General features: G+C 64.7%; 214 protein-coding genes, 2 tRNA genes, 1 other RNA gene and 2 pseudogenes (2 of these 219 only partly in view). 161 read left to right on the plus strand and 58 right to left on the minus strand.

Translation table 11 applies throughout. From position 1 onward, the window contains the following. From AC1RRP_RS06380 to AC1RRP_RS06510, 27 genes are all read left to right on the plus strand, one after another. Positions 1–409 carry the 3' end of a DegT/DnrJ/EryC1/StrS family aminotransferase gene (locus tag AC1RRP_RS06380; RefSeq protein ID WP_493034337.1) on the plus strand. 767 nt of this gene lie to the left of the window's left edge, so 409 of the gene's 1,176 nt are visible here — the last part of the coding sequence; its start codon lies off the left edge, out of view; the stop codon is at positions 407–409. 46 nt (positions 410–455) lie between these two features. Then, on the plus strand, positions 456–869 hold the full coding sequence (locus tag AC1RRP_RS06385; protein WP_493034339.1) for an H-NS histone family protein: 414 nt from the start codon (positions 456–458) through the stop codon (positions 867–869). 24 nt (positions 870–893) lie between these two features. After that, positions 894–2,753: a polysaccharide biosynthesis protein gene (locus tag AC1RRP_RS06390; RefSeq protein WP_493034341.1), complete on the plus strand. Its 1,860-nt coding sequence runs from the start codon at positions 894–896 to the stop codon at positions 2,751–2,753. A 127-nt stretch (positions 2,754–2,880) separates the two neighbouring features. Next, positions 2,881–3,576 (plus strand): WbqC family protein, encoded by a 696-nt coding sequence (locus AC1RRP_RS06395; protein WP_493034343.1) that lies wholly within the window; start codon positions 2,881–2,883, stop codon positions 3,574–3,576. Then, positions 3,573–4,538 carry a glycosyltransferase family 2 protein gene (locus AC1RRP_RS06400; protein WP_493034345.1) on the plus strand — a complete coding sequence of 322 codons (966 nt, stop codon included), beginning with the start codon at positions 3,573–3,575 and terminating at the stop codon, positions 4,536–4,538. Before AC1RRP_RS06395 ends, AC1RRP_RS06400 begins: the two co-directional genes overlap by 4 nt. After that, on the plus strand, positions 4,513–5,343 hold the full coding sequence (locus tag AC1RRP_RS06405; protein ID WP_493034347.1) for a phytanoyl-CoA dioxygenase family protein: 831 nt from the start codon (positions 4,513–4,515) through the stop codon (positions 5,341–5,343). The genes AC1RRP_RS06400 and AC1RRP_RS06405 overlap by 26 nt, the downstream gene beginning before the upstream one ends. A gap of 4 nt (positions 5,344–5,347) precedes the next feature. Then, a complete protein-coding gene (locus tag AC1RRP_RS06410; RefSeq protein WP_493034349.1) occupies positions 5,348–6,319 on the plus strand; it encodes a class I SAM-dependent methyltransferase in 972 nt (323 codons plus the stop codon). Between the two features lie 103 nt (positions 6,320–6,422). Then, positions 6,423–7,046 (plus strand): class I SAM-dependent methyltransferase, encoded by a 624-nt coding sequence (locus AC1RRP_RS06415; RefSeq protein ID WP_493034350.1) that lies wholly within the window; start codon positions 6,423–6,425, stop codon positions 7,044–7,046. Beyond that, on the plus strand, positions 7,043–7,708 hold the full coding sequence (locus AC1RRP_RS06420; protein ID WP_493034352.1) for an acetyltransferase: 666 nt from the start codon (positions 7,043–7,045) through the stop codon (positions 7,706–7,708). The genes AC1RRP_RS06415 and AC1RRP_RS06420 overlap by 4 nt, the downstream gene beginning before the upstream one ends. Further along, positions 7,705–8,628, plus strand: a complete 924-nt coding sequence (locus tag AC1RRP_RS06425; protein WP_493034354.1) for a glycoside hydrolase family protein — start codon at positions 7,705–7,707, stop codon at positions 8,626–8,628. The genes AC1RRP_RS06420 and AC1RRP_RS06425 overlap by 4 nt, the downstream gene beginning before the upstream one ends. 7 nt (positions 8,629–8,635) lie before the next feature. Next, positions 8,636–9,055: a GtrA family protein gene (locus AC1RRP_RS06430; RefSeq protein ID WP_493034356.1), complete on the plus strand. Its 420-nt coding sequence runs from the start codon at positions 8,636–8,638 to the stop codon at positions 9,053–9,055. Further along, positions 9,052–9,921: a class I SAM-dependent methyltransferase gene (locus tag AC1RRP_RS06435; RefSeq protein ID WP_493034358.1), complete on the plus strand. Its 870-nt coding sequence runs from the start codon at positions 9,052–9,054 to the stop codon at positions 9,919–9,921. Before AC1RRP_RS06430 ends, AC1RRP_RS06435 begins: the two co-directional genes overlap by 4 nt. 53 nt (positions 9,922–9,974) lie before the next feature. Further along, positions 9,975–11,120, plus strand: a complete 1,146-nt coding sequence (rffA, locus tag AC1RRP_RS06440; protein WP_493034360.1) for a dTDP-4-amino-4,6-dideoxygalactose transaminase — start codon at positions 9,975–9,977, stop codon at positions 11,118–11,120. A 55-nt stretch (positions 11,121–11,175) separates the two neighbouring features. Next, positions 11,176–12,708 carry a hypothetical protein gene (locus AC1RRP_RS06445; protein ID WP_493034362.1) on the plus strand — a complete coding sequence of 511 codons (1,533 nt, stop codon included), beginning with the start codon at positions 11,176–11,178 and terminating at the stop codon, positions 12,706–12,708. Positions 12,709–12,813: 105 nt separating this feature from the next. After that, the gene (argB, locus tag AC1RRP_RS06450) at positions 12,814–13,704 is read left to right on the plus strand and encodes an acetylglutamate kinase (RefSeq protein ID WP_493034364.1); all 891 of its coding nucleotides are present in this window, start codon (positions 12,814–12,816) and stop codon (positions 13,702–13,704) included. 369 nt (positions 13,705–14,073) lie between these two features. Further along, positions 14,074–14,724, plus strand: a complete 651-nt coding sequence (gene slmA, locus AC1RRP_RS06455) for a nucleoid occlusion factor SlmA (protein ID WP_493034365.1) — start codon at positions 14,074–14,076, stop codon at positions 14,722–14,724. Positions 14,725–14,780: 56 nt separating this feature from the next. Next, positions 14,781–15,629, plus strand: coding sequence for a fumarylacetoacetate hydrolase family protein (locus AC1RRP_RS06460; RefSeq protein WP_493034367.1), 849 nt, complete (start codon positions 14,781–14,783; stop codon positions 15,627–15,629). A gap of 112 nt (positions 15,630–15,741) precedes the next feature. Beyond that, complete coding sequence (locus AC1RRP_RS06465; RefSeq protein WP_493034368.1) at positions 15,742–16,497, plus strand: TetR/AcrR family transcriptional regulator; 756 nt, start codon at positions 15,742–15,744, stop codon at positions 16,495–16,497. Between the two features lie 4 nt (positions 16,498–16,501). After that, positions 16,502–18,298 carry an acyl-CoA dehydrogenase C-terminal domain-containing protein gene (locus AC1RRP_RS06470; RefSeq protein WP_493034369.1) on the plus strand — a complete coding sequence of 599 codons (1,797 nt, stop codon included), beginning with the start codon at positions 16,502–16,504 and terminating at the stop codon, positions 18,296–18,298. Between the two features lie 16 nt (positions 18,299–18,314). Further along, entirely contained in the window at positions 18,315–18,746 is a 432-nt protein-coding gene (locus AC1RRP_RS06475) for a DUF2147 domain-containing protein (RefSeq protein WP_493034886.1), read from the plus strand. Positions 18,747–18,767: 21 nt separating this feature from the next. After that, positions 18,768–21,188, plus strand: coding sequence for a 3-hydroxyacyl-CoA dehydrogenase/enoyl-CoA hydratase family protein (locus AC1RRP_RS06480; protein WP_493034371.1), 2,421 nt, complete (start codon positions 18,768–18,770; stop codon positions 21,186–21,188). 14 nt (positions 21,189–21,202) lie between these two features. After that, the gene (locus AC1RRP_RS06485; RefSeq protein WP_493034373.1) at positions 21,203–21,622 is read left to right on the plus strand and encodes an endonuclease domain-containing protein; all 420 of its coding nucleotides are present in this window, start codon (positions 21,203–21,205) and stop codon (positions 21,620–21,622) included. Positions 21,623–21,641: 19 nt separating this feature from the next. Beyond that, entirely contained in the window at positions 21,642–22,841 is a 1,200-nt protein-coding gene (locus AC1RRP_RS06490) for an acetyl-CoA C-acyltransferase (protein ID WP_493034888.1), read from the plus strand. Positions 22,842–22,994: 153 nt separating this feature from the next. Further along, positions 22,995–23,921, plus strand: coding sequence for an alpha/beta hydrolase family protein (locus AC1RRP_RS06495; RefSeq protein WP_493034375.1), 927 nt, complete (start codon positions 22,995–22,997; stop codon positions 23,919–23,921). Beyond that, complete coding sequence (locus AC1RRP_RS06500; RefSeq protein ID WP_493034377.1) at positions 23,918–24,742, plus strand: acyl-CoA thioesterase; 825 nt, start codon at positions 23,918–23,920, stop codon at positions 24,740–24,742. The genes AC1RRP_RS06495 and AC1RRP_RS06500 overlap by 4 nt, the downstream gene beginning before the upstream one ends. A gap of 5 nt (positions 24,743–24,747) precedes the next feature. Continuing rightward, positions 24,748–25,512, plus strand: coding sequence for an enoyl-CoA hydratase (locus AC1RRP_RS06505; RefSeq protein WP_493034379.1), 765 nt, complete (start codon positions 24,748–24,750; stop codon positions 25,510–25,512). Positions 25,513–25,521: 9 nt separating this feature from the next. Further along, positions 25,522–26,007, plus strand: a complete 486-nt coding sequence (locus tag AC1RRP_RS06510; protein ID WP_493034381.1) for a thioesterase family protein — start codon at positions 25,522–25,524, stop codon at positions 26,005–26,007. 10 nt (positions 26,008–26,017) lie between these two features. Here AC1RRP_RS06510 and AC1RRP_RS06515 read toward each other — a convergent pair whose 3' ends face one another. Next, positions 26,018–26,437, minus strand: a complete 420-nt coding sequence (locus AC1RRP_RS06515) for an acyl-CoA thioesterase (RefSeq protein ID WP_493034383.1) — start codon at positions 26,435–26,437, stop codon at positions 26,018–26,020. A 40-nt stretch (positions 26,438–26,477) separates the two neighbouring features. Here AC1RRP_RS06515 and AC1RRP_RS06520 point away from each other — a divergent pair, with 40 nt between their 5' ends. From AC1RRP_RS06520 to AC1RRP_RS06575, 12 genes are all read left to right on the plus strand, one after another. Further along, positions 26,478–28,292, plus strand: a complete 1,815-nt coding sequence (locus AC1RRP_RS06520) for an ABCB family ABC transporter ATP-binding protein/permease (protein ID WP_493034890.1) — start codon at positions 26,478–26,480, stop codon at positions 28,290–28,292. Between the two features lie 36 nt (positions 28,293–28,328). Continuing rightward, on the plus strand, positions 28,329–29,285 hold the full coding sequence (locus tag AC1RRP_RS06525; protein WP_493034385.1) for a LysR substrate-binding domain-containing protein: 957 nt from the start codon (positions 28,329–28,331) through the stop codon (positions 29,283–29,285). Between the two features lie 95 nt (positions 29,286–29,380). Beyond that, complete coding sequence (locus AC1RRP_RS06530) at positions 29,381–30,280, plus strand: amino acid ABC transporter substrate-binding protein (protein ID WP_493034387.1); 900 nt, start codon at positions 29,381–29,383, stop codon at positions 30,278–30,280. A 114-nt stretch (positions 30,281–30,394) separates the two neighbouring features. Then, positions 30,395–31,117: an amino acid ABC transporter permease gene (locus AC1RRP_RS06535; protein WP_493034389.1), complete on the plus strand. Its 723-nt coding sequence runs from the start codon at positions 30,395–30,397 to the stop codon at positions 31,115–31,117. A gap of 90 nt (positions 31,118–31,207) precedes the next feature. Beyond that, the gene (locus tag AC1RRP_RS06540) at positions 31,208–31,876 is read left to right on the plus strand and encodes an amino acid ABC transporter permease (protein WP_493034391.1); all 669 of its coding nucleotides are present in this window, start codon (positions 31,208–31,210) and stop codon (positions 31,874–31,876) included. 96 nt (positions 31,877–31,972) lie between these two features. Further along, a complete protein-coding gene (locus AC1RRP_RS06545) occupies positions 31,973–32,710 on the plus strand; it encodes an amino acid ABC transporter ATP-binding protein (protein ID WP_493034393.1) in 738 nt (245 codons plus the stop codon). A 125-nt stretch (positions 32,711–32,835) separates the two neighbouring features. Then, positions 32,836–33,867, plus strand: coding sequence for a dihydroorotase (pyrC, locus tag AC1RRP_RS06550; RefSeq protein ID WP_493034395.1), 1,032 nt, complete (start codon positions 32,836–32,838; stop codon positions 33,865–33,867). After that, positions 33,864–34,640, plus strand: a complete 777-nt coding sequence (locus tag AC1RRP_RS06555; protein WP_493034397.1) for an NYN domain-containing protein — start codon at positions 33,864–33,866, stop codon at positions 34,638–34,640. The genes pyrC and AC1RRP_RS06555 overlap by 4 nt, the downstream gene beginning before the upstream one ends. After that, positions 34,640–35,377, plus strand: coding sequence for a DUF3025 domain-containing protein (locus AC1RRP_RS06560; protein ID WP_493034400.1), 738 nt, complete (start codon positions 34,640–34,642; stop codon positions 35,375–35,377). The genes AC1RRP_RS06555 and AC1RRP_RS06560 overlap by 1 nt, the downstream gene beginning before the upstream one ends. Positions 35,378–35,494: 117 nt before the next feature. After that, complete coding sequence (htpX, locus tag AC1RRP_RS06565) at positions 35,495–36,370, plus strand: protease HtpX (RefSeq protein ID WP_493034402.1); 876 nt, start codon at positions 35,495–35,497, stop codon at positions 36,368–36,370. A 146-nt stretch (positions 36,371–36,516) separates the two neighbouring features. After that, positions 36,517–39,249, plus strand: a complete 2,733-nt coding sequence (locus tag AC1RRP_RS06570; RefSeq protein WP_493034404.1) for a bifunctional diguanylate cyclase/phosphodiesterase — start codon at positions 36,517–36,519, stop codon at positions 39,247–39,249. After that, positions 39,246–39,539: a hypothetical protein gene (locus tag AC1RRP_RS06575; protein ID WP_493034406.1), complete on the plus strand. Its 294-nt coding sequence runs from the start codon at positions 39,246–39,248 to the stop codon at positions 39,537–39,539. The genes AC1RRP_RS06570 and AC1RRP_RS06575 overlap by 4 nt, the downstream gene beginning before the upstream one ends. Before the next feature lie 4 nt (positions 39,540–39,543). Here AC1RRP_RS06575 and AC1RRP_RS06580 read toward each other — a convergent pair whose 3' ends face one another. Continuing rightward, complete coding sequence (locus AC1RRP_RS06580; RefSeq protein ID WP_493034408.1) at positions 39,544–39,681, minus strand: hypothetical protein; 138 nt, start codon at positions 39,679–39,681, stop codon at positions 39,544–39,546. After that, positions 39,678–41,495 (minus strand): NAD(P)/FAD-dependent oxidoreductase, encoded by a 1,818-nt coding sequence (locus AC1RRP_RS06585; protein WP_493034410.1) that lies wholly within the window; start codon positions 41,493–41,495, stop codon positions 39,678–39,680. Before AC1RRP_RS06585 ends, AC1RRP_RS06580 begins: the two co-directional genes overlap by 4 nt. 90 nt (positions 41,496–41,585) lie before the next feature. Between AC1RRP_RS06585 and rnpB the strand changes: the two genes are divergently transcribed. Beyond that, positions 41,586–41,915: RNase P RNA component class A (gene rnpB, locus AC1RRP_RS06590), an RNA gene on the plus strand. A gap of 53 nt (positions 41,916–41,968) precedes the next feature. On the opposite strand, the gene AC1RRP_RS06595 is transcribed toward rnpB, so the two are convergent. Then, complete coding sequence (locus AC1RRP_RS06595; protein WP_493034412.1) at positions 41,969–42,502, minus strand: Rrf2 family transcriptional regulator; 534 nt, start codon at positions 42,500–42,502, stop codon at positions 41,969–41,971. Positions 42,503–42,635: 133 nt separating this feature from the next. Here AC1RRP_RS06595 and nhaR point away from each other — a divergent pair, with 133 nt between their 5' ends. Then, positions 42,636–43,532, plus strand: coding sequence for a transcriptional activator NhaR (gene nhaR / locus AC1RRP_RS06600; protein WP_493034413.1), 897 nt, complete (start codon positions 42,636–42,638; stop codon positions 43,530–43,532). 163 nt (positions 43,533–43,695) lie between these two features. Here nhaR and AC1RRP_RS06605 read toward each other — a convergent pair whose 3' ends face one another. From AC1RRP_RS06605 to AC1RRP_RS06620, 4 genes and pseudogenes are all read right to left on the minus strand, one after another. Further along, positions 43,696–44,832, minus strand: coding sequence for a M48 family metallopeptidase (locus AC1RRP_RS06605; RefSeq protein WP_493034415.1), 1,137 nt, complete (start codon positions 44,830–44,832; stop codon positions 43,696–43,698). 8 nt (positions 44,833–44,840) lie between these two features. Continuing rightward, entirely contained in the window at positions 44,841–46,055 is a 1,215-nt protein-coding gene (locus AC1RRP_RS06610; RefSeq protein WP_493034417.1) for a YjgN family protein, read from the minus strand. A 65-nt stretch (positions 46,056–46,120) separates the two neighbouring features. Beyond that, complete coding sequence (locus AC1RRP_RS06615) at positions 46,121–46,837, minus strand: RNA pseudouridine synthase (protein WP_493034419.1); 717 nt, start codon at positions 46,835–46,837, stop codon at positions 46,121–46,123. Then, a pseudogene (locus tag AC1RRP_RS06620) lies at positions 46,834–47,715 on the minus strand (MBL fold metallo-hydrolase); the annotation flags it as partial. The pseudogene AC1RRP_RS06620 and the gene AC1RRP_RS06615, both read right to left, overlap by 4 nt. 73 nt (positions 47,716–47,788) lie before the next feature. Here AC1RRP_RS06620 and AC1RRP_RS06625 point away from each other — a divergent pair. After that, positions 47,789–48,772 (plus strand): Bug family tripartite tricarboxylate transporter substrate binding protein, encoded by a 984-nt coding sequence (locus AC1RRP_RS06625; protein ID WP_493034421.1) that lies wholly within the window; start codon positions 47,789–47,791, stop codon positions 48,770–48,772. Between the two features lie 200 nt (positions 48,773–48,972). Here AC1RRP_RS06625 and AC1RRP_RS06630 read toward each other — a convergent pair whose 3' ends face one another. Further along, on the minus strand, positions 48,973–49,518 hold the full coding sequence (locus AC1RRP_RS06630; RefSeq protein WP_493034423.1) for a carboxymuconolactone decarboxylase family protein: 546 nt from the start codon (positions 49,516–49,518) through the stop codon (positions 48,973–48,975). A gap of 70 nt (positions 49,519–49,588) precedes the next feature. Between AC1RRP_RS06630 and dapF the strand changes: the two genes are divergently transcribed. The 3 genes from dapF to AC1RRP_RS06645 are packed head-to-tail and all read left to right on the plus strand — an operon-like array spanning position 49,589 to position 52,102. Beyond that, entirely contained in the window at positions 49,589–50,452 is an 864-nt protein-coding gene (dapF, locus tag AC1RRP_RS06635) for a diaminopimelate epimerase (protein ID WP_493034425.1), read from the plus strand. A 9-nt stretch (positions 50,453–50,461) separates the two neighbouring features. Next, positions 50,462–51,136: a DUF484 family protein gene (locus tag AC1RRP_RS06640; RefSeq protein ID WP_493034427.1), complete on the plus strand. Its 675-nt coding sequence runs from the start codon at positions 50,462–50,464 to the stop codon at positions 51,134–51,136. A 3-nt stretch (positions 51,137–51,139) separates the two neighbouring features. Continuing rightward, complete coding sequence (locus AC1RRP_RS06645) at positions 51,140–52,102, plus strand: tyrosine recombinase XerC (RefSeq protein ID WP_493034429.1); 963 nt, start codon at positions 51,140–51,142, stop codon at positions 52,100–52,102. Positions 52,103–52,109: 7 nt separating this feature from the next. Here AC1RRP_RS06645 and AC1RRP_RS06650 read toward each other — a convergent pair whose 3' ends face one another. Beyond that, a complete protein-coding gene (locus AC1RRP_RS06650; protein ID WP_493034431.1) occupies positions 52,110–53,852 on the minus strand; it encodes a methyl-accepting chemotaxis protein in 1,743 nt (580 codons plus the stop codon). 88 nt (positions 53,853–53,940) lie between these two features. Between AC1RRP_RS06650 and AC1RRP_RS06655 the strand changes: the two genes are divergently transcribed. The 6 genes from AC1RRP_RS06655 (at position 53,941) to hslU (ending at position 61,646) form a co-directional block, all read left to right on the plus strand. Next, positions 53,941–55,125, plus strand: a complete 1,185-nt coding sequence (locus tag AC1RRP_RS06655) for a class I SAM-dependent rRNA methyltransferase (RefSeq protein WP_493034433.1) — start codon at positions 53,941–53,943, stop codon at positions 55,123–55,125. Positions 55,126–55,260: 135 nt separating this feature from the next. Further along, positions 55,261–56,313: a CobW family GTP-binding protein gene (locus tag AC1RRP_RS06660; RefSeq protein WP_493034435.1), complete on the plus strand. Its 1,053-nt coding sequence runs from the start codon at positions 55,261–55,263 to the stop codon at positions 56,311–56,313. 357 nt (positions 56,314–56,670) lie between these two features. Then, a complete protein-coding gene (dksA, locus tag AC1RRP_RS06665; RefSeq protein WP_493034437.1) occupies positions 56,671–57,645 on the plus strand; it encodes an RNA polymerase-binding protein DksA in 975 nt (324 codons plus the stop codon). A 44-nt stretch (positions 57,646–57,689) separates the two neighbouring features. Next, complete coding sequence (locus AC1RRP_RS06670; RefSeq protein ID WP_493034439.1) at positions 57,690–59,552, plus strand: STAS domain-containing protein; 1,863 nt, start codon at positions 57,690–57,692, stop codon at positions 59,550–59,552. 135 nt (positions 59,553–59,687) lie between these two features. After that, a complete protein-coding gene (hslV, locus tag AC1RRP_RS06675) occupies positions 59,688–60,236 on the plus strand; it encodes an ATP-dependent protease subunit HslV (protein ID WP_493034441.1) in 549 nt (182 codons plus the stop codon). Positions 60,237–60,314: 78 nt separating this feature from the next. Beyond that, a complete protein-coding gene (hslU, locus tag AC1RRP_RS06680; RefSeq protein ID WP_493034443.1) occupies positions 60,315–61,646 on the plus strand; it encodes an ATP-dependent protease ATPase subunit HslU in 1,332 nt (443 codons plus the stop codon). 24 nt (positions 61,647–61,670) lie between these two features. On the opposite strand, the gene AC1RRP_RS06685 is transcribed toward hslU, so the two are convergent. Then, the gene (locus AC1RRP_RS06685; RefSeq protein ID WP_493034445.1) at positions 61,671–64,565 is read right to left on the minus strand and encodes an HD domain-containing phosphohydrolase; all 2,895 of its coding nucleotides are present in this window, start codon (positions 64,563–64,565) and stop codon (positions 61,671–61,673) included. Positions 64,566–64,957: 392 nt separating this feature from the next. Between AC1RRP_RS06685 and mraZ the strand changes: the two genes are divergently transcribed. From mraZ to AC1RRP_RS06785, 20 genes are all read left to right on the plus strand, one after another. Continuing rightward, complete coding sequence (mraZ, locus tag AC1RRP_RS06690; protein ID WP_174254296.1) at positions 64,958–65,386, plus strand: division/cell wall cluster transcriptional repressor MraZ; 429 nt, start codon at positions 64,958–64,960, stop codon at positions 65,384–65,386. A 9-nt stretch (positions 65,387–65,395) separates the two neighbouring features. Next, complete coding sequence (gene rsmH, locus AC1RRP_RS06695; RefSeq protein WP_493034447.1) at positions 65,396–66,334, plus strand: 16S rRNA (cytosine(1402)-N(4))-methyltransferase RsmH; 939 nt, start codon at positions 65,396–65,398, stop codon at positions 66,332–66,334. Then, a complete protein-coding gene (ftsL, locus tag AC1RRP_RS06700; RefSeq protein ID WP_493034449.1) occupies positions 66,331–66,660 on the plus strand; it encodes a cell division protein FtsL in 330 nt (109 codons plus the stop codon). Before rsmH ends, ftsL begins: the two co-directional genes overlap by 4 nt. A 121-nt stretch (positions 66,661–66,781) precedes the next feature. Continuing rightward, complete coding sequence (locus tag AC1RRP_RS06705; protein WP_493034451.1) at positions 66,782–68,521, plus strand: peptidoglycan D,D-transpeptidase FtsI family protein; 1,740 nt, start codon at positions 66,782–66,784, stop codon at positions 68,519–68,521. Next, positions 68,515–70,035, plus strand: a complete 1,521-nt coding sequence (locus AC1RRP_RS06710; protein ID WP_493034453.1) for a UDP-N-acetylmuramoyl-L-alanyl-D-glutamate--2,6-diaminopimelate ligase — start codon at positions 68,515–68,517, stop codon at positions 70,033–70,035. Before AC1RRP_RS06705 ends, AC1RRP_RS06710 begins: the two co-directional genes overlap by 7 nt. A gap of 14 nt (positions 70,036–70,049) precedes the next feature. Beyond that, a complete protein-coding gene (locus tag AC1RRP_RS06715) occupies positions 70,050–71,456 on the plus strand; it encodes a UDP-N-acetylmuramoyl-tripeptide--D-alanyl-D-alanine ligase (protein WP_493034893.1) in 1,407 nt (468 codons plus the stop codon). Continuing rightward, on the plus strand, positions 71,446–72,624 hold the full coding sequence (gene mraY, locus AC1RRP_RS06720) for a phospho-N-acetylmuramoyl-pentapeptide-transferase (protein WP_493034455.1): 1,179 nt from the start codon (positions 71,446–71,448) through the stop codon (positions 72,622–72,624). Before AC1RRP_RS06715 ends, mraY begins: the two co-directional genes overlap by 11 nt. Continuing rightward, positions 72,621–74,498 (plus strand): UDP-N-acetylmuramoyl-L-alanine--D-glutamate ligase, encoded by a 1,878-nt coding sequence (gene murD, locus AC1RRP_RS06725; RefSeq protein ID WP_493034457.1) that lies wholly within the window; start codon positions 72,621–72,623, stop codon positions 74,496–74,498. The genes mraY and murD overlap by 4 nt, the downstream gene beginning before the upstream one ends. Positions 74,499–74,580: 82 nt before the next feature. Further along, complete coding sequence (gene ftsW, locus AC1RRP_RS06730) at positions 74,581–75,831, plus strand: putative lipid II flippase FtsW (RefSeq protein WP_493034459.1); 1,251 nt, start codon at positions 74,581–74,583, stop codon at positions 75,829–75,831. After that, entirely contained in the window at positions 75,828–76,889 is a 1,062-nt protein-coding gene (gene murG / locus AC1RRP_RS06735; protein WP_493034461.1) for an undecaprenyldiphospho-muramoylpentapeptide beta-N-acetylglucosaminyltransferase, read from the plus strand. The genes ftsW and murG overlap by 4 nt, the downstream gene beginning before the upstream one ends. Further along, positions 76,886–78,295, plus strand: coding sequence for a UDP-N-acetylmuramate--L-alanine ligase (gene murC / locus AC1RRP_RS06740; RefSeq protein WP_493034463.1), 1,410 nt, complete (start codon positions 76,886–76,888; stop codon positions 78,293–78,295). The genes murG and murC overlap by 4 nt, the downstream gene beginning before the upstream one ends. Positions 78,296–78,306: 11 nt before the next feature. Beyond that, complete coding sequence (locus tag AC1RRP_RS06745; protein ID WP_493034895.1) at positions 78,307–79,248, plus strand: D-alanine--D-alanine ligase; 942 nt, start codon at positions 78,307–78,309, stop codon at positions 79,246–79,248. Beyond that, positions 79,245–80,036 carry a cell division protein FtsQ/DivIB gene (locus tag AC1RRP_RS06750; protein WP_493034465.1) on the plus strand — a complete coding sequence of 264 codons (792 nt, stop codon included), beginning with the start codon at positions 79,245–79,247 and terminating at the stop codon, positions 80,034–80,036. Before AC1RRP_RS06745 ends, AC1RRP_RS06750 begins: the two co-directional genes overlap by 4 nt. A 20-nt stretch (positions 80,037–80,056) precedes the next feature. Then, positions 80,057–81,286, plus strand: a complete 1,230-nt coding sequence (gene ftsA, locus AC1RRP_RS06755) for a cell division protein FtsA (protein WP_493034467.1) — start codon at positions 80,057–80,059, stop codon at positions 81,284–81,286. Between the two features lie 142 nt (positions 81,287–81,428). Continuing rightward, positions 81,429–82,682 (plus strand): cell division protein FtsZ, encoded by a 1,254-nt coding sequence (ftsZ, locus tag AC1RRP_RS06760; protein WP_493034470.1) that lies wholly within the window; start codon positions 81,429–81,431, stop codon positions 82,680–82,682. 117 nt (positions 82,683–82,799) lie between these two features. Next, positions 82,800–83,681, plus strand: a complete 882-nt coding sequence (locus AC1RRP_RS06765; RefSeq protein ID WP_493034472.1) for a DUF4394 domain-containing protein — start codon at positions 82,800–82,802, stop codon at positions 83,679–83,681. Between the two features lie 43 nt (positions 83,682–83,724). Next, positions 83,725–84,291: a methylamine utilization protein gene (locus tag AC1RRP_RS06770; RefSeq protein ID WP_493034474.1), complete on the plus strand. Its 567-nt coding sequence runs from the start codon at positions 83,725–83,727 to the stop codon at positions 84,289–84,291. After that, positions 84,288–86,606 carry a putative bifunctional diguanylate cyclase/phosphodiesterase gene (locus AC1RRP_RS06775; protein ID WP_493034476.1) on the plus strand — a complete coding sequence of 773 codons (2,319 nt, stop codon included), beginning with the start codon at positions 84,288–84,290 and terminating at the stop codon, positions 86,604–86,606. The genes AC1RRP_RS06770 and AC1RRP_RS06775 overlap by 4 nt, the downstream gene beginning before the upstream one ends. 10 nt (positions 86,607–86,616) lie before the next feature. Then, positions 86,617–87,540 (plus strand): UDP-3-O-acyl-N-acetylglucosamine deacetylase, encoded by a 924-nt coding sequence (gene lpxC, locus AC1RRP_RS06780; protein ID WP_493034478.1) that lies wholly within the window; start codon positions 86,617–86,619, stop codon positions 87,538–87,540. A gap of 101 nt (positions 87,541–87,641) precedes the next feature. Next, the gene (locus AC1RRP_RS06785) at positions 87,642–87,818 is read left to right on the plus strand and encodes a hypothetical protein (RefSeq protein WP_493034480.1); all 177 of its coding nucleotides are present in this window, start codon (positions 87,642–87,644) and stop codon (positions 87,816–87,818) included. Here AC1RRP_RS06785 and AC1RRP_RS06790 read toward each other — a convergent pair. Then, the gene (locus AC1RRP_RS06790; protein ID WP_493034482.1) at positions 87,815–88,132 is read right to left on the minus strand and encodes a hypothetical protein; all 318 of its coding nucleotides are present in this window, start codon (positions 88,130–88,132) and stop codon (positions 87,815–87,817) included. The two genes, AC1RRP_RS06785 and AC1RRP_RS06790, sit on opposite strands and share 4 nt — an antisense overlap. A gap of 99 nt (positions 88,133–88,231) precedes the next feature. Between AC1RRP_RS06790 and AC1RRP_RS06795 the strand changes: the two genes are divergently transcribed. After that, entirely contained in the window at positions 88,232–89,254 is a 1,023-nt protein-coding gene (locus tag AC1RRP_RS06795; protein WP_493034484.1) for a CE1 family esterase, read from the plus strand. Positions 89,255–89,333: 79 nt separating this feature from the next. Further along, on the plus strand, positions 89,334–91,202 hold the full coding sequence (locus AC1RRP_RS06800) for a YhgE/Pip domain-containing protein (protein WP_493034486.1): 1,869 nt from the start codon (positions 89,334–89,336) through the stop codon (positions 91,200–91,202). 21 nt (positions 91,203–91,223) lie between these two features. On the opposite strand, the gene ruvC is transcribed toward AC1RRP_RS06800, so the two are convergent. The 5 genes from ruvC to AC1RRP_RS06825 form a co-directional block, all read right to left on the minus strand. Next, positions 91,224–91,775, minus strand: coding sequence for a crossover junction endodeoxyribonuclease RuvC (gene ruvC / locus AC1RRP_RS06805; protein ID WP_493034488.1), 552 nt, complete (start codon positions 91,773–91,775; stop codon positions 91,224–91,226). Between the two features lie 235 nt (positions 91,776–92,010). Then, positions 92,011–92,742, minus strand: a complete 732-nt coding sequence (mtgA, locus tag AC1RRP_RS06810) for a monofunctional biosynthetic peptidoglycan transglycosylase (protein ID WP_493034490.1) — start codon at positions 92,740–92,742, stop codon at positions 92,011–92,013. A gap of 1 nt (position 92,743) precedes the next feature. Continuing rightward, entirely contained in the window at positions 92,744–93,601 is an 858-nt protein-coding gene (locus AC1RRP_RS06815) for an energy transducer TonB (RefSeq protein WP_493034492.1), read from the minus strand. 274 nt (positions 93,602–93,875) lie between these two features. After that, positions 93,876–95,930 carry a ribonuclease catalytic domain-containing protein gene (locus AC1RRP_RS06820; RefSeq protein WP_493034494.1) on the minus strand — a complete coding sequence of 685 codons (2,055 nt, stop codon included), beginning with the start codon at positions 95,928–95,930 and terminating at the stop codon, positions 93,876–93,878. Between the two features lie 32 nt (positions 95,931–95,962). After that, positions 95,963–96,550 carry a YqiA/YcfP family alpha/beta fold hydrolase gene (locus AC1RRP_RS06825; RefSeq protein ID WP_493034496.1) on the minus strand — a complete coding sequence of 196 codons (588 nt, stop codon included), beginning with the start codon at positions 96,548–96,550 and terminating at the stop codon, positions 95,963–95,965. A gap of 137 nt (positions 96,551–96,687) precedes the next feature. On the opposite strand from AC1RRP_RS06825, the gene AC1RRP_RS06830 reads away from it, so the two are divergent. The 6 genes from AC1RRP_RS06830 (at position 96,688) to AC1RRP_RS06855 (ending at position 104,154) form a co-directional block, all read left to right on the plus strand. Continuing rightward, positions 96,688–97,389 (plus strand): response regulator, encoded by a 702-nt coding sequence (locus AC1RRP_RS06830; protein ID WP_493034498.1) that lies wholly within the window; start codon positions 96,688–96,690, stop codon positions 97,387–97,389. Between the two features lie 3 nt (positions 97,390–97,392). After that, complete coding sequence (locus AC1RRP_RS06835) at positions 97,393–99,219, plus strand: sensor histidine kinase (RefSeq protein WP_493034500.1); 1,827 nt, start codon at positions 97,393–97,395, stop codon at positions 99,217–99,219. Between the two features lie 38 nt (positions 99,220–99,257). Continuing rightward, the gene (gene rodA / locus AC1RRP_RS06840; RefSeq protein ID WP_493034502.1) at positions 99,258–100,412 is read left to right on the plus strand and encodes a rod shape-determining protein RodA; all 1,155 of its coding nucleotides are present in this window, start codon (positions 99,258–99,260) and stop codon (positions 100,410–100,412) included. Then, positions 100,409–101,299 carry an NAD(P)-dependent oxidoreductase gene (locus tag AC1RRP_RS06845; RefSeq protein WP_493034504.1) on the plus strand — a complete coding sequence of 297 codons (891 nt, stop codon included), beginning with the start codon at positions 100,409–100,411 and terminating at the stop codon, positions 101,297–101,299. Before rodA ends, AC1RRP_RS06845 begins: the two co-directional genes overlap by 4 nt. Before the next feature lie 44 nt (positions 101,300–101,343). After that, positions 101,344–102,804, plus strand: a complete 1,461-nt coding sequence (gene tldD, locus AC1RRP_RS06850) for a metalloprotease TldD (protein WP_493034506.1) — start codon at positions 101,344–101,346, stop codon at positions 102,802–102,804. A 222-nt stretch (positions 102,805–103,026) separates the two neighbouring features. Beyond that, positions 103,027–104,154: a 3-deoxy-7-phosphoheptulonate synthase gene (locus tag AC1RRP_RS06855; protein WP_493034508.1), complete on the plus strand. Its 1,128-nt coding sequence runs from the start codon at positions 103,027–103,029 to the stop codon at positions 104,152–104,154. 21 nt (positions 104,155–104,175) lie between these two features. Here the strand turns inward: AC1RRP_RS06855 and mpl are convergent, their stop codons facing one another. Then, positions 104,176–105,567 (minus strand): UDP-N-acetylmuramate:L-alanyl-gamma-D-glutamyl-meso-diaminopimelate ligase, encoded by a 1,392-nt coding sequence (gene mpl, locus AC1RRP_RS06860; protein ID WP_493034510.1) that lies wholly within the window; start codon positions 105,565–105,567, stop codon positions 104,176–104,178. A 96-nt stretch (positions 105,568–105,663) separates the two neighbouring features. On the opposite strand from mpl, the gene AC1RRP_RS06865 reads away from it, so the two are divergent. The 7 genes from AC1RRP_RS06865 (at position 105,664) to AC1RRP_RS06895 (ending at position 111,668) form a co-directional block, all read left to right on the plus strand. After that, positions 105,664–106,218, plus strand: a complete 555-nt coding sequence (locus tag AC1RRP_RS06865; RefSeq protein ID WP_493034897.1) for a hypothetical protein — start codon at positions 105,664–105,666, stop codon at positions 106,216–106,218. Between the two features lie 59 nt (positions 106,219–106,277). Then, positions 106,278–106,772: a TlpA family protein disulfide reductase gene (locus AC1RRP_RS06870; RefSeq protein ID WP_493034512.1), complete on the plus strand. Its 495-nt coding sequence runs from the start codon at positions 106,278–106,280 to the stop codon at positions 106,770–106,772. A 126-nt stretch (positions 106,773–106,898) separates the two neighbouring features. Further along, positions 106,899–107,354, plus strand: a complete 456-nt coding sequence (accB, locus tag AC1RRP_RS06875; RefSeq protein ID WP_493034514.1) for an acetyl-CoA carboxylase biotin carboxyl carrier protein — start codon at positions 106,899–106,901, stop codon at positions 107,352–107,354. Positions 107,355–107,366: 12 nt separating this feature from the next. Continuing rightward, on the plus strand, positions 107,367–108,716 hold the full coding sequence (gene accC / locus AC1RRP_RS06880) for an acetyl-CoA carboxylase biotin carboxylase subunit (RefSeq protein WP_493034516.1): 1,350 nt from the start codon (positions 107,367–107,369) through the stop codon (positions 108,714–108,716). A 128-nt stretch (positions 108,717–108,844) separates the two neighbouring features. Beyond that, positions 108,845–109,729 (plus strand): 50S ribosomal protein L11 methyltransferase, encoded by an 885-nt coding sequence (gene prmA, locus AC1RRP_RS06885; RefSeq protein WP_493034518.1) that lies wholly within the window; start codon positions 108,845–108,847, stop codon positions 109,727–109,729. A gap of 34 nt (positions 109,730–109,763) precedes the next feature. Then, complete coding sequence (locus AC1RRP_RS06890; RefSeq protein WP_493034520.1) at positions 109,764–110,747, plus strand: DUF3426 domain-containing protein; 984 nt, start codon at positions 109,764–109,766, stop codon at positions 110,745–110,747. An 18-nt stretch (positions 110,748–110,765) separates the two neighbouring features. Continuing rightward, entirely contained in the window at positions 110,766–111,668 is a 903-nt protein-coding gene (locus AC1RRP_RS06895) for a carbohydrate kinase family protein (RefSeq protein WP_493034522.1), read from the plus strand. A gap of 4 nt (positions 111,669–111,672) precedes the next feature. On the opposite strand, the gene AC1RRP_RS06900 is transcribed toward AC1RRP_RS06895, so the two are convergent. The 9 genes from AC1RRP_RS06900 to AC1RRP_RS06940 all read right to left on the minus strand — a co-directional run bounded on the left by AC1RRP_RS06900 (position 111,673) and on the right by AC1RRP_RS06940 (position 122,147). Further along, complete coding sequence (locus tag AC1RRP_RS06900; protein WP_493034524.1) at positions 111,673–111,999, minus strand: DUF167 domain-containing protein; 327 nt, start codon at positions 111,997–111,999, stop codon at positions 111,673–111,675. A gap of 62 nt (positions 112,000–112,061) precedes the next feature. Beyond that, positions 112,062–112,526 (minus strand): histone H1-like DNA-binding protein, encoded by a 465-nt coding sequence (locus AC1RRP_RS06905; protein WP_082605357.1) that lies wholly within the window; start codon positions 112,524–112,526, stop codon positions 112,062–112,064. A gap of 174 nt (positions 112,527–112,700) precedes the next feature. Next, positions 112,701–113,891 (minus strand): ribonucleotide-diphosphate reductase subunit beta, encoded by a 1,191-nt coding sequence (locus AC1RRP_RS06910; RefSeq protein WP_493034526.1) that lies wholly within the window; start codon positions 113,889–113,891, stop codon positions 112,701–112,703. Between the two features lie 127 nt (positions 113,892–114,018). Then, the gene (locus AC1RRP_RS06915) at positions 114,019–116,919 is read right to left on the minus strand and encodes a ribonucleoside-diphosphate reductase subunit alpha (protein ID WP_493034528.1); all 2,901 of its coding nucleotides are present in this window, start codon (positions 116,917–116,919) and stop codon (positions 114,019–114,021) included. A 390-nt stretch (positions 116,920–117,309) separates the two neighbouring features. Continuing rightward, positions 117,310–117,906: a 1,6-anhydro-N-acetylmuramyl-L-alanine amidase AmpD gene (gene ampD, locus AC1RRP_RS06920; RefSeq protein ID WP_493034530.1), complete on the minus strand. Its 597-nt coding sequence runs from the start codon at positions 117,904–117,906 to the stop codon at positions 117,310–117,312. Next, entirely contained in the window at positions 117,903–119,399 is a 1,497-nt protein-coding gene (locus AC1RRP_RS06925; protein WP_493034532.1) for a sigma-54-dependent transcriptional regulator, read from the minus strand. Before AC1RRP_RS06925 ends, ampD begins: the two co-directional genes overlap by 4 nt. Further along, on the minus strand, positions 119,396–121,129 hold the full coding sequence (locus tag AC1RRP_RS06930) for a two-component system sensor histidine kinase NtrB (protein ID WP_493034534.1): 1,734 nt from the start codon (positions 121,127–121,129) through the stop codon (positions 119,396–119,398). The genes AC1RRP_RS06925 and AC1RRP_RS06930 overlap by 4 nt, the downstream gene beginning before the upstream one ends. After that, the gene (locus AC1RRP_RS06935; RefSeq protein ID WP_493034536.1) at positions 121,129–121,356 is read right to left on the minus strand and encodes a PP0621 family protein; all 228 of its coding nucleotides are present in this window, start codon (positions 121,354–121,356) and stop codon (positions 121,129–121,131) included. Before AC1RRP_RS06935 ends, AC1RRP_RS06930 begins: the two co-directional genes overlap by 1 nt. Next, positions 121,353–122,147 (minus strand): cytochrome C assembly family protein, encoded by a 795-nt coding sequence (locus tag AC1RRP_RS06940; RefSeq protein ID WP_493034899.1) that lies wholly within the window; start codon positions 122,145–122,147, stop codon positions 121,353–121,355. The genes AC1RRP_RS06935 and AC1RRP_RS06940 overlap by 4 nt, the downstream gene beginning before the upstream one ends. Before the next feature lie 72 nt (positions 122,148–122,219). Between AC1RRP_RS06940 and ffh the strand changes: the two genes are divergently transcribed. Continuing rightward, positions 122,220–123,581, plus strand: coding sequence for a signal recognition particle protein (gene ffh, locus AC1RRP_RS06945; RefSeq protein ID WP_493034538.1), 1,362 nt, complete (start codon positions 122,220–122,222; stop codon positions 123,579–123,581). On the opposite strand, the gene miaB is transcribed toward ffh, so the two are convergent. The 5 genes from miaB to ilvA form a co-directional block, all read right to left on the minus strand. After that, positions 123,578–124,930: a tRNA (N6-isopentenyl adenosine(37)-C2)-methylthiotransferase MiaB gene (gene miaB / locus AC1RRP_RS06950; RefSeq protein ID WP_493034540.1), complete on the minus strand. Its 1,353-nt coding sequence runs from the start codon at positions 124,928–124,930 to the stop codon at positions 123,578–123,580. The two genes, ffh and miaB, sit on opposite strands and share 4 nt — an antisense overlap. Before the next feature lie 82 nt (positions 124,931–125,012). Continuing rightward, on the minus strand, positions 125,013–125,402 hold the full coding sequence (locus AC1RRP_RS06955) for a hypothetical protein (protein ID WP_493034542.1): 390 nt from the start codon (positions 125,400–125,402) through the stop codon (positions 125,013–125,015). A gap of 129 nt (positions 125,403–125,531) precedes the next feature. Next, a tRNA-Met gene (locus tag AC1RRP_RS06960) sits at positions 125,532–125,608 on the minus strand. Positions 125,609–125,639: 31 nt separating this feature from the next. Beyond that, positions 125,640–126,419 (minus strand): enoyl-CoA hydratase, encoded by a 780-nt coding sequence (locus AC1RRP_RS06965; RefSeq protein WP_493034544.1) that lies wholly within the window; start codon positions 126,417–126,419, stop codon positions 125,640–125,642. A 158-nt stretch (positions 126,420–126,577) separates the two neighbouring features. Then, the gene (gene ilvA / locus AC1RRP_RS06970; RefSeq protein WP_493034546.1) at positions 126,578–128,125 is read right to left on the minus strand and encodes a threonine ammonia-lyase, biosynthetic; all 1,548 of its coding nucleotides are present in this window, start codon (positions 128,123–128,125) and stop codon (positions 126,578–126,580) included. Between the two features lie 59 nt (positions 128,126–128,184). On the opposite strand from ilvA, the gene AC1RRP_RS06975 reads away from it, so the two are divergent. Then, positions 128,185–128,634 carry an OsmC family protein gene (locus AC1RRP_RS06975; RefSeq protein ID WP_493034548.1) on the plus strand — a complete coding sequence of 150 codons (450 nt, stop codon included), beginning with the start codon at positions 128,185–128,187 and terminating at the stop codon, positions 128,632–128,634. Between the two features lie 25 nt (positions 128,635–128,659). Here AC1RRP_RS06975 and coq7 read toward each other — a convergent pair whose 3' ends face one another. Together coq7 and AC1RRP_RS06985 are read right to left on the minus strand one after the other, a co-directional pair. Further along, positions 128,660–129,289 (minus strand): 2-polyprenyl-3-methyl-6-methoxy-1,4-benzoquinone monooxygenase, encoded by a 630-nt coding sequence (gene coq7 / locus AC1RRP_RS06980; protein ID WP_493034550.1) that lies wholly within the window; start codon positions 129,287–129,289, stop codon positions 128,660–128,662. An 18-nt stretch (positions 129,290–129,307) separates the two neighbouring features. Beyond that, positions 129,308–129,553 (minus strand): hypothetical protein, encoded by a 246-nt coding sequence (locus tag AC1RRP_RS06985; protein ID WP_493034901.1) that lies wholly within the window; start codon positions 129,551–129,553, stop codon positions 129,308–129,310. A gap of 294 nt (positions 129,554–129,847) precedes the next feature. On the opposite strand from AC1RRP_RS06985, the gene AC1RRP_RS06990 reads away from it, so the two are divergent. Beyond that, entirely contained in the window at positions 129,848–130,918 is a 1,071-nt protein-coding gene (locus AC1RRP_RS06990; protein ID WP_493034552.1) for a porin, read from the plus strand. 112 nt (positions 130,919–131,030) lie between these two features. Next, a complete protein-coding gene (locus tag AC1RRP_RS06995) occupies positions 131,031–131,798 on the plus strand; it encodes a DUF3047 domain-containing protein (protein WP_493034554.1) in 768 nt (255 codons plus the stop codon). A 25-nt stretch (positions 131,799–131,823) separates the two neighbouring features. On the opposite strand, the gene AC1RRP_RS07000 is transcribed toward AC1RRP_RS06995, so the two are convergent. Continuing rightward, entirely contained in the window at positions 131,824–132,672 is an 849-nt protein-coding gene (locus AC1RRP_RS07000) for an SIS domain-containing protein (protein WP_493034556.1), read from the minus strand. A gap of 117 nt (positions 132,673–132,789) precedes the next feature. Here AC1RRP_RS07000 and tal point away from each other — a divergent pair, with 117 nt between their 5' ends. After that, positions 132,790–133,737, plus strand: a complete 948-nt coding sequence (tal, locus tag AC1RRP_RS07005) for a transaldolase (protein ID WP_493034558.1) — start codon at positions 132,790–132,792, stop codon at positions 133,735–133,737. Then, positions 133,737–135,296 (plus strand): glucose-6-phosphate isomerase, encoded by a 1,560-nt coding sequence (pgi, locus tag AC1RRP_RS07010; RefSeq protein WP_493034559.1) that lies wholly within the window; start codon positions 133,737–133,739, stop codon positions 135,294–135,296. Before tal ends, pgi begins: the two co-directional genes overlap by 1 nt. A 182-nt stretch (positions 135,297–135,478) precedes the next feature. Here pgi and groL read toward each other — a convergent pair whose 3' ends face one another. Continuing rightward, positions 135,479–137,131: a chaperonin GroEL gene (gene groL / locus AC1RRP_RS07015; RefSeq protein ID WP_493034561.1), complete on the minus strand. Its 1,653-nt coding sequence runs from the start codon at positions 137,129–137,131 to the stop codon at positions 135,479–135,481. Between the two features lie 44 nt (positions 137,132–137,175). Then, a complete protein-coding gene (locus AC1RRP_RS07020; RefSeq protein ID WP_493034563.1) occupies positions 137,176–137,466 on the minus strand; it encodes a co-chaperone GroES in 291 nt (96 codons plus the stop codon). 265 nt (positions 137,467–137,731) lie between these two features. Between AC1RRP_RS07020 and AC1RRP_RS07025 the strand changes: the two genes are divergently transcribed. The 8 genes from AC1RRP_RS07025 to AC1RRP_RS07060 are packed head-to-tail and all read left to right on the plus strand — an operon-like array spanning position 137,732 to position 146,894. Further along, positions 137,732–139,522, plus strand: a complete 1,791-nt coding sequence (locus tag AC1RRP_RS07025) for an adenylate/guanylate cyclase domain-containing protein (protein ID WP_493034565.1) — start codon at positions 137,732–137,734, stop codon at positions 139,520–139,522. Beyond that, positions 139,519–140,271, plus strand: a complete 753-nt coding sequence (locus AC1RRP_RS07030; RefSeq protein WP_493034567.1) for an ABC transporter permease — start codon at positions 139,519–139,521, stop codon at positions 140,269–140,271. The genes AC1RRP_RS07025 and AC1RRP_RS07030 overlap by 4 nt, the downstream gene beginning before the upstream one ends. A gap of 11 nt (positions 140,272–140,282) precedes the next feature. Beyond that, positions 140,283–141,977 (plus strand): CHASE2 domain-containing protein, encoded by a 1,695-nt coding sequence (locus AC1RRP_RS07035; protein WP_493034569.1) that lies wholly within the window; start codon positions 140,283–140,285, stop codon positions 141,975–141,977. Beyond that, a complete protein-coding gene (locus tag AC1RRP_RS07040) occupies positions 141,974–143,656 on the plus strand; it encodes a caspase family protein (RefSeq protein WP_493034571.1) in 1,683 nt (560 codons plus the stop codon). Before AC1RRP_RS07035 ends, AC1RRP_RS07040 begins: the two co-directional genes overlap by 4 nt. A 2-nt stretch (positions 143,657–143,658) precedes the next feature. Further along, on the plus strand, positions 143,659–144,288 hold the full coding sequence (locus AC1RRP_RS07045) for a hypothetical protein (RefSeq protein ID WP_493034573.1): 630 nt from the start codon (positions 143,659–143,661) through the stop codon (positions 144,286–144,288). Beyond that, positions 144,276–145,217: an MlaD family protein gene (locus AC1RRP_RS07050; RefSeq protein ID WP_493034575.1), complete on the plus strand. Its 942-nt coding sequence runs from the start codon at positions 144,276–144,278 to the stop codon at positions 145,215–145,217. The genes AC1RRP_RS07045 and AC1RRP_RS07050 overlap by 13 nt, the downstream gene beginning before the upstream one ends. Then, positions 145,204–146,040 carry a hypothetical protein gene (locus AC1RRP_RS07055; protein ID WP_493034577.1) on the plus strand — a complete coding sequence of 279 codons (837 nt, stop codon included), beginning with the start codon at positions 145,204–145,206 and terminating at the stop codon, positions 146,038–146,040. The genes AC1RRP_RS07050 and AC1RRP_RS07055 overlap by 14 nt, the downstream gene beginning before the upstream one ends. Further along, complete coding sequence (locus tag AC1RRP_RS07060; RefSeq protein ID WP_493034579.1) at positions 146,037–146,894, plus strand: hypothetical protein; 858 nt, start codon at positions 146,037–146,039, stop codon at positions 146,892–146,894. Before AC1RRP_RS07055 ends, AC1RRP_RS07060 begins: the two co-directional genes overlap by 4 nt. 108 nt (positions 146,895–147,002) lie before the next feature. On the opposite strand, the gene AC1RRP_RS07065 is transcribed toward AC1RRP_RS07060, so the two are convergent. Further along, positions 147,003–150,188 carry a CHAT domain-containing protein gene (locus AC1RRP_RS07065; RefSeq protein WP_493034581.1) on the minus strand — a complete coding sequence of 1,062 codons (3,186 nt, stop codon included), beginning with the start codon at positions 150,186–150,188 and terminating at the stop codon, positions 147,003–147,005. 113 nt (positions 150,189–150,301) lie between these two features. Here AC1RRP_RS07065 and AC1RRP_RS07070 point away from each other — a divergent pair, with 113 nt between their 5' ends. After that, positions 150,302–151,468 (plus strand): exo-alpha-sialidase, encoded by a 1,167-nt coding sequence (locus AC1RRP_RS07070; RefSeq protein ID WP_493034583.1) that lies wholly within the window; start codon positions 150,302–150,304, stop codon positions 151,466–151,468. 12 nt (positions 151,469–151,480) lie between these two features. Then, positions 151,481–152,122, plus strand: coding sequence for a hypothetical protein (locus tag AC1RRP_RS07075; RefSeq protein WP_493034584.1), 642 nt, complete (start codon positions 151,481–151,483; stop codon positions 152,120–152,122). Here the strand turns inward: AC1RRP_RS07075 and AC1RRP_RS07080 are convergent. The 4 genes from AC1RRP_RS07080 to metK form a co-directional block, all read right to left on the minus strand. Continuing rightward, a complete protein-coding gene (locus AC1RRP_RS07080; protein ID WP_493034585.1) occupies positions 152,113–153,882 on the minus strand; it encodes a glycosyltransferase family protein in 1,770 nt (589 codons plus the stop codon). The genes AC1RRP_RS07075 and AC1RRP_RS07080 overlap by 10 nt on opposite strands. A gap of 39 nt (positions 153,883–153,921) precedes the next feature. Continuing rightward, the gene (locus AC1RRP_RS07085; protein ID WP_493034587.1) at positions 153,922–154,416 is read right to left on the minus strand and encodes a GtrA family protein; all 495 of its coding nucleotides are present in this window, start codon (positions 154,414–154,416) and stop codon (positions 153,922–153,924) included. Continuing rightward, positions 154,413–155,657, minus strand: coding sequence for a glycosyltransferase family 9 protein (locus AC1RRP_RS07090; protein ID WP_493034588.1), 1,245 nt, complete (start codon positions 155,655–155,657; stop codon positions 154,413–154,415). Before AC1RRP_RS07090 ends, AC1RRP_RS07085 begins: the two co-directional genes overlap by 4 nt. Positions 155,658–155,776: 119 nt before the next feature. After that, positions 155,777–156,958, minus strand: a complete 1,182-nt coding sequence (gene metK, locus AC1RRP_RS07095; RefSeq protein ID WP_493034590.1) for a methionine adenosyltransferase — start codon at positions 156,956–156,958, stop codon at positions 155,777–155,779. Positions 156,959–157,131: 173 nt separating this feature from the next. On the opposite strand from metK, the gene AC1RRP_RS07100 reads away from it, so the two are divergent. Both AC1RRP_RS07100 and AC1RRP_RS07105 read left to right on the plus strand, forming a co-directional pair. Beyond that, on the plus strand, positions 157,132–157,962 hold the full coding sequence (locus tag AC1RRP_RS07100; protein ID WP_493034592.1) for a lysophospholipid acyltransferase family protein: 831 nt from the start codon (positions 157,132–157,134) through the stop codon (positions 157,960–157,962). Further along, a complete protein-coding gene (locus tag AC1RRP_RS07105) occupies positions 157,962–158,825 on the plus strand; it encodes a lysophospholipid acyltransferase family protein (protein WP_493034593.1) in 864 nt (287 codons plus the stop codon). The genes AC1RRP_RS07100 and AC1RRP_RS07105 overlap by 1 nt, the downstream gene beginning before the upstream one ends. Before the next feature lie 4 nt (positions 158,826–158,829). Here AC1RRP_RS07105 and AC1RRP_RS07110 read toward each other — a convergent pair whose 3' ends face one another. Continuing rightward, positions 158,830–159,738, minus strand: coding sequence for an alpha/beta fold hydrolase (locus AC1RRP_RS07110; RefSeq protein WP_493034903.1), 909 nt, complete (start codon positions 159,736–159,738; stop codon positions 158,830–158,832). Next, positions 159,735–160,439 carry a ribosome biogenesis GTP-binding protein YihA/YsxC gene (gene yihA, locus AC1RRP_RS07115; protein ID WP_493034594.1) on the minus strand — a complete coding sequence of 235 codons (705 nt, stop codon included), beginning with the start codon at positions 160,437–160,439 and terminating at the stop codon, positions 159,735–159,737. Before yihA ends, AC1RRP_RS07110 begins: the two co-directional genes overlap by 4 nt. Before the next feature lie 72 nt (positions 160,440–160,511). Here yihA and AC1RRP_RS07120 point away from each other — a divergent pair, with 72 nt between their 5' ends. From AC1RRP_RS07120 to msrQ, 5 genes are all read left to right on the plus strand, one after another. Then, positions 160,512–161,132, plus strand: coding sequence for a c-type cytochrome (locus tag AC1RRP_RS07120; RefSeq protein ID WP_493034595.1), 621 nt, complete (start codon positions 160,512–160,514; stop codon positions 161,130–161,132). 181 nt (positions 161,133–161,313) lie between these two features. Next, positions 161,314–163,431, plus strand: coding sequence for a cytochrome c biogenesis protein ResB (locus tag AC1RRP_RS07125; RefSeq protein WP_493034596.1), 2,118 nt, complete (start codon positions 161,314–161,316; stop codon positions 163,429–163,431). Beyond that, on the plus strand, positions 163,428–164,762 hold the full coding sequence (ccsB, locus tag AC1RRP_RS07130) for a c-type cytochrome biogenesis protein CcsB (protein ID WP_493034598.1): 1,335 nt from the start codon (positions 163,428–163,430) through the stop codon (positions 164,760–164,762). Before AC1RRP_RS07125 ends, ccsB begins: the two co-directional genes overlap by 4 nt. Positions 164,763–164,849: 87 nt before the next feature. Further along, positions 164,850–165,839 (plus strand): protein-methionine-sulfoxide reductase catalytic subunit MsrP, encoded by a 990-nt coding sequence (gene msrP / locus AC1RRP_RS07135; protein WP_493034601.1) that lies wholly within the window; start codon positions 164,850–164,852, stop codon positions 165,837–165,839. Positions 165,840–165,867: 28 nt separating this feature from the next. Beyond that, positions 165,868–166,515 carry a protein-methionine-sulfoxide reductase heme-binding subunit MsrQ gene (gene msrQ, locus AC1RRP_RS07140; RefSeq protein WP_493034906.1) on the plus strand — a complete coding sequence of 216 codons (648 nt, stop codon included), beginning with the start codon at positions 165,868–165,870 and terminating at the stop codon, positions 166,513–166,515. On the opposite strand, the gene AC1RRP_RS07145 is transcribed toward msrQ, so the two are convergent. The 11 genes from AC1RRP_RS07145 to AC1RRP_RS07195 form a co-directional block, all read right to left on the minus strand. Next, positions 166,456–167,271 (minus strand): oxygen-binding di-iron domain-containing protein, encoded by an 816-nt coding sequence (locus AC1RRP_RS07145; protein ID WP_493034603.1) that lies wholly within the window; start codon positions 167,269–167,271, stop codon positions 166,456–166,458. The genes msrQ and AC1RRP_RS07145 overlap by 60 nt on opposite strands. 93 nt (positions 167,272–167,364) lie before the next feature. Continuing rightward, complete coding sequence (lysA, locus tag AC1RRP_RS07150; protein WP_493034605.1) at positions 167,365–168,639, minus strand: diaminopimelate decarboxylase; 1,275 nt, start codon at positions 168,637–168,639, stop codon at positions 167,365–167,367. Then, positions 168,636–168,926, minus strand: a complete 291-nt coding sequence (gene lptM / locus AC1RRP_RS07155; protein WP_493034607.1) for an LPS translocon maturation chaperone LptM — start codon at positions 168,924–168,926, stop codon at positions 168,636–168,638. The genes lysA and lptM overlap by 4 nt, the downstream gene beginning before the upstream one ends. After that, the gene (locus AC1RRP_RS07160) at positions 168,907–169,515 is read right to left on the minus strand and encodes a recombinase family protein (RefSeq protein WP_493034609.1); all 609 of its coding nucleotides are present in this window, start codon (positions 169,513–169,515) and stop codon (positions 168,907–168,909) included. Before AC1RRP_RS07160 ends, lptM begins: the two co-directional genes overlap by 20 nt. 232 nt (positions 169,516–169,747) lie before the next feature. Then, entirely contained in the window at positions 169,748–170,656 is a 909-nt protein-coding gene (locus AC1RRP_RS07165) for a rolling circle replication-associated protein (RefSeq protein ID WP_493034611.1), read from the minus strand. A 106-nt stretch (positions 170,657–170,762) separates the two neighbouring features. Further along, entirely contained in the window at positions 170,763–171,914 is a 1,152-nt protein-coding gene (locus AC1RRP_RS07170) for a zonular occludens toxin domain-containing protein (RefSeq protein WP_493034613.1), read from the minus strand. After that, entirely contained in the window at positions 171,911–172,198 is a 288-nt protein-coding gene (locus AC1RRP_RS07175) for a DUF2523 domain-containing protein (protein WP_493034615.1), read from the minus strand. The genes AC1RRP_RS07170 and AC1RRP_RS07175 overlap by 4 nt, the downstream gene beginning before the upstream one ends. Then, entirely contained in the window at positions 172,199–173,473 is a 1,275-nt protein-coding gene (locus AC1RRP_RS07180) for a virulence factor TspB C-terminal domain-related protein (RefSeq protein ID WP_493034617.1), read from the minus strand. Further along, a complete protein-coding gene (locus AC1RRP_RS07185; protein WP_493034619.1) occupies positions 173,470–173,661 on the minus strand; it encodes a hypothetical protein in 192 nt (63 codons plus the stop codon). Before AC1RRP_RS07185 ends, AC1RRP_RS07180 begins: the two co-directional genes overlap by 4 nt. Positions 173,662–173,845: 184 nt before the next feature. Further along, entirely contained in the window at positions 173,846–174,037 is a 192-nt protein-coding gene (locus AC1RRP_RS07190) for a major capsid protein (RefSeq protein WP_493034621.1), read from the minus strand. Positions 174,038–174,117: 80 nt separating this feature from the next. Further along, positions 174,118–174,432, minus strand: a complete 315-nt coding sequence (locus AC1RRP_RS07195) for a hypothetical protein (RefSeq protein WP_322271644.1) — start codon at positions 174,430–174,432, stop codon at positions 174,118–174,120. A gap of 597 nt (positions 174,433–175,029) precedes the next feature. Here AC1RRP_RS07195 and AC1RRP_RS07200 point away from each other — a divergent pair. After that, positions 175,030–175,350, plus strand: a complete 321-nt coding sequence (locus AC1RRP_RS07200) for a hypothetical protein (RefSeq protein WP_493034623.1) — start codon at positions 175,030–175,032, stop codon at positions 175,348–175,350. Further along, positions 175,350–175,679 carry an iron donor protein CyaY gene (gene cyaY, locus AC1RRP_RS07205; RefSeq protein WP_493034625.1) on the plus strand — a complete coding sequence of 110 codons (330 nt, stop codon included), beginning with the start codon at positions 175,350–175,352 and terminating at the stop codon, positions 175,677–175,679. The genes AC1RRP_RS07200 and cyaY overlap by 1 nt, the downstream gene beginning before the upstream one ends. Here the strand turns inward: cyaY and AC1RRP_RS07210 are convergent, their stop codons facing one another. Next, positions 175,680–178,175, minus strand: a complete 2,496-nt coding sequence (locus AC1RRP_RS07210) for a penicillin-binding protein 1A (protein ID WP_493034627.1) — start codon at positions 178,173–178,175, stop codon at positions 175,680–175,682. A gap of 267 nt (positions 178,176–178,442) precedes the next feature. On the opposite strand from AC1RRP_RS07210, the gene AC1RRP_RS07215 reads away from it, so the two are divergent. The 39 genes from AC1RRP_RS07215 (at position 178,443) to tatC (ending at position 213,784) form a co-directional block, all read left to right on the plus strand. Next, positions 178,443–179,522, plus strand: a complete 1,080-nt coding sequence (locus tag AC1RRP_RS07215; protein WP_493034629.1) for a pilus assembly protein PilM — start codon at positions 178,443–178,445, stop codon at positions 179,520–179,522. Continuing rightward, the gene (locus AC1RRP_RS07220; RefSeq protein WP_493034631.1) at positions 179,519–180,148 is read left to right on the plus strand and encodes a PilN domain-containing protein; all 630 of its coding nucleotides are present in this window, start codon (positions 179,519–179,521) and stop codon (positions 180,146–180,148) included. The genes AC1RRP_RS07215 and AC1RRP_RS07220 overlap by 4 nt, the downstream gene beginning before the upstream one ends. A 12-nt stretch (positions 180,149–180,160) precedes the next feature. Then, positions 180,161–180,835 (plus strand): type IV pilus inner membrane component PilO, encoded by a 675-nt coding sequence (locus tag AC1RRP_RS07225; RefSeq protein ID WP_493034633.1) that lies wholly within the window; start codon positions 180,161–180,163, stop codon positions 180,833–180,835. Then, positions 180,832–181,377 carry a pilus assembly protein PilP gene (locus tag AC1RRP_RS07230; protein ID WP_493034634.1) on the plus strand — a complete coding sequence of 182 codons (546 nt, stop codon included), beginning with the start codon at positions 180,832–180,834 and terminating at the stop codon, positions 181,375–181,377. The genes AC1RRP_RS07225 and AC1RRP_RS07230 overlap by 4 nt, the downstream gene beginning before the upstream one ends. Positions 181,378–181,424: 47 nt before the next feature. After that, positions 181,425–183,527 (plus strand): type IV pilus secretin PilQ, encoded by a 2,103-nt coding sequence (locus AC1RRP_RS07235; protein ID WP_493034908.1) that lies wholly within the window; start codon positions 181,425–181,427, stop codon positions 183,525–183,527. 24 nt (positions 183,528–183,551) lie between these two features. Then, a complete protein-coding gene (locus AC1RRP_RS07240; protein ID WP_493034636.1) occupies positions 183,552–184,073 on the plus strand; it encodes a shikimate kinase in 522 nt (173 codons plus the stop codon). 54 nt (positions 184,074–184,127) lie between these two features. Next, positions 184,128–185,258: a 3-dehydroquinate synthase gene (aroB, locus tag AC1RRP_RS07245; RefSeq protein ID WP_493034638.1), complete on the plus strand. Its 1,131-nt coding sequence runs from the start codon at positions 184,128–184,130 to the stop codon at positions 185,256–185,258. Then, positions 185,236–186,408 carry a deoxyguanosinetriphosphate triphosphohydrolase gene (locus AC1RRP_RS07250; RefSeq protein ID WP_493034640.1) on the plus strand — a complete coding sequence of 391 codons (1,173 nt, stop codon included), beginning with the start codon at positions 185,236–185,238 and terminating at the stop codon, positions 186,406–186,408. Before aroB ends, AC1RRP_RS07250 begins: the two co-directional genes overlap by 23 nt. Further along, positions 186,405–187,625 carry an MFS transporter gene (locus AC1RRP_RS07255; protein WP_493034643.1) on the plus strand — a complete coding sequence of 407 codons (1,221 nt, stop codon included), beginning with the start codon at positions 186,405–186,407 and terminating at the stop codon, positions 187,623–187,625. The genes AC1RRP_RS07250 and AC1RRP_RS07255 overlap by 4 nt, the downstream gene beginning before the upstream one ends. Further along, positions 187,622–188,239 (plus strand): DUF1415 domain-containing protein, encoded by a 618-nt coding sequence (locus tag AC1RRP_RS07260; RefSeq protein ID WP_493034644.1) that lies wholly within the window; start codon positions 187,622–187,624, stop codon positions 188,237–188,239. The genes AC1RRP_RS07255 and AC1RRP_RS07260 overlap by 4 nt, the downstream gene beginning before the upstream one ends. Further along, the gene (locus AC1RRP_RS07265) at positions 188,236–189,180 is read left to right on the plus strand and encodes a class I SAM-dependent methyltransferase (protein WP_493034645.1); all 945 of its coding nucleotides are present in this window, start codon (positions 188,236–188,238) and stop codon (positions 189,178–189,180) included. Before AC1RRP_RS07260 ends, AC1RRP_RS07265 begins: the two co-directional genes overlap by 4 nt. Before the next feature lie 49 nt (positions 189,181–189,229). Next, positions 189,230–189,688, plus strand: coding sequence for an outer membrane lipoprotein (locus tag AC1RRP_RS07270; RefSeq protein WP_493034647.1), 459 nt, complete (start codon positions 189,230–189,232; stop codon positions 189,686–189,688). A 49-nt stretch (positions 189,689–189,737) separates the two neighbouring features. Beyond that, positions 189,738–190,436 (plus strand): REP-associated tyrosine transposase, encoded by a 699-nt coding sequence (locus AC1RRP_RS07275; RefSeq protein WP_493034648.1) that lies wholly within the window; start codon positions 189,738–189,740, stop codon positions 190,434–190,436. Between the two features lie 174 nt (positions 190,437–190,610). Further along, complete coding sequence (locus AC1RRP_RS07280; protein ID WP_493034649.1) at positions 190,611–195,332, plus strand: glutamate synthase-related protein; 4,722 nt, start codon at positions 190,611–190,613, stop codon at positions 195,330–195,332. Positions 195,333–195,355: 23 nt separating this feature from the next. Beyond that, on the plus strand, positions 195,356–196,822 hold the full coding sequence (locus AC1RRP_RS07285) for a glutamate synthase subunit beta (RefSeq protein WP_493034650.1): 1,467 nt from the start codon (positions 195,356–195,358) through the stop codon (positions 196,820–196,822). 185 nt (positions 196,823–197,007) lie between these two features. Then, entirely contained in the window at positions 197,008–197,823 is an 816-nt protein-coding gene (locus AC1RRP_RS07290; RefSeq protein ID WP_493034651.1) for an ABC transporter ATP-binding protein, read from the plus strand. Beyond that, the gene (gene mlaE / locus AC1RRP_RS07295; RefSeq protein ID WP_493034652.1) at positions 197,820–198,602 is read left to right on the plus strand and encodes a lipid asymmetry maintenance ABC transporter permease subunit MlaE; all 783 of its coding nucleotides are present in this window, start codon (positions 197,820–197,822) and stop codon (positions 198,600–198,602) included. The genes AC1RRP_RS07290 and mlaE overlap by 4 nt, the downstream gene beginning before the upstream one ends. Before the next feature lie 10 nt (positions 198,603–198,612). After that, complete coding sequence (gene mlaD / locus AC1RRP_RS07300) at positions 198,613–199,095, plus strand: outer membrane lipid asymmetry maintenance protein MlaD (protein ID WP_493034653.1); 483 nt, start codon at positions 198,613–198,615, stop codon at positions 199,093–199,095. Beyond that, positions 199,092–199,871 carry an MlaA family lipoprotein gene (locus AC1RRP_RS07305; RefSeq protein ID WP_493034654.1) on the plus strand — a complete coding sequence of 260 codons (780 nt, stop codon included), beginning with the start codon at positions 199,092–199,094 and terminating at the stop codon, positions 199,869–199,871. The genes mlaD and AC1RRP_RS07305 overlap by 4 nt, the downstream gene beginning before the upstream one ends. 91 nt (positions 199,872–199,962) lie before the next feature. Beyond that, on the plus strand, positions 199,963–200,613 hold the full coding sequence (locus AC1RRP_RS07310) for an MlaC/ttg2D family ABC transporter substrate-binding protein (RefSeq protein ID WP_493034656.1): 651 nt from the start codon (positions 199,963–199,965) through the stop codon (positions 200,611–200,613). Positions 200,614–200,615: 2 nt separating this feature from the next. Then, positions 200,616–200,888 carry an STAS domain-containing protein gene (locus tag AC1RRP_RS07315; RefSeq protein ID WP_493034658.1) on the plus strand — a complete coding sequence of 91 codons (273 nt, stop codon included), beginning with the start codon at positions 200,616–200,618 and terminating at the stop codon, positions 200,886–200,888. Positions 200,889–200,928: 40 nt separating this feature from the next. Continuing rightward, entirely contained in the window at positions 200,929–201,846 is a 918-nt protein-coding gene (locus tag AC1RRP_RS07320; RefSeq protein WP_493034660.1) for an ABC transporter ATP-binding protein, read from the plus strand. After that, complete coding sequence (locus AC1RRP_RS07325; protein WP_493034662.1) at positions 201,843–202,598, plus strand: ABC transporter permease; 756 nt, start codon at positions 201,843–201,845, stop codon at positions 202,596–202,598. The genes AC1RRP_RS07320 and AC1RRP_RS07325 overlap by 4 nt, the downstream gene beginning before the upstream one ends. Before the next feature lie 5 nt (positions 202,599–202,603). Next, entirely contained in the window at positions 202,604–202,846 is a 243-nt protein-coding gene (locus AC1RRP_RS07330) for a BolA family protein (RefSeq protein ID WP_493034664.1), read from the plus strand. Positions 202,847–202,852: 6 nt separating this feature from the next. Then, on the plus strand, positions 202,853–204,118 hold the full coding sequence (murA, locus tag AC1RRP_RS07335) for a UDP-N-acetylglucosamine 1-carboxyvinyltransferase (protein ID WP_493034666.1): 1,266 nt from the start codon (positions 202,853–202,855) through the stop codon (positions 204,116–204,118). 12 nt (positions 204,119–204,130) lie between these two features. Continuing rightward, entirely contained in the window at positions 204,131–204,772 is a 642-nt protein-coding gene (gene hisG / locus AC1RRP_RS07340) for an ATP phosphoribosyltransferase (protein WP_493034668.1), read from the plus strand. Further along, the gene (hisD, locus tag AC1RRP_RS07345; RefSeq protein WP_493034670.1) at positions 204,769–206,097 is read left to right on the plus strand and encodes a histidinol dehydrogenase; all 1,329 of its coding nucleotides are present in this window, start codon (positions 204,769–204,771) and stop codon (positions 206,095–206,097) included. The genes hisG and hisD overlap by 4 nt, the downstream gene beginning before the upstream one ends. Then, complete coding sequence (gene hisC / locus AC1RRP_RS07350; protein WP_493034672.1) at positions 206,094–207,191, plus strand: histidinol-phosphate transaminase; 1,098 nt, start codon at positions 206,094–206,096, stop codon at positions 207,189–207,191. Before hisD ends, hisC begins: the two co-directional genes overlap by 4 nt. Next, on the plus strand, positions 207,188–207,784 hold the full coding sequence (hisB, locus tag AC1RRP_RS07355; protein ID WP_493034674.1) for an imidazoleglycerol-phosphate dehydratase HisB: 597 nt from the start codon (positions 207,188–207,190) through the stop codon (positions 207,782–207,784). The genes hisC and hisB overlap by 4 nt, the downstream gene beginning before the upstream one ends. A gap of 4 nt (positions 207,785–207,788) precedes the next feature. Then, a complete protein-coding gene (hisH, locus tag AC1RRP_RS07360) occupies positions 207,789–208,463 on the plus strand; it encodes an imidazole glycerol phosphate synthase subunit HisH (RefSeq protein WP_493034676.1) in 675 nt (224 codons plus the stop codon). 49 nt (positions 208,464–208,512) lie between these two features. Continuing rightward, a complete protein-coding gene (gene hisA, locus AC1RRP_RS07365; protein ID WP_493034678.1) occupies positions 208,513–209,253 on the plus strand; it encodes a 1-(5-phosphoribosyl)-5-[(5-phosphoribosylamino)methylideneamino]imidazole-4-carboxamide isomerase in 741 nt (246 codons plus the stop codon). Then, complete coding sequence (locus AC1RRP_RS07370) at positions 209,246–210,088, plus strand: D-hexose-6-phosphate mutarotase (protein ID WP_493034680.1); 843 nt, start codon at positions 209,246–209,248, stop codon at positions 210,086–210,088. The genes hisA and AC1RRP_RS07370 overlap by 8 nt, the downstream gene beginning before the upstream one ends. 31 nt (positions 210,089–210,119) lie before the next feature. Beyond that, a complete protein-coding gene (gene hisF / locus AC1RRP_RS07375) occupies positions 210,120–210,911 on the plus strand; it encodes an imidazole glycerol phosphate synthase subunit HisF (protein WP_493034682.1) in 792 nt (263 codons plus the stop codon). Between the two features lie 26 nt (positions 210,912–210,937). Further along, positions 210,938–211,327 (plus strand): phosphoribosyl-AMP cyclohydrolase, encoded by a 390-nt coding sequence (gene hisI / locus AC1RRP_RS07380; RefSeq protein WP_493034684.1) that lies wholly within the window; start codon positions 210,938–210,940, stop codon positions 211,325–211,327. A 5-nt stretch (positions 211,328–211,332) separates the two neighbouring features. Next, the gene (locus AC1RRP_RS07385) at positions 211,333–211,713 is read left to right on the plus strand and encodes a phosphoribosyl-ATP diphosphatase (protein WP_493034910.1); all 381 of its coding nucleotides are present in this window, start codon (positions 211,333–211,335) and stop codon (positions 211,711–211,713) included. Positions 211,714–211,752: 39 nt separating this feature from the next. After that, positions 211,753–212,124 carry a histidine triad nucleotide-binding protein gene (locus AC1RRP_RS07390; RefSeq protein ID WP_493034686.1) on the plus strand — a complete coding sequence of 124 codons (372 nt, stop codon included), beginning with the start codon at positions 211,753–211,755 and terminating at the stop codon, positions 212,122–212,124. Positions 212,125–212,189: 65 nt separating this feature from the next. Beyond that, entirely contained in the window at positions 212,190–212,441 is a 252-nt protein-coding gene (gene tatA, locus AC1RRP_RS07395) for a Sec-independent protein translocase subunit TatA (RefSeq protein WP_057673770.1), read from the plus strand. 22 nt (positions 212,442–212,463) lie between these two features. Beyond that, positions 212,464–212,931, plus strand: a complete 468-nt coding sequence (tatB, locus tag AC1RRP_RS07400; RefSeq protein WP_493034689.1) for a Sec-independent protein translocase protein TatB — start codon at positions 212,464–212,466, stop codon at positions 212,929–212,931. A 67-nt stretch (positions 212,932–212,998) separates the two neighbouring features. Then, complete coding sequence (gene tatC, locus AC1RRP_RS07405; RefSeq protein WP_493034691.1) at positions 212,999–213,784, plus strand: twin-arginine translocase subunit TatC; 786 nt, start codon at positions 212,999–213,001, stop codon at positions 213,782–213,784. A gap of 2 nt (positions 213,785–213,786) precedes the next feature. On the opposite strand, the gene AC1RRP_RS07410 is transcribed toward tatC, so the two are convergent. Continuing rightward, entirely contained in the window at positions 213,787–214,932 is a 1,146-nt protein-coding gene (locus tag AC1RRP_RS07410) for a S1C family serine protease (protein WP_493034693.1), read from the minus strand. 132 nt (positions 214,933–215,064) lie between these two features. Between AC1RRP_RS07410 and AC1RRP_RS07415 the strand changes: the two genes are divergently transcribed. The 9 genes from AC1RRP_RS07415 (at position 215,065) to AC1RRP_RS07455 (ending at position 221,490) form a co-directional block, all read left to right on the plus strand. Continuing rightward, complete coding sequence (locus AC1RRP_RS07415; protein ID WP_493034695.1) at positions 215,065–215,340, plus strand: hypothetical protein; 276 nt, start codon at positions 215,065–215,067, stop codon at positions 215,338–215,340. Beyond that, on the plus strand, positions 215,337–216,095 hold the full coding sequence (locus tag AC1RRP_RS07420) for a Nif3-like dinuclear metal center hexameric protein (protein ID WP_493034697.1): 759 nt from the start codon (positions 215,337–215,339) through the stop codon (positions 216,093–216,095). The genes AC1RRP_RS07415 and AC1RRP_RS07420 overlap by 4 nt, the downstream gene beginning before the upstream one ends. A 1-nt stretch (position 216,096) precedes the next feature. Next, the gene (pdxA, locus tag AC1RRP_RS07425) at positions 216,097–217,164 is read left to right on the plus strand and encodes a 4-hydroxythreonine-4-phosphate dehydrogenase PdxA (RefSeq protein WP_493034699.1); all 1,068 of its coding nucleotides are present in this window, start codon (positions 216,097–216,099) and stop codon (positions 217,162–217,164) included. Positions 217,165–217,244: 80 nt separating this feature from the next. After that, positions 217,245–217,856 (plus strand): ubiquinol-cytochrome c reductase iron-sulfur subunit, encoded by a 612-nt coding sequence (gene petA / locus AC1RRP_RS07430; protein ID WP_493034701.1) that lies wholly within the window; start codon positions 217,245–217,247, stop codon positions 217,854–217,856. A gap of 11 nt (positions 217,857–217,867) precedes the next feature. Continuing rightward, positions 217,868–219,280 (plus strand): cytochrome b, encoded by a 1,413-nt coding sequence (locus tag AC1RRP_RS07435; protein ID WP_493034703.1) that lies wholly within the window; start codon positions 217,868–217,870, stop codon positions 219,278–219,280. Between the two features lie 16 nt (positions 219,281–219,296). Continuing rightward, positions 219,297–220,052 carry a cytochrome c1 gene (locus tag AC1RRP_RS07440; protein WP_493034705.1) on the plus strand — a complete coding sequence of 252 codons (756 nt, stop codon included), beginning with the start codon at positions 219,297–219,299 and terminating at the stop codon, positions 220,050–220,052. Positions 220,053–220,208: 156 nt separating this feature from the next. Continuing rightward, the gene (locus tag AC1RRP_RS07445; RefSeq protein WP_493034707.1) at positions 220,209–220,820 is read left to right on the plus strand and encodes a glutathione S-transferase N-terminal domain-containing protein; all 612 of its coding nucleotides are present in this window, start codon (positions 220,209–220,211) and stop codon (positions 220,818–220,820) included. 11 nt (positions 220,821–220,831) lie between these two features. Next, positions 220,832–221,341, plus strand: a complete 510-nt coding sequence (locus tag AC1RRP_RS07450) for a ClpXP protease specificity-enhancing factor (protein WP_493034709.1) — start codon at positions 220,832–220,834, stop codon at positions 221,339–221,341. Between the two features lie 73 nt (positions 221,342–221,414). Then, positions 221,415–221,490, plus strand: a tRNA-Thr gene (locus AC1RRP_RS07455). Positions 221,491–221,531: 41 nt separating this feature from the next. Here the strand turns inward: AC1RRP_RS07455 and AC1RRP_RS07460 are convergent. Further along, positions 221,532–221,879: a hypothetical protein gene (locus AC1RRP_RS07460; RefSeq protein ID WP_493034711.1), complete on the minus strand. Its 348-nt coding sequence runs from the start codon at positions 221,877–221,879 to the stop codon at positions 221,532–221,534. Here AC1RRP_RS07460 and AC1RRP_RS07465 point away from each other — a divergent pair. Both AC1RRP_RS07465 and secA read left to right on the plus strand, forming a co-directional pair. After that, positions 221,874–222,818: pseudogene (locus AC1RRP_RS07465) on the plus strand (peptidoglycan DD-metalloendopeptidase family protein); the annotation flags it as partial. The gene AC1RRP_RS07460 and the pseudogene AC1RRP_RS07465 overlap by 6 nt on opposite strands. A 370-nt stretch (positions 222,819–223,188) precedes the next feature. After that, positions 223,189–225,612, plus strand: the 5' portion of a protein-coding gene (gene secA, locus AC1RRP_RS07470) for a preprotein translocase subunit SecA (RefSeq protein WP_493034713.1). It continues 321 nt past the right edge of the window; the window shows 2,424 of its 2,745 coding nt (coding positions 1–2,424); its start codon is at positions 223,189–223,191; the stop codon falls past the right edge of the window.

Genomic DNA, 225,612 nt, shown 5'->3' on the forward strand with positions numbered 1-225,612 from the left:
CCTGGGCGAGTGGTCCCGGCAGCGCACGGCCCATGCGCAGGCCATCCTGGCAGCATGTCGTGGGCATGCCGCGGTGCGGGTGCCCGAACTGCCGGTTGGCAGCGTGCATGCCCATTACAAATGCTATGTCTATGTGCAGCCGCAGCATCTGGCCGCGGGCTGGAGCCGGGATCGCATCGTCGAAGCCATCGGTGCGCAGGGGGCTCCGTGTTACCAGGGCTCGTGTTCAGAGGTCTATCTGGAAAAGGCGTTCGAAGGCACCTCCTGGCGTCCGGCCCGGCGCTTGCCCGTGGCCCAGGCCCTGGGCGAGGACAGCCTCATGTTTCTGGTTCACCCGACGCTCACGGCGGCCGAGATCCAGAAGACCTGCGAGTCGATCCGCCAGGTACTGACCCAGACGAGCGCCTGACAGGCATCGTTTGAAGAGCCAATAGCCATTCATCAAGGAGTCAAGCATGGGCAATCTCATCGAGATCCAGAGCCAGATCGAGAGGCTGCAGAAGCAGGCAACCGAGATCAAGTCACGCGAGTTCGGCAAGACCGTCAAGCAAATCCTCGCGATGATGGAGGCCTTCGGCATTACGCTCAAGGACTTGCAGCAGGGCGCAGGCAAACCCCGCAAGACCCGCGGCAAGGCCAAGTCCGCGCCCCGAAGGAGCCCGCTCGCCAAACCGGCGACCAAAAAGGCGGCGGCGAAGAAGGGCGTCGCGAAAAAAGCCGCTCGCAAACCCTCGAATCAAGAAGGCGTCAAGGTCGCCGCCAAGTACCGTGGCCCGAACGGGGAAACCTGGAGCGGCCGGGGGCTGATGCCGCGCTGGCTTGCTGCGCAGGTCGCAGCCGGCAAGCCCAAGGAAAACTTTGCGGTCTAGAGTGTGATGTCTCGAAGGATAGGCATGAAGCGCAAGGTCCTGGCATGGCCGCGTTCGATCAAACGCCTGGTGGTCGTGGTCCTGGACCTAGCCCTGTCGCTGGCCGCAACCTGGCTGGCTTTTTCCCTGCGCCTGGATAGCCCGCACTGGCCGGACGGGGTGCAGTGGCGTGTCTATGTCCTGGCGCCGCTGCTGGCCATTCCTGTCTTCGTCCGCCTGGGCCTTTATCGGGCGATCTTTCGCTACACCGGGCAGGCCGCGTTGCTGACCACGGCCAAGGCCGTCGCGATCTACGGTGCGCTGCTGTTGGCGAGCCTGCTGTGGATGCGTTGGGACAATGTGCCGCGCAGCCTGGGTGTGCTGCAGCCACTCATCTTCCTGCTGCTGGTGGGGGGCAGCCGGGCGCTGGCGCGTTTCTGGCTGGCTGGCGAGGGGCGCGCGCTTGCAGGCCAGGGACGTTCCCTGATCTATGGCGCAGGCATGGCCGGTGCCCAGACGGCGGCGGCGCTGGCCATGAGTGGCCAGTACAGCCTGCTGGGCTTCGTTGATGACGACCCGACCAAGATCGGGCGCAGCATCAACGGCGTGCATGTGTATGCAGGTTCAGACGTCCCTGCACTGGTTAAGAGGCTGGGCATCACAGACATACTGCTGGCCCTGCCGAGCGTGACGCGTGAACGCCGCAACCGCATCATCGAAAGCCTGCGGCACCTGCCGGTGCACATCCGCACCCTGCCCGGCATGGCCGACCTGACCAGCGGCCGGGTGACGGTGCAGGATTTTCGCGAACTCGACATCGAGGACTTGCTCGGCCGTGACCCGGTGCCCCCGCATGCCGAGTTGATCGCCAGGGATCTGGCGCACAAGATCGTGCTGGTCACCGGCGCCGGCGGCAGCATTGGCAGCGAGTTGTGCCGCCAGATCCTGCGCCAGCAGCCCAGCCAGCTGCTTCTGCTGGATCACAGCGAATTTGCGCTCTACAGCATCCACCAGGAACTGGAGGCGCTGTGTCGGGGGGGGGGGCTTGCGACCAGGCTGTTGCCGTTGCTCGGTAGCGTCAATCACGAAGCCCGCCTGCGCGAGATCTGCCATCACCACCAGCCCCACACCGTCTACCACGCTGCGGCCTACAAGCATGTGCCGCTGGTGGAGTCCAATCCCGCCGAAGGCATACGCAATAACGTCTTTGGCACACTGCACATGGCCCGCGTGGCACGGGACTGCGGTGTCGCCCGCTTCGTCCTGGTCTCGACCGACAAGGCCGTGCGCCCCACCAACGTCATGGGTGCCAGCAAGCGCATGGCCGAACTGGTGCTGCAGGCGATGGCCGCCGAGCCGGGGCAAACCTGCTTCAGCATGGTGCGCTTCGGCAATGTCCTGGGCTCCAGCGGCAGCGTGGTGCCCCTGTTCCGCCGTCAGCTCGCCGTGGGCGGCCCGCTGACGGTGACGCATCAGGACGTGACGCGTTATTTCATGACCATCCCCGAGGCCGCGCAACTCGTGTTGCAGGCTGGCGCCATGGCGACAGGCGGGGATGTGTTCGTGCTGGATATGGGTGAGCCGGTAAAAATCATCGAACTGGCCCGCCGCATGGTGGAGTTGTCGGGGATGTCGGTGCGTGATGCAGACAAGCCTGACGGGGATATTGAAATCGTCATCACGGGGCTGCGTCCCGGCGAAAAACTCTATGAGGAGCTGCTGATCGGTGACAGCCCCGCCCCCACGGCGCATCAGCGCATCATGAAAGCGCACGAGGACTACCTGCCATGGCCCATCCTGGAGTCGCAGCTGGATGCGCTATGGCAGGCGGCCGGCCATGACGACAAAGAGGCGATCAAGGCTGTTCTGGTGACGTGTGTGCACGGTTATGGCGGGGTGAAATGAAGATGGGTTCAAGAGGTCGATGGGTGGTGGGCTGGCGCCTGACGACGCCGCTCCGGGCGGCGCCGTGCCTGCGTGGGCCGACCGGGCCTGCGGCCGCGGACCCGGCTGGCGCCAGGGAGGCGGGCTGATGAAAAAAGTCGCCATCCTCCAGTCCAACTACATCCCGTGGAAGGGCTACTTCGACATGATTGCAGCGGTCGATGAGTTCATCCTTTTCGACGACATGCAATACACGCGTCGTGACTGGCGCAACCGCAACCAGATCAAGACGCCGCAAGGCGTGCAATGGCTGACGATTCCCGTTCTGGTCAAGGGTAAATACAACCAGACCATCCGCGAGACGGAAGTGGACGGCGTGGCCTGGGCTGCAGACCACTGGAAGGCCCTGGTCCAGAACTATCGGCGTGCGCCACATTTCGCCGAGATCGCAGACTGGCTGGAGCCGCTTTACGCCGGCGCGCCCTATACCCATCTGTCGCCCCTCAACCGTACCTTCCTGGAAGCCATTTGCTCCTATCTTGGGATCGGGACCCGGATCACGAACTCCTGGGATTACACTCTTCAGGAAGGCAAGACCGAGCGTCTGGCCGGCCTGTGCGCCCAGGCCGGCGGGACGGAATATATTTCAGGCCCCGCCGCCCGGGATTACATCGACCCCAAGGTGTTTCAGGACGCGGGCATTCAACTGACATGGTTTGACTACGCCGGCTATCCCGAGTATCCGCAGCTGTGGGGCGAATTCAGCCACGGGGTGAGCATCCTTGATCTGCTGTTCAACTGCGGGAAAGAGTCGCGCCGTTATATGAGGTATGTGCAGGCATGAAACTCTCGATTGTCGCAACGCTGTATCAATCCGCGCCCTATATCGCCGAGTTCCACCAGCGAGCCACAGCGGTGGCCAGGCAGTTTGCCGGGGATGATTACGAGATCGTGCTGGTCAATGACGGATCGCCGGATAACAGCCTGGAACTGGCGGTGCAGTTGACAGAAGCCGACAGTCATGTGGTCTTGGTTGATTTGTCGCGCAACTTCGGACACCACAAGGCCATGATGACCGGCCTGGCGGCCTCAGAGGGGGATCATGTTTTCCTGATCGACAGCGACCTGGAGGAGGAGCCGGAGTGGCTGCTCCCATTCGAGGAGCAGATGCGGCAGGAGGCTAGCGATGTCGTCTATGGCGTTCAGGCCAGACGCAAGGGCGGTGTTGGCGAGAAAGTCTCAGGCAACCTCTTCTACAAAATCTTCCGTTTCCTGACGGGCATTGACCAGCCGGACAATATTGTCACGGCACGATTGATGACCCGGCGTTATGTGAATGCGCTACTGTCACACCGGGAAAGAGAACTCAATATTGGGGGGCTCTGGGTAATTACCGGCTTCAAGCAATCGCGTCAAACAGTCCGTAAGTACGCGACCAGTCCTACGACCTATACGCTGTCAAAAAAATTCAGCCACCTCGTCAATGCGGTAACCTCTTTCAGCAGTCTGCCGCTGGTGTTCGCTTTCTATGTTGGCTTACTGATCTCTGCCTCCGCAGCGCTCTTTATTGCCTATCTTGCCTTTCTATACTTTTTCGTCTCGACTCCGCCGGATGGGTATACATCAATCATTGCATCAATCTGGCTTTTCTCCGGGTTGATCATATTTTTTGTCGGCGTGCAGGGGATATACATATCCAAAATATTCGTAGAGGTTAAGAGTCGTCCGTATGTCATTGTGCGGCAGGTGTATGGGAAAACTTCAGTATGGAGAAATGCAGATGAGTGGATTCGGCGACATTCCTGATGGGACATACGGTGTTCTTCGTCAGGACCGATTTGATTCGGAACTGGACGAAGTGGCCGAGCAGGTTCGGCGACTTGGTTACGCTATTCTCGACTCGGGCTATACGTCAATACAGGTCCAAGAGATCTCGAGCGAGTTTGATCGAGTCCGTGGTGCCTATTTGCAAGAGTGGGGCGAGGAGCGACTGAAGGGCCTCAAGGAGTTCCATACGGTACGCGCGTTGTTGACGCACGGCGGCCCTACCTTCCTGCGGCTGGCAACCAATCCGAATCTTCTTGCCGTACTGGAAATGTTGATTGTTGGAAAATTCGTTCTGAACCAGCAAAACGGCGTCATCAATCCGCCGGGAGAGACCTACAACCAGGGTTCTTGGCACAGGGATTTGCCTTATCAGCACTATGTTTCCAGCAGTCCGCTGGCGGTAAATGCCTTGTTTTGTGTGGACGACTTCACGATCGAGAACGGTTCTACTTTCGTGTTGCCGGCGTCCCATAAGTCAGTTGCGTTTCCGTCACAAAAATTTCTACAGAAAAACGCGGTACAAGTGGAGGCGAAGGCAGGACAGTTCATCATCATGGATTGCATGGTGTTTCACAGTGGTGGGCGCAACAAGACCGCATTGGAGCGACGTGCGATTAATCATGCGTACATGATTCCCTATTTCAAACAACAGATTGATTTGACCAAGAGCATCAGCGCTGACGGGCTAACCAACGAAGAGCGGGAGATGTTGGGATTCAATTACCAAACGCCTGAGTCTGTCGGGGATTATTTGATTTCAAGGGGGAAAAAGAAAAATGGCTGATTGTATGAATGCACACCTTTACGAGGCGTTGGCAACACCCGATGCATTGTTGTCGCTGGATTTGTGTCCAGAGGGCTTGAAAGACAAGCAAAACAACATTTTCAAATTTGCTGCGGCGAAGTCGAATGTGGTTGATTTTATTGCGCCCTATGTAACCAGCGAGTACGATAAATCAAATCTTCAGATGTATAACTCGGCTAATTCGGTTGAGATATACAGAAACTTTCTCGACTGGCTGTTTCAGACATTTAATGTGCAAGAGCAAGAGTTTCGTGTCGAGATACTTTCTCATCTGAAGTTGTCTGCGGGCATGAAAGTCTTGATAACCGGCTGCGGTTTGGGTGAGGATATTCCCATTGTGAGCAAAGCCATTGGATTGGGTGGTGAGGTCCACGCCCAGGATATCAGCAGGGCAATGGTTTTGGAGTCGGCCAAAAATAATACGCAACCGAACACGCTGTTTACGATTTCGAATGCGAACTGTCTTCCGTACGCCTCAGGATACTTCGATGCCGTGTTCCATTTTGGCGGTATCAATTTGTTTGGTGACACCAAAAAAGCCATAGCCGAACTTGATCGCGTTTGTAAAAAGGGGGGCAAGGTTGTCTTTGGCGACGAGGGTGTGGCTGCGCATTTGAGAGGCACGCAATATTTCGATGTGGCTGTATGCAATAACAAACTTTGGGCCGCGGAGCCGCCCATGGCCCTGCTTCCGCAGGGTGCTCTCGATGTTCAGCTTACCTACATACTTGGGAATTGCTTTTACGTCATTGGCTTTACGTCTGGGGAGGGCTTTCCTCACATGAATATCGACATCCCGCATAAAGGCGTAAGAGGTGGCACTGCGCGAACAAGGTACTTTGGGCAGTTGGAAGGGGTCTCCGTTGAAACGAAGGCTAAGGTATATGCCAAGGCGAAGGAGTTGAATATGTCGGCGCACGAGCTACTGGAAGATATTTTGCGTTCCAGACTCTAGTTGTTGGAATGCTTTTGGGGCTGAGATTTGCATCGCCGATAGTCGATGCTTGGTTCGTCCAGTTGCAATCGATTGGCGGCCGGAAGTAGAGAGGCAGGGGACGATGACCGACATATTGACCGAGGTTGCCAGCTATTACTCGGCGAAGCTCGCAGAGCATGGCGAAACACCACGAGGGGTGGATTGGAACGGCGAGGAGAGCCAGGCGCTGCGTTTTGATCAACTGTCGAAGATCCTCGCGGGCTCCGAGTCCTTCTCGGTCAATGATCTGGGGTGTGGCTATGGCGCCTATTTTGAGTATTTGCTTCAGAGATACAAAGACGTACGCTATACGGGCCTTGATGTGTCTGGCGACATGGTGGCTGCAGCAAAGCGTCGATACGAGACCGCTGATAACGCTCGATTCGTGTGCGCGGCAGTTCCCGACCAAATGGCGGATTTTGGGGTTGCCAGCGGGATATTTAATGTCCGGCTGGGGCGATCCGATTCCGATTGGCAGGCTTATTTCCAGACGACGCTGGACGTACTCGATCGAACCAGCATGAAGGGGTTCGCGTTTAACTGCCTGACTGCGTATTCAGATAAGGACAAGATGCGGGACTACCTGTACTACGCAGATCCGTGCGCGGTATTCGATTACTGCAAGCGGCACTATTCACGCAACGTGGCGCTCCTACATGATTACGGTCTTTATGAGTTTACGATTCTGGTCAGGAAGCAGGCATGAATAGATCGCTTGTGATCTTTGGTGCGGGTGATATAGCTGAGCTCGCACATTTTTATTTCAGCCGCGGGTCTGAGCATGAAGTCGCAGCCTTTGCGGTCGACGCTGCCTACTTGAAGGACACGACGTTCTGCGGAATGCCGGTAGTGGCTTTTGAGGAGATTCCGCAGCTATATCCGCCAGACAAGCATGATCTCTTCGTGGCGCTTAGCTACTCCCGGCTCAACTTGGTGCGTAAGGAGAAGTATCTGGCAGCTAAGGGTTATGGCTACCGGCTGGCGAGTTACGTGAGCGAAAAGGCAACAGTTCTGAACCAAGGGCGCATAGGCGAGAACTGCTTCATTTTGGAAGACAACACGATCCAACCGTTTGTCACCATCGGCAACAACGTAACGCTTTGGAGTGGGAATCACATAGGCCATCACTCCAAGATCAAAGACCATTGCTTTCTCGCATCTCACGTTGTCGTTTCGGGCGGGGTAGAGATTGGTGAGCAATGTTTTATTGGTGTGAATGCGACCCTCCGCGACCACATCAAGCTCGGTGAGCGTTGCGTCATCGGAGCGGGCGCATTGATGCTAGCCGATGCCGAGTCTGAAGGGGTGTACATGGGCGAGGCCACCTCTCGAGCGAAAGTGCCAAGTTCGAGGTTGCGCGGAATATGAGTCGGCAGTGGGAAAAGCTTGGGCGTTTGTACTGCCCGGCAGAAATGGGAAGACACAGTAAGCTGTTGACACATGCGGCGAATCCGTTGCCGCTGCATATGCATGGCGATGTATATCGAATTTTCTACTGCGGACGTGATGCTTCTAACAAATCATCCGTCGGAGCGGTAGATGTTGATATTGTCAAAAGGCGCGTGCTACGTGAGCACATGGATCCGATATTCGAGTACGGTCCCGCGGGAAGCTTTTATGCTGATGGCGTGAGCATTGGGAGTTGTTATTCGGTCGAGGGAGTGCGGTACATGCTCTTCATGGGCTGGCAGACGCCTCCCGGTGCACATTTCCGCGGCGATGTCGGGCGGCTGGTGGTGAGCGCGGATCTAACGCTCCGGCTTGACAATGAAGTCCCATTCATGGCATCCGACTCTACGGATCCGATTAGTCTTTCATACCCGTGGGTCTGCAAAAAACGGGCGGGGGGCTACATCATGTGGTATGGCTCGACCAGAACATGGGACGCAGGCAATGGGGAAATGCTCCATGCTATCAACTATGCGACTTCAGAAGATGGGTTGGAATGGCGGCGCGAAGGGCTGGCCGTCCCCTACGAGTTGGGGCGCGCCCAGGCATTTTCTCGTCCGACTGTTGCGTGTGACGCAAGTGGTAATTATGAGATGTGGTTCTCCTATCGGGGGGCAATAGGAACAAAGTATCGAATTGGCTATGCCACAAGCCCCGACGGGCGTGTCTGGCGACTTGCGTTGGATGAGGTCGGCATCGACGTGTCCAGCACAGGATGGGATTCGGAGATGATCGAATACCCATATGTTTTCGACCACGCTGGCCGGCGCTACATGCTGTACAACGGAAATGGTTACGGTAAAACAGGCTTTGGGCTGGCGGCGCTGGTGGATGGTTGACACTAGCATGTCGTCGGAGCCACATGGGACTGCCTCTCAACTGTTGCGTTACGCAGCCGTTGGTGTGCTCAGTAATGCTGCGGGATACGTTGTGTATCTGCTCCTTACTTACTTTGGGATGAGTCCCAAGCTCGCGATGACGCTGCTGTATGGTGTTGGCGCGACGGTTAGTTTCTTGGGGAACCGACGCTACACATTTAGGCAGCAAGGAGCGCTATTGGGGGTCGGCGGGCGGTATGTGATTGCACACGGCCTTGGTTATTTCATCAATCTGTCGATCCAGGTGATCATGGTTGATGTGCTCGGCTATCCCCACCAATTGGCCCAAGCGCTCGGCATTTGTGTCGTCGCCGTGTTTCTTTTCCTTGCTTTCAAGTACTTTGTGTTTGTAAACACGGATCAAAAAAATAGGACAGATAATTCATGAAGCACTGCCTTACATGTAATGCGCGGTATCCGAGCGAGAAGTCAGTCTGTCCGACGTGCGGCCGAAGTGCGGCGACAGCCGATGGCTTTGTCGCTTATGCACCGGAGCTAGCACACGAAGGCGGAGGTTTTGACGCGGCTTACTTCCCTGTATTGGCCGGGCTTGAAGGGGCCAACTTCTGGTTCAAGGCCAGGAACGAGCTGATTCTGTGGGCGCTGGCAAGATATTGCGGAGGCTTTCGCTCGTACCTGGAAATCGGTTGCGGCACGGGCTATGTGCTGTCCGGGGTGGCGCGTCGGTTCCCCGATGCGGTCTTGAGCGCCAGTGAGCTCTTCACCGCAGGACTGGGGTTCGCGGCGGAACGCGTGCCATCCGCAGCTTTCATGCAGATGGATGCGCGCCGCATTCCATTCAGCGAGGAGTTTGACGTGGTGGGGGCCTTCGATGTGGTGGAGCACATCAAGGAAGATGAAGCGGTGCTGGCGCAGGCCTACAAGGCCCTGAAGCCGGGGGGGCACTTGTTGCTTACTGTGCCGCAGCATGCCTGGCTCTGGAGTCCTTCGGATGACTACGCTCGGCACGAGAGGCGCTATTCGAAGGCAGAGCTCCATGAAAAGGTGCGCACGGCCGGGTTCAGGCTGCAGCGCAGCAGTTCCTTTGTGTCATTGTTGTTGCCCCTCATGCTGATCTCGCGCTTGAGTTCGAAAAAGAAACAGGCGGAGTTTGATCCGACCGATGAGTTCAAGCTTCCGGCCTGGATGAATGCGGCGTTTTATCAGGCCCTGGCCCTGGAGCGCGGCATGATCAGGCTGGGGGTGAATTTCCCGGTCGGCGGCTCGCGCCTGCTGGTGGCTCAAAAAGCCTGACGGTCATCGGCCCGGGCTGGTCACATCGGCCTGTCAATATTTGGAGAGTGTGAATGCAGCACGAGAGGATTCCTTTCAATCGTCCGTACATGACGGGCAAGGAGCTTGACTACATCAAGCAGGCCGAGGCGGGCGCCATGCTCTCGGGGGACGGGCCTTTCACCAAGCGCTGCCACAAGTGGCTTGAGCAGCACGCTGGAGTCCCTACGGCGCTGCTGACGCATTCATGTACGGCTGCGTTGGAGATGGGGGCCTTGCTGGCAGATATACAGCCGGGCGACGAAGTCATCATGCCTTCGTACACCTTTGTCTCAACGGCCAATGCGTTTGTCTTGCGTGGTGGGGTGCCGGTGTTCGTGGATATTCGGGAAGACACGCTCAATATCGATGAGTGCCTGATTGAGGGCGCCATCACGCCACGTACCAAGGCAATAGTTCCGGTGCACTATGCCGGTGTGGCCTGTGAGATGGACACAATCATGGACATCGCGCGCAGGCGCGGGCTCAAGGTGGTGGAAGATGCGGCCCAGGGCGTGATGTCCACTTACAAAGGCCGCGCGCTAGGCAGCATCGGCGATCTGGGCGCCTACAGTTTTCACGAGACCAAGAATGTGATTTCTGGCGAAGGTGGGGCCCTCCTGGTCAACGACCCTGCACTGACCTTGCGCGCCGAGATCATTCGGGAGAAGGGGACGGATCGCAGCCGCTTTTTCCGTGGCGAGGTGGATAAATACACCTGGCAGGAGGTGGGCTCGTCCTTTTTGCCCGGGGAACTGATTGCGGCCTTTCTGTGGGCGCAACTGCAGGAGGCGCAAAACATCACCAGGATGCGACTCGAAGCATGGGACCGCTATCACGAGGTGCTGGCCCCGCTTGAGGCCAGCGGCGTGTTGCGCCGACCGGTGGTGCCCAAGGAGTGCCAGCACAACGCGCACATGTATTACATCCTTTTGCGCGACGGGATCAACCGCCAGCAGGTCCTGGAAACGCTCAAGAACAATGGCGTCAACGCCGTGTTCCATTACGTGCCGCTGCATTCATCGCCGGGCGGTCAGCGCTATGGCCGTGTGCATGGCAGCATGCAGATGACGGACCGCCAGTCGGAGCGACTGATTCGCCTGCCCCTGTGGCTTGGGTTGACGCCGGCACAGCAAGAGCGTGTCGTCGGGTTGATTGCAGGAATGGCTGAAAACTGGTGACTGCTTGCCGCTGGGCATACCTTGTTTGATTTTTAAATTGAGGCGAGCAGACGATATGGACGTGGTGGACAAGAAGCGATGGGTGTTCGGGTCGGCACTGGGCTATGTAGTGGCCTGCGCCTTTTATGCCTTGTGGCTTGCGTACCAGAGCCTGGGTGTCTTTGTCGGCTCCATTCGTGCCGATGAAATTCATTTTCTCCAGAATGCATGGATGGCCTATTTGGGCCAGCCAGCGCTTGAATACATCCCCCCCCTGTACCACCATCTGCTTCAGTTTTCCTGGGGTGTTTTCAAGGGTGATCTGCAGGGGGTCTACGCCTTGCGGGTTTTAAATTTCGCCCTCTTTTGCATCCAGGGTGGTCTGGTCTATGGAATCCTCCGCAATGCATTGGGGGCGCTGAAGGGGAAATATCCCCGGATGCTCTTTGTCGCCCTGTCGATTTCGTTCGTGGTCCTGCTGGCCAGTTTCAGGGGCTATGAGTTGAGACCGGAAGGCTTGGGCAACACCTTGCTGTTGCTCGGCTTTTTCTGGTTGTTCCTGAACTGGAAAATCACCAGTGTCTTGCGTTATGCAGCTTTCCTGGCGATTTGTGTCGCCCTCGTTGTGGCGGCTTCGTTGTCGTTCCGGTTCTCGCTGCCGGTGGTCTTCCTGTGGGTCGCTGTCGCGGTTCAGATGCACTACAACAATGAGTTGCCGCGCTTGCGAGGCGTGTGGGCGCTGCTGGTGGCGATGGCCCTGAGCCTTCTGGCGGCCGTGGTCGTCAACTACATTTTTGTGGATTGGGGGCATATTCTTGAAGTCCTGAACCGCCATTCCGTGATGCCTGCCCCCATGGACTGGGGGGTGCGCTTCGTCATCAATACATGGACGGGTTATTGGCGCATTAGCCTGCTGGTCCTGGGTGGCGTGGGGGCGATGTGGCTGTATGCCATGCGCATGGGGAAGGCCGATTTCCCGGTTCGCCTGGTCAATGCGCTTCTGGCCCTCCCCCTGCTGTCTTTTTATGTATTTCTTTTCGCCTGGGATCTGAGCCCGCGCGGATACATCCATTCCATCGAATGGATCCTGATACTGGGGCTGGCGCTTTTCTCGGTGAAGGCCGGCGTCGTTTCTGCCCGAGGTTTTTCCATCGCGTTGCTGACCGTTGCCTGTGCGCTGTTTTACTTGAGCTACAAGGCGGCGAATGCCTTGTCCGTTGAACGGGACTCGACCTATTTCCTGGAGCGGCTCCAGCGCTCGACGGGGGCAGAGGCCATGAAGGCCGCAAGTGATTCGACTTTGGTCGAGTTCTTCGATCCCAAGTCGGCCCTGACGGAGCAGGTCAATGCGAGGCGCGAGTTTTGTGCACGGCATCGCGGCGCTTATGTGGTTTCCGGTAGCATTGACGCCCATCCGATCTGCCTGATTGACAAGGGAACGTATGACTTTTCCGGTTGGGGCAGCAAGAGCGTGGATCTGTTGGGTATGCCGCCCGACCGCGAGCTGATCGTTTTGGCTGCAAGCCCCGCCCAACTGGCTCCGTTGGCTGCGCATTACGGCGACCGGTACAAGCAGATGATTAATATTTCGATTGTTGAAAAAAAATGAGGCTCGTCACGCGATAGCGTTGCTTTGGGGCGTATCGATAGACTCCCAGAGGAATGCGACTTCAGTTCACGAGTGGCCATCCCATTGAATCCCGACTAAACCAGCATGACCGACACCCCCGCCATCGCCCCCCATGCCAAGGCCGACATCCTGGCCCAGGCGCTGCCCTACATCCGCAAGTTCCATGGCAAGACCATGGTGATCAAGTACGGCGGCAATGCCATGACCGACCCGGCCCTGCAGGCCGCCTTTGCCGAGGACGTGGTGCTGCTCAAGCTGGTGGGCATCAACCCGGTGGTGGTGCACGGCGGCGGGCCGCAGATCGAGACCGCCCTCAAGCGCCTGGGCAAGAAGGGCGAGTTCATCCAGGGCATGCGCGTGACCGATGCCGAGACCATGGAAGTGGTCGAGTGGGTGCTGGCCGGCGAGGTGCAGCAGGACATCGTGGGCCTGATCAACCAGGCCGGCGGCAAGGCCGTGGGCCTGACGGGGCGCGATGGTGGCCTGATCCGCGCCAAAAAGCTCAGGCTGGTGGACACCACCGACCCTTCCAAGGTGCATGACGTGGGCCTGGTGGGCGACATCGAGTCCATCGACCCCAGCGTGGTCAAGGCCCTGCAGGACGACGCCTTCATCCCGGTCGTCAGCCCCATCGGCTTTGGCGAGCACAACGAGAGCTACAACATCAACGCCGATGTGGTGGCCGCCAAGCTGGCCACCGTGCTGCAGGCCGAAAAGCTGCTGATGCTGACCAACATCCCCGGGGTACTGGACAAGCAGGGCCAATTGCTGACCGAGCTGACCATGAAGCGCATCGACGAACTGGTGGCCGACGGCACCATTTCGGGCGGCATGCTGCCCAAGATCGCCGGTGCGCTGGACGCCGCCAAGAGCGGCGTGAACGCCGTGCACATCATCGACGGCCGTGTACCGCACGCCATGCTGCTGGAAATCCTGACCGACCAGGCCTACGGGACCATGATCCGCTCCCACTGAGCGCGGCGCACAGCCCAAAGAGAGTGGGCGACCACTGAGGAAAAACCCCTAGCCGGGCCTGTGCGAGAATCCAAGGACCCTCTGCAAAACTCGCGCCGTGCGCGGCGTGACTTTTGCGGGATGAGCCGCAAGGCGCAAAACCCAAGGCAAGCCTGGACGGCTTGCCTGGTTTTGCAACGACGCGGATCGCCCGCAAAATCACGCCCCGAAGGGTTCGAACCAAAACGGGCCCTTTGTCCACCAAACCGCTTGCGTGTGCCTGCGGGCACACGACGCGCGATGTTGGCGGCCAAATCATCCCGTTTTGGACTCGAACGCGCATGGCGGGAGTTATGCAGAGGGTCCTTCAAAAAGGGATTTCCGAACACCATGTCTGACGCCGAAAACACCACCCCCGCAGCCGTTGCCGAAGCCCCGGTCCGCAAGCGTCCCAAGCCGGGCGAGCGCCGGGTCCAGATCCTGCAGGCCCTGGCCAGCATGCTGGAACAGCCGGGCGCCGAGCGCATCACCACCGCCGCCCTGGCCGCCAAGCTGGAGGTGAGCGAAGCGGCCCTGTACCGCCATTTCGCCAGCAAGGCCCAGATGTTCGAAGGGCTCATCGAGTTCATCGAGCAGGCCGTGTTCACCCTGGTGGGGCAAATCGCCGAGCGCGAGGCCGCCGCCACCGACCCCGCCGCGGGTTCCCGCCACGCCGGCAAGGTCGTCACCATGCTGCTGCAGTTCGCCGAGAAGAACCCCGGCATGGTGCGCGTCATGGTGGGCGACGCCCTGGTGTTCGAGAACGAGCGCCTGCAGCAGCGCATGAACCAGTTTTTCGACAAGATCGAAGCCACCCTCAAGCAGTGCCTGCGCGACGGTGCGCAATCGGGCGGCTCCATGACGCCCACGGCCGACGCCCAGGTGCAGTCCTCGGTACTTACGGCCTTTGTGGTCGGGCGCCTGCAACGCTTCGCGCGTTCGGGTTTCCGGCGCATGCCCACCGAGCACCTGGACGCCAGCCTGGGCCAGATGCTGCGCTGAGCGGACTGTGCCGCACGGCCCGCTGATCGGGCCTCCCATCAAAAACAGGAGACTTCATGAAACTCGTGCGTTACGGCAATTCGGGCAAGGAAAAGCCTGGCCTCATCGATGCGGCTGGCAAGCTGCGTGACCTCAGCGCCGTGGTGCCGGACATCGGCCCGGCCCAGCTGACGGATGCCGTGCTGGCCAAGTTGCTCAAGCTCAAGACCGACAAGCTGCCCCTGGTGCGCGGCAAGCCGCGCATGGGCTGCCCGGTGAACGGCATCGGCAAGTTCATCGCCATCGGCCTGAACTACAGCGACCATGCCAAGGAAGCCGGCATGGCCATCCCCAAGGAGCCCATCGTCTTCACCAAGGCCATCAGCTGCATCCAGGGGCCGGATGATGACGTTATGCTGCCGCGTGGCTCGGTCAAGGGTGACTGGGAGGTGGAGCTGGGCGTGGTGATCGGCAAACAGGCCCGCCATGTCACGCAAAAGGCGGCACTCGATCACGTGGCCGGCTACTGCCTGTCCAACGACGTCAGCGAGCGCGAGTTCCAGCTCGAGCGCGGCGGCCAGTGGGACAAGGGCAAGGGCTGCGACACTTTCGGCCCGCTGGGCCCCTGGCTGGTCACCAAGGACGAGATCGAGAACCCGCAGCGGCTGGCCATGTGGCTGGACGTCAATGGCCAGCGCATGCAGACCGGCAATACCCGCACCATGATCTTCAGCGTGGCCAAGATCGTCAGCCACCTGAGCGAATACATGACCCTGATGCCGGGCGACGTCATCATCACTGGCACCCCGCCGGGTGTGGGGCTGGGCATGAAACCCCAGCGTTTCCTGAAGGCGGGCGACGTCATGACCCTGGGGATCGAAGGCCTGGGGACGCAGACCCAGCGCGTGGTGCCTTTCAGGCGCTGATCTCCCAAAAGCCGGCGTCAGCCGGCTTTTTTGCGGGAGCCAGGCGGTGGCGGATTGACGGACGGGTTTTTTAGTGCAAAATAGCACGACCGTTCGTTTTTAAGCCAACACCATGTCCCTCGCCACCCCGGCCAGCAAAGCAGCGCGCAGCGTCTCCCCCGAGAAGTCGCGTGATGGCCGTGCCTTGCACAAGGGCCAGCAGACCAAGCTGGCCATCGTCGATGCCGCCCTGGGCCTGGCCACGCAGATCGGCCTGGAGGGCCTGAGCATCGGCGTGCTGGCCGAAGTGACCGGCATGAGCAAGTCGGGTGTCTTCGCCCATTTCGGCTCCCGCGAGGAGCTGCAGATCTCCGTCATCCGCGAGTATTTCGGTCGTTTCGAGCAGGAAATCTTCTACCCCGCGCTGCACGAGCCGCGCGGCCTGCCGCGCCTGCAGGCCCTGTTTTCCAACTGGATGAAACGGGTCACGGTGGAAATCCAGTCCGGCTGCATCTTCATCAGCGGCGCCGTCGACTTCGACGACCGGCCCGGCCCGGTGCGCGACGCCCTGGCCAGTTCGGTCAAGACCTGGCTGGCCGCCGTGCACCGCGCCGTGGTGCAGGCCAAGGAAGAAGGGCATCTCGCGCCCGACGCCGATGCCAGCCAGATCGGCTTCGAAATCCACGGCCTGATCCTGGCCGTGCACTACGAGGCCCGTTTTCTCAAGACCCCCGGATCGATAGCCCGCGCCAACAAGGCGTTCGAGCAGATCCTGGCCCGCTACGGCGCCGAGGGCAAGGCCGTCAAGACCGTGACACCCAAGGCTGCCATCGTCAAGCCGATCCGCAAATCCACCACCAAATCAGTCACCCCATCCAAACAGGAGTAAAGCCATGCCCAGCTACAACCCGCCCCTGCGCGACATGCAGTTCGTGATGCACGAAGTGCTCAACGTCACCGAACAGCTCAAGCAGATCCCGCGCCACGCCGACACCGATGCCGACACCATCAATGCGGTGCTCGAAGAAGGCGGCAAGTTTGCCGCCAATGTGATCTTCCCGCTCAACATCAGCGGCGACGAAGAAGGTTGCAAGCTCGACAAGACCACGCACGAGGTCACGGCGCCCAAGGGTTTCAAGGAGGCCTATGCCCAGTACGTGGAAGGCGGCTGGGCGGCACTGAGCTGCGACCCGGACTACGGCGGCCAGGGCCTGCCCTTTGTGCTCAACCAGTGCATCTACGAAATGATGAACTCGGCCAACCAGGCCTGGACCATGTACCCCGGTCTCTCGCACGGTGCCTACGAGGCCCTGCACGCCCACGGCACCGACGAGCAGAAGAAGCTCTACCTGCCCAAGCTGGTCAGCGGCGAGTGGACCGGCACCATGTGCCTGACCGAGCCGCATTGCGGCACCGACCTCGGCATGCTGCGCAGCAAGGCCGAGCCCCAGGCCGACGGGACCTACAAGCTCAACGGCGCCAAGATCTTCATCAGCGCCGGTGAACACGACCTGGCCGAGAACATCGTGCACCTGGTGCTGGCCCGCCTGCCCGACGCGCCCAAGGGCAGCAAGGGCATCAGCCTGTTCGCCGTGCCCAAGTACAACGTGAAGCCCGACGGTACGCTCGGCACGCGCAACGGCATCTACTGCGGTGGCCTGGAGCACAAGATGGGCATCCATGCCAACTCCACCTGCCAGATGATCCTGGAGAACGCGGTCGGCACCCTGGTGGGCCAGCCCAACAAGGGCCTGCAGGCCATGTTCGTGATGATGAACGCCGCCCGCCTGGGCGTGGGCAACCAGTCCCTGGGACTGACCGAAGTGGCCTACCAGAATGCCCTGGCCTATGCCAAGGACCGCATCCAGATGCGCAGCCTGTCGGGTACCAAGGCCAAGGACAAGGACGCCGATCCCATCATCGTGCACCCCGACGTGCGCAAGATGCTGCTGACCGCCAAGGCCTATGCCGAAGGCGGCCGCGCGCTGGCCTGCTACTGCGCCCTGCTGCTGGACCAGCACCTCTACCACCCCGACGAGAAGGTGCGCAAGGACAGCGACGAGATGCTGGCCCTGCTGACGCCCATCATCAAGGCCTTCCTGACCGACAACGGCTTCGAAGCCACCGTGATGTGCCAGCAGGTCTTCGGCGGCCACGGCTACATCAAGGAATGGGGCATGGAGCAGTTCGTGCGCGACGCCCGCATCAACATGATCTACGAAGGCACGAACACCGTGCAGTCGCTGGACCTGCTGGGCCGCAAGATCCTGGGCAACAACGGCGCCACGCTCAAGAAATTCGGCAAGCTGGTCGGCAAGCTGGTGGAAGAAGAGGGCGTCAACGAGAAGATGGCCGAGTTCATCAACCCCCTGGCCTACCTGGGCGACCAGATGACCAAGTTCACCACCGAAGTCGGCTTCAAGGGTTTCCAGAACCCCGATGAAGTGGGCGCCGCCGCCGTGGACTACCTGCGCGTGGCCGGCCACCTGGTCTTCGGTTATTTCTTCGCCCGCATGGCCTCGGTTGCGCTGAAGGAAATCGCCGCCGGCAACACCGACCCCTTCTACCAGGCCAAGCTGCAGACCGCGCGCTTCTACTTCGCCAAGCTCTTCCCCGAGACCGCATCGCTGATGCGCACCGCCCGTGCCGGCTCCAAGGTCCTGATGGACACCGACCTGGCCCTGGCCTGAGGTGGTGCAGCCCATGATGCGCAAAGCCCTGCTGGTGTGTGTTCTGGCCCTGGCGGCATGGCCCGCCGTGGGCCAGTCCACGCCCGTGGGTCTGTGGCGCAGCATCGACGACAAGACCGGGACAGCCAAGGCCGAGATCCGCATCCGTGCGGGTGCCGATGGTGTGCTCAGCGGTGTCGTCGAGCGCGCGCTCGTGACCTCGGACCAGCCCAATTGCGATCTCTGCGCCGATGACCGCAAGGGCAAACCCAAGGTCGGGCTGGAGATCATCCGCGGCGCGAAAAAGGCCGAGGACGCCGACGTGTGGGAGCAGGGCAGGATCCTCGACCCCGAGAACGGCAAGAACTACACGCTGCGCATGACCCCGCTCGAAGGCGGCAGCAAATTGCAGATCCGGGGGTATGTCGGCCCCTTCTACCGGACCCAGGTCTGGACCCGCGTCCAGTAAAAATCAACCAGGAAGACAACCATGTCTCGATTCCAAGTCAGAAAAGTCGCCGTGCTAGGTGCCGGCGTGATGGGCGCGCAGATCGCCGCCCATCTGGTCAACGTCAAGGTGCCGGTCGTGCTGTTCGACCTGCCGGCCAAGGAAGGCCCGAAGAACGGCATCGTCACCAAGGCCATCGACAACCTCAAGAAGCTCAAACCTTCGCCCCTGGGCGTGGCCGATGACGCTGCGTTGATCCAGGCCGCCAACTACGAAGAGAACCTGGACCTGCTCAGGGACTGCGACCTCATCATCGAGGCCATCGCCGAGCGCATGGACTGGAAGCTCGATCTCTACAAGAAGATCGCCCCCTTTGTCGCCAAGCACGCCATCGTCGCGTCCAACACCTCGGGCCTGTCCATCACCAAGCTGAGCGAGGCGCTGCCCGAGGCCATCAAGCCGCGTTTCTGCGGCATCCACTTCTTCAATCCGCCGCGTTACATGTACCTGGTGGAGCTGATCGCCACGCCCACCACCCAGCCCATCATCCTGGACCAGCTCGAAACCTTCGTCACCAGCGGCCTGGGCAAGGGTGTGGTGCGCGCCAAGGACACGCCCAACTTCATCGCCAACCGCGTCGGCATCGCCGGCATGCTGGCCACGATGAAAGAGGTCGAGAACTTCGGCCTGAGCTATGACGTGGTCGACGACCTCACGGGCAAGAAACTCGGCCGTGCCAGTTCCGGCACCTTCCGTACCGCCGACGTGGTGGGCCTGGACACCATGGCCCATGTGGTCAAGACGCTGCAGGACAACCTGGACGAGAAGAGCGACCCCTTTTACGCCAGCTTCGGCACCCCGCCCGTGCTCAAGACCTTGATCGAGATGGGTCACCTGGGCCAGAAGAGCAAGGCCGGTTTCTACAAGAAGGTCGGCCGCGACATCCTGCGTTTCGACCTCGAGGGCAAGGAATACGTGCCCGGTGGTGAAAAGGCCGATGCGGTCTACGAGCGCATGCTCAGGAAGCCGGCCGGTGAACGCCTGAAACTCTTGCGCAACGCCGAGGGCGCGCAAGGCCGTTTCCTCTGGGCCATCCTGCGCAACAGCTTTCATTACGCCGCCGTGCACCTGGCCACCATCGCCGACACTGCGGCCGACGTGGACCTGGCCATGCGCTGGGGCTTTGGCATGAAACAAGGCCCCTTCGAACTCTGGCAGGAAGCCGGCTGGCTCGAAGTGGCCCAAATGATCCAGGAAGACATCGATGCCGGCAAGGCGCTGTCCAAGGCGCCGCTACCCAAGTGGGTGTTCGAAGGCCCGGTGGCCAAGGCCGGTGGCGTGCATACACCCGAGGGCTCTTTCAACCCGAGCACCGGCAAGTTCCAGCCCCGTCGCCAGCTGCCGGTCTACGGCATCCAGTACTTCCGGGAGAGCCTGCTGGGCGACGGCTCGGCCGACTACAAGACCGCAGGCAAGACCCTGCACGAGGACGAGGCCATCCGCATCTGGACGCTGGACGAAAACCGCGAAGCCGTCACAGGCAGCGTGCTGATCGCCAGCATCAAGAGCAAGATGCACGCGATTGGCCCCGGCGTGGTCGAAGGCCTGATGCGCGCGGTCGAGCTTGCCGAAGCCGATTACCAGGGTCTGGTGATCTGGTCCGGCGACGAGCCCTTCAGCGTGGGTGCCGATCTGCAGGCCACCCTGCCGGCCTTCATGATCGCTGGCGTCAGTGCCATCGAGGGTGCCGAGCAGGAGATGCAGGCCATGATGCTGCGCCTGCGTTATGCGGGCGTGCCTGTGGTCGCCGCCGTGCGCGGCATGGCCCTGGGCGGCGGCTGCGAGCTGGCGGTCTACTCGCAGCGCCGTGTGGTCGCGATGGAAAGTTATATCGGCCTGGTCGAGGTGGGCGTGGGCCTGGTGCCCGGGGCCGGCGGCCTGACCTATATCGCGCGCCGCGCGGCCGAGAACATGGCCACCTCCACGGGCAAGGACATCCTGCCCTTCCTGACCGAGGGTTTCACCGCCGCGGCCATGGCCAAGGTGGGCACCAGCGCGCTGGAATCCCGCAAGCTGGGCTACCTGCTGGACAGCGACCTGGTCGTGCCCAACAAGGACGAACTGCTCTACACGGCGCTCAACGAGGCCCGTGCCATGTACCAGGGCGGCTGGCGCGCCCCGCACCGCCGCCTGTTCCCGGTGGCGGGCCGCAACGGCCTGGCCACCATTAAGGCCCAGCTGGTCAATATGCGCGACGGTGGTTTCATCAGCGCACACGATTTCCACATCGCCACCCTGATCGCCAACGTGGTCTGTGGCGGTGATGTCGACGCCGGCTCGCTGGTGAGCGAGGAATACCTGATGGCCCTGGAGCGCCAGGCTTTCTGCTCGCTCATCGTCCATCCCAAGACGCAAGAGCGGATCATGGGCATGCTTTCGACGGGCAAGCCGGTTCGTAACTGACAGGCTGCTCACAAATGAGTCGCAACGATGATCTGGTTTCCCTCTCCCGCGGGCGGGAGAGGGTTAGGGTGAGGGCGCGGGCTTTGCGTAAAGGCCAAACGGATGCCGAAACTCTGCTGTGGTCAAGGTTGCGCAATCGCCAGTTGCTGGGTTTGAAGTTCAGGCGGCAGCACCCACTCGGCCGATATTTTGCTGACTTCGCCTGCATCGAGATTGGTTTGGTAATTGAACTGGATGGTGGGCAACACACCGAATCATTTGTGATCGACTACGACACCAGACGAAAAGAAGAAATGGCAAGCATGGGGTTTCAGACTTTGAGGTTCTGGGACAGCGACGTGCTTAAAGAAACGGATGCGGTGATGGAGCAGATCAGGCAAATAGCCGCCCTGACCCTCACCCCAACCCTCTCCCGCTTGCGGGAGAGGGAGTGAAGAAACACTGAAAAGGAGTATTCCTGTGAAACAAGTTCAAGACGCCTACATCGTTGCCGCCACGCGCACGCCCATCGGTCGCTCGGGCCGCGGCTTTTTCCGCAACACCCGCCCGGACGACCTGCTGATCGCCGCCATCAAGAGCGCGATGCAGCAGGTGCCCACGCTGGACCCCAAGGCCATCGAAGACGCCATCATCGGCTGCTCTTTCCCCGAGGGTGAGCAGGGCATGAACATGGCGCGTATCGCCGTGGGCCTGGCCTTCAAGCACCCCATCGGCGGCGTGACCGTCAACCGCTTCTGCGCTTCGGGTGTGACCGCGATCCAGATGGCCGCCGACCGCATCCGTGTGGGCGAGGCCGACGTGCTGATCGCTGGCGGCGCCGAGTCCATGAGCCTGGTGCCCATGGGCGGCAACAAGCCTTCCTTCAACCCCGAGGTCTTTGCGCGCGACGAAAACGTCGGCATCGCCTACGGCATGGGCCTGACGGCCGAGAAGGTGGCCCAGCAGTGGAAGGTCACACGCGAGATGCAGGACGCTTTTGCGCTGGAGTCGCACCAGCGTGCGATCAGGGCGCAGAAAGCCGGCGAGTTCGCAGCCGAGATCACGCCCATCGACGTGGTCGAGCGCACGCCCAATCTGGCCACCGGTGAAGTCGCCACCAAGACCCGTACCGTGAACCTGGACGAAGGCGCGCGTGCCGACACCACATTGGAGGCCCTGGGCAAGCTCAAGCCGGTCTTCGCGGCCCGCGGCAGCGTGACCGCCGGCAACAGCTCGCAGACCAGCGACGGCGCTGGCGCGCTGATTCTGGCGAGCGAGAAGGCCGTCAAGCAGTTCGGCCTCAAGCCGCTGGCGCGTTTCGTGAGCTTTGCGGCGCGCGGCGTGCCGCCCGAGATCATGGGCATCGGCCCCATCGAGGCGATTCCCGCCGCGCTGCGTTACGCCGGCCTCAAGCACGAGGACATCGGCTGGATCGAGCTCAACGAAGCCTTCGCGGCCCAGTCGCTGGCCGTGATCAACAGCCTGGGCCTGGACCCGTCCAAGGTCAACCCCATGGGTGGTGCCATCGCCCTGGGCCATCCGCTGGGCGCCACCGGCGCCATCCGCGCTGCCACGGTCGTCCATGCCCTGCATCGCCACAAGCTGAAGTACGGCATGGTGACCATGTGCGTGGGTACGGGCCAGGGCGCGGCCGGCATCTTCGAACGCGTCTAGGGCTACTGCGCGGGCGTGATGCGTCGTTGGGCGGTGCTCGCAATCCTCACGTACCCCAAGGTACGTTCCGGTTGCTGCGCTCCGTCCGCCTCGCCTGACGCCCGCTCGCTACGCCCTGGCATCTAGATCGGGCGAGCAGGAGAGGAGTACAAAATGGAAGCAGAGCGTCGGGATCTCACATTTGAAGACGGCGGCGTGATCACGCTGCGCGTCTACGAGCCGTCCATGGCGGCACACGCCACCGTGGTCATCGGCGGCGCCATGGGTGTACCCCAGGGTTATTACGCGCCCTATGCCCAGTGGCTCGCGCAGCAAGGCTACCGTGTCTGGACTTTCGACTACCGTGGTCATGGTGACTCCCTGGTCCACTTGCCCCGGCGTTCCCTGCGCGGTTTCAAGGCCGACCTGTTCGACTGGGCGCACGACTACGAGACGGTGGTGCTGACGGCCAGGCGCGAGCTGCCGGCGCGGCCGCTCTACCTGCTGGGCCACAGCCTGGGCGCGCAATTGCCCGGCCTGTTCCGTCACCCGGACCAGGTCGACGGCCTGTTCAGCATCGCCGCCGGCAGCGGCTACTGGCGCGAGAACGCGCCCCAGCTGCGCCGCCGGGTGCTTTTCTTCTGGCACGTCATGGTGCCGCTGGCCACGCGGGTCTGCGGCTACTTTCCGGGCCGTCGGCTGGGCATGGTGGGCAACCTGCCCGCTGGCGTGATCCACCAATGGCGGCGCTGGTGCATGCATCCGCGCTACAGCGCCGGTGCGGAAGGGCAGGAGGTGGCGCAGCGATACGGCCGTGTGCGTTTCCCGTTGCTGGCCTGGTCTTTCGGTGACGATGAGTTGATGACGCTGCGTGGCACGCACAGCCTGGTCAATCTCTACAGCGCGGCTCCGCGCCAGGTCCTGACCATCCATCCGGTGGACGTGCCCTCACGCCGCATCGGCCATTTCGGTTTCTTCCGCGAGGCCATGTGCTCCACCCTGTGGCCGCGCAGCCTGCTCGCCCTGCAGTCCATGGCCGCTGGCGCCGTCCCGCCGGGGACGCAATCGGTGGCGCCAACAGTGCACACTATGCAGCCATGAAACCGCACGCCTTCGACGCTGCCCTCGCGCTGGACACGGTCGCCCCCGGCCGTTACGCCGGACGTACCAGCGAGGCCTACTGGAACATGGTCGGCCCCTTCGGCGGCTGCACGGCCGCGACGGTGCTCAAGGCCGTCCTCAGCCACCCGGACTTGCTGGGCGCGCCGCTGTCCATCACGGTCAACTACGCCGGCGCGCTGGCGCAAGGCCCTTTCGAAGTGCAACTGCTGCCGGTGCGCACCAACCGCTCCACCCAGCACTGGACGGCGGCCATCGTGCAGAGCGACGCCCAGGGCCAGCCCGTCGTCGCAACCACAGCCACCGTCATCACGGCCGTGCGGCGCGAAACCTGGAGCCTGTCGGACCTGCCCATGCCGGTCGTGCCCGGGCCCGCCGAAGCGCAGGCCATGCGCTATGACCAAGCCATGGCCTGGCTGGACCACTACGAGCTGCGCCCGGTCAGCGGCCTGATTCCGCAGGCCTGGGACGGCCGCCAGCACGACCACAGCATCTCCCAACTGTGGATGCGCGACCAGCCGCCGCGCCCGCTGGATTTCTGTTCGCTGCTGGCCTTGTCCGACATCTTCTACCCACGGGTCTGGCTGCGCCGCGCCACGCGTGTGCCGGCCGGCACCGTTTCCATCACCACCTATTTCCACGCGGGCGAGAAGGAACTGCGGGCCACCGGTAGCGGCTACCTGCTGGGGCAGGCGCGCGGCCAGGAATTCCGCAACGGCTTTTTCGATCAATCGGCCCAGCTCTGGAACGAGGCCGGTATCCTGCTGTGCACCTCGCACCAGATCGTCTATTTCAAGGAATGACCACCATGTCCGACATCCTCGTCCACACCGAAGCCGGTGTCTGCACCCTCAGCTTCAACCGCCTGGAGCGCAAGAACTCCATCACCGCGGCCATGTACGCCACCCTGGCCGATGCCGTGACGCAGGCCGCCGGCGATGCGGCCGTGCGCGTGCTGGTGTTCCAGGGCCACGAGACCGTGTTTTCGGCCGGCAACGACATCGGCGATTTTCTCAACACGCCGCCTTCGGACGGGGATGCGCCGGTCTGGCGCTTCATGCGCGCCCTGGCCTCCTTCCCCAAGCCGGTGATTGCCGCTGTCAGCGGCCCGGCGGTGGGCATCGGCACCACCCTGCTGTTCCATTGCGATCTGGTCTATGCCGGCGACAACGCGGCCTTCTCCATGCCCTTCGTGAACCTGGGTCTGTGCCCGGAGTTCGCCTCCAGCATCACGGTGCCGCAGATGTTCGGTTACCACCGTGCCGCCGAGGCCCTGCTGCTGGGTGAACCCTTCATGGCCGAGGCGGCGCTGGAAGCCGGCCTGGTCAACCGCGTGCTGCCGCCCACCGAGGCCAATGGCTACGCGCAGGCGCAGGCGCGCAAGCTGGCGGCCAAGCCCCTGTCTTCGCTGGTCGAGACCAAGCGCCTCATGAAAAAGGGCCAGGCGGCCCAGATCATGGCGCAGATGGGCGAGGAGGGCGCCAGCTTCGGCCGCATGCTGCGCGAGCCGGCGGCGCGCGAGGCCTTCGGTGCCTTCATGGAGAAAAGGAAACCGGATTTCAGCCAGCTCTGAACCGGTGACATGAAACACCCCGTCCCTTTTCCCGCCAGCGGTTTCGAACCCGAGTTCATTGCCGCGCTCAAGGACATCTTCGAGCGGCAGATTGCCTTCAACCAGGTCCTGGGCCTGCAGATCACGCAGATCGCGCCCGAGGGCGTGTGCGCCCGGATCGCCATGAAACCCGAACTCATCGGCCACTTCGGGCACCAGCGCATCCATGGTGGCGTGATCAGCGCGGGGCTGGACGCGATGGGCGGCCTGGCCATCATGGCCGCCATCGGCGCGCGCCATATGGACGAGGCGCCGCTGCAACGCCTGCAGCGTTTCGCCAAGCTGGGCACCATCGATCTGCGGGTGGACTACCTGCGTCCGGGCCTGGGCGAGGCCTTCGAGTTGCGCGCCGAAGTACTGCGCCTGGGCTCGCGTGTGGCCTCCACGCGCATGGAGTTCCTGGATGCCGAGGGCAAGCTGCTCTCGGCCGGCGCTGCCGCCTACATCGTTTCCTGACCGCGGGGGCTCAAGGGGCCGGCCGGCGCGGGACGGGGCGCGGCTTGCCCTGCTCGTCGATGGCCACATAGGTCAGGTTGGCTTCCGTCACCTTGACGAACTGCCCCTGGGCCTGGAAACGCTCGGCATACACCTCCACCTTGACCGTGATCGAGGTCTTGCCGATGCGGGTGAGCTTGGAATAGAAGGACAGGATGTCGCCCACGCGCACCGGCTGCTTGAAGATGAACTCGTTCACCGCCACGGTGGCGATACGCCCGCCCGCATAACGCGCCGGAATCACCGAGCCGGCCAGGTCGACCTGGGCCATGACCCAGCCGCCGAAGATGTCGCCATTGGCATTGCTGTCGGCCGGCATGGGGATGACCTTGAGCACCAGCTCCTCGTCGGACGGGGGCTGGAGGGGGGCGGTGCTGGGAAATTCGCTCATGGGTGACAATCTCGGAAAACCTGTCACCGGATTGTCCTCCATGCGCCGCTACGGTGAAACCACCGCCCCCCAAGTTCCTGCCCAGCCCTCCGTCGGCATGCCCCGCTCCGACTGGGCCACGCTGCAGCGCCTGTTCCCCTACCTCTGGGCCTACAAGTGGCGTGTCATCGCGGCGCTGAGCTTCATGGTGGGCGCCAAGGTCTCCAATGTGGGCGTGCCCCTGCTGCTCAAGGAGCTCGTTGACGGCGTGGGCCTGCGCCCCAGCGACCCGGCTGTGTTGTGGCTCGTGCCGGCGGCGCTGCTGCTGGCCTACGGCGCCCTGCGTTTCATGACCTCGCTGTTCACCGAATTGCGTGAACTGGTCTTTGCCAAGGCCACCGAGGGCGCCGCACGCACCATCTCGCTGCAGGTGTTCCGCCACCTGCACGCGCTGAGCCTGCGTTTCCACCTGGAGCGCCAGACCGGCGGCATGACCCGAGACATCGAGCGCGGCACGCGCGCCGTGCACTCGCTCATCTCCTATTCGCTCTACAGCATCGTGCCTACGCTGATCGAGTTCGCGCTGGTGCTCACGCTGCTGGCGGTGAAGTTCGACTTCGGTTTTGTCTGGATCACGCTGGCGGCCCTGGTGAGCTACATCGCCTTCACGGTGACGGTGACCGAGTGGCGCACGCGTTTTCGCCGCCGCATGAACGAGCTTGATTCCACTGCGCACAGCCGCGCCGTCGACTCGCTGCTCAACTACGAAACGGTCAAGTACTTCAACAACGAGGAGTTCGAGGCGCGCCGTTACGACGAGAACCTGGAGCACTACCGCCGCGCTGCCGTCAAGAGCCAGACCAGCCTGAGCCTGCTCAACACCGGCCAGCAGCTCATCATCGCCACCGGCCTGGTGGCCATGCTGTGGCGCGCCACCCAGGGCGTGATCGACGGCCGCATGACGCTGGGCGACCTGGTCATGATCAACGCGCTGATGATCCAGCTCTACATCCCGCTGGGTTTCCTGGGCGTGCTCTACCGCGAGATCAAGCAGAGCCTGACCGACATCGACAAGATGTTCACCCTGCTGGAGCGTGAGCGTGAAGTGGCCGACGCGCCGGACGCCCGCCCCCTGCAGGTGGCGCAGGCCGCGGTGCGTTTCGAGCAGGTGAGCTTCTCCTACGAGCCGGCGCGCGCCATCCTGCATGAGGTGAGCTTCGAGATCCCGGCCGGCAAGACAGTGGCCGTGGTCGGCCCTTCCGGGGCGGGCAAGTCCACCCTGGCGCGCCTGCTCTACCGCTTCTACGACGTGAGCGACGGCCGCATCACGATTGCCGGGCAGGACATCCGCCAGGTCACGCAGTCCAGCCTGCGGCAGGCCATCGGCATCGTGCCGCAGGACACTGTGCTGTTCAACGACACCGTCGAATACAACATCGCCTATGGCCGTCCCGGCGCCAGCCGCGCCGAGGTGGAGGAGGCGGCGCGTGCGGCCCACATCCACGCCTTCATCAGCGCCACACCCAAAGGCTACGACACCATGGTGGGCGAGCGCGGCCTCAAGCTCTCGGGCGGCGAGAAACAGCGCGTGGCGATTGCGCGTACGCTGCTCAAGAACCCGCCCGTGCTGATCTTCGACGAGGCCACCTCCGCGCTGGACTCGGCCAACGAGCGCGCCATCCAGGCCGAACTCCGGGGCGTGGCCCAGGGCAAGACCACGCTGGTCATCGCGCACCGCCTGTCCACCGTGGTCGATGCGCACGAGATCCTGGTCATGGAAGCCGGCCGCATCGTCGAGCGCGGCTCGCACAGCGCGCTGTTGGCGCGCAACGGCAGCTATGCCCGTATGTGGGCCTTGCAACAGAGCGCGGAGTGAGCGCCGGCAGGGGACGGGCACCGCATAATCCGCGCCATGGAAACCAAGTGGCTTGAAGACTTCGTCAGCCTGGCCGAGACGCGCAGCTTCAGCCGCTCGGCCCAGCTGCGTCATGTGACGCAGCCGGCTTTTTCCCGGCGCATCCAGTCGCTGGAAGCCTGGGCCGGCACCGATCTGGTAGACCGCAGTGCCTACCCCACGCGCCTCACGCCCGCGGGTGAAACCCTCTACGGCCAGGCGCTGGAGATGTTGCAGTCCCTGCAGCACACCCGCGCCATGCTGCGCAGCCACACGGCCGCCGGCGAGGACGTGATCGAGTTCGCCGTACCGCACACCCTGGCCTTCACCTTCTTTCCCGCCTGGGTCTCCAGCCTGCGCGAAAACTTCGGCCCCTTCAAGAGCCGGCTCATCGCCCTCAACGTGCACGATGCGGTGATCCGCCTGACCGAAGGCAGCTGCGACCTCCTGCTGGCCTACCACCATCCTTCGCACCCCTTCCCGCTTGATGCGGAGCGCTACGAACTGGTCAGCCTGGGGCAGGAGACCATCGCACCTTATGCACGGCCCGATGCTCAGGGCCAGCCGCTGTTTCCGCTGCCCGGGCGCGCCGAGTTGCCCTTGCCCTATCTGGGGTATGCGCCGGGAGCCTACCTGGGCCAGGTGGTGGATTTCATGCTCAAGCAGGCAGGCACGGCCATCCATCTGGACCGCGTCTACGAGACCGATATGGCCGAAGGCCTCAAGGCCATGGCGCTCGAAGGTCATGGCCTGGCCTTCCTGCCGCACAGCGCGGTGCGCAACGACCTGCGGGCCGGCCGTCTGGTCAGCGCCGCGCCAGCGGCACTGTCGGGTCTGCAGATCACCATGGACATGCGTTTATATCGGGAAAAACCCCAAGGCAAGCAGTTGCCCAAGCGCACGGCCGAGGCGCTTTGGCGCTTTCTGGCCGATGGCGGGAGGGGGCATGAGGGTAGACCTGTGTTGCCAAAATGACGGCAGCCGTTCTTTAATCAAGCCATGGGGCATATCCCGGCACGGGATTTGCTGGATACTCACGGTCTGACTTTTCTCTTTCTTAGGAGTTACGCATGAAGAAGCATCTGCTGGCACTCGCCATCGCCACCACCCTCGTTGCGAGCGCTCAGGCTCAGGGCAACGACACCCTGTCCAAGGTCAAGGCTTCGGGCAGCATCACCATGGGGGTGCGCGACTCCTCGGGCGCCCTCTCCTACACCCTGGGAGACGGCAAGTACGCCGGCTTCCATGTGGAGCTGTGCCAGCGCATCGTGGCCGATGTCGAGAAGGCCGTCGGCAAGAAGCTGGAAGTAAAGTACCAGTCGGTGACCTCCCAGAACCGCATTCCGCTGACCCAGAATGGCACCGTCGACATCGAATGCGGCTCCACCACCAACAATGCCACCCGCCAGAAGGACGTCGCCTTTGCCGTGACCACCTTCGTGGAGGAAGTGCGCATGGCCGTCAAGGCCAATTCCGGCCTGACCTCGATCGCTCAGCTCAATGGGCGCAATGTCGCCACCACCACCGGCACCACCTCGGTGCAGACGCTGCGCAAGAACGAGCGTGCCCAGGGCATCGACTTCAAGGAAATCTACGGCAAGGACCATGCCGACAGCTTCCTGCTGCTTGAGTCCGGCCGCGCCGACGCCTTTGTCATGGACGGCTCCATCCTGGCCGGCAACATCGCCAATGCCAAGAACCCGGCCGATTTCAAGATCGTCGGTGAGGTGCTCTCGGTCGAGCCCATTGCCATCATGCTGCGCAAGGACGACCCGGCCTTCAAGAAGCTGGCCGACGACACGCTCAAGGGCATGATGCAGTCCGGCGAGATGGCCAAGATCTACGACAAGTGGTTCATGCAGCCCATTCCCCCCAAGAACAACAAGGTCAGCCTGGCCGTCAGCGACAGCACCAAGGGCGCCTGGGCTGCCCCGAACGACAAGCCCATGGAAGACTACGCCAGGAAATAAAGGGCGCAGAGCGAAACGCATGACAAACCCCGCCCCGGTCATCATCCGGGCGGGGTTTTTGCTTGTGCGTAAAGCGCGACACAAGACGCGTCATTCCATACGGAGACAAGGCACATGAGCTGGGACTGGCAGGTATTCCTCAACGACGACGGCAGCGGCCGCACCTATCTGGAATGGATGATCGACGCCTGGGGCTGGACGCTGGCCGTGGCCGGCAGTTCCTGGGTGGTGGCGGTGGTGATGGGGGCCCTCATGGGCACCCTGCGCACGCTGCAGGACAGCCCCTGGCTGGTGCGCCTGGCGACGGTCTGGGTCGAGCTGTTCCGCAACATTCCTCTGCTGGTGCAGGTCTTCCTCTGGTACTTCGTGGTGCCCAAGATGTTCCCGCTGTTCCAGCAGGTGCCGGGCTTTGTGCTGGTGGTGTTTGCCCTGGGCTTCTTCACCTCCGCGCGCATCGCCGAGCAGGTGCGCGCCGGCATCCAGTCCCTGCCGCGAGGGCAGCGTTACGCGGCCCTCGCCATGGGCTTCACCACGGTGCAGGCCTACCGCTACGTGATCCTGCCCATGGCCTTTCGCATCATCCTGCCGCCGCTGACCAGCGAGTCCATGAACCTGCTGAAGAACTCGGCCGTGGCCTTTGCCGTGTCGATCGCCGAGCTCACCATGTTCGCCATGCAGGCGCAGGAGGAAACCTCGCGCGGCGTCGAGGTCTACCTGGCGGTGACGGCGCTGTACATGCTCTCGGCCTTCGCGGTCAACCGCGTCTTCGCGACCATCGAGAAGCGGGTGCAGATCCCCGGCTTCATCGTTGCGGGCGGTACTGGCGGGGGGCACTGATATGAACCCCCACGCTCATCACTTCGTGTATTCGCTGCCCCCCGAGGGGGCCCAGACGCTCCTTTGGGGCGGCCCGGCAGGAGGTCTGACATGTTAGGTCTTGACCTTACCTTCCTGAGCTGGGACATCATCAGCAAGTTCGTGCTGGGCGGCTTGTGGTTCAGCGTCAAGCTGACCGTCATCGCCACGCTGGGCGGCATCGTCTTCGGCACCCTCCTGGCGCTCATGCGCCTGTCGGGCCGCAAGGTGCTGATGCTGCCGGCCACGATCTACGTCAACGGCATGCGTTCCATCCCGCTGGTGATGGTGATCCTGTGGTTCTTCCTGCTGATCCCCTTCCTGATCGGCAAGCCCATCGGTGCCGAGCTGTCGGCCATCGTCACCTTCATCGCTTTCGAGGCGGCCTATTTCAGCGAGATCATGCGCGCGGGCATCCAGTCCATCCCGCGCGGCCAGGTCCATGCCGGCCAGGCCCTGGGCATGAGCTACGGTCAGAACATGCGCCTGGTGGTGTTGCCGCAAGCCTTCCGCAACATGCTGCCGATCCTGCTGACGCAGACCATCATCCTGTTCCAGGACACCTCGCTGGTCTACGCCATCGGCGCCTACGATCTGCTCAAGGGCTTCACCAATGCCGGCAAGATCTACGGTCGACCGGAAGAGGCCTATCTGCTGGCTGCCGTGGTGTATTTCGTGATCTGTTTTGCACTGTCGTGGAGCGTCAAGCGCCTGCAGGCCAGGATCGCCATCGTCCGTTAAGCATCGGAGAAACTATGAACCCCCAAGCTCACATTCGTTCGCTGCCCCCCGAGGGGGCGCATGCCTCCCTTGAGGCGGCTCGGCAGGAGGCATGACATGATTGAAATCAAGAACGTTTCGAAGTGGTATGGCCCGGTGCAGGTGCTCAACAACTGCTCGGTCAGCATCAACAAGGGTGATGTGGTGGTGGTTTGCGGCCCCTCGGGCTCGGGCAAGTCCACGCTGATCAAGACGGTGAACGGCCTGGAGCCGATCCAGCAGGGAGAGATCCTGGTGGACGGCGTGCCCCTGCACGATCCCAAGACCGATCTGCCCAAGCTGCGCAGCCGCGTGGGCATGGTGTTCCAGCACTTCGAGCTCTTCCCCCATCTCTCGGTGACCGAGAACCTGACCATCGCACAGGTCAAGGTGCTGGGTCGCAGCATCGATGAAGCCAAGGTGCGCGGCCTGAAGATGCTGGAGCGCGTGGGCCTGATGGCGCACAAGGACAAGTTCCCCGGTCAGCTCTCGGGCGGTCAGCAGCAGCGCGTGGCGATTGCCCGCGCGCTCAGCATGGACCCCATCGTGATGCTTTTCGACGAGCCGACTTCGGCGCTCGACCCCGAGATGGTGGGCGAGGTGCTGGACGTGATGGTGACCCTGGCCAAGGAAGGCATGACCATGATGGTCGTCACGCACGAGATGGGCTTCGCCCGCAAGGTGGCCAACCGCGTGATCTTCATCGACGTCGGTGGCCGCATCCTGGAAGACTGCAGCAAGGACGAGTTTTTCGCCCATCCAGAGAACCGCCAGCCGCGTACCAAGGACTTCCTCAACAAGATCCTGGCGCATTAAAAGTACCCCCCTGAACGGCTGCGCCGCTTCCCCCCACCAGGGGGACGCCGCCAGCAGCCCGGCGAAGCCGGTTCTGCGGCAGCCCTGGCCTAGGACCCTGGCTGGCGTTTTGGGACAATAGCGGGATGACGCAAGAAATCATCCTCACCCGTCCGGACGACTGGCACCTGCATGTGCGCGACGGCGCCGCCCTGGCGGCCGTCGTGCCGCACACGGCGCGCCAGTTCGGCCGGGCCATCATCATGCCCAACCTCAAGCCGCCGGTGACCACGGCCGCCGAGGCGGCGCACTACCGCGCACGCATCCGCGCTGCGGTGCCCGCCGGGCTGGACTTCGAGCCGCTGATGACGCTCTACCTGACCGACAAGCTGCCGCCCGAGGAGATAGCGCGCGCGCAGGCCAGTGGCGTGGTGGCCTGCAAGCTCTACCCGGCCGGTGCCACCACCAACAGCGATGCCGGCGTGACCGACATCCGCAAGACCTACAGGACGCTGGAGGCCATGCAGCGTGAAGGCCTGTTGCTGCTGGTGCACGGCGAGGTGACCAGTCCCGAGATCGACCTGTTCGACCGCGAGGCCGTGTTCATCGAGCAGCAGTTGAAACCCTTGCGCCGCGATTTCCCCGAACTCAAGATCGTGTTCGAGCACATCACGACGAAAGAGGCCGCGCAGTACGTGATGGAAAGCGACAAGTACACCGGCGCCACCATCACCGCGCACCACCTGCTCTACAACCGCAACGCCATCTTCACCGGCGGCATCCGCCCGCACTATTACTGCCTGCCCGTGCTGAAGCGGGAAGTGCATCGGCAGGCCCTGGTTGTCGCGGCCACCAGCGGCAGCCCGAAGTTTTTTCTGGGCACCGACAGCGCACCGCACCCGGTGCACCTGAAGGAGCACGCCACCGGTTGTGCCGGTTGTTACACCGCGCACGCCGCCATCGAGATGTACGCCGAGGCCTTCGATGCCGCCGGTGCGCTGGACCGGCTGGAGGGGTTTGCCAGTTTCTTCGGCGCCGACTTCTACGGCCTGCCGCGCAACACCGGCTCCATCACCTTGAAGCGCGAAAGCTGGACGCCGCCCGAGAGCTTCCCCTTTGGCGAAGCCGAACTCAAGCCCCTGCGTTCGGGCGAGGCGCTGCCGTGGAGGCTGGTGTGAGCGCGCGCGAGGCGCTGCGACCGGAAGCGCATATCGCGCTGCTGATCGACGCGGACAATGCGCCGGCGGCCAAGATCGGCCTGATCCTGACCGAGCTGTCCACCTTCGGCGTCACCAATGTGCGCCGCGCCTACGGCAACTGGAAGAAGTCCGAGCTCAAGGGCTGGGAAGAGAAACTGCATGAGCACGCCATCCGCCCCATGCAGCAGTTCGACTATTCCAAGGGCAAGAACGCCAGCGACATGGCGATGGTGATCGACGCGCTGGAGTTGCTCTACACCGACCGGCCCGATGCCTTTGGCATCGTCTCCTCGGACGCCGACTTCACGCCCCTGGTCATGCACCTGCGCGCCAAGGGCGCGGCAGTCTACGGCTTTGGCGCCGCCAAGACACCGGAGCCTTTTGTCAACGCCTGCTCACGTTTCCTGTTCCTGGAAAAGCTCGGGGTCGAGGAGCTGGGCGAGGCGGGCGAGTCCGGCGAAGCGGTGCCGGCGGCACCCTTGCGTGTGACGACGGCCCAGCTCAAGCAGGATGCCAAGCTGGTGACGCTCTTGCGCCATGCCGTTCAGGCGGCGGCCGACGAAAGCGGCTGGGCGCGGGTCGGGGCGGTGGGTCAGCAGATCGGCAACCAGGCCTCCTTTGATTCGCGCAACTATGGCTACGCGACCCTGACCAAATTGCTGGCGGCCACGCAGCTGTTCGAGATGGCCCATGAGGGGACCTCCCAGGTCTCGGTCCGGGACAAGCGCCAGGGCAAACCCGCGCGCGCCTGATGGCTGGCGAGCTGGCTGGCATCGACTGGGCGGCGCCCTGGCTGGCGCCGTACCGTGCGGTCGGCGAAGCACTGGCGCAGCAGGTCCAGGCCGGGCGCCCTTGCGCCGAAGTTCTCGATGGTGCCGGTGTCCCGGTGCGTTTCGTGCCCCAGGCCGAGCTGCCGGCAGACCAGGCCTATGAACAGTTCATCTTCGAGCAGCAGCGTGTGCCCACGCGCGATGGCCTGCACGATTTCTTCAATGGCCTGGTCTGGTTGCGTTTTCCCGGCGCCAAGCGCCGGCTCAACCAGCTGCAGGCGGCGCAGATCGCGGCCGATGGCGTGTTGCCCGTGCGCGGCCCGGTGCGGGACGCCATCACCGTGTTCGACGAAAACGCGGCCCTGCTGCAGGCCCCCGATGCGCTCTGGGACGCGCTGACCGCGCGCGATTGGTCGCAGCTCTTCATCACGCTGCGCCCCTTGTGGGCGCAGGCACGGCTGACGCTCTTCGGCCACGCCCTGCTGGAAAAGCTGGTGCAGCCGCGCAAGGCCATCACGGCCCACGTCTACCGTGTGCCGCTGGACCTGGCGCCCGACGCGCTCGATGCCTGGCTCGCGCAGGATCTGCAGGCGCCCAGGCTGGCCGGCAAGCCCTTCCTGCCCTTGCCGGTGCTGGGTGTGCCCGGCTGGTGGTTGTCGAACGAGGCGCCGGTCTTTTATGCCGATACGCAAGTCTTTCGCCCGCCGCGAGGGACGTGAGCGCTCAAATCGCCACAAATGGTGTGGAAATGGCGCGCCTGCGCTTGAATTCGCCACATTCACCCTTACCATTTGCGCCATCGGTCCGCGGGTGTCGGGCTGTCTGAGAAGGAAACCATGAAACGCATCATTCTGTTCGTCCTGACCAACCTTGCCGTGGTGGTGGTGCTGGGCATCGTGGCCAGCCTGCTGGGTGTCAACAAGTTCCTGACGGCCAACGGCCTGAACCTGGGCGCGCTGCTGGGTTTCGCGCTCATCATGGGCTTTGGTGGCGCCATCATCTCGCTGCTGATCAGCAAGCCCGTGGCCAAGTGGAGCGCCGGCGTGCAGGTCATCGAGCAACCCCAGACGCCCGACGAAGCCTGGATCGTCAACACCGTGCGCAAGTTCGCCGACCAGGCCGGCATCGGCATGCCCGAGGTCGGCATCTTCGAAGGCGACCCCAATGCCTTCGCCACCGGTGCCTTCAAGAACTCGGCCCTGGTCGCCGTGTCCACCGGCCTGCTGCGCAACATGACGCGTGAAGAAGTGGAGGCCGTGATCGGCCACGAAGTGGCCCACATCGCCAACGGCGACATGGTCACCATGACGCTGATCCAGGGTGTCATGAACACCTTCGTCGTGTTCATCAGCCGCGTGGTCGGTTATGCGGTGGACAGCTTCCTGCGCCGCAACGACGAGGAGAGCTCGGGCCCCGGCATCGGCTACTTCGTCACCACCATCGTGATGGACATTCTGCTCGGCGTCCTGGCCGCCATCATCGTGGCCTGGTTCTCGCGTCAGCGCGAATTCCGCGCCGACGCCGGCGCAGCCCAGCTGATGGGCCGTCGTCAGCCCATGATCAACGCGCTGGCCCGCCTGGGCGGGCTGCACACGGCCGAGCTGCCCAAGAGCATGGCCGCCATGGGCATCGCGGGCGGCATCGGCCAGCTGTTCTCGACGCACCCGCCGATCGAAGAGCGCATCGCCGCGCTGCAGAACGCACAGGGCTGATCCTTCCTGTATCCGGATAAACCCGTGGGGGCGCAGGCCTCCACGGGTTTTTTCATCGGGCTTGCGTCGCGGCAGGGAGATGCCCACAATGGGCTCATGAACAGAACGGCGCTTGGGGCAGACAGGGCGCGCATTCGATGTCATCCATGAAGCCTCAGCAGACGCCCACACGCACGGTACCCGGCGCACGCGGTTTCATGGTGCGGCTGTGGCTGGCCGTGCTGGTGCTCAACCTGGTGCTGATCGGCTTCGCACTCTGGGCGCTGCAGCAAAGCCGCCAGCAGTTCGAGCAGATCGCAGCCGTGACGGTCGACAACCTGTCGCGCCTCATGGAGCACGATATCGCGGCGTCCGTGCGGGTGATCGACCTGGCCTTGCAGAACCTGGCCGAAACCATGGAGCCGCGGGGTCCGCTGCATGGCCGTGTCGCGGCGTCCAGTGGACTCAATGCGCTGCTCGAAGAGAAGTTGAAACAGTTGCCTGAACTCGATGGTCTGCGGGTGGTGGATGCCCAGGGTCAGCTGACACATGGGACCAGGGTCACCCCGCAAACCCGGGTGAACATTGCAGACCGCGACTATTTCATTTTCATGCGTGAGCGACCCGACGCCGGGCTGGTCATCAGCAGCCCCGTCCAGGGGCGCATCACCGGCCGCTGGGTCATCAATTTCTCGCGTGCGCTGCGACACCGCGACGGCAGCTTCGCCGGCGTGGTCCAGGGCTCGGTGCCCTTGAGCCATTTCATCGAACAGTTCATCCCGCTGCAGGTCGGCACAAAAGGTTCTTTCACGCTGTTCGATCGGGAATTCCGACTGGTCGTGCGGCATCCCGCCCCGGCGGGTATCAGCGATGTGGTGGGCATGCCTTTCGGCTCTCCCCAGCTGCGCGAGCTGGTCAGCAGCGGCCGCAGCGAGGGCATCTACAAGGCGCGCTCCATCATCGACAACATCGAGCGCATCTCGGCATTCCGCCGCATCGCCGATACCCAGTTCTATCTGGTGCTGGGCATGGCCTCGGACGATTACCTCGCCGGCTGGCAGGAAGAGAAGTACAAGGCCCTGACCGTCATCTTGCTGTTCATCGTGACCAGCCTGATGGTGTGCTACCTGATCCAGCGTGCCTGGCGCAACCAGGCGGCCGCCGTGCGCGCGCTCGAACAGGCTTACCGCACGCTTGATGCCGAGAAGCAGCTGAACCAGACCATCATCCGCTCCTCGCCTTTTGCCATCTACACGCGTGACCGCCGCGGCATCGTCACGGCCTGGAACCCGGCGGCTGAAAAGCTCTTCGGCTGGCGCGCCGAACAGATCCTGGGCAAACCCCTGCTGACCGTGCCGCATGACAAGGCGCGCGAGACGGCCGAACTGCGCGACCGGGTCCTGCGGGGCGAGAGCATCATCGATCTCGAGGTGCAACGCCAGAAACAGGACGGCACCCTGTTCGATCTCAGCACCACGCTGGCGCCGCTGCGTGACGCCAGCGGCACGGTGACGGGGTATCTCGCGATTGCGGCCGACATCACCGCGCGCAAGGCGGCCGAGCAGCAGGTCGAGTTCCTGGCCTACCGCGATGTGCTGACCGGCCTGCCCAACCGGCTGCTCCTGCAGGATCGTTTCGGGCAGGCCATCGCGCATGCCGAGCGCTCGCACAGCAAGGTGGCCCTGGTGTTTCTCGATCTGGACAACTTCAAGACCATCAACGATTCGCTTGGCCACGCCGTCGGGGACGCGCTGCTGCGGGAGATTGCCCATCGCCTGGGCGAATGCGTGCGCGAGACCGACACCATCAGTCGCCAGGGCGGGGATGAATTCCTCATCGTGCTGTCCGACCTCGCCGGGACCGAGGCCATCCCGCCGCTGCTGCTCAAGATCCGCGAGCGCCTGCAGTCGCCTTTCGCCGTGGACGGTCATGAGCTCACCACCTCGGCGTCGGTCGGGGTGGCGCTCTATCCCGATGATGGACGTGATTTCGAGACCCTGCTCAAGAAGGCCGATACCGCGATGTACCGCGCCAAGGATGCCGGGCGCAACCATTACCGTTTCTTCGATGAGCAGATGAATGTCGAAGCCGTCGAGCACCTGCACCTCAAGAGCGGGCTGCGGCGTGCCCTGGCGCAGGGCGAATTCGAGCTGCACTTCCAGCCGCAGTTCGAGCTGGCCAGCGGTCGGGTGGTCGGGGTAGAAGCCCTGCTGCGCTGGCGCCATCCCGAGGATGGCCTGATTCCGCCGGCACGTTTCATTCCGGTGGCCGAGGACAGCGGCCTGATCGTGCCCATCGGTGACTGGGTGATCCAGGAAGCCTGCCGCCAGGCCATGGCCTGGCGCGCTGCCGGCCTGCCGCCGCTGATCATGGCCGTCAACCTTTCGGCCGTGCAATTCCGCCGCGGCGAGGTGCAGCAGACCATTGCCCAGGCCCTGCAAACCACCGGCTTCGACCCGCACCTGCTCGAACTGGAGTTGACCGAGTCCGTCCTGATCGGCGACACCGAGACCGTGCTGGGCAGCGTGCGCCAGCTCAAGCAGCTGGGCGTGAAGTTGTCGGTCGACGACTTCGGGACCGGCTATTCGAGCCTCTCCTACCTCAAGCGCTTCGATGTCGACAAGCTCAAGATCGACCAGAGTTTCATCCGCGACCTGGCCAGCGACCCGGACGATGCCGCGATCGTGCGTGCCATCGTCCAGATGGCGGTCAGCCTGAACCTGCGTACCATTGCCGAAGGCGTGGAAGATGCGGCCACGCTGGCCCTGTTGCACGAGTTTTCCTGCGATGAGGCGCAGGGTTACCATTTCGCGCGGCCCATGGCGGCCCAGGCCTTCTTCGATTTCATGACGCAAAGGGCCGGCGCATCATCAAGCAACGAGAAAGTGGGGATGCCATGAAAACGATCACCAGGAAGCTGGCCATGCTCGTCATGCTGGGCGTGGCCACCGCCGCCACGGCGCAGACCTGTGACGAGGCCTGGGCCGATTACAACGAGTTCAAGAAGCGCAACGCGATGGAGCCCTCGCAGTACGCGCTGACAAGCTACGGGGCGACAGTGCGCGCCGCCTGCGGGCCCGACGCGCTGCCGGTGCCACCGGGCACCGACACGCCGCCGCCGCCCCGCGTGCGCAAGCCCAAGCCCAAGCCGCTTCCCCCGCCACCGCCCCCGAAGCCGCCGAAAAGCTGAGGGTTCAGCAGAACAGCAGGGCCAGCCAGGCGGGCTCGTCGAGCAGGTTGAGCAGCAGATAGCCGCCGGCACGGTAGAACCAGAGCGTGAGCTGGTCCTGCCGCGTCCAGGGTGTTGTCGTCTCGTCTGGCGCCGGCGTCATGACAGCATGTCGAGGGCCAGCGCCTCGGCCACCTTGATGCCGTCCACGCCGGCCGACAGGATGCCGCCGGCATAACCCGCGCCTTCACCGGCCGGGTAGAGGCCGCGCACGTTCAGGCTTTGCAGATCATCGCCACGCGGGATGCGCAGCGGCGAGGAGGTGCGCGTCTCCACGCCCGTCAGCACCGCGTCCGTCATGTCGAAACCCTTGATCTTGCGGCCGAAGGCCGGCAGGGCTTCGCGGATGGCCTCGATGGCGTAGCCAGGCAGGGCGCCATGCAGGTCTCCCAGATGCACCCCGGGCTTGTAGGAAGGCAGCACGCTGCCGAAGTCGCTGGACGGCTTGCCGGCGATGAAGTCGCCCACCAGCTGGCCTGGCGCTTCGTAGTTGCTGCCGCCCAGCACGTAGGCCTGAGCCTCCAGCTTGCGCTGCAGCACGATGCCGGCCAGCGGGTGGTATTGCGGGGGCTGCTGCCGGGCCATGGTGGCGGCCTGCCGGGCGTAGTGCAGACCGTCCTCGGTACCGAAGGCGGCCTGCCAGTCGGCCAGGTCATCGATGCCCTGGGGGTAGTCGACCGGTTCGATCCCGACCACGATGCCCGCATTGGCGTTGCGCTCGTTGCGCGAATACTGGCTCATGCCGTTGGTCACCACCCGGCCCGGCTCGGAGGTGGCGGCCACGACCGTGCCGCCGGGGCACATGCAGAAGCTGTAGACGGCACGGCCGTTTTTCGCGTGGTGCACCAGCTTGTAGTCGGCCGCGCCCAGCAGGGGGTGGCCGGCGTATTTGCCCCAACGGGCCCGGTCGATCAGCCCTTGCGGGTGCTCGATGCGAAAGCCCACCGAGAAAGGCTTGGCCAACATGTTCACGCCGCGGTCCCAGAGCATGGCGAAGGTGTCGCGTGAACTGTGGCCCAGGGCCATCACCACATGGCGCCCCGGCAGCTCATGGCTTTGCCCCGTGGCCTGGTCCAGTACCCGCAGGCCGCGGATCTGCTTCTGCCTGTGGTCCCCTCGCTTGTCCACTGCGTGTGACCGCGGCCCCCCGGGGGGGCTCTCGTCGCCTTGGGAACGGCCCGGCGGGGACTCGGGCGTTTCCTCCAGCAGCACGTCGGTCACGCGCTGCTGGAAGCGGATCTCGCCACCCAAGGCGATGATCTGCTCGCGGATGCTTTCCACCACCTTGACCAGCTTGAAGGTGCCGATGTGCGGATGCGCCTCGACCAGGATCTCCGCGGGCGCACCGGCGGACACGAACTCGTGCATGACCTTGCGGCCCAGGTGGCGCGGGTCCTTGATCTGGCTGTAGAGCTTGCCGTCGGAAAAGGTGCCGGCACCGCCTTCGCCGAACTGCACGTTCGACTCCGGTTTGAGGACCTGCTTGCGCCACAGGCCCCAGGTGTCCTGGGTACGCTGGCGCACCGTCGTTCCGCGCTCGATCACGATGGGCCGAAAGCCCATCTGCGCCAGGATCAGCGCCGCGAAGATGCCGCAGGGGCCGAAGCCCACCACCACGGGCCGCTCCTGCAATTGGGCGGGCGCCTGCGCGACGGGGTGGTAGACGAGGTCCGGGCTGGGAAGGATGTGCGCGTTCTGGGCGAAGGTGGCCAGCAGCGTCGTCTCAAGCGCGGAGGGTACTTCCACATCGACGATGTAGACCTGCTGCAGCTCGGCCTTGCGCGCGTCGTAGCTGCGCTTGTAGACGGTGTGGCGGGTGATGTCGCCGGGCGCGATGCCCAGCGTCTTGGCGATGAGGGCGGGCAGCGCCTCGGGCGCGTGCTCCAGCGGCAGCTTGAGTTCGGTCAGTCGGATCATGGTTTCCCTGGGCTTGTATCGATCAAGCAGAAGAGGTCGCCATGATACGCGGCGGCGGACGGCGCCGCTTGCTGGGATAATCCGAGCCGTGAAGTCAGCCAGACCGCCGCTGGCGCTAGTCCCGAAAGGGCGCGCTGGAGGAACGTCCGGACTGCACAGGGCAGCGTAGGAGGTAATACCTCTCCACCGTGAGGTGAGGATCAGAGCAACAGAGACGAGTCGCAGCGGGGCAACCTGCTGCGGGTGAAACGGGCAATCTCTACGCGCAGCAATACCAAATAGGCACACGCTGACGGGGCCCCCCGAGTGTGCGGGTAGGTAGCACCGAGCCGGTGGGGCGACCCCCGGCCCAGATTAATGGCGGTCACACCGCGGGCAACCGCGGGCGCACAGAATCCGGCTTATCGGCCGACTTCACACTTCTAACCATGGGCGCCGCATCGCGGCGCCCATTTTCCTGGGGCAAGGCTGTCCTAGCGCTTGCCGGCCAGGGCGGCGGCCAGCGCGAACACCGAGTTCGGCGCCGTGGTCTTGACAGCCTCGGCTTTGCGCTGGGTGAAGATGCCGCGCCGGCTGGCGGGCCGCGTCTCCAGCGGCACGCCCTTGGCGCGTTGCTCCTCGCAGAGCTGTTGCAGCTTGATGGACTGCAGATGCTCCATCATGCGGCTGTTCAGGCCGCTCCACAGGTCCTGCGTCAGCTGCCAGCCGGCTTCACCGGTCTCCGAGCTTTCCTCGGACTGAAGCGCCCGCGGGCCTTCCACGGCACGGATGATGTCGGCCACGCTGATCTGCTGCGGATTGCGGCCCAGGGCGTAACCCCCACCCGGTCCGCGCGTGCTCTCCACCAGACCCTGCTGGCGCAGCTTGCTGAAGAGTTGTTCCAGATAGGACAGCGAGATCTGCAGCCGTACCCCGATGGAGTTCAGGGGCACGGGCCCCGAGTTCTCACGCAGGGCGAGATCGATCATGGCAGCGACGGCAAACCGGCTTTTGGCGCTTAAACGCATGGCGTTTCCTTTCTGCAGACAGGTTGTGCGGACGGATAGCGCCCGCACAAAGAACTGTAAGGACAATTGATATTCCGGTAAATTCGTATTTTCAAACGAATCAGTTCGAGAAAATCGAAGTGAAAGAGTTCCCATGAACTTCAAGCATTTGCACTATTTCTGGGTGGCGGCAAGATCCGGCGGTATTCTGAAGGCGGGTGAGCAGTTACACACAACGCCCCAGACCCTGTCCGGGCAGATCAAACTGCTCGAAGAAAGGCTGGGGCGCAAGCTGTTTCGCAAGAGTGGCCGCCAGCTCGAGCTGACCGATGACGGTCGCGTGGCCCTGGGGTATGCCGACGAGATCTTCACGCTCGGGGCCGAGCTGGAGGCCGCGCTGCGCCAGCCGCTGGGCGGGCCGCGCCTGCTGGATTTTCGCGTGGGGGTGGCGGATTCGGTGGCCAAGTCGGTCGCCTATCGCCTGCTGGAACCCGCCATGGACCTGGAGGTGCCGGTGCGCCTGATCGGCGTGGAGGGCAAGTTCCCTGACCTGCTGGCGCAACTGGCCCTGCACCGGCTCGACCTGGTCATCGCCGACGAGCCGTTGACGCGGCGCATCAGCGTGAAGGCTTACAACCACGCCCTGGGCACCTCGCCCATGAGCTTCTTCTGCGCACCGGCGCTGCGCAGCCGTCTGCAGGGGGCGTTCCCGCAATGCCTGCACGGCGCGCCCATGCTGATCCAGGGGGCGGCGTCCTCGGTGCGCCAGCAGCTCGACGGCTGGCTGGCGCGCCAGCAGATCCAGCCGCGTTTCGTGGGCGAGTTCGACGACGGCGCGCTGATGACGGCCTTCGGCCGCGAGGGCCGGGGCGTCTTCATGTCGCCTGCCGTGCTGGAGGCCGAGACGGTGGCGCACTATGGCGTGGAGGTGATCGGCCACAGCGAGGAGCTGGTGGAGGAGTTCTACGCGGTCTCGGTCGAGCGGCGCATCAAGCACCCGGCAGTGGCGGCGATCACGCAGGCAGCGCGCGGCCGCCTGTTCCACGCCTGAAACTTGCCAATCAATCTACGGCGCAACCCGATCGCCGCGTTGGGCGGTGCTCGCCATCCTCACGTACGTCAAGTACGTTCCGGTGGCTGCGCTCCGTCCGCCTTGCGCTCGGGCTGCTCGCTACGAATGCTTGGCAAGTTCTGCGTGTTGGCGTGACGGAACTTCAGCGGCACAGTGCGCCGGCCTTGAGCATTTCGGCGCGCTGCGGCGTGGCCGGGTGGGTGCTGAGCCAATCGCCCAGGGTGCTGCGCTGCTGCGCGGGCTCACCCTGCGCGGCCGGCGGCCGGCCTTCGCGGGCCTGGGACATGCCCAGCAGCAGATCGGCCATGGGGGCTGTGGGCCGCTGCGCGCTGGCCATCAGCGCGAGGGCAAAACAATCGGACTCGCTCTCGTGCTGGCGCCGGTAGGCCAGGCCGGTGAGCACCGTGCTGGTCATGGACACCAGGCTGGAAACGTCGCCCAGGGCCAGACCCAGGCCGACGTTGAGCACGCCCTGCTCGACGATCAGCCGGGTGCCGTGGCGGTGCTCGACGTGGCCGATCTCGTGCGCCAGCACGCCCAGCAGCGCGTCGTCGCTCGGGCCCTGCTTGGCGGCGGCCTCGACCAGTTCGTCGGTCATCACCAAGGTGCCGCCGGGCAAGGCGAAGGCGTTGGGGCCCATGCCGCGGCGGAAATGCAGTTCGTAGCGCGCCGCGTAGGTCGGGTAGCGCTTGAGTGAGGGCTCCAGGCGCGCCAGCAGCGCCGTGAACTGGGTGCGCAGCTCCTGCTGGCGCTCGGGGGGCAGCTGGCTCGGTTTGAGCCAGGCCTGGTCGACCTGGGCCATGGCCTGCTGGCTGAGGTTGAGCTCCCACGCCAGCGGCACATGGCGGCTGAGCTGGGCCGCCGCCCAGGGCGTGCCCCAGCGGTAGAAGGCCAGGAGGCCGGCCACGGCCACGAGCAGCACGCCCAGCAGCACGGGCCAGCGGATCTGCATGCGCTGGGCCAGGCCGGGGCGGGCGCCGGCGGCGGCCAGGGCCTGCTGCCAGGCCTGGGGCTGGTCGATCTCCACGCTGCCGTGGTCGCGCAGCGCCACGGTGATGCGTTCCGGTGCGCGGCCGGCGCTCCATTGGGGCGGCCACTCGACTTCGTGGTATTCGAAGCGGCGCGAGGCGGCATGCGCGAGGTCCACCACGTGCAGATGCAGGGCCGGGCCCCGCGGGCCGGGCTCCAGCACGATCAGTACGTCACGCGCCCGGCTGTGGCGGCCGTTGAACCATTTGGCCCGCAGGGGCGTGGCAGCAGGTTTCGACGCCTCAGCCATGCCAGGCCTTAACCCACGATGTCCAGGCCGGCCATGTCGGCCAGCGCATCACCCAGCGCGTCCTGCTGGCGCACCAGTTCGCCGACCAGCTGGTCCAGCCCGCCCTTGACGTGCAAGGTGACCGCGTCGGCTTTCATGCGGTATTCGCTGACGCGGGCGAACGGGCGGTAGAAGCCCAAGGTCAGCAGCGTGAGCAGGATGTTCTTGATGCGCAGGCGTACAAAGGCCCAGTGCTGCAGGTCGCACTTGAAGCGGGCGATCTGGCTCAGGCCCACATTGCTCCAGATCAGCTTGAACATGCGCGCCTCGCGGTAGGCGCGGGCTGGCGCCGAGGCGAGCACCAGGCCCACGATGGCGGCGATCGCGATGAGAAAGATCAGCACGAACATGGCCGGGCCACGCACGGTGCTGAACATGGACTGGACGGTGTAGGCCGCGCCGGCGGCCAGCGCCAGGATCAGCGCCACGCCGGCCAGGAACACGACGATGGTCGCCCCCCAGATCCGCACGAAGTCGCTGTAGACCGGTTTCCAGCGCCCGCGCTGCTTGCCGATGCCCGCGCGCAGCACCAGCAGGCTCTTGTAGTTGAACTCCACGCGGATGATGCACAGCACGCTGAGCACCAGGCCGATGGCGATCAGCCCCCACATGGGCGCGTTCACCCGGGGCCAGGCCGGACCGGGCCTGCCGCCAGGCGTCCGCGCGGGTGGCGCCGTATCGGCCGACAGGACGTCGAGCCCGTAGGTGATGCCGACCCAGATCGCGGCCATCAGGAAGATCGGCCAGCTGGCCACGTAGACGTCTTTCCAGCGCGCGGCGAACTGCAGCTGCAGGCCGCGCCAGCGGGTGCTGGCCAGGCGGAAACGCATGGCACTGCCCCAGATGTAGGGCGCCAGCAGGGCGGCGGCGATGATGAAGATGGAGACCACGGTGTCCTGCCCGGTTTCGGCCGCGATCTTGTAGGCCACGTAGAGCAGGGCGAAGAGGATGAAGCTGACCACCATCTTGCGCAAGGGCGCGGTGAACTCCAGCGGGCTGCCGGCGATCATGGTGTGGTCGTAGAAATACCGCGCAGTACGCCGGCGCGCCCAGGGGGTGTACAGGCCCAGCGTGACGATGGACAGCAGCAGGTTGACGATCCAGACCCGGAAATATTCACCGCCGCTGCCAGAAAACCGCAGCCGGTACGCGGCGATGCCGTGGCGCTGTGTCGTGCTGTCCATCTCTCCCCCTGTTGTGACCTTGCGCAGGCAGTTTAGCAGCGCCGTCCTCCGGATTCCCCAGGACGCTAGAAGCGCTCGTGGGCCTGCAGGTAACGCCATTGCCCGGGCGGCAACTGGGTCATGGGTACGCGCCCGATGCGGATGCGTTTCATGGACAGGATCTGCAGGCCGGCGCGTTCACACACGTAGGCGATCAGGCCGGGGTGCACGCCCTTGATGGCAAAACGCAATTTGCTGCGGCCGTCACCGCTGCTGTTGAGGCTGGCCTTGACGGTCGGCAAGGGCTGCCCGCGTGTGTCGGTGTCCCGCATCATGAGCGCCAGCTGGGCGGGCGAGACCTCACCCTGGACTTCGACCGTCGCTTCCACTTCGATCAGGCGCTCGTCTTCGCCCAGTTTGCGTGTCACGCGCCAGTCCTGGCTGTACACCAGCAGGCCGCTGGCCGCGGGCTCCAGCGGGACGGCGGGCGTGAGCTGGCTGAAGTGGCGCTTGAGCACGCGGATGCCGCTGGGGTCGTCGGGCCAGTGGCTGGCCGCATTCAGCAAAGCCTGCGGCGACGTATGGCCGGCGGGTTTGTGCAGCAGCAGCGTGACGGGCACCAGTTCGGTCAGCCGGGCCTCCGGGTCGAGCTCGATCTTCTCGTGCAGCACCCGGAAATGCGGCTCTTCCACCACCTGGCCATCGACCCGGACCCAGCCGCCTTCGATGTACTGTTCGGCCTCGCTGCGCGAGCAGGGCAGCAGTGCCGCCAGCCGCTTGGAGAGACGGACGGGTTCGCTCATGGGGTACCGTCCGCTTGAGATTGCAGCCGCTCGACATGGGCCAGCAGCGAGCGCCTGGCCAGCGGCCAGATGCCCTGCGGGACATCGTCATAGGCGAATGCAACCCAGTCATCCAGGCTGCCCTGCGGCCGGGCTTGCATGGCCACCCGCACCTTGGCTTCGCGGGCCAGCCGGTGGGCCTTCAGTTTTGCGATGACGGTGCGTGCCTCGTCCATCACATGGCCGTGGGCTGGCAGGATGTAGCCCAGGCCCAGTGCCGAGCAGGCGGCGTCCAGCGCGTCCAGCGCATCGAGGTAGGCCGTCATATTGCCGTCGGGCGGATTGATCACCGTGGTGCTGCCGTTGAGGATGTGGTCGCCCGAGAACAGCAGACCGTCCTGCGCCAGCAGCAGGCAGAGGTGGTTGGCCGCGTGGCCCGGTGTGTGCATGACCTGCAGGGTGTGGCGCGGTCGGCTGTCGGGGCCCTGCAGCACGATTTGTTCGCCATCGGCCAGCGCGCGGTCGGGCACGAAGTGGCTGGCGGGGTTGGCGGTGGGCGCCGAAGGCAGGCCCAGCACCGGCGGGGTGGTGCCGCCGCGTTGCGCGCACAGCGCCTGCAGGGGGCGCGCGGCGGGCGCATGGTCGGCATGCGAATGGGTGCAGACGATGAGTTGGATGTCGCCGCCAGCGGCCTGCCACAGGCGCTCGATGTGTGCCGGCTCATCCGGTCCCGGGTCAATGACCAGCCAGCCGGTGGCGGTCTCGCCCACGAGGTAGCTGTTGGTGCCGGGGCCGGTCATCAGCCCCGGGTTGGGGGCGGTCAGGCGCAGCACATGCGGCAGCAGGGCCGCGGCCTGTTCGTGCTGCCAGGGGGGCGCCGCCAGCAGGCCGGATTGGGGTTCATGCGGGGTGGAGGCGGACGGGTTTGGACTTACCATGGATCGATTCTGCACGACACAACGAGGAGACACCATGATGCAAAAAAGAACTTGCCTGCGCCTGATGCTGGCATTGGCCGGCGCCGCCTGCCTGGGGTTGGGCCAGGGCGCGCTTGCACAGGCCTGGCCGGGCAAACAGCCGATCAAGCTGGTGGCGGTGTTTCCGCCCGGGGGGTCGGTGGACCAGGTCTCGCGCCTGCTGGCGCCTTACCTCCAGCAGGAGTTGGGGCAGAACATCATTGTCGAGAACAAGGGGGGTGCCTCCGGTTCCATCGGCGCCGCCGCTGTGGCCGCCGCACCGGCCGACGGCTACACCTTCGCTGTGGTCTTCGACACCCATGGCGTCAACCCCAGCCTGATTCCCAATCTGCCCTTTGACTCCAAAAAGGACCTGGGCACCGTCATCGTGATCGGCACCTCGCCCATGGTGCTGGCCACGCATGCCGGCTCCGAGTTCAAGAGCTTTGCCGATGTGGTGGCCGCTGGCAAGGGGGGCAAGGGTGCGAGCTACGGCTCGATCGGTTCGGGCAGTCTGGGCCACCTGGCCATGGCCCTGCTGGGCAAGAACGGCGGCATGAGCTTCAACCACATCCCTTACAAGGGCGGTGGTCCGCTGATGAACGACGCCGTTGCCGGCCACGTTCCGCTGTCCATCGGATCGGTCTTCGTGACCAAGCCGCACATCGACAGCAAGCGCATGCGCCCGCTCGCGGTGACGACAAGCAAGCGCTCGCCCGATCTGCCCGAGGTGCCGACGATAGCCGAGAGCGGCTTTGCCGGTTTTGACGCACCGGCCTGGTGGGCCGTGCTGGCCCCGGCCAAGACACCGCCGGCCATCGTGCAGCGCATGAATGAGGCCATCAACAAGGTCATGAAGAACCCGGAGGTCGCCAAGCGGCTGGAGAGTCAGGGTATTGATGTGCTCGGCGGTACGCCCCAGTCCGGCCAGGCCTTCATCGAGCGTCAGATGGACATCTGGGCCAAGGTGGTGAAGGACAACAACATCAAGCCGGATTGATCTGGCCCCCACGGTCGCTCACTGGGTGTAGCTCCCTGCCCCCCGAGGGGGCCGCGTTTCGCCTTGGGGCGGCCCGGCGGCGAAACCGTCTTTGTGTCGCGGGGAAGCGTACGTGAAACGCCGTGGAACCGGCTTTGCCGGGCTACAGGCGTTGCCCCCTGCAAGGGGGAGGGCGGCCTGCGGGCCGCCAGGGGGGTGTGCTAGTTCTCCGGTGTGACCTGCAGCGCCACCAGGAACCGCGCCACCATGTTGTAGGTCGCAATCGCGCTGGTCAGTTCGACGATCTGCGTCTCGTTGAAATGCTGGCGCAGGGCGTCGAAGACCTCGTCCGTCACTTTCACGTCCAGCGTCATCTGCGCGGCGTAGCGGATCACCAGCGATTCCAGTTCACTCAAGGAGGGATCGCGCGGGATGCCGCGTGGATCGGTCTTGACGAAAGCGTTGAGGGCATCCAGTTGCGCCTGCGTGCCGCCCGCACCCAGGAAATCCGGGGCGTGGTGGTGGTACTCGTACTTGGCGCCGGTCAGCAGGGCCACCGTGCAGATGCCGAGTTCGCGCAGCTTGAGGCTGGTGGGCAGCTCGCTGCGCACGGCCTTCAGATAGGTGTTCCAGCCGCGTGCCAGCGGCTCGCTCCACAGCAGGGCCTTGTCCAGGTTGATCAGCGTGCCGCCGCGGCGCGCGAGGATGGCGTCCACCAGGTCCTGCGGTTGGGGCTTGCGTTCGGGAGTCCATTCGGGCAGTCGCATCGTTGTTTTCTCGTCGGTGGCTGAGGAAGGCCTCAAGGATAAACCTTGAATGGGCGGATAATTTGCGGCCATGCGTATCCGCTTTACCAAGATGCAGGGTGCGGGCAATGACTTTGTCGTGCTCGACGAGACACGCGGCCGTCTGGGCCTGTCCACCGCCCAGTACCGATGGCTGGCCGACCGTCATTTCGGCGTCGGCGCCGACCAGATCCTTACCGTGCGCCCGGCGCCTGCTGCGGGCCTCGATTTCGAATACGTGATCCACAATGCCGACGGTGCCGAGGTCGAGCAGTGCGGCAACGGCGCGCGCTGTTTCGCGCGTTTCGTGCGCGAGCAGGGCTTGACGACCAAGGATGTCATCCGCGTGCAGACCCTGGGCGGCGTGATCGAGCCGCGCCTCACGCCCGATGGCCGTGTCACGGTGGACATGGGTGCTCCCATCTTCGAGCTGCCGCGCATCCCCTTCGACGGCGCCGGCCTCACGCCCCTGACCCACGGGGACTGGTTGACCTGGCCTTTGCCGGTCGATGGCGCCACCGTGCCGGTGGCCGTGGTGTCCATGGGCAACCCGCATGCGGTGCAGCTGGTGGCCGATGTGGAAACGGCTCCGGTGTCGGCGCAGGGGCCCCTGATCGAGAACCATGCGCGCTTCCCGCGCCGGGTCAACGCCGGCTTCCTGCAGGTGCTGGACCGCACGCGCGTGAAGCTGCGTGTGTGGGAGCGCGGCGCTGGTGAAACACTGGCCTGCGGTACCGGCGCCTGCGCGGCCGTGGTGAGCGGCATCCGCCTGGGCCTGCTCGAGGCCCGCGTGGACGTGCAGACGCGTGGCGGCATGCTCACCATCGAATGGGCCGGCCAGGGCAGCCCGGTCCTGATGACCGGTCCGGCCTCCACCGTGTTCCAGGGCGAGGTCGATGTGCCCGTCCTCCCATGAATCCTCTGTATGACTGACACCATGACCGAACAAGACATCGCCAACTACCTGCACGCTAACCCCGAGTTCTTCGAGCGCCAGGCCGACTTGCTGGCCGCCGTGCGCCTGATCAGCCCGCACAGCCGGCGCACGGTCAGCCTGCAGGAGCGCCAGGCCGAGATGCTGCGCGAGAAGATCCGCATGCTCGAAGGCCGGCTGATCGAGATGATCCGCCATGGCAGCGACAACCTGGCGCTGTCCGACCGCATGCTGTGCTGGGCGCGCGACCTGTTCCTCACGCAGGATGCGGACGCCCTGCCCGGGGCCATTGCCGAATCGATCCAGCTGCTGTTCGCCGTGCCGCAGGTCGCCATCCGCGTCTGGGACGTGAACCCGGATTTCGCCGCAGCGGCCTTTGCCCAGGGCGTGAGCGAAGATGCGCGCCTGCTGGCCAACTCCCTGAGCGAACCCTTCTGCGGTGTCAATTCCGGTTTTGAAGCCACCAACTGGCTGGCCCATCCCTCGCAGGCCATCTCGCTGGCCCTGCTGCCCCTGCGTCCGCTGGAGGCTGGCAACCACGGCCCGGCCTTCGGCATGCTGGTGCTGGCCTCACCCGACGCCCAGCGCTACACCAGCACCATGGGCACGGAGTTCCTGGCGCGCATCGCCGAGGTGGCCAGCGCCGCGCTGACGCCGCTGAGGTAAGTCGTGACCCCGCCTGTCGCGCTCGCGGCCCATGACCAGTCACTGGTCGAGCGCTATCTTGAGCACGTGCGGGTGGAGAAACGTCTGGCACAGCGTACGGTCGAGCTGTATGCGCTGGACCTGCAAAAACTCGGCGAATTCGCGACCCAGGCCCAGGTGCCCCTGTTGCAGGTGCACAGCGCCCATGTGCGCCGCTGGATTGCTCAGATGCATGGCGGCGGGCGCAGCGGGCGTGGCATCGCGCTCATCCTCTCGGGCTGGCGCGGGTTTTATGCCTGGCTCGGGCGCGAGAGCCTGGTGGGCAGCAACCCGGTGCAGGATGTGCGTGCGCCCAAGGCAGCCAAGCCCCTGCCCAAGGCCCTGAGCGTCGACGACGCGGTGCAATTGGCCGCTTTCCATGCCGAGGGCAACGATCCCTGGCTGGAGGCGCGCGACGCTGCCATGGTGGAGCTGCTGTACAGCAGCGGCCTGCGCGTGAGTGAGCTGACAGGCCTGGACGTGACGGCCAGCGCCGCGGCGCGCGGCTGGGTTGACCTGCAGGCCGGCGAGGCCCACGTGCTGGGCAAGGGCAGCAAACGGCGCAGTGTGCCGGTGGGCTCGGCCGCGATGTCGGCCCTCAGGCAGTGGCTTGCCGTGCGTGGCTCGGCAGGTGTTGCCCCCGGGCAGCCGGCGCTTTTCATCGGTCGCACCGGCACGCGTCTGACGCCGCAGTCGATCTGGTTGCGCCTCAAGCGCCGCAGCCAGCAGGCCGGGCTGGCCACGCCGGTGCATCCGCACATGCTGCGCCACTCCTTCGCCAGCCACGTGCTGCAGTCCAGCAGCGACCTGCGCGCGGTGCAGGAACTGCTGGGCCACGCCAACATCAGCACCACCCAGGTCTACACACGCCTCGATTTCCAGCACCTGGCGCGGGCCTATGACGCAGCGCATCCGCGCGCGCGCAGCAAGACGCCGGGCAAGGGCTGAAGGTCTTTTAGAAAGACTCCCAGTCGCTGTCCGCGCCTGCGGAAGGCTTGGCCGGCGCTGCTGCTGCGGCAGGCGGGGCTACCCTGGGCTGGGCTGGCGCGACCAGGCGGCGCTGCGCGCCAGAGGCGGGCGCCGAAGCCGGCTTGGGCGATGGGGCGCGCACCTGCATCTGCGCCGGCTGCCGCGCAGCCAGCGCCGGCGGCGAGCCGGCCAGCTTGAACACCGCCACCGACTCCACCAGGTCTTGCGCCTGGCCCTTGAGGCTGGAAGCGGCAGCTGCCATCTCTTCCACCAGCGCGGCGTTCTGCTGCGTGGCCTGGTCCATGTTCGTCACTGCCTCGCCGACCTGAGAAACGCCGGCGCTCTGCTCGGTGCTGGCCGCGCTGATCTCGGCCATGATGTCGGTCACGCGCCGGATGGCCGCCACCACCTCGTTCATGGTGGCGCCGGCCTGGTCGACCTGGGCACTGCCTTGCTCCACCCGCTGCACGCTGTCGGTGATCAGGTTCTTGATTTCCTTGGCGGCCTCGGCGCTGCGCCCGGCCAGCGAACGCACTTCGGAGGCCACCACCGCAAACCCGCGGCCCTGCTCGCCGGCCCGCGCCGCTTCCACCGCGGCATTGAGCGCCAGGATGTTGGTCTGGAAGGCGATGCCGTCGATCACGCTGATGATGTCGTGGATCTTGCGCGCGCTGTCGTTGATGCCCTTCATGGTGCCCACCACCTCGGCCACCACCTCGCCACCTTTGACGGCCACCGTCGACGCGGTCTGGGCCAGCTGGTTGGCCTGGCGGGCGTTGTCGGCGTTCTGCTTCACGGTGGAGGAGAGCTCTTCCATGCTGGCCGCGGTTTCTTCGAGCGCGCTGGCCTGGCTTTCGGTGCGCGCGCTCAGGTCGTGGTTGCCCTGGGCGATCTCGGCGCTGGCGGTGGAGACCGATTCGCTGCCCTGGCGCACGCGCGAGACCACCTGGGCCAGCGAGGCCTGCATGTCGCGCAGGGAGTGCAGCAGGGTGCCGATCTCGTCCCGTGTGTTGGGGTTGATGGGTGAGCTCAGGTCGCCCTGGGCGACCTTGCTGGCCAGGCTGGCGGCGTATCCGACGCCGCCCGAGATGGCGCGGCTCAGGGTGCGGGCGATCAGCAGGCCCAGCACGATGGTCACGAGCAGGGCACCCAGGTTGCCGATCATCACGTTGCGCTGGAGCTCCGCATTCGTGTCACGCGCCAGGATCGAGCCGTCCTGGGACAGCTCCGATAGCGCACGCAGCTCGGCCAGCATGGCATCGAAGGTCTGCAGCCCGGGGCCCTTGAGGATGTCCATGGCCTCCTCGTCACGGCGCTGGCGCGCCAGCCCGACGATTTCGGTCTGTTGCGCCTGGTACTTCTTCCATTCGGCCTGGAACTTGTCGAAATGGGCCTTCTCCTCACCGCCCTTGATGATGCTGGCGTAACCCTGCGACTCGGTGTTGACGGCCTCGCGCAGGCCTTCCATCTGCTTTTCGATGGCCCGTCGCTCGTCCTCGCCAAAAATCAGCAGGTGCTGGAACTGCGCCGCACGCAGGCGACTGGCCTGCGTGCCCAGGAAACCCGTGTGCAGGGCGCTGGGCAGGAGGTGGTCCGAGACCTGCTGGGAGTTGGCGTTCAGCGCATTCGTGCCGAAGACAGCCAGCGCCGACTGGATGGCGGCCAGAAACAGGACCAGGATAAAGCCCCCCATGAGCTTGGTTCCGAGCTTGACGTCCTTCAATCGCATACCTATCTCCTCGGGCTATGGCCCGTTTCTCCCACTCTAACCAAATTGGCGCGGAAGGGAACCCCGGAAAAGCCCGACAATTCAGGCCATGAAAGTGATACGCATCAAGGAAGGCAAGGAACGCTCGCTCTTGCGCCGCCACCCCTGGCTTTTCGAATCGGCCATCGCCAAGGGCGGTGGCGACGTGGGCGAGACGGTGCGCGTGGAGTCCGGGCAGGGGGAGTTCCTGGCCTGGGCCGCGTTCAGCCCGTCCTCGAAAATCCGTGCGCGTGTCTGGAGTTTCGACGAAAAACAGCGCATAGACGCGGTTTTTTTCAGGCAGCGCGTGATCTCGGCCATTCGCGCCCGGACCCGTTTCGACATCCGCAGTGACGGCCTGCGCCTTGTCCATGGTGAATCCGACGGCCTGCCCGGGCTGATCGTCGATCGCTATGGCGATACCCTCGTCGCCCAGTTCCTGAGCGCCGGCACTGAGCGCTGGAAGGATGTGCTGGCCGACGCGCTGCTGGCCGAAACCGGTCTCAGCCGGCTCTACGAGCGCTCCGATGCCAGTGCGCGCGGACTCGAAGGACTGCCGGAGGTGAGTGGCTGGCTGCGCGGGGAGGGGCCGACCGGGCTGGTGCTGCGCGAGCACGACTGGCGCCTGGGCCTGGACATCGCCCAGGGCCACAAGACCGGTTTCTACCTCGACCAGCGCGACAGCCGCAAGCGTTTTGCCGACTACGCGGCCCGGCTCAAGTTCCAGCGCGTGCTCAACTGCTATTGCTACACGGGCGGTTTCAGCGTGGCGGCGCTGGCCGGCGGCGCGGCCCATGTCACATCGATCGACTCGTCCGGGCCGGCCATCGAGCAGGCGCGCGCGAATGTGGCGCTCAACGGCTTCGATGCGGCGCGCACCGAGTTTCTGGACGCCGACGTCAACGCCAGCCTGCGCCGTTTTGTGGAGGAAGGTCGCACTTTCGACGCCATCGTGCTGGACCCGCCGAAGTTCGCCCCCACGGTGGCGCACGCCGAGCGTGCCGCGCGTGCCTACAAGGACATCAACCGCCTGGGGCTCAAGATCCTGGAGCCCGGTGGCGTGCTGTTCACCTACTCCTGCTCGGGTGGCATCAGCGCCGACCTGTTCCACAAGATCGTGGCCTCGGCCGGCACCGATGCCGGCGTGGACGGCTACATCCACGAGCGCATGGGCGGTGCACCGGACCACCCCATGACGATCAACTTCCCGGAAGGCGAGTACCTCAAGGGCCTGGTGGTCATGCGCAAGGACTGAGCCGCGGCGAACCCCTGCACCGGCTGCCTCTTGACGATCTCGCTAAACTCTCCATCTATACCCAGTTCCATCGCCTGCGCCCGCTTGCGCCATGCACAAGTGGGCGGTCACCCCTCCCCATCCGAGACTGCACCCATGGCCCTGATCCCCGCCACCATCCTCACCGGCTTTTTAGGCTCCGGCAAGACCACCCTGCTCAAGCGCGTGCTGCAGGAAGCGCATGGCCAGAAGATCGCCGTGATCGAAAACGAGTTCGGCGAGGAAAACATCGACAACGACATCCTGGTCGCCGACACGAACGAGCAGATCATCCAGATGAGCAACGGCTGCATCTGCTGCACCATCCGCGAGGACCTGCGCACCACCCTGCAGGATCTGGCGGCCAGGAAACGCAAGGGCGAGCTGGATTTCGAGCGTGTGGTGATCGAGACCACCGGCCTGGCCGACCCTGGCCCGGTGACGCAGACCTTTTTCATGGATGACGAGATTGCCGAGAGCTTCCTGCTCGATTCCGTCATCACCCTGGTGGACGCCAAACACGCCGCCCAGCAGCTCAACGACCGCCAGGAGGCCCGCCGCCAGGTCGGCTTCGCCGACCAGATCTTCATCAGCAAGACCGACCTGGTCTCGGCCGAAGACCTGGCGGCGCTGCAGCATCGCCTCAAGCACATGAACCCGCGGGCGCCGCAGAAGGCGGTGCACTTCGGCGAGGTGGCGATCAGCGAGGTGTTCGACCTGCGGGGCTTCAACCTGAATGCCAAGCTGGAGATCGACCCGGATTTCCTGAAGGATGCGCATGATCATGCGCACCACGAGCATGACCACGAGCACGGCGAGCATTGCGACCATCCTTCGCACCAGCACGGCCATGGCCACCACCATCACCATGACGACGATGTGAAAAGCTTCGTCTTCCGCTCCGAGCGGGCCTTTGACCCGGCCAAGCTGGAGGACTTCCTGGGCGCCATCATCAACATCTACGGCCCGCGCATGCTGCGCTACAAGGGCGTGCTGCACATGAAGGGCACCGATCGCAAGGTGATCTTCCAGGGGGTGCACCAGCTCATGGGTAGCGACCTGGGGCCCGCCTGGGCCGAGGGCGAGCAGCGCCTGAGCAAGATGGTCTTCATCGGTATCGACCTGCCCAAGGACATCCTGCTGCAGGGCCTGGAACAGAGCCTGGTCTGAGAACCTGTGATAAATCTACTGCGCGGCCCGTTCGCCGCGTTGGGCGGTGCTCGCCATCCTCACGTACGTCAAGTACGTTCCGGTGGCTGCGCTCCGTCCGCCTTGCGCTCGGGCCGCTCGTTACGATTTCTTCACAGGTTCGGAGCCTCCTGCCTTGCCAGCGAGCGCGAGCGTAGTGTCTCGATTTCGCAACCCCCGCGTCAGTCCTGTGAAAGACGGTACGCTGGCGCGCCATAAATTTTGGCCGGAACCCGTGGCCGGGACCGCATTGCGGGTATAACAGCAGGCCAGAAGAAACAAGCGCAGGCCCTGCGTGCCAGGAGACAAGAAGTGAAAGCCAAACCAGGAAAGGTGTCCGTGTCTTCCAAAGCCAAATCTGCTGTGGGCAAGGCCAAACCGGCCCCCAAGAAAGCTGCTGCCAAGCCGGTGGCCAAGGCCAAACCGTCCGTGAAGACTTCCAAACCTGGGGCGGCCAAGAAAGCCGTGTCCAAGCCGCCCGCGAAGAAAGCGGCTGTCAAACCCGCGGCCAAGAAGGCGGCCGTCAAGGCGGCTGCGCCCAAGAAAGCTGCTGCCAAGCCAGCGGTCAAGGCTGGCAAGACCAGCGCCAAAGCACCTGCCAAGGCGCCGGCTAAAGCGCCTGCCAAGACCCCGGTCAAGGCGGTGACCAAGTTGCCGGCCAAGACGCCTGCACCTTTGCCGGTGAAGGCGACCCCGGCCCAGCCCGAGTCGCCCGCACGTACCGCCAAGGCCTCGGCCCGGCTGGCACAGCTGACCGTTCCCTCCATGGCCCAGTCGGTGGCATCCACCGCCGTCAAAGCCAGTTACACCCCCACCATGTCCCAGACCCTGATCGCTCCTCCCCTGCCTTCCTCTGTCAAAAAAGACCCCAAACTCGTCAACAACTGGAAAACCAAGCCGGGCGAAACGCTGAGCGACGACGAGCTGGTCGCCATGCCCGACAGCGAGTACATGAACGACAAGCAGCTGGCCGCCTTCCGCGTGCGCCTGCAGCGTCTCAAGCAGGACATCCTGAACAACGCCGGCGAGACCACCGAGCATCTGCGCGAAGACACCGTCATCGTGCCGGACCCGGCCGACCGCGCCACCATCGAGGAAGAACACGCGCTGGAGCTGCGTACGCGCGACCGCGAGCGCAAGCTGCTCAAGAAGATCGAGCAGTCGATCGCACGCATCGATGCCGGCGACTATGGCTACTGCGACGAGACCGGTGAACCCATCGGCGTGGGCCGCCTGCTGGCCCGTCCCACCGCCACGCTCTCGCTGGAAGCCCAGCAGCGTCGCGAGCTCAAGCAGAAGATGTTCGGGGATTGATCCAGCACACACATTCCTTCTGACGCGCACCGCATAATCCAGACATGGCTGAAGACGAAAACCGGTCCGGCTTGTTGTCCAAGGTGGCCAAGTTCGTGCGCAATCCGACCAAGGATTGGTCCGAGCTTGACCAGAAGGAGCCGGAGGCCGACAGCGGTTACAGCAAGGAGGCGCTCAAGGAGATGATCGAGCGCAAGCGGCAGAACGACTTCGTGCGCAAGCGCGAGTTCGATCATCTGCGCAAGCTGCGCCGTCGCGAGCCCCTGGGGCCGGCCGATCAGGCCGGCAGGCCCTCCTTCTTCCAGAGCAGCCTGACCTCCAACCACGACGACCGTGCCGAGACGCTGAAGAAGATCGACGAGATCGAGGCGCAGATGTCGCGCCAGTGGTGGAAGGGCAAGGAGGCCGTCTCGCGTGCCGGTGCCTTCCCGATCTCAGGCGCCAGCCCGGGCCTGCGGCCCGATGCCGGGCCCACCGAGCCGCCGACGGCTGCGCCCGATGCGGCGCCCAACTCCGACCCCGAGGACAGCCGCTTCGAGCCGACCGTGGCCTCGGCCCTGCGCCCCAGCAGTTCCGGCTGGGCGGATGCCCCGCAAGGCGGCGAGTACCCGGCCACCCAGCTGGCCGAGCCCGCGCCGACCCTGCAGGCCCCCATGGGCATGCGGTCTGCGTCCCCCGCAGCGGGCGGGCGTGCACCGGCCAGCCATCCGCAAACCCTTCAGCCCATGGCCGCCCGCGCGCCCATGGGTGCCGGTTTCTCGACCCAGCGTCTCTACGCTGCCGTGCCGTCCGACAACCTGACCGATCCCGACCTGGAAGACGCCGCCATCCGCTTTGCCAACGGCGACGACGCCGGCGCCGAGGAGAGCTTGCTGACGGTGCTGCATGGGGACAACCTGCGCCCCGATCTGGCCGAGACCTGGATGTCTGCCCTGTTCGATCTCTACCGCGCTACCGGGCAGCAGGCCCGTTTTGACAGCGTGGCCATCGAATTCGCCAACCGTTTCGGGCGTTCGGCACCGGCCTGGTTCTCCACCCCCGATCTGCTGAGCCGCTCCAAGGCCAGCGTGGCCCCCCCCACTGCACGGGCAAGCACGTCGGCCGCCAGCGCGCCGGACTGGACCTGCCCGCCCCAGCTGAGCGCTGCCTCGCTGGAAGAACTGCATGCCTTGATGCGCGTGCCAGGCCCCCTGGTGCTGGACTGGCAGGCTTTGTCCCTCATCGGCCTGGATGCCGTGCCCGTGCTGGCGCGCCTGGTGGCCCAGTGGTGTGTCACGCCGGCCGTACTGGTCTTCCGCGGCCACACCAGCCTGGAGCGTGGGCTCCAGGCGCTCACGCCTTCGGGGGATCGCACCGTGGCCCCGCTGTGCTGGCAGTTGCGCATGGATGCGTTGCGCGTCATGCGCCTGCAGGACGCCTTCGAGCTGGTGGCGCTGGACTATTGCGTGACCTTCGAAGTCTCGCCACCCTCCTGGCAGGAGCCGCGCTGCAGTTGCGAGTTGCAGGGGGCCATGGATGCCGCGGAGGCCGAGGCCGAAGCCATCCGCTCCAGCTGGGACGCACCGAACTCCACCTGGGATGACCCGCTGCAGAACCTGACCGTGCCGGTCGGCCTGGAAGACCAGCCCCCGGCGGTGGTCGAACTCTATGGCGAGATCCTGGGCGATGCTGCCGAAGTGCTGGCCAGGCTGGAGGCCGGCATGGAGGGCGCCACCCGCATGGTGGTCTCCTGTGCCCGCCTGATCCGCGTTGATTTCTCGGCGGCCGGCAGCATCCTGAACTGGGTGGCTGAGCAGCAGGCCCGCGGTTGCCAGGTGCAGTTCCGCGATGTCAACCGCATCGTGGCCGCCTTCTTCAACGTGATCGGCATCTCCGAGCATGCGCGCGTCGTTCCGCGCGCAGCTTGAAGTTTCCCCCGAAGCGCCTGCGGCGCCCCCCCAGGGGGCGCACCCAGTGGCCCGGCACAGCCGGTTCCACGGGTGCCCACGAATGGATACCCCCAGCCACGGAGGGTGCGTGTTCGGATGCCGGACAATACGGCCATGGAACAATTTCACGGCACCACCATCATCAGTGTGCGGCGCCAGACGGCCGCCGGCCTGCAGGTCGCCATTGGCGGCGACGGCCAGGTCACGCTGGGCAATATCGTCGTCAAGGGCACGGCGCGCAAGGTGCGCAAGCTCTATCACAACAAGGTGCTGGCCGGCTTTGCCGGCGCTACCGCCGACGCCTTCACGCTCTTCGAGCGTTTCGAGGCCAAGCTCGAAAAACACCAGGGCCATCTGCAGCGCGCCGCCATTGAATTGACACGCGACTGGCGCACCGACCGCGTGCTGCGCCGCCTGGAGGCCATGCTGGCCGTGGCCGACCGCGAGTGCTCGCTCATCATCACCGGCAACGGTGACGTGCTGGAACCCGAGAACGGCGTGGTCGCCATCGGCTCGGGCGGCGCCTATGCGCAAGCCGCGGCCATCGCCCTGCTCAAGCATTCCGGGCTGGGCGCGCGCGACATCGTCAAGCAGTCGCTGGAGATTGCCGGCGAGCTCTGCATCTACACCAACCTGAACCACACCATCGAGGTGCTGGAGTGACACCCCCGACACTCGCCCACGGCGTTCCGCGGTTTGATCCGTGTCATTCGAACTGAACCTGCTCTTGTCCATAACGCCATGTCATCCATGACCCCGCAGGAGATCGTCTCCGAACTCGACCGTCACATCGTCGGCCAGGCCGATGCCAAGCGCGCCGTGGCCATTGCGCTGCGCAACCGCTGGCGCCGCCAGCAGGTCGATGCCGCGCTGCGCCCGGAGATCACGCCCAAGAACATCCTGATGATCGGCCCCACCGGCGTGGGCAAGACCGAGATCGCACGTCGCCTGGCGAAGCTGGCGGATGCCCCCTTCATCAAGGTGGAAGCCACCAAGTTCACGGAAGTGGGTTATGTGGGCAAGGACGTGGACTCCATCATCCGCGACCTGGCCGAGGTGGCCGTCAAGCAGACCCGCGAGGCCGAGATGAAGAAGGTGCGCACGCGCGCCGAAGACGCCGCCGAGGACCGCATCCTCGACATCCTGATCCCGTCGCCACGCCTGGAAGCCGCGGCGGCCGAGCCCCAGCCCGACAGCACCGCGCGCCAGGTCTTTCGCAAGAAGCTGCGCGAGGGCCAGCTCGACGAGCGCGAGATCGAGCTCGACGTGGCGGAGGCGCGGCCCCAGCTGGAGGTCATGGGGCCGGCTGGCATGGAAGACATGGCCGAGCAGCTGCGTGGGATGTTCGGCCAGCTCGGAGCGGGCAAACGCAAGGTGCGCAAGCTGAAGATCGCCGACGCGATGAAACTGCTGGTCGACGAAGAGGCGGCCAAGCTGGTCAACGAGGAGGAGATCCGCACCCAGGCGCTTTTGAACGCCGAGCAGAACGGCATCGTCTTCATCGACGAGATCGACAAGGTCACCTCGCGCTCGGAGGGCAGCGGTACGGCCGAGGTCTCGCGCCAGGGCGTGCAGCGCGACCTGCTGCCGCTGGTGGAGGGCACCTCGGTCTCCACCAAGTATGGCGTCATCAAGACCGACCACATCCTGTTCATCGCCTCGGGCGCCTTCCACCTGAGCAAGCCCAGCGACCTGATTCCCGAACTGCAGGGCCGTCTGCCGATCCGCGTCGAGCTGCAGTCTCTGTCGGTGCAGGACTTCGAGGCCATCCTCACGCAGACGCATGCCTCGCTGGTGCGCCAGTACCAGGCCCTGCTGGCCACCGAGGGCGTGACGCTGGCGTTCGCCCCCGAGGGCATTACCCGCCTGGCCCACATCGCCTACGACGTGAACGAGCGCACCGAGAACATCGGCGCGCGCCGCCTGGCCACGGTGATGGAGCGCCTGCTCGACGAGGTCAGCTTTACGGCCACGCGCCTGCAGGGGCAGACGGTGCACATCGATGCGGCCTACGTCGATGCGCGCCTGGCCGACCTCAGCCGCAACGAAGACCTGTCGCGCTACATCCTCTGAGGCCGGGCCGCCGGCCCACGGCACTCAGCGGCCGCGGGCGTGTTCGCTCAGCGCCTCGATGTCCACCGCGTCGATCTGCGCGGGGGCCAGGTGGCGATCCGCAAACTCGCGCCAGATGCCCTGGTGCAGGAAGATGCCGAACATCTCCGGGCAGAGATGGCCTTCGCGGGCCATGCGGGCCATGATGTCCAGTGACTCGCTCAGCGTCTTGGGCCCCTTGTAGGGGCGATCAGGTGCGGTCAGCGCCTCGAACACGTCGGCAATCGCGATGATGCGGTCTTCCACCGTGAGCTGGCCGGCGCCCATCCGGCGCGGATAACCCTGGCCGTTGAGCTTCTCGTGGTGCGTGGCGGCGATGTCGGGCACACGCGCGAGATGGCGCGGCCAGGGCAGCCGGCGCAGCATGATCAGCGTCTGCACGATGTGGTCGTTGATGCGGAAACGGTCTTCCGCGGTCAGCGTGCCTCTGCGCACCGACAGGTTGTGCAGTTCGCCCAGGTTGCGCTCGCTGGCCGGCAACTGCATGTCGAAGCCCCACACATTGGCTGGATCGCCGCGTTCCACCGGCGGTCGGCGCGTCCCCCAGGGCACGACATGTTCGGGGCGGTCGGCCAGCAGCACCTCGGTGGCCGGCAAGGGCGGGCGGGTCTGGCCGCTCACGCGCCGGATTTCCTCGATCGACAGGCCCAGGCGGTCATCGAAATGGCGCTGCCAGGTCTGCGCGGCCACGCCCTGCAGGCGTTCGAGGTCGGCCTCGTCGGTGGTTTCGCTGCCGACGTTGCAGCCGGCGACGAAGGCGAAGTCGTCCTGCAGCTGCCGCTGGCGCTGCTGCAGCGTGCGTCCCAGGCTGTCTGCATCGCCGCGGCCCTCCGCCAGGGCCTGCCAGTAGTCGATGAGGGCATCACGGTGCAGCACCTCGAAGCGCGTCCGGATCTCGTGGATGCGGTTGTAGATGGTCTCGAGCTTGGTGGCCTTGTCGATGATGTGCTCGGGGCTGGTGATCTTGCCGCAGTCGTGCAGCCAGGCGCCCAGCTTGAACTCGTAGCGCTGCTCCGCATTCCAGCGCCCGGCGTAAGGGCTGGACGGGTCGCCGTTGAGTCGGTCGACGAACATTTCGGCCAGCAGCGGCACGCGTTCGCAGTGGCCGCCGGTGTAGGGGCTCTTGGCGTCGATGGCGTCGGCGAGCAGGCGGATGACGCCGTCGAGCAGGCGTTGCTGGGATTCGATCAGCTGGCGCGTCTCGATCGAGACCTCCAGCACCCCCGAGAGCCGTTCCGCGAAGACCCGGAAATCGTCGCCGGCGTCTCGCTGGTCGGCGCCGAACTGCAGCACCAGCAGGCCCAGCAGTTCCTGCTGCCGGCTGCGCAGCCGGATGGCCAGGCTGTCGGCTAAGCGCTGCTCGCCGGTCCAGGCCAGTCCGGTGGCCACCGGAACACGCCCGGGCAGGTTGTGGGTGCTGTCTGCGGCGCCATCGCGCCGGCGCGAGACGGCGGCCAGCACCAGCTCGCTGTCGTCCTCGCTCGCCAGGTACACCACGCCCTGCACGCAGTTGGTGGTCTCCACCAGCTGGTTCAGCACCTTGCCCAGCATCACCTCGGTCTGGGCTTCCCGGCTGATGGTCTCCGTGATGCCCAGGAAGTTCTGCACCGTGCGGCCCATGTGCTGCAGCACGCGGTCGAGCTCCTGCACTTCCTGCAGGGGGCTGGCGTCCGGGCTTGCGGCGGTTTCAAACTGGAAGTGCGCCAGCTTGCGGCTGCGCGCCGACAGCCGGTGCATGGCGTGGCCGATCTGGCGTCCGGCCAGCCAGCCCAGCGGCAGCAGCAGCAGTGCGATCAGCAGGCCCTGCAGGGCCTGGCGCTGCAGGTCCCGGCGCAGGTTGCCCAGCAGGTCGCGGTCCGGAATGGCGACCAGGATGTCCAGCTGGCTTCCGGGCACTGCGTCCATTTCCATGCGCATGCCGTACCAGCGCTCATCCTGCGCGTCGAAGCCGTAGGCGCGCCTGGCCTGGGGTGCGCTGGTGGCCAGGGCCTGCAGGGCCGGTATGCCCAGCTCGGCCAGGGTCTTGAAGTTCACCGCCTCGCCCTGGCGCTGCAGGTGCTGGAGGGTGCCCGGATAGGCGACGACGCGCTGCTGCGCATCGACGACGGCGATCTGGGTGTTGGGGGTGTAGCGCAAGGCCTTCATCTCTTCCCCGATGGCAGAGATGTCCACGTCCAGCCCCAGGACCGCGCGGCCATCCCGGCTGCGCTCGCTCAGCGTCACACCAATCTGGCGCGAGGTGTAGAACAGGTAGGGTGCGGTCAGGTGCTGGCCCGCGGCGCCCTGCGCACTCTCGTACCAGGGGCGCTGGCGCGGGTCGAACTGGTAGTCGGGCAGGTTCTGGGTGCGCAGCCGGCGCAGGCTGGTGTCCAGGTAATGCCATTGGCCGCTGAGGCGGCCATCCGGTGCGCGTGTCATGCTCTGCACCAGCCAGCCGGCCTGGCCCGGGGCATCGAAGAACAGGCGCAGCTCCGGGGTGTTGAGCCGGCGCAGCAGGAAGAACTCGCCATTCGGATAGCCCGCATACACCGCGGCCAGCAGCGGGTTGTAGGTCAGGATGTCGGCCAGCACGACGACCCGCTCGAAACGCTCCTCCAGCCGGGTCGCTCGCGCCAGCGGGTCGAAGGAGAGCTGGCGCAGCGTGGCCTGCGCGGGGCCGACGATGCCCCGGCTCTTCTCGTTGATCAGGTTGCCGATGTCACCGAAGCTCTGGCCGGCCGCATCCAGCAGGGCGGTGCGGGCTGACTGCCAGCTGTTCCAGAGCAGCCCGCCGGCGAGGATCAGCATCGAGGTCACGACCACCGTTGCGATCAGCGATTGCAGGCGGATCGACCAGCCGGTGCCCGCGTCGGGGCGGGGCGGGGCGGGGGTGGTGCTCATGACAGAACGCGCCGGGCGCGCGGGTGTTGTTCCTATGGCGAATGTACACGGCTGCTGCTGGTGGTCAGCTCCTCGCCCGTTCGGTCCCTCGGCGCTGCTCAAGTGTTGCATTTGGCGGCCAGGCGTGGCCCCTGCGTTGTTGGACTGCACGCATCAGGTGCTTCAAGCATCACATTCATAACGTTAGCTAAGTACTTAATTTAGAAGAAGATTTCACCTCTGAAAATTGTGTGAAAGTGTTTCTAAGTCCTTGATTTCATTGAAATTTTTCTGGTTCCCCTCTTGTCGGTCAGTGTTTTGCTGCTACAGTGCAAAAAAGTGGAATTAAGTGGTGAAAAGTGCGTCTGCGCTTTTCCCCTTCCCGTACTGGTGCAGAAAAAGGGGTTGTGCGCGTGTTTCAAGGGGCTTCGTCGCTGAGTCTGGATGCCAAGGGGCGGCTGTCTGTGCCGACCCGGCACCGTGACGTGCTCAGCGCCACGGCGGCCGGCCAGCTCACCATCACCAAGCATCCGCATGGGTGCCTCATGGTCTTTCCGCGCCCCGAGTGGGAGAAGTTCCGCGAGCGCATCGCCGCGCTGCCCATGGCGGCCCAGTGGTGGAAGCGCATCTTCCTGGGCAATGCCATGGACGTGGAGATGGACAGCACCGGCCGCGTGCTGGTCTCGCCCGAACTGCGCGCCGCTGCCGGCATCACGCGCGACACCATGCTGCTGGGCATGGGCAACCATTTCGAACTCTGGGACAAGGCCACCTACGACGCGCAGGAGGCCCAGGCCATGCAGGGCGACATGCCGGACGTCTTCAAGGACTTTTCCTTCTGAAAGAAGACGGTGGAAACCTCCCCATGGACACATACCACCGTCTTGTTGAACGAAGCGATCACAGCCTTGCTCAACAAGCCGGACGAACTGGCGCCGGAGCCGGCCGATGGCCACTACGTGGACGCCACTTTCGGACGCGGCGGGCATTCCCGCCTGCTCCTGTCGAGGCTGTCGCCCCAAGGGCGGCTGACCGCCTTCGACAAGGACCTTGCGGCCATCGCCGAGGCCCGGACCGTCGCGGACCCGCGCTTCGCCATCCGCCACCAGGGCTTCCGGCATCTGCACGAACTGCCACCGGCCAGTGCCGCCGGCATCCTCATGGACCTGGGTGTGAGTTCGCCCCAGATCGACGACCCCACCCGCGGTTTCAGCTTCCGGTTCGACGGACCGCTGGACATGCGCATGGACACCACGCGGGGCCAGAGCGTGGCGCAGTGGCTGGAAACAGCCGAAACCCGACAGATCGCGGAGGTGATACGTGACTACGGTGAAGAACGGTTTGCTGGCCAGATTGCAAAGGCGATTGTGGCGCGCCGACAGGAGCGGGGCCCAGTTTCAACCACCGGCGAACTGGCCCAGCTCGTGGCTGACACGGTCAAAACCCGCGAGTCGGGCCAGAACCCTGCAACGCGCACATTTCAGGCTCTTCGGATTTTCATCAACGCCGAGCTTGAGGAGCTGCAAGAAGCGCTAGAGGCAAGTCTCGATGTATTGCAACCCGGAGGACGGCTGGTCGTGATCAGTTTCCATTCGCTGGAAGACCGCATCGTCAAACAGTTCATCGCGCAGCATTCGCGCGAGGTCTACGACCGCCGTGCGCCTTTTGCTGTGCCTGCGCCGATGAAACTGCGCGCGCTCGACCGCGTCAAGCCCTCGGCAGCCGAGGTGGCGGCCAACCCGCGCGCGCGCAGCGCCATCATGCGCGTGGCTCTGAGGACAGCCGCATGACCCGGGTGAATCTCGTCCTGCTGCTGGCCGTGCTGGCCAGCGCGCTCTATCTGGTGAGCGTGCAGTACGATTCGCGCCGCCTGTTTGCCGAGATCGACCGCGCCGTGCTGGAGGCGCGCCGCATCGAGACCGAGCGCGAGCAGCTGGAGCTGCAAAAGCGCCAGCAGGCCACGGTGCAACGCGTCGAGAAGCTGGCCAAGGACAAGCTGGACATGCGCGCGGCCACGCCGGCCATCACCGACTACGTGAGCTACCAGCCCTACAGCGGCAGCGTGCCGGCGGGCGCAGTGGTGCAGCCGCGCGTCTCCGGGGGGCGTCTCCCATGAGCCGCCGGGCCGCCCCCAAGGCGCATGGCACCGCAGCCTGGCAAGGCGCAGGTGTGCCGATCCGCCGCCGGGCCGCCCCCAAGGCGCATGGCACCGCAGCCAACGGGGCGGAGGTGTTCCTGTGAGCAGTCGCAGCATCCAGTACACCTCCAGCCCGTTGCTGGCCAGCCGCACGCCAGTGTGGCGCAGCAAGTTCGTGGTGGCCATGATCGCGCTGGCCTTCGTGGTGCTGGCCGGGCGCGCCGCCTACATCCAGGTCATCTCCAACGATTTTTTCCAGAAGCAGGGCCAGGTGCGTTTTGCGCGCACCCTGGAGCTGCCCGCCAACCGCGGCCGCATCCTCGACCGCAATGGCCAGATCCTCGCCACCAGCGTGCTGGCGCCCAGCATCTGGGCCATTCCCGAGGACATCGATCGTGACCCGAAGCAGCTGCAGCGCCTGGCGCGGCTGCTGGAGATGCCCTTGTCCGATCTGAACCGCAAGCTGGAGGACGAGGACAAGACCTTCATCTGGCTCAAGCGCCAGGTCGACGAGTCCGTGGCCAAGCAGATTGCCGCGCTCGAGATCAAGGGTGTCTACCAGCGCAAGGAGTACAAGCGCCAGTACCCCGAGGGCGAGGTGGCCGCGCACCTGGTCGGGTTCACCAACGTGGAAGACCACGGGCAGGAGGGCGTGGAGCTGGCCTTCAACCAGACGCTGGCCGGCAAACCCGGTTCACGCCGTGTCATCAAGGACCGCCTGGGCAGCGTGATCGAGGCCGTGGGCGCGCAGGTGCCACCGGTCGAGGGGCGCGACGTACAGCTCTCCATCGACAGCAAGATCCAGTTCTTCGCCTACCAGCGCCTCAAGCAGGCCGTGCGCGACAACCAGGCCAAGGCCGGCAGCGTGGTGGTGCTCGACGCCCAGACCGGCGAGATGCTGGCGTTGGCCAACTACCCCAGCTACACACCGGGCAAGCGCCAGGGTTTCAAGGAGGCCCTGCGCAATCGTGCGCTGACCGACTCCTTCGAGCCGGGCTCCACCGTCAAACCTTTCGTCGCCGCGCTCGCGCTTGAAAAGGGGTTGGTCACGCCGGCGACGTCGATCCAGATCAGCGGCAATGGGCGCATGAACGTGGGCAACGCCACCATCAGCGACACCCATGCGTACGCCGTGCTGACCCTCAACGAAGTGGTGCAGAAGTCCAGCAACATCGGCATGGTCAAGCTGGCCATGCAGATGCCGGCGCGGGACCTGTGGGAGATGTACAGCCAGGTCGGTTTCGGCCAGCGCCCGCAGCTGCCCTTCCCGGGCGCGGTCAGCGGCCGCCTGCGCCCCTGGAAGACCTGGCGCCCCATCGAGCACGCCACCATGAGCTACGGCTACGGGCTGTCCATCAGCCTGGTGCAACTGGCGCATGCCTACACCGTGTTCGCGCACGATGGCGAGCTGATGCCGGTGACGCTGCAAAAGGCGCAGGGGCCGGTGACCGGCGTGCGCCTGCTGGAAGCGCGGCATGCGCGCGCCGTGCGCCATATGTTGCAGTTGGCCGCCGGGCCGGGCGGCACCGCTCCGAAGGCGCAGACCATGGGCTACTCGGTGGGCGGCAAGACCGGCACCGCGCGCAAGCAGGAAGGCCGTGGTTATGCCGACAAGAAATACCGCAGCTTCTTCGTGGGCCTGGCACCGGTGGCCCATCCGCGCATCATCGTGGCCGTGCTGATCGACGAGCCCGATGCCGGCAAGTACTACGGCGGCGACGTGGCCGCCCCGGTGTTCAGCGAGACCGTGCAGCAGACCCTGCACCTGCTGGGCGTGCAGCCCGACATCGAGGTCACGCCGCAGATCGTGGCGCAGATGGGGGAGGGCGTCGCATGGTGACCGAACTCCACACCCCCGTGCAGGCCGCTCAGTGGTTGCATGGCCGCGTGCGCGGCGTGCTGCAGACCGACAGCCGGCGCGTGGGGGCGGGCGACGGTTTCATCGCCTGGCCGGGCGCGGCGCGCGATGGGCGTCAGTTCGTGCCGGGCGCGCTGGCCCAGGGGGCGCTGGCCTGCCTGGTCGAGCGCAGCGGCGCCGAAGCTTACGGCTTTGCCGATGAGCACATTGCGGCCTACGCTGGCCTGAAAGCGGCCAGCGGCCCGATCGCTGCGGCCTATTACGAGCAGCCTTCGCAGCAGCTCGATGTGCTGGCGGTCACGGGCACCAACGGCAAGACCTCGACCAGCTGGTGGCTGGCGCAGGCGCTGGGCGCACTCCGGCCCGCCGTCGCCTGCGGACTGATCGGCACCCTGGGTGTGGGCCGTGTGCCGGCGCCGGGCTCGGCACACGCCGACGCCATCGTCAGCACCGGCCTGACCACTCCCGATCCGGTGCTGCTGCAGCAGACCCTGCGCCAGTTCGTCGACGAGGGCCTGACGGCCTGCGCCATCGAGGCCTCGTCCATCGGCATCAGGGAGCGGCGCCTGGATGGCACGCGCATCCGCACGGCCATCTTTACCAATTTCACGCAGGACCACCTGGACTACCACGGCAGCATGGAGGCCTATTGGCTGGCCAAGGCTGAACTGTTCGACTGGCCAGGCCTGCGCGCGGCCGTGATCAACCTCGACGACCCCAAGGGGACCGAGCTGGCAGCGACGCTGGCGGCCCGTGCGCTCGACCTGTGGACGGTTTCCCTGCAGGCTGACGCCGGTGCACGCCTGGTCGCGCGAGACATCCGCATGGGAGCACGCGGCGTGCAGTTCACGGTCTGCGAAGGCGAGGCCCGCGTTCCGCTGACCACGCAGACCCTGGGTGACTACAACGTGAGCAATCTGCTGGGCGTGATCGCCACGTTGCGCACCCTGGGTGTCGCGCTGGTCGACGCGGTGCTCGCCTGTCATGAACTTCAGCCGGTGCCGGGCCGCATGGAATTCCAGGACGGTGTCGATCTGCCGCTGGCCGTGGTGGATTACGCCCACACGCCCGACGCGCTGGCCCAGGTGCTGCAGACCCTCAAGCCGCTGGCCGCACAACGCGGTGGCCAGTTGTGGTGTGTGTTCGGCTGCGGTGGCGACCGCGATCCGCACAAGCGCCCGCTCATGGGTGCGGCGGCGATGCAGCATGCGGATCACATCGTGTTGACCAATGACAACCCCCGCAGCGAGGCTCCCGAGGCCATCGTGGCGCAGATCCGTCCGGGTCTGGCGGGCCATGGCGCAGTGCAGGTCGAGCTTGACCGGGCGCGGGCCATCACCCTCGCGCTGCGCCAGGCCGATGCACGTGATGTGGTGCTGGTGGCCGGCAAGGGCCACGAGGACTACCAGGAGACGGCCGGCCTGCGCCAGCCCTTCTCCGACCGGCAGCAGGTGGGCCTGGCGCTGCAGGCGCGCCGGAGGGGGGTGAGCCCATGAGCGCCCCCACCATCATGTTCAACCTGCAGCAGGCCCTGCCCTGGCTGGCTGGTGCGCGCCTGGTCGGCGACGGCCTGGTGGGCGTGCAGCGTGTGCACAGCGACACCCGCACCCTGCAGCACGGCGATCTGTTCGTGGCGCTGCAGGGTGAGCGCTTCGACGGCAACACCTTCCTGGCCCAGGCGCAGCACGCCGGCGCCGTGGCTGCGCTGTGCAGCGACGAGGCGGCCCTGCGCGCCAGCGGCCTGAGCGGCCTGGTGGTGGCCGACAGCAAGCGGGCGCTGGGCCAGCTGGCCACGGGCTGGCGTGCGCAGTTCAAGCTGCCGCTGATCGCCGTGACCGGCAGCAATGGCAAGACCACGGTGACGCAGATGATCGCGGCCATCCTGCGCGCCTGGAAGCCGCAGGCCACGCTGGCCACCGAAGGCAACCTCAACAACGAGATCGGCGTGCCGCTGACCCTGCTGCGTCTGCGCAGTACGCAGCAGCTGGCGGTGGTGGAGCTGGGCATGAACCATCCCGGCGAGATCGCCGTGCTGGCGGCCATGGCGCAGCCCACGGTGGCTTTGGTCAACAACGCGCAGCGCGAGCACCTGGAATTCATGGCCAGCATCGAAGCGGTGGCGCGCGAGAACGGCGCCGTGATCACAGCGCTGGGCGGCAGCGGAACGGCCGTGTACCCGGCCGACGATGCCTACAGCGGCTTGTGGCGCGGCCTCGCGGGTGGGCGGGCCCAGCTGACCTTTGCCGTCAGCGGGGACGCGGCGGCCTCCGACCTGAGCTGCAGCCCTCCGGTCTGGACCGGCGAGGGCTGGCAGGTCCAGGCGCACACCCCGGCGGGCGCGCTGAACTACACGCTGCGCGTGGCCGGCCTGCACAACGTCAAGAACTCCCTGGCCGCCGCCGCCTGTGCCTTGGCGGCCGGCGTGCCGCTGTCGCACATCGCGCTCGGGCTCGAGGCCTTCGAGCCGGTCAAGGGGCGTTCGCGTGCCCTGGCCCTGCCCCTGGGCGGTCGCACGCTGACCCTGGTGGACGATAGCTACAACGCCAACCCGGATTCGGTTCGCGCGGCCATCGACGTGCTGGCCGGCCTGCCCGGCCCGCGCCTGCTGGTGCTGGGCGACATGGGGGAGGTGGGCAGCGAAGGCCCGCGTTTCCACGCCGAGGTCGGCGCCTATGCGCGCGAACGCGGCATCGAGCAGCTCTACGCGCTGGGCGAGCAGACCGCGCAGAGCGTGGCGCAGTTCAAGGGCGGCCGTCATTTCGACGACGTCGAGGCCCTGAATGCCGCTGTGCTGCAGACCCTGCCCGGCCTGGCCAGCGTGCTCGTCAAGGGCTCGCGTTTCATGCGCATGGAGCGGGTGGTGCAGGCGGTGAGCGCGCACGCCGAACAGAACAAGGAAGAACATCATGCTGCTTAGCCTGGCCCAGTGGCTCCAGACCATCTCGCCCGAATTCGGCTACTTCCGGGTCTTCCAGTACCTGACCTTCCGCGCCGTCATGGCCGCCGTGACCGCGCTGCTGATCGGCCTGCTGGCCGGGCCTTACGTGATCCGACGCCTGACCGAACTCAAGATCGGCCAGCCGGTGCGCGGCTACGGCATGGAGACGCATCTCTCCAAGAGCGGTACGCCCACCATGGGCGGCGTGCTGATCCTGATGGCCATCGGCATCTCGACCCTGCTGTGGTTCGACCTGTCCAACCGCTTCGTCTGGATCGTGCTGCTGGTCACGCTGGGTTTCGGCGCCATCGGCTGGGTCGACGACTGGCGCAAGGTGGTCAACAAGGACCCCGAGGGCATGCGTTCGCGCGAAAAGTATTTCTGGCAGTCGGTGGTCGGACTGATCGCCGCCTTCTACCTCGTCTTCTCGATTTCCGGCAGCAGCAACCAGGACGTTTGGGAGTTATTCGTCACCTGGGTTCGGTCGGGGTTCTCGGTCGATCTGCCGGCGAAAGCCGGCCTGCTGCTTCCTTTCTTCAAACAGGTCAGCTACCCGCTGGGGGTGATCGGCTTCGTCGTGTTGACCTATCTGGTCATCGTCGGGGCCAGCAATGCGGTGAACCTGACCGACGGCCTGGACGGCCTGGCCATCATGCCGGTTGTCATGGTGGGCTCGGCGCTGGGCGTCTTTGCCTACGTGACCGGCAGCGCCGTCTATTCCAAGTACCTGTTCTTCCCCCACATTCCCGGCTCGGGTGAGCTGCTGATCTTCTGCGCCGCCATGGCCGGCGCCGGCCTGGCCTTCCTGTGGTTCAACGCGCACCCGGCCCAGGTCTTCATGGGGGACGTGGGCGCGCTGGCCCTGGGCGGTGCCCTGGGCACCATCGCCGTGATCGTGCGCCAGGAGATCGTGCTGGCCATCATGGGCGGCATCTTCGTGGCCGAGGCCTTGTCGGTGATGTTGCAGGTCTCCTACTTCAAGTACACCAAACGCAAATATGGCGAAGGCCGGCGCATCCTGAAGATGGCGCCGCTGCACCACCACTTCGAGAAGAGCGGCTGGAAAGAGACCCAGGTGGTCGTGCGCTTCTGGATCATCACCATGCTGCTGTGCCTGGTGGGACTGTCGACCTTGAAACTGCGATGAACGAGAACGAACACCCTGACGATCTGCCCCAGCCGGTGCCGCCTCAGGACGAGGCGGCCTCGGTGTCTGTGCCGGCACCGTCTGTGCCCACGCAGGGCGCGAGCGACGCGCCCGCTGCCGAGGGCGCACAGGACGCGCCGCCGCCTGCCGTCGATGCCGAACCCCAGGTCACCTTGCCCGCAACCGGCAAGCCGGCCAAGCGCCCCCTGCCTGAGACCCTGACGGCCGCGCGTGACGCGGCAGCCTTTGTCGCTCAACTGTTCACCGATGCCGGCACGCCCGAGTCGTCGGCGCCGGTCGCGCCGGATGAAGACAGCGGTGCCACCCCCCGGGAGGAGGCACCCGCCAGCACGCCGGCCCCCGAGCCCGTGGTGTCGCCTCTGCAAGACCAGCATGTGCTCGTGCTGGGCCTGGGTGCCTCCGGTCTGGCCATGGTCCGCTGGTGTGTGCGCCAGGGCGCACGCGTGACGGTGGCCGATACCCGTGCAGCACCGCCCCAGCTGGCCCGGCTGCAGGCCGAGTTGCCGCAGGTGGTTTTCCGCGCGGGTGCTTTCGAGGCAGGTCTGGTCGAGGGGCAGGACATCCGCGCCGTCTTCAAGAGCCCGGGCCTGTCGCCGGCCATGGTGGCGCCGGTCTGGCAGGCGGCGCAGGCCATGGGCCTGTGGGTGGGCGGTGAACTGGATCTGTTCGCTCGGGGCCTGCGTGATCTGCAGACCGAACGGGCGTATGCCCCCAAGGTCCTGGCGATCACCGGCACGAACGGCAAGACCACCACCACCGCGCTCACCGGCCAGCTGGTGGCGCATGCGGACAAGACCGTGGCGGTGGCCGGCAACATCGGCCCCAGCCTGCTGGACACGCTGGCGCTGCATAGCGATGCGGGCACCTTGCCCGAAGTCTGGGTGCTGGAACTGTCCAGTTTCCAGCTCGACGGCGTCCAGGGTTTCGAGCCCACGGCAGCCGCGGTGCTGAACCTGACGCAGGACCACCTGGACTGGCACGGCAGCATGGAAGCCTACGGGGCGGCCAAGGCACGCATCTTCGGCGAGCAGGGCCTGCTGGTCCTCAACCGTGATGATCCGGCGGTGATGGCCCTGATGCCCGAGCCGGTGCGTGCCAGGCTGCAAAAACCGCAGTGGCGCGAGTACGTGAGCTTCGGCGCCGAGATGCCGCAACGTCCGGGCGACTACGGCATCGAGCTGGTCAACGGCATGGCCTGGCTGGTGCGGGCCGTGGAGGCCGACGAAACGCAGAAACGCAAGCGCGGCGAAGAGGTGGAGCTGTTCATCCAGCGCCTGATGCCGGCCGACGCGCTGCGCATCCGCGGCCGCCACAACGCCACCAACGCGCTGGCTGCGCTGGCCCTGGCCCAGGCGGCCGGTTGCGCGCTGGGCCCCATGCTCTACGGTCTGCGCGAATACCGCGGGGAGCCGCACCGGGTGGAGCCGGTGGCCATCGTCAATGAAGTCGAGTATTTCGACGACAGCAAGGGCACCAATGTGGGGGCCACCGTGGCGGCCCTGAGCGGCCTGGGCGCCGAGCGGCGCATCGTCGTCATCCTCGGCGGCGATGGCAAGGGGCAGGACTTTGCCCCGCTCTTCGGGCCGGTGCAGCGTTATGCCCGCGCGGTCGTGCTGATCGGGCGCGATGCACCCGCCATCCGTGCAGTGGTGCAGGGCACGGGCGTGCCCCTGCTGGATGCCGGCACCTTGCCCGAGGCCGTGGCCCTGGCCCGCGCACAGGCGCAGGCCGGGGACGCCGTGCTCCTGTCGCCGGCCTGCGCCAGTTTCGACATGTTCAAGGACTACGAGCACCGCGCCAGCGTCTTCGTCGAGGCGGTGCAGACCCTGTCGGACGAGGGGGGGCTGGCATGAACGCCGCCGGGCCGTCCCAAGGCGTGAGGGCCCCCTCGGGGGGCAGCGCGGTACACGCAGTGACAAGCGTGGGGGCCACATCATGACGGTCTTGGCGCAACGCATCCGTGGCTGGTTCGGCGGCGCGCCGGTGACCGATGCCTTGCCCGTGCGCCTGGGCCACCAGGGCTTCGGGCGCAGCAGCAACCAGCCGGTGCGCCTGTCCGACTTCGACCATGCCCTGGTCTGGGTGGTGGTCGCCCTGCTGGCCTGGGGGCTGGTGATGGTGTACTCGGCCTCCATCGCCCTGCCCGACAACCCGAAGTTCGGGCGTTACGCCCACACGCATTTCCTGACACGCCACCTGCTGTCGCTGGTGGTGGCTTTCGTGGCCGCGCTGATCGCCTTCCAGATTCCCATGGCCCGTTGGGAGAAGCTGGCGCCCTGGCTGCTGGTGGTGGCGCTGGTCCTGCTGGTGGCGGTGCTGATCCCCGGCATCGGCAAGGGCGTGAACGGCGCGCGACGCTGGATCTCCCTGGGCGTCATGAATTTCCAGCCCTCGGAACTGGCCAAGCTGGCGGTGCTGCTGTATGCGGCCGACTACATGGTGCGCAAGATGGACGTGAAGGAACACTTCTTCCGTGCCGTGGCACCCATGGGCGCGGCCGTGGCCATCATCGGCCTGCTGCTGCTGGCCGAGCCCGACATGGGTGCCTTCATGGTGATCGCCGTGATTGCCATGGGCATCCTGTTCCTGGGTGGGGTGAATGCCCGCATGTTCTTCCTGATCGCCGCCATCCTGCTGGTGGCTTTCGTGCTGATGATCGCGTTGAGCGAATGGCGGCGCGAGCGCATCTTTGCCTACCTCAACCCCTGGGACGAGCGCCACACCCTGGGCAAGGGCTACCAGCTCTCGCACTCGCTGATCGCCTTCGGGCGCGGCCAGATCTTCGGTGTGGGCCTGGGCGGCAGCGTCGAGAAACTGCACTGGCTGCCCGAGGCCCACACCGACTTCCTGCTGGCCGTGATCGGCGAGGAGTTCGGCCTGTTGGGCGTGCTGACCATCGTTGCGCTGTTCTTCTGGTTGACCCGTCGTGTCATGCACATCGGCCGCCAGGCCATTGCGCTGGACCGCGTCTTCGCCGGCCTTGTGGCTCAGGGCGTGGGTGTGTGGATGGGTTTCCAGGCCTTCATCAACATGGGCGTGAACCTCGGCGCCCTGCCGACCAAGGGGCTGACCTTGCCCTTCATGAGCTATGGCGGCTCGGCCATCCTGATGAACATGGTGGCGGTGGCCATCGTGCTGCGGATTGACTATGAAAACAGACAGCTCATGCACGGGGGGCGCTCATGAGCAAGTGTGCCCTCGTCATGGCCGGCGGCACGGGTGGCCATATCTTCCCGGGCCTGGCCGTGGCCGAAGCCCTGCGTGAGCGAGGCTGGCGTGTGCATTGGCTGGGCAACCAGAACAGCATGGAAGGCCGGCTGGTGCCGCCGCGCGGCTTCGCTTTCGAGAGCATCGATTTCGGTGGCGTGCGCGGCAAGGGGCCGCTCACCCTGGCCCTGCTGCCGCTGCGCCTGCTCAAGGCCTTCTGGCAGAGCATCCAGGTGGTGCGCCGGGTGAAGCCCGACGTGGTGATCGGGCTGGGTGGGTACATCACCTTCCCGGCCGGGATGATGGGGGTCCTGCTGGGCAAACCCTTGGTGCTGCACGAGCAGAACTCCGTGGCGGGCCTGGCCAACCAGGTGCTGGCCGGCGTGGCCGACCGTGTGTACGCCGCCTTCCCCGGTGCCATGAAAAAAGCACAGTGGGTGGGCAACCCCCTGCGAGCAGCCTTCCTGCAGCAAAGCGCGCCGGCGCAGCGGTTTGCCGGCCGCAGCGGGCCCTTGCGCCTGTTGGTGGTCGGCGGCAGCCTGGGTGCGAAGGCCTTGAACGAGGTCGTGCCGCGCGCGCTGGCCCTGATCCCTGAGGCGCAGCGCCCGCAGGTCACCCACCAGAGCGGTGCGACGCAGATCGAGGCCCTGCGTGCCAACTACAGCGCCGCAGGCGTGCAGGCCGAACTGACCCCCTTCATTGATGACACGGCCCGTGCGTTTGCCGAGGCCGACCTCATCGTCTGCCGCGCCGGCGCCAGCACCGTGACCGAGATCGCCGCGGTGGGCGCCGCCGCAGTTTTTGTGCCTTTCCCGGCAGCGGTGGACGACCACCAGACCACCAACGCCCGTTTCCTGGTGGACCAGGGCGCTGGCCTGCTGCTGCCCCAGCAAGACATGACAGCGGAGCGGCTGGCCGGGCTGCTGCAGAACACCGACCGCAATACCTTGTTGCTGTGGGCGCAGCAGGCGCGGAAGCTGGCCAAGACCGAAGCCACCGCACAGGTGGTGACTGCCTGCGAGGAGCTCGCACGATGAAACACGCGATCAAACACATACATTTCGTAGGCCTGGGCGGCTCAGGCATGTCCGGCATCGCCGAGGTGCTGCACAACCTGGGTTACACCATCTCGGGGTCGGACCTCAGCGACAGCGCCACGCTCAGGCGCCTGGCCTCGCTGGGCATCAGGACCTGCGTCGGTCACGCCCCGGGCCACATCGAGGGGGCCGACGCCGTGGTCACGTCGACCGCCGTCAAGGCCGACAACCCCGAGGTGCTGGCGGCGCGCGAGAAGCGCATCCCCATCGTGCCGCGCGCCGTCATGCTGGCCGAACTGATGCGCCTGAAGCAGGGCATCGCGATTGCCGGCACGCACGGCAAGACCACCACCACCAGCCTGGTGGCCAGCGTGCTGGCCGAGGCCGGGCTGGACCCGACCTTCGTGATCGGCGGGCGCCTCAACAGCGCCAACGCCAATGCGCGGCTGGGCAGCGGTGACCACATCGTGGTGGAGGCCGACGAGAGTGACGCCTCCTTCCTCAACCTGCTGCCGGTGATGGCGGTGGTGACCAATATCGACGCCGACCACATGGAGACCTACGGGCACGATTTCGGTCGGCTCAAGCAGGCCTTTGTCGATTTCCTGCATCGCATGCCCTTCTACGGCACGGCCATCCTGTGCACCGACGACGCCGCGGTGCGCGAGATCGTGCCCGAGGTGAACTGTCCCATCACCAGCTACGGCTTCAACGAGCAGGCCCAGGTGCGTGCGGTGAACGTCCGCGCCGTCGCGGGGCAGATGCATTTCACCGTGCAACGGCGCAACGGCGTGGTGCTGCCCGACCTGGACGTGGTGCTCAACCTGCCGGGCCGCCACAACGTGCTCAACGCCCTGTCGGCGATTGCCGTGGCGGCCGAGCTCGACGTGGCCGACGCCGCGTTGCTCAAGGCCCTGGCCGAGTTCAAGGGCGTGGGCCGGCGCTTCCAGCGCTACGGCGAGGTGCCCGCCAAGGCCGGCGGCAGCTTCACGCTGATCGACGACTACGGCCATCACCCGGTGGAGATGGCGGCCACGCTGGCCGCGGCGCGGGGCGCCTTCCCCGGGCGGCGCCTGGTGCTGTCCTTCCAGCCGCACCGCTACACGCGCACGCGCGACTGCTTCGAGGATTTTGTCAAGGTGATCGGCGAGGCCGACGCCGTGCTGCTGGCCGAGGTCTATGCCGCGGGCGAGGCGCCCATCGTGGCGGCCGACGGCCGCAGCCTGGCGCGCGCGCTGCGTGTGGCCGGCAAGCTGGAGCCGGTGTTCGTGGACGACATCGCGGCCATGCCGCAGTCCATCCTGGACAACGCGCGCGCGGGCGACGTGGTGATGTGCATGGGGGCGGGCTCCATCGGTGGAGTACCGGCCAAGGTGGTCGAGTTGACGGGAAGTGACAAGAAGTGAGCAAGGAACAAATGAATCTGGGCAAGGTTGCCGTCCTGATGGGCGGGTCTTCCGCCGAACGGGACATCTCGCTGATGTCGGGGGGCGGTGTGCTCAAGGCACTGCAATCGCGCGGGGTGGATGCCCATGCCTTCGACCCCTCTGTGCGGGACCTGGGTGAGCTCAAACGCGAAGGATTTGCGCGCTGTTTCATCGCGCTGCACGGCCGTTTTGGCGAGGACGGCACGGTGCAGGGCGCGCTGGAATTGCTGGGCATCCCCTACACCGGTTCGGGTGTGATGGCGTCTGCCATCGCCATCGACAAGGTCATGACCAAGCGCATCTGGCTGGCCGAGGGTCTGCCCACACCGCAGTGGCGCAAGGTGGCCAGCGCCGAGGCCGCCCGTGCCGCCTTCTCGGCGCTGGGTGCGCCCATGATCATCAAGCCTGCGCGCGAGGGTTCGTCCATCGGTCTGACCAAGGTGTTGACCGCCGACGAGTGCGATACCGCCTATGCCAAGGCGGCGCAGGTTGACGAGCAGGTGCTGTGCGAGCAATTCGTCAGCGGCGAGGAGGTCACGGTGCCCGTGCTGGGCAGCGGCCCGCAGGCGCGCGCGCTGCCGGTGATCCGCATCGTGGCGCCTGACGGCAACTACGACTATCAGAACAAGTACTTCACCGACGACACGAAATACCTCGTGCCCTGCGGCCTGCCCACCGGGGAGGAAGAGCAGATCCAGCAGATCGTGCTGCGCGCCTACCAGGTGCTGGGCTGCCGTGGCTGGGCCCGCGCCGACGTGATGATCGACGCCCGTACGCGCAAGCCCTATCTGCTGGAGATCAACACCTCGCCCGGCATGACCGGGCATTCGCTGGTGCCCATGTCGGCCAAGGCCGCGGGCATCAGCTATGAAGAGCTGTGTGTGCTGTTGCTGCAGGCAGCAGCCCTGGATCATGGAGCGGCGCGCGCATGACCCATCCCCTGCCCGTTCCCCTCGACGTCAAGCTCATGAACCTGACAGCCAATCTGCTGCTGCTGGGTTTCATGCTGCTGGCGCTGGGCACGGGCGGGCGCTGGTTGATGCAGCACCCGGTGTTCGCGATCCGCGGCCTGACCGTGCTGGGCGACATCAGCCACACCAGCGCGTTGACGCTGCGTGCGCACGTGGGCTCGCAACTCAAAGGGACGTTTCTGACGGTGGACCTGAACGCGGTGCGCCTGGCTTTCGAGTCCGTGCCCTGGGTGCGCCGCGCCGTGGTGCAACGCGAATTCCCGAACCGCCTGCGCGTGATCCTGCAGGAACACCGGGCCGTGGCCTATTGGGGCGAGGAGGGCGAGTCCACGCTGGTCAACAGCCAGGGCGAAGTCTTCGAGGCCAACCTGGGCGAGATCGAGCAGGACGAACTGCCGCGCCTGGACGGCCCGGTGGAACAGTCGGCCCAGGTGCTGGCCATGTACCGCGCGCTGCAGCCCCTGTTCGAGGCGCTGGACCTGCCCATTGAGCAGCTGGCGCTGAGCGGGCGCGGCAACTGGCAGCTGGCGCTGGCCAGCGGGGCCCGTCTCGAACTGGGCAGCGGCGGTGTGCCGGAGGTGACGGCGCGGGCGCGGCAGTTCCTCGGCACGGTGGCGCAGGTGGCGGCGCACCACGGCCGCAAGCTCGACGCGCTGGAAGGCGCCGACCTGCGTTATGCCCAGGGGTATGCCCTGCGCCTGCGCGGCGTGAGCACGGTGACGGCGCAGGACCAGGCCAGAAAAAACTAGGAACAAGCAGGACCATCGACATGGCAAAAGAGTACAAGGATCTGGTCGTCGGCCTCGACATCGGCACCGCCAAGGTGATGGTGGTGGTGGCCGAGGTGCTGCCCGGCGGGGAGCTCAAGCTGGCAGGCCTGGGCGTGGCGCCGAGCAACGGCCTCAAACGCGGCGTCGTGGTGAACATCGACGCCACCGTGCACAGCATCCAGCAGGCGCTCAAGGAGGCCGAGCTGATGGCCGACTGCAAGATCACCCGCGTCTACACCGGCATCACGGGCAGCCACATCCGCGGCATCAACTCCAGCGGCATGGTGGCGGTGAAGGACCGCGAGGTCAGCAGCGCCGACGTGGCGCGCGTGGTGGAGACGGCCAAGGCCATCAACATCTCGACCGACCAGCGCCTGCTGCTGGTCGAGCCGCAGGAATTCATCATCGACGGCCAGGACGTGCGCGAACCCATCGGCATGAGCGGCATCCGTCTGGAAGCCAGGGTCCACATCGTGACCGGTGCGCAGAGCGCGGCCGAGAACATCATCAAGTGCGTGCGCCGCTGCGGCCTGGAGGTCGAGCAGCTCATGCTCAACCCGCTGGCCTCCAGCCTGTCGGTGCTGACCGAGGACGAGCGGGAGCTGGGCGTGGCCTGCGTGGACATTGGCGCCGGCACCACCGACGTGGCGGTGTTCACGGGCGGTGCGATCCGCTACACCTCGGTGATCCCGATCGCGGGGGACCTGATCACCAGCGACATCGCCATGGCCTTGCGCACGCCGACCAAGGACGCCGAGGACATCAAGGTCGAGAGCGGTTTCGCCAAACAGCTGCTGGCCGACCCGGACATCCAGGTCGAGGTGCCGGGCCTGGGCGACCGCGGCCCGCGCATGCTCAGCCGCCAGGCCCTGGCCGGCGTGATCGAGCCGCGCATCGAGGAGATCTTTTCGCTGGTGCAGCAGGTGCTGCGCGATTCGGGCTGCGAGGAAGTCCTGTCCTCGGGCATCGTGCTCACGGGCGGCAGCTCGGTCATGCCCGGGATGGTGGAACTGGGTGAGGACATCTTCCTCAAGCCGGTGCGCCGCGGCCTGCCCAAGTACAGCGGGGCGCTGGCCGACATGGTGGGCCAGCCGCGTGCGGCCACCGTGATGGGCCTGCTGGAGGAGGCGCGCATGGCGCGCCTGCGCGGTTACAAGGTGGCGCAGAAACACGGGTCCATGAAAAACGCCATGGGGCGTGTCAAGGACTGGTTCATCGGGAATTTCTGACCATGACGAACAAGATCAAGCTCTGGCTGGCACGCGGCAGCCCCCATCACAGACGACGGTGCACCGGGCCACCGGTGCTGCCGCATCGAGCCGGCAAGACGACCACACACGACACAAGGCAACCGAATTTAAGGAGAACAGCATGAGCATCGAAATGATCGAAGACGCAGCCTTCAACCTGGGCACCCAGATCAAGGTCATCGGCGTGGGCGGCGGCGGCGGCAATGCCGTCGAGCACATGATCGAGCGCGAGGTGCAGGGCGTGGAGTTCATCTGCGCTAACACCGACGCGCAGGCCCTGAGCCGCAGCAGCGCGCACAAGGTCATCCAGCTCGGCGGCAGCGGCCTGGGCGCGGGCAGCAAACCCGAGAAGGGGCGCGACGCAGCCGAACTGGCCGTGGAAGACATCCAGAACGCCATCGCCGGCGCGCACATGCTCTTCATCACGGCCGGCATGGGCGGCGGCACCGGGACCGGCGCCGCGCCCGTGATCGCGCGCGTGGCCAAGCAGATGGGCATCCTGACCGTGGGCGTGGTGACCAAGCCCTTCGACTGGGAGGGCGGTCGCCGCATGACCAACGCCGACGCCGGCCTGACCGAACTGGAAGCCAATGTCGACTCGCTGATCGTGGTGCTCAACGAGAAGCTGCAGGAAGTGCTGGGCGACGACATCACCCAGGACGAGGCCTTCGCGCACGCCAACGACGTGCTCAAGAACGCCGTGGGCGGCATTGCCGAGATCATCAACGTGCCCGGCCACGTGAACGTGGACTTCGAGGACGTGCGTACCGTGATGGGCGAACCCGGCAAGGCCATGATGGGCACCGCCGCGGCCAACGGCCCGGACCGCGCGCGCATCGCGGCCGAACAGGCGGTGGCCTGCCCGCTGCTCGAAGGCATCGACCTCTCTGGCGCCAAGGGCGTGCTGGTGCTGATCACCGCGGCCAAGGGCAGCCTCAAGCTGTCCGAGTCCAAGCTGGCGATGAACACCATCCGTGCCTACGCCTCGCCCGATGCGCACGTGATCTACGGCACCGCCTACGACGACAGCCTGGCCGACCAGATCCGCGTCACCGTGGTGGCCACCGGCCTGTCGCGCCAGGGCGTGCGCCGCACGGCGCCTCCGCTGCAGGTGCTGACCACCACGCTGCGTACCGGTACCGACAACGTGCCCTTCCAGGTGCCCACGCTGAACAACGCCGTGGCCCCGGGCGCACTGCCGGGCACGGCCGCCGCCGCACCCGGCATGGCCCAGCCCGACTACAACGCCATGGCCACGCCCAGCGTCTGGCGCACGCGCGACCGCACCCAGGCCGCGGCCAAGGTGGACGCGCTGTCCTCGGGCGGCATGGATGACTTCGAGATCCCGGCCTTTTTGCGCAAGCAGGCCGATTGAGTGAAGTGACATGCGCCCCGCGGCCTGCAGCGGGGCGCCACTTGGTCTAGGATGGACCGTCTTGCGCTGCCCGGCACAGCGCCGGGCAGCGGCACCACCGCTCTCCAGGAGTGCACCATGAAAACGCAACGACCCTTCCTTGCACTGGCCTCGGGCCTGGCCCTGTTGCTCACGGCCTGTGCCCTGCCCACAGCCCCCTTGCCCCAGGACACGGTGCATGCGGTGACGCGTCAGCACGAGCTCATCCGCTTCAAGGCCGACCGGCCGCAGCAGGTGCTCGATCGGCGTGCGCTCAGCGGCCTGGTCCCGGGTGACAGCCTGCGCGGCATCGACTACCGCGTGGCACGCGGTGTGCTCTATGCGCTGGCCGACAGTGGCCGGCTCTACACGGTGGACACCGCGCAAGCCCGGCTGGTGCCGGTGGTTACCAGCGCACCCGCGTCCTGGCCGATCCAGGGGGGCGTGAGCGGCTTCGATTTCAACCCCACGGTCGACCGCATCCGCGTGGTCAGCAGCAGCGCGCAGAACCTGCGCCTGCATCCCGAGACGAATGCCGTGGTCGACGGCAACCCGGCCGAACCGGGCCTGCAGCTCGATGGCCCCTTGCACTACGTGGCCGGCGATCGCCATGCCGGCCGCACGCCGGACCTGGCCGGCGTGGCCTACACCTACAACCAGAAGAACGAGAAGATCACCACCAACTACGCCATCGACCGCGCGCTGGGCGCCCTGCTCATGCAGGGTTCGGCCGAAGGCTCCGAGCCGGCCGTCTCGCCCAACACGGGCCAGCTGCGCACCGTGGGCCTGCTGGGCTTGGGCCCCCTGGCCGAGGCGCATTTCGACATCTCGGACATCGCCAACACGGCGTTGCTGGCAGCGCGGCTTGCCGGCCAGACGCAGACCCGCCTGTACCGGCTCGACCTGGCCAGCGGGCGTGCCACGGAACTGGGCGTGATCGGCCAGGGCGAGCCCCTGGCGGGTATGGCGATCGAGCCCTGAGGCCGCGGCGATGCGTGTGCTGGGCCTGTTCCTTCTCTGTCTGATGGCTCTGCCGCTGCGTGCCGGCACACTGGCGGTCGACGTTTTGCAGGGCAGCGGCCGGCCCCTCGCTGATGCGGTGGTGTTCCTGGAGTCCCCGCAGGCGCGCCGCCAGGTGCGCCCGCTCACGAAGGCCGAGATGGGGCAGGCCGGCAAGCAGTTTGTGCCGCAGGTCCTGGTGGTGACGACCGGCACCGAGGTCGACTTCCCCAACCGCGACACGGTGCGGCACCACGTCTATTCCTTTTCGCCGGTCAAGAAGTTCGAACTCAAGCTCTACATCGGCACCCCGACCCAGCCCGTGCTGTTCGACCAGCCCGGTATCGCGGTGCTGGGCTGCAACATCCATGACCAGATGGTGGGCTGGATCGTGATCGTCGACACGCCCTATTTCGGCCGCACGGCAGAGCAGGGCCAGCTTGTGCTCGACAAGCTGCAGCCGGGCAACTACCGCCTGCGCAGCTGGCACCCCGGCCTGCCCGTGGGGGCGCCGGCGCTGGACCAGGCGGTGACCGTACCGGCCGAAGGCCGGCTGGCGGTGACCGTGCGCATGCCGGGTGTGGCGCCATGACGTTCTCGTTCAACCGGCGCAGCCTGATCACCCGGCTGGTCGGCCTCTCGCTGCTGTTGCTGCTCTTTGTCCAGTTGGCCGGGTTCTTCGTGGTGCGCGACAGCATCGCACGCAACGCCCGCATGCAGATCGCGCGCGAATTCGACACCGGCGAGAAGGTGTGGCTGCGCCTGCTCGACCAGAACGCCGAGAAGCTGCGCCAGAGCGCTGCGCTGCTGGCCGCCGATTACGGCTTCCGCTCTGCCGTCAGTTCCGATGATCTGGAGACCATCGCCTCGGCGCTGGAAAACAACGGCCAGCGCATCGGCGCGGCCATGACGGCCCTGCTGGACACCAGCTTGCGCGTGCGCGCCATCAGCGCACAAACCCCCGACACCGGCCTGTCGGCCACGCTGGCCAGCCTGGCGCCGGCCCTGGCCGAGCCCTCGCAGGGCGGGCGCATCGTGGTGGTGGACGGTCACCCCTACCAGCTGGTCATGGTGCCCATGCGCGCGCCGCTGGTGGTGGGCTGGGTGCTGATGGGGTTTCCGGTGGGCGCGCCGCTGGCCGAGGAAATGCAGCGCCTGCTCGGCGTGCAACTGGTGCTGCAGGTGCGGCGGGCCGACGGCAGCCTGGCCGCGCCCGTGAGCACCCTGCCGGCGCAGGCGCTGGACATGCTCCAGGGCATGCGGGGCGAGGTCCGGGAGCTGGATGCGGGGGGCGCGACGCTGCTGGTGCGCGAGATCAGGCTCGACACGGTGGGCGGTGAAGCCCGTGTGCTGCTGCTGCGCTCGATGGACGACGTGGTGGCGCCCTACCGCCATCTGCAGCTCCTGCTGGCGGTCATCACCGTCGGTGGTGTGCTGCTGTTCGCCCTGGGCAGCGGCCTGATGGCCCGGCGCCTGACCACGCCCTTGCGCTCCCTGCTGTTTGCCACGCAGCGGCTTTCGCGTGGCGACTACAGCGTGGCGCTCGAGGATGTCGAGCGCCAAGACGAGATCGGCAACCTGGCGCGTTCTTTCGACCGCATGCGCGTGGACATCGCGGCGCAGCAGGCCGAGATCCGCCACCTGGCCTACTGGGACCGTTTGACCGGCCTGCCCAACCGGGAGAATTTCCGCGACTCGGCGCAGCAGTCCATCGCCCGCAGCGGGGTCGGCGGCGAGCTGGCCATCATCACCCTGGACCTGGACCGCTTCAAGCACGTCAACGACGTGCTGGGTTACGCCTTCGGCGACCAGCTGCTCAAGACCGTGGCCGGCAAGCTGGCCGATGTGCTGGGTGAGGCGTCGGGCGTGGTGGCGCGCCTGGGGGGCAACGAGTTCGCCCTGCTGCTGGAGCCGGGCAATCCGGCGCAGGCGACCGAGCTGGCGGCCCGGGTGGCACGCAGCCTGGAGGTGCCGCTGGCCATCGCCGAGCAGACCGTGGACCTGAGTGCCGGTATCGGCATTGCCTGCTGGCCTGCCGATGCACAGGATGTGGACACCCTGCTGAGCCGCTCCGAGATCGCCATGTACGTCGCCAAGCGCAAGCTCGAAGGGCCCCTGCGTTACGACCCGGCCTATGACTCGGCCAGCACGCAGACCCTGTCACTGCTGACCGAATTGCGCCGCGCCGTGGACCAGGGCGAACTGCGCCTGTTTCTGCAGCCCAAGGTGACCCTGGCCGACGGCGCGACGCACGCGGCCGAGGCCCTGGTGCGCTGGGAGCACCCGCAACGCGGCCTGGTGCCACCCATGCAGTTCATCCCCTTTGCCGAGCAGACCGGCTACATCCGCCAGCTCACGCTGTGGATGTTCGAGGAAACCGCGCGCCTGCTGGCGACACCGCAGGCCGCGGGCCTGCGTGTCTCGGTCAACCTGTCCACGCGCGACCTGCTGGACCTCGAACTCAGCGCCCGCCTGGGCCGCCTGCTGCAGGCCCACGGCGTGCCTGCCACTGCCTTCTGCCTGGAGATCACCGAGAGCGCCATCATGGACGACCCGCAGCGCGCGGAGGCCATGCTCAACCGCCTGTCCGAGCAGGGATTCAAGTTGTCTATCGACGACTTTGGCACCGGCTATTCCTCGCTCGCTTACCTCAAGCGCCTGCCGGTGGACGAGCTCAAGATCGACAAGTCCTTCGTCATGGGCATGGAGACCGACGCGGACGACGCCATCATCGTGCGCTCCACCATCGACCTGGCCCACAACCTGGGCCTGAGCGTGGTCGCCGAGGGCGTGGAAAACGCGGCCATCCTGGAGCGCCTGCGGGCGCTGGGCTGCGACGAAGTGCAGGGCTATCACATCAGCCGTCCGATGCCCGCACCGGCCTTCATGGAATGGCTGGGAAAGTAGAATCGAGCCCATGCTGCAGCAACGTACCCTCAAGTCCCTGACCCGAGCCGTGGGCGTGGGCCTGCACAGCGGCCAGCGCGTGGAAATCACGCTGCGTCCCGCGCAGGTCGACACCGGCATCGTGTTCCGGCGTGTGGACCTGCCGCAGCCGGTGGACATCCCGATGTCGGCCATGGCGGTCACCGATACGCGCCTGGCCTCCACCCTGTCCAATGGCGACGCCAAGGTGCACACCGTGGAGCACCTGATGTCGGCCTGCGCCGGCCTGGGCATCGACAACCTCTACGTCGACATCACGGCGGAAGAGGTCCCCATCCTCGACGGCTCGGCCGCCTCTTTTGTGTTTCTGCTGCAGAGCGCTGGCATCGAGCTGCAGAGCGCGCCGCGCCGTTTCATCCGCATCACCAAGCCCATCGAGGTGCGTGAAGGCGTGGGTGCCGGCCAGAAGTGGGCGCGGCTGGACCCGTACCACGGCTACAAGCTCAGTTTCGAGATCGATTTCGACCACCCGGCGGTGGATTCCACCGGCCAGCGCGTCGAGTTCGACATGAGTGTGCACAACTACAGCCGCGACATCGCGCGCGCACGCACCTTCGGTTTCACCAAGGACGTGGAGATGATGCGTGCCAACGGCCTGGCCCTCGGCGGCGGGCTGGACAACGCCATCGTGATGGACGACTACAAGGTGCTCAATGCCGGTGGCCTGCGCTACGACGACGAGTTCGTCAAGCACAAGATCCTGGACGCCATGGGCGACCTCTACATCCTGGGCAAGCCGCTGCTGGCCGCGTACAGCGCCTTCCGCTCCGGCCATGCGATGAACAACAAGCTGCTGCGAGAACTGCTGCAGCGCACCGACGCCTGGGAAACCGTCACCTTCGACAACGAGAAGCTGGCGCCCAAGGGCTTCGCGCAGCCGGTGCGCGCCTGGTGATATGGCCCCCACGCTCCACCGTTCCACGGGTCGCTGCCCCCCAAGGGGGCTAACTCGCCTTGGGGCGGCCCGGCGGCGAGTTGCCCGCGAGAGGTAAGTGCATGCTGCTGTTCCGCTGGCTCATCCTCCTGACGCTGATCGGCGCAGCCGTCTGCTTCGCCTTCTATGCCGGTACCGGCCAGGCGCGCTACAAGCGCTGGGGCCTGGTCACGCTGAAGTGGACGCTGATCGCCGCCTTCGGTTTCTTCGCCGTCCTCATCCTGCAGCGCATCGCCTAGGTGCCACGGCGTCGCACCGTGGAAAACGGATCGGGTGTACCACTCTTCTTGGGTTCCTCGTCGCGTGTCTTGACGGCATCGAGTTCGTTGAAGACCGAGGGCATCTGGCTGTCCTGGAAGGCGACGGAGTCCTCCCACATCGCCCAGTCGGATTCCTGGTTGCCTTCGCTCACCTCGGGCAGGGGAGGCGGTAGGGGCGGCATGCCGCCCGTGCGTGCTGCCGCCGCTGTGGCGGGACGGGCCTGGGCCGACGGCGCTGGCCGGGCCGGTTTGGCCGGGGCCGGCTTGGGGGCGGACTTGAAGAACTTCAGCATGCGGCCATCCTGGGTGCGGTACGCTAGGCGATGACTGCAATTTAGCGTGCGTAACGGTTTGTGACAAGCCGGTGGTGCGCTCAGCCGTGAAGGATTGCCATGAACCCCGCATTTCTGAAGGCCGGGCCAGGCGTTTTGCTGATGGTGGCACTGTGGCTGTCTGCGAGTGCGGCAGCCCAGGACGGGACATGGCGCGAGCGTCTGCGGGAACGCAGGCAGGCGCAGACCGGCGAGGCGCCGGCGCAGCCCGCGCTGATCACCGCGCCCGGCGACTACCGCTACAGCCTGGAGCATGGCGGGCGCACGCGTCTGTACCGTGTGCACGTTCCGCCCGGCTATCGCAGCGATACCCCGGCGCCCCTGCTGCTCTCGCTGCACGGCGGGGGCGGCAGCATGGACTACATGGCCAGGGACGAGAACTACGGCCAGCTCAGCCATGCCGCGCGGGCTGGCCAGGTGCTGGTCTTTCCCAATGGCGTCAGCCGTTTTCGCAGCGGCATGCTCGCAACCTGGAATGCCGGTGCCTGCTGTGGCGCGGCGCGCGACGAGAATGTGGACGACGTCGGTTTCATCCGGCTCGTGCTCGAACGTGTCATGGGCCAGCTCAACATCGATCGCCAGCGCGTCTACGTCACCGGTATGTCCAATGGCGCCATGATGGCCTATCGCCTGGCCTGCGAGATGCCCGAGCTGATCCGCGCCATCGCGCCGGTGGCGGGCACCGACAACACGCTCAGCTGCGCGCCGGGGCAGCCGGTCTCGGTCCTGCACATCCATGCGCTCAACGATACGCATGTGCTCTACGAAGGCGGTGCCGGGCCGGATTCGGTGGACAAGGCGCAGGTGACCGATTACCGCTCGGTGCCCGCCAGCGTGGCGCGCTGGGTGGCGTTCAACGGCTGTCAGCGCTCGCCGCAGCGTGTGCTGGAAACAGAGGGCGCCTGGTGCGAGCTGTACGCGCCCTGCCGCGACGGGGCGCGGGTGCAGTTGTGCGTGACGGAGCGTGGCGGCCATTCCTGGCCCGGTGGTGTCAAGAGGGCGAGGGGCGAGGCCGCTTCACAGGCGCTTTCGGCCAATGAGGTCATGTGGGAGTTTTTCATGCAGACCCGCGCGCCACGCTGAATCCGCCGGGCAGGTGAAGACCAGGTAAAGACGGCGTCGCCCACTTGTGCCCGTGGGCGCGGGCAGCACAATCCGGTGCATGACCACCCTGCAGCACCTTCAGGCATGGGCGCGACCCTGCTGGCGCGTCGTCGCCACGGACCTGGGCCTCTTCCGGCGTTTCCCCCGGCTCGGACTGGCGGCGCTGGCCATCGTGATGGTGCCGGCCGTTTATGCGCTGATCTACCTGTCCAGCGTGTGGGATCCGAACGCCAAGACCAGCAGCCTGCCCGTCGGCATGGTGAACCTCGACCAGGGGTCGGTCTACCAGGGGCGCTCCAGCAATGTCGGGTCCGAACTCGTGCAGGAGCTGATGCGGTCGGGCGAATTCGGTTTTCGCCCTGTCGCAGACGCGGACACCGCGCGCCAGGGTGTCAGGCTCGGTCGCCTGGCGTTCGCCGTCATCATCCCTGCCGATTTCAGCGCCAGTGCCCTGCCGGGCAACCTGCCCGGCGGCGGCAAGGTCGTGGTGGTGCTGTCCGAGGGCAACAACTATGCCGCGGCAGGCATCGCCCGGCGTTTCGCGGCCGAGCTGGGGCACCAGGTCAACGAGGCGCTGAACGAGCAGCGCTGGGAGCAGGTGCTGGTTTCGGCCGACGGCTCCGGCAAGAGCCTGGACATGCTGCGCGCCGGCATGGCCCAGCTGCGGACCGGCGCCAGGACCTTTGGCGAGGGCATGGTGCGCTACAACGGCATGGCGGCCCAGCTGGCGACGGGCCTCCGGCAGGTGGGGACCAGCACACGCAGCATGGAGCCGCGCCTGCCCAGCGAGGCCGAGCTCAAGTCGCTGCGCACCGGGACGCAGCGCCTCGCGCAACGCCAGCGGGAAATGGGCGCCGGACTGGAGCAGTTGCAACAGGGGGTGGGCCGCCTGACGGTCGGCGCCACGCAACTTCAGGAAGAAACGGCCGGCCTGCCCTTTGTCGGCGAGAAGATCGCGCAGAGCGCGGGGGAGCTGGCGGGTGGTGGCAAGCAGCTCGGCGAAGGCCTGGGCGTGGCGCTGGACGCCAACGCGCGGATGGCGCGTGGCGCCACCCGGATCGAGGAAGGCACGGCCCGCCTGACCGAAGGCATGGGTTTGCTGGCCGACAACCTGCGTACCCTGGCCGAGCAGTTGCCGGAAGACGCCCGGCTGGAGGCCTTCACGCGCAGCGGCGACGAGCTGGTGCGTTCCGCGTTCAAACTGCGCAGCGGCATCGAACTGGTCGAGTCGGCCCTGCCGGTCAGCGTGGGCAAACTCGACGGCAGCGCGCGGGGGCTGGCCGACTCGGTGGAGCCGGTGCTGGAGGTGCTGGCACCCGTGCCCAACAACGGCAGCGCTTTCGCACCGAACATGATCGCCATGGCCCTCTGGCTGGGGGCGGTGATGTCGGTCTACCTCTTCAATATGCAACGGCTCAGCGAGGAGCACGCGCAGGCCCCGGCGCTGGCCAAGAGCCTGGGGCGTTACGCCTTGCCGGCCCTGCTTGTGCTGCTGCAGACCCTGCTGACCGTTCTGGTGCTGTGTTTCGGCCTGGGGGTGGTGGTACCCGACGTCTTCAGCTTCAGCCTCATCATGCTGGCGGCAGGCCAGGCCTTTCTGGCCCTGGTGCTGTTGCTCTTGCGTGCTTTTGGCGAGGTGGGCAAGCTGATCGTCATCCTGCTGCTGACGCTGCAGCTGGCGGCGGGCGGCGGTGTGATGCCGATCGAATTGACGGCGGACTTCTTTCAGGCCGTGCACGACTGGTTGCCGTTCAGCTGGGTCATCAAGGCGCTGCGCGCCAGTCTCTTTGGTGCCTACGACAGCGGCTGGCTGACGGCCTGGCTGGATGTGGTCCTGATCGGTTTGTGCGCGCTGCTGCTCAGCAGTCTGGTGCGCCCCTGGAAGACGGTGCCCGCACAGGATTACCGGCCGGCCATCGACGTCTGAGGCGTCGGGAGACCGTCAGCGTCAGCGGCTGCGCCCGGCGCGGTACATGCCGCTGGTGCCGCGTGTGAGCACGGTGGCCTTGGCGATCTGGGCCTGCGAGGCGCCGGCATGGGCTTGCGTGATCGCGATGCCCAGCGCGTCGGCCGCATCGGGCCCCGGCAGGCCGGGCAGCTTGAGCAGGCGCTTGACCATCTCCTGGACCTGGGCCTTCTGGGCGCGCCCATGGCCCACCACGGCCTGTTTCATCTGCAGCGCGGTGTACTCGGCCACCGGCAGGTCGGCCGTGACGAGGGCCGTGACGCAGGCTCCGCGCGCCTGGCCCAGCAGCAGGGTGGACTGCGGGTTGACGTTGACGAAGACGATTTCCACCGCGGCCGACTGCGGCTGGTAACGCGCCACCACCTCGCGGATGCCGTCGAACAGCACCTTCAGGCGCGCCGGCAGCTCACCCTGGGCCAGATGCGTGGTGCTGATGGTGCCGCTGGCGACGTAGCTCAGTTGGTGGCCGGCGGCATCGATCACGCCGAAACCGGTGGTGCGCAGGCCGGGGTCGATGCCGAGGATGCGCGTCATCCTAGAGGCCGCAGTTGGACGCACCCGAGTGGGCCGTCGTGGGGTGGACTGGCAAGGCGAGACGACGCGGCTGGCTACTGCCAGCAAGGAGGAGCAACGCCGCCAGTGCGCCGCAGGGCGGCTCAATCGGGTGCGTAGCGGGCGCGGTCCAAGGGTGATCTGCTGCGTGGTCAAAAATGTCGGTGTCCATAGGCGTTTCCAGCGAGAGTCAGCGGTCAACTGGCGGTTTCTAGGATCAGGGCAGTTCGGCCCGCCACAGGCGGCCGGCGATGACGCTGGCGCGATCGGCCAGGTAGGGTGATTGGGGCAGCTTCTCGTAATGGCGCGGGCGCGGCAGCATGACGGCCAGGCGCGCGGCCTCGCTGGCGCTCAGGCGCGCTGCCGGCTTGCGGTAGTAGTGCTGGGCTGCCGCCTCGGCACCGAAGACGCCTTCGCCCCACTCGACGTGGTTCAGGTAAAGCTCCAGGATGCGCTGCTTGCTCAGCAGCTTCTCCAGCATGTAGGCCAGGGCAAACTCCTGGCCCTTGCGCAACAGCGTGCGCTCGCCCGAGAGCAGCAGGTTCTTGGCCAACTGCTGGGTGATGGTGGAGCCGCCGACGATCTTGGGCGGTTTTACGGTGCGTGCACCGTTGGCGGCCAGTTGCGCGACCCGTTCCTCGGCTGCAGCATTTTTTTGCCAGGCTTTTTCCAGGGCATCCCAGTCCACGCCTTCGTGCCAGGCAAAGCTGTCGTCTTCCGAGGCGATGACGGCGCGTTTGAGATGGTCGGAAATCTGCGTGTAGTCCACCCACTGCTGGCGCCAGCGCAGGTTGCCTTTTTCACCCAGGATGCGCCAGGCTTCGGAGCGCTCGAAGGTGGTGGATTGCGGCGCGGTCACGGCCATCAGGGCGATGCGCGCGACGAAAAAGAGCTGCAGCGCCAGCAGGGCAAGCAGCAGCAGGGCGAACCAGCGCAGCACGGCTTTCATGTCAGGGCGCGCTGATGCGCGTTTCCAGGGTTTCGTTGCGCGAGAACTTGAAGCGCGAGACGACCACGATCTGGTCGGCCTCCTTGCGCATGTCCTGGGTGAAGCGGCCGAAGGGCGCAGCTGCGCGGGCAATGGCTTCGGCGCGGCGGTCCAGCACGCGGCTGCCCGAGCTCTCGGCAATCTCGGTGGAGACCACCAGGCCCTGGCGGTCCACCGTGACCACCATGGTCAGTTCGCCATAGAGCTTCCTGCCGCCCGAGGCGGGGAAGTTCTCGGTGCCCTTGTCCTCGATGGCGCGGCGCAGGCGGTCGTAGTAGACGGCATAGGCCTCTTCGCGTGTGGACGGGCCGATGTAGCGCTTGCGCGGTTTCTGGCTGTCCTGCTTGATGCGGCGCTCGATCTCGGCCAGCTGTTTGAGCAGCAGGCGGCGCTTGGCCTCCTGCGCGGCCTGTTCGTTGCTGAGTTTGGCCTGCTTGGGGTCCGGCAGGGGCAGGGCGGCGAGCTGCTGGCGTACCTGGGCCAGCAGCATGGTCTGCTGTTTCTGCAGCTGCTGCATCCGTTTCTGCGATTCTTCTTCCAGCGTGTCGCCGCTGTCGGAGAGCAGGGTCGAGGGCAGGGGGCTGGTGGCGCGCCCGCGCTCGGCCTCGCCCCCGCCGGCCAGGCTGGTCTGTGCAATCGCCAGTGCCTTGTCCGGGCGGGCATACCCGCGTGCATTGACCAGGATGACTTCCAGCGGCGTGTCGCGGAAGGCGCGCTCGATCGCCTCAGGGTCGACGAAACGCACCGTCAGCAGCACCGCATGCACGGCGACGGAGATGCCGAGGGCGTATTCGAGAGTGCTGAACTTGCGCAGTTTCACGAGGACAAGGGCCTGTTCACACTAATTTCTCAAGTGCGAACGGGGTACAAACGGCGCCAATCTAGGCGCACGACGAAGCCCAGACTGCCCGTCTGGGTGAGGAGTGCAACAACGAGTGGCGCCGTTTGCACCCCGTTCCCTACGGGTTGTGGCCAAAAAAGCCATGCGGGGTGTTGCGCGGACTTGCCGGGGGGAGGCCCCGGCGGCGTCCGCGCGCCTACCGCATGACATTTTTGATCCACAACGCATCTTGAGAAATTAGTGTGAACAGGCCCTAATTATCGCCCGAAGCACCCTCGGGCTCGTTGACATCGACTGCAATCGCGATGGGGCCTGCCGCCAGGTGTTCGGCCTCGGGGTCCTCGGCTTCTTCCTCTTCCATCGGGGCGGCCTCGGCGTCAAGCCGCTCCAGCACCGTGCCGCTGACGTCCAGCGCGACCTCGTCGATGGTGCCAAGCCTGACCAGCACGCGTGCACCGCGTGGCAGGCCCTGCGCGCCCAGTACCGGCAGCACCAGGGGCAGGGTGTCGGCGCGTGCGAGGTTGCCCTTGAAGACCGTGGCTTCCAGCTCGGTGATGCCCCGCTGCTGCAGGTACTTCAGCGTCCAGTAGCGTTCGATGGTGGCCTGGTAGCCGTTGTAGGTGCTGTAGGCGGCGTCGAAGCCCGAGATGATGGAGAACAGGTCCGCATCCTTGGGCTTGAAGGGCGCCGCCAGCGCGGCCGTCTTGCCGTGGCGCGCGCAGGCGATGATCTGCCACTGGTTCACCAGGTCGGTGTAACGACGCAGCGGCGAGGTGCTCCAGGCATAACTCTTCACGCCGAGGCCGGCGTGCGGCAGGGCTTTGGTGCCCATGCGCACCTTCATGCCCGGTGCGAGGGAGGCCTGGCTGCGGTAGATGGCCGGCACGCCGAGCTCGCCCAGCCACTGGCCCCAGGTGCTGTTGGCCAGGATCATGGCTTCGGCCACCATCAGGTCCAGCGGGGCGCCGCGGCTGCGGGTGCCGATCTGCACCTGCTCGCTGCCCTGTGGCTCGGCGCCCTCGTTGCCCACAAGCTTGAAGGTGTAGTCCGGGCGGTTGAAGGTCTCGGGTTTGCCGCGCACCACTTCGCGCTGGGCCTTGAGGTGGCGCGCCAGGCGGTGCAGGAAAGCCAGTTCGGTACGCAGGCCGGTGCTCAGGTGCTCCGGGTCGGGCGTCGCATGCTGGAAAGACAGGTCTTCCAGCCAGGCGGTGGTGACCACCCCATCGATCTGGTCGTGGCGCAGGTTGTGCGCGATCGGCACGCACTCCAGGCGTGTGTCGTGGCCCTGCACCTCCAGTGTGTCTTCCTTGAAGGCCACGTAGAGCGAGACGGCCGGGCAGGCACGGCCTTCCTGCAGGGTATAGCGTTGCACCACCTCGTCCGGCAGCATGGTGATCTTGTAGCCCGGCATGTAGACCGTGGACAGGCGGGCGCGGCTCACATTGTCGATGGGGTCGCCGCGCTGCACCGCCAGGCCCGGGGCGGCGATATGGATGCCGACGGTGACGATGCCCGAACCCAGGCCCTGCACGGAGAGCGCGTCATCGATTTCGGTGGTGGTCGAATCGTCGATGGAATAGGCCTGCACGGTGGCCGTGGGCAGGTCGTCCTTGATCTCGGGCGCGTTCAGGGCCGGGAAGCCGTAACCCTTGGGGAAGTTCTCGAACAGGAAACGACGCCAGTGGAACTGGTAGGGCGAGTCGATGGCGCCGGCCTTCTGCAGCAGGTCCAGCGGCGCCAGGTGGGTGGCGCGCGAGGCCTCGACCACGGCCTTGTACTCGGGCGCGTTCTTGTCGGGCTTGAAGAGGATCTTGTAGAGCTGTTCGCGGATGGGTTGCGGACACTCGCCGCGGCCCAGGGCCTGGGCCCAATCGACGATTTGCTCCTGGATCAGGCGTTTTTTCTCGATCGCAGCCAGCGCCTGCTGGATGATTTCGGCCGGCGCCTTCTTGTAGCGCCCCTTGCCGGCGCGGCGGAAGTAGTGCGGTGCCTCGTGCAGGCGCAGCAGCGTGCCGGCCTGCTGTGGCAGCGTGGGCGGGTCCTGGAAGTAGACCGCGGCAAGGTCGGCAAAGCCGAAATCGTCTTCGGGCGCGAATTCCCAGGCCAGGTCCAGCTCGATGCTCTCGCTCAGCGCCTGGGCGGCACCCAGCAGCTCGGCCGGTGCCGGTTTCTCGAACTTGAGCAGCACGTTGGCAGTCTTGACCTTGACGCGCTTGCCGGACTCCAGCTCCACCTGCAGCGAAGCCTCCGCTTCGGACAGGATACGTCCGGCGAGGAATTTGCCGGCTTCATCGAACAATGCATGCATAAGCCTGATTGTCCCAGCAATTGCCGGGCGCCTCAGTCGGCCAGATCGAGAAAGGCCAGCACCTCGTCCAGATGGTCGGCAAATTCAGTGATGGCGTGGTTGCTGCCCGCCAGCAGACGTCCCTGCGCGCCCTGGTAGTGGGCGCTCATTTCACGCCAGTCCAGCACTTCGTCGCCCTTCGCGATCAGGGCGTAATAGCGCTCGGGCCGGCTGATGGCGGCGCCGCCCAGGGCGCGCAGTTCGTCCACATATTCGGGGCGGAAATAGAAGGTTTCCTGCGGGTCGTGCCAGCTGGCGTGTTCCCCGATGTATTTCGCCAGGTCGCGCGCCGGGAAGACGGCCGGGTTGAGCACGGCGGCACGGCAGCCGGTCTGTTCGGCCACCCAGCTGGCATAAAAGCCGCCCAGCGACGAGCCGATGACCGCCATGCGTTCGCGCGGCCAGGCGGCGATGCCCTGCAGCACCTTGTCCATGGCCTCACGCGGCGAGGGCGGCAGTTGGGGGCACCAGAGCGTCACGCCCGGGTGCCGCTGCGCGATGCGCTCTTGCACGAGTTGTGCCTTGGTCGAGCGTGGCGAGGAGCGGAAACCGTGCAGGTAGAGCAGATGGGAAGCAGGCATGGATCGGGGTGAATAAGTCACGACGGATCGTAAAGGAGGCTGCCGCCTCCCATGAACATGGGAGGGGCTGGCGTGGGCAGGGCCGACAGCAGCGGCTATGCTCTGCCTGAATCGTGAGTGGAGAGGTTGGCAGGTCTATGCAAGTGTGGCGTGTACTGGTGGTGGAAGACGATACGCAGATGCGGGAATTTTTCACCGCCAGCGTGTCGCGCTGCGCGGGCCTGCAACTGGTGGGGGCGGTGGGCTCGGTGGCCGAGGCCCGCGCCTGGCTGGACGACGACGCCAACATCGTCGATGTGCTGCTGACCGATCTGGGCCTGCCCGACGGCAGCGGGCTGGAGGTGATACGCCACGCCACGCGCCTGCACCCGCGCTGTGAGCCGCTGGTGATCTCCCTGTTCGGCGACGAGGACAACGTGCTGGCCAGCATCGAGGCTGGTGCGCTGGGCTACATCCACAAGGACTCGGCGCCGGACGATATCGCCCAGACCATCCTGGAGATGAAAGACGGGGCCTCGCCGATTTCTCCCATGATTGCCCGCAAGGTGCTGGCCAAGTACGCCAGCCGCGTGCGCCCGGGCGAGGCCATGGCCGTGCCGGAGCCGGTGGTTCCCGCCCGTTCGGCGGCCGAGGGGCCGCTGCTGTCGCCGCGCGAGCACGAGGTGCTGATGCTGATCGCGCGCGGCTTCTCCTATGCCGAGATCGCTCGCCTGCAGTCGGTCAGTGTGCACACGGTGCAGACCCACATCAAGAACCTGTACTCCAAACTGTCGGTGCACTCCAAGAACGAGGCGGTTTTCGAGGCCTCGCGCCTGGGCCTGCTGCCGCCAAGGGGCTGAGGCATGGTGACGCGGCGCGCGCTGGGCCTGCTCTTGCTGCTTTGCGGGCTGTTGCCGCCAGCGCAGGCCGAGCTGCTGGAGCTGCGCCGCGCGCACGTGAGCACGGTGGTTGCCGGCGATCTGGTGGAGCGTGAAACCAGCCTGCCCTACAACTGGGATCGCCAGCACGGCGGCCAGTCTGGCGTGGCCGTGTTTGAAATCCCCCTGCAGGTGCAGCAGCCGCCCGCCGAACCCTACGCGGTGTATTTCTCCAGGGTGGGCAACCGCGCCGAGATCTGGCTCAACGGCGTTCTGCTGTCGCGTTTCGGTGATCTGGACCGGCCCAATCGCGAGGATTACGCCAAGGCGCCGCAGTACGTGCTGATCCCGGCCCAGCTGCTGCAAAGCGACAACCTGTTTCGCATCATCGTGCACGGCGACGGCGGGCGCCGTGGCGGACTCTCCAGCATGCTGGTGGGCCCCGAGGTCGAGGTGCGCGAGCATTACCACTCGGTCTACCGCTGGCTGGTCAACGGCTCCATCGCCGTGTCGGTCTTCAGCCTGGTGGTTGGGGTGATCGCCCTGCTGTTGTGGGTGACCCAGGTCGAGTCCGTGCCGGGGGCCCAGCCGAGCCGTGTTGGCTTGTACCTGAGCGCCGGCATCGCCGAGATGTGCTGGATGCTGCGCCTGTCCGACACGGCCCTCACCGACCCGCCCTTGGCCTGGCCCTGGTGGGGGGTGCTGCAGGCACTGGCCTATGCGGGCTGGTTCTGTGGGTCCGCCCTGTTCTGCCACTACGTCGCGGGTTGGCATCGGCATGCCTCCATGCGCTGGGTGCGGGGTGTCGTGTGGGCGCTGATGCTGACAGCCGCACCGGCTGCCTGGTTGGCCTATACCCGGCACAACGACGTCTACCTGACCGGCTGGTACGGCTTTGCCACCTTCCTGTTCATCGGCTACGCGGCGGTCTATTTCTGGGGCTCCGTGCGCAAACCGACCACCGAGCACGTGCTGGTGGCTGCTGCCGGTGTGTTCAACGTGCTGGTGGGGTTCCGCGACTGGCTGGTGATACGCGCCAGCAACAACTTCAACGAAATCTCCTGGATGCGTTACTCCTCGGTGCTGTTCGGCCTGGCGCTGGGGTACATCGTGATCACGCGCTTTCGAGAAGCCAGTGCCCAGGCGCGTGACCTGATGGACAACATGGCGGCCAAGGTGCAGGAGAAGGAGCGCGCGCTGGCGGCCAGCTACCAGCAGCTCGAGCAGCTGGCGCGCGAGCAGGAGCGCGCGGCCGAGCGCACCCGCATCCTGCGTGACATGCATGACGGCGTGGGTTCGCACATCAGTGCGGCCATCCGCCAGCTGCAGTCGGGCAAGGCCAGTGACGAGGATCTGCTGCAGACCCTGCGCGATTCGATGGACCAGCTCAAGCTCTCCATCGACGCCATGAACCTGCCGCCGGGTGACCTCACCACCCTGCTGGCCAACCTGCGCTACCGCCTGGAGCCGCGGTTCAAGGCCTCCGACATCGTCCTGGCCTGGGATGTGGACCTGTTGCCGCCGCTGGCGCGCCTGGACGGCAAGGCCATGCGCCAGCTGCAGTTCATGGTTTTCGAGGCCCTCTCCAATGTCCTGCAACACGCACAGGCCAGCGAGTTGCGCATCGAACTGCGCGCCTGCCCGGGGGGCGGGGCCCGGCTGCGCGTGATCGACAACGGCCGAGGCTTTGATCCCGAACGGGTGCTGCGCAAGGGCCTGGCCTCGCTGCGCGAGCGCGCCGCCGCCATCGGCGTGGTGCTGGAGGTCAGCAGCGAGCCGGGCCGCACGGTGGTGGAAATCCTCATCGTCTAGCCCGCGATCCCCGGCGCATTGGCGGGATAATGCGCACCATGCCGGTCATCTTCGAACGCCCCACCCTGATGCAGCGCGTCATGCCCTGGTTCCAGGGTTTTGACGGACCGCTGGCCTTTGTCGTGTTCATGCTGGCGGGCATCGGCCTGCTGACCATGTACTCCTCAGGCTACGACCACGGCACGCGTTTCATCGACCATGGACGCAACATGCTGATCGCCGGTTTCATCATGTTCGTGGTGGCCCAGGTGCCGCCCCAGCGCCTGATGAGTTTTGCCGTGCCCCTGTATGTGCTGGGTGTGACGCTGCTGATCGCCGTTGCCATCTTCGGCATCACCAAAAAGGGCGCCAAGCGCTGGATCAATGTGGGGGTGGTGATCCAGCCCAGCGAGATTCTCAAGATTGCCGTGCCGCTGATGCTGGCCTGGTGGTTCCAGAAGCGTGAAGGCCAGTTGCGTCCCCTGGATTTCCTGGTGGCCGGCGCCCTGCTGCTGCTGCCCGTGGGCCTGATCATCAAGCAGCCGGACCTGGGCACCGCCTTGCTGGTGATGGCGGCCGGCATTTCGGTGATCTTCTTTGCCGGCCTGAGCTGGAAGCTGATCGTGCCCCCCGTGCTGCTGGGCCTGCTGGCCGTGCTGCTGCTGATCATCTTCGAATCCGACCTGTGCGCGTCCGGCGTGCGCTGGCCGCTGCTGCACGACTACCAGCAGCAACGCATCTGCACCCTGCTCGATCCCTGGCGCGACCCGCTGGGCAAGGGTTTCCACATCATCCAGGGCATGATCGCCATCGGCTCCGGCGGCGTGCTGGGCAAGGGCTATATGCAGGGCACGCAGACGCACCTGGAATTCATTCCTGAGCGCACCACCGACTTCATCTTCGCGGCCTACTCCGAGGAGTTCGGCCTGCTGGGCAACCTGATCCTGCTGGGGGCCTTCCTCTTCCTGGTGCTGCGCTGCCTGGCCATCGCGATGGAGGCGCCCACGCTGTTTGCGCGCCTGCTGGCCGGCAGCATCACCACCATCTTCTTCACCTATGCCTTCGTGAACATGGGCATGGTCAGCGGCATCCTGCCCGTGGTGGGCGTGCCCCTGCCTTTCATCAGCTACGGCGGCACCGCCATGGTCACCCTGGGCCTGGGCCTGGGCATGCTAATGTCCATCGCCAAGTCCAAACGCCTGATCCAGTCATGACGCGCCTGACGGCACCCTACCCCGTGGCCGTGGTGGGTGTCGGCAATATGGGTGGTGCCATGGCGGCGCGCCTGCTCGCCCAGGGCTGGCCGGTACAGGTGCACGACATCGATCCCCAGAAGCACGCCGCGTTGATCGCCGCGGGCGCCACGGCCCATGCCAGTCCGGCGCTGGCTGCGCAGGGCTGCGCGGCGGTGATCGTCTGCGTGGTCGACGCCGCGCAGTGCGAGCAGGTGCTGTTCGGCCCCCAGGGCCTGGCCGGGGTGATGCCGCCAGGGGGCATGGTGATGCTGTGCCCGACCATCGCCCCGCAGGACACCGAATCTCTGGCCGGGCGTCTGGCCCGGCATGGCATCGAGGTGCTGGATGCGCCGATGTCCGGTGGCCCGGCGCGCGCGCGCGACGGCAGCATGAGCCTGATGCTGGCGGGTTCCGGCGAACTGGTCGCGCGCCACGACGCCCTGCTGGGCGCGCTGTCCTCGCGCATCTTCCGCATCAGCGCCCGGGTGGGCGATGGCGCCCGCACCAAGCTGGTCAACAACCTGGCGGCCGGCATCAACCTGGTGGCCGCCGCCGAGGTGCTGGCCATGGCCCGCGCCATGGGCCTGAACCTGGGGCGCACGCTGGACGTGATCGAGCAATCCAGCGGGCAGAGCTGGATCGGTTCGGACCGCATGCGCCGGGCCATCGCCGGCGACTATGCGCCGCGCGCCCACATGACCCTGCTGGAGAAGGACACCCACCTGGCTCTGCAGGCCGCGCAGGCGGCCGGCTACAGCGGACCGCTGGGCGCAGCGGCCGCCCAGGTGTTTGCCCGTGCCAGTGCCGCCGGTCTGGCCGACCTGGATGACGCGGCCCTGCTGCGCTGGCTGGAAGAGCCGTCCTAGCCCCTACGCCCCTATTGGGGATGGGCCCGTCCTACAATGACCTCATGATCTCACGCGAACCCACCCTGGAGCGCCTGGCTGTCGCCCGCGAACTCCTGCTCACGCCCTTCGGCCTGGACGAATCGCACCTGCTGCGCGCCCTGTCCGAGATTCGCACGCACAAGGTGGACGACGCCGACCTCTACTTCCAGTACACACGCAGCGAAGGCTGGAGCCTGGAGGAGGGCATCGTCAAGACCGGCTCCTTCAGCATCGACCAGGGCGTGGGCGTGCGCGCCGTCAGCGGCGAGAAGACCGCCTTCGCTTATTCCGACGACATTTCCGAGGCTTCGCTGCTCGACGCCGCCCGCACCGTGCGCACCATCGCCAGCGCCGGCCAGTCGGCCCGCGTGAAAGCCGCGACGCAGAAAATTGCCGGCTCGCGTTCGCTCTACCCGGGCACCGACCCCATCGCGACGCTGGACAGCACGGCCAAGGTGGCGCTGCTGGAGAAAGTGGAGAAGCTGGCGCGTGCCAAGGACCCGCGTGTGGCGCAGGTCATGGCCGGCCTGGCCGGTGAATACGACGTGGTGCTGGTGGCCCGTGCTGACGGCACGTTGGCCGCTGACGTGCGACCGCTGGTGCGCCTCAGCGTGACGGTGATCGCCGAACAGGCGGGCCGGCGCGAGATGGGTTCTTCGGGCGGTGGCGGCCGTTTCGGCCTGGCGTATTTCGACGAGGCCATGATTCACCAGTATGTGAACGAGGCCGTCAACGCTGCCCTGACCAACCTCGAATCGCGTCCGGCTCCGGCCGGCGACATGACCGTGGTGCTCGGCCCGGGCTGGCCCGGCGTGCTGCTGCACGAGGCCATCGGCCACGGGCTGGAGGGCGACTTCAACCGCAAGGGTTCGAGCGCCTTTGCCGGTCGCATCGGTCAGCGTGTGGCGGCCAAGGGCGTGACCGTGCTGGACGACGGCACCATTGCCGATCGCCGTGGGTCGCTCAATGTGGACGACGAAGGCAACCCGACCCAGCGCAATGTGCTGATCGAGGACGGCATCCTCAAGGGCTACATCCAGGACGCCCTGAACGCCCGCCTGATGAAGACCGGCCCCACCGGCAACGGCCGGCGCGAGAGTTACGCCCATGTGCCCATGCCACGCATGACGAACACCTATATGCTGGGCGGCGACAAGGCCCCCGAAGAGATCGTGGCCAGCATCGAACGCGGCTTGTACGCCCCCAATTTCGGCGGCGGCCAGGTCGACATCACGTCGGGCAAGTTCGTGTTCTCGGCCAGCGAGGCCTACTGGGTCGAGAAGGGCAAGATCCAGTACCCGGTCAAGGGCGCCACCCTGGTGGGCAATGGGCCCGACGCGCTGACGCGCGTGACCATGATCGGCAACGACATGCGGCTGGACAGCGGCGTGGGCACCTGCGGCAAGGAAGGCCAGAGCGTGCCGGTCGGCGTGGGCCAGCCCACGCTGCGTATCGAGGGGCTGACGGTCGGGGGCACGGCCTGAGGCGGGTTGGCGCAGGCCCCGCCATTTCCTGTGCTATATTGAACTCCATGGTTTCGACCCGTTCCTACTTTTTTGGCTACTTTTGGTTCTCAAGCGCCGCCGGCGGAAGAGAGTTCTGAACGTACCCAGTAGAAACGTAACGAATTCCAAAAACCGCCGGCCCCGCCGGCGGTTTTTTTTTGCCCGGTTCACCCATTCAAACCCAACTCCAGGAGTGACACGATGACTGCTCAAACCCCCGCGACCGGCGCCGACGCCTGGTATGCGTATCCCGGTGACAAGACCAGCCGCACCGACGATCAACGCATCAAGGACATCACCGTGTTGCCCCCACCCGAACACCTCATCCGTTTCTTCCCCATCAGCGGCACGCCCGTGGAGAGCCTGATCTCCCATACGCGCCATACCATCCACAACATCATGGCCGGCAAGGACGATCGCCTGCTGGTCATCATCGGGCCCTGTTCCATCCATGACCCGGCCGCCGCGGTGGAATACGCCCGCCGCCTGAAGGAGCAGCGCGAGAAGTACAAGGACACGCTGGAAATCGTGATGCGCGTGTACTTCGAGAAGCCGCGTACCACCGTGGGCTGGAAGGGCCTGATCAACGACCCCTATCTTGACGAGAGCTACCGCATCGACGAGGGCCTGCGCATCGCGCGCCAGCTGCTGATCGAGATCAACCGCCTGGGCCTGCCTGCGGGCAGCGAGTTCCTGGACGTGATCTCGCCGCAGTACATCGGCGACCTGATTTCCTGGGGCGCTATCGGCGCACGCACCACGGAGAGCCAGGTGCACCGCGAGCTGGCCTCGGGCCTGAGCGCGCCGATCGGCTTCAAGAACGGCACCGACGGCAACATCCGCATCGCCACCGACGCCATCCAGGCGGCGGCGCGCGGCCACCACTTCCTGTCGGTGCACAAGAACGGCAAGGTCGCCATCGTGCAGACCAACGGCAACAGGGACTGCCACGTCATCCTGCGCGGCGGCAAGGCCCCGAACTATGACGCAGCCAGCGTGGCCGCGTCCTGCAAGGAGCTGGAGGCCGCCAATCTGCCGGCCACGCTGATGGTGGACTGCAGCCACGCCAACAGCAGCAAGCAGCATGAGAAGCAACTGGAGGTGGCACGCGACATCGGCGGCCAGATCGCTGGCGGTTCGCGCAGCGTCTTTGGCGTGATGATCGAGAGCCACCTCAACGCCGGCGCGCAGAAGTTCACACCTGGCAAGGACGATGCCAGCAAGCTGGAATACGGCAAGAGCATCACCGACGCCTGCCTGGGTTGGGACGATTCCCTCCAGGCTCTGCAGGTCTTGTCTGACGCCGTGAAGGCTCGGCGCTCCCGCTGAGCGCCGCGATGGCTTGATTCGCTACGTTTTCTGTAGCGAATCAAGCAGTTTCTGGTGCACGCCACCGAAGCCGCCATTGCTCATGCACAGGATGTGGTCGCCCGGCCGGGCCGCGGCGACCACCTGCTGCACCAGTTGGTTGATGCTGTCGGCCACCTGGGCGCGCGCGCCCATGGAGGCCAGGGCCTCGCGCGCGTCCCAGCCCAGCCCGCCGCCGTGGCAGAAGGCCAGGTCGGCGTCTTCCAGGCTCCAGGGCAGCTGGGCCTTCATGGTGCCGAGTTTCATGGTGTTGCTGCGCGGTTCGAAGACAGCCAGGATGCGCGCTTGCGGCCCGACCTTGCGGCGCAGGCCATCCACGGTGGTGCGGATGGCTGTGGGATGGTGGGCGAAGTCGTCGTAGATGGTGATGCCGCGCGCCGTGCCGCGCACTTCCATGCGGCGCTTGACGTTCTGGAAGTCCGCCAGCGCGCGTGCGGCCACCTCCGGCGCCACGCCCACGTGTTCGGCCGCCGCGATGGCGGCCAGCGCGTTGAGCTGGTTGTGCACGCCGGTCAGCGCCCACTGCACGCGAGCCACCGGTCGACCCTGTTGTTGCACTTCGAAGTCGTGCGGTTCTCCGCGCGCGCTGAAATCGCTGACCGCCGCACCGAAGCTGCGCTGCTCGCTCCAGCAACCGGCGTGCAGCACCCGCGCCAGGCTTTCCTCCAGGCCGTTGACCACGACGCGGCCCGAAGCCGGGACCGTGCGCACCAGGTGGTGGAACTGGCGTTCGATGGCGGCCAGATCGTCGAAGATGTCGGCGTGGTCGAATTCCAGGTTGTTGAGCACGGCGGTCCGCGGGCGGTAATGCACGAACTTGCTGCGCTTGTCGAAGAAAGCAGTGTCGTATTCGTCGGCTTCGATCACGAAGAGCGGTCGCTGGCCGCTTGCAACCGGGCCACCGAGCCGGGCCGAGATGCCGAAGTTCATGGGCACGCCGCCCACCAGGAAGCCGGGCAGGCGGCCCGCCGCGTCCAGGATCCAGGCCAGCATGGACGTGGTGGTGGTCTTGCCGTGTGTGCCGGCCACGGCCAGCACATGGCGACCCTGCAGCACATGCTCGGCCAGCCATTGCGGACCGCTGGTGTAGGGCGTGCCGGCGTCGAGGATGGCTTCCATCAGCGGGAATTTCGGGCTGCCGTCGGCGGCACGGGCGCGGCTGACCACATTGCCGATCACGTACATATCCGGCTTTAAGGCCATCTGTTCGGCGCTGAAGCCCTCGATCAGATCGATGCCCAGGGCGCGCAGCTGGTCGCTCATGGGCGGGTAGACGCCGGCGTCGCAGCCGGTGACCTTGTGACCCGCCTCGCGGGCGAGGGCGGCCAGTCCCCCCATGAAGGTGCCGCAGATGCCGAGGATATGAATATGCATCGGCTGATTCTAGGGGCTGGTTTTTGCCATCTGCGGGACGGGAGCACAATCGGGGCCGTGAGCGCTTCAGAGGAAATTGCCGCCGTGGCGGCCCAGATGGTGGTGGAAGAGGGCCTGGAGTACGGTCCGGCTAAACGCCGTGCCGTGCGCCAGCTCGGCTTGCCGCCGCGCACCCCCTTGCCGGGCAATGACGAGGTCGAGGAGGCGGTGCGCGAGTACATCGCCGTCTTCTGTGCCGACACCCAGCCGGCCGAGCTGCAGGCCCTGCGCCGCCTGGCCCTGCTCTGGATGGAGCGGCTGGAGCGTTTCCGGCCGCATCTGAGCGGGGCGGTCTGGCATGGCACGGCCACGCGCCTGTCCGATATTTATCTCCAGCTCTTTTGCGAGGACGAGAAGTCGGCCGAGATCGAGCTGATCGACCAGGGCGTGGCCTACGAGCCGCGCACCGTGACCGGCCTGCACCGGGAGCCGGTCGAGGCCCTGAGCTTCCATGCCCCTTGTCGGGAACTGGGGGAGACGATCGGGGTACATTTGATGGTCCATGATCTGGACGATCTGCGCGGCGCCCTGCTGCGGGATGCCAAGAACCGTACGCCACGTGGAGATTTGTTGGCGGTACGGCGACTTTTAAGTGAAATAGAAAACCGTTGAGGAATTTTGTGGAGCAAAAGAGTAGCACTTCCCCGAAGCGCCGTCGCGCCCTCTACGCCATGGCGGCTGCCGTGGCGGGGTTGGCGGGTGCGGGGCTGGCTTGGTGGCGGTATACGCCGGCGCCGCTGGATCAGGCGACGCCCCTGCAACTCTGGGGGCTGGAATTCGACACGCCGGCTGGCTCTCGCCTGGCGCTCAGCAGCCTGCGCGGGCGTCCCCTGCTGATCAACTTCTGGGCCACCTGGTGCCCGCCCTGCGTTGAAGAACTGCCTTTATTGAACGCCTTCTTTGAAGAAAATAAATCCAAAGGCTGGCAAGTTGTCGGAATTGCCGTCGACAAGCTTGAACCGGTGAAGACCTTCCTGCAGCGTCAGCCCCTGGCTTTTCCGGTGGCCCTGGCGGGAATGGATGGGCTGGCACTCAGCAAATCATTGGGTAATCAGGTGGGCGGATTGCCCTTTACCGTGCTGGTGGGTGCCGACGGTAGCATCCTGAATCGTAAAATAGGCAAGCTTTCCGCCCGCGATCTGACGCTCTGGCGGGAATTGAAGTAGCGGTCGCCAGATCGCTTATGATGGCGCCCGGCCATGACCGGGCAATCGAATTCGCCGTAGATGGCTGGAAATTGCTACCAATTGTTCTAAATTGGAGCAATATTGAATAACGATGTTGGAGATCCCATGGATTTGCGAAAACTCAAGACCCTGATCGATCTGGTGTCTGACTCGAACGTGTCGGAACTTGAAATCACCGAGGCCGAAGGCAAGGTGCGTATTGTCAAGGGTGGCGGTGCCATGGTTCAGAGCTATCAGATGCCGGTGGCGCAGGCGGTTGCCGCGCCTGCGGCTGCCCCGGCCGCTGCGGCGCCCGTGGCCGCTCCGGTGGCTGCGCCGGCACCCAGTGGCCATGCCGTCAAGTCGCCCATGGTCGGTACCTTCTACCGCTCGTCCTCGCCCGGCGCCAAGGCCTTCGTGGAAGTGGGCCAGGCCGTCAAGCAGGGTGAGACGATTTGCATCATCGAGGCCATGAAGATCCTCAACGAGATCGAAGCCGACAAGGCCGGCACCATCACGCAGATCCTGTGCGAGAACGGCCAGGCCGTGGAGTACGGACAGCCCCTGTTCATCATCGAATAAGGCTGCCACCCCATGTTCAAGAAGATCCTGGTGGCCAACCGGGGGGAGATCGCCCTCCGGATCCAGCGCGCTTGCCGCGAGCTGGGTATCAAGGCGGTGATGGTCTATTCCGAAGCCGACCGCGAAGCCAAGTACGTCAAGCTGGCCGAAGAGGCTGTCTGCATCGGCCCGGCGCCCTCGGCCCAGAGCTACCTCAGCATGCCGGCCATCATCTCGGCTGCCGAAGTGACCGATGCCGAGGCCATCCATCCGGGGTATGGCTTCCTCAGCGAGAACGCCGACTTCGCCGAACGTGTGGAGCAAAGCGGCTTCCAGTTCATCGGCCCGACGCCCGAGTCCATCCGCATCATGGGCGACAAGGTCTCTGCCAAACAGGCCATGATCAAGGCCGGCGTGCCTTGCGTGCCGGGCTCGGAGGGTGAACTGCCTGACGATCCGACCCAGATCAAGCGTATCGCCAAGAGCGTGGGTTACCCGGTCATCATCAAGGCCGCCGGCGGCGGTGGCGGGCGCGGCATGCGCGTGGTGCACACCGAAGCGGCGCTGGTCAATGCGGTGCAGATGACCAAGGCCGAGGCCGGCGCAGCCTTCAACAACCCGGCCGTCTATATGGAGAAGTTCCTGGAGAACCCGCGTCATGTGGAGATCCAGATCCTGGCCGACAAGCACAAGAATGCCGTCTACCTGGGGGAGCGCGACTGTTCCATGCAGCGGCGGCACCAGAAGATCATCGAGGAAGCGCCCGCACCGGGCATTCCGCGCAAGCTGATCGAGAAAGTGGGCGAGCGCTGCGTCGCCGCCTGCAAGAAGATCGGCTACCGTGGTGCGGGCACCTTCGAGTTTCTTTATGAGAACGGCGAGTTCTACTTCATCGAGATGAACACGCGCGTGCAGGTGGAGCACCCGGTGACCGAAATGATCACGGGCGTGGACATCGTCAAGACGCAGATCATGGTGGCCGCTGGCGAGCGGCTGCCCTTCACGCAGAAGGACATCGTGATCCGCGGCCATGCGATCGAGTGCCGCATCAACGCCGAAGATCCCTACAAGTTCACTCCGTCGCCGGGCCGCATCACCATGTGGCACGCACCGGGCGGCCCGGGCGTGCGTGTCGACTCGCACGTGTATACCAACTACTTCGTGCCGCCGAACTACGACTCCATGGTCGGCAAGATCATCGCGCACGGCGACACGCGCGAGCAGGCCATGGCGCGCATGAGCACGGCCCTGGCCGAGACCCTGGTCGAGGGCATCAGCACCAACATCCCGCTGCACCGCGAGCTGATGGCCGATGCCAAGTTCATGACGGGCGGCACCAACATCCACTACCTCGAAGAGTGGATGCGGCATCACAAGAGGTAGTCCCCCCTGAGGCGCTCACGCGCCTTCCCCCCCCTGAACGCCAACCTGCGGTGGCAGGGGGGACGCTCCCAGTGGCCCGGCGGAGCCGGTTCCACGGGAGCCCGCGTATTTCAAAGACTGGCGTCACCATGTACGAACTTCGTTTGCTTTGCCCACAGGACCGTGTCGAGGTGCTGGGGGATGCGCTGGATGCACTCGATGCCCTGAGCGTCAGCGTCGAGGACGCCGACGCCCAGACCGACGCCGAGCAGGCCCTGTTCGGCGAGCCGGGCATGCCGCCACCGGCTGATGGCTGGCAGCGCTCGCGCGTGCTGGCGCTCTTTTCCACGCGCGAAGCCGCCGACGAGGCTGCCACCCTGCTGCAAGCCCAGGACTTCTTCGCGGATTGCCGTGTGCTGGGCGTGGCCGAGGTGCCCGAACAGGACTGGGTGCGCCTGACGCAGTCGCAGTTCGCGCCTGTGGACATCACCCCCGAGTTCTGGATCGTGCCTACGTGGCACGAGCCGCCCGCGCAGGCCAAGACCATCATCCGGCTCGATCCGGGGCTGGCCTTCGGTACCGGTACCCATCCGACGACCCGCATGTGCCTGCGCTGGATTGCCCACCACGGCGCCCAGGGCCTGGGCCGTGTGCTGGACTATGGTTGCGGTTCGGGCATCCTGGCCATCGGCGCAGCCAAGTTCGGTGCCCGCGACATAGACGCCGTGGACATCGACGAGGCGGCCGTGGATTCGACCCGTCTGAACGCCGAGGCCAATGGCGTGACACTCCACGCCGGCCAGTCCGAGCTGGCCCAGGGCACCTACCAGACCGTGCTGGCCAATATCCTGGCCACGCCGCTCAAGGTGCTGGCGCCCTTGCTGTGTTCGCGTGTGGCGCCCGGTGGTGCCCTCGTGCTGGCAGGCATCCTGGAGCGCCAGGCCGAGGAGCTCCAGCTGGCCTACGCGCCGTATGCCGAACTCCGCGTGGCCGATGCCGAAGACGGCTGGATCCTGATGACCGCCACCCTCTGAGAACTCCGGTCCCGGGCTCTACAATCGAGCAGCCATGAGCCTGATCACACGCTGCCCCGCCTGCCAGACGATGTTCAAGGTCGTGCCGGACCAGTTGCGCATTTCCGAAGGCTGGGTGCGTTGCGGCAAGTGTGAGCAAATCTTCGACGCTTCGGCGCACATGCAGGAAGCGCTGGCGCCGCAAGGTGGCGCCGCAGACGTGCCAGACCGGGAGACCGTCCCCTTTGAAGGGGCCTTGGCCGCCGCCATTGCGTCCGACGCCCGCCGGGCGGGCAGCAAGACCGGAAAGAAGGCTAAAGCCGCGGCAGAGCCCGCCCCCCCGCCGGTAAGCCCCGACGTGGACCTGGAGCTGCACGAGCCTGCGGGCGATACGGTGCTGGAGCCGGTCTCCGGCCCCGGGCCGCTGCTCGACGGGCCGGCCTATGGGGCGGCGGGCCGGGCCGAGCCCGTGTTCGAGGGCGATGCGCAGCCTGTGCCACGTGCGTCGTCCAGCGCCGAGCTGTCCTTCATGCGCAACGCCTCCAGGACCTCGCGCTGGCACCGCCCCTTGGTGCGCGCCACGCTGCTGGTGGCCTGCCTGCTGCTGGGGCTGGGGTTGGCGCTGCAGGTCCTGATCCACGAACGGGACCGCCTGGCCGCCGTGGAACCCGGTCTCAAGCCGCTGATCGAGGAAGCCTGTCTGTTGCTGGATTGCCAGATCGAACCGCTGCGGCAGATCGAGTCGGTGGTGATCGACAGCTCTGCTTTCAGCAAGGTCAAGGGGGATCTGTACCGCCTCAGCCTGACGCTCAAGAACAATGCCCCGATCGATCTGGCGATGCCGGCGGTCGAGCTGGCGCTGACCGACACACTGGACCATGCCTTGATGCGGCGCGTGTTCCAGCCCGAGGAACTGGGCGTGAAAACGGGTGTGATCCCGGCCGCGTCCGAGACCCAGACCACGCTGGTGCTGACCATCAAGACCAATGGCGCCGGCGAGCGCGTGGCAGGTTACCGCCTGCTGGCCTTCTATCCCTGAACCCCACGACACCTCTTTATGGCAACTCTCATTTGCGGCTCCCTGGCCTTCGACACCATCATGAACTTCGAGGGCCGCTTCGCCGAGCAGATCCTGCCCGACCAGCTGCACATCCTCAATGTGTCCTTCCTGGTGCCGACCTTGCGGCGCGATTTCGGTGGTTGTGCCGGCAATATCGCCTACGCACTCAAGGTGCTGGGAGGCCAGCCGCTGCCGATGGCCACGGTGGGCAACGACGGCGCCGGTTATGTGCAGCGCCTGCGCGAGTTGGGCATCGACACTCGTCACGTCAAAGAGATCACCGAGACCTACACGGCGCAGGCCTTGATCATGACGGACCGCGACAACAACCAGATCACCGCGTTTCACCCCGGCGCCATGATGCAGGCACATGTCTCGCGCATCGAGCGTCACCCCGATGTGAAGCTGGGCATCATCTCGCCCGACGGTCGCGACGCCATGCTGCAGCACGCCGAGCAGTTCAAGGCTGCTGATATCCCCTTCGTCTTCGATCCGGGCCAGGGCCTGCCCATGTTCGACGGCAAGGACCTGGCGCATTTCGTCGAGCTGGCCAGCTGGGTCACGGTGAACGACTACGAGGGCAAGATGCTGTGCGAGCGCACGGGCTGCAGCCCGGCTGATATTTCGCGCAAGGTGCGTGGCCTGGTCATCACGCTGGGTCATGAAGGCAGCGAGGTCTGGGTCGATGGCCAGAAGACGCTGGTGCCTCCGGTGCAGGCGGCTGCCGTGGTGGACCCCACGGGTTGTGGCGATGCCTACCGCGGCGGCCTGCTCTATGGCCTGGAACGTGGCTGGACGCTGGCCAAGGCGGCCGAGCTCGGCAACCGCATGGGTTCGCACAAGATCGCGCACCGCGGTCCGCAGAACTACACCGTCGAGCCGAAGGCTTTCGGCGCCTGAGGTCTCAGGCCTCCGGGGTGGGCAACAGCGCTTGCCACCGGGCCTGTCCGGCGTAAGCGGCGGCCACCCGCAACTGCTTGCGCCGTGCTGTGGCGCCGCGCAGCAGCTCCACTGCTGATTTCGGGACCCCCAGCGTCTCGGCCAGCCAGGCCTGCAGCGCCAGATTGGCCTTGCCGTCCACCGGCAGTGCGTGCAGACGTACACGCAATGCGCCATCGTGCAGGCCCTGGATCTGCGTGCGGGCCGCATTGGGCATGACGTGCACATCCACGTGGACGGCGCCATCCTTCTGCAGATGGAGGAAAGACTGTGGAGGCAGATGGGGCTTCATTCAGCTTGCCAAAGAAAAAGCCCGCTGCCTTTGCAGGCAACGGGCTTGAGGCCTAGGCTGTCTTAGGGACGGCTGGCCGTGGGGAAGGGCCATGCGGCCTGCGGGTTCAGAGTCGTCTGAGCCGCAGGCGCCGCGGGGGCCGGTGCTGCAGCAGGTTTGGCAGCAGGCTTTTTCGCAGCTTTCTTCGCCGGCTTTTTGGCGGCCTTTTTCGCAGCGGGCTTTTTGGCAGCCGGTTTCTTGGCAGCCTTCTTCGCTACTTTCTTCGCGGCCTTCTTGGCGGCGGGCTTCTTGGCAGCAGCCTTTTTCGCAGCCGGCTTCTTTGCAGCAGCCTTCTTGGCGGCAGGCTTCTTCGCTGCGGATTTCTTCGCAGCCGGCTTCTTAGCCGCGGCCTTCTTGGCCGGAGCCTTCTTGGCAGCGGCCTTCTTGGCCGGAGCCTTCTTCGCTGCAGCTTTACGGGCCGGGGCCTTCTTTGCTGCTACCTTCTTCTTCGCGGGGGCTTTTTTAGCCGCTTTCTTTGCAGTTGCCATTACTAATTCTCCTTGATCAAGTTACAAAGAGCACTTCATGCGTGTTGGATGCATGGAGCGATTCATGAGGCTGGGGTAGACCCCAACGCCATGAACGGGGTGACACAGGCTGGCGCCGCTCTCTGAGGAGCGATCAACAGCCGGTGTGATTCTGGAAGCCATAGATTGATTTTTTCAGTCCCAGGAGAGCGCGCCACCGGACTGGTACTCGATGACACGGGTCTCGAAGAAGTTGCGTTCCTTCTTCAGGTCGATCATCTCGCTCATCCAGGGGAAGGGATTCTCTTCATTGGGGAACAGCGCTTCCAGGCCGATCTGCGTGGCGCGCCGGTTGGCGATGTAGCGCAGGTAGCCCTTGAACATGGAGGCGTTCATGCCCAGCACGCCGCGCGGCATGGTGTCCTCGGCGTAGCGGTATTCGAGCTCGACAGCCTTCTCGAACAGGGCCTTGATTTCGGCCTTGAACTCGGGCGTCCACAGCTGCGGGTTCTCCAGCTTGATCGTGTTGATCAGGTCGATGCCGAAGTTGCAGTGCATGGACTCGTCGCGCAGGATGTACTGGTACTGCTCGGCGGCACCCGTCATCTTGTTCTGCCGGCCCAGCGCCAGGATCTGGGTGAAGCCGACGTAGAAGAACAGGCCTTCCATCAGGCAGGCGAAGACGATCAGGCTCTTGAGCAGGGTCTGGTCGGTTTCCAGCGTGCCGGTGTGGAAGTTGGGGTCCATGATCGCGTTGATGAACGGGAGCAGGAACTCGTCCTTGTCGCGGATGGACTGGACTTCCAGGTAGGCGCTGAAAATCTCGGATTCGTCCAGGCCCAGCGATTCCACGATGTACTGGTAGGCGTGGGTGTGGATGGCTTCTTCAAAAGCCTGGCGCAGCAGGAACTGGCGGCACTCGGGCGCCGTGATGTGGCGGTAGGTGCCCAGCACGATGTTGTTGGCGGCCAGCGAGTCGGCGGTGGTAAAGAAGCCGAGGTTGCGCTTGACGATGCGGCGTTCGTCCTCGGTCAGACCATTGGGGTCCTTCCATAGGGCGATGTCGCGGTTCATGTTCACTTCCTGCGGCATCCAGTGGTTGGCGCAGGTGGCCAGGTATTTTTCCCAGGCCCACTTGTACTTGAAGGGCACCAGCTGGTTGACGTCGGTCTGGCCGTTGATGATGCGTTTGTCGGCCGCCTTGATGCGTTGTGCCGCAGCGGACGTTGCGCTGGGGACCGGAGCGGCGGCGACAGGTGCCGCCGGGTGCTGCGCCATGCGCAGCTGGGGAGTTTGCAAGGGAAGCTCAGTCGGGCGACTGCTCGCAGCAGCGCCGGCATAAGACATTGACGATGTGGGCTTGACTTCTTCGTCCCAGGACAACATAGGAGGTTCCAATCAGCGAATTATGGGAGCGACGACGTGAAATGGAAAGTATTCATTCACATCGCCGCCCGATTCTGTTGCTCAATAACATCGCAGGCATGAAGGCTCTGCAACATGCGGGCTGCGATCACTGGCAGGCTTCGCAACCCGGGTCATCGATCGCGCAGAACTTGATGTCGGTGGCGGCCGTGGCCATCTGTGCCTGTGCTGCAGCTGCAGCTGCGTCGAGGGCGCTCATGCCACCGCTCGCCGCGCCGCCGGAGGAGACCGCGTTGAGTCGGCCGGCCGTCACGGTGGATTTCTCGGCGTGCGTGGCCGACATCGTGCGCAGGTAGTAGGTGGTCTTGAGACCGCGCAGCCAGGCCAGCTTGTAGGTGTCGTCCAGCTTCTTGCCCGAGGCACCGGCCATGTAGATGTTGAGCGACTGGGCTTGGTCGATCCACTTCTGGCGGCGTGCGGCAGCCTCCACCAGCCAGAGTGTTTCGACTTCGAAGGCCGTGGCGTAGAGGGACTTGATCTCCTGCGGCACGCGGTCGATGGGGGCCAGCGAGCCGTCGAAATGCTTGAGGTCCATGACCATCACGTCGTCCCACAGGCCCAGTCGCTTGAGGTCGCGCACCAGGTAGCTGTTGATGACGGTGAACTCGCCCGACAGGTTGGACTTGACCGACAGGTTGCCGAAGCAGGGTTCGATCGAGGCGTCCACACCGATGATGTTGGAGATGGTCGCGGTCGGTGCAATGGCCACGCAGTTGGAGTTGCGCATGCCGTCGCGGGCGATCTTCTTGCGCAGGGCGTCCCAGTCCAGGGTGGCCGAGCGGTCGACCTCCACATAACCGCCGCGGGCTTTGGCCAGCAGGTCCAGCGTGTCCAGCGGCAGGACACCCTGGTCCCACAACGAGCCCTTGTAGCTGGAGTACTGGCCGCGCTCGCGAGCCAGCTCGGTCGAAGCCCAGTAGGCGTGGTAGCAGACGGCCTCCATGGACTGGTCGGCGAATTCCACGGCGGCCTGGCTGGCATAGGGGATGCGCAGTTCGTACAGCGCGTCCTGGAAGCCCATGATGCCCAGGCCGACGGGGCGGTGGCGCAGGTTGGAGTCGCGCGCCTTCTTGACGGCGTAGTAGTTGATGTCGATCACGTTGTCCAGCATGCGCATGGCGGTGGACACGGTTTTCTTGAGCTTTTCCTGGTCGATGGCGCCGTTCTTGAGGTGCTGGCGCAGGTTGACCGAGCCCAGGTTGCAGACGGCGGTCTCGGTGTCGCTGGTGTTGAGCGTGATCTCGGTGCACAGGTTGGACGAGTGCACCACGCCGGCGTGCTGCTGCGGCGAGCGCACATTGCAGGCGTCCTTGAAGGTGATCCAGGGGTGGCCGGTCTCGAACAGCATCGAGAGCATCTTGCGCCACAGGTCGGTGGCCGGCACCGTCTTGCTGGGCTTGATTTCGCCGCGCTTGGCCTTTTCTTCGTAGACCACATAGGCCTGCTCGAAGGCGGCGCCAAAGAGGTCGTGCAGGTCCGGCACATCGGAAGGCGAGAACAGGGTCCACTCGCCCTTTTCCATGACCCGGCGCATGAACAGGTCGGGGATCCAGTTGGCCGTGTTCATGTCGTGCGTGCGGCGGCGGTCGTCGCCGGTGTTCTTGCGCAGCTCCAGGAACTCCTCGATGTCCAGGTGCCAGGTCTCCAGGTAGGTGCAGACCGCGCCCTTGCGCTTGCCGCCCTGGTTCACGGCCACGGCGGTGTCGTTCACGACCTTGAGGAAGGGCACGACGCCCTGCGACTCGCCGTTGGTGCCCTTGATGTGGCTGCCCAGGGCGCGCACGCGCGTCCAGTCATTGCCCAGGCCGCCGGCGAATTTGGACAGCAGGGCGTTTTCCTTGATGGACTCGTAGATGCCGTCCAGGTCGTCGGGTACGGTGGTCAGGTAGCAGCTGGAGAGCTGCGAACGCAGCGTGCCGGCGTTGAACAGGGTGGGCGTGGACGACATGAAGTCGAAGGAGGACAGTACTTCATAGAACTCGATGGCACGTGCTTCGCGGTCGATCTCGCCCAGCGAGAGGCCCATGGCCACGCGCATGAAGAAGGCTTGCGGCAGTTCGATACGGCTCTTGCGCACGTGCAGGAAATAACGGTCGTACAGGGTCTGCAGGCCCAGGTAGTCGAACTGCAGGTCGCGGTCGGCCTTGAGGGCGGCGCCCAGGCGCTTGAGGTCGAACTGCAGCATGTCGGGGTTGAGCAGCTCGTTGTCCACACCCTTCTTGATGAAGTCGGGGAAGTACTCTGCATACGCTTGGCCCATGCCGGCTTGCGGCACGTCGCGGCCCAGCACCTCGCGGGCGATGGTGTGGAAGAGCAGGCGCGCGGTGGCGTAGGTGTAGTCCGGATCTTTCTCGATCAGGGTGCGGGCGGCCAGGATGGCGGCCTTGAAGACCTCGTCGATCGGCACGCCGTCGTACAGGTTGCGCATGGTCTCGGCGACGATGGGATCGGGCTTGATGTCGGCACCCAGGCCGGCGCAGGCGTTCTCGATCAGCTGCTGCAGGCTGCCCAAGTCCAGCGAGACGCGCTGGCCGCCATCGATCACATGCAACTGGGGCGCTTTCGGTGCGGCCTGGGCGGATTGCTGGGCGCGTTCCTGGGTACGGCGCTCGCGATACAGCACGTAGGCGCGGGCAATCTCGTGGTGGCCGCCGCGCATCAGGCCCAGTTCGACCTGGTCCTGCACGTCTTCAATATGGAAGGTGCCGCCGCCCGGGCGCGAGCGCATGAGTGCGCGCACGACGTTCTGCGTCAGGGCGTCCACCACCTCGCGCACGCTGGCCGAAGCGGCGCCCTGGGTGCCGTGCACGGCCAGGAAGGCTTTCATCATGGCCACGGCGATCTTGCTTGGCTCGAAGGGCACGACGGCGCCGTTGCGGCGGATGATCTGGTAGTTGTTCAGGGGGGTGGCGGCCGTGTTTTCCTGGGTTTGCATGGTCAGGACACCGGTGTGCAGAGGGGGGGTGGCGGGGTTCAGAGCGGTTTGCATTATTTCCTCGTCGTCAGCAAATCTGTTGTTGGTTCTTGGGGGCCGTATTCTGGCTCGCGATACGATCTGTTGGAGAAAAGCACTGCGAGCAGAAAGCACTATATATGGTGTGTCTGGTGAATACAAGCCACTACAGGTAGTGTAGCGTCGGGCATACAGCGCAGGGCGTATCCGACGCAAAAAAAGCGGCCGTCGCTGGCTGCGGAAACAGTGAGCGGGACATTCAGCGCTGGCGCGCCGCGCCGCTTGAAGTCACGTCATTTCCAGTTCGAAGGCCAGCAGGCATGCGGCACGGCAGCGGATTTTCCGTGCCAGCCCGCATGCCGTCTGCACGGCCGATTTTCCGGGGGTGTGATGCGTGGTCGGTGCGCCGTCGCCGGGTGGTCCGACTCAGGTGGTCGCTTCGGGAAAATACTGAGACGGCCAGCCCAAGGCCTGCTGCAGCACGGCCCACTGGAAGCCGGGGCCGGGGTCGGCCTTGCGACCGGGGGCCACGTGTTCGTGTCCGGCGATGTGTTGCACCGGGTAGCGCTGGCCCAGGGCGGCGCACAGGCTGCCCAGGGTTTCGTATTGCCCGGCCTCGAAAGACTCGCCTTCCAGGCCTTCGAGTTCGATGCCGATCGAGTCATCGTTGCAGTTGTCGCGACCGCGGTAGCAGGAGACGCCGGCATGCCAGGCGCGATCGTCGCAGCTGACGAACTGCCAGAGTTCGCCGTTGCGGCGGATGTAGAAATGCGAGGAGACCTGCATGCCCTCGATGCTCTTGAAATAAGGGTGGGCGTTCCAGTCCAGCGCATTGGTGAACAGGCGCTGCACTTCGTCGCCGCCATACTGGCCCGGCGGCAGGCTGATGGAGTGGATCAGCAGCAGGTCCACGGCGGCATCTGTGGGACGCGGCCCGAAGTTGGGCGAGTCCAGCCGGCGCGCAAAGCGGTACCAGCCGCCATCCCACAGGCGGTTGCGTTCCGGGGCGGGATGCTTGCTCATGCGCCGGGGTCATTGCCCTGCGGCGTGTCGATGTTCAGGCGCGCGATCCGGTAGCGGATCTGGCGCAGGCTCAGGCCCAGCTTGGCTGCTGCTGCCGTGCGGTTGAACCCGGTTTCCTGCAGGGCCTTGACCAGGATCTCGCGCTCCTGGCGGTCCAGGTGGCCTTGCAGGTCGGCGGGCAACTCCGGGCGCTCCAGAGTGGTCGGGGCCAGGCTGGGCGGCAGCACCCCCGGAAGGGTGGGCGCCAGGTCCAAGGCGGTCGGGTCCAGGATGGCCGGTGTGGTGTCAAGGCTGTCGAAACTCAATTCACCACCGTCGCTCAGCGCCACGGCGCGGTGCAGCAGGTTTTCCAGCTCGCGCACATTGCCGGTCAGCGGGTGCTTGGCCAGCTGGACCAGCGTCTCGGGCAGCAGGCGGGGCAGGGGCAGGCCTGACTCCTGGCTGATGCGCCTGAGCAGGGCGTCGCACAGCACGGGCAGGTCCTCGCGGCGCTCGCGCAGCGGGGGGATGTCGATCTCGATCACATTGAGACGGTAGTACAGGTCCTGGCGGAAACGCCCTTCCTGCACCTCGCGCGCCAGATGCTTGTGCGTGGCACTGACGACGCGCACGTCCACGGTCTCTTCCTGCGTGCCGCCGACCGGGCGCACGCAGCGCTCCTGGATGGCGCGCAGCAGCTTGGATTGCATGGACAGCGGCAGGTCGCCGATTTCATCCAGGAACAGGGTACCGCCGCGCGCGGCCTGGAAATAACCGTCGCGGTCCTGGTTGGCGCCGGTGTAGGCGCCCTTGCGTACGCCGAAGAACTCGGTTTCGAGCAGGTTTTCCGGGATGGCGCTGCAGTTCACCGCCACGATCGGGCCGCCGGCCCGATGGCTGTTGGCGTGCAGGGCCAGTGCCGTCAGCTCCTTGCCTGTGCCGGACTCACCGCAGATCAGCACCGGGGCCATGCTGCGTGCCACTTTGAGGATGCGTTCGCGTACCTGGCGGATGGCGGGCGAGCTGCCTACCAGGCGCTGCAGTGCCGCTTCTCCTGCGGGGGGCTGGGCTGTGGTGCGCGGTGCGGTCACCGCGGCGGGAGGGGGCGGGGGCGCGACCCGGGGGGTGAGAGCATCCTGGACGGCCGAGGCGATGACGGTACGGAACTGTTTCAGGTCAACCGGCTTGGTCAGGTAGTCGAAGGCACCGGCCTTGAGCGATTCCACTGCGTTTTCCGCCGAGCCATAGGCCGTGATGACCACACAACGCTCGCCGCGCTGTTGGGCGCGCAGGCGCTGGAGCAATTCGATGCCCAGGCCGTCGGGCAGGCGCATGTCGGTGATCAACACCTCGTAGCGGTGCTCCTGGAGATGCTTCCAGGCGTCGGCCAGGGTTTCCGCCACGTCGACGTGGTAACCCTCGCGCAGCAGGGTCAGCTCGTAGAGCGTGCGCAGGTCGGGTTCGTCATCCACGACCAGGATGTGCGCCGGGGAAGCGGGGGCGTGGTTGCTCATGAGGTGTCTGGCGTTCTGGCGGCCGGCGACGGGACGGCCGCCAGGCGCAGGGTGATGAAGAATTCGTTGCCGTCCATCAGGGTATCCCGGGCGATGCGACGGGCGCGGTGGTAGCCGATGGCGGCGCCATGCCCTTCGCACAATTCACGGCAAATATACAGGCCCAGACCGCTGGAGCGGCTTTCCGACGAGAAGAAGGGTTCGAACAGATGCTGCTCCACCGAAGGCTCCATGGGCGGGCCGTCACTCCAGACGGCCAGCAGGGCTTGCCCGCTGGCGTCGGCACGGGCATGCACCTGGATCGCATCAGGCAACTGGCGGGCATAGCGGCTCGCATTGTCCAGCAGGTTGACCAGCACACGACGCAGGTGCTCGGGATCGAAGTGCACCGGCAACGGTTGCGGCGCCAGGTGCAGGGCGAGCATGGTGCTGTTGCCGGTCTGCTGCGCCCAGTCCTGGCCGATGCGCTGCACGGAGGGGGTCAGCTCCAGGACGCGGGACTCGAAGGCGGTGGCCTGCTTGCCGGCACGCGAGATGTTGAGCACGTCGTCGACGATACGGTCCAGGCGCTTGGCGTTCTGGCGGATCATCTGGGTCAGACGCATGTGCCGGGGGTCGTGGATTTCCTCTTCGAGCAGGGCATTGGCCTGGGCGATGGCGGCCAGGGGGTTGCGGATCTCGTGCGCCACGGCGGCCGACATGCGGCCCATGCTGGCCAGCTTCTCGGTGCGCATGCGCGCTTCCATCTCGCGCAGGTCCTGCAGGAACATGACACACAGGATTTCGGACTCACCCCAGTGGGCCGTGGTCATGCGGGTGCGCACGCGCATGCGCCGGTTGCCCTGTTCGAGATGCTCGATGCCGATGTCGGCGTGGTGAAAGTCACCTCGGCCGGTGAAGACCTGGAAGGCCAGTTCGGCCAGCGCCTGCCAGCCGGGTTCGTCGGCCAGGCTGAAGGGCGTGTGCCTGATCGGACGGTCATCAGCTTGCAGCATCTGGCGTGCCGCGGGGTTGGCTGCATGCACGGTGCCGCGCACGTCCACCACCAGGATGCCGTCGGTAAGCGCTTCGATCACCAGGTCGTTGACCTGCTGCTGGATGCGCATGGCGTGCTGGCTGCGTCGGGCGCGCTGCTGTTCGCTGGCCAGTCGCGCCGACAGCTGGTGGGCCAGGAAGGCGATCACGAAGCTGCCCGCGCCGGTGAGTGCCGCCTGGATGAAAAGAGGCGTGGCGTCCCCCGGGCCGCGCAGTGCCTGCCAGGTGCTGTGCAGCAGCAGCAGCAGCGTCACGCCGGCGGCCGTGCCCATGGCCAGGGTCAGGGAGCCCAGCACGGCGGCCTGCAGCACCGGCAGGGCGTACAGGGGGGTGTAGTTGATGCTGCTGCCATGCAGCAGATGCAGGGCCGTGAAGACCAGCACGTCCACGCCGATGCTGGACAGCCAGGACTGGTCGAAGGTATGGCCCATGCGGCGCGGGCGCGGTGCCACACGCACCATCAGTGTGGCCATGAAATAAGCGCCGCAGAGCAGTGCCAGCCAGGCGTTAGGCGCCTGGCCCAGGGTGTACAGGGTTGCCTGCAGCAGCAGGAGCACCAGGCCCAGCATGACGCGGGCTGTCATGAAGCCCAGCCACAGCCGCTTGAATTCCTGCTGTTCTTCGGGCGCTTCCAGCCGCTCGTCCAGCAGCGACGGGCCGAACCAGGAGTGCTCGCTGTCGCGCTGCGATGTCATCAGGGCTCCGCGAGCTGCCGGTGTTCGCTGCTGCAGTACAGGCCGATGCGTCCCACGATGGCATCGCCATGGGGCAGGTGCACGCCGCAGTGGGCGCAGCGCACCATCTCCTGCGGGCCGGGTGGTGCTGGGGGGGCGGCCTGGTCGGAGCGTTGCTCGCTGCGGCGGCCCGAGCGCCAGAGCCAGACAACCAGTAACACGATGGCCAGGAAGAGCAGGAACTTCATGCGGTGCTGCGCCCCAGGACGATCTCGAGCACGAAACGCGAGCCCACGTAGGCCAGTAGCAGCAAGCCGGCACCCGTAAACAGCAGGCGAGCCGCCCGCCAGCCGCGCCAGCCAAAGCGTGCGCGGCCGATCAGCAGCACGGCAAAGACCGCCCAGGACAGCACGGAGAACACCGTCTTGTGGCTCCATTTCCAGGCCGTGCCATAGAGCTGTTCGTCGAAGAGCAGGCCGGCCAGCAGCGTGGCCGACAGCAGCACGAAACCGGCACCGACGAAGCGGAAGGTCAGGCGCTCCAGTGTCAGCAACGGCAGCCCGCTGTCGGTCTCGGCTGCATGGCGGATGCGTGTCTCGGCGCGCAGCATCAGCAGGGCGTGCACCACGGCAACGGCAAAGAGACCGTAGGAGGCGATGCCCAGCGCCCAGTGCAGCGGCAGCCAGGCCGAGGCGCTGGCCTGCAGGGGCTGGCCGGGGTAGAGCAGGGCCAGCAGCACGGCGCCGGCGCCCAGGATGGAGAGCGCCCAGCGGGTCTGCAATTGCGGATAAAGCTGGCTTTCGATGGCATAGACGGCAGCAACCAGCCAGACCGTGACCGAGAGCGCCGGCGCGAAACCGAAGCGGGGACTGTCCCCCAGCAGGCTCCAACCCAGCAGCAGGCCGTGCGCCAGCCAGGCCAGCAGCACGGCGCGGCGTGCTGCCATGGGGGACAGGCGAGCCGCGGCCGGGGCGGCATAGGCCGCGGCGGCCAGTAAGGCCAGGGCCATGCCGGTGGGGGAGGCACTGGGTAAAATCATCATGGTTACAGTTTAGCCCCTTGCCAATCGCCGGTTGGCGTCCCGTTCCTTCTTGCCCACCGGAATACCGCCATGGCCTCCGCCCTCACCGACAAACTCAGCCGCCTGGTCAAGGAAATCCGCGGTCAGGCCCGCATCACCGAATCCAACGTGGCCGACATGCTGCGCGAGGTGCGCATGGCCCTGCTGGAGGCCGACGTGGCCTTGCCCGTGGTGCGCGACTTCATCGCCCGCGTCAAGGAGCAGGCTCTGGGCCAGGCCGTCATGGGCTCGCTCACGCCTGGCCAGGCGCTGGTGGGCATTGTCAACCGTGAACTCGCCGCCACCATGGGCGAGGGTGTGTCCGACATCAACCTGGCGGCGCAACCGCCGGCGGTGATCCTGATGGCCGGTCTGCAGGGCGCCGGCAAGACCACCACCACGGCCAAGCTGGCCCGCCACCTGATCGAGAAGCGCAAGAAGAAGGTGCTGACCGTCTCGGGCGACGTCTACCGCCCGGCCGCCATCGAGCAGCTCAAGACCGTGACCGCCCAGGCCGGGGCCGAGTGGTTCCCCAGCACGCCGGAGCAGAAGCCCGCCGACATCGCACGTGCCGCGCTGGACTACGCGAAGAAGCACTTCTTCGACGTGCTGCTGGTCGACACGGCCGGCCGCCTGGCCATTGACGAAGCCTTGATGAAGGAAATCCGCGAGCTGCACGCGGTGCTCAATCCGGTGGAGACCCTGTTCGTGGTCGACGCCATGCAGGGCCAGGACGCGATCAACACCGCACGGGCCTTCAAGGAAGCCCTGCCGCTGACCGGCATCATCCTGACCAAGACCGATGGCGATTCACGCGGCGGCGCGGCCCTCTCGGTGCGCGCCGTCACCGGTGTGCCCATCAAGTTCGCAGGCACCAGCGAAAAGCTCGACGGCCTGGAGGTCTTCGACGCCCAGCGCCATGCCGGCCGCGTGCTGGGCATGGGCGACATCGTGGCCCTGGTCGAGCAGGTCACGGCGGGGGTGGACATGGAGGCCGCGCAGAAACTGGCCGCCAAGGTCAAGAGCGGCGCCGGTTTCGATCTCAATGATTTTCTGGCCCAGCTGCAGCAGATGAAGCAGATGGGCGGCCTCTCCAGCCTGATGGACAAGCTGCCCGCGCAGATGGCGGCCAAGGCCGGCCAGGTGGATGCTGACCGGGTCGAGAAGGACCTGCGACGCAAGGAAGGCATCATCAACAGCATGACCAGGCTGGAGCGCCGCAAGCCCGAACTCATCAAGGCCACGCGCAAGCGCCGCATCGCCGCCGGCGCGGGTGTGCAGGTTCAGGATGTCAACCGCATGCTCAAGGAATTCGAGCAGATGCAGGAGATGATGAAGAAGATGAAGGGCGGCGGCATGATGAAACTCATGAAGCGTATGGGGGGCATGAAAGGCATGCCCAAGCCCTTCTAGGCTGCAACGGTCAGCACCTCACCGCGCAGGCTGTAGTGCAAGGCCTCGGTGATGTTCACGTCGAGCATCTGGCCAATCAGTCGTCTGGGGGCCTTGAAGTTCACCACCCGGTTGCATTCTGTCCGGCCCATCAGTTCCTCCGCGTCCCGTCTGGACGGCCCTTCCACGAGGATGCGCTGTACCGTGCCCAGGCGGCTGGCGCTGATGCGCTTGAGATTGGCCTCGATCGCTGCCTGGAGCAGCTGCAGGCGCCTGAGCTTGACCTCGTGCGGCGTATCGTCGTGCAGGTTGGCCGCGGGAGTGCCGGGGCGCGGGCTGAAGATGAAACTGAAGGAGTTGTCGAAGCCCACGTCCTCGATCAGCTTCATCATCCTGCTGAAATCGTCATCGGTCTCACCCGGAAAGCCGACGATGAAGTCGCTGCTGATGGATATGTCGGGGCGGATGGCGCGCAGCTTGCGCACCGTGCTTTTGTATTCCATCGCCGTGTAGCCACGCTTCATGGCCATCAGGATGCGGTCGCTGCCGTGCTGCACCGGCAGGTGCAGGTGGCTGACCAGCTTCGGGCATTTCTCGTACGCGGCGATCAGTGAGGGCGTGAACTCGTTGGGATGGCTGGTGGTGTAGCGGATGCGCTCGATGCCGGGGATTTCGGCCACGTACTCGATCAGCGTGGCGAAGTCGGCCATCTCCACGGCGCTCGTGACGTTCGAAACCTTGCCGCTCATGGGCGCTCGCCAGGCGTTGACGTTCTGCCCCAGCAGGTTGACTTCCCTGACCCCCTGGTCGGCCAGGCCGGCGATTTCCACCAGCACGTCCTCGAAGGGGCGGCTCACTTCCTCGCCGCGGGTATAGGGCACGACGCAGTAGCTGCAGTACTTGGAGCATCCCTCCATGATGCTGACAAAGGCGGTGACGCCTTCCACCTTGGCCGGGGGCAGGTGGTCGAATTTCTCAATCTCGGGGAAGCTGATGTCCACCTGCGGGCGGTTCTGAGACTCGCGTGCGTTCAGCAGTTCGGGCAGGCGGTGCAGGGTCTGGGGGCCGAAAACCACATCCACATACGGTGCACGGCGGATGATCTCGGCACCTTCCTGGCTGGCCACGCAGCCGCCCACGCCGATCTTCACGCCTTTCTTTTTCAGGTGCTGCACGCGGCCGAGATCGGAGAACACCTTTTCCTGTGCTTTTTCGCGTACCGAACAGGTGTTGAAGAGGATGAGGTCGGCCTCTTCCACGTCCTGCGTCGGTTCATAACCCTGGGCGGCGCCCAGCACGTCGGCCATCTTGTCCGAGTCGTACTCGTTCATCTGACAACCGAAGGTCTTGATGAAAACTTTTTTGCTCATGGTGCGTTCCTGAAACCGATTGTCCCGATGGAAAGCCTGGCAGCGGCCACCAGGGTTTGCCGCGGCGGGCAGAGAGAAGGGGTCAGTACTGTGTGGCGCCCGGCTGGGCTATTGCGGCAGCAGCAGCCTCGCCGGCCGTGAGGACCCAGACCTCGTGCACCAGCCCCAGCGGGTCGCGCGTGTAGCGCACCACCAGCTCCTGTCCCAGCAGTGCCCCGGAGACGACCAGCAGGTTGTTGCGGTCGCGGATGCGCGCACCGGGTGCGAGCCGTGCCGGCTGGCCGTCCATCAGGACATCGGGCGGCGCCATCACCCGCAGCACGCCGCGCTGGGCCTTGGCGGAGATGGGCGGGATGCGCTGGGGATCGGCCATCTGGGCCGAAGCGCCGCCGGAGATAAGGGCCGCACCGAGGGCGAAGGCAAAACCGATGGCCCGGAAGCGGGGCGAGACTGACGGTAGACAGCGGTTCATGGTGTTTATCCAGAGGCTGAGGGTTGAACTGAGGCTTGCCAACTATAACGACGATCGGGGCGCTGGTTTGGTCGGCAGCAAGCAGCAAAAAACCCGCAGAGCGTGAGCGCGTGCGGGTTCCGGATATTCTGGTGGTGATAGGTGGATTTGAACCACCGACATCAGCATTATGAATGCTGCGCTCTAACCAACTGAGCTATATCACCAACGGGGCAAATTATACCGTTTTTTGCCGGCTCAGCAATTGCGGAAGGCGGGCTTGCGCTTGCCGACAAAGGCGTCCATGCCCTCCTTCTGGTCGGCCGTGGCGAACAAGGCGTGGAAGAGGCGGCGCTCGAACATGATGCCATCGTTGAGCGAGCCCTCGAAGGCCCGGTTCACGGCTTCCTTGGCCGCCATCACAGCCACCTGCGAGTAGTCGCAGATCATCAGGGCGGCGGCCAGGGTTTCGTCCATCAGCTTGTCCAGTGCCACCACGCGACTGACCAGGCCAGCGCGTTCGGCCTCGGTGGCGTCCATCATGCGGCCGGTCAGCGTCATGTCCATGGCCTTGGCCTTGCCCACGGCACGTGGCAGACGCTGCGTGCCGCCGGCGCCGGGGATCACGCCCAGCTTGATTTCGGGTTGGCCGAAGCGGGCGTTGTCGGCGGCGATGATGAAGTCGCACATCATGGCCATTTCGCAGCCGCCGCCCAGGGCAAAACCGCTGACGGCGGCAATCACCGGCTTGCGGATGCTGCGCAGGGTCTCCCAGTTGCGCGTGATGTAGTCGCCTTTGTAGACATCGGCGAAGCTGTAGCTGGCCATGGCCCCGATGTCGGCACCGGCGGCAAAGGCCTTTTCGCTGCCGGTGATGACCATGCAGCCGATGGCGGTGTCGGCATCAAAGGCCTTGAGCGCGGCTCCCAGTTCGTCCATCAGCTGGTCGTTCAGCGCGTTGAGCTGCTTGGGACGGTTCAGGGTGATGATGCCGACCTTGCCGGCTTCGGTGCGTACCTGGATCATTTCGTAAGTCATGCGGGTCTCCGTTGAAATCAGTTGCTCCATCATGCCGCCCAAAACGCGCGACGTATGAAAGGGCTTCATTCGCGGGCACCCGTGGAACCGGCTTGGCCGGGCCACTGGGTGCGCCCCCTTGAGGGGGTAGGTGGCCCCAGGGCCACCACGGGGGTGCTTCAAGTTTGCAGGAACATGCGATAGGCCGGGTTGCGGGTTTCCTCTACGTAGGCGTAACCCAGCGTTTCGAGGAATTTGGCAAAGGCCTTGTCGTCGGCCTTGGGCACCTGGATGCCCACCAGGATGCGGCCATAGTCGGCGCCCTGGTTGCGGTAATGGAAGAGGCTGATGTTCCAGCCCGGACGCATCAGGCTCAGGAATTTGAGCAGGGCGCCGGGGCGTTCGGGGAAGATGAAGCGCAACAGGCGCTCATCCCTGGCCAGCGCTGAATGACCGCCCACCATGTGGCGGATGTGCTCCTGGGCCAGATCGTCATGCGTGAGGTCCAGCGCAGGAAATCCGTGGCGCTTGAAGTTGGTCGCGATCTTGGTGCTCTCGTCGCGGGTTGACGTGGACAGCCCGACGAAGACGTGAGCCTTGCGCTCGTCGCTGATGCGGTAGCTGAACTCGGTCACGTTATGGGGCCCACCGGGTAGGGTGCCGATCAGTTCGCAGAAACGGCGGAAGCTGCCGCGTTCCTCGGGGATGGTCACGGCGAACAGGGCCTCGCGCTCCTCGCCCACCTCGGCGCGTTCGGCCACGAAGCGCAGGCGGTCGAAGTTCATGTTGGCGCCGCACAGGATGGCGGCATAGGTCTCGCCCCTGGTCTTGTGCTTGGCCACGTATTGCTTGATGGCGGCCACGGCCAGGGCACCGGCAGGCTCCACGATGGAGCGGGTGTCGACAAAGACGTCCTTGATGGCCGCACAGACGGCGTCGGTGTCGACCTCGATGTAATCGTCCACCAGCTTGCGGGTCAGGCGGAAGGTCTCCTTGCCCACCAGCTTGACGGCGGTGCCGTCGGAGAACAGGCCCACGTCCTGCAGGGTGACGCGCTTGCCCGCGCGCACCGACTGGATCATGGCGTTAGAGTCGTTCATCTGCACCCCGATGACCTTGATCTCCGGACGCACGGCCTTGATATAGGCCGCCACACCGCTGATCAGCCCACCGCCACCGATGGCCACAAATACGGCATCGAGCGGGCCCTGGTGCTGGCGCAGCATCTCCATGGCGATGGTGCCCTGGCCAGCGATCACGTCCGGATCATCAAAGGGATGAACGAAGGTCAGCCCCTGCTTCTTCTGTAGGGTCAGGGAATGGTTGTAAGCATCGGAATAGCTGTCGCCTTGCAGCACCACCTCTCCGCCCAGCGCCTTGACGGCGTCGATCTTGAGCTGTGGCGTGGTCGTGGGCATCACGATCACGGCGCGCGTGCCCAGTCGATTCGCACCCAGCGCCACGCCCTGGGCATGGTTGCCGGCCGAGGCACAGATCACGCCCTTCTTCAGCTGTTCCGGCGTCAGATGCGCCATCTTGTTGTAGGCGCCGCGCAGCTTGAAACTGAACACCGCCTGCTGGTCCTCGCGCTTGAGCAGCACCTTGTTGTGCAGGCGACGGCTCAGGGCCTTGGCGGGTTCGAAAGGGGACTCGACGGCCACGTCGTAGACGCGCGCGGTCAGGATTTTTTTCAGGTAATCAGCGGGCTGCAGAGGTCTTGTTTTCATGAGGGCTGGCGGTGTGGGGATAATTTGCGCCAGACCCCCATTTTGACAAGGAACAGAACATGGAATGCACAGTCAGCTGGACCGGCGCCACCGGCGCACGCTCCAACATGGGTTTTGTAGCCGAAACCGGCAGCGGCCACGTGCTGGTGATGGACGGCGCGCCCGATGCGGCCAAGCCCGAAAACGGCGGCCAGAACCTGGCCCCGCGGCCCATGGAAACTGTGCTGGCCGGCACTGGCGGCTGCACAGCCTACGACGTGGTGCTCATTCTCAAGCGCGGCCGCCACGAGGTGCGCGGCTGCAGCGTCAAGCTCAGCAGCGAGCGGGCCACCGAAGACCCCAAGGTCTTCACCAAGATCCACATGCACTTCACCGTCACCGGACTAGGCATCCCGGCCGCCGCCGTGGAACGTGCCATCAAGATGAGCCACGACAAGTACTGTTCGGCCAGCATCATGCTGGGCAAGACGGCCGAGATCACGACCAGTTTCGACGTCTTGGAGATTTGATCGGCGTCGGAGACCCGGGTTTGTCTCAGATGTAGTGGGCGGTGGTGGTCATCACCTTGGCGGCGGTGCGCATGAGTTCTTTCACCGGGCCGGGCAGTTCCGCTGCCCCGGCTTTCTGCGCGTCCACGGCGTGGTTCACCTCGTCGGCAGCCATCTGCGCCACGATGGCGCGCGAAGTCTGGTCTCCTGCGGGCAGCCGGTTCATATGGCTCATCAGATGGGCTTCCACCTGGCGCTCGGTTTCCACCACAAACCCCAGGCTGACCGCATTCCCCAGGCGCCCGGCCAGCAGGCCGATGCCGAAGGCGCCGGCGTACCAGAGCGGGTTGAGCAGCGAGGCGCGTGACCCCAGTTCGTCCAGGCGCTGCTTGGTCCAGGCCAGGTGATCGGTCTCTTCGGCGCAGGCGCGCGTGAAGTGCGCGCGCAGGGCGGGGCTGGGTGTGGTCAGAGCCTGCGCGGTGTAGAGCGCCTGTGCACAGACCTCGCCCACGTGGTTCACACGCATCAATGCGGCCGAAAGGCGCTTGTCTTCGCTGGTCAACTCCCCGTCCGGGGTGGCCGGTCGAGGTGTGGGATGTGTGGCCCGAGGCGGGGCAAACAGTGTGCGCAGGGCCGTGTCGGCAGCGCGGAGCAGGGCGTCGGTGGGCATGGTCATGGATGAATTGTCCCGAATTTAGCCACGGGCTACCTTGGCTTGGCTCAACAAGGCTTCGATCAGCGGCCTGTAGGGCGTGGCCTCTGGCGGCGGCCCATCGGCTTGGGCAGCGGCGTGACGCAGCCGGCCCAGCTCCTCCAGCACGGCTTCGAGTAGCGGGGGCTCCAGCAGGTAGAACCCGACCCGGTTGTGGTTCAGTACGGCCACGGGCCGGCCTTCGGCCTGGCGCAGCACGGCGGCCGGGTTCTTCTTGAATTGGGACATGCTCACGGCCCGATCAACCAGCAAAGTTTGCATAAAAGGCTCTTTTATTGGCGCTAAGTTTGGAGCTTAATGGATGGGGGAGAGGCTAGGCCCCATCGGTATTGCCTGTTGTTTGTGCAATGTTGCAGGGTCACAACGAAACCTGGGGCGAATCGGGAGGACTCGGGGGTTTTCCTTTGACCCGGCTATCGGGCTCTGGTGCAATACATCCAACTTCCTTGTTAGAGGAGGTTGGCCCGGGGATCCGGAAACTCCCTTCGGGACCCCTTGTTAAACCTTTGGAGAACTTTCAATATGAAAAAGACCCTGATTGCCGTGGCCGCCCTGGCTGCCACCAGCGCTTTCGCCCAGAACGTGACCGTCTCCGGTACCCTGGACGCCACCTATCGTTCGAGCAAGACCGAAACCACTGCTGGCACCACGGTTAACAGCACGCGTATCAGCAAGGACGGCATCGGCACGACCGGTTTCACCCTGTCCGGTTTGGAAGATCTGGGCGGCGGTCTGAAGGCTGACTTCCTGTTGGAAACCAACTTCAACACGGCCGACACCGCCACCGAAGGCAGCGGCGGCACCTACGGCACCGGCCAGTCCTTCGTCGGCCTGTCGGGCTCCTTCGGTTCCGTCAAGCTGGGCGCTCCGAACTCCCCCACCCTGACCGTCCAGGGTGCTCGTGGCGCCAGCTTCAACACCAAGGACGCCGGCCGCGTCTCTCTGGGTGCTGGTGGCTACTCCACCCTGATGGGCCTGTCCGTGACCCGCTTCGACAGCTCGATCGCCTACACCTCGCCGAACTTCTCCGGCTTCAGCTTCGTTCTGTTGTACTCGCCCAAGTCTGACGACGGCGCCACCCCCGTTGCTGGCGCCCTGTCCGACGTCGGCCTGTTCTATGCCAACGGCCCCATCGCTGCTGGCGTGAGCAAGTTCGCCCGCGAAATCGGTAGTGGTGGTACTGCTGGTGGCAGTGGTAACGCTGGTACCTCTACCGCAGTTGTTGGCTCCAAGAATGACCTGACCAGCTACTATGTGTCGTACGACTTCCAGTTCGCCAAGTTCACCCTGGGTGGTCACAGCTACAAGGCTACCGACGCGACTGGTACGGACACGGCTGATAACGCCGGCATGAACCTGGCTGCCGATGTGCCGCTGTCTCCCGCCCTGACCCTGTCGGCCAACATCCAGAAGCTGGACGACAAGCTCGTCGGCAACGTCGACTCGACCATGACGGGCCTGGGTGTGCAGTACGCTCTGAGCAAGCGTTCGACCACCTACGCACGCTACATCGTCGAGAAGGCCGACAACGCCGGCGCCGCTGTTGTCAAGGACACCAGCCGCCTGCTGGTCGGCCTGCGCCACAACTTCTGATCTGACGCTGGCGCAAGCCAGCTGAAGGTAAGAGTCAAGAACCCTGTCGCGGCAACGTGGCAGGGTTTTTTTATGGGATGGTTGATTTTTAATGGACAGGACTCAGCTTTTGATGCAATCGAAATACAAACGGGGAGCAGTGACCCTGGGGGTATTTCCTGCGCTCGGTGCAATAGCCTTGATGCTGCTGGGCTTGACGGCCTGCAGCTCAACGACATCCTCGCTTGAGCGGGCCTCAAGCGAGTCACAGGCCTTTTATGGCTGGCAGCACATGCCACTGCCGGGCAAGGCGGCCACAGCTTATCTGCCCGTGCACGTTGCCGGGCGGGAGGCCATGGAAGTACAGGCCCTGTCCTCGGCCAGTCTCTTGCGGCGCAAGCTGGGCATCGCGCCTGAGGATCTGGGGCAGATCCGTTTTTCGTGGCAGGTGCCGGCACTGATGCCGACGGCAGACCTGGCGCGGCGTGACCGTGCGGATTCTGTGGTCCGAGTGGTCTTGAGCTTTGATGGTGACCGGTCCAGCTTATCCACCCGTGACCACATGCTGTCAGAACTGGTCCAGTTGATGACGGGCGAAGCGTTACCCTATGCGACGCTGATGTACGTCTGGTGCCCGACGCGCGAAGCCGGCAGTGTCATCACCAACCCGCGTACGGACCGTATCCGCAAGCTGGTGGTGGAGTCCGGCCCGGCACGGTTGAACCAGTGGCTGGATTATGAGCGCGATATACGTGCAGATTACCGCCAGGTGTTTGGCGAAGAGCCCGGCCGGTTGATCGGCGTGGCCATCATGACCGACAGCGACAACACGCAATCACAGGCGCGTGCCTGGTACGGCCCGGTGGAGCTGGATGGCGCCGTGCTGGCGCGCCATCCCTAGGGCATGACAGTGCCGGGGCTGCGTCTCAGGCGTAGCGCTTGTTGCGCAGGTTGTTCTTCATTTCCTTGAGCATGGGCTGCAGGCGGTTGCCGCCGATGCGCAAGGCCACGCAGGTGGCCAGGATGTCCACGATCATCAGGTGCATCAAACGCGAGACCATGGGGCTGTAGCGGTCGTAGCCCTCGGGATGGTCGGCCGCGAGGTGGATGTGGCCGGCCATGGCCAGCGGCGAGCCGCTGGTGGTGATGATGATGGTGGTGGCGCCATTCTTGCGCGCGATGTCGCTGGCATCCATCAGGTCGCGGGTGCGGCCCGAATTGGAGATGACCACCATGCAGTCCCCCGGGCCCATCAGAGACGCGCTCATGACCTGCATGTGGCCATCGCTGTAGGCCACGGTGTTCACGCCCAGCCGGAAGAACTTGTGCTGCGCGTCCAGCGCCACGATGCCCGAATTGCCCGCGCCGATGAACTCGATGCGCTTGCCGGTCTTGTAGGTGGCGGCCAGCGCGGCCGCGGCCTTGTCGATCGCCGCCGTGCTGGCGTTGTTGCGGTACTTGAGAAAGGCCGACACCGTGTTGTCGATCACCTTGACCACCACGTCGCTGGTCTTGTCGTCCACGTCCACGCTGCGGTGGATGAAGGGCACACCTTCGCTGACGGTGCCGGCCAGCTTGAGCTTGAAGTCGGACAGGCCGTCGTAGCCCATGCTGCGGCAAAACCGCACCACGGTGGGTTTGCTCACATGCGAGCGGTCGGCCAGTTCGCTGACGGGCAGGTTGGCAAAGGCGCGTGGATCGGCCAGGACAAGCTGGCCCACGCGCTGTTCGGCCGGAGCCAGCGAGGGAAGCGAAGCGCGGATGCGGTCGAGCATGAGGTCTCCAGTGAGGCGTCTGGTGCCTGCGCACTGTGAACAGGCACCGGGTCAGACGCGCATGGTTACATGAAATGAAGAGAAAGCGTAATTTTATTTCACTCATAATTCAAGCCCATGAACCAACTCGATGCGCTGCGCCAGTTCACCACCGTGGTGGCCGATACGGGCGATTTCCACCAGCTGGCGGCGGTCAAACCGCAGGACGCGACGACCAACCCTTCGCTCATTCTCAAGGCGGTGCAGAAGCCCGACTACCAGCCCTTGCTGCAGCAGGCCGTGGACCAGTTCCGCGGCCGTGCGCTGGATGAAATCATCGACCGCTTGCTGGTGCGCTTCGGGTGCGAGATCCTTGCGCTCATCCCGGGGCGGGTTTCGACCGAGGTCGACGCCCGCCTGAGCTTCGATACGCAGGCCACGGTGGCGCGCGCCGAACGCATCATCGAGCTGTACCAGGCCGAGGGCATCCATATCGACCGCGTGTTGATCAAGATCGCCGCCACCTGGGAGGGCATCCAGGCGGCCGCGTTGCTGGAGAAGCGTGGCATCCATACCAATCTCACGCTTTTGTTTTCGTTTTGCCAGGCCGTGGCCTGCGGACAGGCGCAGGTGCAGCTGATCTCGCCCTTCGTGGGCCGGATCTATGACTGGTACAAGAAGGCCGCCGGCACGACCTGGGACGAGGTGGCCAACAGCGGCGCAAACGACCCGGGTGTGAAGTCCGTCCACGCGATCTACAAGTACTACAAGTGCCATGGCATCAGCACCGAGGTCATGGGGGCAAGTTTTCGCAACGTGGGCCAGATCGTGGCGCTCGCGGGCTGTGACCTGCTGACCATTTCGCCCGAGCTGCTGGCGCAGCTGGCGGGCAGCGACGCACCGGTCAGGCGGGCCCTGGCTCCCGAAGCGGCACGCACACTGGACCTGCCGGCCGTGCAGTATGACGAGGTGGGCTTCCGTTATGCACTCAACGAAGACGCCATGGCCACCGAAAAACTGGCCGAAGGCATACGTGCCTTTGCCGCCGACACGGTGAAGCTTGAGCAACTGGTGCGCGCTGCCTGATGACACGCACCCGATGTGACCGTACGCCGGCGTGGTCGGCCTTGCGTACCTTGTACGAGGCCGAGGGCCGGTCTCTGGATCTGCGACAGGCCTTCGCCACGGATCCGGGCCGCTTCGAGGGCCTGAGCCTGCAGGCGCCCCATGTGTTTGCCGATCTCTCCAAGAACCTGATCACCACCGCGATCCAGGCCCAGCTGACCGAACTGGCACGCCAGTGCGGCATGTCGCAGCACCGTGATGCCATGTTTCGCGGCGAGCCTGTGAACAGCACGGAGGGCCGGGCAGCCATGCACTTCCTGCTGCGCCACCCCGGCGGAGCCGCAGCCCCTCAACTGACGCCATACGTTCAGGGCGAGCTGCACGAAGTACATGATGTGCTGAATACCATGCTGACCTACGTTCAGGCTGTGCGTGAGGATGCTGCTATCACCGATGTGGTGAACATCGGCATCGGGGGCTCCGACCTGGGACCCCAGATGGCGGTGCTGGCGCTGGACGAGTTTGTCGATCATGGCAAGCGCTACCACTTTGTTTCCAGCGTCGACGGGCACGAACTCAGCAGCGTGTTACGCCAGGTGAGGCCTGAGAGCACCTTGTTCCTGGTGGCGTCCAAGTCGTTTACGACACTGGAGACCATGACCAATGCCCGCTCCGCCAAGGCCTGGTTCGAAGCGCAGGGCGGGCGTGATGTGGCGCGTCACTTCTGTGCGCTGACCAGCAATGTGCAGGCGGCGGCCGAGTTCGGCATCAGCACCACGTTCGGTTTCTGGGACTGGGTGGGGGGGCGCTATTCCATGTGGTCGGCCATCGGTTTGCCGATTGCCATTGCCATTGGCGCGCAGCGCTTCCGCGAACTGCTGGCCGGGGCGCATGCCATGGACGAGCATTTCCGTACCGCGTCCCTGGAGCGCAACCTGCCGGTGCAGCTGGCCTTGCTCGACCTCTGGTATCGCAATTTCCACGGCTTCGGCAGCCGTAGCGTGGCGCCTTATCACAGCGGCTTGCGTCGCATGCAGGCCTACCTGCAGCAGCTGGAGATGGAAAGCAATGGCAAGCGTGTCGATGAGGCCGGGCAGGCCCTGCCCTACGCCACGTCCCCCGTGATCTGGGGCGAGCCGGCGGCCAACGGCCAGCACGCCTATTTCCAGATGCTGCACCAGGGCAGCGACGTGATCCCGGTCGAGTTCATTGCGGTCAGGAAGGTGGCGCATGACCTGCCCGCGCATCACCACAAGCTGCTGGCCAATGGCCTGGCCCAGGCCCAGGCGCTGATGCTGGGGCAGGACGACATGGGTGGTCACCGTCACATGCCGGGCAACCGGCCCAGTACCTTCCTGGTCCTGGACGAGCTGACACCGGCCAGCCTGGGCGCGCTCATCGCGCTGTACGAACACCGCGTCTTCGTGGCGGGGTCGCTCTGGGGCATCAACAGTTTCGACCAGTGGGGCGTGGAGCTTGGCAAGGTGCTGGCCAAGGCCATCGAGCCGCGCCTGGAAAGCGGCGACACCACAGGCCTGGACGCATCAACGGCCGGCCTGCTCCGACGCTTGCGCAGCTAGAAAACAGGCGCCCAGGAAAAAACCCGCAGCGTGCTAGCACTGCGGGTTTTTTCTTTGTGTCGAGTAACGTAACGCTACTCGACGCAGCGTGAGGCTTCAGGCCTAGGCGCAAGGGCGCAGACAGTACCTTAGGGTACGGCCAGCCCTTGCAACAACGGCATGGAGCCTCAGGCAAGGAGCAATTACATGCCCATGTCGCCCATGCCGCCCATACCACCCATGCCGCCAGGCATGCCACCGCCGGCCGCGCCTTCGTCCTTCGGGGACTCGGACACCATGCACTCGGTGGTCAGCATCAGCGAAGCGACCGATGCAGCGTTCTGCAGGGCGGTGCGGGTCACCTTGGTCGGGTCCAGGATACCCATTTCGATCATGTCGCCGTAGGTGTCGTTGGCGGCGTTGAAGCCGTAGTTGCCCTTGCCATTCAGCACGGCGTTGACGACCACGCTGGGCTCGCCGCCGGCGTTGTAGACGATCTCGCGCAGAGGGGCTTCGATGGCCTTGAGCACCAGCTTGATGCCGGCGTCCTGGTCGGCGTTGTCACCCTTGATGGTGCCAGCAGCCTGACGGGCGCGCAGCAGGGCCACGCCACCACCGGCCACGATGCCTTCTTCCACGGCAGCGCGGGTGGCGTGCAGGGCGTCTTCCACGCGGGCCTTCTTTTCCTTCATCTCGACTTCGGTGGCCGCGCCAACCTTGATCACGGCCACACCGCCGGCCAGCTTGGCCACGCGTTCTTGCAGCTTTTCGCGGTCGTAGTCGCTGGTGGCTTCTTCGATCTGCACGCGCACTTGCTTGACGCGGGCTTCGATGTCCGCAGCAGCGCCGTTGCCGTCGATGATGATGGTGTTTTCCTTGCCCACTTCGATGCGCTTGGCCTGGCCCAGATCGGCCAGGGTCACCTTCTCGAGCGTCAGGCCCACTTCTTCAGCAATGACCTTGCCGCCGGTCAGGATGGCGATGTCTTCCAGCATGGCCTTGCGACGGTCGCCAAAGCCCGGCGCCTTGACAGCCACAACCTTCAGAATGCCGCGGATGGTGTTGACCACCAGAGTCGCCAGGGCTTCGCCTTCGACGTCTTCGGCAATGATCAGCAGCGGACGGCCAGCCTTGGCGACTTGCTCCAGCGTGGGCAGCAGGTCACGGATGTTGGACACCTTCTTGTCGTACAGCAGCACGAAGGGGTTGTCCAGCAGGGCAGCCTGCTTCTCGGGGTTGTTGATGAAGTAGGGCGACAGGTAACCACGGTCGAACTGCATGCCTTCAACGACGTCGAGTTCGTTCTGCAGGCTCTTGCCGTCTTCCACGGTGATCACGCCTTCCTTGCCGACCTTGTCCATGGCATTGGCGATGATCTCGCCGATGCTGGTGTCGCTGTTGGCGGAAATGGAGCCGACCTGGGCGATTTCCTTGGAGGTGGTGGTGGGCTTGGAGGCCTTCTTCAGCTGTTCGATCAGGGCCGTCACGGCTTTGTCGATGCCGCGCTTCAGGTCCATCGGGTTCATGCCGGCGGCCACGTACTTCATGCCTTCGCGCACGATGGCCTGGGCCAGCACGGTGGCGGTGGTGGTGCCGTCACCGGCGTTGTCAGACGTCTTGGAAGCAACTTCCTTGACCATCTGCGCGCCCATGTTCTGCAGCTTGTCCTTGAGTTCGATTTCCTTGGCCACGGACACGCCGTCCTTGGTCACGGTGGGGGCGCCGAAGGAGCGCTCGAGCACCACGTTGCGGCCCTTGGGGCCCAGGGTTACCTTGACGGCGTTGGCCAGGATGTTCACACCCTCGACCATGCGGGCGCGGGCTTCACCGCCGAAAATTACGTCTTTAGCTGCCATTTGAAATCTCCGAATTCAGTTCAATAAGGGTAAGGAGCCGAGATTTACTTCTCGACCACGGCAAACAGGTCTTCTTCTTTCATGACCAAGAGTTCGTCGCCGCCAACCTTGACGGTCTGGCCGCTGTACTTGCCGAACAGCACGCGGTCGCCGACCTTGATGTTCATGGCGACGATCTCGCCCTTGTCGTTCTTGCGACCGGGGCCCACAGCCAGGACTTCACCCTGGTCGGGCTTCTCGGCGGCGCTGTCGGGGATGACGATGCCGGAGGCAGTCTTGGTTTCGTTTTCAACGCGCTTGACAATCACGCGATCGGCCAGAGGACGCAGTTTCATCAGGGCTCTCCTAGAGTTTGAAACAGTGGGTTGGAATATTTGAGTACCGAAGTTGGCGCTCATTAACTTGACATTGAATCCGAAGTGTTAGCACTCGAATCCAGTGAGTGCCAATGATAAGGCAATTTCGGATCTTTTCAAGACCGGGGTCGGACCGGGGTGCGCGTTGCGCGCAGGAAACAGGTGAGAGGGAATTGTTCACACCGATCTGAGCTGTCGGCCTTGGCTGAACGGGGTGTACCGGGGCCTGACCCATAATCAAACGATGCTCCGGCAACAACGCGAGATCTTCGTCGGCTTCCTTCTTCTCTGTGTCCTTGTGCTCGGATTGATGGGCACCCAGGCCTTGCGACGGGCGGACCAGGCGCTTTACGACGAACAGTCACGCTGGCTGCGTGCGCTGGCGCCAGGGGCCTTGCCACAGGATGTGGTGGTGATCGGCCTGGACGAGCTGGCCTACGAGTCCTTCCCCGAACCCTATGCTCTGTGGCATCGCTATCTGGGGGAGCTCTTCACCGGCTTGGCCGCTGCCCGCCCCGCGGTTGTGGGGGTCGCGGCGCCGCTGCCGGTCCGTTCCTACGATTTCCTGATCAAGGGGGTCGATGCCCCCTTGCTGGAAGGCGTGCGCAAGCTGCGGGCCACGACGCCCCTGGTGCTGGGCCAGCCCATGGGTCTGGAGCGGCATCTGCGCCCCATCGCCCCCGAATTGCTGCAGGCCGCCGGTGACCAGGCCTTGAGTTCGCTGGTCTTGTGCGAAGACCGCGATGGCATCGTGCGCCGCATCAACCAGCGCCGTTGTATTGATGAGGACCGCAACCCCTCGCTGGCCGATCTGATGGCCAAGGTGATGGGGCGTGAAAGCTCGGCCCGCGGCCTGATCGACTACACGGTCGGGGGACCGATCGAATACACCTCGCTGCAGACGGTGCTCGGCTGGCTGCGCCAGGGGCAGGCGGCAGAACTGGAAAAGCTGGTCCGGGGGCGGGTCGTGGTGGTGGCCAGTCTGCTGCCCAGTGAAACCCGTTATCGGTTGCCGGTCCCGCTGGCCGCCTGGGATCCAGAAAATCGCAGTGGCCCGGCCGCCCTGGTGCATGTACAGGCCCTGCGTTCACTGCTGGGGCGTGGTTGGGTCGATCCGGTGGAGACGATGCTGTCCTGGCCCTTGGCACTGGCCATGGCCTTGCTCTGGTTCGGTCGCAATGGCTGGACCAAGACCCTGGCCCTGCTGGCTGTGGGCGTGGTGGTCACGGGAATTTCTGTGGTGGGCTTGTGGCGTGGCTGGTACCTGCCCCTGGGCAGCCTGTTGGGCGCCGCACTGCTCGCTTTCCTGGCGCGCCTGGCCTGGGAGTCCGCCCGGCATTACCGCGAAAAGCAGCTGCTGCGCACGGCCTTTGCCGGCCATGTCAGTCCGCAGGTGATGCGCGCCATTCTGCGCGGTAATCTGCAGCCCGAGACCACCGGCCAGCGTTGCCGGGTGACCATCCTTTTTGCCGATATCCGCGGGTTCACGGCGCGCAGCGAGCAGAGCTCGCCGGAGAATCTGATCGAGCTGCTCAACGCGTACTACGCAGAAATGGGCGCGGCCATCCATGGACGTGGTGGCGCCATCGATAAATTCATCGGTGATGGACTCATGGCCACATTCGGTGTGCCGCAGCCACTGGACGCGCCCGAGCGCAATGCGCTGGAGGCCGCCCAGGACATGCTGGTGCGCCTGAGCCGGCTCAACGGGGAACTGAAGACTCAGGGCCATGCGCCTCTGGAGATCGGTATCGGCATCCATGTGGGTGAAGTGGTGGCGGGTTACGTCGGGACGCGGCGGCGGCGCGATTTCACGGTCATCGGTGACCCGGTCAACACGGCCTCACAGCTGGAGTACATGAGCAAGACGCTGGGCTACCCCGTGATCTGTTCGCACGAGGTGGCCCTGGCTGTGGGCCAGACCGGTGGCCTGGTCGACCTGGGCGCACAGGCCATCAAGGGGCACTCGGACGTGCATGTCTGGGGCTGGAATCCGTCCCTGAGCCAGCGTGTGGAGGCGGAGGCTACCGCATGAATGCGCTGGTGACTGGCCGCCTGTACGGCTATGCCCTCATGACCTGGCTGGCACTGACCCGCTGGTCGCGGTTGGGCGAACCGCAACTGCGCTACCAGCTCTACCGGCAGGTCCATGCAACGGGAATCGCCGCCTTGCCGGTGACGGGCGCGCTGGCCGCGCTCACGGGGGCGGCGGCCGTGACCCAGCTCACAGCCTTGGCCGGGCAGAACAGCGATCTCGCACAGTCCTGGCTGTTCTACGGCCTGTTCTTTGAACTGGCGCCGCTCCTGTCGGGGCTGGTGCTGGTGGCGCGCAGCAGCGCAGCCATGGCCTCGGAGCTGGCGGTCATGAACCAGCACGACGAATACCAGGCGTTGCGGCGCATGGGCATACCACCGGCCGACTATCTGCTGCTGCCCCGCATCCTGGGGCTGGCGCTGGGGCTGCCCGTTGTCACCATCTTCTTCCAGATCGTGGCCGTGGTCAGCGGCTGGCTGGCCGTGTCCCTGCTGCAGGGGCTGCCCCTGGCGCAGGTGGCCGGGCACTTCCTGGAACTGGCCGATCCCTGGCTGACGCTGCTCAGTCTGCTCAAGAGCGCGGTCATGGGCTTGTTGATCGGCGTGATCGCCTGCCACCATGGCAGCAGCGCCGGACGTTCCTCGCGCGATCTGTCGGGTATTTCGATCCATGCCGTGGGCAATGGCATGGTGGCCGTGTTCCTGGTGGACGTGATGGTGGCCCTGCTGGTGTACTGGATCAAACGATGAGCAGGGTGTGGATGTCCTGGATCAAAGGCCGGCAAGCTGCCGTCGTCTCCCTGGTGCGGCGGCTCGGCGCACGTGCCTACCTTGCCTTCGCCCTGGTGTTCACCACGCTCATCGTGGCCGACCTGGGCCTGCTCAATATGGTGGCGGCTGCCGACACCAAGCTCTTCGATACGCTGATCTCGCACCGCCTGCTCGTGCCCAAGCCTGATGCGGACATCGTCATCCTGGATATCGACGAGGCCAGCCTGGCCGGCATGGCCAAAGAGCAGGGTCGCTGGCCCTGGCCGAATCGCGTCCTGGGGGAGATGGTTCGGGGGCTGGAAGCGCAGCAGCCGCGCGCCATCGTCTTCGACATCCTGTTCTCCGATCCGGACGTGCAGCGGCCCGAGAGCGACGCGGCCTTCAACGCCGACATCGCCCGTTCGACCACGACCTTCTTCCCCATGCTGCGGCTGGACCCGCAGAATGATCGACTGAGCCGCATCCCGGTGGGGGCGCTCCCGGGAGCCCGGGCCTTGCAGCCGGGCGCAGATGCGAACACACCGATCGCCATCATCCTGCCCAAGGTGCCGGCGGCACTGGACAACGGGCGCCTGGGCACGCACCAGGTGACACCCGATGCGGACGGCATCATCCGCCGCTACCCGACCTGGATCGAGCATGCGGGCTGGCGCATTCCCTCGATGCCGCAGCGCATTGCCGAGGAGTTCGGTTACCCCGGGGCTGATCAGCCCGAAACGCTGCTGAACTGGCGTGGCAAGCCCTTCACCTACCAGTACGTCTCGTTTGTCGACGCCTACCGCGATCTGAAGGCTGGGAAGAAGCAACGGCCGGCTGACGAGTTCAAGGGCAAGATCGTCATCATCGGCTCCACGGCGCCCAGCCTGTTCGACATCAAGGGCACGCCGATGGCGCACATCCATCCGGGTGTGGAGATCATGGCCACGGCCATCGACAACTTCAAGAACGGGGACTACCTGCGCGAGCGGCCCAAGTGGGTGATGAAGCTCGCGGCCCTGCTGCTGATCTGGGGCATGGCCATCGCCCTCTACCGCCAGACCCGCATCGAAGTGTTCGATACGGTTTTCGGCGCCCTGCAGGGCGGGCTGGTGGTGCTGGCTTTCGCCGTCGTCAATCTGACGGACTGGTACCTCGATGCGTCGGCGCCGTTGTCACTGGGGCTTTCATACTTCGCGCTCTCGCGTGTCTACTACGGTGTGTCGAAGAAGTGGCTGGCCAACAGCCGCGTGCAGGACATGGAGCGCCAGGCCCAGGGCCAGCGCCTGCTGGCGGTGCTGGCCTTGCGCCTGGAGGGCGCCACGGCGTCGCAGCGCCGCCGCCTCAAGGGGGACCTGGACCATCTGGTGGCGCGTTCGCGGCACGAAGCGGGACGCATCGTCGACCTGATCGAGGACCCGGGTTTCGTGCAGAAGGTTTTTTCGGACGTGATGCTGGTCTACTGGCTGCTCGAGGACCCTGCTGACAACTGGCAGGAAGATGCCGTGATGATCGAGCAAGGCCTGATGCATACGCGCGCTCAGGATGTGGCCGGAGGCCACTTGCGTTTCGCGCGCCGGCATGCGCTGATTCGTTGGGAAACGACAGACGGATGGACAGCTTCTGCCTTTACCACTATTCTGGCTGCGATGAACGACACCGTCAGCGTGGCCGCTTCACTTCCCACTGATCAGGAAAACCACCGATGAAATTCGCGAAGCAATTTGCCTGGGGGCTGGCTGCAGTGGCCATGGCCTCGATCACTACACTGGGTCACGCCGCTGATCCGGCCGCCGACAAGAAGGCCGTGGCCAAGCCGCTCGGCGGCGCTGCGCTGCTGCAGCTTGACGATGGACGCAGCGGCAAGGGCAACCTGATCGCCACCACCGGCATCCGCGGTTTCAGCAAGCCGCCGGCGGTGGCCGCGCACGCGCTGATCATGACCATCGGCGACTACCAGGGCAACATTCCCAAACTCAAGGGCGTGCCTTTTGACACCGCGACGGCCACGGAGATTGCGCGGCGCATGGGTGTGCCGCAGGCCAATATCCGTGCGCTGAGCGACGGGCAGCTCACGCTCGAAGGGATGCGCAAGGCCTTCGATGAGCTCGAAAGCAAACTGGGCGGCGACGACCAGGTGTTCATCTACTACTCGGGCCACGGCGGACGCCAGCTGGTGCAGGAGGAGGGCGTCGAGCGCTGCGCTGAATCCCTGATCACCGTCGAGGGGCAGCCCTTCACTGATGCCGAGATGGAAGACCGGCTCAAGCGCCTGTCGGCCAAGTCGCAGAAAACCATTGTTTTCCTCGATGCCTGTCATTCCGGCGGCGTGACCACACGCTCGGTCGGCAACGCGCCGTTCGCCCCCAAGTCCTATACCGCCGGGCAGAGTTGCGTCAAACCCACCAATATGCTGACACGCAGCATCAACGCGCCCAAGCCTGCGGGCAGTGGTGGCGCCAACTTCGTGCACATTGCCGCGGCCCGCGACAGCGAGGTCTCGCTGGACCAGCCCGGTCGCGGTGGCGTGGCCTCCCAGGCCTGGCTGGCCTGCCTGGCTGGCGCCGCAAAGGACACGGATGGCAGCGGTGGCCTGTCGGCCGGCGAGATCCAGGCTTGCGCGCAGGACCGCATCAACGACAAGCTCAAGAATGTGCAGGGTTTCCTGCCGCACCATGTGTCGGTGAACGGCAACCCCTCGATGGTGCTCAGTTATGCCGCCAAGGACACCGGGGTGGCCGCGCCGGCACCTGCGCCTGCTGCGATGCCGGTGCCGCTGGCCAACGTCGGGGCGGTGGCGCCTGCCCCGGTCGCTGCGCCCGTTCCCGCTCCAGCGGCCCCGGTGGCCAAGCCCTCGACGCTGGCCGCGTTGCAGGACATCTACAACAGTCGTGACGACCGTCGCCTCGTGACGCTGACAGCGGCCAAGCCGGCCCTGAAGATCGGTGTCGACACCGTCGATTTCACGCTGACCTCGCGCGAGGGGGGTTACGTCTACCTGGTCATGGTGGGCTCCGACGGCGAGACCTTCGACCTGCTGTTCCCCAACCAGATCGATCGCAACAACATGATCGAGCCAGGCGGCACCATGCGCCTGCCGCGCCCGGCCTGGCAGCTGTCTGCCGAGGGCCCGCCCGGCAAGAACACCCTGCTGGCCATCGTGACCGACAACCCGCGTGATTTCAGTTCGGCCGGGCTCAAGCCCGCAGGACCGTTCTCGGTGGTGGACGCGGTGGCAGCGAAAGACATCCAGCTGGTCACCGTGGGGGCCGCCCGGCCGGCCGATGCGGAATGCGCCAACCCGGCCAGCACGCGTAATTTGTCGATCAAGAAGCGCTGTTCCACCGGCTATGCTGCCGCCCTGCTGACCATCGAAGAGGTGCGCTGACCGTGCGCTGGGAGGCCATACGCGAGCAGCGTCAGCTGCGCCTGTGCCATGAGGGCGAGGCCGTGCTGAGCCTGCCGCTGGATCAGGGCGGGCGTTACCGTCTGGTGGCGCCAGATGTTCCCGGCATCGATGCCGTCCTCGCCGCGCTGGAGTCCGTGCCCGGCTTGGCGGTGTTGCCGGCGGACGGCGGTCTGCTCGGGGCCATGACGGTGTCGGCCAATCTGTCGCTGGCGCTGAGCTACGGCGTGGAGGTGGATGCCCAGGCCCGACGCGACTGGGACCACACACTGCGGCTTGCGTTCAAGCTCTGCGGCATCAGTGAAGAGCGACAGCGCACCCTGGCCCGTGCGCAGCCCATGCGCATGGAGCGCCAGGAGCGCTGGCTGGCCGGTTTCATGCTCCAGCTGATGCGCCCGCCCGAGCTGCTGGTCTTCGACCGCGCCTTTGCCGGTCTCTCGCGGCGCCAAGCCGACACGGTGATGGCACTGGTGTCGGTCTATCACGAGTTCCATCCCTTCCGTCCCACGCTGTTCGTCGATCTCGACGCGCACGGCCTGCCGGAGTTGCCGCAGTGCCGCGGTACGGTAGAACTGGGGGCGGAGTCCCACGAGGTCCAGACATGTCCATGCTGATTGAACAGGACAGCGAAGTCGCCCTGTTGCACCGGGGGACGCGGCGTTTCCTGCTGACCGGCCTGCTGGTCACGCTGCTCATCATCGCGGCCATCTTCGTGCGCCAGGGACTGCTGCGCCAGACGGCCGTGCTCAACTTCGTGACCGAATCGGCCCAGGACATCAACAAGGGCCAGGCGGTCAAGATTGCCGGCTTCAAGGTCGGCGCGGTGGACACCGTGATACTACGGCCCGACGGGCAGGTGGAGGTGGAGCTGGAGATCGATGCCGATTCGATGCGTTTCGTCACGCGTGATGCCGTGATCGAACTGCGCAAGGAAGGCCTGGTCGGCTCAGCCGTGCTGGAAATCATGCCGGGGGCGGACCGCACGCGGCTGGCCGCCAATGGCGCCAAGCTGGCCTTCACGCGCGCCGACGGTCTGACCGCCATGGCCAACAGCCTGCGCGACAAGATCCTGCCCATCCTGGGTGACATCAAGGTCATCACCGGCACGCTGGCCGACTCGCGCCAGGGTCTGCCCGCCACCCTGGGTCAGGTGCGTGAGGCCACGGCCTCGCTCAACACCCTGCTCAAGACCGGCAACCAGCAACTCGGCGACGTGGGGCAGGCCGCCACACGCGCTGTGGTCAAGGCCGAAGCCGGCCTGGTGCAACTGGACAAGACGCTTTCCACCGTCAACAACCGCCTGCCGGGTCTACTGGACAAGGCGCAGGGCATCGTCGAGCACATCGAGAAGATCACCGCGGAGGCCGAGAGCACAGTGCCCCCGCTGCTGCAGGATGGCCGGGCGGTAGCGGGCGACGTGCGCGAGATCCTGACCGGGGCCAAGACGGCCTGGCCGATCAAGAATCTGGTGGACGCACCGGCTTCCTCCTCACTCAAGGCGGACAGCGATCCGCGTGCGGAGGGCAGCCGTGCACCGCGCTGAACCGTGGCACTACGCCGCGCTGCTGGCCGTTGCACTGTTGGCGGCTTGTGGTTCTTCCCCCAAGCCGCCGCCCGAGCCGAGGCTGCGTGTGCAGGCCCAGGAACTGGAGAGCAGCGGTGCGCGACGCTACGCACAAGGAGACTACAGCGCGGCCGCCAGGCATTTTGCCGAGGCGGCCCGGCTGCGCAGCAGTTTTGACGATGCCGCTGCCGCTTCGCGCAACCGGCTGCAGCAAGCCCAGGCCGAGCTGGCGCTGGGACAGACACAGCAGGCGCTGGACCATGCCAGCCAGGTCACGGAAGCCCCGCTGCAGGTGCAGGCCTTGCTCCTGCAGGTGCAGGCCTTGCTCGCGCTGGAGCGTGGCGAGGCGGCGCAGACCCGGTTGGCGCGTCTGACGGCATTGTGCGAGGCGCGTTGCGCCGAGCGTGGTCGGGTACAGCTGCTGCAGGCGCGCACGGCCTGGGCGCAAGGCCATGCCGCGCAGACGGCGACGCAGGCCGAAGCTGCCTTGCCGCTGCTGCGTGCGCAATCCGAGGAACGCGAAGTGGCCAATGCCTGGCGGCTGCTGGCCGCCGCGCGCTTGGCACAGGGTGAAGGCGCTGCCGCATTGCTGGCCGCACAGGCGGCGCTGGGCATCGACCGTCAGCTGGCGCTGCCGGAGAAGATCGCCCGCGACTGGCTGCTGATCGGCGACATCCAGCGCCGTGTGGCCGGTTCCGAAGCACGCATGGCCTACCAGCGCGCGCTTGCCGTGGCGCAAGCGGCCGGATTAAAAGAACTCGTCCAGCTTGCCGATCAGTCCATCAAGGAGACCTCACGATGAAAAAAAATGCCAGCCGCCTTCTGGTCGGTCTGCTCATGTGCTCACTGCTGATGCCTGCACACGCCCAGACGCCCTCTGCGGCACCCAGTGCGCCGGCCGCGCCTGACGCAGGCAACTCGGAAGAGGTGCAGCCCAAGTTTTTCATCTGGGGTCTGCTGCTGAACATCGCCGTGAAGTTCGCCATGTCGGCGTTCACAGAGTGGCGCCAGAACAAGCTGACCAATGATCTGTCGAATCCGATCAACTACAAGCAGTTGCTGTTCAATTCGGCCAGGTCCGGCTTTGTCTCGACCGTCGGTGGCGGCATCACCGGGCTCTTCGGTTTCAAGTCGGTGGGTGCCGAGGAAAACACCGTGGCCGATCTGCCGACCAAGCCCATACAGATCGAGAACGGTCAACCCAACTACCAGGGCGCGCACGTGGCCATCGTCGCTTTCGACAAGTCTGGCGCCGTCATGGGGCTGCGGCCTGTGACCGCGGGGTTCCGTAGCGGAGACCGCATCAAGATCAAGCTGCTGCCGACTTTCGACGCGCTGATGGTCATCGAGAACATCAACCCCCAGGGGGTGCGCAAGCAGATCTATCCGCCCAGTGCCAGTGAGGCGGTTGCGCTGAAGGCCGGTGTCGAGGTGCTGGCCCCTCTGGGGGCGGACCAGTTCTTCGAGTTTGCCGGTGTGACGGGCGACGAGCAGCTGGTTATCACCCTGCGCGATCCTCGTGCTTCAGGCGCCGCCGAGTCCAAGGCGGAAGTCAGCCGCAAGGATGAGAACAACGGTTCCAGCTTCGTGCAGGAAACGGTGCCGGGCACCTACCCTGTCATTGCACAGTCACTCAAGTTGCGGCACGAGCGCTGACCCCGCCGCCAGGGCTGTTCAAACGGGGACGCCGCGGATCTGGCTCGGCCAGTCCGCTGGCGTCGTCCCTCTGGGGGGAAGCCGCGCAGCGGCTCAGGGGGGGTACTTTTATCGCCCCGGATCCCCATACAGCGCATAAGGCGCCCAGAAGGCCGGATGCGCATAAGCCATCACCGCGCGCCCCTGCGCATCGGTGGCCACATCCTTATCGATCAGATCGAGCATCGCGCGGTTGAGCGCCTGCGCCCGGGTCAACTGCGGGTCCTTGGCATACCGCTCGAACAGATGCGTCACCAGCTCGCGGGCCGACACCGTCTCCACCGGCCAGTGCGTGGCCAGCACCGAGCGGGCCCCCGCGTAGAAGAAGCCCCGGCCCAGGCCCGAGACCGCCTCCGCCCCCGTACCGTCCGCTGCTGCCGTGTTACAGGCCGACAGCACCACCAGGTCCGCATCCAGAGACAGCTTGAGGATGTCCTCCAGCTTGAGCAGCCCGTCCGTGATCGTCTTGCCCGGTGCCGGCGAGAGCGCCAGCGCCGGCTGGTCCAGCCCCGGCAAATCTCCCGCTACCAGCCCGTGCGTCGCAAACGCTACGATGCGCCGCTGCTTCAGCTCACTGGCCAGCACATTCTGCCGCGTCGCCTGCGCCCCGAAGAAGGTATCGCGCCGCAAGTCCGCGGCCATCGCCGTGGCAATCGCCGTGATCTCCTCGCGTGTGTCCGGCAAGGCCGTCAGCGTCGGCGCTTCTGTGGCCGGCGGGGTTGCCACCGGTGCATCCGCACTCGTCTGGCTCTCATCCCAGGCTGCGGTGCGCTTGATCTTCAGGTTGCGGGTCCCTGAACCCACCCCCCGGGTACTGCCCCCATCGGTCTGGGCCCCGAAGTCCGGGTCCCCAAAGCCCACAAAGGGCGTACGCCGCCCCTGCGAGGCCGGCAGCGCGCGCAGCGTCACCAGCGCACTGACCGAAGGCAGGTAAGCCACCGCCACCTGGCGCGCCAGCCAGGGCACCTGGCGGTACTGCGACATGGGCAGGCCCGGCGCGGCCTGGCCGCTGGGCGCTCCCGTGGGCAGCAGCGAGAAGGGAATCTGCCCCAGGGACTCATTGGCCACCACCAGCAGGGTATCGGCCTGGGCCCAGGCCGAGGCCACCGGGGCCAGCAGCTCCTGGTACAGGGCCGAGCCCGCCTCCAGATCGAAACGCAGCCGGTCTGGCGAGATGCCCATGGTCAGGTCCACCGAATCGCGCAGGCGTTTGACCTGGGCGGCCACCCAATCGGGCTTCTGCGGGCTGAAGTGGAACTGCAAATCCCCCTGGGGCCCCGTGGCCCAGACATAACTGCCCCCGGGGGTCACGTAGATGGAGAGCAGGGCCTCTTGGGGCTTGAGGGCGCGGCGGGCCGTGGCCAGGTCGGCCGGGCGGGGGTTGACCAGCTCGTCGTACTGGGGGAACTGGCGGCGGATGCCGCTGAGGTCACGCTGTTGCTGCTTCTGCAGATCCGCGATGCGTTGCTCCATCGCCTTGATGACCGCAGGCAGCTGATTCTCCGGCGGAGCCGAGCGCTGGGTGATCAGGTTCTTGTAGACCGCCTGCAGCTCGTCGTCGGCATCCTGCACCTGCTTGATCCTGGCGCCCAACTCCGGAGTGCCGGCGGCCGCGCGCAGGGCCGAGCCGGCCAGGGCCTTTTGCACGCTCTGCCAGCGCGCCACGTCGGCGATGCGGAAGGCTTCGGCCACGTCCTGCGGCGAGGGTGTGCCCTTGCTGCCCACCAGCACCGTGAGGTACTCGTTGAGGATGAGGCGCAGCCGGGTGGTGCGTGCAATGCTGGCGTTCTGTTTGCCCACGACCTTGTCGGGGTTGGTCAGCACCTGCAGGGCCTCGGCGAATTCCTTGCGGGCCTCGTCGACGCGCCCCAGGCGTTGCAGGGCCATGGCGCGGTAGGCGCGCGCCTCGGCGGTGTTGTAGTGGCCGGGACCAAAGTGCCGGGTGTGCGAGCGCAGCAGGTTGTCGCCATCGCGCAGCGCGTCGGCGATGCGGTTGGTCAGGATGTAGGCCCGGATCGACAGCAGCGAACCCTGGCCGAAACCCTCTTCCAGACGGCTGTCGTCCGCAACCTTGCTGCGGATGGCGTCGAACAAGACCGCCGCCTCCGGCGCGCGGTTGGCCGCGGTGAGCGTGTTGGCCAGGATGAGGCGGCCGTTGAGCCGGGCCGGGCTGGTCTCGGAAAAGCCGGCCTCCTGCAGGGCCCGATCGCCCCACTCGGCCAGCACCACCGATTCCGCGTAGCGGCCGCGATGGGAGAACAAGGCCGAAAGCGTCCACAGCGCGCGTCCGGTGATGAAGGAGTTGCGACCATTCAGGACCAGGGAGTTCTTGAGCACCTCGCGCAGCAGCAGCTCGGCTTCGTCCAGCCGCTCCTGCTGGATCAGGGTCTGGGCCAGGAAGATGCGGATGGAGTTGTTCCGCATCTGGATCCGATCCCGGGGGATGTCGAACTGGAGACGTGCGTTGCTGATGGCATTGAGTTCCAGCGTGCGCTCGCCCAGCCGGATCGCCGCCTGGTAGACACGCTCGGCGTCTTCCAGCTTGCCTTCCCTTGTCAGCACGAAGCCGCGCGCGTGCTCGATCAGGCTGGCCCAGTTCGGCAACCGCGGGGCAAGCACGGGATTGCGGCTGACCTCGCGGTACAGCGCATCGGCCTTGGCCAGCGTCAGCCGCGCGTTGTCCAGGTCACCCAGGTGGACGTAGTTGGTGATGACGTGGAAATACGTCGTGAGCAGCAGGGGGGGCAGGCGTTGCTGCTGTTCCAGCTCGGAGGTGAATGCCAGCATGGCGTCCTGGGAGGCCGCCACGCTCCTCGAAAACCACAGACTGCGGGCGTATTCGAAGCGCAGCCGCGCTTTGCCGCCCAGGGCCTGTTCGTACAGCTGGCTCTGCTGCGCATAGGACAAGGCTTTTTCCAGGTACTCGGTGCTCTTGTCCACCTCCTGGAGCTCCTCGGCCGCCAGCGCTTTCGCATGCCAGTGCCGGGCCAGATCCGCCGGCCCGGCGCCGGCAGGCGCAACTGCGTTCATCTCGGTCTGCAGCTGGCGCACGCGCTCCCGGTCGGGCTGGTAGCTGCGCAGCAACAGAACCAGGTCGGCAATCGTGGGCGGCGGCGGCCGGTTGCCATCGATCGTGGGCTGACCCTGCGCCGGCGCTGCCGCGACCGGTGATCCGTCGGGGCTGGGCTGCGCCCAGCTCGGGGTCAGGAGCAGGATCATCAGGAGGCTGGCGAGCAGGGGGTGTCGGATGGGCATGGCAGAGGTGTTCCGGCAGTGGTGATGCTCGGACCATGATAGCCTGCAGGCCAGACCGCTACACTCTGCCGCAACGCAACGAGCGCGCAATCTTTCACGCACCGAGCTTCATCGTGTCCCGACTGTCGTTTTCCTGGCTGCATCGTTCCGCTGCCCGGCGCTGCTGGGCCGGCCTGTGCCTGTGCCTGCTGCTGACCGCCGTGGAGTGCTGGTTGCGGGCGCCCGAGCCTGTGGCGCCCAAGGCCGCTTGGCCGGCCGGGACGGAGGCGCTCACCGGCCCGCTGGTGCTGCAGGCCGCCGGTCGCATACCGATGCCGGCGGATGCTCCGGCCGCCCATGCCAGCACTCTGCTGGCCATGCCAACGGGGCATTCCGCGGCCCTGCAGGCCTACTGGTTTGCCGGTTCACGCGAGAGCGGGCCCGATGTGCAGATTGCGGCCTCCGAGTTCAATCGGACAACCCAGCAGTGGACCCCGGCTACTTATGTGGTCAATCGTCATCGTGCCGCCGCTGTCCTGGGCTTCGGCCTGCGCCGCCTGGGCAATCCCGTGGCCTGGCGCGACGGGCAGGGCCGCACGCATCTATTTGTCGTCGCCACCGGTCTTGGTGGCTGGGCGGCCGGGCGTATCCTGCACCTGCGCCAGGATGCGCCGCAGCAAGCCTTCCATCCCCTGGGCGTGCTGCCCCTGTCCTGGCTGTGGAACACGAGCCACCTCGTGCGAGCCATGCCCTTGCCGCTGGCTGATGGGGGTATGGTGTTGCCGGCCTACTTCGAACTTGGCATCAAATACCCCGTGGCCTTGCGCTTCGATGCGGCCGGCGAGTTCCGCGGCATGATGCGGATGTCGCAGCGCGGTGACCTGCTGCAGCCCACGCTCTTGCCGCGCAGTGAAACGGAATGGGTGGGACTGCTGCGCGACAACCGTGCGCAACGGCAACTGCGCGCGGTGATCAGTCATGACGCCGGCCGGAACTGGGACGACCTGCCTGACCTCGACATGCCCAACCCCGACGCCTCGGTGGCCGGACTGAGCCTGCGGCCCGGTCTGATGTACCTGGCCCACAATCCGCGTGCCGAGTCGCGCGCCCAGCTGGTGCTGAGCCGATCCAGCGATGCGCTGCACTGGACCCAACTGGAAGTGTTGGCGCAGGGGGATGGGCGCAGTGAGTTCTCCTATCCCTCCATGGCCTGGGTCGATGGCAGCCTGTGGATCAGCTACACCGAAGAGCGTCGCGGCATCGCCTGGCAACGCTTCATGCCCTTGCCGACTGCACGCTGAGAACATAACAAGATGGACGCCCTGAACACCCTGCTCTCGACGCAGACGCCCCTGCTGCCACAGGTCGGATGGGTGGGCGTCTATCGCGTGCTGGGCTGGGGCCTGGTGCTGGCAGGCATCGCTCTCTGGTGTTTGCGCCGCAGCGGCAGCCGGCCGGTATGGCAGCGCGGCCTGCCCCTGCTGCTTCTGCTCTGGTGCCTGTGGCCCGGACCGCTGTCGCCCGCCTACTGGCTGGGGCTGGCGTTTCGTGTGCCCAGCCTGTTGCTGGTGTTGTTGTCGGCCTGGTTTCTGGTGTCGCACTACCGCCCCCAACTGCTGATGCCCTTGCCGCTGACGGATCTGCGCCGCTGGGCCTGGGCGCCGGTGCTGCTGGGGTGGGTGCTGTTGCTGGACGCTTTCGCGCTCTGGCCCTTCAGTCTGTACAGCCTGGGTTTTGCGCCGCTCACCTTCGGGGTGTTGGTGCTGCTGTGCCTGCTGCCCTGGGTACGGCATCGCGTGGCCCAGCCTTCGATCCTGCTCGTTTCAGTGTTGACGCTTTTTGTCTTGCTGCGCTTGCCCACCGGCAATGTCTGGGACGCGCTGCTTGACCCGTGGCTGTGGCTGCTGTTGCAGGCGGAGTGGCTGCAACGCCGCTTGCGTCGCGCTCAGGGCTGATCGCGCACCAGCAGCCATTCGCGCCGGTACAGCCACTGCTGCGGGTACCAGAGGTTGTCCAGCCGCACTTCACCGGGCAGATGCCGGCTGGTCAGCAGCCAGCGCTCGCCCAGCACACGGCAACCCGGCAGACAGGGCGGTGCGGTTTGCGTCGGCTCGGACTGGATCCAGACCACAGCCTCGTGCGTGGTCAGCAACGCCCGAAGCTCTTCAGCCGGTGTCGGTGGCGCCACGCCCTCGGCCCGGCGTGCCATGGCGCGTGCGCCAGTTTCGTAAGGCAGGAAGTGGTGCGGGCCGGGCAGCAGGAACTGGAAGCGCTCGAACTGGCTGTTGAAGCCATTGGGCACGGCGATCCTGCCTTGGGGTGTGGCGGCGATGGCCTGCGCCCCATATCGGCCCACGGGGCCATCCATGGGCGCAGCGCTCAGGTTGAAGGCGGCGTAGACCAGCAGGCTGGACAGCACGGCCGTACCGCGACTCCAGGGGGAGCGCCAGAGACCGGCTGCGATGACCACGGCGCCAGCCGCCACAGCCAGCAGAGGAAGGACCAGTTCCAGCGTGGAAGACAGGCCGAGGCCATAGCCGATCCAGGCAATGCGCGCGATCACGAGCAAAGCCAGGCCAGCGATCAGCAGCGTGGGCAGGAACCAGGCGCGTGCAATATCACGCCAGTGCAGGGCCAGCAGCATGGCCACGGCCGGCATGGCCGGGATCACGTAGCGCGCCGAGCGCTGGCTGGGAAACAGGAAGACCAGCAACCACACCCCGGCCCAGGCCAGCAGGATGGCCTGGTGTGGCGACAGCGGCCATTTCTTGCGCAACAGCGGCAGGCGTTGGAGACCCAGCCAGGCCAGGCCGGGGATGACGAAGAACAGCAGGCCGGCATTGACCGCATAGGCCAGCAATTGCGACCAGATGCTGGAGCCGCTGAGCGAGAAGGCTTCCTGCCACCAGCCGCGCGCATCGGAGAACTTGGCGGCGTTCTCACCAACGATGAACTCGCGCCAGACAGCCTGCGGATCAGGATCGAGCACGAACCAGAGACCGAACACCGCCAGGGCAAGTACCGCGCTGACGCCGGTCTTGAGGGTGTGCTGCCAGATGGCTCGCCAGCTCAGATGCGATTCGCTGGCCACCAGGGCCAGCCACCAGGCGGCGGCAGCCGGGGCGATCAGCGCGAAGGATTTGTAGGCCAGGCCCAGGCCCAGGCCCAGGCCGAAAAGGAGGTGCGCCAGCCAGCCGGGGCCGGCTGCCGGCAGGCGCGCGCGTTGCCAGAGCAGGGCGAACAGCGGCAGGCTGAACCAGAAGGTCTCGGGTGCACTTGTGAGGTAAGGGCGGCCATAGCGAAAGGTGCTCAGGAAGGCCAGGAAGATGCAGGCCGCCATGAGCCCCTCGCGCCAGCGCTGCGTGACGGCGCGCAGGCACAGCACGATGGCGCCGCTGACCAGCAGCAGGTAGAGCAGGCTGGGTGTGCGTAGCGCGGCCATGCTCCAGTGCGCGCCCCAGTTACCGGCTACCATGGCTTGCCAGAAGAGCATGGGGGGTTTGGTGTTGCGGGTATCGACCAGCTCCGAGGCCAGGGGCAACCACTGGCCGGTGGCGGCGGTCTCGCGCGCAATGTGCACGTAGACCATCTCGTCGCCGTTGCTGGGGACGTATTGCCCGTCCAGGCCGAAGGCATAGACGAAGGTGGCCAGCAGCAGCAGGGCCAGCCAGAAAGCCGTGGGCCGATGGTCAGGATGTAGGAGTGATGAGCGCATGGCAGGCGTGACGCCGGGTGGGACCGGCCATGCCCGCGATTATGGCTCGCGCTTGTGACGGAAGGTCCAGCGGTCGTTGGCGATGAAGTTGCTGACGCTGGCGATCACGATGGCGATCACGTTGGCCAGCAGGTAGTGCATGCCCATGTGGGTCAGCCACAGCGTGAGCGCGTACTGCAGCAGGATGCCCAGCCACGAGGCCATGGCGTACTGGCCCACCTGGGCCAGCAGGCTGCGTTTGCTCAGGCGCTGGCCTTCTTCGACCGCCGTGGCGTGCAGGCGGTCGGACCAGGTCCACAGCCGGTTCCAGGTGAAGTTGTTGACGGTGGCCACGGCAATGGCCAGGGCCAGCGAGAAGTAGGGCTTGCTGCCCACCGGTTCGATGGCGCGGAAGAGGAACTCATGGGCGACGTACAGCACGGCCAGATTGACCACCGTGCCGCTGGCGCCGACCAGGCCGAAGCGGACATAACGGAAACCGTGCAGCCAGTCGATCAGTTGCCAGAATCGTTCGCGCAGGGAAGGTTTGTTCATGCGGCAGCGGGTTCTTCGCGCAGCGCCTGCAGGGCATCGGCCAGCACCGGGTCGGGGGCGATGCGCTTGAGGCACTGGTTGTCGCCGTCGCAGAAGGTCAGGCGGTGGTTGTAGGCCGAGAGGCAGGGCGAGCAGGCGATGCCTGATTCATAGACCGTGGCCTTCGGCCCGAAGGAGCCGGGCAGGGGACCGTAGAGCTTGCCGGTCTCGGGGCCGAAGAACATCAGCGTACGGATGGGCGTGAGGCTGGCGAAGTGGCCCGGGCCGCCGTCGTTGGTCAGCAGCAGATCGCTGGCGTGGAAAAGCATCAGCAGCTCGCGCAGGCTACGCGTGTAGCCCGTGAGCGCAATGCACTGCTCGCTGCCGACCTGCTGTTTGATGTCCTGGGCCAGGGCCATGTCTTCCTTGAGGCCGATGAAACCCACCGCATGACCTTGTTCGCACAGGCCGCGCGCCACGCGTGCGTAATGTGCGGCCGGCCAGGCGCGCTCGGGCAGGATGCCGCCGCCCGGGTACATGAGCACGATCTTGCGGCCGGCCAGCACAGGGTGGTCGCGTCGCAGTTTTTCGCGGTAGGCCGCAAGCTCTTCAGGGGTGAAGGGCACGGACAGGCCGGTCTGCGCGGGCAACTCGCGTATGGGCGCAGCCTTGTGGCGCGGTGCGCCATCGCTTTCCAGGGCGTCGACCAGCGAGAGGAACTGCTTGCTGATGTGCTGGTAGGGGTTGTAGGGAATCGCGCAGTTGATGTAGCTGCCGCGGTACAGACCTTCCTGCGTGTGCGGCGTGAAGCCCGCACGGCGTGGCGCGCCGGTCAGGTAGGCAAGCAGGCTGCTGACGCGCGAGAACAGCTCGCAGTCGATGACGGCGTCCAGCGGCAGGCGGCGCATGGCCACGCTCACGCGCCAGATGTCGCGCACCAGGCTCAAGGGCGAGCTGTCGTCGATGCCGTGGAAATGGGCGTCTTCCGTCAGGCGCAGCATGCGCGCGACTTCCTGGTTCTTTTTCAGCTGCAGTACATGCAGGGTGACACCGGGATATTGTTCGCGCAACGCCTTGAACATGGGGCCGGCCAGCACGATGCTGCCCATTTCGGACAACAGGATGACCAGGATGTGGCGCGGCGCCTGCTGACGGTCGACCTTCGGCGCTCGCGTGCCCAGCAGCCGCGCCCACAAGGAGACTGCAGAGCACAGGAGCTGGCCGACCCAGCGATCGATCCAGCGTTGCGTCTGCAGTTTCATGCGTGTTCTCCTTGCACTCGGTACCTTGTGGCTACGACCCGGCCCTGCGGGCCTTCACATCGCTGGCGCGATATGAGTCTGCGCCGCAAGGCTCAGGATGCGCTTCGCGCATGCCGTGTTTACAGCCCGGCCGCTGCACGCAGCGCCTGAGCCTTGTCGGTGCGTTCCCAGGTGAACTCGGGCTCTTCACGGCCGAAGTGACCGTAGGCGGCCGACTTCTCGTAGATCGGGCGCAGCAGGTCCAGCATCAGGATGATGCCCTTGGGACGCAGGTCGAAGTGCTCGGCCACCAGGGCGGCGATCTTCTCGTCGGAGATCACGCCCGTGCCCATGGTGTTGACCGTGATGTTCATGGGCTTGGCCACGCCGATGGCGTAAGCCACCTGGATCTGGCACTTCTTGGCCAGGCCGGCAGCGACGATGTTCTTGGCCACGTAGCGCGTGGCATAGGCGGCGGAACGGTCTACCTTGGAGGGGTCTTTGCCCGAGAAGGCGCCGCCACCGTGCGGGCAGGCGCCACCGTAGGTGTCGACGATGATCTTGCGACCGGTCAGGCCGCAGTCACCCTGGGGGCCGCCGACGACGAAACGGCCGGTGGGGTTGACCAGGTACTTGGTGTCCTTGAGCCATTCCTTGGGCAGAACAGGCTTGATGATCTCTTCGATCACGGCTTCGTAGAAGCTGGCCTTGAGTTTGGTGGCGGTCTCGGACTGGTCCGGGCTGTGCTGGGTGGAGAGCACCACGGTGTCGATGCTATGCGGCTTGCCGTCCACATAACGCATGGTCACCTGGCTCTTGGCGTCGGGACGCAGGAAGGGCAGGCGGCCGTCCTTGCGCAGCTGGGCCTGACGTTCGACCAGGCGGTGCGCGTAGTGGATGGGCGCAGGCATCAGCGCGGGGGTTTCGTCGCAGGCGTAACCAAACATGAGGCCTTGGTCGCCAGCACCGATGTTCAGGTGGTCGTCGCTGGCGTGGTCCACGCCCTGGGCGATGTCGTTGGACTGCTTGTCGTAGGCCACCAGCACGGCGCAACCCTTGTAGTCGATGCCGTACTCGGTGTTGTCATAGCCGATGCGTTTGATGGTGTCGCGCGCGACCTGGATGTAGTCGACGTGTGCGTTGGTCGTGATCTCGCCGGCCAGCACCACCAGGCCGGTGTTGCACAGGGTCTCGGCGGCTACGCGGCTGCGCGGGTCCTGCTTGAAGATCGCGTCCAGGATGGCATCGGAGACCTGGTCGGAGACCTTGTCGGGATGGCCTTCGGAAACGGATTCGGAAGTGAAGAGATAGTCGTTCGCCATTGAATAAACTCCAAAAGTGGTTGTCAGGCGCGTTGCCTGGGCTGGGAGCTTCGGCGAACGCTTTAGCAGAGGTGTCATGAATGACGGCACAATCGTTCCCTTTCGGGGTAGCGGCCTGTGCCTGTCGCCCTGCAAGTAGTTCCGTAACTCGGCGACGCCCGCATTTTATCCGAATGATGGTCCTTTTTCGCATCCTGTCCTGGCTGCCCCTGTGGTTGTTGCACGGCATCGGCTGGGGCTTGGGGTGGCTGGTGTTTGCCCTGTCTCCCACCTATCGTCGGCGTTTTGTTGCGAATGGGCGGCAAGCCGGTCAGGATTGGCGGCATTGCCGTGGCGCTGTCGGTCAGGCCGGCCGCCTGGTGGCCGAATTGCCGCGCTTGTGGTTTGGGCGACCTGCGAAGGTGATCTGGGATGGCGATCAGCATATCGAGCAGGCCCTGGCCCAGGGCCTTGGCATCGTGTTCCTGACGCCGCATCTGGGTAGCTTCGAGGTCACGGCCCAGGCCTATGCGGCCCGCTTTGGCGCCATCCAGCCCATCACCGTTCTGTTTCGGCCCTCACGCCAGCCGCGGTTGCGCTCGCTGGTGGCCACCGCTCGCCACCGACCCGGTCTGCAGACGGCGCCGACGACCCTGGCCGGTGTCAAGCAACTGATCAAATCCCTGCGACGAGGGCAGTCGGTGGGCTTGCTGCCCGATCAGGTGCCACCGCAGGGACTGGGTGTCTGGGCGCCGTTTTTCGGTCGCGAGGCCTACACCATGACCCTGTCGGCCCGACTGGCACAGCAAACGGGCGCCGCCGTGCTGCTGGCCTGGGGCGAACGTCTGTCCTGGGGGCGCGGGTACACCGTGCACGTGCAGCCCTTGGGCGCGGAGCTGCCGTCGGACCCGCAAGCCGCCGCCAAGGTGATCAACCAGGCCATGGAGCAGGTGATCGCCAGTTGCCCGCAGCAGTACCTCTGGGGTTACGCCCGCTACAAGCAACCGCGTCAGGAGAAACTTTGATGCAGCACCCGGGTGTCCTGTTCATGCGCCTGATCGCGCCCCTGCCCCTGAGCTGGATCCGGGGCCTGGGCGCGGTGATGGGCTGGGTGCTCTATGCCCTGGCCGTGCCGCGTCGGCGGGTGATCATGACGAACCTGGCCCTGTGCTTTCCGCAGGAGTCCCTGGCCGTGCGGCGGCGCTGGGCACGCGAATGCGTGGTGCATTTTGCCCAGGCCTGGTTCGACCGCGCCTGGCTCTGGAACGGCAAGCTTGAGGTGCTGCGGCCGCGCCTGCGCATCATCGGAGCGGTCGAGGAGCTGCAGGGCGACATACCGACGGTGATCTTCGCGCCGCATTTCTTCGGCCTCGATGCCGCGGGGACGGCCATCAACGACCAGATCCGCCGGCCCATGGTCAGCATCTACACGCCGCAGCGCAACCAGGCGGTGGACCAATGGCTGCACGATGGGCGCCGGCGCTTTGGGAACCTGCAGCTCTTCTACCGCGATCAGGGCGTCAAGGGCATCGTCGCTGCCTTGCGCGAAGGTGCGCTGCTGTACCTGCTCTCCGACATGAACTTCGGACCCGAAGAGTCGATCTTCGTTCCCTTCTACGGCGTGCAGGCGGCCACCGTGCCCTCCTTGCCGCGCTTCGCTCGTCTGGGGCGCGCCAAGGTCGTGCCGGTGACGGCGCGCATGACGCCCCAGGGTTACGACATCGAGGTGCACCCGGCCTGGAAAAACTATCCGAGTGCCGATGTGCAGGCTGATACGGCCTATATGAACCGCTGGCTTGAAGGCCTGATCAACACCATGCCCTCGCAGTACTACTGGGTGCACAAGCGCTTCAAGACCCGCCCGCCCGGTGAGCCGGGCGTGTACTGACAACTCAGCTCTGCAGGAAGCGCTGCAGCGAGGCGATCACGCGCTGCGGCTGCTCATGCACGATCCAGTGGGTCGCGTCCGGCACGGTTTCCAGCGTGAGTCGCGGGATGTAGTCGTCCAGCCCCGCTATCAATTCGGGCGGCAGCGCGGTATCCCCCAAGGCCCAGAGCACGAGCGTCGGCAGTGAGATGGTGAGCATCTCGCGCGGCAGCTCAATGGCGCCGGCGGCCGGGTCCCCGGCGCGTGGCGGCCGCAGCGGTGAAGCTCGGTAGTAATTGCAGCCACCGGTCAGGCCCTGGTCCCAGACAGCGCGGTAGCGCGCCTTCACCTCATCGGTGAGCCAGCCAAAGCCGCCCGTACCGGCACCCATGCCCAGGAAGAAGTCCCAGAGACGGCGATAGTCGTCCTCGGCCAGCAGTTTTTCGGCGTCGGGCCGGATCAGGAAGTTCATGTAGGCACTGGCGGCCTGCTGCTTCGGATTGCGCTTCAACTCGCGCAGGAAGGTGCCTGGGTGAGGCGAGTTGACGATGGCCAGCTTTTGACTCAGCGCTGGCAATTGATTGGCCAGGTTCCAGGCCACGGCGCCGCCCCAGTCGTGCGCGATGAGGCAGGCCAGGGGTGCGGCGCCGGCTTCTATCGCGACCAGTGCAGCGATGTCCTGCACCAGATGTTTGGCGCGGTAGGCGGCCACATCGGTGGGCGCGCTGGACTTCTCGTAACCACGCAAGTTGGGGGCCACGCAACGGTAGCCACCGTTTTCGGGCCGGGCGAAATGGGCCAGCAGCTCATCCCAGACAAAAGCGGCTTCGGGGAAACCGTGCAGGAAGAGCAGGACCGGTCGGCCGCGCTCCCCGGCGGCGCGGCAGCTCAGGGTGATGCCGTGCGGCAGCGGCTGCAGCCAGGTTTCGATCATGCGGTCGCAGGCGGGCTGTCCGGGTGCGCCCATGCCCACAGCAACTGGGCCACATCCTCGATGCCGGTGCGTTTGGTGGCCGAGAACAGGCGCACTTCGCCGCCGCCGGCCTGCAGTTTCATGATGGACAGGGCCTTGGCCCCCTCGCTGCGCGTGAGCTTGTCGGCCTTGGTCAGGATGACCAGGAATTTCAGGCCTTCCTCGACGCGTGGACGGATCACCTCGAGCAGGACCTGGTCCAGTTCGGTCAGGCCGTGGCGCGGGTCGCACATCAGCACGATGGCCTTGAGGTTTTCGCGGGTGACCAGGTAATTGGCCATGACCTGTTGCCAGCGGATCTTGTCCTGCTTGGGCACGGCGGCGTAACCATAACCCGGCAGATCGGTCAGCACGGCGTCGGTGACGCCCTGTTTGCCCAGGGCGAACAGGTTGATGTGCTGGGTGCGGCCAGGTTTCTTGGAGGCGAAGGCCAGCTGGTTCTGCTGGGTCAGGGTGTTGATGCAGGTCGATTTACCAGCGTTGGAGCGGCCGACAAAGGCGATTTCCGGCACGTCCAGGGCAGGCAGGAAGTGCAGCTCCGGGGCCGTGGTCAGGAAACGGGCCGTGTGCAGCCAGCCCAGGGCCTGGACGGCCAGTGGATTGGGGGGGGCGGGCTTGCCGCCCAGGTGGGGGGGGGCGGCCGTTTTGGAGGGGGGAGTCATGGAGTGGTGGTGAAGTGCCCGGACCTGCATTGTAGAATCGGGCAGTTTTGCTCTAACCACACCCGAACCACCATGAAGTTGCTTGCCCCCCTGATGTTGGCTGCCGTGCTGGCAGCGCCCGCCTTCGCCGCCGAGGACGCCAAGGCGCCGGCCAAGCCTGATTTGGCCAAAGGCGAAGCCAAGTACACCGCAGTCTGCGCGGCCTGCCACGGCGCCGACGGCAACTCCGGGATTCCGGCCAACCCCAAGCTGGCCCAGCAGCATCCCCAGTACCTGGCCAAGCAGTTGCAGGAATTCAAATCCGGCAAGCGCAACAGCGCCGTGATGAAGGGTTTCGCCTCGGTGCTCAGCGACGAGGACATGATGAACATCGGCGGCTGGCTGGCCGCGCAGAAGGCCAAACCGGGTTTCGCCAAGGACAAGGACCTGGTGGCCCTGGGTGAGCGCATCTACCGCGGCGGCATCCCCGACCGCCAGATCGCGGCCTGTGCCGGCTGCCACAGCCCCAACGGTGCCGGTATTCCTGCTCAGTACCCGCGCCTGAGCGGCCAGCATGCCGACTACACCGGCGCCCAGCTGCTGTCCTTCCGCGACGGTGTGCGCAAGAACAGCGTGCAGATGACTCAGGTTGCTGCCAAGATGAACGATCGCGAGATCAAGGCCGTTTCCGACTACATCGCGGGTCTGCGTTAAGCAATACACCGGCAAGCTGCCCGGTTATCCCGATATGAATAAGTCGCGGATGATGTTTGGTTCACAATGCCGGCTAGACGCCCGCTGACGGAACCCTGCAGTCCCCAGGCACTCTTACCCAGGCGGGTCTTTGCATGAAGACCCGCCTTTTTGTTTTCTACAGTCCACCGTCACTATCGCCATGACCGTCTCCACCCAGGGCCTGGAGTTGCCCGCATCCTCCCGCACCCTGCGTGCGGCGGTGGAATTGCTGTCGTCCATGCGCTTTTCCATTTCGCTGCTGACCGTGATCTGCATCGCCTCGGTCATTGGTACGGTGCTCAAGCAGCACGAGCCGCTGAACAATTACATCAACCAGTTCGGCCCGTTCTGGGCCGAGGTCTTTGGCAAGCTGGACCTGTACGCGGTCTACAGCGCCTGGTGGTTCCTGCTGATCCTGGCCTTTCTGGTCACCAGCACTTCCTTGTGCATTGCCCGCAACACGCCCAAGATCCTGGCGGACCTCAAGGCCTACAAGGAAAACATGCGCGAGCAATCGCTGCAGGCTTTCCACCATCGCGCCCAGGCGAGCCTGGGTGAAGCGCCCGAAGCCGCCGCCCAGCGCCTGGGCCGTCTGCTGGCCACCGGTGGCTGGAAAGTGAAGCTGCAGCAGCGCGAAACGCCCGCCGGCGCCGGCTGGATGCTGGCGGCCAAGGCCGGTGCGGCCAACAAACTGGGCTACCTGGCGGCACACAGTGCCATCGTGCTGGTCTGCCTGGGCGGGTTGCTCGACGGCGACCTGATCGTGCGGGCCCAGATGTGGTGGGGCGGCAAGGCGGTCTACAACGGCGGCGGCCTGATTGCTGACGTCAAACCCGAGCACCGCCTGAGCGAGCGCAACCCGACCTTCCGCGGCAACCTGCTGGTGGCCGAAGGTACCCAGTCGAGCACCGCCATCCTGAACCAGTCCGATGGCATCCTGCTGCAGGACCTCCCTTTTGCCATTGAACTCAAGAAGTTCATCGTCGAGCATTACTCGACCGGCATGCCCAAACTCTTCGCCAGCGAGATCGTGATCCACGACAAGGCCACGGGCGAAAAGAAGGAGGCCCGGGTCGAGGTCAACCACCCGGCCAGTTACAAGGGCATCGAGATCTACCAGTCCAGCTTCGACGACGGCGGCTCGACCGTGCGTCTCAAGGCCCAGCCCATGAACGCGGCGACCAGGCCCTTCGAGATCGAGGGCGTGATCGGCGGCAGTTCGCAGTTGAGCAACGGCAACCAGAAACTCACCCTGGAGTACACCGGTCTGCGCGTGATCAACGTCGAGAATTTTTCGGCCAACGGCCCCTCGGGCGTGGATGTGCGCAAGGTCGATCTGCGAGCGTCCCTGGACAAGCAACTCGGCGCAGCCAACAAGGCGGATGCCCCCAAGACACAGCGCAATGTGGGCCCCAGCGTGAGCTACAAGCTGCGTGACGAAGCCGGCCAGGCGCGCGAGTTCCACAACTACATGCTGCCGGTCGATCTGGGTGACGGGGTACCTGTCTTCCTGATGGGCATGCGCGAGACGCCCTCCGAGCCCTATCGCTATCTGCGGGTACCTGCGGACGCCCAGGGCTCGACTGATGAATTCTTCCGTCTGCGCGCCGCGCTGGCTGACCCGGCCCTGCGGGCGCAGGCCGTGCGCCGGTATGCCGCGCGCATGATCGATCCTTCCCGCAAGGATCTGCTGCCCCAGCTCAGTGCGTCGGCCTTGCGGGCGCTGAGTCTGTTCTCGGGCGCCGAGCCAGTGCCGGGCAGCCGTGCGCCGGGCGGCCTGCAGGCCGTAGCCGACTTCATGGAGAACAACGTGCCTGAAGCTGAACGCGAGCGTGCCGGCGAGATGCTGGTGCGCATCCTCAACGGTGCCTTGTTCGAATTGCTGCAAGTGACGCGCGAACGTGCCGGGCTCAAGCCCCTGGCCTCGGACGAAACCACCCAGGCCTTCATGATGCAGGCCGTGCTGGCGCTCAGCGATGCCTATTTCTATCCGGCGCCCATGGCCCTGCAACTGACGGATTTCAAACAGCTGCAGGCCAGCGTCTTCCAGGTGGCACGGGCCCCAGGCAAGACCATCGTCTACCTGGGCTGCGCCCTGCTGATCCTGGGCGTCTTCGCCATGCTCTACGTGCGTGAGCGCCGCCTCTGGATCTGGCTGACGCCGCAGGGGCAGGGTGCCCAGGCCAGCATGGCCCTGTCATCCAACCGCCAGACCCTGGATACCGATCGTGAATTCGAACAGTTGCGCGACAAGTTGTTGACTAGGAGTCCTGCATGAACACCGCCACGACCACTTTGACCCTTAACGAGGGCTACTTTGCCAAGCGCAGTCTCTTCGACTGGCTGTTTGCCCTGCTGGTGGCTGTGGGCGGTCTTTACGCCTATGCCAACTACCATCCCTTCATGGATGCCTACGAGAAAGGCATCCTGCTGCTGGCCATCCCCGCTGCCGTGGCGCTGGGCTGGTTCTGGCGGCCGCTGCGGGCGTTGATGCTGCTGGTGGCCGCCTTTGCGCTGCTGGGTATCGCCTCCTACCAGGGGCCGGATGGCGGAACACTGGCACGGGCCGAGAGCGTGTTCTGGCTCAAGTACTTTCTGTCCAGCCAGTCGGCCATCCTGTGGATGAGCGTGCTGTTCTTCATGAGCACGGTGTTCTACTGGATCGGCATGTTCAGCCGGTCGCAGGGCGCCACCATGGAATTGATCGGCTCGCGCCTGACCTGGGTGGCCGTGGGCATGGCCCTGATCGGCACCATGGTGCGCTGGTACGAAAGCTACCTGCTGGGTCCGGATATCGGCCACATTCCTGTCAGCAATCTGTACGAAGTGTTCGTTCTGTTCTGCTGGATGACGGCGGTGTTCTACCTGTACTTCGAGCAGCAGTACGGTACACGCGGCATGGGCGCCTTCGTCATGCTGGTGGTCAGCGCGGCCGTGGGCTTTCTGCTCTGGTACACCGTGGTGCGCGAGGCGCATGAGATCCAGCCGCTGGTACCGGCGCTCAAGAGCTGGTGGATGAAGCTGCATGTGCCGGCCAACTTCGTCGGTTACGGCACCTTTGCCCTGGCGGCCATGGTGGCGTTTGCCTACCTGATCAAGAGCCAGTCGCAGGAAACACGCTGGCACAAGCTCGCGCCGCTGTGGATCTTCGGCATCGTCTTGTGTTTCGTGCCGCTGGCGTTCCGCCAGAGTTCGGCCGCCGCTGGCGGCAGCTACTGGCTGGGCTACTTCATCATCGCCACGCTGATCGTGGGCGGTATCCTGTTGGGGCGCCGTCGCATTGCCGAGCGCCTGCCTGCGCTCGATGTGCTGGACGACGTGATGTACAAATCCATCGCTGTCGGTTTTGCCTTCTTCACCATTGCCACTGTGCTCGGTGCCCTGTGGGCGGCGGAGGCCTGGGGCGGTTACTGGAGCTGGGACCCCAAGGAAACCTGGGCCCTGATCGTTTGGCTCAATTACGCGGCCTGGCTGCACATGCGTCTCATGAAGGGCCTGCGCGGCACGGTCGCCTCGTGGTGGGCGCTGGCCGGCCTGGGTGTGACGACCTTTGCCTTCATCGGCGTCAATATGTTCCTCAGCGGCCTGCACAGCTACGGCGCGCTGTAGGGTCATGCGGCCGGCCCGTACGGCCGGGCACGATCTTTGTAAGAATGGGGCCCAGTTCTGCGACTGAGTTCCTAGGAGGATCGCATCATGTTGATCAAGACCCGTGACGATGGTTACACCCATCCGCTATCCAGCGAGATCACCTCGCAGCCTGTCTACCAGGACCGGCGTCAGCTGATCGGCCTGATGGCCGGGGGCGCCGCCGGCGCCGTTCTGGCCGGCTGGGCGACGCGCGATGCGCGTGCTCAAATGCCCGGCCAGGGCGCCAAACTGGCGGGCCGGAAGTCGACGGTGAGCGGCGCAAGCACCATGGACAAGCTCACCGAATTCAAGGACGCCAGCAGCTACAACAACTTCTACGAGTTCGGAACGGACAAGAGCGACCCGGCGCGCAACGCGCACACGCTCAAGACCGTGCCCTGGACCGTGTCCATCGAGGGGCTGGTCAAAAAACCCGGCAACTACGCGCTGGAAGACCTCCTCAAGCTGTCGGCGATGGAGGAGCGGATCTACCGCATGCGCTGCGTCGAGGGCTGGTCCATGGTGATCCCGTGGGTTGGCTATTCGGTGGCGGAGCTGATCAAAAAAGTCGAGCCGCAGCCCGGCGCCAAGTACGTCGAGTTCGTCACCCTGGCCGACAGCAAGACCATGCCCTATGTGGGCTCGCGCGTGCTGGATTGGCCCTATGTAGAGGGCCTGCGCATGGATGAGGCCATGCATCCCCTGACCCTGTTGACTTTTGGCATGTATGGCGAGGTGCTGCCGAAGCAGAACGGCGCGCCCCTGCGACTCGTGGTGCCCTGGAAGTATGGCTTCAAGAGTGGCAAGAGCCTGGTGAAGATCCGCTTCACCGACAAGCAGCCGGCCACGGCCTGGAGCGTGGCCGCACCCCAGGAGTACGGTTTCTATTCCAACGTCAACCCGCTGGTGGACCACCCGCGCTGGAGTCAGGCTGCCGAACGCCGCATAGGCGAGGATGGACTCTTTGCCAAGAAGCGCAAGACCTTGATGTTCAATGGCTACGAACCCCAGGTGGGGCAGTTGTATGCCGGCATGGACCTGAAAAAGTATTACTGACAAACGGCTCCAAGTGGACACGGCGCGCCTGAATCGCTGGCTGCTGGGCCCAGCCGTCAAGCCTGTGCTGTTTCTGGCCGGCCTGTTGCCTGCATTCTGGCTGGTCTATGCAACCGCGAGTGATCAGCTGGGGGCCAACCCGGCCGAAGCGCTGATCCGATCCACGGGCGACTGGACCTTGCGCATGCTGTGTCTGGTACTGGCCGTCACGCCCCTGCGCATTCAGCTGAAACTCTCGGCGCTGGCACGGTTGCGACGCATGTTAGGGCTCTTCGTCTTTGCCTACGCTGTCTTGCATCTGCTGTGCTACGGGTGGCTCGACATGGGCCTGGAGCCGGGCGACATCGCGCGCGATATCGCCAAGCGGCCGTTCATCCTGGTGGGGTTCACCGCCTTTGTGCTGCTGACGCTGCTGGCTGCGACCTCTTGGAATCGTGCGATTCGCGCGCTCGGGGCGGTCCGCTGGCAGGCCCTGCACCGGCTGGTCTACGCCGTGGCTGTTCTGGCCGTCCTCCACTTCTTCTGGATGCGCGCCGGGAAGAACAATTTTGCCGAGGTCCAGGTCTATGCGGGTGTGCTCGGCCTGTTGCTGGGCTGGCGCCTGTGGCGCCTCTGGTCAGGCCAGCGCCCCAGGACGGCTGTTGGTCAGACGCGGATCGATCAGAGTCCGCGGTAACTGGTACATGCGCTCGTCGAAGAGGTCGACACCGCACGGCAGGTTTTCAATCCAGTCGAAGAAGGCGGGGATGGCCGGGCCGGCTAACGGTGCGCCGTGCTGCGGCACGAGCATGGAAATCTCCAGCTTGCGTGCCATCGCTGCCCACAGCCTCAGGATCTTGTTGGAGACCATGTAACGACGGTGGAAGCCCTCCATCAGCGGCACGTGCGCCTTGAAGTCGGTCACGGGCTTTTGTGCCTGCCGGCCCGACATCATGGAGACACCCAGGTCGCCCGTGAACAGTATCTTGCTGATCGGATCGTAGAAATGGAAGTTGCCTTCGGAGTGCATGAAATGCGCTGGCAGCAGATGCAGTTCGCTTTTGCCCAGGGGCAGGATACCGCCTGCGTCGCCGACGCCGATGACCCGGCCCTGGGTCTTCCCGGCTTTGGTGAAGTGGGGAACAAACCGTTCCCAGATGCGCGAGATGACAAGCTGCGCAGGCGTCGATGTCAGCCAGCGATCGAGCGAGGCAATGATGTCCGGGTCTGCGTGCGAGGCGACGATGTAGGACAGGTGCTGCGGCGTGAAGAAGCGCGAGCTGGTCAGCAGCAGTTCGTTGAAAGCCAGATTGCCACCCGGGTCGATGATGGCGCCATGGTCATGGTCGACGATCAGGAACTGGTTGGCCTGGACGGCATCACCGTCCTCCTCCACCAGATCGGTGAACATCAGGCAGACGTGATTGGGGTCCCGATAGAGTTCAATCGACACGGAGGGCGCCTTTATGAAATGACAAGGCGCGACTATAGGAAATGTCGCAGCCGCATGATTTGATATGAGTCAAATCATGCGGGATTGAGGTGTTCAGAGTAAGCGTTCGTGCTGAAACGTGTCCGAAGGCGTCTCTCGTCGACGTATCAGGTCCGCTTGACTTCCATCAACCAGGATCTCGGCGGCGCGACCGCGGGTGTTGTAGTTGCTGGCCATGCTCATGCAGTAGGCGCCGGCTGACAGCACCGCGAGTTGATCACCTGGCTGCACGTTCAGACTGCGGTCACGGCCGAGCCAGTCGCCGCTTTCGCACACCGGCCCGACCACGTCCCAGGTCGCGCTGGTGCCGGCACGTGGCGCCAGCGGCACGATCTGGTGGTAGGCCTCATACATGGCAGGACGCGGCAGGTCGTTCATCGCGGCATCGACGATGCAGAAGTTCTTCTGTTCCCCGGGTTTCAGGTAGAGCACTTCGGTCAGGCAGACGCCGGCATTGCCCACCAGCGAGCGGCCGGGCTCGATCATGAGTTGGCGCTGGCCGTAGCCGCGGGTATCCAGCTTGGCGAGCAGCTTGGACCACAGGGCATCGGCAGCCGGCGGGGTGTCGCCGTTGTAATCGATACCCAGGCCACCACCGAAGTCGATATGGTGCAGCGGGATGCCGCTTGCCTCGATGGCCGCCACCAGATCCAGCACACGGTCCATGGCGTCCAGATAGGGCGCTTCCTGCGTGATTTGCGAGCCGATGTGGCAATCGATGCCCACGATATGCAGGCCAGGCAGCGACGCGGCGCGCTGGTAGGTGACCAGCGTGCTTTCGTGCGCGATGCCGAACTTGTTGCCCTTGAGACCGGTCGAAATATAGGGGTGGGTCTTGGGATCGACGTTGGGATTGACGCGGATGCTGATAGGCGCGCGTTTGCCCGCGGCGAGTGCAACTTCGTTGAGTACGTCGATTTCAGCTTCGCTTTCGACGTTGAAGCAGCCGATACCTGCGGCGAGCGCCTGGCGCATTTCGGCGCGTGTCTTGCCGACGCCCGAGAAGATGATCCTGGCGGCATCGCCACCTGCAGCCAGCACCCGCTCGAGTTCGCCGCCGGAAACAATGTCGAAACCACAACCGGCTCGAGCGAACAGCTGCAGCACGGCCAGCGAGGAGTTGGCCTTCATGGCGTAGCAGATCTGCGCCTTGCGGCCGGCAAAGCCGCGCTGGTAGGCGCCCAGGGCTGCCAGCATGGCGGCTTTGGAATAGACGAACAGCGGCGTACCGTGCTGGCGGGCCAGATCGGCCAGGCGCACATCTTCGACGAAAAGTTCATCGCCCCGGTAGGCGATGTGAGGTTGACCCGGGAGTGGTTTGGCGGTCATTGGGAGGCAGGAGCGTTGGTGGATGCCGGGGCAGGAGATTGGCCCGGGGTGGGGGTGTCGCCGGCTTTCTTGTCGGGCATGGCGGGCCACATGGACTGGGGCAGGGTGGCGCGGCCGGCCGCAGCCGGCTCCTTGGGCAGGTACAGATTGCCGGTCTGGCCACAGCCGGTCAAGGCTAGCAGTACCCCTGTCGCAATGACAGCAGGAACGGCATGGCTAAGGGCCCTGACTAGAATCCGAGGGGTTTGCAACATCACGGAATTGTACTTACCGAACCCGTCTCCCATTCGAGCGAGGACGGCTCACAAGGTAAGGCGCATCAGGCCGCACGACCCGATAAATCGCCAACTTGGCAACGCCAAGAGAGACGCCAAAAAGGTCAGCTAATTCCTGCTGGGTGTAGTCGTCAGAGAGCCACAACTGCACCAATTCCGCTTCCTGATCTTCGGACAGGGTACGAGGCGGACCCCACTTCTTTCCCCTTGCCCTGGCAGCAGCTTGACCAGCCATGACACGCTCACGAATCATCGAGCGTTCTAGCTGAGCCACAGCGCCGAGGATCTGAAATGTGAACTCACCGATCGGGCTTGAGGTATCTATAGGCTCAGTGAGGGAGCGTATCGAGGCACCGGCAGCCTTGAGGCGTGCGAGGATCGTCAGCAGATCACCAAGGCCACGAGCTACTCGATCGAGCTTCCAAACGACCAACGTGTCACCCGCGCAAAGGCGATCAAGCGCACGCTGTAGCTCAGGACGTGGGCCAACGCCAGAACCGGCCTCTTTAAAAACGAGGCGGACACCTGCTTTTTTTAGCGCGTCGAGTTGAAGGGCTGTATCTTGATCGGTTGTCGAGACACGAGCGTAACCGACGAGCATCAGCGGAAATATCTAAGCCCGAGCGCAAGGACTAAGGCGAGAACGACCCAGAAGATTGCGATGAGGCTCCAATGCCAATCACCGAAAAGATCGAAGCCAACTTGCTTGCGAGTGGGAGTGGACTTCCTCGATTGTGACGAGGTTGAATCCATCTTGTCTCGCTTGTTGGCATGATCCTTATACCAATCACGATCGTAAATGCCCATGGTGAATCCTCCGCCCTGTTTTCTTGCTATGGACTTGATAGTAAACCATTCTCAGCGGAGAGGAAGTAGAAGTCCTGAAAGCGAGGCAGGAAGGACTGACCAACGACCTGCCCAGGCATGAGGACAGAGTAAACGGCCTGGAGGGCATCGAGGAGATTGCCGAAGACGCCAAGGTCTACAGGGAGGGGGACCTCGCACTTGCCGAACTTCGCCCACCTGTTAGACCACTTTTCGCCCTCTGCGAATTCCTTAGTTATGTACTTCGCAATGTAGGCGGCAATCTTGGCGCAAGTAGAGCGCTTGCCCTTTGCCCGAGAGAGATTGGCAGCACCACCGAGATCGCCAACGACAGCCAGCCAGATACGGCGCAGAAGGTCATAAGACTTGACCTTGCAAGGTACGCCGAGGCTGTTTTTTTCCATGAAAAAGTGAGGGATGCCAGCGGTAGCAAGGTGGACATGCCATGCACCCCGTTTCTGTTTCTCGAAACCGGCCACGCACTGGAAACCGGGGAGAAAGCGCTTCAAGCGACGATTGAATTCATTTAGATGCCGCTTGCAAAGGCCCAAATCGGTCATTAGAGCGCGATACGTGAGGGTGATCATGGAGTTAGTACCCATGGCCTTGCAAAGATGCCTGACACGCTTCCTAGCACCCTGGGCGGCCCTCTCAGCGTGACGCTGGGCAATCTCAGAAGCGTTTTCCTCACGGTACCGGGCCATCATGTCGAGATGGTCACGAATCACCGACTGCGACCAATCGCATTCGACCCACTCGATACAACGGCTTGCCGTGGCCTCTAATTGGCCGTTACCGAGGTCGTAGGCCTTGACCTTGTAGGTATCCGCCCCACGACCTAAAAACGCCGTAGCGGTCGTTATATCGAACCCGGGGTCATTGCAAGACCGGCCCAAACCGTCAATAATTCGAATCACGTTTTGAAACTCCTAATTTCAGAACCAGACCCGGGGGCCTGCCAGCCTGCCGGGTCTTTTTTTTGGCCGTTTAGCCTTGATGCGTCAAAGTTTCTTAGGAATAAATTTAGGGCCTGCCTGCGCCGGCTGCGCCGGCGCGAGGCGCGGCCCCCACCACCGGATAAACCAGGGTTGAGGCGGCAGGCTCAGCATGGGTTTCACCCATACCCACCCCATGAATGGGGCCCCATTGCTTAGCAGTGTCGAGATAGGCCAGGACGTCGCGCTCCGGAAGGTTGTCCGCAGGGAGCCAGCCCGAGGCGAGAGGCTTGGGGCGAGCCTGGAGATCCTCGCAGAGGTCCGGGTCAGCATCGACACGCTTGCCCTTGTCGGTGTAGCAGCGACAACCGGCATCAGGGCGGTAGACGCACCCGGAGAGTTCAAGGGGGATACTGGATGCCGGGGCGGTCTCCTCATCGTCGGTACTGGATGCCGGGGCGGTCTCGCCTGGGCCACTACTGGATGCCGGGGGGGTAGAAGCGGCAGCAACACTGTACGCCGGGGGGGTCTGAGCGATGCCCTTGCCGCTCATGGCGCCGCTCATGGTGCTGAAAGCCGTGGGCGCGACGACCAAACCACCGACCAGGGCGAGAACGGGCACGATCAACCAGGGCGGAATTTTCTGCGACTGCTTTGTGTGTAGCTCCGAGCTTTTATACAGGCTGTATGAGGACTTCGGATAGGACCACAGCGACATGGTGGCCGACTTCGTGCGATGAACGTCAACAGAGCAGCCATCCCAGTCATAGATAGCCGCACGAGCGAGGCCGAAGAGGCGACGGACATGCTGATGACGACCGACGAGGCGGCGCACGTTCTGATCGATCAGCATCGGATTCTGCGTGATGACAATGAAGTCCACGCCTAGATGCCGGTGCGTCTCCAGATGCTTGATCATGTCCGGTGGCTTTGTGCCGAGGCCACGAGGACGCCAGTAGCGCTGCACCTCGTCCACAAGGATGACGTCACCGGGCTTGACCCATGAATACCAGTTCAGCAGGCCCTGGCCCTCGCAGGAGAGATTGCCCTTTTCATCCTCGACCAGGGGAGCCATGAGGTCATGAGGCAAGACCAGATCAGGGACGCCATCGACAACGAGTCGCCGCTGAATATCCTTACCGCGGTGGCGGAGCTTTTGCGCGAGAAGCTTTTGAACGAGTGTCGAGACAGCGTACAGAGTCTTGCCGGAGCCAGGGACACCGGTGATGAGGTAGATCATGCCGCACCCATGAAGAACTTAGTCGCAGAGACAGCGGCCCACATGCCGACACGGGCGACCATTGCGCCGCAGACGATGCCGATGCATTGAGGGATGCCAGCGATAGAGGCCAGCGCGAGAACGTCAGCCGCCACGCTAGCCCAATTCGACGTAGCCATATCGATCAACGATTGAAGCGAGGCACTGACACCGGTAAAGGTGATCGTTCCGATACCCAAGATCGTCAGCGCACGGAGAACGAGCGGACCGGCAAGAGTGAGGAGCCAAGAGCCAAGACCACCCATTTACGTCACCCTGAATGAATCGGCCACGATGAACGCAGCCAGGACAGCCGCTAGGGCGAGAAAGAGAGTCTTGAGAAGAGCCAGCCGATCACACAGAGGCTGATAGCTGACGCCGTAGGAGGCACCCCGAACAGTGAAGGACAGGGGACCAGGGCAGACGCTGGAGGAGGAGAAGGCCACAGCCGTGACGGTGACGACATGGGTTTTCTTTTGGAGAGTGTCGCTTGTCGGTGTGTCGAGCTTTGAGCAGCCCACAGAGTCGGGGTACTTCGCGCATTGGTCGGGCTGCTGATCTGGAGTGCTGGTTGTTGTCGTGACAACGCCGTTATTGTTAACGGTGGTGACGGTGTTGTAGTTGACGTTATTGTTGTTGTACGTGATGTTATGGACCGTGGAGGTCGTGACAGTGCCGCCAGGGCTTGTCTCAGTCTTAGAAGGCCCGGTTACTGACGCAGGCCCGGTAACTGTAGGAGTAGCGGAGCCGATGGACTCACCACCCTTGAGAGCCTCAACGACAGCGGAGGGGAGAGCAGAGGAGGTCGGCCATCCAGACTTCAACGCGATCGCATCAGCAAACTCCTGCTGAGTGGAAGGCAGATAAGAGACAGGTGAGGGAGCGGTTGATTGCTGCGTGTACGCCCAAGACGATCCGGCATTCGGAGTGACACAGACAGTGCCATTGTTGTAAGCGCCGGACCAATTGGCACCCGGGATCAGCGTTTGCATATTGGTAGCAAACGCAGAGCAGGCCGCATCCTTAGTTGATAGGTAAGGCGCGGGGTTGTTGTTATTCGTGATCTTGTAAAGGTAGCAGGGCGCGACGGAGCAGACGTTAGAGTCTTGCTTTTGAAAAGTGGTAGAGCCGTCAGGATTCTTGGTGAGGATGTAGTTCAGCTCGCTAGCAAGCTGGATAGTGGCAAGAGCGAGATTTGCGCGAAGGGCATAACGGCCAAGCGCATCACCAATAGCGCGACCAGTGGGGACCACCTTTGCAGTGACGTCAACAACAGCACCAGCACCGCCGATGGGAAGACGCCCGGTTGACTTGCCGACGAGGGAGCCGTTATCGATTCCGTAGCCTGCATTTCCGTGGCTAGCGGGATAGGCGGGAACCCACTGCGCGGAGGGCTGAACGTATCCGCCATTCCAGTCAATATTCCAGCCGCTGGAGGACTGAGCGTTACGGAATTGGGCGTGAGCTACTTGAACAGGAGCCAGAGTAAGAAACAACAGCCCCAGCAGTAGGCCAAAAGTTGAATGTCGAACATGGCTCATAGCCCCCCCGAGACTTCGGTATCACGTGACGAACAGTTAGGGCAGGTGAACTTGTCACCTTCGAGGATTTCCTCGTACTCAGACCACTCGATTTCACCGGCTTCGAGCATGTCCATAGCGTCAGAGGGCGAGACTTCGGAGGCGTTATGTTCCTGACCAACGAAGCCGCAGGAGTTGCAGTACAGCATCAGGACTCCGGGCGAGAAGTGAGAAGGATATAGAGGCGCTTGACACCCCAGATGACGCAGGCAGCCGTGAGGACAGCAGCGAAGATAAGAGAGACGGCCTGATAGTCATCAGCCGTGGCCTTGTAAGGGGTGATCACGAGGGTGCAGGTCCCCCCACCACCGCAAGTGATCACCGTGTCCACGATTAGCGACCCAGCAGACGCAGGACCTTGCGCACGCCGAAGATGGCGGCCGCCATGGTGATCATGGCCGCGAGGACGGCCAGGACCGCCGTCTGAGCGTCGCTGATGCCGGTGGTGGCAGCGGCAACGTCGATCACGGCGAAGGACGAGAAGGACAGGGCCGACAGAGCAGCCAGAACGAGAGCTTTTTTCATTTCACATTTCCTTGAAACGGTGCGGGATTGCACCCCATACCTCTCGACGTTTCACAACGCTGGAGAGGTACAGGCTGGAATCAAGCAGGCTTTGCAGCGCCTTGAGGAGCAGCAGCACGGGGAACGGGGATGAGGCCCGTAAGCGTCGCGATGACGTCACCCTTGTTCTGACCCCACTGAGCGACTTCGAGCGCGAAGGAGGCCCGGAAAACGCCCTCCTTGACGACCTCTGCGAGACGATCAGGGATACGCAGACGACCAACCTTGTCGAGCTTGCCCTCGTCAGTCAAAAGCGCCGTCTGAGCAGTGCGGATGGTGTATTTCGAGCCATCCTTGCCGGTCTTTTCCTCCGGGGTATCGACCTTGAGGACTTGAATCGTGCTGGAAAAATTCATGATGATTACCTTGGTGAAACGGCAGGAGCGCCGCCCGAGCGACCACACGTGACCGCTGAGGCGAAGCTCATGAGACGACCCGAACGCGGTTGCACGGAGTGAACGAGGGAGAGGTGTAACCATCGGCCCAAAAGGAGCCGAGACGAACGCGACAGACACGAGCGGTAGCGCCACCGGGCCACTCAACGACAGAACCGCGCTTGACGACACGGAGGCCGGTGCAATCGAGGTTAGAGGTGCAGACCCCAGGGCCGGACGCCACCGGTTGAGCTACCAACGGGGAAGCATCGTTTGCACCCTGGGGACCGCGTAACTTTGTAGCTTGCATTACGCGCTCCTCTCACGACGGAAGGAGAACGCGAAGAGACCGCACGTAGAGGAGAAAGGCATGCCGTCAGGAGTGACACGACGGCAGATGTGGACCCAAAAACCATCGGGAGCGCCGTCAGAGCCGAGGAGTCGATAAGGACTGGGGCACTGGTAGAGGTGCGGACCGAGAACTTGCATAGGTAGCTCCATGAAGTAAGATTGAGTAACCCGCCGTGGATAAGGTAAACCATGGCGGATTACTTGGAATGTAAACCTTGGAGGATTACTATGCAAGCAATAGCCGACAAAATCAGTGGGGATAGGCTGAGAATAAAGAGCCTGGTCGAGGCCGCCGCAGAGAGATGCGGAGGGTTCAAGCAACTAGCCGACAAGATGGACGCGCACCCTCAGCTAATCAGCAACTGGAGGAACGGGGTTAAGACACCGTCGCCGGAAGCACAAGCAGAGATGGCACAGATAGCAGGGCAAAACCCACTGATAGCCGGGCTAATGGCAATGATCGAAAAATCGACAGGACCACGCCGGGAGAGGTTACAAGCAGCCTACAGAGACTGGATGCACGCAGCGGGACGAATCAGAGAACTGTAATGACCGACACCGAATTCATGGACCGCGCAGAGAGTGTCCTGCGCGCCATCGAAACCAGTTGCGACCGTATCAACGATGACAGCGATGTGGATATCGATAACCAGCGCGTCGGCGGCATGGTGACCCTGGTGTTTCGCAATCGCAGCCAGATCGTGGTGAACCTGCAGAAACCTCTGCACGAAATCTGGCTGGCGGCCCGTTCGGGCGGGTACCACTATAAATTCGACGGCCGCCAGTGGCTCGACACCAAGGGGCAGGGGGAGTTCTTCGCCAGCCTGTCGCGTTATGCGAGCGAGCAGGCCGCCACGGCGCTCGAGTTCTCCGCCTGATCAGTTGTTCTTGAACAGATCGAGGATGCGCAGTTTTTCCTCCGTGGGAGGATTGGATGCAGCAGCCGGCGTGAGCGTCGCCGCCGGCGCTGGTGCAGGGGCCGACGCTGCAGGGGTAGGGGCCGGCACGATGCCTCCGGGCGGGGGCATGACGGCTGGCATCTCATCCAGCCCCAGTGACAGCACGCCGCCATCTTTGGCATGCTCGGCATAAAGCCAGTCAATGCCTGCATGAACGACGCCTTCGGGCGGAGCGAGTTCCAGAATCGGAACGTCGCGTAGAGCATGCTCCATGTAGCTGATCCAGACCGGCAGGCTCAGGCCGCCGCCGGTTTCACGATCGCCCAGCTTGCGCGGTGTGTCGTAGCCGATCCAGGTGATGGCGGTCAGGGTGGGGTGATAGCCGGCGAACCAGGCATCCATCGAATCGTTCGTGGTGCCCGTCTTTCCATAGATGTCCGGGCGCTTCAGTGTGGCCTGCGCGCGCGCGGCGGTACCCGAGCGCGTGACCTCCTGCAACAGGGTGGAGATGACGAAGGCGTTACGCGCATCGATGGCACGCATGGATTCATCGGGCACGACCGGCTTGGCTTGGGCCAGGACCTTGCCTTTTTGCTCGGTGATCTTGCTGATCATCCAGGGGTTGATCCTGTAGCCGCCGTTGGCGAAGACCGAGTAGCCGGTTGCCAGCTGCATGGGGGTGACCGAGCCCGCGCCCAGCGCCATGGTCAAGTAGGGCGGGTGTTTTTCGGCATCGAAACCGAATTGGGTGATCCAACTCTGAGCGTAGCGCGCGCCGATGGCGTCCAGCACGCGGATGGAGATCATGTTCTTGGACTTCGCCATGCCGCGCCGCAGGGGCATCGGCCCTTCAAAGGTGCCATCGTAGTTTTTCGGTTCCCAGGGTTGGCCGCCGGTGAGTTCGGGCTCGAAGAACAGCGGGGCGTCGTTGACCACGGTCGCCGGGGTGAAGCCTTTTTCCAGTGCTGCCGAGTAGATGAAGGGCTTGAAGCTCGAGCCCGGTTGGCGCCAGGCTTGGGTGACGTGGTTGAACTTGTTCTTCTCGAAGTCGAAACCACCGACCAGGGCCTTGATCGAGCCGTTGCGCGGGTCCAGTGAAACGAAGGCCCCTTCGACTTCCGGTAATTGCAGGATCTCCCAGGTGTTTTTTGCCGTTTTCATCACCCGGATGATCGCGCCACGACGGATCTTGAGTTTGGGGCCGGCCCTGGGTTGCAGGCCGGGCTGGGCGATGCGCAGCCCTTCGCCCGTGATTTCCAGCATTTCTCCGCCGCGTCGCATGACCACGACCTTGCGCGGGGTCGCTTCGAGTACGACAGCGGCCAGCAGATCGCCGTTGTCGGGATGCTCGTCCAGCGCATCATCGACAGCGTCCTCAAGCTCGGCGACCTTTTCGGGCAGGGTGATGAATTTCTCGGGGCCCCGGTAGGCTTGGCGACGTTCGAATTCCATGATGCCCTGGCGCAGGGCCTGGTAGGCGACCTCCTGATCGTTGGAACGTATCGTGGTGTAAACGTTGAGGCCCCGCGTATAGGTCTCCTCGCCATACTGGGCAAAGATCAACTGGCGCACCATCTCCGCCACAAATTCGGCGTGGCTGCGCGTGGGGCCGGTCCCGCCAGCGTTGTTGCCCGCTGACTTGACCCGCAGATCCTGTTTTCTGGCCGTCTCTGCCTCTTCGGCCGTGATGAAGCCGTTGTCCAGCATGCGGTCGATGATGTAAAGCTGGCGGCTGCGTGCGCGCTTGGGGTTGCTGATCGGGTTGTAGGCGGAGGGCGCCTTGGGCAAGCCGGCCAGCATGGCGGCTTCGGCGATGGTGATGTCCTTGAGCGCCTTGCCGAAATAGGTCTCGGCTGCGGCGGCGAAGCCATAGGCGCGGTTACCCAGATAGATCTGGTTCATGTAGATCTCGAGGATCTGGTCCTTCGTGAGCAGGTGTTCCAGCTTGAAGGTCAGCAGGATCTCGTAGATCTTGCGTGTGAATGTCTTCTCGGAAGACAGGTAGACGTTGCGCGCCACCTGCATGGTGATGGTGGACGCTCCCTGGCTCTTGGCCTTGCCGACGTTGGCCAGGCCGGCGCGCACGACCCCTAAGTAATCCACGCCGCCGTGCTGGAAGAAGCGCGCATCCTCAATGGCCAGGACCGCATCGGTCAGGACTTGGGGGATGTTCTTGATCGAGGTGAAATTACGGCGTTCCTCGCCGAATTCGCCTATCAGTTCTCCTTCTGCTGAAAAAATGCGCAAGGGCAGTTTGGGGCGGTATTCCGAAAGGTCGGAGATGTCCGGCAGATTCGGGTAGGCCAATGCCATGGCGATGGAGACCACGATAAAAACCGAGGCCAGTCCGGCCAAGGCAACACCACCGGTCCAAAGGCCGATGCGCAGGAGCCGGCGCAGGGCGGCAGAACGAGGGGATTTCATGCCGGTCGGGCTGGAGGAGGATGCGGGCTCGGGATGGGAATCAGGGGGCATAAAATCTTTGTAAGGTCGCGTCAGCATTATAAAAATCTGGACTCCCCAAGAGGAGCACCAAGGTTCTTTTATTCCTGCCCGGTTTCTCTGCCGGAGTGAAACGCCTGCTCCCAGCTTGTTGCAATCGCATACAAATCGTCTGCTTTTGACAACGCTCCGTTGTGTCGAGTTGGGAAAAATCCTTTGCAGGACAAGGACCTAACTGCTAGCATTCAAGTGAATTCATAGGTTTGCCGGCCTCTCGCCGGTTTCTTTCAGGGGATGCTCTTGATCTCATTGGGATCCTTGTTCAGTCGCCAGCCTGAGCCCATGCTGGGTTTGGATGTCAGTTCGTCCAGTGTCAAGCTGGTCGAGTTGAGCCAGAACAAAGCTGGTCAGTATGTGCTCGATCGTTGCGCGATCGAGCCGCTGGAGCGTGGCTGGATCACGGACGGCAACATCGAAAAGTTCGATGAGGTGGCCGAGGCCGTGCGTCGCCTGATCAAGAAAAGCGGCACCAAGACGAGGAATGTGGCCATGGCCTTGCCACCTTCGGCGGTGATCACCAAGAAGATCGTCTTGCCCGGTGGGATGAGCGAGGTGGAGTTGGAGATGCAGGTGGAGGCCGAGGCCAACCAGTACATTCCCTTCCCGCTGGAAGAAGTGAGTCTGGACTTCTGTGTGATCGGCCCCAGTGCCACAACGGCAGGCGATATTGATGTGCTGATTGCCGCGTCACGCCGCGAAAAGGTCCAGGATATTCAGGGGCTGGCCGAGTCGGCCGGTCTCAAGCCCGTCATCGTCGATGTGGAGTCTTATGCTTCCCGCCTGGCGGCCAAGCGCCTGATCGCCAATCTGCCGGAAGAGGGGGTGGGGGCGATTGTGGCCTTGTTCGAGGTAGGGGCGCTGACTACCAGCATGCAGGTGATCCGGGATGACGAGGTGCTGTACGAACGCGACCAAGCCTTTGGGGGCGCCCAGCTCACCCAGCTGATCGTGCGCCAGTATGGCTTCTCGCTGGAGGAGGCCGAGTCCAAGAAGCGCAGTGGTGAGTTGCCTGAGGACTATGAAAGCAGCGTGCTGCGCCCCTTCATCGAAAGCATGGTCCAGGAAATCGGACGTGCCTTGCAGTTCTTCTTCACCAGTACGCCACATCACAAGGTGGACTACATCATGCTCGCGGGCGGGGCGGCCGCCCTGTCCGGGCTGACCGGTGCCGTGACGCAACAGTTGAGCTTTCCGTGCAGCCTGGTCAATCCCTTTGACGGCATGGAGATCGGTGACGGCGTCCGCCTCAAGAAGATGACCCGAGAGGCACCGTCTTATCTGACGTCCTGTGGCCTGGCGATGCGGAGGTTTCTGCAGTGATACTGATCAACCTGCTGCCTCATCGCGAGGCTGCACGCAAAAAGAGGCAGGATGTTTTCAACATTTCGTTGGGCGCGTCTGCACTGGTCGGCGGTCTGCTTGCCGGTATCGTGTTTCTCTGGCTTCAGGGCCAGATTTCCTCGCAAGAGGGCTTGAACACGATGCTGACCCAGGAGATCCGGAAGCTGGACAACCAGATCAAGGATATTGCCGCACTTGAGGCGGAGATTGCCGCTTTGCGTGCCCGTCAGCAGGCCGTGGAAAACCTGCAGGCTGACCGCAACATGCCGGTGCAGCTGCTGACCGAACTGACTCGCCAGTTCCCGGAAGGCGTGTACATCACCAATATGCGGCAGGACAACCAGCTGATCACCTTGCAGGGTACGGCGCAGTCGAATGAGCGGGTCTCCGAACTGCTGCGCAACCTGGCCTACAACTCTCCCTGGTTCTCCAAGCCGGAACTGGTAGAGATCGTGGCGGGTAATGTCACGTTTGGCAAAGACCAGCGGCGGGTGGCCAATTTCACCGTGCGGGTGCGCATGCTGCGTGCCAGCGAGGTGCAGCGCCCCCCTGCAGCTGCCGCCTCAGCGCCTATGGCGGTGGCTTCCCAGCCCGCCAAGCCATAAGGGGACACCGATATGGCAAGCACATCATCCTTGAATCTGAAGTTTGCGCAGTGGAAGACAGCGCTGCAGTCCCAGTTCAGCAATCTTGACCCGCGCAATCCCGTCGCCTGGCCACCGCTACCGCGTTTCGGCTTGTTCCTAGCCATTGCAGCTGCGGTGGTCGTGGCGCTCTGGTTTGTCTGGCTCAGCGGCGAGGATGAAATCCTCACCCAGGCGCGCGAGCAGGAAGTCAAGCTGCGCGAGGAATACAAGACCAAGCTGGCGAAGGCCATCAACCTCGATGCATTGCGCAAGCAGCGCGAGCAGGTTCTGCAGTACGTGACACAGCTGGAAAAGCAGTTGCCCAGCAAGGCGGAAATGGATGCCTTGCTGTCTGACATCAACCAGGCGGGGCTGGGGCGTAGCCTGCAGTTCGACCTGTTCCGCCCGGGTTCGGTGGTGATTCGGGACTACTACGCCGAGTTGCCGATTGCCATCAAGGTGACCGGTCGTTTCCATGACATGGCTTCCTTCACCGCCGATATTGCGCATCTGTCGCGCATCGTGACACTGAACAACCTCACGATGGTGCCGGGGGCCGGCCGGGACAGTTCGACACTGGTCATGGATGCAACAGCCAAGACGTTTCGCTATCTCGACAAAGACGAAATCGCCGCGCAGCGCAAGCCCGCGGGGGGTAAGAAATGAGTCTGATCCGATCTTTTATCCTGCTGATGACGGCTTTGGTGTTGGCGGGCTGTGGAGCGTCCAGCGAGGATGAGTTGCGCGCCTGGATGCTGGAGCAGCGCAACCAGATGCGCCCGCGGGTCGCCCCCCTTTCAGAACCCAAGCCCTACAAGCCGGAAGATTACGTCGACATGGCGACCGTTGATCCTTTCAGCAAGGATAAATTGTCGTCCGCCCTCAAGCGGGACGTTGTCCAGCCCTCCACGATCACCAGTGCCCTGATCGCGCCGGAACTGGCTCGGCGCAAGGAAGTCCTGGAGGCTTTCCCGCTTGACACCATGTCCATGGTGGGCAGTCTGATTCAGGAAGGGCAGCCGGCCGCCCTGGTCCGGGTCGACCGCTTGCTTTACCAGGTCAGGCTGGGCAGCTATCTGGGCATGAACTATGGACGCGTGACCAAAATCACCGAAACCGAAGTCATCTTGCGCGAAATTGTGCAAGACGCTGTGGGCGAGTGGATCGAGCGTCCCGCCACACTGCAGTTGCAGGAGAAAGTCAAATGAAAAATCAGATTATGTGGACGCGCTGGGCTGGCGCCATGGTCGTGGCCATGCTCGGTGTTTCTGCACTGGCACAGACCGCTGGTACGCAAGCGTCAGAGGCGGTTCCTGCGATGCCCGCGCAGCCCATTATCGAAGCCGTGACCGGCTCCCTGCAGAGTGGGGCAGAGGTTGTCAAGATCGATCTGTCACAGCCTTTGACGGTCGTGCCCAATGGTTTTTCCATCAAATCGCCGGCCAAGATTGCGCTGGATATTCCCGGTGTGGGCAACGCCATGGGTCGCTCCACGGTTGAGGTCAATCAGGGCAATTTACGCTCGGTCAATCTTATCCCCGCCGGAGACCGTACCCGGGTGGTGCTGAATTTGAAGCAGGCGACCAATTACAAGGCTGAATTGCAAGGCAAGTCGTTGCTGGTCACGCTGGATCCCGTCGCGGCGACCGCTGCACCCGCTGCAACGGCATCCACCTTTGCCGAAAGCAAGAGTCGTGAAACCCTGCCGATCAAGGACCTCGACTTCCGTCGTGGCGTCAGCGGCTCGGGTCGCGTGGTGGTCGCCTTGCCCAATAGCCAGGTGGGTGTTGACATACGCCAGAGCGGGCAGACCCTGGTGGTCGAGTTCATGAAATCCAGTTTGCCCGAGGGTTTGCGCCGCAAGCTTGACGTGACCGATTTCGGGACGCCTGTGCAGACCGTGACCGCCTTCCAGGTAGGTGACCGTGTGCGCATGGTGATTGAACCCAAGGGTGCCTGGGAGCACAGCGCCTATCAGAGCGATGACCAGTTCGTGGTTGAAATCAAGCCCCAGCGTGTTGACACTGCCAAATTGACGCAGGGGCCGGGCTATAACGGGCAGAAGCTATCGCTGAATTTCCAGAACATCGAAATCCGTGCCCTGTTGCAGGTGATTGCCGATTTCACCAACTTCAACGTAGTGACCTCCGATTCGGTGGCTGGAAACGTCACTTTGCGCTTGCAGGACGTGCCCTGGGACCAAGCCTTGGACATCATTTTGCAGTCCAAGGGCCTGGGCTTGCGCAAGAATGGAAATGTGCTGTGGATCGCGCCCAAGGACGAGATCGTGGCCAAGGAAAAGCTGGAGCGTGAGGCCAACGCTGCACTCGAGACGCTGGAGCCCGTGCGCACTCAGTCTTTCCAGCTCAACTATGCCAAGTCCATCGACGTCGCCCGACAGCTCATGGGTGTTGGCGCTGTGGGTGCTGTTGGCGCGCCTGGGGCAGCTGGTGGAGCCGCAGGTTCCAGTTCACGTATCTTGAGCCCCAGGGGCAGTGCCATCGCCGAGCCCCGTACCAACCAGCTCTTCGTGACCGACATTGGCAGCAAGCTGGAGCAGGTACAAGATCTGATCGCCAAGCTGGACGTACCCGTGCGCCAGGTTCTGATCGAGGCGCGCATCGTCGAGGCCTCCGATACCTTCGGTAAGTCGCTGGGTGTCAGGCTGGGTGGGGGCATGAACGCGAGCACCGATTCGACGGGGGCTGGAGCCCAGTTCGGGCCGACTTACAACGCTGCGTCAGCCGGTACGACCTCCGGTACGTTTGTCAATCTGCCGGGCGGTGGCCAGGGTGGCTTTAATGCGGCAACTTTCGCCGTTTCGATCTTCGGAGAGAACGCGGCCCGATTCCTGAACCTTGAGATTTCCGCACTGGAGGCTGATGGCAAGGGCAAGGTGGTGTCCAGTCCGCGTGTGGTCACAGCGGACAAGGTGAAGGCGATTATCGAGCAAGGTACCGAGCTTCCGTATCAGGTGGCTTCGGCCAGTGGTGCGACCTCGATTGCTTTCAAGAAAGCCAACCTGATGCTTGAGGTGACTCCGCAGATCACGCCCGAAGGCAATGTGATCCTGGAGCTGGATATCAACAAGGACACGGTGGGGCAGTCCACGCCAGCCGGCTTTGCCATTGACACCAAACACGTGAAGACCCAGGTACTGGTCGAAAACGGCGGTACCGTGGTGATCGGCGGCATCTTCACCCAGCTTGAGCGCGAAGATACGACCAAGGTCCCCTTCTTCGGCGACTTGCCCGGGATCGGCGCCTTGTTCCGTAACAAGTCGAGGGTGTCCAACAAGCAGGAGATGCTGGTCTTCATCACGCCCAAGACACTGACGGACCGCGCGTCCCTGCGCTGACCGGCCACACTCGCGGGTCCTGTCTTGATCATCAGTCTGGTCGGCTTGCCGGGTTCCGGCAAGTCTACGGTCGGGCGGCAGCTTGCCCGCCGGCTTCAGCTGCATTTCAGCGATTCCGACCAGCTCATCGAGCAACGTATCGGCTGCCCGATTCGCGAGTACTTCGAGCGGGAAGGGGAGGCCTCCTTTCGTGACATCGAGGAACAGGTGCTCGACGAGTTGACGCAGCAGTCGGGTGTCCTGTCGACCGGCGGGGGTGCCGTGCTCCGGGACGCCAACAGACAGCGCCTGCATACGCGTGGCAAGGTGGTGTACTTGAAGTCGACACCTGAAGAGTTGATCCGCAGGCTGCGGCACGATACCCAGCGTCCACTCTTGCAGGTCGGCGATCCCTTGCAGCGACTCCGGGAGCTGTATGCCGTGCGCGACCCCCTTTACCGGGAAACGGCGCACTTTGTCATCGATACCGGCCGCCCCTCCGTCGCCACGCTGGTCAACATGATCGTGATGCAGTTGGAGCTGGCGGGCGTCGTTCCCCAGAATTGATCGTCAATGCCCCACCGGCTGTTTGTGCCTCGGCCAGTGCCCTAAACTCGGGGGATGTCTCAAAGTACCGATCTGAACCGGCCAGCGCCCCTGCAGGTGCGCATTGAGTTGGGCGAACGTAGCTATCCGATCCTTATCGGCAGCGGACTCTTGGTGCAGTCCGAGAGCTATGCCGGTGTGCCACGCGCAGCACAGGCGCTGATCGTCAGCAACACCACAGTGGCGCCTCTTTACGTGGCCAAGCTCAAGCAGGCGCTGCAAGCGCATTACGGCCACGTGCGGGTCGTTGAGTTGCCGGATGGCGAAGCACACAAGGACTGGCAGACCCTGAACCTGATCTTTGATGCCTTGCTGGCCCACGCCTGTGATCGCAAGACCGTGCTGTACGCCCTGGGCGGAGGCGTGGTGGGCGATATGACCGGCTTCGCGGCGGCAAGTTATATGCGTGGTGTGCCCTTTGTCCAGGTGCCGACCACCTTGCTGGCACAGGTGGATTCCTCGGTCGGTGGGAAGACGGCCATCAACCACCCTCAGGGCAAGAACATGATCGGCGCCTTCTACCAGCCACAGCGTGTGATCTGCGATCTGGATACCCTCAAGACCCTGCCAGAACGAGAGCTCAGCGCCGGACTTGCCGAGGTCATCAAATACGGACCGATCGCCGATATGGAACTGCTGGATTGGCTGGAGTTGAACATGGACGCCCTGCGGGCGCGTGATCCGTCTGCTCTGGCACATGCTGTGCGGCGCAGTTGTGAAATCAAGGCCGCGGTGGTGGGCCAGGATGAACGCGAGGCCGGGCTGCGGGCCATCCTCAATTTCGGTCACACCTTTGGGCATGCCATCGAGGCGGGCATGGGTTACGGTGCCTGGCTGCACGGGGAAGCTGTGGGCTGTGGCATGGTGATGGCGGCCACGCTGTCAGAGCGGCTCGGTCTGATCAACCACGCCCTGGTGCAGCGCCTCAAGGTACTGATCGCACGGGCCGGCTTGCCCGTGACGGGCCCGCAGCTGGACGGCAAGGACAACGCGGGGCGCTACCTGGAGCTGATGCGCGTGGACAAGAAAGCCGAAGCCGGGGAAATCCGCTTTGTCGTGATCGAGGCTCCGGGCCGGGCTGGCGTGCGTGGCGCGTCTGATGCACTGGTGTGTGAGGTCATCGATGCTTGCTGCTTACGCCAGTGACCCGGCCTGCACGCGTGGCCGTCGGTATCCGGAGGCAATTGCCCCCACACGTACCGATTACCAGCGCGATCGCGACCGCATCGTCCATTCCACCGCCTTTCGTCGCCTGGTCTACAAAACCCAGGTCTTTCTGAACCACGAAGGCGACCTGTTTCGCACCCGTCTCACGCACTCGCTGGAGGTCGCGCAGCTGGGACGGTCGATTGCCCGTTCTCTGGGTCTGAATGAGGACCTGGTCGAAGCGATCGCGCTGGCGCATGACCTAGGGCATACACCCTTCGGGCACGTCGGGCAGGATGCGCTCAATGAATGCATGGCCGGTCACGGCGGTTTCGAGCACAACCTGCAGAGCCTGCGTGTGGTGGATCGGCTGGAGGAGCGTTATCCAGCTTTCGACGGGCTCAATCTGACCTTCGAGACGCGCGAGGGCATCCTCAAGCATTGCTCGCGCGCCCATGCCGAGCAGATTGAGGCCGTCGAGCCGGGAGGGGTGGGGGCGCGTTTTCTGAATCGCACACAACCCAGCCTGGAAGCGCAGTTGTGCAATATGGCCGATGAAATTGCCTACAACGCCCACGATATCGACGATGGCGTGCGCTCGGGCCTGATCACGCTGGAACAGCTGGAGTCCGTCCCTCTTTTCGAGGGTTATCGCCTGCAAGCGCTGAGGGAGTATCCGCAGCTTGCTGAGGCTGATGCAGGGCGCAGGCTACTCTACGAGACCATACGGCGCATGCTCAGTGCTCAGGTCTACGACGTGATCGAGACCACGCAAAACGAGTTGGCACGCCTGCGGCCGCAAAGTGCTGCTGACATTCGACATCTGCCGGCCTTGATGTCTTTCAGCGCCGAAATGCGCGAGCGTTCGATCGTGCTCAAAAAATTCCTGTTCCAGAACCTGTACCGCCACCCGACTGTGATGCAGACCACTGGCCTGGCACGGCAGGTCATCCAGGAGCTCTTCGACTGCTACCGCCAGCTGCCTGGCGAAATGCAGTCTGGACATGCTGCCCGAGCACGTGCCGCCCAGGGGACGGAGGACTCCGAGAGTGCCCTGTTGCGCGTGGTGGCTGACTACATTGCCGGCATGACCGACCGGTTTGCGGGTCGTGAGCATGAAAGGCTCACCGGCAAGAGGTTGTGGGGATGACGCGCCAGGGAGTTCAACCGGCCTATGTAGTGATTGCCGCCGGCGTGGCCGCTGCACTGCACGTGGGCAAGCTTTCGCCCGCCCTGCCTGTGCTGGAGCGGGCGCTGGGGGTGACCTTGCTGCAGGCCGGTTTCCTGCTGTCCCTCGTACAGCTGGCCGGCATGGTCCTGGGGCTGGCGGTGGGCCTTGCGGCGGATGGCATGGGGCTGCGGCGCAGCATGCTCAGCGGTCTGCTGTTGCTGTCTCTGGCATCCCTGCTGGGCGGCTGGGTCCAGGATGCCGACACACTGCTGGCATTGCGTGCCGTGGAGGGCTTGGGCTTCCTGCTGGTGTCCATGCCGGCGCCCAGCCTGATCCGCCATCTGGTGGAGCCGCAGCGCATGAGTGTCATGCTTGGACTGTGGGGCACTTATATGCCCCTGGGTACAGCGCTTGCATTGCTGTGTGGCCCTTTGGTCATTTCGCTGAGCGGGTGGGAGTTCTGGTGGTGGAGTCTGGCCGTGCTCACGCTGGGAATGGCCGGGTGGGTGTGGCGCGTCGTTCCCTCGGACCAGCTGCGCGCTCCGTCCCCGGTTTCAGCCCTTGCCTCACCACAGCGCGCCTGGATCCTGCGCCTGAGTCAGACCCTCAGTGCGCCAGGCCCGTGGCTGGTGGCGCTCAGCTTTGCGGTGTACTCGGGGCAGTGGCTGGCGGTGATCGGCTTTTTGCCCACCATCTACGCGCAGGCTGGTGTTGCCGGTGGTGTCAGTGCGGTGCTGACCGCACTGGTTGCGGCGGTGAACATGGTGGGGAATATCGCGTCCGGGCGTCTGCTGGGGCGCGGTGTGCGACCGCAAGTGCTGCTTCACACCGGCTTTGCGGTCATGGGCCTGGGGACACTGCTGGCCTTCTTTGTGTGGCCGCTGGCGGCTGAGGGCGTGGGGTTGCCGGTCACGGTGCGTTTTGTTGCGGTGCTGGTCTTCTCCATGGTGGGGGGCATGATTCCCGGGACCTTGTTTTCGCTGGCGGTGCGCTTGGCGCCAGGGGATGGAACAGTGTCCACCACGGTCGGCTGGATGCAGCAGTGGTCCTCGCTGGGTCAATTCGTCGGGCCGCCTCTGGTCGCCTGGGTCGCCAGCGGCGCGGCTGGTTGGCACTGGACCTGGGCGGTGACGGGCGCCTGTTCAGGCGTGGGATTGCTGCTGGCCTGGCGCCTGGGCCTTAGGATCAGGGCATGACACCATCACAGGATATTCTCCCCGCCGCGTTTGCAGAAGCTGTCCGGCAGGACATGCAGATCTGGCTGGAGCGTGCCGTGATCGGGCTCAACCTCTGCCCGTTTGCCAAGAGCGTGCACGTCAAGGGCCAGATTCAATGGGTCGTGAGTCCCGCCCGCGATGTGCAGGGCGTCCTAGACGATCTCGCGCGCGAGTTGCGGGAACTGCAGGCCAGCGATCCGGCACAAAGAGATACGACCGTGTTGGTGCTGCCTTTGTGTCTCGCGGATTTTCTGGATTTCAATGATGTCCTGGCGCAGGCCGATGCGGTTCTGACAAAACTGGGGCTGCAGGGTGAGCTGCAGATCGCCAGTTTCCATCCGCAGTTCCAGTTCGCCGGTACTGACGCCGACGACATCAGCAACTACACCAATCGTGCACCCTATCCCGCCTTGCATCTATTGCGCGAGGCGAGCATCGACCGGGCCGTCGAGGCTTTCCCGGAGGCGGGGGCCATCTATGAAAGGAACATGCAGGTCCTGGAACAGCTGGGACATGTCGGTTGGAACGCCCTGGGGATCGCTCGCCATGCCCGGGACGTCAAGCCCGAAGGCGGAGCCGGAGGTGACGCATGAAACAAGGACAAGTCAAAGACCGCAAGTCCGGCCAGGCGAAGGGTGAGCTGGTGCCAGCGCAGCCACTGGCCTCCGAAATCCGCCCAGGGCAATCGATCGAGCTGCTCAAGGAGCTGCACATCCTCACGCGCGAGGGCAAGCTCAACCAGGATTCGCGGCGCAAGCTCAAGCAGGTTTACCACCTCTTCCGCTTCATTGAAGAGATCTTGCTGGACTTGCAAGCGCAGAGGAAAGACCGTGCGTCGGATGAGCGCGGGATCACCTTGGCGGACCACGGTGCCGGTAAGTCTTATCTGGGTTTTATCGTATACGACCTCTTTTTCAAGCAAAACCCGAGCGGGCATGTCTACGGCATCGAGACCCGGCCAGACCTCGTGCAGAAGTCGCGCGACTTGGCGGCCCGTCTGGGTTTTGGGCGCATGTCTTTTCTCAACCTCAGCGTGGCCGAATCCATGCAGGCCAGTGAGTTACCTGCGCGCATCGATATCGTGACGGCGCTGCATGCCTGTGACACGGCCACCGACGACGCCATGGCCTTTGGCTTGCAGAAGCAGGCGCTTTACATGGTGCTGGTGCCCTGCTGCCAGGCCGAGGTGGCGCGAACCCTGAATTCTGGCAAGGCACTGTCCTTGTCGCGTACGCCGCTGGCAGAGTTGTGGCGCCATCCCCTGCATACCCGCGAAATGGGCAGCCAGATCACCAACGTACTGCGGTGTCTGTACCTGGAAGCCATGGGGTACCAGGTGACAGTGACGGAACTCGTGGGCTGGGAGCACAGTCTCAAGAATGAACTCATCATTGCGCGGTACACCGGCCAGCGCAAGCGAGCGGCGGCCCAGCGCCTGCAGGCGATACTTGAAGAGTTCGGACTGACGGGCCTGCTGTCAACCCGCTTCCGTTTGCCGGAGGGTCAACCGCCGGTGCCGTCTGACGTTGTTTGAGGATGTGGCCTGATCGTGCAGGCATGAAATTTTTATAGAGGATCGAATCATGAAGAAGCTTTGGATGTGGGGGGTCGTTCTGGCGCTGGCCGGTTGTGCGAGCAGCAGCCCGGATGTGATCCAGCGCGGCGACGCCCAGCGCCTGTCAACCGTGGTTGATGCGGTGGTGCTCTCGGTACGCACGGTGACGGTTGAAGGCAGCCAGTCGGGCGTGGGCGCCACGACCGGTGGTGTGGTCGGTGGTTTGGCGGGTTACGGCGCCGGCAGCGGGCAACGCGAAGCGCAGATCATCGGGATCCTGGGCGCGGCCGCTGGCGCCGTGGCCGGCAACGTGATCGAGCGTGCGGGAACCCGCGAAGAGGCTTACGAAATTCTCGTCCAGCTCAAGAATGGCGAACGGCGAGCCCTCGTGCAGGCCAAGGGCGAGGAAGTGTTCCAGCCGGGTGAGGCGGTCATCCTGATCACCACCAGTGGCAAGGTACGTGTGGCCAAGGCGCCCAAACAATAAACAGGGCCAGAACAACTTATGATGGTGCGGCCACCCGCCCCGCACCATCATGGCCCGTCTTCCCCGTCTCAGTGTTCCAGGTTATCCGCACCACGTCATCCAGCGTGGCAATAACCGGCAGGCCATTTTCCTGGCCGATGCCGATCGCCTGCGCATGCTGGAACTGCTTGAGGACCATGCGCGTCAGCATGAAGTGGCCGTCCATGCCTATGTGCTCATGGACAACCACTTCCATCTGCTGCTGACACCCCAGACGGGCGATGGTCTGTCGCGTTTGATGCAGGCGGTCGGTCGTCGCTATGTGCGCTATTTCAATGACGGCCACGGTCGCAGCGGGACCTTGTGGGAGGGGCGCTACAAGTCCACCCTGATCGAGGCTGAGAGCCATCTGTTGGCCTGCATGGCCTACATCGACCTGAACCCGGTGCGTGCCGGTCTGGTCGCCATGGCGCGCGACTATCCCTGGTCCAGCCATGCGCATTACGCCGGCTTGCGGGTAGACCGCATGGTGACGCCTCATCCGCTCTATTGGGGGCTGGGCAACACGCCTTTTGCCCGTGAGGCCGCCTATGCCCAGCTGGTGCAGGAGGGGCTGAGCCAGCAACAACAACTGGCCTTGACCGAGTCGGCCATGAAAGGATGGGCGCTTGGAAGCCCCGATTTCATGGCGGCACTGCAGACGAAAACCGAACGTCGCCTCAGCAAATCGCATCCAGGTCGTCCCAGTTCCAGGGCGCCCCCGGTCTGATGGACCCGCTGCTTCATTCCCGGGCCATGGCCAGAATGCATTTAATCTGGCCCCAATTAATTTGACAGCGAAAAAGTAAAAAAATAATAGGAATCTGACCCTGATTATTTCCCTTGGAAATATTGTTGCGGTGCACTATGCTAACGACCCCTGCGAAATATTTAGGAGCGCGCCATGACCACGGCTGCCGAGATTAAGCATCTCCAAGAAAACGGTTTGTATTCGAGCGCCAACGAGCACGACGCCTGCGGCGTGGGTTTCGTCGCGCACATCAAGGGCCACAAGACCCATGACATCGTGCAGGGCGCGCTCAAGATCCTTGAAAACCTCGATCATCGGGGCGCAGTGGGCGCTGACAAGCTCATGGGCGACGGCGCCGGCATCCTGATCCAGCTGCCGGATACCCTGTACCGCGAGGAGATGGCCAAGCAAGGCGTCACCCTGCCGCCGCCCGGCGAGTATGGCGTGGGCATGATCTTCCTGCCCAAGGAACATGCTTCCCGCCTGGCCTGCGAGCAGGAGATGGAGCGTGCCATCAAGGCCGAAGGCCAGGTTCTGCTGGGCTGGCGTGATGTGCCGGTCAACCGCGACATGCCGATGTCGCCCACCGTGCGCGAGAAGGAGCCGGTGCTGCGCCAGGTCTTCATCGGTCGCGGCAGCAACGTCATCGTGCAGGACGCACTGGAGCGCAAGCTTTACGTGATCCGCAAGACCGCGAGTGCCGCCATCCAGGCCCTGCAGCTCAAGCACAGCAAGGAATACTACGTTCCCAGCATGTCCAGCCGTACCGTGGTCTACAAGGGCCTGCTGTTGGCCGACCAGGTGGGCACCTACTTCCTGGACCTGCAGGACAAGCGCTGCGTCTCGGCCTTGGGTCTGGTGCACCAGCGTTTCTCGACCAATACCTTCCCGGAGTGGCCGTTGGCCCACCCCTATCGTTATGTGGCGCACAACGGCGAGATCAATACCGTCAAGGGCAACTACAACTGGATGAAGGCACGCGAAGGTGTGATGTCCTCGCCGGTGCTGGGTGAAGACCTGCAGAAGCTTTATCCGATCAGCTTTGCCGGCCAGTCCGATACCGCCACCTTCGACAACTGCCTGGAGCTGCTCACCATGGCTGGCTACCCGATCAGCCAGGCCGTGATGATGATGATCCCCGAGCCGTGGGAGCAGCACACCACCATGGACGAGCGCCGCAAGGCCTTCTACGAATACCACGCCGCCATGCTCGAGCCCTGGGACGGCCCGGCCTCCATCGTGTTCACCGACGGCCGCCAGATTGGCGCCACGCTGGACCGCAACGGCCTGCGTCCCTCCCGTTACTGCATCACCGATGACGACCTGGTCATCATGGGCTCCGAGTCGGGCGTGCTGCCGGTGCCGGAGAGCAAGATCGTGCGCAAGTGGCGCCTGCAGCCCGGCAAGATGTTCCTGATCGACCTGGAGCAGGGTCGCATGATCGATGACGAGGAACTCAAGGCCAGCCTCGCCAACAGCAAGCCCTACAAGCAGTGGATCGAGAACCTGCGCATCAAGCTTGACGACGTCGAGACCGGCGCCGCCGAGGCGCCCGCCGCCGATGCCGCCCGGCTGCTGGACCGCCAGCAGGCTTTCGGCATGACGCAGGAAGACATCAAGTTCCTGATGGCGCCCATGGCCGTCAACGGGGAAGAGGGCATCGGCTCCATGGGCAACGACAGCCCGCTGGCCGTGCTGTCCGACAAGAACAAGCCGCTGTACAACTACTTCAAGCAGCTGTTCGCCCAGGTGACCAACCCGCCGATCGACCCGATCCGCGAAGCCATCGTCATGTCCCTGGTGTCCTTCATCGGCCCCAAGCCGAACCTGCTGGACATCAACCAGGTCAACCCGCCCATGCGCCTCGAGGTGAGCCAGCCCATCCTGGACTTCTCGGACATGGCCAAGCTGCGCAATATCGAGGCCACCACGCAGGGCAAGTTCCGCAGCGCCACGCTGGACATCACCTATCCGCTGGTCTGGGGCCACGAGGGCGTGGAAGCCAAGCTGGCGTCGCTGTGCGCCGAAGCCGTGGACGCCATCAAGGGCGGCAAGAACATCCTGATCATCAGCGATCGCGCCGTCAGCGCAGCGCAGGTGGCCATCCCTGCGCTGCTGGCCCTGTCGGCCATCCACCAGCATCTCGTGCGTGAAGGTCTGCGCACCTCGGCCGGCCTGGTGGTCGAAACCGGCACCGCGCGCGAAGTGCATCACTTCGGCGTGCTGGCCGGTTATGGTGCCGAAGCGGTGCACCCCTACCTCGCGATGGAAACCCTGGCTGCCATGCACCAGGACCTGCCGGGCGACCTGAGCGCCGACAAGGCCATCTACAACTACATCAAGGCGATCGGCAAGGGCCTGTCCAAGATCATGTCCAAGATGGGCGTGTCGACCTACATGAGCTACTGCGGCGCCCAGCTGTTTGAAGCCATCGGTATCAACGACGCCACCATCGAGAAGTACTTCACCGGCACGCCCAGCCGCGTGGGCGGTATCGGCGTGTTCGAGATGGCCGAGGAGGCCATCCGCATGCACAAGGCTGCCTACGGCAACGATCCGGTGCTGGCCACCATGCTGGATGCCGGCGGCGAATACGCCTGGCGCACCCGCGGCGAAGAGCATATGTGGACGCCTGATGCGATTGCCAAGCTGCAGCACAGCACGCGTGCCAACAGCTTCGGCACCTACAAGGAATACGCGCAGATCATCAACGACCAGAGCAAGCGCCACATGACGCTGCGCGGCCTGTTCGAGTTCAAGCTCGATCCGGCCAAGGCCATTCCCGTCGAGGAAGTGGAGCCGGCCAGCGAGATCGTCAAGCGCTTCGCTACCGGCGCCATGTCCCTGGGCTCCATCTCCACCGAGGCGCATGCCACGCTAGCCGTGGCCATGAACCGCATCGGCGGCAAGAGCAATACCGGCGAGGGCGGCGAGGACCCGGCGCGCTACCGCAACGAGCTCAAGGGCATCCCGATCAAGAAGGGCGAGACGCTCAAGAGCGTGATCGGCGCCGAACAGGTTGAAGTCGACCTGCCGCTGGAAGCCGGTGACTCGCTGCGCTCCAAGATCAAGCAGGTGGCCTCGGGTCGCTTCGGTGTCACGGCCGAATACCTGTCCAGTTCGGATCAGATCCAGATCAAGATGGCCCAGGGCGCCAAGCCGGGCGAAGGCGGCCAGCTGCCGGGCGGCAAGGTGTCCGATTACATCGGCAAGCTGCGCTACTCGGTGCCGGGGGTGGGTCTGATCTCGCCGCCGCCGCACCATGACATCTACTCGATCGAGGATCTGGCCCAGCTGATCCACGACCTCAAGAACGTGGCGCCGCACGCCAGCGTCAGCGTCAAGCTGGTGTCCGAGATCGGCGTCGGCACCATTGCCGCCGGTGTCGCCAAGTGCAAGAGCGACCACGTCGTGATCGCCGGCCATGACGGCGGCACGGGCGCCTCGCCCTGGTCGTCCATCAAGCACGCCGGCAGCCCTTGGGAAATCGGCCTCGCCGAAACGCAGCAGACCCTGGTGCTCAACCGCCTGCGCGGCCGCATCCGCGTGCAGGCCGACGGCCAGATGAAAACCGGCCGTGACGTCGCCATCGGCGCCTTGCTGGGTGCTGACGAGTTTGGCTTCGCCACCGCACCGCTGGTGGTCGAGGGCTGCATCATGATGCGCAAGTGCCATCTGAACACCTGCCCGGTGGGGGTGGCCACGCAGGACCCGGTGCTGCGCAAGAAGTTCTCGGGCAAGCCCGAGCACGTGGTGAACTTCTTCTTCTTCATCGCCGAAGAAGTGCGCCAGATCATGGCGCAGCTGGGTATCCGCAAGTTCGACGAGATGATCGGCCGCGCCGACCTGCTCGATGTCCGCAAGGGCCTGGAGCACTGGAAGGCCCGTGGCCTGGACTTCAGCCGCCTGTTCGCGATGCCCGTCGTGCCCACCGGCGTGCCTCGCTTCCACGTGGCCGAGCAGGAACATGGCCTGGAGAAGAGCCTGGACCGTGTGTTGATCGAGAAGTCCAGGGCCGCCATCGACAAGGGCGAGAAGGTCCAGTTCATGGAAGTGGTGCGCAACGTCAACCGTTCCGTGGGTGCCATGCTCTCGGGCGCGCTGACCAAGGTGCACCCGGAAGGCCTGGCCGATGACACCTTGCGCATCCAGCTCGAAGGCACGGGGGGACAGTCCTTCGGCGCGTTCCTGGCGCGCGGCATCACGCTGTACCTGATCGGTGACGCCAACGACTACACGGGCAAAGGCCTGTCGGGCGGCCGCATCGTGGTGCGACCGAGCATCGATTTCCGTGGCGAATCCACGCGCAACATCATTGTCGGCAACACCGTGATGTACGGCGCCACCAGCGGCGAGGCCTTCTTCAGCGGCGTGGCCGGCGAGCGTTTTGCCGTGCGCCTCTCGGGTGCCAATGCCGTCGTTGAGGGCACCGGTGACCACGGCTGCGAGTACATGACGGGGGGCACCGTGGCAGTGCTGGGCAAGACCGGTCGTAACTTCGCGGCCGGCATGAGCGGCGGCCTGGCCTACGTCTACGACGAGGACGGTCAGTTTGCAGCGCGTTGCAACACCGCCATGGTCTCGCTGGACAAGGTGCTGCCGGCGTCTGAGCAGGAAAAGAACATCCCGCGCGCGATCTGGCACCGTGACCAGACCGACGAGGCCCAGCTCAAGAAACTGCTGGAAGACCACCACCGCTGGACCGGCAGCAAGCGCGCACGCGAGTTGCTGGACCATTGGACCGAGGCCCGCGCCAAGTTCGTCAAGGTGTTCCCGAACGAGTACAAGCGCGCCCTGGGCGAGATCAACGCCAAGAAGGCTGCGCCCGCGCCCGCCAAGGCCGCGGCCAAGAAAGAAGCCGCTGCGGCGAAGTAAGAAGAAGGACGAAGGAATACATCATGGGTAAAGTCACCGGCTTCATGGAGTACGAGCGCATCGAGGAGGGCTACGAGCCCGTGGCGAAGCGCGTCAAGACCTACAAGGAATTCGTGATCGGCCTGAGCGATGAGCAGGCCAAGGTGCAGGGCGCACGCTGCATGGATTGCGGCACACCTTTCTGCAACAGCGGGTGCCCGGTCAACAACATCATTCCGGACTTCAACGACCTGGTCTACCAGGGCGACTGGAAGAATGCGATCGAGGTGCTGCACTCGACCAACAACTTCCCGGATTTCACGGGTCGCGTCTGTCCCGCGCCTTGCGAGGCGGCCTGCACGCTGAACATCAACGACGACGCGGTGGGTATCAAGTCCATTGAACACGCCATCATCGACAAGGCCTGGGAGCAGGGTTGGGTCAAGCCGCAGCCGGCCGCTGTCAAGACCGGCAAGAAGATCGCCGTCGTCGGCTCGGGCCCGGCCGGCATGGCGGCCGCCCAGCAGCTGGCACGTGTCGGCCACGCCGTGACGGTGTTCGAGAAGAACGACACCATCGGCGGCCTGCTGCGCTTCGGGATTCCTGACTTCAAGTTCGACAAGTCGCACATCGATCGCCGGGTCAAGCAGATGGAAGCCGAGGGCGTGGTGTTCAAGACCAACGTCATGGTCGGCGAATTGCCCAAGGACTCCAAGGTCACCAACTGGGCCAAGGAAACGATCAGCCCCGCGCAACTGCAGAAGGAGTTTGACGCGGTCGTGCTGGCCGGTGGGGCCGAGCAGTCGCGCGACCTGCCGGTGCCGGGACGTGACCTCGATGGCGTCCATTTCGCCATGGAATTCCTGCCCATGCAGAACCGTGTCAATGCGGGTGGCAAGATCAAGGACCAGATCATGGCGACCGGCAAGCACGTCATCGTGATCGGTGGTGGCGACACCGGCTCGGATTGCGTGGGCACCAGCAACCGCCATGGCGCGGCCAGCGTGACCCAGTTCGAAGTGATGCCCCAGCCGCCCGAGCAGGAGAACAAGCCGCTGGTCTGGCCCTACTGGCCGCTCAAGCTGCGCACCAGCTCCAGCCACGAAGAGGGTTGCGCGCGCGAGTTCGCCGTCTCGACCAAGGAATTCATCGGCAAGAACGGCAAGGTCACGGGCCTCAAGACCGTACACGTCGAGTTCAAGGACGGCAAGTTCGTCGAGATTCCGGGGACCGAGAAGGAATACAAGGCGGATCTGGTGCTGTTGGCCATGGGCTTTGTCAGCCCGGTGGCAACCATCCTGGACGCTTTCGGCGTGGCCAAGGACGGTCGTGGCAACGCCAAGGCCGGCACAGACTTCCAGGGTGGTTATGTCACCAGCGCCCCCAAGGTGTTCGCCGCCGGTGATATCCGCCGTGGCCAGAGTCTGGTGGTCTGGGCGATTCGCGAGGGCCGCCAGGCGGCGCGGGCCGTCGACGAGTTCCTCATGGGTTCCAGCACCCTGCCTCGCTAAGGCGTCCCTCACAAATCGCCCTGGGGGCGTACAAGGAATGGCGGGCAGATGGCCCGCCATGCGCGAGGGCTGCCGGGCGGCGCGGGCCGTCGATGAGTTCTTCATGGGTGCCCATATGCTGCCGCGCTGACCAGGCGCTTTGCCGTATGATGCAAAAGCCGGAACACGCCGGCTTTTGCTTTTTTATGGCTGCATCATCAGACACTCCCTTGGTCGAGCTGCGCAACGTCACCTTTGGCTACAGTGACCGCGTCATTCTTGACAACGTCAGCCTGAGCATTCCGCGTGGCAAGGTCACTGCGCTGATGGGGGCGTCCGGCGGCGGCAAGACCACCGTGCTGCGCCTGATCGGCGGGCAGAACCTGGCCCAGCAGGGCGAAGTGCTGTTCGATGGCGAGGATGTGACCCGCATGGACCAGCAGCAGCTCTATCTGGCGCGACGCCGCATGGGCATGCTGTTCCAGTTCGGCGCCCTGTTTGCCGATCTCAGCGTGTTCGAGAACGTGGCGTTTCCCCTGCGCGAGCATACCGATCTCACCGAAGAACTGGTTCGCCACCTCGTGCTGATGAAGCTTAACGCGGTCGGCTTGCGCGGCGCGCGCGATCTGATGCCCAGCGAGGTCTCGGGCGGCATGGCGCGGCGTGTGGCGCTGGCGCGTGCCATCGTGCTCGACCCCGAGCTGGTGATGTATGACGAGCCGTTTGCCGGGCTGGACCCGATTTCCCTGGGTACGGCCGCCCAGCTGATCCGTCGTTTGAATGACGCCATGGGGCTGACCAGCATCGTCGTGTCGCACGACCTGGAGGAAACCTTCCAGATTGCCGACCAGGTGGTGATCCTCGCCAACGGCGGCATTGCAGCCCAAGGCACGCCGGATGAAGTGAAGCGCTCGACGGATCCCCTGGTGCAGCAGTTCGTGCAGGCCCAGGCCGAAGGGCCGGTGCATTTCCATTACCCAGGCCCCAGTGTCGAGCAGGATTTCGGGGAGGTCCAGGCATGAGCTGGTGGCGACCTTCCGATGTCGGCTTTGCCGTGCGGCGCAAGCTCGACGACATGGGCTACGCGACGCGGCTGTTCTTCCGGCTGGTGCAGCTGGCCGGCCCCACCTTCAAGCGCCTGGGGCTGGTGCGCGACCAGGTGCATTTCCTGGGCAACCACTCACTGGCGATCATCGTGGTCTCCGGCCTGTTCGTGGGTTTCGTGCTCGGCCTGCAGGGCTACTACATCCTGGTGGACTACGGCTCGACCGAGGCGCTGGGCCAGATGGTGGCGTTGAGCCTCGTGCGCGAACTCGGCCCGGTGGTGGCGGCCTTGCTGTTTGCCGGCCGTGCCGGTACCTCGCTGACCGCCGAGATCGGCCTGATGAAGGCGGGCGAGCAACTCAGCGCCATGGAGATGATGGCGGTCGACCCGGTCCGCCGCATCCTGGCGCCGCGCTTCTGGGGTGGTGTGATCGCCATGCCGCTACTGGCTGCGGTGTTCAGCGCGGTGGGCGTGATGGGGGGCTGGCTGGTCGGTGTGGTCATGATCGGGGTTGATCCGGGGGCGTTCTGGAGCCAGATGCAGGGCGGCGTCGATGTCTGGAATGACGTGGGCAATGGGGTCGTGAAAAGCATCGTGTTCGGCTTCACGGTGAGCTTCGTGGCTCTGTTGCAAGGGTATGAGGCGCAGGCGACGCCTGAAGGGGTGTCGAGTGCCACCACGCGAACCGTGGTGATGGCCTCGCTGGCGGTTTTGGGTCTGGATTTCATCTTGACGGCAATGATGTTTACGATTTGAGGAGAGTGTGGTGCAACGCTCAAAAAATGATGTGTGGGTCGGTCTGTTTGTCCTGATTGGCGCGGGGGCCATCCTGTTCCTGGCGCTGCAGGCCGCCAATCTGCTGAATCTGAGCTTCCAGTCCACCTACCGCGTCGAGGCCCGCTTCGACAACATCGGGGGGCTCAAGCCCAAGGCAGCCGTCAAAAGTGGTGGCGTGGTGGTCGGCCGTGTCGAGGGCATCACCTTCGATGACAAGACCTTCCAGGCCCGCGTGATACTGGCCATGGAGAGCCGCTACAAATTCCCCAAGGACAGTTCGCTCAAGATTCTCACCAGCGGTCTGCTGGGTGACCAGTACGTTGGCATCGAAGCTGGCGCCGAGGAGAAGAACCTGGGCGCAGGCGACGTCATTTCTTCCACCCAGTCGGCCATCGTGCTGGAAAACCTGATCGGCCAGTTCATCTACAACAAGTCGGCTGAAGGCGCTGGGCCGAACGCGGCCAAGAAATGACGTTGGCGGGTTGTTCCCACCCGGGCCGGCCAGCGCTGCAGTCCTGGCTGTTGCGCCTGTTGGCGCTGGCTTTGGGCCTGCTCATGACCGGCTGCGCGACCGGTCCACAGGCCAATCCCGCTGACCCTATGGAGCCCTGGAACCGGGGGGTCTACAAGTTCAACGATGCGCTCGACCGCGCCGTGCTCAAGCCGGTGGCCACGGTTTATCAGGAGTCCACGCCTGAGCTGGTGCGCCGGGGCATCGGCAACTTCTTCGCCAATCTCGAAGACGCCTGGACCACGGTCAACAGCGTGTTGCAACTCAAGGGGCAGGCTGCCGGCGAGAGTTTCACCCGCTTCTGGGTGAATTCCTTCTTCGGGCTGGCCGGCGTGCTGGACGTGGCCAGCGAGATGCAGATCCCACGCCACAACGAGGATTTTGGCCAGACCCTTGGTTATTGGGGGGTAGGGGCGGGGCCGTATGTCATGCTGCCCTTGCTGGGGCCTTCGACGGTGCGCGATACCGCTGCCCTGCCCGCGGATTGGCGGGGGGACCTCGTGACCCATATCGAGGACGTGCCCACGCGCAACACGCTGATCGGTGTGCGCGTGATTCACAAGCGGGGTCGCCTGCTCAAGCAGGAAGACCTGCTTGAAGGCGCTGCCCTGGACAAATATACTTTCCTGCGCGATGCCTACCTGCAGCATCGGCGCAATCTCGTCTATGACGGGAACCCGCCCGAAGAGCCGATGATCGAAGATGTCGAGACGGACGGGAATGAAACTGCCAAGTGAAGTCTGCCCTGTCGGCCGGTATGCGCCGGCGGACGTTACAGTGAAGTCGGCATCCGGCCGGCGCATTGCCTGAGTTCTGGAGTGTTACACCATGCAACGACGCGTTTTCCATCACCTGCTGGCTGCCTGTGCCGCTATGGGCGCCCTTCTGGCACCGGCCTGGACGCCTGCCTGGGCGGCCGACGAAGGCGCTGATGCCGTGATCCTGAAGCTGTCGAACGAGGTGCTCGACAGCATCAAGGCTGATGCAGCCATCAAGGCTGGCGACATCAATCGCCTGATCGTCCTGGTCGATACCAAGATCATGCCCAACGTCAATTTCCAGCGCATGACGGCGGCCTCGGTCGGCCCCGGCTGGCGCCAGGCCACACCGGAGCAGAAGAAGCGCCTGCAGGAGGAGTACAAGATCCTGCTGGTGCGCACCTACGCCGGAGCGCTCTCCCAGGTCAACGACATGACGGTATCGCTCAAGCCCATGCGTGCGGCGCCTGAGGACAAGGAAGTCGTGGTCCGTACGGAAGTCAAGGGCAAGGGCAATCCTGAGCCCGTGCAACTGGACTATCGCCTGGAGAAAACCCCGGGCGAGGGCAAGGGCTGGAAGATCTACAACCTCAACGTCATGGGCGTCTGGCTGGTGGAAACCTATCGCAGCCAGTTCGCCCAGGAGGTCCATGCCAATGGCATCGACGGCCTGATTGCCTCGCTGGTCGAGCGCAACAAGGCCAATGCCAAGAAGGCCTGATCATGCTGGTCCTGCCTTCTGAACTGACCCACAAGCAGGCCACGGCCTGCCTGCGCATGCTGGTGCAGGGCATGCCCTCGCAAACGGGGGCCGCGGTGGTGGTGGACGCGGCTTCGCTTCAACGCTTCGATTCTTCTGCCCTGTCCGTGCTGCTGGAGTTCCGCCGTGCCAGCCTGAAGCGCGGCAAGGGCTTCGAAATCCACAACCTTTCCTCCCGCCTGGTCGATCTGGCCCGCCTCTATGGGGTGTCTGAGCTGCTGCTGCCGACCGCCTGAGCGTGGGGGCTCTTGCGAGCGCCTAAAATAGCGGGTTCCCATGCCCGCTATCTCCTTTCAGTCCGTCTCCCGGTTCTACCCGCTCGCCCGCGGTCCCAAGGGCGCCACCTTCGCCGCTCTGGATGATGTCAGCCTGGACATCGAGGAGGGCGAGTTCTTCGGCCTGCTCGGTCCCAATGGCGCGGGCAAGACCACCCTGATCAGCATCCTGGCCGGCCTGGTGCGTGCCAGCCGAGGCAAAGTCTCCGTGCTGGGCCACGACGTGCAGGCCAACTATGCCCAGGCGCGCAAGCTGCTCGGCGTGGTGCCCCAGGAATTGGTGTTCGACCCCTTCTTCAATGTGCGCGAGACGCTGCGCATCCAGTCCGGCTATTTCGGCGTGAAGAACAACGACGCCTGGATCGACGAGCTGCTGGAAAGCCTGGGCCTGGCCGACAAGGCCAACGCCAATATGCGGCAGCTCTCCGGTGGCATGAAGCGGCGCGTGCTGGTGGCCCAGGCCCTGGTCCACAAGCCGCCGGTCATCGTGCTGGACGAGCCCACCGCCGGCGTGGACGTGGAGTTGCGCCAGACGCTGTGGCAGTTTGTGGCCCGGCTCAACCGCGAAGGGCACACGGTGCTGCTGACCACCCATTACCTCGAAGAGGCCGAGGCCCTGTGTGGCCGCATTGCCATGCTCAAGTCGGGCCGCGTGGTGGCGCTGGAACGCACCAGCGAATTGCTCAAGACCGCGTCCAGCCATGTGCTGCGCATGAAAATCGAGGGCCAGTTGCCGGCCGACCTGGCTGTACAGGCGCGAGTGACTGGACGCATCGTGCAGTTTCCCGCGCATGACGCGCGCGAGGTCGAGACCTACCTGGCCGCCGTGCGCGAGGCCGGGGTGATCGTGGACGACGTCGAGATCACCAAGGCCGATCTGGAGGACGTCTTCCTCCAGGTGATGGGAGATCAAAAATGAGCGGCTGGCAGACCCTGCTGTACAAGGAAGTGCTGCGTTTCTGGAAGGTCAGCTTCCAGACCATCGCCGCACCGGTGCTGACGGCCGTGCTCTACCTGCTGATCTTCGGGCATGTGCTGGAAGACCACGTCAAGGTCTATGACCGCATCGGCTACACCGCCTTCCTGATTCCCGGACTGGTGATGATGAGCGTGCTGCAGAACGCCTTTGCCAACAGTTCGTCCTCGCTGATCCAGAGCAAGATCATGGGCAACCTGGTCTTCCTGCTGCTCACGCCCCTCTCGCACTGGGCCTGGTACCTGGCCTACGTCGGCTCTTCGGTGCTGCGTGGCCTGGTGGTAGGCACGGGCGTGTTCCTGGTGACCTTCTGGTTCACCGACCTCACGATCCAGGCGCCGTTGTGGATCCTTGTCTTTGCGGTGCTGGGGGCGGCCTTGCTGGGCTCGCTGGGCCTGATCGCCGGCCTGTGGGCCGAGAAGTTCGACCAGCTGGCGGCCTTCCAGAACTTCGTCATCATGCCCATGACCTTCCTCAGCGGCGTGTTCTATTCCATCCATTCCCTGCCGGCCTTCTGGCAGGGCGTGAGCCACCTCAACCCCTTCTTCTACATGATCGACGGTTTCCGCCACGGATTCTTTGGCGTGAGCGATGTCTCGCCCTGGTTGAGCCTGGCCATCGTAGGTATCGCGCTGCTGGCGGTTGGAAGCCTGGCCGTGCATCTGCTGCGCACCGGCTACAAGATACGCGGATAAAGAATATGACTGCAGACGAACTCCAGACCCTTATCGCCGCCGGACTGAAGTGTGAGCATATCGAGCTCACGGGTGATGGGCGCCATTGGTACGCCACCATCGTCTCGCCCGAGTTCGAGGGCAAGCGCCCCATCCAGCGTCACCAGCGCGTCTATGCCACGCTGGGCCGGAAGATGCACACCGACGAGGTGCACGCCCTGTCCATGAAAACCTATACGCCGGCCGAATGGGCTGCGCAAGCGAAGTGAACACCCATGGATAAATTGCTGATACGTGGCGGGCGCGAGCTGCGCGGTGAAGTGTCGATTTCCGGCGCCAAGAACGCGGCCCTGCCCGAACTCTGCGCTGCCCTCCTGACGGCGCAGCCGGTGACGCTGCTCAATGTGCCGCGCCTGCAGGACGTGGCCACCATGCTCAAGCTGATCCGCAACATGGGCGTGCAGGTCCAGCAGGGCGACGACGGCACCGTGCGCATTGATGCGTCGACCCTGAGCAGTCCGGAAGCGCCCTACGAGCTGGTCAAGACCATGCGTGCCTCGGTGCTGGCCCTGGGCCCGCTGCTGGCCCGCTTTGGCGAAGCCACGGTCTCGCTGCCTGGCGGCTGCGCCATTGGTTCGCGCCCGGTGGACCAGCATATCAAGGGCCTGACGGCCATGGGGGCCGAGATCACGGTCGAACACGGCTACATCCTGGCCAAGCTGCCCAAAGGTGCGACGCGGCTCAAGGGTGCGCGCATCACGACCGACATGGTCACTGTCACGGGCACCGAGAACCTGCTGATGGCCGCCACCCTGGCCGAAGGCGAGACCCTCCTGGAAAACGCCGCGCAGGAGCCTGAGATTCCGGATCTGGCCGAAATGCTCATCAAGATGGGCGCGAAGATCGAGGGGCACGGCAGCAGCCGTATTCGCATCGAGGGGGTGAAAGCCCTGCACGGTGGTGAGCACCGGGTGGTGGCTGACCGCATCGAGGCTGGCACCTTCCTCTGCGCCGTGGCCGCCACCGGCGGTGACGTGGTGCTCAAGCATGGCCGCGCCGACCATCTGGACGCTGTGATCGAGAAACTGGTGGCTGCCGGTGCCACGGTGACCGCCCTGCCGGATGGCATCCGCGTGCAGTCGCAGGGCCGCCTGCAGGCGCAGAGTTTCCGCACCACCGAGTACCCGGGGTTCCCCACCGACATGCAGGCCCAGTTCATGGCACTCAACTGCGTTGCCCAGGGCACGGCCAAGGTGACCGAGACTATCTTCGAAAACCGGTTCATGCACGTCAACGAGCTGGTGCGCCTGGGGGCGAAGATCCAGATCGACGGCAAAGTGGCTGTGATCGAAGGCGTGGAACAGCTCTCGGGCGCCACCATCATGGCCACCGATCTGCGGGCCTCGGCCAGCCTGGTGATTGCCGGCCTGGTGGCGGAAGGCGAGACTGTGGTCGACCGCATCTACCATCTGGATCGGGGCTATGACCGCATGGAAGCCAAGCTGGCGGCCATCGGCGCGGACATCGAGCGTCTCAAGTGAGAAAATGAACCCATGATCACGCTCGCCCTCTCCAAAGGTCGCATCTTCGACGAGACCCTGCCCCTGCTCAAGGCGGCCGGCATCGAGGTGCTGGACGATCCCGAAAAAACCCGCAAGCTCATCCTGGCCACCAACCAGCCCGAGGTGCGGGTGGTCTTGGTGCGCGCCACCGACGTACCGACCTATGTGCAGTATGGCGGCGCTGATCTGGGCATCACCGGCCTGGACACGCTGATCGAGCATGGCAGCGACGGGCTTTATCAGCCGCTGGACCTGCAGATCGCGAAGTGCCGCGTGAGCGTGGCCGTGCGCGAAGGCTACGACTACGCCGCCGCCGTACGCCAGGGCGCGCGCCTTCGCGTGGCGACCAAGTATGTGGCCATCGCACGCGAATTCTTTGCCGCCAAGGGCGTGCATGTGGACCTGATCAAGCTCTACGGCAGCATGGAACTGGCCCCGCTGACCGGCCTGGCCGACGCCATCGTGGACCTGGTGTCCACGGGCAACACGCTCAAGGCCAATCACCTGGTCGAGGTCGAACGCATCATGGATATCTCCTCGCGCCTGGTGGTCAACCAAGCAGCGCTCAAACTCAAGCGCGAGCCCATGCGCAAGATCATTGACGCCTTCGGCCAGGCACTGGGGCAGCCATGAGCCTGGTCGCCCGGCCCCTGCGCCTGTCCACAGTGCAAGCTGACTTTGAGCAGCGCTTCAAGGAGCGCCAGCACTGGTCGGGCGAGACCGACGCGGCCATCGAGTTGCGCGTGGCCGAGATCCTGGCCGACGTGCGTCAACGCGGTGACGCCGCGGTGCTCGAGTACACGGCGCGTTTCGACGGCCTGCAGGCCGGCTCGCTCAAGGAACTGGAACTTAGCCAGGCTGAACTCAAGTCGGCCTTTGACGCTCTGCCGACTGCCCAGCGCGATGCGCTGCAGTCAGCCGCCCAACGCGTGCGCAGTTACCACGAAGCGCAGAAGCGCGCCAGCGGCGAGAGCTGGAGCTACCGCGACACCGACGGCACCCTGCTGGGCCAGAAGGTCACGCCCCTGGACCGCGTGGGCATCTACGTGCCTGGTGGCAAGGCCGCGTATCCTTCCTCCGTGCTGATGAACGCCATTCCCGCCCATGTGGCCGGAGTGGGCGAAATCATCATGGTCGTGCCCACACCGCGTGGCGAGAAAAACCCGCTGGTGCTGGCCGCGGCCTACGTGGCCGGGGTCACCCGCGCCTTCACCATCGGCGGCGCCCAGGCCGTGGCGGCACTGGCCTACGGCACGGCCACCGTGCCCGGCGTGGACAAGATCACCGGCCCGGGCAATGCCTATGTGGCCAGTGCCAAGCGCCGTGTTTTCGGCCAGGTCGGCATCGACATGATCGCCGGCCCCAGCGAGATCCTGGTGCTGGCCGATGGCAGCACACCGGCCGACTGGGTGGCCATGGACCTGTTCAGCCAGGCCGAGCACGATGAGCTGGCGCAGAGCATCCTGCTCTGCCCGGATGCGGCGTATATCGAGGCCGTGCAGCGCGAGATCGACCGCCTGCTGCCCCAGATGCCGCGCGCCGAGATCATCGCCAAGTCCCTCAACGGCCGTGGCGCCTTGATTCATACGCGCAGCATGGAAGAGGCCTGCGCCATCAGCAACCGCATCGCGCCTGAGCACCTGGAAGTCTCCAGCAGCGAGCCGCATCGCTGGGAGCCGCTGCTGAGGCACGCCGGTGCCATCTTCCTGGGGGCTTACACCAGCGAATCACTGGGTGACTACTGCGCCGGCCCCAACCACGTGTTGCCCACCAGCGGTACCGCCCGTTTTTCCTCGCCGCTGGGGGTTTACGACTTCCAGAAGCGTTCGAGCCTGATCGAGGTCAGCGAAGCCGGTGCCCAGACCCTGGGGCAGATCGCCTCCGTGCTCGCGCATGGCGAAGGCCTGCAGGCCCATGCGCGCGCGGCTGAGATGCGCCTGAAAGACAGCAAGAAATGACAGCCCTCGATCCCAAGCTGCAGCGCCTGATCCGCCAGGACATCCAGGGTATGCATGCTTATGCCGTCCAGGAGTCGGCTGGCCTGGTCAAGCTCGACGCCATGGAGAACCCCTACGGCCTGCCGCCGGCCTTGCAGGCCGAGTTGGGCCAGCGTCTGGGTCAGCTGGCGCTGAACCGCTACCCGGACGGCCGCGTCAACGACCTGCGGGCCGCGCTGGCCCGTTACGCCGGCATGCCCGAGGGCTACGAACTCATGCTGGGCAACGGCTCGGACGAACTGATCTCCCTGCTGGCCATGGCTTGCGACGTGCCGGGTGCCTCCATCCTGGCGCCGGTGCCCGGCTTCGTGATGTACGCCATGAGCGCGCAGCTGCAGGGCCTGACCTTCCATGGTGTGCCGCTGACGGCTGAGTTCGAGCTCGATGTGACGGCCATGCTGGGCGCCATCGCCAAACACAAGCCCACGATCACCTACATCGCCTATCCGAACAACCCCACGGCCAATCTGTGGAGCGACACGGCGATCGAAAAGATCATTGCCGCCGTGGGTGAGCAGGGCGGCTTGGTGGTGATGGATGAGGCCTACCAGCCCTTTGCCTCGCGCAGCTGGATCGAACGCATCCGCGCCAAGCCGGCAGCCAACAGCCACGTGCTGCTGATGCGCACGCTCTCCAAATTCGGCCTGGCCGGCGTGCGGCTGGGTTACATGATGGGCCCGGCGGCCCTGATTGCCGAGGTCGACAAGGTGCGCCCGCCCTACAACGTCAGTGTGCTGAACTACGAATGTGCCCTGTTTGCGCTTGAGCACGCCGAGGTGTTCGCGGCCCAGGCACAGGAGATCAAGGCTCAGCGTGCTATGATTTTGGAAGCGTTGAAGGCCCTGCCCGGGGTGCGGGCCTGGAACAGCGACGCCAACATGATCCTGCTGCGTGTGCCCGATGCGGCCAAGACCTTCGAAGGCATGAAGGCGCGCAAGGTCCTCGTGAAGAATGTGTCGAAGTTGCACCCCCTGCTGGCCAACTGCCTGCGCCTGACGGTGGGCACGCCGCAGGAAAACCAGCTGATGCTGGCCGCGCTGAAAGAATCCTTATGAGCACACCACGTATCGCCGAAGTGTCCCGCAACACCGCGGAGACCCAGATCACCGTCAAGCTCAACCTGGACGGAACGGGTCAGTCGAACCTGTCGACCGGCATCGGCTTCTTCGACCACATGCTGGACCAGATCGCGCGCCACGGCCTGATCGACCTGGACATCCAGGCCAAGGGCGACCTGCACATCGACGGCCACCATACGGTGGAAGACGTGGGCATCACCCTGGGCCAGGCCGTGGCCAAGGCCGTGGGCGACAAAAAAGGCATCCGCCGTTACGGCCATGCCTATGTGCCGCTGGACGAGGCGCTGTCGCGTGTGGTGATCGATTTCTCCGGCCGCCCCGGCCTGGAGATGCACGTGCCTTTCAAGAGCGGCATGATCGGCAGCTTCGACAGCCAGCTGGCCTATGAGTTCTTCCAGGGTTTCGTGAACCACGCTTTCGTCACGCTGCACATCGACAACCTGCGTGGTGAAAATGCGCACCACCAGGCCGAGACGGTGTTCAAGGCCTTTGCCCGCGCCCTGCGCGCTGCGCTGGAAATCGACCCGCGCTCGGTAGGTACCATTCCCTCGACCAAGGGATCGCTCTAGTCGTATGACTTCCGGACTGCCGGCCAAGACCGTTGCCGTGGTGGACTACGGCATGGGTAACCTGCGCTCGGTGTCGCAGGCCGTGCAGGCCGCGGCCCTGGGCAGCGGCTGGCATGTGCTCATCACCTCGCGCCCCGATGAGGTGCGGGCGGCCGCCCGCGTGGTGCTACCGGGGCAGGGCGCCATGCCCGACTGCATGCGCGAATTGCAGGACTCCGGCTTGCGGGATGCCGTGCTGGAGGCCGCTGCCGCCAAGCCCCTGTTCGGTGTCTGCGTCGGCATGCAGATGATGCTGGACCACAGCGCCGAGGGGAATACGCCGGGCCTGGGGCTGATCCACGGTGAAGTCGTCAAATTCGACCTGGATGGTCGCCTGCAGCCCGACGGCAGCCGCTACAAGGTGCCGCAGATGGGCTGGAACCAGGTTCGGCAGATGGACCCTGGCCAGGGGCGTCATCCGGTGTGGTCTGGCGTGCCGGACGGCAGCTACTTCTATTTCGTGCACAGTTTTTATGCCCGACCGTCGGATGCGCGCCACAGCGCGGGCGAAGCCGATTACGGCGGCCGCTTCACGGCGGCCATTGCACGCGATAATATTTTTGCGACACAATTCCACCCTGAGAAAAGTGCAGCCCACGGCTTGGCCCTTTATCGCAACTTCCTCCACTGGAATCCCTGAGTCTCCGCACGATTTCGCCTGATCGCGCTTCTGCCCTCGTTCTTGCACCATGCTTTTAATTCCTGCGATTGATCTGAAAGACGGCCACTGCGTGCGCCTCAAGCAGGGCGATATGGACCAGTCCACCACCTTCGGCGAAGACCCGGCGGTGATGGCGCGCAAATGGGTGAGCAAGGGTGCGCGCCGCCTGCACCTGGTGGACCTGAACGGTGCCTTTGCAGGCCAGCCGAAGAACGAGCTGGCCATCCGCAGCATCCTCAAGGAGGTCGGCAGCGAGATCGACGTGCAGCTCGGCGGCGGCATCCGGGACCTGGACACCATCGAACGCTACCTGGACGCCGGGCTGCGCTACGTCATCATCGGCACCGCCGCCGTCAAGAACCCCGGCTTCCTGCAGGACGCCTGCACGGCCTTCGGCGGCCACATCATCGTCGGCCTGGACGCCAAGGACGGCAAGGTGGCGACCGACGGCTGGAGCAAGCTCACCCGTCATGAGGTGGTCGACCTGGGCAAGAAGTTCGAGGACTACGGTGTCGAGTCCATCATCTACACCGACATCGGCCGCGACGGCATGCTCTCGGGCATCAATATCGACGCCACGGTCAAGCTGGCCCAGGCCCTGACCATCCCGGTGATTGCCTCTGGCGGCCTGAGCAATATGGCGGACATCGAGGCCTTGTGCGCGGTGGAGAGCGAGGGCGTGGAGGGCGTGATCTGTGGTCGCGCCATCTACACCGGCGACCTCGACTTCGAGGCTGCCCAGATCCGTGCCGACGAGCTGAATGGCTGAACCCGGCCCCGAGCTGTTTCACGGCCTTCCTGTACGCTCCCTGAGCCTGCCCAACGGCGATTGCCTGCGGGTCCTCCTGCACGGTGCCCATGTCGTGTCCTGGGTGGCGGCAGGCCGGGAGCGTCTCTATCTCAGCCCCCGCAGCGCTTTTGATGGCCAGTCCGCGATACGCGGCGGTGTTCCCGTCTGTTTTCCCCAGTTCAACCAGCGTGGGCCGCTGCCCAAGCATGGCTTCGCGCGCAACTTGCCCTGGCGCGCCGACGGCTCGCCCGTGGTCACGCCGGAGGCAGCGCAAATGCGCCTGCGTCTGTCCGCCAGTGCGGCGACGCGGCAGTTCTGGCCCCAGGCTTTCGAGCTCACCCTGGCGCTGGAGCTGCGCCCGGGGTGTCTGCAGCTCACCCTGGAGGTGCACAACCGCGATGTCGTGCCCCTGAACTTCACCGGGGCACTGCACACCTATCTGGCAGTGGATGACATCGCGGCGGCGCAGCTCACGGGCCTGGAGGATCAGCCCGAATGGGATGCGCTGACCGACCGCCATGGCCGGGCGACCGGCCCCTTGCGTTTCCAGGGGGGATTCGACCGTGTTTATGACGCCGCGTCCCGGGCACTGGTCCTGCACGACGGGCCCCAGCGCGTGCGGATAGAACAAAGTCCAGGCTGGGCCCAGACCGTGGTCTGGAACCCGGGCGCAGAGCTGGCGGCCACATTGCCCGACCTGCCGGCCGATGGTTACGCCCACATGCTCTGCGTGGAGGCGGCCCAGGTCATCCAGGCCATCGCCGTGCCCGCGGGTGGCTCCTGGCAGGGCTGGCAGCGGCTGAGCCTCACCTGAGCGCGGGCGCGCCCCGCCCTACAATCCGGGCATGCTGGCCAAACGTATCATTCCCTGCCTGGATGTGACAGGCGGACGCGTCGTCAAGGGCGTCAATTTCGTCGAACTGCGCGATGCCGGCGACCCGGTGGAAATCGCTGCGCGTTACAACGAGCAGGGCGCCGACGAACTCACCTTTCTCGACATCACCGCGACCAGCGACGGGCGCGACCTGATCCTGCACATCATCGAGGCCGTAGCCTCCCAGGTGTTCATCCCCTTGACCGTGGGTGGTGGCGTGCGCACCGTCGAGGACGTGCGGCGCCTGCTCAATGCCGGAGCCGACAAGACCAGCTTCAATTCCGCCGCCATCGCCAACCCGCAAGTCATCCGAGATGCTTCGCACAAGTACGGTGCCCAGTGCATCGTGGTGGCCATCGACGCCAAGCGCCGGTATGGCGAGGACCTGCTGGCACGCGGCGAGGGCTGGGACGTCTACAGCCATGGCGGGCGCAAGAACACCGGGCTGGATGCTGTGGCCTGGGCGCGCCAGATGGCCGAACACGGCGCCGGCGAGATCCTGCTGACCAGCATGGACCGCGACGGTACCAAGTCCGGCTTCGACCTGGCGCTCACGCGCGCGGTCAGCGATGCCGTCAGCGTGCCGGTCATTGCCTCGGGGGGCGTGGGCAACCTGGACCATCTGGTGGAGGGCGTCAAGATCGGCGGCGCCGATGCCGTGCTGGCCGCCAGCATCTTCCATTACGGTGAATACACCATTGCCCAGGCCAAGGACCGCATGGCCAGCGCCGGTATTCCGGTGCGTATTGAAGCGGCAGCCTGAACACCAAACCGGACGACAATAAGCGCATGAACTGGCTCGACGAAGTGAAATGGGACGCGCAAGGCCTGGTGCCCGTGATTGCCCAGGAGCAGGGCAGCAATGACGTGCTGATGTTCGCCTGGATGAACCGCGAGGCGTTGCAGAAAACGGCCGAACTCGGGCGCGCGGTCTACTTCAGCCGCTCGCGCGGCAAGCTCTGGTTCAAGGGCGAGGAGTCGGGCCACGTGCAGACCGTGCACGAGATCCGACTGGACTGCGACAACGATGTCGTCCTGCTCAAGGTGACCCAGCTGGGCCACGAGCCCGGCATTGCCTGCCACACCGGCCGGCACAGCTGCTTCTTCAGTGTCTACAAGGACGGCGCGTGGCGTGCCGTCGACCCGGTCCTCAAGGACCCCGAAACCATTTACAAGTGAAGACCATGGCCGAGCCCACGAATTCTGTCGATGCCCTGGCCCGCCTGGCGGCCGTGATCGAGAGCCGCCTGCCGGCGCGCGGTGGCGATCCCGAAAAGAGCTATGTGGCCCGACTGCTGCACAAGGGCCCGGACGCCTTCCTGAAGAAAGTCGGCGAGGAGGCGACCGAGGTCGTGATGGCGGCCAAGGATGCCGACCACGGCGGCGAGCGCAGCAAGATCGTGGGCGAGGTGGCCGACCTCTGGTTCCACACCATGATCGCCCTGGCCCACTACGGCCTCCAGCCGGCCGACGTGATCGCCGAGCTGGAGCGCCGCGAAGGTACCAGCGGCATCGAGGAAAAGGCCTTGCGCAAGGCGCTGGCCCGCGAGAGCGGGGCACAGTGAGCCCTCGCCACCCCCTGCATCATTCACGGAGTTTCACGCATGAGTGAGGTCAAGCGCAGTGATCCGGACTGCATCTTCTGCAAGCTGGTGTCCGGCAAGATTCCCGCAAAGAAGGTCTACGAGGACGAGGACATCTTTGCCTTTCACGACATCAACCCCTGGGCGCCGGTGCATTTCCTGCTGATCCCCAAGCGGCACATCCCTTCGATGGCCCAGGTCGGGCCCGACCATGTGGACCTGCTCGGGCGCATGATGGCCCTGGCGCCCCGGTTGGCCCGGGAACAGGGCTGCCGGCCCTATCCGGAGGGCGGTTTTCGCATGGTCTGCAACACCGGAGGCGACGGCGGACAGGAGGTGCACCACCTGCATATCCATGTGATCGGTGGTCCGCGCCCCTGGTTGAAAGGTTGATTTCCCCAGTTCGCGCCGATTGCACGGCATGGCGCTTAAAATCACGAATTCCTTAGGAGAGAAATATGGGTTCCTTTTCCATCTGGCACTGGCTGATCGTGCTGCTGATCGTGGTCATGGTGTTCGGCACCAAGAAGCTGAAGAACCTGGGCAGTGACCTGGGTGGCGCCGTCAAGGGTTTCAAGGACGGCATGAAGGATGGTTCCTCGACCGAAGAGAAGCCCGCCGCTGCGCCCGCTCCCCAGCAGGTGGCCAGCACGGCAGCTCCTGCGGCTGACAAGAACACCATCGACGTCGAGGCCAAGACCAAGTCCTGATCGCCCCGCGTAGACCTCAGGCATGATCGATCTCGGCCTTTCCAAGATGGCGCTCATCGGCGCGGTGGCGTTGATCGTCATCGGGCCGGAGAAGCTGCCGCGCGTGGCGCGCACCATCGGCACGCTCCTGGGCAAGGCCCAGCGTTATGTGTCCGACGTCAAGGCCGAGGTCAACCGTTCGATGGAGCTCGAAGAGCTCAAGAAGATGAAAAGCACGGTTGAGGGGGCGGCCCAGGAGGTCGAGAAATCGATCCAGACCACCACCTCGGATTTCGAGAAGGACTGGGCCACGGCAACCTCGGGGCTGGACACGGCGACCGACCTGTCCTCGAGCCTGACGTCCGTCCCGGAGTACAAGCACCCGGGCAAGAACTGGCGTCTCAAGCGTGGCACCACCCCCAACTGGTACAAGGCGCGCCAGGGTGTGCGCACCCGGGCGCTGTCCGGTGCGGCCCGGGTGGCCCGCTACCGGCCCCAGAAACTGAACTGAGCTTCGCCGGCTCGCCCAGCACACAGGCAGGGTGCGGGCAGCACGGCCCCGCAACCGGTAACAACGCATGGCAGACCCATTAAGCAAAGACGACGAGCTGGCCGGTACCGAGCAGCCCTTCGTGCAGCACCTGATCGAGCTGCGCGACCGGCTCATCAAGACGGTGATTGCCATGGCCATTGCCGCGGCCATCCTGGCCCTCTACCCGGGGCCGGCAGCGCTCTACGACATCCTGGCCCAACCGCTGGTGGCGCACCTGCCCAAGGGCACGACGCTGATCGCCACCTCGGTCATCTCGCCCTTCATGGTGCCGCTCAAGATACTGCTGATGGCGGCCTTCCTGCTGGCCCTGCCGGTGGTGCTCTACCAGGTCTGGGCCTTCGTCGCGCCCGGCCTGTATACCCATGAGAAGAAGCTGGTGCTGCCGCTGGTGATTTCCAGCACGGTGCTGTTCTTCATCGGCGTGGCTTTCTGCTACTTCTTCGTGTTCGGGCAGGTCTTCGCCTTCATCCAGAGCTTTGCGCCCAAGAGCATCACGGCCGCGCCGGATATCGAGGCCTACCTGAGCTTTGTACTGACCATGTTCATCGCTTTCGGCCTGGCCTTCGAGGTGCCGATCGTGGTGATCGTTCTGGCACGCATGGGCCTGGTCAGCATCCAGAAGCTCAAAGACTTCCGCGGCTATTTTGTCGTGCTGGCCTTCATCATTGCGGCCATCGTGACGCCACCCGATGTGGTGTCGCAGCTGGCGCTGGCCATCCCGATGTGTCTGCTCTACGAGGTCGGCATCTGGGCAGCGCAGATCTTCATCAAGCACACCCGTGCGCCCGACGCCGAGCCGGCCGATTCCTGATCCTATTGCTGCGGAACGCGGCGTGGTTTGGGCCGTACGCCGGGCGTGATGCTGATGTCCAGTGTCCGGTCCTGACGGCGCACACTGAAGCTGGCCGGACTGCCCGGCTTGAGTGCGGCCACCCGGGACAAGAGTTCAGAGACGTTCTGCACCGGCTTGCCGGCCACGCCCGTGATGACATCCCCCGGACGGATGCCGGCCAGGGCCGCCGGCCCGTTTTGCAGAACGCCGGTGATGATCACGCCCTCATCCGTCTTCACACCAAAGGTTTCCGCCAGTTCCGGCGACAGGTCGCTGGGCTCGACGCCGATCCAGCCGCGTGTGACCTGGCCGTCCTTGACGATGCTTTCCAGCACCTGCTGGGCCGTGGCCACGGGGATGGCGAAGCCGATGCCCATATTGCCGCCCGAGCGTGAGTAGATGGCCGTGTTGATGCCCAGCAGGTTGCCGCTGGCATCCACCAGCGCGCCGCCCGAGTTGCCGGGGTTGATGGCGGCATCGGTCTGGATGAAGTTCTCGAAGGTGTTGATGCCCAGCTGGTTGCGCCCCAGGGCGCTGACGATGCCGCTGGTGACAGTCTGGCCCACGCCGAAGGGGTTGCCGATGGCCAGCACGGGGTCGCCGACCTGCAGGGCATCCGAGTTGCCCAGCACGATGACGGGCAGCTTCTCGAGTTCGATCTTCAGGACGGCCAGGTCGCTGTCCGGATCGCTGCCGATCACGCGGGCTCGGCTGCGTCGGCTGTCGTTGAGGATGACCTCGATCTCGTCGGCCCCGTCGATCACGTGGTTGTTGGTCAGGATGTAGCCACTCGGGCTGACGATGACGCCGCTGCCCAGGCCAACCTGGGGCTCGTTGTCCTGGTCGCCGAAAAAGAAGCGGAACCAGGGGTCGTTGCTGTTCGGATTGCGCCGGGCGGCCTTGCTGGTGTTGATGCTGACCACGGCGGCCGAGGCCTTCTGGGCGGCCAGGCGGAAGCTGCCGGGGGGTGGGGCGGCATTGCGGTCGGAAGGTGCCTGGAAGAGTGCAACCGTTGGTGAACCGTTCTGCGGGCTGATGATCCACTCCGGCTTGAGCGTGGCCAAGACAAAATAGACCGCCAGCAAGACGGTGACAGTCTGTGAAAACAGCAGCCAGTAACGTTTCATGTGGGAAATTGTAGAGTGCCTCCTGCCATGTTGCCGCGGATCATCCATATTCAGCCGCTTGCCCCGCCCAAACCGTTCCTGGGCCAGCCTTGCAACGGCTGCGGCGTTTGCTGTCTGCATGAGCCTTGTCCCTTGGGCATTTTGCTGTCAGGGCAGCGCCGTGGCGCCTGTACGGCGCTGCGCTGGGACGAGGCGGGGGGCCAGTACCGTTGTGGTGCCATGGTGCAGCCACGTGAGGTGCTGCGCGCGGCCCTGCCAGTGGGCCTGGGCTGGCTGGCGCCCGGCCTGCTGCCGCTGCTGAGGCGCCTGGCAGGCCGCTGGATTGCTGCCGGCCAGGGCTGCGACTGCAGTCTGGAGGTGTCGCCAGGCCAGGCGGCCGCACAAACTGACCGACAATCGGCGCCATGACGGACCGCATCCAGCTTTTGCAGGCCTTCGATGCCCTGCTGCAACCCGAGCGCTTTCGCGACTACGGCCCCAACGGCCTGCAGGTGGAGGGGCGCCTGCCGGTGCGCAAGATGGTTTCCGGCGTCACGGCCAGCCGGGCCCTGATCGAGGCGGCGATTGCGGCCCAGGCCGATGCCATCTTCGTGCACCATGGCCTTTTTTGGCGCGGCCAGGACGGCCGTGTGACGGGCTGGATGAAACAACGCCTGGCCCTGCTGCTGGCGCACGACATCAACCTCTACGCCTATCACCTGCCGCTGGACGCGCATCCGGAACTGGGCAACAACGCCCAGCTCGCGGCGCGGCTGGGGTTGCGGGCCGAGGTCCGTTTCGGTGAGCAGGACCTCGGCTTCCTGGGGCAGCGCATCGACGGGGGCGCGTTTGCCGATGCAAGCGCACTGGCCGCTCAGGTGCGGCAGGTACTCCAGCGCGCGGTCACGGTTGTCGGAAATCCCGGCAAGCCCGTCCAGAAGATCGCCTGGTGCACGGGTGGCGCGCAGGGTTATTTCGAGGCGGCCATTGCCGCCGGTGCCGACGCCTACATCACCGGTGAAATTTCCGAGCCACAGGCGCATTACGCACGCGAGTGCGACGTCGTTTTCATCGCCTGCGGTCATCACGCCAGCGAGCGCTATGGCGCGCCGGCCGTGGCGGGGCACGTTGCGGCACAACTGGGGCTGGTCCATGAGTTCATCGAGATCGACAACCCGGCCTGACATGACGCGACCGCTGGCCATCACCCTGGGCGATGCCGCCGGCATCGGACCTGAAATCATCGCCAAGGCCTTTCGCGATGCTCCGGAGCTGACACGTGGCTGCTTCGTGGTGGGCGACGCAGCGACGCTGCGTCGCGCCACGCAGCTGATCCGGCGCGCCGGCGAGGTTGTCCAGCCGCTCCTGCTGCTGGACAGCGCAGAGCAAGCGCTGACAGCGCCGCCGCATTGCCTGCCGGTGCTGCAGGTCGCGGCCCCCGCGACCCCCGCGCCTTTTGGCTGCATCAGCGCCGAGGCCGGCCGCCTGGCCGGGCGTTGCGTGGTGTGGGCGGCACAGGCCGCGCTGCGCGGCGAGATTGCCGGTCTGGTCACCGCGCCCCTGCACAAGGAGGCGCTGGCGGCTGCCGGCCCGCCCTTCGATGCCTTCCCTGGCCACACCGAGCTGTTACAGGCCGAGGCAGCCACCTTCCTCGGCAAGCCGGTGGGCGAGCTTCCGGTTCGGATGATGCTGGCCAATGACGAACTGCGAACCGTGCTGGTCAGCATTCATGTGTCGCTGCGCCAGGCCATCGAGGCGGTGACCTTCGGCAACGTGCTTCAGACGCTGCGCATCACGCATGCGGCCTTGACGCAGTTGCTGGGCCGCACGCCACGCATCGCGGTGGCCGGACTGAATCCGCACGCAGGTGAAGGCGGGCTCTTCGGACGGGAGGAGGGCGACGTTATTGCGCCGGCGCTGGCGCTGGCGCGTGCCGAGGGCCTGGATGTGCATGGGCCCTATGCGCCTGATACGGTCTTCATGCGTGCGCGTGCGGCACCAGGCCAGCCCGGGGAGTTCGATGTGGTGGTCGCGATGTATCACGACCAGGGACTGATCCCTGTCAAATACTTGGGGGTGGAAAAGGGAGTGAATGTCACGCTCGGTCTGCCGCTGGTGCGCACCAGCCCCGACCACGGGACGGCCTTCGACATCGCGGGGACCGGCCAGGCCGATGCCCGCAGCCTGATCGAGGCGCTGCGCATGGCGCACGGTCTCGCTCGGGCACGCAGTAAGCGCCCGGAGGTCGGCTAGAATCATCAGCTGATCTGTATGGTCATATAAGTCAGTAAGCATATAACTTCCGAACCCGGTAGACTTGATTGAGGATTTCCATGAGCGACACGCTTGCCGATAAGAGTCAGATGGACCCGAGCAAACGGACGTGGCTGATTGCCACTGGTTGTGCAGGTACCGTAGGTGGCGTGGCAGCCGCCATTCCCTTTGTCAGCACCTTCCAGCCCTCCGAGCGCGCCAAGGCGGCCGGTGCTGCGGTCGAGGTGGACATCTCTGCCCTCAAGCCGGGTGAGAAGGTCACCGTCGAGTGGCGCGGCAAACCGGTCTGGATCATGCGCCGCACGCCCGAGCAGCTGGCCACGCTGGAAAAGGTGGAAAGCCAGCTCGCCGACCCGAATTCCGATCGCAAGGCCTACCCGACCCCCGAGTACGCCAAGAACCGTCACCGCTCCATCAAGCCCGAGATCTTCGTCGGCGTTGGCATCTGCTCTCACCTGGGCTGCTCGCCCTCCGACAAGTTGCAGCCGGGCGCCCAGCCCTCGTTGCCGGACGACTGGCAAGGCGGTTTCCTCTGCCCCTGCCACGGCTCGACCTTCGATATGGCCGGCCGCGTGTTCAAGAACAAACCGGCGCCCGACAATCTGGAAGTGCCGCAGCATATGTACCTGTCCGACAGCAAGCTGCTGATCGGTGAAGACAAGAAGGCTTGAGGAACAAGAACATGGCTGAATTCAAGGAAATCGCTGCCGACGCACCGGTGGTGGCCAAGGTCACCAACTGGCTGGAAAATCGCTTCCCGACCGCGTTCGACGCCTACCGTGTGCACATGTCGGAGTACTACGCTCCGAAGAACTTCAACTTCTGGTATTTCTTCGGCTCGCTGGCCATGCTGGTGCTGGTGATCCAGATCGTGACCGGCATCTTCCTGGTCATGCACTACAAGCCGGACGCCGCCCTGGCCTTCGGTTCGGTCGAGTACATCATGCGCGACGTGCCCTGGGGCTGGCTGGTGCGCTACATGCACTCCACCGGCGCTTCTGCCTTCTTCGTGGTGGTCTACCTGCACATGTTCCGCGGTCTCATCTATGGCAGCTACCGCAAGCCGCGTGAGCTCGTCTGGATCTTCGGCTGCGCCATCTTCCTGGTGCTGATGGCCGAGGCCTTCATGGGCTATCTGCTGCCCTGGGGTCAGATGTCCTACTGGGGCGCCCAGGTGATCGTGAACCTGTTCTCTGCCATCCCCTTCATCGGTCCGGACCTGGCCCTGCTGATCCGCGGCGACTATGTGGTGGGTGACGCCACGCTGAACCGCTTCTTCAGCTTCCACGTGATCGCCGTGCCGCTGGTCCTGCTGGGCCTGGTGGTTGCCCACCTGCTGGCGCTGCACGATGTCGGCTCGAACAATCCCGACGGCGTCGAGATCAAGGGCCCGAACGCGCCCAAGGATGCCAAGGGCAAGCCGCTGGACGGCATCCCCTTCCACCCCTATTACACGGTGCACGACATCATGGGGGTCAGCGTATTCCTGATGGTGTTCTCAGCCATCGTGTTCTTCGCGCCTGAGTTCGGCGGCTATTTCCTGGAGTACAACAACTTCATTCCGGCCGACCCGCTCAAGACCCCGGCGCATATCGCCCCGGTCTGGTACTTCACGCCCTACTATTCGATGCTGCGTGCCATCACCACCGAGATGATGTACGCGCTGATCGCCTGTGTGGTGCTCGCTGCCGCCCTGGGCGCCTTGCGTGCCCAGCTTTCGACACTGGGCAAGGGCGTGGTGCTGGGTGCTGCGCTGGTGCTGATCGCGCTGATGCTGGCCATCGACGCCAAGTTCTGGGGTGTGCTTGTCATGGGCGGCGCCGTCATCATCCTGTTCTTCCTGCCCTGGCTGGACAACTGCCCGGTCAAGTCGATCCGCTACCGTCCGGACTGGCACAAGATCCTGTACGGCATCTTCGTGATCAACTTCGTCATCCTTGCTTATCTGGGCGTGCAGCCGCCATCGCCGATCGGCGAGCGCGTATCGCAGGTCGGTACCCTGTTCTACTTCGGCTTTTTCCTCTTGATGCCCTGGTGGAGTCGTCTGGGTCAGACCAAGCCGGTGCCCAGCCGCGTGACCTTCGAGGCCCACTGAGCCGGAGACTACAAAAATGAAAAAATTCATTCTTGCCCTGACCACTTTCCTCGCTCTCAGCGGAGCCGTCCATGCCTCCGGCGGCGGCATTGCCTGGGACAAGGCGCCCGGTAACACCAGTGACCATGCCTCGTTGCAGAACGGCGCCCGTCTTTTTGTCAACTACTGCCTGAACTGCCACTCGGCAGCCTACATGCGTTACAACCGCCTGCAGGACATTGGTTTCACCACCGAACAGATCAAGGACAACCTGCTGTTCACGACCGACAAGGTCGGCGAGACCATGAAGTCGGCCATCGATCCGAAGCAGGCCAAGGAGTGGTTCGGTGCCAATCCGCCAGACCTGACCGTGATCGCGCGCTCGCGCGCCGGCCACGGCGGCACCGGTGCTGATTACCTCTACACCTTCCTGCGCACGTTCTATCCCGACGAGACCAAGGCCACGGGCTGGAACAACCTGGCTTTCCCCAGTGTCGGCATGCCGCACGTGCTGTGGGAGCTGCAAGGCCAGCGCCGGCCGCTGTTCGAGGTCCGCAAGGAACACGGCCACGACGTGGAGATCTTCAAGGGCTGGCAGCAGGTGGCCCCCGGCACCATGACGCCCCTGCAGTACGACCAGGCGGTGGGTGACCTGGTGAACTTCCTGCAGTGGATGGGCGAGCCCTCCCAGAACACGCGTGTGCGCGTGGGTGTCTGGGTCATGCTTTTTCTGCTGGTCTTCACCCTGATCGCCTGGCGACTCAACGCGGCTTACTGGAAAGACGTCAAGTAAGCGCTCTTTTCGATTAGTTTTGCACCAAAACGGTGCAAAACTTGCTATTTATAGAGTGGGTTTGCGACAATGCAACCCACTCTTTTAGTTTCGACCTGATCTGCTCACAGATCAGTCTGCCCTGAAGCTAGGTTTTGATATTTAGGAGCTTCCCCCATGATGGTGTTGTACTCGGGCACGACTTGCCCCTTCTCCCACCGCTGCCGTTTTGTCCTCTTCGAGAAGGGCATGGATTTCGAAATCCGTGACGTCGACCTCTACAACAAGCCCGAAGACATCAGCGTCATGAATCCCTACGGCCAGGTGCCGATCCTGGTGGAGCGCGACCTGATCCTGTACGAGTCGAACATCATCAACGAGTACATCGACGAGCGTTTCCCGCACCCCCAACTCATGCCCGGCGATCCCGTCGACCGTGCCCGCGTGCGTCTGTTCCTCCTCAATTTCGAGAAGGAGCTGTTTGTGCATGTGTCCACGCTCGAGTCGCGTGCCGCCAAGAGCAATGAAAAAGCCCTGGAAAAAGCGCGTTCGCATATCCGTGACCGCCTGACCCAGCTTGCCCCGGTGTTCCTGAAGAACAAGTACATGCTGGGCGAGAACTTCTCCATGCTGGACGTGGCGATCGCTCCGCTGCTGTGGCGCCTGGACTACTACGACATCGAGCTGAGCAAGAATGCGGCGCCGCTGCTGAAATATGCAGAGCGCATCTTCTCGCGGCCTGCGTATATCGAGGCCCTGACACCTTCCGAGAAGGTGATGCGCAAGTAGGGCCAGCTTCCGTGTCTACGACGAGTGCCAGCGGGACGACTTCGACCCGCCCCTATCTGATACGCGCCCTTTACGAGTGGTGTACCGACAACGGCCTGACGCCTTATGTGGCGGTGCGGGTCGACGACACGGTGCGTGTCCCGCGTGAATACGTCAAGGACGGCGAGATCGTTCTCAATATCAGCATGGACGCCACCAGTGCCTTGAAGCTGGGAAACGACTACATCGAGTTCAAGGCCCGCTTTGCCGGCGTGGCCCGCGACATCATGGTCCCGCTGAACCGCGTCATGGCCATCTATGCGCGCGAAAGCGGGCAGGGCATGGCTTTCCCCTTGGACGAGGATGAGCCCGCGCCGATGACCGATGAAGTCGGTGCGGTCGGCCCGTCTGTTGAAGCCGAGCCGGCTGCCAGCCCGGCAGCCGCCCTGAGCAGCGTCGCGCCGGTCCGCGATGAGGGGGGCGACGAGCCTGAACCACCGCGGCCGGGTGGCACACGTCCCGCCCTCAAGCGTGTCAAATAGGACGGCCTGCGGGTGGGGTGCGCGGGTCGCCTCTTCTCTTGCCTTCTGGGCCGTGCAGTAAAATTGCCAGCGTGCCGATTTAGCTCAGTTGGTAGAGCAACCGCCTTGTAAGCGGTAGGTCGTCAGTTCGAATCCGACAATCGGCACCATTTCACGGCAAAAATCACATCTTTGACGGCTTCGGCCGCGTTCAACGCCCTGACGGGATTTGAACTTTGAGCCGAATTGCGCTAACCTGCCAACCTCTGGTGCGCAAATGAGCCTCCATCGCTGGCAGAAGCTGGCGGATTTTGGCAGCAGCAGCATTGCTGTTAACAATCAGACACCAATTCGAACCGTCGATCGGCCCGGCCGTGACCGCAGAGCGCAGCACGGCCGGTATCATCGCTTCAACAGCCTTGAGCCGGGCAACGGAGTCTTTGCTGAGTTCGCTCAGGCGGGCCAGCATCGGCGATTCCTGTGTTGCCTGCAGCAGCGTGACTGACTGATGGCGGCGGGTCGTCATTCGATTGTGGGCAAAGAAGGAATAGAGATGCATTTGATTATCACGGATGCATGGCTGGCCAAAAGCCGTGCGATACATCTGAGTGGTACCAAGCTGCTGCTGGTCGGCCTGAGCCTGTCTTTCGCGCTGATGCTGGTGGCCGCTGGTCTGTACCACTGGGTGTTTCTGAAGGGCGCGCGTGAAGGCTGGCCCGTGATTGGCGCGCTGGTCAAGCTGGTGGTGAAGGACGAATTCGCCCTGCGGGATCGTTTCATGCGCGAAAACCTCGACGTCATGGCCCGTCGGCTTGGCGAAATGCAGGCCAAACTGCTGCAGCTGGAATCCCTGGGCGAGCGTGTTTCCGGTTTGGCCGGCATCAATCCCGCCGACATCCGGGCCAAACCTGGCCAGGGTGGTGCCCTGGTGTCGGGCCGCCCCCTGACGATGGAAGAGCTGGAAAAAACACTGGCCGATCTGGACCGGGTGACGGAGCAGCGTACCGATCTGATGGCGGTGGTCGAGTCGCGCCTGTTTGAACAAAAAGTTCGCTCCATGATGATCCCGACCCAGCACCCGGTGGCATTCGGCGGCGCCGGCTCCGGCTTTGGTTGGCGCATTGACCCATTTACCGGGCGCTCGGCCCTGCACACCGGCATTGACTACCAGTCGACGACCGGTACGGCGATTCTGGCGGCAGCCGGCGGTGTGGTGGTGACCCAGGAGTTTCGCCCCGATTACGGCAATATGGTCGAAATCGACCATGGCAAGGACCTGGTCACCCGTTATGCCCATGCGTCCAAACTCATCGTGAAAAAGGGTGATCTGATCAAGCGGGGTCAGAAGATCGGCGAAGTGGGTACCACGGGGCGTTCAACCGGCCCGCACCTGCACTTTGAGGTCTTGGTGCGAGGTGTGCCTCAGGATCCGCACAAGTTCATGAACGCCAGCCGCAGCCAGCCTGCGCAGCAGCTGGCACTGGCCCCTGCTGCCCCGGTCCCAAGGGCGCCGGCACCGGTCGCACCACCACCGGCTGCCGCGGCGCCCAAACCGCCCGTGACGACCTTGCCGGCAACCGTCAGGCCGGCGGCTCCGTTGACGGCCCCAGCCCCTGTGAGTACGACACCTGCCTCGGTCCCGGCGGGCTCCTCCGCCAAGCCGGCCGCAGCCGCCCCTGCGGCCGCTCCGGCCGTGGCTGCCGCACCCGCCGCGCCAGCGGCACAAAGGTAGAATCAAGCGCTTCGCGCTCCCGATGCCGCAAGGCGCCGGGGACTGCTGTCGCTTTAACTGGCGACACTCACCACTAGACAGATAAGGATTGCACGGCGCTGCCGGGTTTTGTGACCGGCAGGGCGGTGCGGCGTTCATGGGCATCAACATCCTCACCAAAATTTTTGGCAGCCGCAACGACCGGCTGCTCAAACAATACCGCGGCGTGGCAGCCCGCATCAATGCGCTGGAGCCGGAATTCGAAAAGCTGGACGACAGTGCCTTGCAGGCCAAGACCGTCGAATTCCGTGAACGCGTTGCCCAAGGCGAGAGCCTGGAAGCGCTGCTGCCGGAAGCTTTTGCTACGGTCAGGGAAGCCTCCAAGCGGGTGATGAAGATGCGTCACTTCGATGTGCAGCTCATGGGCGGCATGTCGCTGCACCAGGGCAAGATATCGGAAATGCGCACCGGCGAAGGCAAGACACTGACGGCTACGCTGCCGGTCTATCTGAACGCCCTGACAGGCAAGGGCGTGCACGTGGTGACGGTCAATGATTACCTGGCCAATCGCGATGCCCAGTGGATGGGGCGCCTGTACAACTTCCTGGGCTTGACGGTCGGTGTGAATCTGCCGCAGATGTCGCGCCAGGAAAAACAGGCCGCCTACGCCGCCGACATCACCTACGGTACCAACAACGAATATGGTTTCGACTACCTGCGTGACAACATGGTCTACGAGGTGGTGGACCGGGTGCAGCGCGGCCTGAACTACGCCATCGTCGACGAGGTCGACTCGATCCTGATCGACGAGGCGCGCACGCCGCTCATCATCAGTGGCCAGGCGGAAGACCATACGGCGCTGTACCTGGCCATCAACAAGCTGGTGCCGGGCCTGACCCGCCAGGAGGGCGAAGCCGATCCTCGCACCGGCGAGGGAGTGATCAAGCCCGGCGATTTCACGGTGGATGAGAAGAGCCATCAGGTCTTCCTCACCGAGATGGGCCATGAGAAGGCCGAGGCCCTGCTGGCCCAGGCCGGCCTGCTGCCCGAAGGTGCCAGTCTTTACGACCCAGCCAACATCACCCTGGTGCACCATCTTTATGCCGGCCTGCGGGCACGGCACTTGTACCACCGGGACCAGCACTATGTGGTCCAGAACGGCGAGGTGGTGATCGTCGACGAGTTCACGGGCCGTCTGATGACCGGTCGTCGCTGGAGCGACGGCCTGCACCAGGCCGTCGAGGCCAAGGAAGGCGTGGCGATCCAGGCCGAGAACCAGACCCTGGCTTCCATCACTTTCCAGAACTATTTCCGTCTCTACGGCAAGCTGGCGGGCATGACCGGTACGGCGGATACCGAGGCTTACGAGTTCCAGGAGATCTACGGCCTGGAGACGGTGGTGATTCCGCCCAACCGACCGAGCAGCCGCGACGATCAGCTCGATCGCGTGTACAAGACGACGCGCGAGAAGTACGAGGCGGCCATCACCGATATCCGCGAATGCTACGAACGGGGCCAGCCAGTGCTGGTGGGGACGACCTCGATCGAAAATTCGGAGATCATCGCGCAGTTGCTGGAGAAGGCCAAGCTGCCGCACCAGGTGCTCAATGCCAAGCAGCACGCACGCGAGGCGGACATCATCGCCCAGGCCGGGCGTCCCAGGATGATCACCATCGCCACCAATATGGCGGGCCGCGGGACCGACATCGTGCTGGGCGGCAATGTGGAGAAGGCCATCGAGGGGATCGAAGCCGATGCATCGCTGGATCCGAGCAGCAAGCAGCACAAGATCGACGCGCTGCGCGTGCAGTGGAACCAGGAGCACGAGAAAGTGGTGGCTCTGGGCGGCCTGCGCATCATCGCCACCGAGCGCCATGAATCACGTCGCATCGACAACCAGCTGCGTGGTCGTTCCGGCCGCCAGGGTGACCCCGGCTCTTCGCGTTTCTACCTGAGCCTGGACGATGCGCTGATGCGCATCTTTGCGGGCGACCGCGTGCGCGCCATCATGGACAGGCTGAAGATGCCTGATGGGGAGGCCATCGAGGCCGGCATCGTTACACGCAGTATTGAAAGTGCCCAGCGCAAGGTCGAGGCGCGCAATTTCGATGTCCGCAAGCAGCTGCTTGAATACGACGATGTGGCGAATGACCAGCGCAAGGTGATCTACCAGCAGCGAAATGCCATCCTCGACGCGGAAGCCCTGGCGACTCAGATTGCCTCGCTGCGCGAAGGCTGTTTCACCGATCTGGTGCGTCAATTCGTGCCGGAAGAGTCGGTGGAAGAGCAATGGGATCTTCCAGCGCTTGAAAAGGTGCTGCATGACGAATGGCAGCTCGACTTGTCCCTGCAAAGCCTGGTGCAGGATGCCAGCGCGATCAGCGATGAAGACATCCTTGAAAAGGTGATCGCAGCGGCGCATGCGGCGTACGAAGCCAAGGTGACGCAGGTTGGCGCCAGCAATTTCACCCAATTCGAGCGCATGGTGCTGCTGCAGAGCATCGACACACAATGGCGCGAGCATCTGAGCGCATTGGACTACCTGCGCCAGGGCATCCATTTGCGTGGTTACGCGCAGAAG

The organism is Hylemonella sp. GW821-FHT12C09 (assembly GCF_058807395.1).

Coding starts and splice junctions, on each gene's coding strand:
- htpX (WP_493034402.1), top strand. CDS start 35,495: ATGAAACGCATCATTCTGTTCGTCCTGACCAACCTTGCCGTGGTGGTG.
- AC1RRP_RS06965 (WP_493034544.1), bottom strand. CDS start 126,419: ATGACTTACGAAATGATCCAGGTACGCACCGAAGCCGGCAAGGTCGGC.
- AC1RRP_RS06470 (WP_493034369.1), top strand. CDS start 16,502: ATGCCCAGCTACAACCCGCCCCTGCGCGACATGCAGTTCGTGATGCAC.
- pdxA (WP_493034699.1), top strand. CDS start 216,097: ATGACGCGACCGCTGGCCATCACCCTGGGCGATGCCGCCGGCATCGGA.
- ftsL (WP_493034449.1), top strand. CDS start 66,331: ATGACCCGGGTGAATCTCGTCCTGCTGCTGGCCGTGCTGGCCAGCGCG.
- AC1RRP_RS07385 (WP_493034910.1), top strand. CDS start 211,333: ATGGCCGAGCCCACGAATTCTGTCGATGCCCTGGCCCGCCTGGCGGCC.
- AC1RRP_RS07040 (WP_493034571.1), top strand. CDS start 141,974: ATGAAATTCGCGAAGCAATTTGCCTGGGGGCTGGCTGCAGTGGCCATG.
- pyrC (WP_493034395.1), top strand. CDS start 32,836: ATGACGCAAGAAATCATCCTCACCCGTCCGGACGACTGGCACCTGCAT.
- ftsA (WP_493034467.1), top strand. CDS start 80,057: ATGGCAAAAGAGTACAAGGATCTGGTCGTCGGCCTCGACATCGGCACC.
- AC1RRP_RS07260 (WP_493034644.1), top strand. CDS start 187,622: ATGACACCATCACAGGATATTCTCCCCGCCGCGTTTGCAGAAGCTGTC.
- AC1RRP_RS06445 (WP_493034362.1), top strand. CDS start 11,176: ATGGACGTGGTGGACAAGAAGCGATGGGTGTTCGGGTCGGCACTGGGC.
- AC1RRP_RS06515 (WP_493034383.1), bottom strand. CDS start 26,437: ATGAGCGAATTTCCCAGCACCGCCCCCCTCCAGCCCCCGTCCGACGAG.
- AC1RRP_RS06835 (WP_493034500.1), top strand. CDS start 97,393: ATGGTGACGCGGCGCGCGCTGGGCCTGCTCTTGCTGCTTTGCGGGCTG.
- AC1RRP_RS06500 (WP_493034377.1), top strand. CDS start 23,918: ATGAAACCGCACGCCTTCGACGCTGCCCTCGCGCTGGACACGGTCGCC.
- AC1RRP_RS06605 (WP_493034415.1), bottom strand. CDS start 44,832: ATGGCTGAGGCGTCGAAACCTGCTGCCACGCCCCTGCGGGCCAAATGG.
- AC1RRP_RS06655 (WP_493034433.1), top strand. CDS start 53,941: ATGAAAGTGATACGCATCAAGGAAGGCAAGGAACGCTCGCTCTTGCGC.
- AC1RRP_RS06535 (WP_493034389.1), top strand. CDS start 30,395: ATGAGCTGGGACTGGCAGGTATTCCTCAACGACGACGGCAGCGGCCGC.
- lptM (WP_493034607.1), bottom strand. CDS start 168,926: ATGGGAGACGGGTTCGGTAAGTACAATTCCGTGATGTTGCAAACCCCT.
- AC1RRP_RS06480 (WP_493034371.1), top strand. CDS start 18,768: ATGTCTCGATTCCAAGTCAGAAAAGTCGCCGTGCTAGGTGCCGGCGTG.
- AC1RRP_RS06540 (WP_493034391.1), top strand. CDS start 31,208: ATGTTAGGTCTTGACCTTACCTTCCTGAGCTGGGACATCATCAGCAAG.
- hisA (WP_493034678.1), top strand. CDS start 208,513: ATGCTTTTAATTCCTGCGATTGATCTGAAAGACGGCCACTGCGTGCGC.
- AC1RRP_RS06870 (WP_493034512.1), top strand. CDS start 106,278: ATGGCGGCTGCCGTGGCGGGGTTGGCGGGTGCGGGGCTGGCTTGGTGG.
- AC1RRP_RS07100 (WP_493034592.1), top strand. CDS start 157,132: ATGATGGTCCTTTTTCGCATCCTGTCCTGGCTGCCCCTGTGGTTGTTG.
- lpxC (WP_493034478.1), top strand. CDS start 86,617: ATGCTGCAGCAACGTACCCTCAAGTCCCTGACCCGAGCCGTGGGCGTG.
- AC1RRP_RS07230 (WP_493034634.1), top strand. CDS start 180,832: ATGAGTCTGATCCGATCTTTTATCCTGCTGATGACGGCTTTGGTGTTG.
- accC (WP_493034516.1), top strand. CDS start 107,367: ATGTTCAAGAAGATCCTGGTGGCCAACCGGGGGGAGATCGCCCTCCGG.
- AC1RRP_RS06395 (WP_493034343.1), top strand. CDS start 2,881: ATGAAAAAAGTCGCCATCCTCCAGTCCAACTACATCCCGTGGAAGGGC.
- AC1RRP_RS06660 (WP_493034435.1), top strand. CDS start 55,261: ATGGCCCTGATCCCCGCCACCATCCTCACCGGCTTTTTAGGCTCCGGC.
- AC1RRP_RS06785 (WP_493034480.1), top strand. CDS start 87,642: ATGCTGCTGTTCCGCTGGCTCATCCTCCTGACGCTGATCGGCGCAGCC.
- AC1RRP_RS06765 (WP_493034472.1), top strand. CDS start 82,800: ATGAAAACGCAACGACCCTTCCTTGCACTGGCCTCGGGCCTGGCCCTG.
- AC1RRP_RS07200 (WP_493034623.1), top strand. CDS start 175,030: ATGCAAGCAATAGCCGACAAAATCAGTGGGGATAGGCTGAGAATAAAG.
- AC1RRP_RS07125 (WP_493034596.1), top strand. CDS start 161,314: ATGACCGTCTCCACCCAGGGCCTGGAGTTGCCCGCATCCTCCCGCACC.
- AC1RRP_RS06505 (WP_493034379.1), top strand. CDS start 24,748: ATGTCCGACATCCTCGTCCACACCGAAGCCGGTGTCTGCACCCTCAGC.
- AC1RRP_RS07210 (WP_493034627.1), bottom strand. CDS start 178,175: ATGCCCCCTGATTCCCATCCCGAGCCCGCATCCTCCTCCAGCCCGACC.
- AC1RRP_RS07085 (WP_493034587.1), bottom strand. CDS start 154,416: ATGAACAAACCTTCCCTGCGCGAACGATTCTGGCAACTGATCGACTGG.
- AC1RRP_RS06770 (WP_493034474.1), top strand. CDS start 83,725: ATGGCTCTGCCGCTGCGTGCCGGCACACTGGCGGTCGACGTTTTGCAG.
- AC1RRP_RS07120 (WP_493034595.1), top strand. CDS start 160,512: ATGAAGTTGCTTGCCCCCCTGATGTTGGCTGCCGTGCTGGCAGCGCCC.
- AC1RRP_RS07320 (WP_493034660.1), top strand. CDS start 200,929: ATGCCCGCTATCTCCTTTCAGTCCGTCTCCCGGTTCTACCCGCTCGCC.
- AC1RRP_RS06430 (WP_493034356.1), top strand. CDS start 8,636: ATGTCGTCGGAGCCACATGGGACTGCCTCTCAACTGTTGCGTTACGCA.
- AC1RRP_RS07305 (WP_493034654.1), top strand. CDS start 199,092: ATGACGTTGGCGGGTTGTTCCCACCCGGGCCGGCCAGCGCTGCAGTCC.
- AC1RRP_RS07255 (WP_493034643.1), top strand. CDS start 186,405: ATGACGCGCCAGGGAGTTCAACCGGCCTATGTAGTGATTGCCGCCGGC.
- ampD (WP_493034530.1), bottom strand. CDS start 117,906: ATGAGCAAGCATCCCGCCCCGGAACGCAACCGCCTGTGGGATGGCGGC.
- AC1RRP_RS06710 (WP_493034453.1), top strand. CDS start 68,515: ATGGTGACCGAACTCCACACCCCCGTGCAGGCCGCTCAGTGGTTGCAT.
- hisF (WP_493034682.1), top strand. CDS start 210,120: ATGCTGGCCAAACGTATCATTCCCTGCCTGGATGTGACAGGCGGACGC.
- AC1RRP_RS06400 (WP_493034345.1), top strand. CDS start 3,573: ATGAAACTCTCGATTGTCGCAACGCTGTATCAATCCGCGCCCTATATC.
- AC1RRP_RS07445 (WP_493034707.1), top strand. CDS start 220,209: ATGATGGTGTTGTACTCGGGCACGACTTGCCCCTTCTCCCACCGCTGC.
- AC1RRP_RS06530 (WP_493034387.1), top strand. CDS start 29,381: ATGAAGAAGCATCTGCTGGCACTCGCCATCGCCACCACCCTCGTTGCG.
- AC1RRP_RS07050 (WP_493034575.1), top strand. CDS start 144,276: ATGTCCATGCTGATTGAACAGGACAGCGAAGTCGCCCTGTTGCACCGG.
- AC1RRP_RS07030 (WP_493034567.1), top strand. CDS start 139,519: ATGAATGCGCTGGTGACTGGCCGCCTGTACGGCTATGCCCTCATGACC.
- AC1RRP_RS06520 (WP_493034890.1), top strand. CDS start 26,478: ATGCGCCGCTACGGTGAAACCACCGCCCCCCAAGTTCCTGCCCAGCCC.
- AC1RRP_RS06775 (WP_493034476.1), top strand. CDS start 84,288: ATGACGTTCTCGTTCAACCGGCGCAGCCTGATCACCCGGCTGGTCGGC.
- AC1RRP_RS06895 (WP_493034522.1), top strand. CDS start 110,766: ATGGCAACTCTCATTTGCGGCTCCCTGGCCTTCGACACCATCATGAAC.
- pgi (WP_493034559.1), top strand. CDS start 133,737: ATGACACGCACCCGATGTGACCGTACGCCGGCGTGGTCGGCCTTGCGT.
- AC1RRP_RS06795 (WP_493034484.1), top strand. CDS start 88,232: ATGAACCCCGCATTTCTGAAGGCCGGGCCAGGCGTTTTGCTGATGGTG.
- AC1RRP_RS06685 (WP_493034445.1), bottom strand. CDS start 64,565: ATGAGCACCACCCCCGCCCCGCCCCGCCCCGACGCGGGCACCGGCTGG.
- AC1RRP_RS07310 (WP_493034656.1), top strand. CDS start 199,963: ATGCAACGACGCGTTTTCCATCACCTGCTGGCTGCCTGTGCCGCTATG.
- ffh (WP_493034538.1), top strand. CDS start 122,220: ATGGCCTCCGCCCTCACCGACAAACTCAGCCGCCTGGTCAAGGAAATC.
- AC1RRP_RS06410 (WP_493034349.1), top strand. CDS start 5,348: ATGAATGCACACCTTTACGAGGCGTTGGCAACACCCGATGCATTGTTG.
- AC1RRP_RS07060 (WP_493034579.1), top strand. CDS start 146,037: ATGAAAAAAAATGCCAGCCGCCTTCTGGTCGGTCTGCTCATGTGCTCA.
- AC1RRP_RS06435 (WP_493034358.1), top strand. CDS start 9,052: ATGAAGCACTGCCTTACATGTAATGCGCGGTATCCGAGCGAGAAGTCA.
- mraY (WP_493034455.1), top strand. CDS start 71,446: ATGCTGCTTAGCCTGGCCCAGTGGCTCCAGACCATCTCGCCCGAATTC.
- slmA (WP_493034365.1), top strand. CDS start 14,074: ATGTCTGACGCCGAAAACACCACCCCCGCAGCCGTTGCCGAAGCCCCG.
- AC1RRP_RS07390 (WP_493034686.1), top strand. CDS start 211,753: ATGAGTGAGGTCAAGCGCAGTGATCCGGACTGCATCTTCTGCAAGCTG.
- hisB (WP_493034674.1), top strand. CDS start 207,188: ATGAGCACACCACGTATCGCCGAAGTGTCCCGCAACACCGCGGAGACC.
- AC1RRP_RS07270 (WP_493034647.1), top strand. CDS start 189,230: ATGAAGAAGCTTTGGATGTGGGGGGTCGTTCTGGCGCTGGCCGGTTGT.
- AC1RRP_RS07160 (WP_493034609.1), bottom strand. CDS start 169,515: ATGCTCGTCGGTTACGCTCGTGTCTCGACAACCGATCAAGATACAGCC.
- AC1RRP_RS06820 (WP_493034494.1), bottom strand. CDS start 95,930: ATGCATGCATTGTTCGATGAAGCCGGCAAATTCCTCGCCGGACGTATC.
- AC1RRP_RS07325 (WP_493034662.1), top strand. CDS start 201,843: ATGAGCGGCTGGCAGACCCTGCTGTACAAGGAAGTGCTGCGTTTCTGG.
- AC1RRP_RS06640 (WP_493034427.1), top strand. CDS start 50,462: ATGACTGACACCATGACCGAACAAGACATCGCCAACTACCTGCACGCT.
- AC1RRP_RS06975 (WP_493034548.1), top strand. CDS start 128,185: ATGGAATGCACAGTCAGCTGGACCGGCGCCACCGGCGCACGCTCCAAC.
- AC1RRP_RS06930 (WP_493034534.1), bottom strand. CDS start 121,129: ATGACATCGCAGCGCGACAGCGAGCACTCCTGGTTCGGCCCGTCGCTG.
- AC1RRP_RS07190 (WP_493034621.1), bottom strand. CDS start 174,037: ATGAAAAAAGCTCTCGTTCTGGCTGCTCTGTCGGCCCTGTCCTTCTCG.
- hslU (WP_493034443.1), top strand. CDS start 60,315: ATGTCATCCATGACCCCGCAGGAGATCGTCTCCGAACTCGACCGTCAC.
- hisG (WP_493034668.1), top strand. CDS start 204,131: ATGATCACGCTCGCCCTCTCCAAAGGTCGCATCTTCGACGAGACCCTG.
- AC1RRP_RS06460 (WP_493034367.1), top strand. CDS start 14,781: ATGAAACTCGTGCGTTACGGCAATTCGGGCAAGGAAAAGCCTGGCCTC.
- murA (WP_493034666.1), top strand. CDS start 202,853: ATGGATAAATTGCTGATACGTGGCGGGCGCGAGCTGCGCGGTGAAGTG.
- msrP (WP_493034601.1), top strand. CDS start 164,850: ATGTTGATCAAGACCCGTGACGATGGTTACACCCATCCGCTATCCAGC.
- AC1RRP_RS07275 (WP_493034648.1), top strand. CDS start 189,738: ATGGCCCGTCTTCCCCGTCTCAGTGTTCCAGGTTATCCGCACCACGTC.
- AC1RRP_RS06830 (WP_493034498.1), top strand. CDS start 96,688: ATGCAAGTGTGGCGTGTACTGGTGGTGGAAGACGATACGCAGATGCGG.
- yihA (WP_493034594.1), bottom strand. CDS start 160,439: ATGACTCCCCCCTCCAAAACGGCCGCCCCCCCCCACCTGGGCGGCAAG.
- AC1RRP_RS06525 (WP_493034385.1), top strand. CDS start 28,329: ATGGAAACCAAGTGGCTTGAAGACTTCGTCAGCCTGGCCGAGACGCGC.
- AC1RRP_RS06610 (WP_493034417.1), bottom strand. CDS start 46,055: ATGGACAGCACGACACAGCGCCACGGCATCGCCGCGTACCGGCTGCGG.
- petA (WP_493034701.1), top strand. CDS start 217,245: ATGAGCGACACGCTTGCCGATAAGAGTCAGATGGACCCGAGCAAACGG.
- AC1RRP_RS07090 (WP_493034588.1), bottom strand. CDS start 155,657: ATGAAACTGCAGACGCAACGCTGGATCGATCGCTGGGTCGGCCAGCTC.
- AC1RRP_RS06905 (WP_082605357.1), bottom strand. CDS start 112,526: ATGGCAACTGCAAAGAAAGCGGCTAAAAAAGCCCCCGCGAAGAAGAAG.
- AC1RRP_RS07185 (WP_493034619.1), bottom strand. CDS start 173,661: ATGCTGTACTGCAACTCCTGCGGCTTCGTTGGTCAGGAACATAACGCC.
- coq7 (WP_493034550.1), bottom strand. CDS start 129,289: ATGACCATGCCCACCGACGCCCTGCTCCGCGCTGCCGACACGGCCCTG.
- AC1RRP_RS06625 (WP_493034421.1), top strand. CDS start 47,789: ATGATGCAAAAAAGAACTTGCCTGCGCCTGATGCTGGCATTGGCCGGC.
- AC1RRP_RS06855 (WP_493034508.1), top strand. CDS start 103,027: ATGACTGCTCAAACCCCCGCGACCGGCGCCGACGCCTGGTATGCGTAT.
- ruvC (WP_493034488.1), bottom strand. CDS start 91,775: ATGACGCGCATCCTCGGCATCGACCCCGGCCTGCGCACCACCGGTTTC.
- aroB (WP_493034638.1), top strand. CDS start 184,128: ATGTCTCAAAGTACCGATCTGAACCGGCCAGCGCCCCTGCAGGTGCGC.
- AC1RRP_RS06745 (WP_493034895.1), top strand. CDS start 78,307: ATGAATCTGGGCAAGGTTGCCGTCCTGATGGGCGGGTCTTCCGCCGAA.
- tatB (WP_493034689.1), top strand. CDS start 212,464: ATGATCGATCTCGGCCTTTCCAAGATGGCGCTCATCGGCGCGGTGGCG.
- AC1RRP_RS06865 (WP_493034897.1), top strand. CDS start 105,664: ATGGTGGTGGAAGAGGGCCTGGAGTACGGTCCGGCTAAACGCCGTGCC.
- AC1RRP_RS07235 (WP_493034908.1), top strand. CDS start 181,425: ATGCTCGGTGTTTCTGCACTGGCACAGACCGCTGGTACGCAAGCGTCA.
- AC1RRP_RS06390 (WP_493034341.1), top strand. CDS start 894: ATGAAGCGCAAGGTCCTGGCATGGCCGCGTTCGATCAAACGCCTGGTG.
- AC1RRP_RS07225 (WP_493034633.1), top strand. CDS start 180,161: ATGGCAAGCACATCATCCTTGAATCTGAAGTTTGCGCAGTGGAAGACA.
- AC1RRP_RS06925 (WP_493034532.1), bottom strand. CDS start 119,399: ATGAGCAACCACGCCCCCGCTTCCCCGGCGCACATCCTGGTCGTGGAT.
- AC1RRP_RS06405 (WP_493034347.1), top strand. CDS start 4,513: ATGAGTGGATTCGGCGACATTCCTGATGGGACATACGGTGTTCTTCGT.
- AC1RRP_RS07265 (WP_493034645.1), top strand. CDS start 188,236: ATGAAACAAGGACAAGTCAAAGACCGCAAGTCCGGCCAGGCGAAGGGT.
- AC1RRP_RS07370 (WP_493034680.1), top strand. CDS start 209,246: ATGGCTGAACCCGGCCCCGAGCTGTTTCACGGCCTTCCTGTACGCTCC.
- AC1RRP_RS07290 (WP_493034651.1), top strand. CDS start 197,008: ATGGCTGCATCATCAGACACTCCCTTGGTCGAGCTGCGCAACGTCACC.
- AC1RRP_RS06495 (WP_493034375.1), top strand. CDS start 22,995: ATGGAAGCAGAGCGTCGGGATCTCACATTTGAAGACGGCGGCGTGATC.
- AC1RRP_RS07000 (WP_493034556.1), bottom strand. CDS start 132,672: ATGCTCGACCGCATCCGCGCTTCGCTTCCCTCGCTGGCTCCGGCCGAA.
- accB (WP_493034514.1), top strand. CDS start 106,899: ATGGATTTGCGAAAACTCAAGACCCTGATCGATCTGGTGTCTGACTCG.
- AC1RRP_RS06465 (WP_493034368.1), top strand. CDS start 15,742: ATGTCCCTCGCCACCCCGGCCAGCAAAGCAGCGCGCAGCGTCTCCCCC.
- AC1RRP_RS06955 (WP_493034542.1), bottom strand. CDS start 125,402: ATGAACCGCTGTCTACCGTCAGTCTCGCCCCGCTTCCGGGCCATCGGT.
- AC1RRP_RS06425 (WP_493034354.1), top strand. CDS start 7,705: ATGAGTCGGCAGTGGGAAAAGCTTGGGCGTTTGTACTGCCCGGCAGAA.
- AC1RRP_RS07315 (WP_493034658.1), top strand. CDS start 200,616: ATGCTGGTCCTGCCTTCTGAACTGACCCACAAGCAGGCCACGGCCTGC.
- ccsB (WP_493034598.1), top strand. CDS start 163,428: ATGAACACCGCCACGACCACTTTGACCCTTAACGAGGGCTACTTTGCC.
- mpl (WP_493034510.1), bottom strand. CDS start 105,567: ATGCATATTCATATCCTCGGCATCTGCGGCACCTTCATGGGGGGACTG.
- tldD (WP_493034506.1), top strand. CDS start 101,344: ATGATCTCACGCGAACCCACCCTGGAGCGCCTGGCTGTCGCCCGCGAA.
- AC1RRP_RS07460 (WP_493034711.1), bottom strand. CDS start 221,879: ATGCATCTCTATTCCTTCTTTGCCCACAATCGAATGACGACCCGCCGC.
- AC1RRP_RS07280 (WP_493034649.1), top strand. CDS start 190,611: ATGACCACGGCTGCCGAGATTAAGCATCTCCAAGAAAACGGTTTGTAT.
- AC1RRP_RS06420 (WP_493034352.1), top strand. CDS start 7,043: ATGAATAGATCGCTTGTGATCTTTGGTGCGGGTGATATAGCTGAGCTC.
- hisH (WP_493034676.1), top strand. CDS start 207,789: ATGACTTCCGGACTGCCGGCCAAGACCGTTGCCGTGGTGGACTACGGC.
- AC1RRP_RS07025 (WP_493034565.1), top strand. CDS start 137,732: ATGCTCCGGCAACAACGCGAGATCTTCGTCGGCTTCCTTCTTCTCTGT.
- AC1RRP_RS06485 (WP_493034373.1), top strand. CDS start 21,203: ATGAGTCGCAACGATGATCTGGTTTCCCTCTCCCGCGGGCGGGAGAGG.
- AC1RRP_RS07195 (WP_322271644.1), bottom strand. CDS start 174,432: ATGAATTTTTCCAGCACGATTCAAGTCCTCAAGGTCGATACCCCGGAG.
- AC1RRP_RS07285 (WP_493034650.1), top strand. CDS start 195,356: ATGGGTAAAGTCACCGGCTTCATGGAGTACGAGCGCATCGAGGAGGGC.
- metK (WP_493034590.1), bottom strand. CDS start 156,958: ATGGCGAACGACTATCTCTTCACTTCCGAATCCGTTTCCGAAGGCCAT.
- mlaE (WP_493034652.1), top strand. CDS start 197,820: ATGAGCTGGTGGCGACCTTCCGATGTCGGCTTTGCCGTGCGGCGCAAG.
- nhaR (WP_493034413.1), top strand. CDS start 42,636: ATGAACTTCAAGCATTTGCACTATTTCTGGGTGGCGGCAAGATCCGGC.
- AC1RRP_RS06615 (WP_493034419.1), bottom strand. CDS start 46,837: ATGAGCGAACCCGTCCGTCTCTCCAAGCGGCTGGCGGCACTGCTGCCC.
- AC1RRP_RS06935 (WP_493034536.1), bottom strand. CDS start 121,356: ATGAAGTTCCTGCTCTTCCTGGCCATCGTGTTACTGGTTGTCTGGCTC.
- AC1RRP_RS07250 (WP_493034640.1), top strand. CDS start 185,236: ATGCTTGCTGCTTACGCCAGTGACCCGGCCTGCACGCGTGGCCGTCGG.
- murC (WP_493034463.1), top strand. CDS start 76,886: ATGAAACACGCGATCAAACACATACATTTCGTAGGCCTGGGCGGCTCA.
- AC1RRP_RS06510 (WP_493034381.1), top strand. CDS start 25,522: ATGAAACACCCCGTCCCTTTTCCCGCCAGCGGTTTCGAACCCGAGTTC.
- ftsW (WP_493034459.1), top strand. CDS start 74,581: ATGACGGTCTTGGCGCAACGCATCCGTGGCTGGTTCGGCGGCGCGCCG.
- murG (WP_493034461.1), top strand. CDS start 75,828: ATGAGCAAGTGTGCCCTCGTCATGGCCGGCGGCACGGGTGGCCATATC.
- AC1RRP_RS07410 (WP_493034693.1), bottom strand. CDS start 214,932: ATGAAACGTTACTGGCTGCTGTTTTCACAGACTGTCACCGTCTTGCTG.
- AC1RRP_RS06475 (WP_493034886.1), top strand. CDS start 18,315: ATGCGCAAAGCCCTGCTGGTGTGTGTTCTGGCCCTGGCGGCATGGCCC.
- AC1RRP_RS06915 (WP_493034528.1), bottom strand. CDS start 116,919: ATGCAAACCGCTCTGAACCCCGCCACCCCCCCTCTGCACACCGGTGTC.
- hisI (WP_493034684.1), top strand. CDS start 210,938: ATGAACTGGCTCGACGAAGTGAAATGGGACGCGCAAGGCCTGGTGCCC.
- AC1RRP_RS06670 (WP_493034439.1), top strand. CDS start 57,690: ATGGCTGAAGACGAAAACCGGTCCGGCTTGTTGTCCAAGGTGGCCAAG.
- AC1RRP_RS06545 (WP_493034393.1), top strand. CDS start 31,973: ATGATTGAAATCAAGAACGTTTCGAAGTGGTATGGCCCGGTGCAGGTG.
- AC1RRP_RS06995 (WP_493034554.1), top strand. CDS start 131,031: ATGCAATCGAAATACAAACGGGGAGCAGTGACCCTGGGGGTATTTCCT.
- groL (WP_493034561.1), bottom strand. CDS start 137,131: ATGGCAGCTAAAGACGTAATTTTCGGCGGTGAAGCCCGCGCCCGCATG.
- tal (WP_493034558.1), top strand. CDS start 132,790: ATGAACCAACTCGATGCGCTGCGCCAGTTCACCACCGTGGTGGCCGAT.
- AC1RRP_RS06575 (WP_493034406.1), top strand. CDS start 39,246: ATGAAAACGATCACCAGGAAGCTGGCCATGCTCGTCATGCTGGGCGTG.
- AC1RRP_RS07065 (WP_493034581.1), bottom strand. CDS start 150,188: ATGCCCATCCGACACCCCCTGCTCGCCAGCCTCCTGATGATCCTGCTC.
- AC1RRP_RS07105 (WP_493034593.1), top strand. CDS start 157,962: ATGCAGCACCCGGGTGTCCTGTTCATGCGCCTGATCGCGCCCCTGCCC.
- ftsZ (WP_493034470.1), top strand. CDS start 81,429: ATGAGCATCGAAATGATCGAAGACGCAGCCTTCAACCTGGGCACCCAG.
- argB (WP_493034364.1), top strand. CDS start 12,814: ATGACCGACACCCCCGCCATCGCCCCCCATGCCAAGGCCGACATCCTG.
- tatC (WP_493034691.1), top strand. CDS start 212,999: ATGGCAGACCCATTAAGCAAAGACGACGAGCTGGCCGGTACCGAGCAG.
- hslV (WP_493034441.1), top strand. CDS start 59,688: ATGGAACAATTTCACGGCACCACCATCATCAGTGTGCGGCGCCAGACG.
- AC1RRP_RS06940 (WP_493034899.1), bottom strand. CDS start 122,147: ATGATTTTACCCAGTGCCTCCCCCACCGGCATGGCCCTGGCCTTACTG.
- AC1RRP_RS07330 (WP_493034664.1), top strand. CDS start 202,604: ATGACTGCAGACGAACTCCAGACCCTTATCGCCGCCGGACTGAAGTGT.
- AC1RRP_RS06985 (WP_493034901.1), bottom strand. CDS start 129,553: ATGTCCCAATTCAAGAAGAACCCGGCCGCCGTGCTGCGCCAGGCCGAA.
- ilvA (WP_493034546.1), bottom strand. CDS start 128,125: ATGAAAACAAGACCTCTGCAGCCCGCTGATTACCTGAAAAAAATCCTG.
- AC1RRP_RS06715 (WP_493034893.1), top strand. CDS start 70,050: ATGTTCAACCTGCAGCAGGCCCTGCCCTGGCTGGCTGGTGCGCGCCTG.
- AC1RRP_RS06900 (WP_493034524.1), bottom strand. CDS start 111,999: ATGAAGCCCCATCTGCCTCCACAGTCTTTCCTCCATCTGCAGAAGGAT.
- AC1RRP_RS07170 (WP_493034613.1), bottom strand. CDS start 171,914: ATGATCTACCTCATCACCGGTGTCCCTGGCTCCGGCAAGACTCTGTAC.
- AC1RRP_RS07020 (WP_493034563.1), bottom strand. CDS start 137,466: ATGAAACTGCGTCCTCTGGCCGATCGCGTGATTGTCAAGCGCGTTGAA.
- hisC (WP_493034672.1), top strand. CDS start 206,094: ATGACAGCCCTCGATCCCAAGCTGCAGCGCCTGATCCGCCAGGACATC.
- AC1RRP_RS06910 (WP_493034526.1), bottom strand. CDS start 113,891: ATGTTGTCCTGGGACGAAGAAGTCAAGCCCACATCGTCAATGTCTTAT.
- AC1RRP_RS06560 (WP_493034400.1), top strand. CDS start 34,640: ATGGCTGGCGAGCTGGCTGGCATCGACTGGGCGGCGCCCTGGCTGGCG.
- AC1RRP_RS06415 (WP_493034350.1), top strand. CDS start 6,423: ATGACCGACATATTGACCGAGGTTGCCAGCTATTACTCGGCGAAGCTC.
- AC1RRP_RS07440 (WP_493034705.1), top strand. CDS start 219,297: ATGAAAAAATTCATTCTTGCCCTGACCACTTTCCTCGCTCTCAGCGGA.
- miaB (WP_493034540.1), bottom strand. CDS start 124,930: ATGAGCAAAAAAGTTTTCATCAAGACCTTCGGTTGTCAGATGAACGAG.
- murD (WP_493034457.1), top strand. CDS start 72,621: ATGAACGAGAACGAACACCCTGACGATCTGCCCCAGCCGGTGCCGCCT.
- AC1RRP_RS07035 (WP_493034569.1), top strand. CDS start 140,283: ATGTCCTGGATCAAAGGCCGGCAAGCTGCCGTCGTCTCCCTGGTGCGG.
- AC1RRP_RS07110 (WP_493034903.1), bottom strand. CDS start 159,738: ATGATCGAAACCTGGCTGCAGCCGCTGCCGCACGGCATCACCCTGAGC.
- dapF (WP_493034425.1), top strand. CDS start 49,589: ATGCGTATCCGCTTTACCAAGATGCAGGGTGCGGGCAATGACTTTGTC.
- AC1RRP_RS06650 (WP_493034431.1), bottom strand. CDS start 53,852: ATGCGATTGAAGGACGTCAAGCTCGGAACCAAGCTCATGGGGGGCTTT.
- AC1RRP_RS06800 (WP_493034486.1), top strand. CDS start 89,334: ATGACCACCCTGCAGCACCTTCAGGCATGGGCGCGACCCTGCTGGCGC.
- AC1RRP_RS06630 (WP_493034423.1), bottom strand. CDS start 49,518: ATGCGACTGCCCGAATGGACTCCCGAACGCAAGCCCCAACCGCAGGAC.
- AC1RRP_RS06570 (WP_493034404.1), top strand. CDS start 36,517: ATGAAGCCTCAGCAGACGCCCACACGCACGGTACCCGGCGCACGCGGT.
- tatA (WP_057673770.1), top strand. CDS start 212,190: ATGGGTTCCTTTTCCATCTGGCACTGGCTGATCGTGCTGCTGATCGTG.
- AC1RRP_RS06580 (WP_493034408.1), bottom strand. CDS start 39,681: ATGACGCCGGCGCCAGACGAGACGACAACACCCTGGACGCGGCAGGAC.
- rodA (WP_493034502.1), top strand. CDS start 99,258: ATGCCGGTCATCTTCGAACGCCCCACCCTGATGCAGCGCGTCATGCCC.
- AC1RRP_RS07175 (WP_493034615.1), bottom strand. CDS start 172,198: ATGGGTGGTCTTGGCTCTTGGCTCCTCACTCTTGCCGGTCCGCTCGTT.
- prmA (WP_493034518.1), top strand. CDS start 108,845: ATGTACGAACTTCGTTTGCTTTGCCCACAGGACCGTGTCGAGGTGCTG.
- cyaY (WP_493034625.1), top strand. CDS start 175,350: ATGACCGACACCGAATTCATGGACCGCGCAGAGAGTGTCCTGCGCGCC.
- AC1RRP_RS07180 (WP_493034617.1), bottom strand. CDS start 173,473: ATGAGCCATGTTCGACATTCAACTTTTGGCCTACTGCTGGGGCTGTTG.
- AC1RRP_RS06585 (WP_493034410.1), bottom strand. CDS start 41,495: ATGATCCGACTGACCGAACTCAAGCTGCCGCTGGAGCACGCGCCCGAG.
- rffA (WP_493034360.1), top strand. CDS start 9,975: ATGCAGCACGAGAGGATTCCTTTCAATCGTCCGTACATGACGGGCAAG.
- AC1RRP_RS07080 (WP_493034585.1), bottom strand. CDS start 153,882: ATGCGCTCATCACTCCTACATCCTGACCATCGGCCCACGGCTTTCTGG.
- AC1RRP_RS06990 (WP_493034552.1), top strand. CDS start 129,848: ATGAAAAAGACCCTGATTGCCGTGGCCGCCCTGGCTGCCACCAGCGCT.
- lysA (WP_493034605.1), bottom strand. CDS start 168,639: ATGACCGCCAAACCACTCCCGGGTCAACCTCACATCGCCTACCGGGGC.
- AC1RRP_RS06750 (WP_493034465.1), top strand. CDS start 79,245: ATGACCCATCCCCTGCCCGTTCCCCTCGACGTCAAGCTCATGAACCTG.
- AC1RRP_RS06595 (WP_493034412.1), bottom strand. CDS start 42,502: ATGCGTTTAAGCGCCAAAAGCCGGTTTGCCGTCGCTGCCATGATCGAT.
- AC1RRP_RS07075 (WP_493034584.1), top strand. CDS start 151,481: ATGGACGCCCTGAACACCCTGCTCTCGACGCAGACGCCCCTGCTGCCA.
- AC1RRP_RS06385 (WP_493034339.1), top strand. CDS start 456: ATGGGCAATCTCATCGAGATCCAGAGCCAGATCGAGAGGCTGCAGAAG.
- AC1RRP_RS06845 (WP_493034504.1), top strand. CDS start 100,409: ATGACGCGCCTGACGGCACCCTACCCCGTGGCCGTGGTGGGTGTCGGC.
- AC1RRP_RS06790 (WP_493034482.1), bottom strand. CDS start 88,132: ATGCTGAAGTTCTTCAAGTCCGCCCCCAAGCCGGCCCCGGCCAAACCG.
- AC1RRP_RS06825 (WP_493034496.1), bottom strand. CDS start 96,550: ATGCCTGCTTCCCATCTGCTCTACCTGCACGGTTTCCGCTCCTCGCCA.
- hisD (WP_493034670.1), top strand. CDS start 204,769: ATGAGCCTGGTCGCCCGGCCCCTGCGCCTGTCCACAGTGCAAGCTGAC.
- AC1RRP_RS07435 (WP_493034703.1), top strand. CDS start 217,868: ATGGCTGAATTCAAGGAAATCGCTGCCGACGCACCGGTGGTGGCCAAG.
- mtgA (WP_493034490.1), bottom strand. CDS start 92,742: ATGAAAGCCGTGCTGCGCTGGTTCGCCCTGCTGCTGCTTGCCCTGCTG.
- AC1RRP_RS06890 (WP_493034520.1), top strand. CDS start 109,764: ATGAGCCTGATCACACGCTGCCCCGCCTGCCAGACGATGTTCAAGGTC.
- AC1RRP_RS07420 (WP_493034697.1), top strand. CDS start 215,337: ATGACGGACCGCATCCAGCTTTTGCAGGCCTTCGATGCCCTGCTGCAA.